Below are 175582 nucleotides of genomic sequence, written 5' to 3'. Positions count from 1 at the left end.
GCTCTTCAGATGAACCTTCGCCTTGTAGATATTGTTTAGCTATAGAGCATTTTAATGCTCTGCTGTATTTGGACATAAAAAGACCCCCAATAATTGGTGTCCAACTATTGGGGGTCAGTTCATTTTACGCAGGCTTTTGTTTATTGGGCGGATTGTTTGGGTTTGTCGTTTGCTGTTTTTCTGGTCTAGCTAACCCAGACAGGAAGGCATTACGCTTTGCTTTTTGCAGGTGTTAGACGAGCTCTCAGCATTTTCATCACCGCGCCTTGTTTCCACATCATAATTCCTGTGACGGTAACAACAGGGATCGCGAACCACATAACAAAGTTAGCAAATACAGGATTAGCGCCCCAAGGCGAGTAAATATAGGTGCCTAAGATAGCAGCCATAGCAAGATGTATCAGTCTAGAAACTTGTCGAAATGTTGAACCACTCATGGATATTCCTTTATGTTGACGGTGTCTACATGGTAAATAATAGATCTCAAAGTTGACGGCGTCAACATGCTCTGACAAGATAATAGATAGGCATATGTAACAAGGTGTAATGCGCGTGGAATCCAATACCTATCATCACGGTGACCTTAGGCGAGAATTAATTAGAGTAGCAACAGAGGTTGTTAAGAAAGAGGGCGTCGATGCGTTAACGATTCGAGGTGTTTCGTCGACACTCAATGTATCGCGCACAGCGCCTTATCGGCATTTTAAAGACAAAGACGAGCTAATATGTGCAATAGCTAAGCAAGGTTACCTCATTTTTGGCAAATCAATGCAGCAAGTGTGGGATGAACATTCGGACCTATCACCCGTCGAGCGATTTGTGGCGGTAGGGCATAGCTACATTAATTTTTCTTGCGATTACCCTGAGTACTATTTGCTCATGTTTGGCTCAAGCGGCTTGCTTAGAAGCGACAATGCACAGCTTAAACAAGAGTCTGATGCGACGTTTAATTTTTTGCAGCAAATGTTGGCCTTTTGCCAACAGCAAGGGGCTTTCTTAGCAGAAGATACGCTGTTACAAGCAAGGTATGTTTGGTGCGCGTTGCATGGATATTGCAGCATCATCATTGCCAATGACGAACAAACGTCGATGCTGATGAAGCAGGACAGTCAGCAATTTTTGCAGAAGATCATTGATGGTTTGTGTGTTCGATAGTGGTGTGGTTGCAGTATTTTTTCGAACATTCTAGAACAATCAATAGATGGAATCGACGATTAGGGGTTAAGCAAAGTGCTTAACCCCTAAGGTGAGATTATTTGGTTGGCATAGGTAGTATTTCAAATAGTCCATCAAACTCGTCTAAGGCTGCTCCAAGCTGATTAATCAGCTGTAGATTACCTTCCACCTGAGCTTTGTCTGCTTTTAGCAACTGCTCTAGGGTTGTTTCGCCTAGTACTAAGTTTGTAAATTCAGCCTTATCGATGATCAGCTCTACATCCACGTTCGGCATTTCATCCACTTCAATGTTAGCCATGTTGGCGTTCGACACTTCCGCATAAAAACGTTGTTCAATGTCAGGGTGGGTAACGCCTAAATTAAAGTTAAGTGCTGCTTGTTCTGCCTTAGTTGCGTTTAGGCTTACCGCAATAAAATCTAAGAACATGCCCGTAGGGGTATTGGCAATAACATCCGCAGACGCGAGCTTAATTGACGGTTGTATGGTTCCAGTGCGAAGCTCGGCAGCGCCTTGTAGGTAGCTGTTTCTCCAAGCCATTGTCTCAGATTGATAGCCTTGTTGTTCAAAGCTGTCTGCCAACGCAAAGCGGTAGTCTATGTTGTTTGGATTGCACAGCACCAGGTCGTTAAACAGTTGCGACGCTTGTTGGTAATTGCCTTGCTCAAAATGGTTCATACCGGCGTCAAATAGCACGTCAGCACCGGCAGCTTGTACATAGACACAAGCTTTGTCTTTTGACTGCAATGGGTTGGTGTTGACTGGGTTCATGTCGTGATAACCAAGGTAAAGGTTAACCACGGCACGAGCATTGTGGCTATAAGAACCGTGATACCCGTTGGTGTGCCATGTGTCTAACTGAGATTGCGGAATGATTTTTTCGATTTCGCGGCCGACATCATGAATGGTGACACCGTGATTGGCAAGACGCATCGCTTGGTTGTGAATAAACCCGTAATTGTCTCTTTGCAGGGTCATGTATTCAGAGATTTCATTCACGTCGGTACCAGTTTCGTTCCACACCGGCGCTGAGTGCGCTGCGTGAATATTGTCTACTAGTCCACTGTCGACATAGCGAAGCTTAAGTTCAGTGAGATACTTGGTCCACACTAAAGCGTCACGTACTTTAGCGCCGCGGAAGGTGTAGATATTGTGCATGCCATCGTAAGTAAGCTCAGCGGTGTTTAATGAGCGGTATTTTGGCACGTACAATACAATTTCTGCGGGTGCTTCGGCACCGGGCATATTGATAGCGTGAAACTCAAGGCCGTCGATGGTGATGGTTTTCTCTCGCTCTTGGATTTCATCGGTTGGGGCCACGAGGGTGACTGTCCCTTTTGACGTGCCAAGGCCCAAAGCGTTGTCGACGATGCCTTTGGTGTCGTTATTGAGTGTCGTGCCATATTGGTAGTTGGCGCGGCGACCCATAGCGGTACCTGCGATCACGTTCTCGTCGGCAAGCTCTTTAATGAAGTCTTTTGGTGCGTAAATTTTGGCGTTTTCATCGAAGTCGCCCGACTCAAACACTCCGCGAGAGCCACCAAAATGATCCGCATGCATGTGAGAGTAAATCATACCGGTGATTCTGTGCTCTCCATTGATGGCTGGGAGATGTTGTTTCGCGAATTCCCATGACGCTTGCGCCGCTTCTTTTGACAGCAGCGGATCATGGATCACATAGCCGTTGTCGGTGCGATATATCGTCATATTAGACAAGTCGGCACCACGGATCTGATAGACACCATCGGTAACCTCGTAAAGCCCGCCAGCGGCGTAGTTCAGCATCCCTTGTCGCCAGATCGACGGATTTACGGTTGAGGGTAGGTTATCCACTGACATATCACTCATGTACTCGAACCGATTTTTTAGCTCACCTGCTTCATGAGTACCAAACTCTGCGATTAGACCGCGTGTAGTACGTTCAAAGGCTGTTGTATCCTCCCAAGGTAGTTGCGTTGCAAGTTTGGCATTGGCTTGTGCTGTGTGCTTGGATGCTGGCTTGCCTTGATACGTGTCGATGGACGCATAGTCATTGGCAGAAACGCTAAAAGAAAATATTACGGCAAGGGAAAGTGCAGAACGATTAAAAGTCGATGTCATAGTAGCCTCATAAGTGCAGTGGAATCTGGTTTAGGGCTAATTTAGTCGATTGACATATATGAATACATAAATGAAACTGTATCCAATACATCACAAATTGTTATGTTTATGCCTGCTAGTAATCTAGATCTTAACCTTTTAACAGTGTTTGCCACTGTGTATCGACACAAATCAATCACGCTTGCGGCCGAAGAAATGGGGATGACTCAACCCGGTGTCAGTGGGTTGTTAAAGCGCCTACAAACGCAGCTAGGTACTGAGCTTTTTGTTCGCTCTGGGCGCGGAATTACGCCCACTCGTAAAGCCCAAAAACTGCTTACTCAAATAGAGCCGGCATTGATTCAGATTAATAACGCCGTTGAGGGGCTTGAGGGTTTTACTACAGACGTTCCTCATCATTTTGTTATCTACACCTCTGAACCCGTTATGTTGATGCTGCTACCAAAAATTGAGCAAGACACACAGCTAGGAGAGGTGAGCATTGAGCTATTACCGACTCATTCTGACGAGGAGAGGTTGGTGCAAGATCTTAATCAGCGTCGAGGTGATCTGGCGATTGAGTTTTCTGCAATATTGAACCATTCGTTTTTTACTGAGCCACTGTTTGACGATCAAATGTGCATTATTGCGCGCAACGGTCATCCGCGCATAGCAAACTCCATCAGCGTTGAACAATACTATGCCGAGAAGCACATCACGTTGCGACTGCGTAGGGAGAAGACGAGGCTAGCTGACTTCTTTACCGACGAAAACTTGGCGGAGCGAGTGGTCGCGGCGGAATGTACCTCGTTGGTTTCTCAAATGTCTATGGTCTCGAGCAGCGATTGTATATCTGCCATGTCGAGTAGAATAGCGTCGATGTACGCCGAAAAATTTGAGGTGCAAATATTACCTATCCCGTTTACCTCATCGGCCATTCAATACCGATTAACTGCTCACAATCGAGACCTTAAAAATCCAGCCAATGTGTGGCTGAGAAATAAAATTAAATCGTATTTTCCGACGGTATAATCGCCCTCAGCGACAAAGAATGTAACCCCAGGGCAAGCGAACGCTTTGTGAGCACAATTTGGTGTGTGACTGGAGCAAACCTACACGGCATGGAGCCGTGTTGGAGCCATCATGGATGATTTCACGGTGCTTTGCGGAAGTCATACACCGAATTGTGCGGTTTTTGCGCACTCATGTGCTCGCCATGAATGTAACCCCACTAAATGGGAATGGATAAGTTCATCTTTACAGACTGCATTGTCACATTGGAGGTGAATTTGAGGATATTGTCGTCATCTAAAAAGAGCTCTCGAGTGATCGCTTCATACCTCTGCATGTTTTTTGCTGTAATAATCAGTATAAAGTCTTTTTCTCCTGCGACGTAATAGCACTGCTGAACCTCGGGATGACTCAACGCTTTTTTCTTAAATTCGTCAATGACGGGGGTTCCGCCTTTTACCATAGTGACATCAACGATCACGGTGACATAGCCACCCAGTATGTTGCTATTAAGAATGGCTACTTCTTTCTCAATGACACCGAGTTCGCGCAGTTTTTTGATTCGCCTTTGTACGGCTGTTGCAGAGAGGCCAATTTCAGCTCCAAGCTCTTCCGATGTCTTCTTGTTGTTTAACTGCAAGCTTGTGAGTATTAGATGGTCAAAGTTATCCATATGCAGAATTTCCTCAAAATTACGAGTATTACGCAGGATAAACTCGATTTTAAGGCTGTTTATCTGCAGGTCGAACAGAGTATAGCGTTACACTTGAAGGATATACATTAACAGGATGTTTGTTATGTCACATAGCGGAAAAAAGCTTAGCATTGGGATAGCGGCTGGCATTATGGCGGCGTTGATTTGGGGTAGTTGGCCGGTTATGACTAAAATCGCGGTGAGCGATGCACTCAAACCCATGCATATTGCCACTTTGCGATTTACTGTAGCTGGAGCCCTACTACTTCCGATACTCATTTATAAATCGATCAACGTTAAATTTGTCCTTACTAAGGGCACCATTTTAGCCATAGGGGCTGGTGCACCCTATGTATTATTAGCGACCTATGGGGTTAGCCTGTCCTCCAGCGCCCACTTTGGGACGATTGCGCCAAGTTCTATGTTGGTGTTCTCCGCAATTGGGGGCGTAGTACTGTTCAAAGAAACGCTGTCAGTTGCTCGGTGCCTTGGCACCATAGCCATTGTCACAGGGGTCATTTGTATAGGTGCATTGAACTTTCAAAGTGCCAATGCACAAATCATTCTAGGTGATGTCATGTTTGTGGGGGGCGGCGCACTGTGGGCGTCCTTCACTTTGCTCTGTAAATGGTGGGATATAGACTCTTGGGTTGCAACGGCAATGGTGTCTGTTGTGTCAGGCGTTGTTTGCGCGCCATTTGCTTTGACTGTCATACAGACAACGCCGCTCGATTTATTGGTCTATCATGGTGTCTATCAAGGTATCTTGGTTGCTATTTTCGCGCTCTATTGTTACTCAAAAAGTGTCGCTATTTTAGGCTCCAGCAAAGGCGCTATTTTTGCTTCGCTGGTTCCTCCCGTGTCACTGATACTTAGCTATATTTTTTTAGACGAATCGATGACTAACAATGAAATGTTAGGCTCCTTGTTGATATTTTTCGGTATGGTTATTTCGCTAGGTGTTATAAAGTTAAAACACCAAGTGTTAATTAAAAAGCACTCTAACTAAATGAGAGTGTCTATATCTATTTTTAGGTGTCTGGCTTTAAGGGTACGTATATTTATTGGAGAAAGTGCATCTTAAATGCCTATCCCGACAACGATAAACGGATGTAATAAAGGTTGCATCGTGTAATTGAATGAGCGCGGTAGTGTATATTTACAGCCCTATTCTCGATACAACCTATATACCTATTTTCGTTATACTATAGCTGCATGTTTTGTCTGATAGGACTGTGTTGAAAGTAAATTAACCCCTAACCAGATGAACCAAAAAATCTGACTCAACCCAAATACAACGGTCAGTATTTCGGCCGGATACACCGTTAATATTCCAGAAAGCCCAACGAACACGCCTAAGTAGTTAAGATTTTTAGAGAGAGTATGGCTTTTTAGCGCAGCAATACTGACTAGTAATACCCAGAGACCGCCAACAATTTCGTTTCCGCCACCAATCCCTTCTGCGACCGTATCAACCGCTAACCAAACTAACCAAGCTTGTTCTGGCGATTGTGCAGATAATGCGGCAACGGTGCTCAACCCTACGTTTGCGATCATGCCACTTGCAATAACAAGTCCCACCCAAATTATCCCAAAGATGGCTGCGGTTTGTGATAGGGCATTGGTCGTTTTTTTCAAACGTTCATGAAGCGCAAGGACTAACACCGCTAACAAAATGCCAAATACGACGTACAAAAACAGGTTAACGATGGCGATGGTCGACTGATTTTCTATCAGAAACGCTAATTTTTGTAAGTCACTTCCCTCTGACGGGTAGCGCCAAAACGCACCAAAATAAATGAACGCAGACACGTACAAAGTCGCTTGTAAGAGAGCAGCAACACCGCCCATTTTTTGAAGATTTTTCACGATAAATTTCCTTATACATTGTGGCGCTTTACTACTCTAAAGAGCCAATCGAACCTGTGTAATGTGTTACTCGATGGTTTCGTACATCTGAGTTGTCTTGTCGATGTAGCAATCCAGCGATTGGCCCTAAGTGTTGCTGTTATTAGCCTAGATGTCGTCCGAGACTATAAGGGCGGACACTTTTTTGTGTTTTAATTGACCAAGAGACAGTACAATTCTTGTGCTTAAACGCTTGATTGAGACATATGGATGATGGGGGGAGTGGTCTTGAACGATCTTGTCGCGCTTGCGATTGCAATGATGATACTTGGGCAAATAGCGTTTTGTTTCCCTCAGTTTCTAATACGCGCATTTCATACCCAAACGTATTTACCGTTGGCGGTGTTCTTTTTGGCGACTGCTGTCATCGTGTTAGGGCCAGCGGTTTTTTTGTTTAAACCAGAATGGAGCGCAGCCTATATCGCCTCCATATTTCCAGCTTGGCTGATACTCGCTCCTGCATTTTGGCTCTATGTGGAAGGACTGACTTCAGATACACCTTGGCGGTTAAAGACGAGGCACGCATTTCAACTTTCACCGTTTATTTTTGGTGTAATCGTCGCAGGGCTAATCCTCAGTTTACCTTCGGAAATGCACCAAGCGATCTTCAGCGATGGAGCGGATATCGATTCTGGATTCCCACTTATCGTCGTCATAAGCATGTTTGTGGCGATGTTAATTTGGTTGGTGCAGTCTGGTTATTATGTGTTTAGGGTCGTTATTCGTCTATCTACCTATCGAAAACAGCTCAAGGATTTGTTCGCAAGTAATGAACAGCGCGAATTAGGTTGGTTGAGTTGGGTATTAATTATTATCGCGGGGACTTGGGTATTTTCTTTCGCAAGTTTAGTGTCGACGTTGGCACAAGATAACCCGTTATTTGGGTATAGATTTGGGTTAACACTATTATTAACACTTGTTTGGACTTTAGCTTATTGGGGACTAAGGCAAAAACCAGGCTTTGACGGTCGCTATATGGATGACGAACCTGATAGGGATAATATTGAAGAAGGCGATAATAAGTCTGAATTACATTCGAGCATAACCTCTGAAAAAGTAGCGGATAACAAGTATGAGCGTTCTGCATTGAGTAGTGATCAAGCTCAACGAATTGCAGAAAAAATAAATGCCACTATGGAACAAGAGCAATTGCATTTGGATTCAAGTTTATCGTTACATAAACTGGCGCGCCATGTGGCAATTTCTCCAAACTATATATCCCAAACCTTAAATGAAACCATGGGAACGAACTTCTTCGATTTTGTGAATCGATGGCGTATCGAAACCGCTAAGCCAAAAATTATTGAAAATAAAGAGTCGGTACTCAACGTAGCGTTAGAAGTTGGTTTTAATGCGCGTTCATCATTCTATAAAGCATTCAAAAAAGAGACAGGTAAGACGCCGACTGAGTTTCGGAAATATCACAATGTTAATAAAAACTCCGCGGTTGGGTAAGTAGCAGACGAGCACGCAAAAAGTTTTTGAGCACAATGAAAAAGTGCAGATTTCGTACGCACAAACGCTCACTCATGGATAGGTACTCACAATCACTTTTCTGATGCTTTGATTGCTTCTCGTTGTCGTTAGTTCGCGTACGCTAAAACCAAAGCACTCACATAGAGTCCAATTCCGTAAGCAGTATGAGCCAGTAGACTCAATAGCCGCGCTTTTGAAGGATCTTGAGTTTTACTTGCTGCGAACCCAAACCCGAGGCACGGCTGCACAATGAACAATGGAAACGCCAAAGTGACCCACCCAGTGATCAGAGCGGAAACAACGCTTGGGCTTTGAATCCAAGCCTCTCCCCAAACAACGAGATGTACTAACGCAAAAATGATTCCGATCAGGTAATGCAGAAACCAGCCTAATAGCTGTTCACCCTTTACTTTTTCTACACTGAAGATCGTTTGCTGCACAAATTGCCCTTTCTTCATCATTACAACCCAACGGCCTATTAGTGCGTAATTTAGGGATGGAATTCCTAACACTCTTGCTTGTGTCCATGCCCATATATCCATTACTAGAGTGGCACCTGCACCGATAAAAACAATGTCCATCAAACTTGACGCACCCATTGATCTCCTCCCGTTCACTAAACCAACACGCATAGACTGTTATAGCCAATGATAATGACAACTTGAAGACGAGATGATTAAGGCGACCGATCGTTTATGGGCATTGTGGAAATGTCGAAGAAGGGAGGTAGAATCGATCGGAAACTACAAAGACCGGAGTTTAACTAACGCTTAACCTTTTGTTTCAAAGAGAAAAAAGGGGGAAATACGCATGGTATTGCCCCCCTTACTATTAAGCTTTGTGTGACTCTAATTAAGCCGTTACTTCAAAGTTGGCTTTCATTAGATCAGCATCTTTTGAACTGCTGCCAACCATTAGCTCAAAGGCGCCTGGTTCAACAACGCGTTCTAAAGCCGAATTGATCAGTGCTAAATCGTCAAACTTGATGGTCATTTCGACCACTTTGGATTCGCCTGCTTTTAATTCAACACGCTCGTAGGCACGTAAGTTTTTGATCTCTGTGGTCACAGAGCTAAAGAGATCATTAAAATAGGCTTGGACAATTTCGACTCCATCAATACTCCCCGTATTGGTAATGGTGACGCTAAATTTGAGGTCTTCACCTGCGCTAAGCATTGGATTCATTAGGGTAAGATCAGAATAGGCATATTGCGTGTAGGACAGACCTTCACCAAAGGCGAAAAGCGGTGACTCTGGCATGTCGATGTAGCGCTCTTGGTTGTCCAACTCCGCCTCCAATAGAGCGTGCCAACCCTTGTATTTGTTGTAGTAAACCGGTACTTGTCCAACGTGATGTGGGAACGAGATAGTGAGCTTGCCGCTTGGGTTGTAAAGGCCAAACAGTAGCTCGGCCAATGCTTGACCACCTTTACAGCCTGCATTGAACGTCGACACAATCGCCGCACATTGCTCGACCATCTTAGGAACCGTTAGTGGCTTAGAGGCTACTAATACGCCAACGACAGGAGTACCCGATTCGCAGACGGCATCAATAAGTTCATTTTGGTAGCCGCTCAAGTCTAGATTGGCGCGGTCATGGAATTCACCATTTTGCTTGAGAGTATCGCCTACACACGCAATAACTACATCTGCCTGCTTAGCCGCTTCTTTCGCTTGGGCAAGCTGCTCGAAGTTAGCATCCAAACAGTCAGCGCCTTTCACATACTCTACGTCAAAGCCAAATTGCTCACTAAGCTGCTGTAAACCCGCAAGTGGCGTGGTGGTTTTGTCTTGATGGAAATATTTGTTGACCGCTTCTGCTTGCATAGAGCCAAAAGACCAATCTCCCAATAGTGCAATAACGTCATCCGCGTTTGGCCCGACGACCAGTACTTTTTTGGTTTCGGTTTGACTCAGTGGCAAGATGTTATCGTTTTTAAGCAGTACTAAGCTCTTACGGCTTGCTTCTAAAGACAGCTCCCACGCTTCATCGCTGCCGAGTTTTTGCTTGTTTTCTAGAGAGGAGAAGCGGTTTTCATCAAACAACCCAAGTTTAAACTTGGCTTCCAAAATACGACGCGCTGAATCTTCAATAAGCGCAATATCGATGACGCCTTCGTTCACAAGATCTATTGCGGACTGATAGAACTCTGGTGTGGTCATCATCATGTCGTTGCCACCAAGCAGCGCTTTGTAACTTGCTTCTTTGTAGGTGGCAGCCACACCTTGCTTGTCGTGAAGCGAGCCAACGTTATTCCAGTCGGTCACAATAAAGCCATCCAGTCCCCAGTTCTCTTTAGCGACGGTTTTAAGTAGCCAAGAGTTAGTTGTACAAGGTTCGCCATCAATAGATTGATAGCCAGTCATTAAGGTGGCGCAATTGGCTTGTTTCACCGCTTTTTCAAACGGTGGCAAAAAGAGTGAAAGCAGTTTGCGTCGTGAGGTATCGGCCTCGTATGAGTCACGGCCACCGAGCGTTTCGCCATACCCAACGTAGTGCTTGGCACACGCAAGAATGGAGTGGTCGCTTTTAAAGTCATTGCCTTGATAACCAGTGATCGTCGCGGCGGCTAATTCTCCAATTAACCACGGATCTTCACCGTAGGTTTCATCGACACGGCCCCAGCGAGGATCGCGGCCCACACAAAGTACAGGAGAAAATGTCCAATGTTGGCCCGATGCACGGGTTTCAAAGGCTGTGACGCGACCCATTCGCTCCATTAAATCCTTATCCCAAGAACACGATGCACTTAACTGCGTAGGGAACACCGTTGCGCCATCTTCGAAACAGTGACCATGGATGGCATCAATACCAAAAATCAATGGGATACCCAAGCGGGTTTTGGCCGCTCGCTCTTGCAGTCGCTGAGGTTGATCAGCGGTACAGTGAAGATAACTGCCTACGTTCATTGATTCTAGGTTGTCGACATGCTCCTGGTCGTGAGCGGGTAGTTGCACCATTTGGCCAACTTTTTCTTCGACAGTCATACGAGATAAAAGGTCTTCAACACGTTCACTAACGCTGAGTTCTGGATTTTGGTACGGATGAGTCATGTGTGTTTCTCCAATTAATTTGCTTAACTTTAGGATGTCATCACGCGATATACCTTGTAAAAAACGACATTTATTAGCATTATTTCGACATGACAAAAACTTATAGACTTAGCTCCCATCTTCTCCATTCGGATATACCGTTTTGTATCCAGCCGGCGATCCACGATGGCGCGTTTCATTTGCACAAGCACGACTTCTCGGAGTTGATGATTGTGCTGTCTGGTCAGGCCGATCATATTGTGGGAAAACAGCGCTCTCGCATTAAAACCGGCGACGTTTTCGTGATCCATGGTGAAGTAGAGCACGGCTTTAGTAACGCCAATGGATTGTCCCTGTACAACCTGATGTTTGATGTCGATAAGCCGTACTTTGAAACGTCCGCAATCCGCGTTTTATCAGGGTATCAAGCGCTGTTTAAAATCGATCCGTTAGTGCGTGAGCAAGAGTCTGGGGTTCCCTACCTCAACTTGTCGCCTGACGTACTCAATAAAGTGAAGCTGCTGGTTGGTGACATTGATGTTGAGTATCAGCAAGCTGCGTTGGGTTTTGAGTCGGTGCTGCTAGGTATGTTGCAACACTTGGCGGTGCTGTTGGTTCGCCACTACCCCGAGCGCGCCAATCCTAAGCAGAAAAATACTCTGGCGCTTGCGCGAGCGTTGTCGTTCATTGAGCAAAACTATTGGAATTCGGCATTGCGGGCCAGCGATATTGCAACAAGCAGTTATTTGAGTGCAAGGCAGCTAGAGCGGCTGTTTAGTCAGTTTTTTCAGGTTACCCCTAGCCAGTATTTGACCGATACCAGATTGTCGAGAGCGAAGGAGTTACTCGCAAGCGACTTGCGTCTCAACATCAATCAGATTGCGCAGCAGTGCGGATTTGGTGACAGTAATTACTTTTCACGAGTGTTTCGAAAGCATATCCAGGTGTCACCAAGAGAGTTTCGACAGCAACATTTTTCTGTTGCGAATTGAGTGCACCTGAAACAAAAAGGCGTTGCTATACCAACTAAAGCAATTAACTGATCATTCTTGCTTGTTAAAATCGCTAATAGCGGCGTTAAAGATTTTGTAGGTAGAACAACTATCTACGGCAATCTTTGCCTTGCTCTTAGCGATTTTCCCGGCGCAATTTTCTGACCAGTTAATTACTTCGATTGGTATTAGCTTGAGCACTTAAGCCAGCAAAAAGTACCCAATACCGACAATTAACGAGGCAATGTAGGTGGCTAGCCATGCGGTGTTGGCCAGCGCAGTGTCCAAATTGTACAGCCTTGCAGGCAGCACCCCAATAAATCCACACGGCATGCAAGCCAGCATGACACATAATGGGAACAAAATGCCGCCGCCAATGGCCCATAAGTCAAAGGTCCAAAATATGGCGGTTAAGAATAGGACACCGATAACAATCCTCATCACCGCAGTCACAGCGGCGGTGCGAAACCATTGCTGTGAACCACTCATGTGAAAAGTGAGGCCCGCAGAGAAGACCAACAGTAAACTGCCAATAGGAATAAGGACTTGGCTTATTTGGGTGAGTGGCTCGGGGCGATGGATGTCTGCTGCGCCAAGAATCAATCCAATAATGAGTGCACTCATCGAAACGATAAAGACTGGGTTTTTCCAAAAGCGAGTCGAAGGCCCATCGTTTCCTAAGCCTTTAGAGCGGCAGTAAGGGAAGATGATCCCAAAATAGACGGCCTCTTCAAACAGTTTAAATATTGCGACAAGTGCGACCCCATCTTCGCCAAAAAACACAAACGCAAAAAGTGCCCCCAATGCTCCAAGATTATAGAAACTGGTGACTGGGAGTAGACCCGAAAATTGCTGGCTCGTTAGCGAGTAGAACCGCCCAATAAGGATGGAGGTTAGCGCGCCAGAGCCGATCACACCGAGCCCTAATAGTGGAACAACGAGCAGCTCGAGGTCTATATCTCCCATTTGCCACAGTGAGTTGGCCACCGCAAACGGGATTATGAACAGCAGTGAAAATTGGCTGCTTACTAGGCGTAATCGCTCAGTATAGTTTGGGAGGTGACGTTGAATGATCATGCCTGCAGTAAAACAAGCACAAATTAGTGCCAGCATGGTGAGAATTTGCTGTATCACGGCACATCCACAGTAAGATTAATGGGAGTATTTACTGTAGCATTTAAATGGCGAACATCATAAAAGAACTGTGTTAAAAGAGTGGGTTATCGACTCGACGTTTATGTTGTAAGTTTTTAAAGTCTTTACCAGGAAATCTTCTCTCCTGAGTAACTATAAAATGTACCACTGTGAATTGGCAATGAGCCCTCTATGATGCGCAACAGCTGCTGCGCGACGTGCGTTGGTGTAAATAATTTGTCGGGAGGCACATTTTTTTGAAACGGCTTAGATAATGGTGTATCCGTCGTTCCAGGATGCAGAGCTAGCACGCACCCCTGTTTAACACTTCGCTGCCACTCGATAGCTATTGTCTTTATTAACATATTGAGCGCCGCTTTAGAGGCACGATAGCTGTACCAACCACCTAAGTGATTGTCACTAATACTGCCAACTTTTGCAGAGAGTGTAACAAGTCTTGGGTTAGCGCTTTTTTTCAACAATGGCGTAAAATGTTTCGCCAGCAACATAGTGGGCAGAGCATTAATAGCAAGACTCCTGGCAAAAAAATCCGGTTCAAAATCTGATAGAGACTTTTCTGGACCTTGATGATGTTGGTGCAGCATTCCAACACAATTGATAACCCAGTCAGCTTGGTCAAATTTCTTGCTTAGTCCTTTAATATCACTCTCACTTGTCGCATCAACTTGATGCCAATGTATACGTTGGTCCGCATGCAGAGTGGGTATATTTTGATGATATGTGGCATGGATGTTCGCTGTAGGGTATTGATTGTGTATATGTTCTAAAAGTGCGTGACCAATACCACTTGTGCCGCCAATGATGAGAACAATCATATGATGATTCCTTTGCAAAAGAGTGGGTATTCATACGTAAGTTAGCTAGGTTGGAATCAATGTTTTTCATCAATAGTGAGTAGGGACGGCGTACGCGGTCAATGCAAGTGCACCTTGCGACGCCAAACACTACGTCAGGTTATTTGACAGTTAAAGTACAGCCAGTGAGATAGCAACGAATTGCTGCTTTGGTCGTACGACGCCAATTGGATGTTGATTGGTGAGCAAACAGAGTACCATTGAATCCACATTCTCGAGCGTGGTTTTGTTTACAAGAGAATTTTAGTGTCAGGTTTCTTTACATTACTGAAGAACTGTGTTGTGCAACAAATGTGTAACATTTTGTTTTCAAATGAGTAGATGATAGTGGCACAAGTGATGCATTAAGTTAGTTACGCAGAGCAAGGAGCAGAAAAAATGAGAAAGCTAACTTTAACAGCTATTGGGATTTCCCTCTTTTTCGTTGCAGAAGCAAGCGCAAGCTTTATTGAGTTAACCGGTACGATCCGTGACTTTGATGATACTCACCCAGACATGCAGTACAGTATATCGGGTTTAGAAACAGGTATTGTTGAAAGCACTTTAGGTGTTGATGGCAAGCCGGTGTTTGCTAATTCTGGTGCTAGTTCAGTTACAACGGCCGCCAACTTTAATCAGTGGTATAATGACACTCCTGACGTGAATATGTCTAAAGAGCACACAATTACGCTTAACGAGACATTTGCAGACAGTGGGATTTACTCGTACAGCAGCTCATCGTTTTTCCCTATCGACGGCATGTTGCTTGGCAACCAAGGTCGAGGCCACAATTATCACTTTACCTATGAGCTAGGTGGTGTTTTTACCTACGAACTCGGTCAAACCTTTTTCTTTGAAGGCGATGATGACGTTTGGGTATTTATCGATGGCGAGCTTGTGCTTGATTTAGGTGGGGTTCACTCCGTTGAAGATGGATTGGTGGACTTAGACACATTAGGTTTGGATGACGGCGAAGATTACTCTTGGAACTTCTTCTTTGCCGAAAGACACACTACACAATCTAATTTCACTATGCAGGTGGGTATTCAAGATTTATCTACAACGTCCACTGATATACCTGAGCCAGAAATGCTTGCTTTACTCAGCCTAACCTTTATTGGATTGGGGATGTATCGACGCCGTGAAGAGAAACGCCGCGCGTAACGGATTGTAATTTAGATATTGAGTAAGGCCACATGAAAATGTGGCCTTTTTTTGGCGAGTGCAAACCGATTATTGCCTATGATCATTAAAAGCTAGACTGCTTTCTTCCTGAGCTTGCTGTGTTAACTCTAGCGCTGAACGGTGGCCGTTTCTAACTCTTCTACTGCCTCTTGATTGCCGGTTGTGCTGTGTCGTTGAGCTATCATTACCCCTAAAAATACTGCGCCAACGGCTAGCCATTGTTGCCAAGTGAGCGTTTCATGCAGCAGCAGTGACGCCAGCAATAAGGTAAAGACTGGAACCAAGTTGGTAAATGCTGCCGCGGTCAGTACCGATACCTTGGAAATGGCGTAGTTGTACATTCCGTATGCACCTAACGTGACTAAGGAGCCTAAGTAGAAAATGGCGGCAGCACCTTCAAAGGAAATCTCTGTTGGCAGCTCAACAAAAAATAGGAATGGGAAGAAAAACAGTGTCCCACTCAGTCCTTGTAGCCCAATGAGCGCTAATGGCGAATACCGTCCAGATAAGTGCTTCACGCAAATGGTGTAGTACCCTGCACATAACATGGCTAAAAACTCGAGCGAGTTACCGAGAAGTGGGTTTGGTGCATCGCTTGTGCCAGGGGATGCGAGGGTTAATCCAATACCGCCAGCTATACAAAACAGAAAGCCTACTACAATCACTTTTGATAAGCGTTCTTTGAGCATGAAATAGGCGAGAATGGCAACGATTAATGGAAAGCAACTAACAATGACGCCGGCTTGACTGGCTGAGGTGTACTCCAGCGCATAGCCTTCAAACAAAAAGTATAAACAAGGCTCGGCTAACGACATTCCAACAAGATATTTCCAATCACCAGCGCGATATTGAAAACGCTTTACATAAGGCCATAGCAACGTGGCGCAAATCATTAGCGTAGTCAGCATGCGCAAAAAGATCACCACAGTAGGGTGGTACATACCGATGACAAACTTTAAGGCGATAAACGAGCTGCCCCATAACAGGGTGGCAATTAGGAAGGCAAGAGTCGCTGGCATGGGGTAAACACTCAACAAAATAATGTGCGATAGTATCAGAATTGTTGCTTAGTGTAACTTGATGTTTATTTAGTTTTACTCGCTAAGTGACTGCCCTGTATGAATAAAATGCATGGTTCTTTACCAATAACCTTGTCGAAAGTAGATGGACATAGAAAAATTTTCATTAAATCTTCGTCTTTTTTTCAATCGGCTCGTCTTAGAAGTGTAAATAAAAGAATCTGACCGAACCGGAGAGAATATGCTTAAACTCATCAGCTTTAAAAACTGCCCGTTTGTGCAACGCGTAATGGGCGCTTTAGAAATGAAAAATGTCCCGTATGACATCGAATACATTGAGCTCAATAACAAACCACAATGGTTCTTAGATATTTCACCTAATGGTCAGGTGCCTGTCCTGATTACAGAGAACCAGACTGTTCTGTTTGAATCGGATGCGATTGTTGAGTACTTGGATGATAAATACGCTCCGATTGAGGCGCTGAGTGCAGAAGAAAAAGCTTTGGATCGTGCTTGGTCCTATCAAGCTAGCAAGCACTATATGCCGCAGTGTGGGACGATGTCTGCGAAAGATGAACAAACCTATCTTACTCGATTGGATAAATTGTCTAAGGCCTTTGCCAAAGCCGAAAACAAACTGGGTGATACGCCATTTTTTAAAGGTCAGTCTATCACTAATGTAGATATCGCTTGGTTGCCACTATTGCATCGCGCGGCAGTCATTAAAGAGCACATAGGTATCGACATGCTTGATGGCTTTCCTAAAGTTCAGCGCTGGCAGCAAGCTTTGCTTGATTCTGGCCTACCGCAAAAAACGGTGCCCAGTGACTTTATCGAGAAATTTGGCGGATACTATTTTACCAATAATTATTTTGAGTTAGTTAAGCAAGGTAAGTCATGTGCATCTGACAAATGCAAAAGCCAGCAGCCAGCCACGAGTTCGTGTTGTGGTTAATCGCATTATGCGGCTATAGCAACTTTCCCCTGCAATGATTTGCCCCACATTAGGCGTAGGGCAAATCAAACGGGTAAGTAAGGTTACCACCAAGCTTCAAAATGAAGGCCTACATTGAGCGCATCTTGTGTGGTTGCACCTCTTTCTTCATCATCGTCAGTGCTTTAAGGTTTTGAGTAGTTGTTGATGAAATAGTATTGTTTGAAGGGTAAGGATTGTCTTCTATTAAACACCCTTACAGAAATGACGGCAGTGAACTAATAGTGGTTAGAGCTTTTGTATTCATCCTTTTTTTATAACTAGTGTAAGTTCTAATACTAAGTAGTAATAATTTTTCTTATTGTTACATTGAATAAATTGGTAATTAAATCATGGATGCTTTGCAATACCACATTAATGTGTTATTGATCTATCTTCCCCTATATTGTTATTTTCACGGAATGACTTTCTATAGTCTACAGGCGTACAGTTCATGTGTTTCTTGAATACCTGGTATAAGTAGCTGTGATGCGGGTAACCGCAACGCATTGCGATTTCTTCGATAGATTCATCCGACTCTATTAAGTATTTTTTGGCACGCTCGACACGAGTATTTACAATGTATTGATGAACGGTAATGCCTTTGGCGTTTAGAAATCGGGTATCCAACGTCTTCCGAGATACGCGGCAATAACGAGCGATGGTTGAGACCTTTATCGGATTCTGATAGTTGTTGTAGATGTAAAACAGAGCCTGACTTACGACAGTATCTTGCTGATAATCTTCGCGACATGAATCGTTGATTTCTATATGGCTAGCAGTATACCTGTGGTGTTGGTTTCGGCGTAAACTGAACACCGACTGTACCGCTTGTTTTCCAATATCAAATGGATTTATGTCGATGGATGTGATTGATATTGGTGAAATCTCGTTTTCTATTGGGTCGCAGTCAACACCTATGACAGCAACTTGTTGTGGGATCATCACCCGTTGATCGGAGAGTGATTGCAACAGCGTTCTTGCGGAACGGTCGGTACTGCAAAACACGCCCATTTGCTCGTGGTTACGCTGAGGTTGGTAATGCTGCATATCGATAATTGAAAGACCAACATTTTTGGCATGTTCTAAAAAGGCGTGTTTTCGCTCTCTATTCCACAAAAATTTATCGTCAAACTCATTACAATAAAAGCCAACTTTTTTAATACCTAAGTCTAAAAATTTCCCTAGCGCTAAGCTCGCAAATTGCTCATTATCTAAAGAGAGCACTTGAACATTTTTAGGTACATCATTTAGTTCACTACTAGAATATATTAAGCATAAGTTAGCCAAGGAGCTTATAGCATTAATGTCGCTAACTTTATCTCCATCAGCAATAACCACATCCCATTTGGTTAATCTAAGGCTATCAATGTCGTTTTGTGAGCTTAAATAAACAGTGCTTTGCGTAGAGTAGGTTTTTAACGCTGCTTGAATGCCTCTAAATAGTTCACGATCGAAAAATACCATAACGTCTAACAATACTAATATTTTCTTCACAGCAATACCTTCACACTTATGCAATACAACATTAATATAACAAAGTAAATCAGCATTGGAATCTAGATACCAAATTTAGAAATGGGATTACGAGATTTCGTATATGCATTTGAGAAGTCACGCGCATTCCACCAAAAAGAGTAATCATGTAGTGGTATATCGTAACAGGTGACACTGTCACATGATGATGTGGAAACATGGTGCTCTCTGATAACCAGTGCTTATCATCGACATCATTACAACTCATTTCCACAGTCTTAAAGCTATGCGTATGCTATTGGGCATCAAACATTTCATTTGAGTACACAGCCATGATGACATTCCCAAAACGTAACCTTCTTCTATTGACGACTACTTTATTGATTGCCACAGGATGTGCCTCACCCGCGTTTGACGCGGAAAATGAACATGCAGCTCGCAACCGCGGTGCAGCAGGTGGTGCACTATTAGGTGCCACAATGGGTGCTCTAACCGGAGATGCAACGCTCGCGGTACAAGGTGCGGCTTTAGGCGGTGTGGCTGGTGGTGTGTCCGGTTCGATGAAAGATCTTCAAGACTCAAGAGAAAGTGATCGTAACCAAGTACTTGCAGATGGTGTGTCTCAAGATACTCGCAGTGACGCAGAGCGCCGTGTTGCTGAGCTTGAAGCAGAAATTAAGTTGATTGAGCTTGAACAAAAATTAGCCGACATGGAAACGGAGTTAGAGAAATCTGCTCCTGACAGTGAAGAGAGCTAATGCCAACCAAAGCAACTAGTTGATCATTCTTACTTGTTAAAGTCACAGATACTGCGTTGAAGAATTTATAGGTCGAACAACTACCTACGATATTCTTTGCCATGTTCTTAGCGATTTATCCAGCGCAACTTTATGAGCACTTAGTGAGTTCGATTGGTGAAAGTGTTGCCCTCCATATTTTGACCGAGCCATGATGGCTCGGTTTTTTTATACCCAAATGAACGACCTAGCATCGCGATGGTCAATTTCTTTTCTCGAAGGTAACAGCATGTTTCTGTGAGGCTTATTGAACGTAATTGGCCATTTATGATTTCTAATTTTGTTATTTATTAATTTCGCAAACGTCTTGCTACGCTCAGACTTTCCCAGAAAAATCCCTCACTATTTATCCACTATTCTAAAAATCTGCATGTATTGGAGACCTCGTGAAAAAGTATCAAGATCCTACATTACCCGTAAATCAACGCGTTGAGGACCTACTCAGCCGTATGACGATTGACGAAAAAGTGGCACAACTCGGTGCGCAGTGGCTCAAACTTCAAGCTGATGGCGATCACCAGACTCGCGAACTAGAAATGACCGATAGTACTCAAAGTAGCAGTTTGAGCGAAAAACTGGCGCATGGGTTAGGGCAGATCACGCGCCCGCTGGGGACGGTTCCTGTCGATGCTAAAGAAGGGGTTATGGCACTTAACGCACTCCAAAAGCAACTTGTAGAAGAGACGAGACTGGGCATTCCTGCTATTCCACACGAAGAATGTTTGGTCGGCCTGATGGCGAAAGGTGCAACACTGTGTCCTTCCTCGTTAAATTATGGTCACACTTGGAATCCACAACTGATTGAGCAATTAGCCGAAGAGATTGGAGATCAAGCTCGCTCGGTAGGCTGTAAACAAGGCTTAGCGCCGGTATTGGATGTATCGCGAGATGTGCGTTGGGGTAGAACAGAAGAGTGTCTATCTGAAGATCCTTATCACACGGGCATCATGGCCATATCGTATGTGAAAGGACTGCAAGGAGAGAAGCGAGATCTATACGCGACACTCAAACACTTTGTCGGTCACTCATACAGTGAAGGGGCAAGAAATCACGCTCCTGTGCACCTAGGGTTTAAAGAGCTTAACGACACCTTCTTGTTGCCATTTGAAATGGCGGTAAAACTTGGTAATGCTGCCTCGGTAATGCCGGCTTATCACGATATAGACAACGAAGCCTGTCACGCATCGCACCATCTATTAACAGACGTGCTGCGTAACCAATGGGGTTTTGATGGGCTGATTGTTGCGGACTATGGCGGCATCGAGCTGCTCAAAAGTCACCACGCGTTAACCGATACTGTGGAAGGTGCAGCCGCACTCGCCCTGAAAGCAGGTGTTGATGTCGAGTTACCTGATGATTGCACCAGCTCTCGCTTTAAGCAGGCGCTTGAAAAAGGGTTGATTAGCGAAGCCGATTTGGATGAAACAGTGTCTCGTGTCCTGAAAGCGAAATTTGAGCTTGGGCTGTTTGAGGATCCGTACACCGACGTTGAGAGCGTATGCCTAACCAGTGATAAAGCCGATGCGTTGGCCTATCAAGTCGCCTCTGAGTCTATTGTGTTGCTGGAAAACAGAAACACGCTACCTTTGGCTGCGCAAACTAAACTGGCCGTTGTTGGTCCAACAGCTGATGACGCGATGGCACTGCTAGGTGGATACAGCTTCCCCGTTCACCTTATTTTAAGTAAAGAAGAATCCGATGGTGTCAAAGTGTGCCCGACAATCTTGGACGCGCTTTCCCAACAATTTGAGCATGTAAGCTACGCCAAAGGGTGCGACATTTTAACGGAGCGCCACGCTAATGCTCCGGTTTTCCCTGGCGACGTTAACATGGTGATTGATCATGAGGCTAAGTGGCCATTAAGTGAGGACATTACTGGCTTTGCTGAAATGGAAAGCACCATTAATGCTGCTGAAGTCGCAATAGTCTGTGTGGGCGATCTCGCGGGTCTGTTCCAGACCGGTACTGTTGGCGAAGGATCGGACGTTGATAGTCTAGAGTTGCCAGGTGTGCAATTGAACATGCTCCAACGAGCTGTGGATACAGGTAAGCCGGTCGTCGTCGTTATGACGGGTGGACGCCCATACAACCTCGGTGGATTAGAAGATAAAGTCGCGGCGATAGTGTGCGGCTGGGCACCGGGTCAAGAAGGTGCTCGTGCAATTGCAGATGTGCTTTGCGGTGTGGTCAATCCTAGCGGGCGCTTAACCGTATCGATTCCGAAAAGCGCAGGAGCAGTGCCTTACTTTTATAACCACAAGTTAAAAAGTGCCGGTACACCGGTTGCCTTCCATTTTGGATCTAAGTATGGATTTGGTTACGGCCTCAGCTACACCCAGTTTGAATATGGTGAAATGACACTCGCGCAATCCAGTGTAGATATGGAAGGAGTGATTGACGTTACTATTGAAGTGTCCAATCGCGGAGATGTAGCCGGTAGCGAGGTTGTTCAGCTGTATGTACGTGATTGCGTCTGCTCGCTTGTGCGACCACTTAAAGAGTTAAAAGGCTTTAACAAAGTGGAACTGGCTGCTGGTGAGACCAAAAAGGTGTGCTTTAGTTTACCTGTTGATATGCTTAACTTTACCGATTACTCGGGTCAACGTGTGGTTGAAGCGGGTGAGTTTGAAATTATGGTTGGTAGCAGCGCAGACAGTATTCATCAACGTGCGATGGTGATGGTCGAGGGCACAAAACGCGTTCTGCCTAAACAGTGGCGCATGGTGTGTGAAACTCGATAAATATTCTTAGGGGGCCGATACGGAGTCCCTTATTTTTTGTGCTATGAAATACGCCCCGCGAGTGACAACGGTCATTGGCGGGGCGTTTTCGTTTGCTCACATTAGCGAGTCGGCAAAGAATCATTACGCAGTCATTGTACTACTTTTTTAGATCTCGATAGTCTTTCGGTGTTTGCTCAAGATTCTTCTTAAACACCGTGTACATATACTGCAGGGACGGGTAACCACACAATTCGGCAATTTCCGCGATAGGCAGGCTGGTTGTTTCGAGCAAGTTACAGGCGCGCTGCAGTTTAGAGTTGTGAATTTCCTGATGAATAGAATGCCCACGCTCTTCTCTAAAGCGAGCTTCCATATTAGAGCGAGAGATACCCACGTAACTAAGTACCTGTTCAACTTTAATGCCTTTGACCGCATTGTGCCTAATGTAGTGCATCGCTTGGATCACATATGGGTCTTTCAACGCTTGGAAGTCGGTGCTTTGACGACAAAATACTTGCGAAGGTGGGATAATCACTCGAGGGTTGTTTAATACCTCTGCCGGATTCTCACAGTCTCCTTGGGTCACAGCGGTCATCTGTTTGTGCAACATTTTGGCCGCGCGATAGCCCATCTGCTTACACCCTTGTCCTACGGAACTGAGTGAAACACGGGTTAAATAGCGAGCCAGTTCTTCGTTATCTATGCCAATCACCGATACTTTATCTGGCACCATGATCCCTAGGTGCTCACACATTTGCAGTAAATGGCGCGCACGAGAATCGGTTACCGCAATTATGCCGGTTGGCGTCGGCAAACGCTGCAACCAGTCGGCAAGACGGTTCATGTCATACTGCCAAGTCTGCGGTGAGGTTTCGCTGCCGCGATACACTGAACCCTTATAGCCTTCGGCGTGGACTAAGTTTTTAAACGCTTGCTCTCGCTCTCTTGCCCATAGGTTGTGAGAGTGATGAGGCATGCCGTAGAAAGCAAAGTTCTCTAGCCCTTTTTCCTTTAGGTGTTGGAACGCAAGCTCCACCAAACCACAGTTGTCGGTGGCGACATAAGGGTAGTCTGGGTAGTCTGACTCGTTATGATACGATCCACCTACTCCCACCACAGGGAGCTGGGTGTTTTTGACTAGCTTTATGATGTCTGGGTTGTCAAAGTCAGCAATCACGCCGTCGCCGACCCAGTTATGAAAATTGTCTAAGTGGGTTGTGAAGTCCTCTTCGATAAAAATGTCCCAATTACTTTGTGAAGCTTGCAAGTATTCGCCAATTCCTTCCATTACCTCACGGTCATACACTTTGTTGGCGTTAAAAAGTAGAGTAATTCGAAAACGTCTATCCATTTATATACTTATATTGTGGGCTGGACACAATGGCAGTCTAGCAATCCGGCGTCACGCGCTTTGTGATCGTTTCCGCAACCAATAAATTTGCCTAATCAAATACTAAAAAACGTAAACCTTTCAATGATTAAGGTATTTCATACTGTATGTTCGGTGGGACGACTTGTTGTGTGATCTAAGCCCCAGTCACTAAATCACTGAATCGCGCTATTAAAAAACGTAATTGAGCAATAGAGATCCCTAATCCAAGATGAGTTTAATGATGCGGTGAACGAAGGGTCATTCCGCAATAGATCTCGTTTGGAGGGAAGTATGTATTTGGGTATAGATTTGGGAACGTCAGGCGTGAAAGTGATCGCGTTAAGCAGCCAAGGCGAGTTACTTGCCAGTGCCACTGAGTCGTTAACCGTACAAAGACCGAAACCGCTATGGTCTGAGCAAAAACCGAATGACTGGTGGCAAGCAACTTGCGATGCGATAGTGTCATTAGGAAAACAGGTTGCTTTGTCTGAAGTGAAAGCCATGGGTCTATCAGGTCAAATGCACGGTGCAACCTTGCTTGATGCTCAAGGTGACATTTTACGTCCTGCCATATTATGGAACGATGGTCGCTGCGCAGCAGAATGTGCAGAGCTGGAAGCTGACGTGCCCACTAGCCGCGACATTACCGGCAATATTATGATGCCCGGATTTACTGCTCCTAAGCTGAAGTGGGTAAAAAATCACGAGCCAGACGTGTTCTCTAAGATTGATAAGGTGCTATTGCCAAAAGATTACCTACGCTACAAGTTAAGTGGCGATTTTGCGTCTGATGTGTCAGATGCAGCAGGCACGTTGTGGATGGACGTTAGCACTCGCCAATGGAATGAAGAGCTTCTTGAAGCTACCGGATTGACGCTAGAGCAAATGCCAAAACTGTACGAGGGTAGTGAGGTCACTGGTCATTTGAGTCAAGCGTTAGCCAGCCAATGGGGCATGGAGTGTGTCCCTATCATTGCCGGAGGGGGTGATAACGCAGCCGGTGCTGTTGGTGTTGGGATAACATCTCCAGGACAAGGTATGCTCTCGCTAGGTACCTCGGGTGTCTACTTCGCGGTAAGCGATGGCTTTATCGCAAATCCAGACTCCGCATTGCACAGTTTTTGCCATGCCATTCCAAATACTTGGCACGCTATGTCGGTGGTCCTCAGCGCCGCATCTTGTTTAGATTGGGTGGCTTCGTTGACAGGATTTAACGACGTAGGCGAAATGCTCAAACAAACGGAAGCGAACCATGATCCTGATTCTAAGGTGATCTTCTTACCTTACTTGTCCGGTGAAAGAACGCCACACAACGATCCAAATGCAAAAGGGGTTTTCTTTGGTATGACTCACTCGACGACTAAGTTTGACCTTGTTCAAGCAGTGTTGGAAGGAGTAGGCTTTGCCTTTGCCGATGGTTTGGATGCACTCCATGCAACAGACCTTGTGCCAGACGAGATTTCATTGATTGGTGGCGGTGCGCGCAGTGCGTATTGGCGTCAAATGCTTGCTGACATTTTTGGAATGAAAGTGGTGTTCCGTGAAGGGGGCGATGTGGGACCTGCGCTTGGCGCTGCAAGGTTGGCCATTTTGGGAACCAATCCACAGATGACCATCAGCGACGTCTGCCCAGAGCCTATTGTTGTACAAACGCATCTGCCAGATGTAACTCAGACAACCCTTTATCAGCCGAAGCGCGAAGTTTACCAAACGTTATATCAGCAACTTAAAAGTGTGTTTTAAGTTCGTCAGGTAACGTTGAATCAGATGAGTATTGAGAGCATGCGCATCAAAGCTCGCTTAACTCAGCGCAGTAGCACAGTTTAAAAAGCCTCCCCTGCGCGCAAACACAGGGGAGGCTTTATTGATTTGGTAAACTATTAATTGAACTTTAGTAATTAGTTGATCATTGGTTCTTGTTTACAGGTTTCAGAGTTGATGTGGACAGTGCCAAAACGGGTGCCGTCGCTGTAGTTGACGTTAGCAAGAAAGTAGCCTCCTTCGAGTAGAAAAACTCTTGTCTCGTCCGATACCGTTGCAGCCTTACAGGCGGCATAAGCTAAGGTGACTTCAAGAGCTTCATTCTTAAGCGCGTACGCCGTGATCAGTTCATCTTGTGTGAGACCTTGTTCTTCTGCGCGGATTGGCGTGCGTTCACTGTCGTAAGTGAGTTCGGTATGCAATATAACAATGTGGTCAACGGCGCTCGCGCGAGTTACGTTGAGCTCTTCGTGCCAGGTTTGTGGAAATCGTTGGTTAAGTTGCTCAACCACATTGCCCGCCAACTCATGGACAAACTTAGTCTTGTCTTCTTGAGTTTGCACTGGAGTGGAGGCAAAGGCTGCTGATGAAGATAAGAGCAAAGTAGCAACAGCGAAAGATTTAGTCATGATATTCATTTGGATTCTCTCTTTAATTAACGGGTAGTAACCGCCTCATCCATGAGAGTTAGTGTATTGATAAAGGTCTTTCAGAAGGTCCAGAGCATGATTGAGTTCGCTCTGGACCTGTAGTACAGGATATTTAGGGAGTTAGTTAAGAACCTCCGTATTTGGGAAAAACTGCGACCAGATTCCAAAGTGAACACCATTATGCGTTGGGATCTGTTGGCCAGTTTCATCAACCAGCATTACGATATTTCCATTTGAGATGATTTCTAGCGTTTGTTCACCTAGGGTGAATCGATGACCGTCGTTATTACGAGCAAACTCTACTTCGATTGCCATTTGCTGCTCGCCAATATCGATACCAAATACTTCCGATTTCGGGTTAAGACGGTGATCCTCTAAATCGAGTGTATTAAAGATAAAGTTCGGGTTGTTGGTATCTCGCTGCTGTACCAGTGGCTCTTCAAACAGGTCTAGCAAGATGCCATCAATCATGCGATCCATTGAATATAGGTAAACCATTGCATCAGGGTAGAGCTCTTTTGCGTCCTGCCACTCCATCATGGTGTTTGGGTGGACCTTGGTTGAGTGGTCTGTAAACTCAGATTGCATAGTGATCTGCTGAATGGCCGTACCATTGGTAACATCTTTAAAAATCAGATTGTTGTGCGCCTGTCCCAATACCTGCAAGTTACTGTCGCCAAGTCCGTAATCAGTTTCTACCACCATAGGTAGGTTCGATAAGCCGCAGAAGGTAATTGCATACTCTGTACCATCTTGCTCCCAACCTGCTACGTGCGGAATTTGTACGTGGTAGCGTGGGAAAATGCGCGTTTCGCCGTTAATGTGCGTCACATAAACGCGAGTATCTTGCTCTGGAATGTGCGCATCTGCGTCTTCAACAGAGTGATAGTTCGCCTTAAATTGATCGGTCGGAAAGGCGGTTGGCATCGCGTACGACTGCGCCCAAAATGACAGCACTACGCCTAATGACGCAAGGTACATCCAGACCGGTTTCCAAAATTTTCCTTTAACGTTGGCAATCCAAAGACCAACTAACGCAAGGATTTGGAGGAACCAAAAAGTGTCCATGTGCTTGTAATACGCTAATAAACGATCTCTTGGAACACCAATGACTTGCCCTGGCTCAGTCATCAAAACGGCACAATAGATCGCAAAAAGAGCGAGGGATAGTGCTGAAAGGTTAAATAGAATTTTCTTATTCATAGTTTGTTTACCTAAATGTAAAAACGGAACAAATACTGTGAGCCGTTTCGTTGGGTTGAGTTGATGGGATGCAATTCTCAATTTGCTCACCTCTATGATTCAGTATTGTATCTATTTCGTTCAGCATGTAATCTCAGTTGTGTTGGGTTTTATCTAACGAGGGATTATGAGTAGAGTTTCTATCGAGCAGCTCAGCGCATTTGTTGCTGTAGCAAAACATGGGTCGTTTAGCCGAGCGGCCAAAGTGTTAAAAAAAGATCGTGCGACAATCCATCAGCAGGTGGGCAATCTTGAAATTGATTGGAATATGACGCTGTTTGACCGCTCCAAGCGTGCGCCAGTGCTGCTGGACGCCGCCAAAGGGTTATTGAACCACGCAGAGCACATTTTGTTTCAAATGGACTCATTAAATGAGCGCAGTCATAGTCTTGCATCGGGGGTAGAGCAAAGTGTCACTATTGCTCACGATATGTCGCTGACAGCAGCGGATATTGCAAAAATTCATCATGAAGCACTATTATCGTTTCCCTACACACGACTTAACTGGGTGCAGCGAGACAGAGCCAGCGCTATTGATGACTTATTGACCGAGCAGGCCGATCTTGCTGTATGTTTAAAATCAGCGCTGGAGCGACCTGAAGGCAATTTAAAATTTACGGTTCTTGGTGGGCTTCGATTTGCCTTTTACGCACACAAAGCCTCTCACCTTGCTAGTCAGCAGTCGATCAGCATGGCTGCATTAGAAAAAGAACAGCAGTACATTCCCGAGTTTTTGATTCATTCGCCAATTGGTAAAAATGTGGTGCTGTCTGCATCCAACTCAGTGATCACAGACGATTCGGTGTTGCTTAAACTGCTAGAAAAGGGCGGATGGGCAGTGTTTCCAGCGCACTACGTTAAGTTGGTCGCCAGTAATGAATTACGACAGTTAGATGTTGAGTTCTTGGTCGATACAGGAAGTTGGGCGTATGAGTTACTGACCCGCGAAGGGGCGTCATTTGGGCCCGTAGCCCGTTTTGTAAAACAGCAATTGCTGGATACATATCATCAATACCGCACAATGCTGTAGCGAGTAGGACATGGCAAATGTGTTTCAAATAGTTGCTTTCGCGATTTTTGTCGATGTCACAGCAGTTTTGACGGTTGGCGCTTGAGAGTCTTCGTCAATTATGGTCGATTGTGTGCTCTCTCGGCTAATTTTCTATGGGCTCCCTATGCACAAAAAAGCCACTATCTACGATGTCGCCAAACACGCTAGCGTCTCACCTGCAACCGTGTCGCGTTATCTCAATCGAACTTCCTTTATCACCAAGGAAAAAGTCGATGCCATCGAAACTGCTATTTTTGAGCTAGGTTTCCGGCCGCGAAAACGCAAAAACCAACCCTCCACCAAACGAAACATGTTAATTGGGGTGGTTGCTCCTTCGTACGATACCTCGTGGGTAAGCGCCATTTTGGAAGGTATGTCGAGTAGAATGCACTGCCACAGTTACGACCTCATCGTAGAAACCACCCAGTGGAAACTGGAGCGTGAACGGATGGAACTGCAAGATTACGTACAGCGAAAAGTGGACGGGATAATCGTATTAGGCGGCTTTCTATCCTCTGTTGAAGTGAAACAAATTTGCGGCTCCATCCCAGTATTGTTTATGTCTCGAGACGGAGAGTCTGGTGATATACCTGTACTTAATATTGACAACGAGTTAGGGGGTTATTTGGCGACTAACCACCTGATTCAAAAGGGGCACAGAAAGATAGCTCATGTGTGCGGACCGCAACGAAGTTTGGATGCTCGAGAGCGTCTGGCCGGGTATAAGCGCGCACTTAAAAGTGCTGGTATTGCCTACGACCCTGAATTGGTTGGCGATGGGCACTATGATCAATATGGCGGCTTTTGGCAAGCTCAAGCGATCAAGAAAAAGCGACCGGATGTCACCGCGATGTTTGTGGCCAATGATCTTTGTGCGTTTGGCGCAATTCAAGCACTCCATCAGATGGGAATAGCAGTACCTAAAGACGTCTCGGTGGTTGGTTTTGATGACGTTCAAATGGCTGACTACTACATCCCACGCCTTACTACCATTCGACAACCCTTCTTCGAAATTGGTGAGTTAGCAATCAACTATATTTTGGACATCATTGGTGGAAATGATGCCAATTATGAAGTACCAGCGGTAAGTTTCTTTGAGCGTGAAAGTACTCGCGACTTAAACGAAGTTTCATGGTCTAGTAGTGCAAACAGGCGTTTGAAAAACCTTCAGCGTCCAAAAGTTTCATGAAAGCAAACGATTTTGTGGGCGTTTGCTGAGTTTCAGACAATAACTTTATGAATCCGATTCGGCTTGGGAGCAGCGTCACACTGAGCCGATCACACCCTCGATAATATCCTTGTGAACAATTCGCGTAAGAAAGAAAAATGCCACTCTCGAAGACAGTGTATTACTCGAGTATCGCATTGTTTAATAAGGAAATATAATGATAAAACGTACTCTACTAATCGCGGCGGCTGTGTCTGCTGCAACTGCTCTACCTGTGCATGCCGATGCTGACAGCATGCCAAATCTCCGCGTACTTGACGAGTTTTCTACCGGCTGGGTAAGAAACTTCAACCCGTTCATCGGTGGTCGCCATGACTTCTCGTATGAATCTTTATTTGTATTCGATCTACTCGACGATTCAAAGGTGCATAATTGGTTGGGCACCAGTTTTGAACTGAGTGATGACCTAAAAACGCTAACCGTAAAATTGCGTGAAGGAGTGAAGTGGTCAGATGGTGAAGATTTCACTGCCGATGACGTAATCTTCACGTTTAATTACCCGCGTAGCCACCCAGAAATCGATAACGGTGGTTTATCGTCGAAGGTCAAAGAGATCAAAAAGATTGACGACCATACGTTGACCATTGAACTGAATACAGCAAACGCATTTGCTGCCCAAGACGTTATTGGCGAAACCACTAAGATCATTCCAAAGCATATCTGGGAAAACATCGATAACCCAGCGGCGCAAACCAATCCAAACCCTGTGGCAACAGGCCCGTTTACCGAAGTTCAACGCTTTACACCGCAAGTGTACGTATTGTGTAAAAACCCGCACTACTGGAACACTGATCTTAAAGTGAATTGCGTCGAGTTCCCTCAAATTTCAAGTAATGACGCAGCATTGGAAATGATGTCTAAAGGCGAGTTCGACTGGGCAGGCATTTTTGTTCCCGACATCGATCGCACCTTTGTTGCTAAGGATCCAAACAACAAATACTGGTTCCCATCAAGCGATGGTGTACGTCTAACGTTTAACTACGAAACCGAGAACGAAGCAGCAAAAGAAGCGTTCGCTAATATCGATTTCCGTAAGGCGGTCAGCCTGTCGATGGATCGTGAAGCGATGATGATGATTGGAGCCTATGGCTACGTTTCTGGTGACAACCCAGCAACAGGTCTACCGACCAGCCAATGGCGTTGGCGTGACGCTGAAGCCGATAAAGCTTGGAGTGATTTAAATCGTTACGATGTTGCCGCGGCAAAAGAGCTGTTAGCTAAAGGTGGATTTAAAGACACCAATGGTGACGGCTTTGTGGAAACACCAACCGGACAAAAGCTAACCTTTAAGGTGCAAGTACCAAGTGGTTGGAGTGATTGGGTAAATAACACCTCCATTGCGGTAGAAGGTATGCGCATGGCGGGCATTAACGCAACCATCGTGACGCCAGAAGTGAATGCTTACTCGTCTAACTGGGAAAGCGGCAACTTTGATATGCAGTTTGGTGGTAACTCACTGCAATCGTCTATGTGGAAATTCTACGACTACACCATGCACTCTCGCTACGCTAAGACCAACATGTGGTGGTCAACCACGTCGAGCAACTACAAAAATGGCGACATCGATAAGTGGATTGCAGACCTAGGCTTAACTCAAGACGAAAGTGAGCAAAAAGTGTACGCTGGTAAGATCGAGCGTTACTTTGCAGAAAACGTTGTTCAAATCCCACTGTACTACAACGGTGTGTGGTACGAGTACAACGACACTCGCTTTACTGGATTTGCTAACGCAGACAACCCATTTGTGCACCCTGCACCATGGGACGGCATGAGCCGCATCATCCACGTAATGAACCTAGAACCAAGATAAAAACAAACCTTAGCCGGCGGGAAACCGCCGGCCTTTCTATTTTTACCCACCCATTTATCGCATTTGCGATTGATTACTTAAGGTAAGCGCATCCAGCGCTACACGGGGCGTATTTATGAAATTTATTTTGAGCCGTTTTGGGTTTTACGTGCTCGCCTTTATTGCGGCAGTGACTATCAACTTTTTCCTACCCAGGGTGATGCCAGGCGATCCCATCCAGTCTTTTTTAGGCCGTTTGGCAATGAACGGTGGCCAAATCACACCAGAAACCATTGCGGCACTAGAAGCCCTGTATGGCTATTCGTCAAGTACTCCTCTTTGGGAGCAGTTCTTCCACTATTTACACAGTATTATGCGCGGCGAATGGGGCATGTCGACTCGCTTCTTCCAACCAGTATTTGATGTACTTGGCCGTGGTATGTTGTGGACATTACTGCTGGTCGGTTCGTACCTGTTGGTGTCCTACACCTTAACTACATTGCTTGGCATTTATGTCGCATGGAAACGCGGTACATGGACTGACTCTATCATCACCGTAGGTTCGGTGGTTGTGTCGTCGATTCCATCAGTGGTTATGGCACTGGCTATGTACTTTTTGTTTGCGTCCAATCTTGGCTGGTTCCCAACCGCCTACGCGTACAATCCCGCGCTTGACCCGACTATGAGTGCAGAATTTGTCGGCAGTGTCGCCTACCATTTAGTGCTCCCACTTATGTGTATGGTCGCCCTCGGTATGGGTAACGTGATGGGCATGCGTTCGAACATGATCAACCAGTTAGGTGAAGACTTCATCGTAATGGGTTGGGCTAAAGGCGTAAAAGACGAAAAAGTGATGCTGCAGTACGGCGCACGTAACGCCATTTTGCCGATGATTACTTCGTTTGCGATGTCTGTAGGTGCCATTTTTGGTGGCTCGTTGATCATCGAAATCATCTTTAACTATCCTGGCTTAGGTCAGGTGATGTTCCAAGCTATGTTGGCTCGTGACTATCCACTCATCCAAGGTTACCTATTGATCATGACCATTATGGTGCTTGGAGCTAACTTTATTGCTGACTGCTTACTGTTTGTGCTTGACCCACGTCTGCGCACGCAGCTTGATTAATAGTGGAGAAACGATATGAATTCTTTAAAACTACTAAAACAGTTTTTCCTCGATAACCCTAAAGCGTTTTTTGGGATTGCGATTGTAATGACTGTCTGCCTACTGTGCTTATTTGCACCATTGCTTACAGAGTATGCGGCGGCGGCACGTGTGGGTCGTCCACACCAAGCGCCAAGTGCCGATCATCTTCTAGGCACAACACGCATGGGCCGTGACGTGTGGGCACAGGTGCTCTACGGAGGACGTATTTCATTGATGGTGGGCTTTGTGGCCGGCACCTTTGTTATCCTCATGGCAATGATTGTTGGCGTGGCCTCAGGGTACTTTGGTGGCATCATCGACAACACTCTTTCGCTTTTGACTAACCTTGTCATGGTGATCCCAAGCTTGCCTCTTATGTTGGTATTGGCGGCGTTTTTGGACCAAGTTTCGCCGTTAGTTATTGCGATTATTATCGGTGCAACATCGTGGCCATGGGGCGCGCGGGTTATCCGTTCACAAACCCTTGCAATACGTAACCGAGACTTCGTGCACGCGGCAGAGGTCATGGGCGAGACGAAGAAGCGCATGCTGTTTGCTGAAATCATGCCTAACATGATGTCTATTTTGGCGTCTAGCTTCATTGGCACCGTGATCTACGCGATCATGACTCAAGCGACCTTGGAGTTTATTGGACTGGGCGATCCACTCAGTGTGACGTGGGGCGGAATGCTGTACAACGCAGACCAAACATCGGCGATCCGAATTGGCGCATGGTGGGAGATTGTTGCTCCAAGTGTGGCCCTTGCATCGGTTGCCATTGGACTGGCGTTGATTAACTTCTCTATTGATGAAATTTCTAACCCGAAATTAAAAGCACAGCGCATTATGAAGCGATTCCGTCGTGAAGAGAAAAAAGCCGCTAAACAAGCAGCGGCAGAACAACCGAAAACTGCGGAGCAAGCGTGATGAAAAAACTGATAGAAGTAAAAAACTTGAGCGTTGATTACGTCACCTTTGAAGGCAAAGTTCGCGCGGTCAATGATGTTAGCTTTCACATTGGTGAAGGTGAAATTTTGGGGCTGGCAGGGGAGTCTGGTTGTGGTAAATCGACCATTGCTTATGCCTTAATGCGCTTGCACCGTCCACCTGCATTGATTTCCGATGGCGAAATACTGTGTGATGGCCGTGATGTACTGAAAATGAGCGATGAGGAACTGAGAGACTTTCGCTGGAAAGACACGTCGATGGTATTTCAAAGCGCCATGAACTGTTTGAACCCAGTCAAAACTATCGAGTACCAGTTTTGGGATATTTTTGATGCTCACAATGTGGTGAAAACCCGCGAAGAGTCGATAGAAAAAGCCAAAGACCTGCTGCGAATCGTCGACATCCCCACCGAACGATTATTTGACTATCCCCACCAGTTTTCTGGAGGAATGCGTCAGCGCGTGGTGATCGCAATGGCGTTAGCGCTTAAACCTCGCTTATTGATCATGGACGAGCCTACCACGGCACTCGATGTAGTGGTGCAAAGAGAAATCTTACAGAAGGTCTATCAACTTAAGGAAGAGTTTGGTTTTTCAATTTTGTTTATCACCCACGATCTCAGCTTGATGGTCGAGTTGTGTGACCGAATCGGCATCATGTACTCAGGCCAATTGGTTGAGCTTGCACCTTCAAAAGAGATATTGAGTCAGCCAATGCACCCGTACGCCCATGGCTTAGGGGATTCATTCCCAACCTTACATGGTGAATTACAAGAGATGAAGGGGATCCCTGGCTCTCCGCTGGATCTTAATAATGTGCCGCAAGGGTGCCGTTTTGCACCGCGCTGTTTCCACGCCAGCGATGTGTGCCATAGAGCAAAACCCACTCTAGAAAGCAGTGGAGAGCAGCGCTGGGTTGCTTGCCACACTCCACTCGAAATTCAGTCTGTTGCGCAGGAGGCTTAAATGAACGCACACACAATGGCCCAAGAAACCAGTACGTTGACAGCAGAAGAGTTTGATAAGCAGTACCCTCTGATTTTGGAGGCGAAGGGTCTTACCATCGATTTTCGTAAGAAAGGCAAATCGGTTTTTGGACCTAAAGAGTATTTACGTGCCGTCAATGGCTTAGATTTTCAACTGCGTGCCGGCCGCTGTTTAGCAGTGGTGGGTGAGTCTGGGTGCGGCAAAAGCACCAGCGCAAAAATTGCCACTAAAATCCACAAGGCAACTGAGGGTGGGATTTATTACTACGGTATGAACATCGACGATATCACGAAGTCAGATGAGCTTGATGCGTACCGCCGTGAAGTACAGATGGTGTTTCAAGACCCCTTTAGCTCCTTAAATCCATTGCATACCATTCGCTACCATTTAATGCGACCTTTGCAAATCCATCATGGCATGAAGCCAGGCAAAGAGATGGATTATCAACTGATTAAAATTTTAACTAAGGTAGGGCTTACCCCACCGAAAGAGGTATTAGATAAGTTCCCACATCAGCTTTCGGGCGGGCAACGTCAGCGTGTGTTCTTGGCGAAAACCCTCGCGATAGGTGCCAAGGTGATATTGGCGGATGAACCTACGTCGATGTTGGATGTGTCGATACGCATCGGTGTGCTTAATTTAATGAACGAAATGAAGCACGAAATGGGCAAGGCTTTCATGTATATTACACACGATATAGCCACCGCACGTTATTTTGCGGAGGACATTGTGGTGCTGTACTGCGGCCATATGGTCGAGTGGGGATCAACGGAATCGGTGACGCAAAACCCGCAACATCCGTATACCCAGCTTTTGCTGGCGGCGGTGCCCGATCCGAGCCGAAGTATACACGAGAAGTTGCCGACCCATCGTTCAATGGAAACGCCGATGTGGTCGCCTAAGCATAAGGGTTGCCCTTATGCCGCGCGTTGCCCTCAAGCAAAACCACAATGCAGTGAAACATTACCGGATCCTGTTGAAATAGAACCGGGTCACTTTACCCGCTGTCACCTGTTTGTGTAGAGAAGATATGAACGAAAGCATTCCTTATTTTGCCGATTGGCCGAGAATAGATTCGGCCATTACTCAAGACCCCGTCATTGAGCGCGAGATCAGCCAGATTTTGTCGCAGATGACCTTGGAAGAGAAGGTGGGTCAAATGATCCAACCCAACTTACGAGGTGTGACACCAGAGCTTGCTAAGAAATACAAGCTTGGGTCCATTCTTAATGGTGGTGGAACTTGGATTAACGAAAACAAATACGCGACCGCTGAGCAGTGGGCAGACAAAGCCGACGAGTTTTGGCAAGCATTAGAAGACGCCTACGCCGACAGACCGTTTCGTATTCCATTTATGTGGGCAACCGATGCAGTTCACGGCCATAACAACGTGTATGACGCGACGCTATTTCCACACAATATTGGGCTGGGGTGTACCCGCGATCCAGACTTAATTGAACGCATTGGTGAAATCACCGCCATCGAGATCGCCGCAACTGGGTTAGATTGGACTTTTGCACCGACAGTAGCTGCGCCTCGTGATTTACGTTGGGGACGTACCTACGAAGGTTACTCAGAAGATTCTGCGATCACTTATCACTATGCTGCGCGCATGGTGAAAGGGCTACAAGGTGACGGTAAATCGTTACGCAGCGATCAAAAAGTGATCTCCAATGTGAAGCATTGGCTTGGTGATGGTGGCACCTACCAGGGCGTCGATCGAGGCAACAATGATTACTCCGAAGATCTGTTGCGAAACCTGCACGCTGGTGGATACTTCAGTGGTTTGAATGCAGGCGCTCAAGTGGTGATGTCTTCATTTAATACTTGGGTTGATGACGCAAACTACGACTTAAGTGCTAGTGATGGCGTCAGCTACAATCATAAGATTCATGGAAGTAAGTACCTGCTAACTGACGTGCTCAAGATGCAAATGGGCTTTGACGGATTGATCGTGACCGACTGGAATGGTCATGCAGAAGTCAGCAAATGTACCGATGATGACGCGACGTATTGCATCAATGCGGGTAACGATATTTTAATGATTACCGACCAAGAGCATTGGGTAGCAGCATTCGAAAAAACCATTGCTGACGTCGAGTCTGGAGCCATTCCGATGGCTCGTATAAATGACGCTGTTTTACGTATCTTACGTGTGAAAAAGCGCGCTGGCCTGTGGGAAAAAGCACGACCCAATAAACGCTCATTGTCGGGTATTCAAAACCTGATTGGCGCGCCTGAGCATCGGCTTGTGGCTCGAGAAGCCGTGAGAAAGTCACTGGTGCTGTTGAAAAACAACCACAATCTTCTGCCTCTTTCTCTTAGTCAAAAAGTACTATTAACTGGGTCTGCGGCCGATGATTTAACCAAACAAGCGGGGGGCTGGAATCTCACTTGGCAAGGTGATGAAAACTTAGCGTCGGATTTTCCTAATGCAGTAACCGTTCGCGGCGCTTTAGAGAAAGAGCTTGGAAGCAGCAACGTTATTTTCGACGCTGACTTATCGAGCGATTTTAAAGACGCAAAAGTGGCCATTGTCGCCTTTGGAGAAGACCCTTACGCAGAAATGATTGGCGACATCAAACCGGGCCATTCGTTAGAGTTCTCGACCATCAAGCGCCGCTATGCACATGACTGCGAAAAAATTACTCGGCTGAAAGAGGCGGGCATTAAAGTGATTGCGTTGTTCTTTAGTGGCAGGCCGCTGTATATGAATCAGCAAATTAATCAATGCGATGCCTTTGTCGCGGCGTTTCTGCCTGGAAGTGAAGGTCTTGGTATTACCGATGTATTGCTGCGCGACGAGGAAGGCAACATCAAGCATGATTTTGTTGGCTCGTTGTCCTTTAGTTGGCCAAATCGCCCCGACAGTTTTGCGGTGCATCGCTTGTTGCCCCACATCGAAAACTATCAAATCCATGCCAATGAACAAGATCCACGTGGTGAACATGCGCCGCTGTTCGAATATGGCTATGGCTTGAGCTACGCCAATCCTAGTAAGCGAGATCTTGACCATTTGGCGCTGACTGAATTTGAACAAGATGACTCATTGTCTAGCGAGATGCATCTGTTTGGTGTTGCGTCGGTGGCCGGAGAGTTTGAAATGGTGGTGAAAGATAGCCATCAGCAGCATCATGTCTCTCGCAACAACCCACAACAGTTTGAAGGTTTATCGACACAGCCTTATAACTGCTTACAACAGCAAGATTCGATCTTGTGTGAGTTTGAAAATAGCGACAGTGCGCTAGAGATCATCACTGCCGATGGCGACTCTCAGTCACTTATGACGTGGATTGTAGAAGGGCAGTTATGCTTTGATGTGAAAGTCTATCAAGCTGCGACCCATCCAGTGTGGCTGTCTATGGGTGAGGCGTCTACGCCAATCGATATATCTTCTCAGCTCAGTGAGCAGACTCACGATTTCCATACCCTTTCATTTCGTGTGCACGATGTGATTTCAATGTCACAGAGTGAACGCACCACATTGTTTAAACTGCACAGTGAAGGGTCGGCTCAATTTGTGGTCGCCAACGTTCGTTTGGAGCCGCTGGTTAAAGAGGAATAACGCAATGATGCTAGTAGGTTTAGATATTGGTGGGACTAAAATCGAAGCAAAAGTGCTCAGTGAGCAAGGTGAAGAACGCTTTGTGCATCGCGTGCCTACGCCAGATAATTACCCAGAGTTTTTGGATTGCGTCGAAGGTTTAGTCGCATTGGTCAAACAGGAAGTGGGTGAGTTTACCCGCATTGGTTGTGGCCTTCCTGGAGCTGTTTCGCCTGTGACTGGATTGATGCAAAATGCCAACAGCGTGTTCCTAATTGGGCAAGATGTGATTGGCGATCTGAGTCAACGCCTTAGCATGGACGTACGCATTGCCAACGATGCAAATTGCTTTGCTTTATCGGAAGCAGTTGACGGTGCAGGCAAAGGTGGTGAGATCGTCTTTGGCGCTATTCTTGGCACTGGATGTGGTGGTGGCGTGGTAATCAATCAGCAAGTCCTTACCGGAGCAAATGCCATTAGTGGCGAATGGGGGCACAACCCATTGCCAGGTTACGATCCACAAGTCGATGGCGACATTGGCCCTTGTTATTGTGGTCGTCAGCGCTGCATTGAGCAATACATCTCGGGAACGGGCTTTTCCGATCAGTACAATCACAAATATGGCAAGTCACTGAAACCGAAGCAGATCATGGAACTGGTCGCGCAAGGTGATGCTGAAGCTACAGCGGCTTATCGTCTGCTGGTGGATCAAATGGCCCGCAGTTTTGCAACGGTCACTAACATTTTGGATCCACATACCATAGTGTTCGGCGGTGGGTTGTCCAATATCGATAGACTTTACCCTGATGTGTCAGAAGCGATCACTCAATACATCTTTGCCGCAGAACCCAAGGTCAACATCCAAAAAGCTAAATACGGTGACAGCAGTGGCGTGCGCGGCGCGGCGTGGTTGGCTCGTTAATAGTCAATGTCACCATTAAGCTCAGACACTCGACAAATTAAGTTTTGCAGGGCGTCTGAGCTTAAGTGTATCAGCCTCTGAATAGAGCTATAAACCACCATTACTCCTCAGGTAAGTTTGAAAATGGTCACGCTTATTTAGCGTAGACTCAACATCTACAGGACACTCAAGCTAAGACAGCCAAGGAGACTCTTGCAATAACACATTTTGTAACAAACTCAAACTAGCCACATTTGCTTACATACATGACAATCCATTGATTTTTATATCATAAAGAATTGGAAGTTTTATGAAGAAAGCATTATTAGCCAGCGTTGTTTTGGGTGTGTTGTCAGGTTGTGGTGGTAGCGATGGTGGTGAGGAAGACAAAACACTGACAGATAGTGAAGTTTCAGCTCTCATTCAATGCAGTAATCTAGCAGAAGCCGCTCCATGTACTCAAAATGTTTATGGTTCTTGGGGTGTACTTGTTTCACAGGAGTACCAAGATGATTACTGTACATCTACGTATTGTTTTGCCGATGGTAGCTCGTCACCAGAGTTCCCTAATCTGACCCGATTTAGAGATAATGGTGAATTAATACCTGTCTACTATTTAGATTCTAAAGATCCTCGTTTTGAATACGCCTTAAACAAAGCAGAAGAGATCATTGGATATCAACTATTTGATAGAAAGGGCGTTATCTCACTTGAATTTGATGACACCCCATTTTTTGATATCGACTACTCAGAACTGCCTTCAGACTGGGGTTTCATTTGGAGTCAAGGAACAGCACCGGGGAGTTGCAGCTCAGGAACGGTTTCAGTGGCACCATACACAACTAGCATTGTGTCTTATGCTGTAGGAAGCGATTATGGTATAGACAAAACAAAATGGTCCAGTGGATATGCATGGATAAACTTAGACAGCGCATACCCTGACCCAAGCTGCACAACAATCGCGAACAATGATGTAAGTTTGCACGAACTAGCACACGCCCTCGGTATGAATAACCACTTTGATGGATTTGGGGACGGCGCGGCATTCAATAAAAATGCAGAGCGTGTTTTGCGAAATATGTACAGTAAGCAGAACCCTGCTGGTCAACCATTTGATTCTTTGAATATTGAACCATAGGCGTAAACTGTCGGTTCTGTTTAACCATGAGTTGCTGCACGGCGAAACGGGTTGTCAAAGAAAAGAGACAGCAATTTTCTTCGAACGTTAGAGCGAAAGAGTACATCAATTACATTCGCTTTTGGGGCTTAGCCACACTATCTAGAACTTCGATTTTCAAGTCTAAACACAGTTTTAATAACCCCCTAATTACCTGTTAAACAGACCCTATTTTGCGAAATAAAACGGTTGGGCTTTTTTAGTCTTGCCGTTTTTGCTTTGTCGAAACGAACGTGGTGTCGATGTTCGCTAATGAGCTGATTGGAAAGCTTAATTGTGCAAGTTTCGTAATATTGCCTGAAGATGCTCAAAGTTAGTCCCGCAACATCCGCCAACCACATTAATTTGCGGGTTGTTGCGACAGATGTCTCCTACTAATTCTCCTAACTCAATTGGATCCCCCGCATCCAATGTATCGCAATTATCGAGCTCTGCGTGACTGCATCGAGAGGCATTGACGATAATCCCTTTAATTCGTTGCTCCCAGGCTTGCTGATTGAAAATCTGCGCAAAGTGATCAGGGTGCGCGCAGTTGATCATAAAATGCTCTGCGTAGTGCTCGCTGTTTTGGTCTACATACTCAATGGCACTCTTAAGTGACATGCCACTAGGGAGATGACCATCTTGTTCAACCGTAAAGGAGATCACCACGGGCATATTATGCTCTTTGGCTGCCAACACGATACCTAACGCTTCGTCCGCATAACTGAGAGTAGAGCCGGTGATTAAATCTGCTGGCGTGCTGCTATAAGTACTAATTTGCTCTCCATGGTATCGCTTTGCCTCATCCCAAGACATTTTGTGTTCGGCACTGTAGCCATCATCTCTTGGTCCAATTTGAGCCGACAATAGGGTGGGTAAATCATCCTGATTTGCTCGCACACTGTGCATCAAGTCGATAGCGTCTAGGTTAAAAGCTTCAAGCTGCTTGGGAGTCAGTCCGATTTTGGCACCTCGGTCTCTACTCGCTATCCAAGTCATGGCATCCAGAATGACCAATGCGTTATGCTGCTTGGCGAGCGCGATCAAATCGACATACATGGCTTCAATAATATCTCGTGCGTCTGCTTTATTAAGCAATGGATAAGTGGCTCCTTTTGGCAGTATCTTTTGATGCACAAAACAGAGCTCAGTATCTATTCCCGTATAACAAAGGGTTCGAGTATTCGGCCTGAAGGGTAATCTTTGGCGATAGGAAGCCATGTGGTGAATTCCATTGGTTAATAGACGTTTAAGCATAGTCCAGACCCAGAAATTTCGGGTGCATCCAATCAGTGAGTAAAGGTTGGCACGATCGGATAGTATCCTGTCGTCTTTTGATGTAACTTGGCACGTATTGATTCCCTATACTGCCTCTATCGACTCAATGTGAGTTAGCACAACAACCGTCTCACCTAAGGGAAATTATTATGTCAAACACAGCATTAATCACAGGCGCTTCAGGCGGCATTGGACTTGAACTGGCCACAATTCACGCTCAAAAAGGGGGCGATTTGGTTTTAGTTGCTCGCTCAGAAGCCAAGCTAAACGCTCTTAAACATGAACTTGAAGCGAAACATGGTGTGAACGTTACTGTCGTTACATCTGATTTATCGCAGCCTAATGCCGCGCAAGAGTTGTTTGAGCACACCGAAGCTCTTAACCTACAAATAGACACATTGATCAATAATGCAGGCTTTGGTGGGCATGGTAAATTTCATGAACGCGCACTGTCAGACGAGCAAGCAATGATGCAATTAAACATGGTAACGCTTACCGACCTAACGCACTTTTATTTAAAAGGCATGGTATCGCGCAATCGTGGTCAAATTCTTAATGTTTCTTCAACCGCATCGTTTATTCCTGGCCCACTTCAGGCGGTATACTTTGCTACGAAAGCTTATGTGACGTCATTTAGTCAGGCGATTGCAGAAGAAGTCAAAGAGAGTAACGTGACCGTCACGGCGCTCTGCCCAGGCGCAGTTGCAACAGGCTTTGCTTCTGCGAGTGACCTAGATGATGTGGACTTGTTTAAAAATGCAAAATCTGCGAAGTCGGTGGCAGAGTGTGGCTATAGAGCGATGGAACAGGGTGACCTTGTTGCGTTTAACGAGGCGCCATTAAAGTTCATGCTCAATTGGATTACACCGTTACTGCCACGCAATTTGGTGTTGAAAATATCGCGCAAAACCATGGAAAAAAGTCACTAACGAGTACTTAAAACAGTGAAGAGTTGCAATGAGACGAGCAGATAGATTTACCATTCCTACCAACTGGAAAGTGATGTTTAACGATGTTGGCGTCAACTTACAGGCGGCACTTGGCTATGCCGATCTCCCTGTGGTGTTGTTTGAGCAACCCAAAATCCAGCTAACGACCGAGCAGTATTTTCAACTGTGGTGTGGAATCGATAAGGCGGCAAAAGATCAAGGGATCGAATTTGCGCTTAAACTGGCGCAAGTGATGAGCATTGAAACCTTTGATGTGCCAATATTCGCAGCAATTTGTAGCCCAAATTTAAACTCAGCACTTAAACGACTGCAAGAATATAAGCCCTTAATAGGGCCAATGATTTTGGCTTTGGAACAAACCCCTGCTGATACCCAGATTGAGATCAGCTGTTACGGATATAGCGGTGCGCTGCCTCTTTCAGTCAATCTTACGGAACTGGTCTTTTTTACGCAGCTTACTCGCCTAGCGACACGGCAACACGTCGAGCCTATTAAGGTGGTGGTCCCTCAATTGCCAGACAATACTCAGCTCTATGAAGAGTACTTTGGCTGTCAGGTGACACAAGGGACCAATACTCAAGTGGTATTTACCGCAGAAGATGCTCGCATTCCATTTCTTACCGACAATCAGTTGATGTTGAAGCTGTTTGAGGGGGATATTCGACAGAAGCTGGACGCGCTCAACGAGCCCGATACACTCTCTAAAAAGGTGTACGAGCGATTAATGAGTCTGCTTCCTAGTGGAGAGAGCTCGATTGATGTAGTGGCCTCACAGCTGGCCATGAGTAAACGGACTCTACAGCGCAAACTGTCAGTCGAAAATAACAGTTACCAAAGTGTGCTCAACCAAGCTAGAGAAGATCTCGCGAGCTACTACTTGAATGAAACGGAATTACCACTCACTGAAATTTCTTTTTTATTGGGGTTTCAAGAAACCAACTCATTCACTCGAGCGTATACTTCATGGGCTGGTAAATCACCGGCTCAGGTTCGAAGCCGTATTTAGGCTTTTATGTGAATAAAATGGTGGATTGGCGAAATGGTAAAATCGGAGTTACACTTCGTCATCCATCATACAAAGGAAGGTAACACAATGATTGAACAAGGTAATACACTGCCGGAAGGAACATTAAGCCAACTCACCGCAGACGGCATGCAGCAGCACTCAACGTCAGAGCTGTTCGCCAATAAGAAAGTCGTCCTGTTTGCAGTACCAGGCGCGTTTACCCCGACCTGCTCTGAAGCGCACCTGCCTGGTTTTGTGGTTTTAGCAGACCAGCTGCAAGCGAAAGGTGTCGACCTTATTGCGTGTATTTCAGTGAACGATGCTTTTGTGCTTGCTGCGTGGGGCAAATCGCAAAACGCATCTGAAATTATGATGCTGGCTGATGGTGATGCCAGTTTCACTAAGGCGATGGGGCTTGAAATGGACACTGCGGGATTTGGTGGCGTTCGTTCTCAGCGTTACGCGATGGTGATAGACAATGGTGTAGTGACCACTCTAAATGTTGAAAAGCAGGGTGAATTTGAAGCCAGTACAGCCGAGGCTATCTTAGCGGTACTGTAATCGCTCTTAGTTACTCGACATTTCATGCTAGATCTTAAATCGGACGCCAAGGCGTCCGTTTTTTTATGCAAGTTCGTTAGCGGTTTGTATTCCCCAGCGCTTGGAAAACTCGACAAAGCAATTGAGTAAAGGGCTCTGATACTTGTTTTTGTGCAGAAGAATAGAAAATGATCGCTGCATTGAGGTTGATAGCGAGATTATTTGTAGATGTGGGCTTAAATTGCCTTTAGTGATTACGTGATGCGACAAACAAGACAGTCCAAGCCCTGCGGTTACGCCATTAATGATTGCCGCATTAGAATTGAACTGAAAATGCGTATCCCAAGCGGTTAACGAGGGTGCGATGTGTTGGATAAAGAAGTCGCGACTGCCAGAGCCTTCTTCTCGCAGCAGCCACTGCTGTCCTGACAGCGCTTTAACATCTATTGTTTCCTCATCAAACTTAGACGCCCCTTTTGCTGCTATGATCCACATTTCGTCGTGGGTAAACGGCAAGCTGATTAAATCTGGATGTTGCACCACACCCTCCGTAAAACCAACGTCGACTTTGTAGTCAAGAATGTTTTGGCACAGTTCAAAGTGATTAGTAATTTGGACTTGTTTGTCGATGTAGTTGGGCTCGTCGCCTGTGGAAAAATCCATCACGCGCTCTTTTTCAAAATCGGCCAGCAAGTAGGGAAGCAGATAACTGCCTACCGTTTGACTGGCTCCTACCTTTAGCGTACCCGCGAGCGGTGCGCTCTGCGCATAAAGCAGTTCAATTTCAGCGTGCCGCTGCAGAAGTTCGTCGGCAAGCGGAAGCAATTGATAGCCCTGATGGTTAAGGTGCAGCCGCTGATTGACTCTATCGAATACTCGGTGTCCTAAGTGCTTCTCAAGCTCGGTTAACGATAGGCTCACTGCCGCCTTAGACATAAACAGGTGTTCGGCAGCAAGGCTGAGTGAGCCGCTGCGGGCGATTTGGCAAAACACATTAAGCTGTTTGATGGAAATGTTCTTCATTGACTGATCGCTAGTTGTTTTGTTTAATTTAACGGCTGTTAATTTTATTTAAGTATTTATAAACATCGAATGCAAGTATTATGGCGATGTATCAACACAAACCGACATGCTTTCTCAACAAGACGCGTCGTAAAAGGTCACTTTATGAATAAAAAATGGGTATTTATTGCAACTGGACTGCTCTGTTTGACCCCATGGGTCACATCGCCTATTGCGCTTATACTCGGTTTTGCTCTTTCTACGTCAGGCATGGTGCCTAAAGAATTTGCCGTGGAAAAGTGGACTAAGAAATTGTTGGCGTACTCTATTGTGGGTTTAGGTTTTGGTATCCATTTACAAGAGGCTTTGCAAGTTACTGGCGATGGTCTGGGACTGATTGTAACGTCAATATTTTTTACCCTAGCCATGGGGATGTTGCTCGCAAAACTGTTTAATTTTGACAAAGAAACCAGCTATTTAGTGTCTGCGGGTACGGCGATTTGTGGAGGCAGTGCTATTGCAGCAGTTGCTCCAGCGATTCGCGCGAAAGACCAGTCTATTGGCTTGGCACTGGCCACCGTTTTTGTTCTTAACTCTATTGCCCTGTTTGTTTTTCCTGTGATTGGGCACGCGCTAAACTTGGATCAAAATACCTTTGGTATGTGGGCGGCTATCGCGATACACGATACATCATCGGTTGTTGGCGCGGCATCGGCGTATGGTGAAGAAGCGTTAAAAGTCGCCACCACGTTAAAGCTGTCTAGAGCGTTATGGATTATTCCTGTGGCGCTTATCAGTACCTTTATCTTTCGCAGTGGCTCAAGAAAAATCTCCATTCCTTACTTCATCTTTTTCTACTGTGCGGCCATATTATTTAGCGACCTGTTGCCTCAATTTGATGCTGTATATAACGTAATTTTCAGTATCGCAAAGCAACTTATGATTGTGTGCTTGTTCTTAATTGGTAGTGCCATTTCGGTTGAAAAAATTCGCACCGCAGGTGCAAAGCCTATGATTTTGGGTGTCATTCTTTGGGTGATGGTGTCAGTGGGCTCACTACTTTGGCTGCTCTACTTGTAAGTCATTGTAGAAAAACGGTATCTCTGCCTAGTAGCTAAAGCATTCTATTCGCTACTAGGCAAAACAATCGAGTTAAGACTTGGCGTCACTCACTTTGACCAATGAGACCACTGTTTCACCCGAAACTGGCGGCTTGGTGTTGATGTCATTGACCATTTGGATTCGGTTTTTGCTATTCACTATAAACAAAGGCACGACTGAGTTAGCTTTGTTGGTGTCTGTGTAGTCTTCATATGTGTAGCTGTCACTGATTTTGGTGTGTTTTACTTCTGCACCTTGGCTGATCAGACTGGCCAGTTTCTTGTAGCTGGTATTGCCTGCAAATAACGGCGTTCCGGCGCTGCCTTCACTTAAAAGGTGTTTATCAAAGTCATTGTCGCTGGCGGTATCGTGGAGGCTAAAGACTTTTCTTTGACCAAATTCGGCCACATACTGCATGCTGGCTACTGCGTTAAAGTGTTTGTCGGGGGTTAGAGCAACAACATGCCCAATCCCGATAAGATCTAAGTACTCTTCTGCATGGCTTGAGGTTGGATTACCGTAGTAGTTCTCCAAGCCAGCCATCCGCGCTGCCGAAATATAGTCCCAGTTAGAGTCGCTCATCACCACGCGGCAATCATACTTTTGAATCGCCTGTCCAAGTTTGATCGCCACATCGTTGGCGCCCACAATTAAAAATCCTCGCGGAGACGGTTCTGCTACTTGTAATGCACGCGCCATAGGGCGAGCAGTCGCGCTTTGCAGCACCACTGTACCGATAATCACCATGAAAATCAGCGGAACAAGAAGCTGAGCGCCTTCCACACCTAGGTTGGTGAGTTTAATCGCAAATAGAGAAGAGACGGACGCTGCGACAATGCCTCGTGGAGCAACCCAAGCCAGAAAGCCTTTCTCGTTGAAAGTGAGGTTGCTGCGCAGCGTAGCAACAAATATTGAAAGGGGGCGAGACAATAGCTGGATCACTACAAACAGACCAATCGCACCCATGCCCAAGGTTTCAAAATCGCTTATTTGAATTCGCGCAGCCAGCAAGATAAACAAGCCGGTTATGAATACGATGGTGAGGTTTTCTTTAAAGTGCAATATGTGGGAGATATTGACGCCTTTTGCGTTAGCAAGCCACATTCCCATTACTGTTACGGTTAGAAGCCCCGATTCATCTTCTAGTGAATTAGAGAATGCAAACACGGCCAATAGAATGGTTAATACCGCAAAGGGCTGTAGGTACTCTGGCAGCCAGCGGCGACGAATAAGCGTGGCAACAAGAACCCCCGAACCCACCCCAAGCACAAATCCAATCAACACAATGGCAGCAAAGACTTGCAAACTGTGGGTTTCGCTTTGCGATACAATAAACTCGTATACCATCACTACAAACAGCGCGCCAAGGGGATCAATTAGGATCCCTTCCCAACGCAATATGTTAGCAAGCTTGCTAGTAGGTCTTACCGTTCGCAGCAGTGGCACAATGACCGTAGGGCCAGTAACCACCGTCAAACTACCAAACAGTAGTGACAGTGACCAATCAAAGCCGATTAAATAATAACAAGCAACACTGGTCACAGCCCAGGACACCAACGCACCAATGGTGATGATGCTCCAGACGGTATTGCTCACCCCTTTAATCTGGTTAAAATTTAGCGTGAGGCTTCCTTCAAATAAGATCACCGCAACCGCCAAGGAAATTAACGGAAATAGCAGTGGGCCTAATAGCGCTTCGGGATCCAGCACACCGGTAATAGGGCCTGCCACAATACCAGCGATGAGCAGAAACAGTATCGCGGGCAAGCGTACTTGCCAAGCGACCCACTGACACACTAACCCAATAACCCCAACACCCGCCAAACTTAAGGCGATATGCTCACCAGCCATAGTCTTATTTCCTTGGTTTCAATCTATTGTGTATAGCAGTGTTTTTCACGCAATGAGAAAAAATGAGTAAATAAATGAACACCTTGGGTTTTGTTTCTCTTAGTTGCGACGAATATTTAGCTATTCAAGTCGACGGCAAAACTGCTTTGGGTTATTGGAGGTACTTATCCTGATTAAGTCATTGGATAAGAACTCAATGTGCACCTTATGGGTATCGTTGGATTGATTGTATTCAACATATTTATTGATGAGTGATTCTAGTACTAGCTCATAAGGTGCCACATCTATTGTTGTGACCGTTTGAGTGATGGCCGAATCGCTGTATGTCCATTTTCCCTCAAGCGTCATATCAATGGGTAGGGTCTGCTGATTGTTAGAGTCCAATATAATGGCATGCGAATGCACTTGTAGTGCGCCGTTAGCATGGTAAGTGATCGTATATTTGTCATAAAGGGGGGCGATGTGGTCAATGCATTGCCAGGTCGAATTGTTCAAGCGTTGTTGGTTCTCGGAGTCTGACTCGATGTATTGTTTGGCCTGCTCAACCAACACTGGGTTATCCCACTTCGGAGCTAATGCAATCTTATAGCGAATAAAGTAAGCGTAATTGGCCATCTGCTGCGCGTTGTTGGCTTCTTCACTTCCGCACGCTTCTTTACCGTAAAAGACATTAGGCGAAGAATACGCGGGTAACATGTCGAAAAAACCAATGTGTGAATAGACAAGTGTTCCCATGCCGCCACATCGTGTGCCATGAGCGTACTTTGCACTACTTAGTAATTCGATTTGAGTCGGGCCATTGTCGTCGAAGGCGTATTTAGGCTCATGATTGGCCATGGAAAGGTGTGACAGTTCATGTTCAAACACATACATCTCCCAGTCGGCATGAAGCACAAAGAACTGTCCGTACAATAGTGGCGATGTATACCCCAAAACACCGTGATCGGATTCGTGCAATAAAACGCCATAATATCGGTTTGGCTCAGAGATGTACTGAAGCTGCTTGTGTAATGGAACAGCTTTAAACAGTTGATCGTGAAGAATGACTTCGTCACTAAGTGGTTCATAGTCGGGAATGTCGACAACCATGACGTCACCTAAGGCACGTTTTACTGGCACACATGAATTTTTGAGAGTGACATTTCCCATTCTAATGTCGCGCTCAAATTTTTCGGTCAATACCTCCAATCCCGTGTTCTTTGCAGCTGCTTGCTCAACGTACAAATCAATAGTGGTGGTCACAATAGGCGATACGTCGCACATAGGCAGCTCAAGCTTTTTTGGCTCAGGTGTGTTTAACACAGGAATCGCTGCAAGGCCAAGGCAGACAACGACAAGAATGAATGTCGGGGTTATTTTCAACATTATCAATAAGATACAGCAGTTAAAAGTGTGGCTAGTGTAACCAAGTTTTGCAGCGCGTTATGTGTCACAACTAGGAAAATTTCCACAAAATCTCGGGTTGTTTTCGCCGCTTTTGTGACCAGCTTGGAGAAACTCGGCAAAAGATTCGGGATATTCAGTAATCGATTAGATTTGTAATACAAGATGATGTAATAATTTGTAAGCACAAGGAAGTAGACTAAGGTTTTGGCGATTAACACCGTTAATTGCTCAGTTTTGGTCACTATTAGCGTCTATTCCTTAACTTGCAAACTATTAAAATAATACAAGTGGAAACCTACGATGAAACAAAATTGGATAAAACATGTACTGAGTGCATCGGTTATTGCGGCATTGAGCAGCGGTGTTGCGCTGGCTCAAGTGGTTACGTCCGCACCCGCCTCTGTGACCAGTAGCGAACATGACGGTAATGGCCCAGAACGCGCATTGGACGGCGATTTTAAAACTCGCTGGTCTGCAAATGGGGAAGGCTCTTGGATGGTGTTTGACTACACCAAACCCACCACTTTTAGCGCGGTAAAAGTTGCGCTGCACAAAGGTGACGAGCGTACGACCTCTTTTGGCATCGCGGTAAGCGACGATGGCGAAAACTGGACCACAGTGATTGAAAAAGTAACCAGTTCTGGCACGACTCTAGGACTCGAACGTTTTGACTTTGAGCCTGTTACAGCGAAGTACATTAAATTTACCGGTTTTGGCAACTCATCTAGCGCTTGGAACAGCGTGACAGAATTTATTGGAGTGAACTGCGCTATTGATAGCTGCGATCCATCAGAGATCCCTCCTCAGCCCATTCTCGTCCCAGTGGCAGTGGAGTCCAGCGAACATGATGGCAATGGTCCTGATCGTTTAATAGATAACGATGTGAAAACTCGATGGTCTGCTAATGGCGATGGCTCTTGGGCCATTTTAGATTATGGCGATGTCTATCCGTTTGATGCCGTACGCGCAGCATTTCATAAAGGGGATGAGCGTGCGACGTCTTTTGATATTGAAGTCAGTGTTGATGGCAATACTTGGACACCGGTACTCACAGGTGCGAAAAGCTCTGGTGGGGTCACCAGCTTCGAGCGCTTTGAGTTTGATACGGTTGACGCTCGCTACATCAAATACATCGGACGTGGAAACACCTCAAACACTTGGAATAGTGTGACCGAATTGGCTGCGCTCAACTGCGAAATCAATCAGTGTCCGGTCGAGCACATAATTACTGAAGAAGTATTAGCAGCTGCCAAACTTGCCGCGGATAAGAAAAAGTACCAAATCAAACATCTCGGAAAAACGACCACGCTGGATGATTGGAAGATCACTTTACCAATCACCTACAAAGCCCATTTTGGTGACAATGTCGACAAAGATGGCGCTGCAGAAATCTTGCCTTCTGAGTGCAGCCTAGATGGCAGCTCACTTAATGCAGATGTGAAGAACCCGTATTTTTGGGTAGACAACAAAGGCTGGCACTTCAAAACGCCTCTAGAAGGTGGAGCAACTACGCCAAACGCGACCTACATTCGAACCGAGTTACGTGAGCTTGGTAATGGCTGGAAACCGTGTGACTCTATGAGCGGTGCAAACTGGGCACATGGTGGCACCCATACCTTAACCGCGACGCTAACGCTCGATCAAATCCCTGAAACGCCGCTTAAAAAAGACGGTAAGTCTAAGTCTGATCCAAAGGTTGTCCTTGGCCAAATTCACGCGAAAGACATCAGTGCCGCAACGGTTAAGTTACTATGGGAAGGTAAAGAAAAACCTGTTCGAGTGATTCTGAATAAGAATACAGAGAAAAGCGCGTTTTCGGTGAAACTGGGCAAAATCGAAGATCCAAGCAAGCCTTGGAGCTACATGATCAGAATGACGGACGATGGCATCGTTCTTAAAGCTGGTGGTGTTGAGAAGTCTCTGAAATTTGGTGAAGAGTTAGATAACGTATGGAAAGACGAAACGTTCTACTTTAAAGCCGGATTGTACCCACAAATATACAAAAACTCTGGCGGTGCGTTTGAAGCAACGTTCTCTAAGCTGAGTATCGAACACACTAAACGCGATGGTGACTTTGGTGTGCATGTACCGCTAATCTGTAACCCTGAGGTATCAGACTGTAGCTGTGTTGAGCAGGATCCTAACTGCCAATGGTGGGAAGTGCCACTTCCAAGCCCAACAATTCCTGCAAAACCTGTTGCAGGTAATACGCCTGGAGAGAACTTTGACCTGACAGGTTGGTACGTCTCTTTACCATTTGATCACGACAAAAATGGCAAGCCAGACGATGTTTTTGAATGGCACTTAACCCAAGGTTATGAGCATCCAGAGCTGTTCTACACCGGTGAAGATGGTGGTTTGGTGATGAAGTCTTACATTAAAGGTGTAAGGACGTCACAGAACACCAAGTATGTTCGTACTGAACTGCGTGAAATGAACCGCCGAGGTGACCGCTCTGTTGAGCTTAAAGGTGTAAACAAAAACAACTGGGTATTTAGTTCAGCACCTATTGAAGACCAAAAAGCAGCGGCGGGTGTTGATGGTGTACTAGAAGCAACTCTCAAGATCGACCACACAACGACGACAGGTGAGCCAAACCAAGTAGGACGTTTTATCATTGGTCAAATCCACGACCAAGATGATGAGCCCGTACGTCTTTACTACCGTAAGTTACCGGATCGCGATACTGGTACTGTTTACTTTGCTCATGAAAACACGCGTGAAGGCTCTGATACATTCTACGAGTTGGTGGGTAGCATGAACGGTATCACCGACGATGGAATCGCATTGGGTGAAGTATTTAGTTATCGCATCGAAGTGGTTGGCAATACGTTAACCGTGACGGTGATGCGCGATGGCAAGCCAGATGCGGTGCAAGTGGTGGACATGAGTGAGAGTGGCTATGATGTTGGTGGTAAGTACATGTACTTCAAAGCCGGTGTATACAACCAAAACAACTCAGGTGATCCAGATGACTATGCGCAAGTGACTTTCTATAAACTTGAGAAGTCGCACGGCAGTTACCAGGAGTAATCTCAATCGGTAGGCAGCAGAGTTTGTAATAACTCTGCTATCCCCCAATGCAAAACGCACTCTTTTAAGGGTGCGTTTTTGTCTTTCGCAGTGCTACTTGTTGGCCGTCAATCGAGCAAGCTGTTAGTCATTTCGACGCACAAAACTTATTTCATCGCCATGCGATGAGTGTTGTGGACTTTTTATGGAGTAAATAACCTAAAATTCTGTCTACAGCTTCAATACTCTATCTTTTTTGATAAATATTTAGCTGATTTTTTAGGCAGAAGTCGCATAAAACCGAGACAATGGCTAGGCAATAATAAACCACTATTTTCTTTACCCGCAGGGTATGGGGGCTGTTATGAAATATAACAAACTAGGTCACGTCATGTCGTTCAGTCGATTATTCTCATTTGTCGCGTTTTTGACGGCAACATTTGCATGGATATTAAGCATGAATGGGCTATTCGCCGTAGCGGTTGTGGCTCTTGTTGTAAGCGCAATGCTGTACATCAAAAACAGATTTGCAGAATCACGCACCACTTAATCTAGACATACGCCAGTAAAAGAGTGCTTCGGTGCTCTTTAAGTATAGTGGGTGAGTAGGCTATCGACGACTTGCTGAGGTGGTATGCGCGACTCAGTTGATTTCGACGCTATCAAAATGCGGATTTTCAACGCAGATCTTAAGCAGAGATATATCGTCCAACACGATCAGCGATTCTAGGTCGTCTGTGAGGATCTTTATACACTCTTGCCTATTGTCATTTCTGGCTGTATCGATAGCAGTGCCATTGAGAGTGGCACCTGTATTTAATGTGATTTCTACTGGATAGCGATGCATACAGGCTATCTCTATATAGTCATATTTGTCACAACTGATCATCACGCTCACCCTTTCCTAAGTTATTCGTCAATCATTCGTCAATCCAGCTTTATCTGCACAGACCTAGAACTGTTTAGGCTAGTCTTAATTAACCGCAGGTGCACGCTGATCTAACCATCAATATCGAGAGGAAAAACTAATTAGTACTTTGCCACTTGGTATGCCTTAAAGCCATAGATTTTCACAAATCAGAGGAATCGCCACTTTGCTCGCTTAGCACGTCGGTCCACAGTATACAAAGACAGGCTTAGGCAATGTCTCTAAGATTGGTGCGATTGTGCACCATTGGCTGTGACTTACTTGTTGCGAAGTCATTGTCAGGGAAATCCCAATGTGCACGCATAATCCTTTCTTCAAAGTACATCAATGTTTGTATCGCTCTGAAGTTGTCTGCTGACAGTGGCCAAAGCAGTTGTCGTTTGTTTACCATTGTCAATGGAATCTGGGGCACAACGTACTGACAGTTTATGGATTAGGTCTCGTAGGCGTCTTTCTATACGGTCTCTTTTCTGGTTATATTGAAGCGTGTTCTCCACCTCTCTGACAAAAAGCCAAAGTGCGCTGGTAAGTAAACCTGAACGCCTGTAAAGGTGAGCAAAGCGTAGGTTTAGGAACACCTCTAAGTGCTCTTCTAGCTGTGCTTGAAGTTTGACATTACTGATCGATGACTCCGACGCTTTAAGCAGTATTTTGCAGTTAGCTACTATTATCTTTTGATCACGAGTAAGTAATGACTTGGCCATGGTTTTTTCTCAATTGGGTATAAGGTGTTTTATCAGGCAACACTGCGTGAGTTGTTGTTTTGTTAGAGTTAGTTGCGAGGCACAATTCGTTCGAACCTTTATTTTTAGACTTCAACCTTACCAATAACCGCGAACAGAAGTAGTACAGCAAATTACCCTTAAAAAGCAGCTAATAAGTGCCAAGCGATATACGCGCTTACTAATGCACCGACAGAAGTACAGATAAACTTCATCGCTATTCCTCGTCACAGTTTGAGCTAAGCAAACCGAGTAAGAACCAAATGCCCATAACCATTAAAACGAAGTCTAGAGTGCTTCTTAGCAAGCTTTTTTCTGGGGTATAAGCTTCGTCAAGGTCAGGGTGCTGTTGCTGAGTTTGGTCCATCTTGAAGAAACTTTTTGGTACTTTGGGTGCTGTCATATTGTGATCTTATAGTTTGCATGCGCCTATGGTTGGCACGGGTAATGAGTCTGATAAATCGATGTTTGGATACCGGCTCGCGCATTAGCTGTTGGTATAACATCATGTATTCACAAGTTCCTAGTGCAGCCTAAGCTCAATTAACCGCTCGTTGTTCAAACGGCCTGTGCTGCCGATGCTATTCACAACCAGTCTGTAGCAATTTAGTCAATTAGATGCCCGTGTGTTTACCATTTCGCGCCAAGTTTAGAATTTGTTTGGAATCGGCATAATCACAAGCAATGAGCCGCTAGCTTTTTAGATTTCTACGCCCGAATCCAAACTAGAACAGTCACTCTGCGGAATAATGGTGATCGATAGTGCAACTGGCGATGCAAACCCGTACATTTACGTTAACAAGTTCGAGAAACGTCAGATGGGTGTAACGATGTCAAACGAGTTCAATCTAGAGTATGAAGCGCTGCTGTTGAACCAATCATCGCGGTTGATTTCAGCGAATATAAATGAATTTAATGACGTACTTATTGAATTGATTCAACAAGCTTTAGAATTTTTCGACATGGACCGTTTAATCATCTATCCCAACTCCATCATTTTGCTCAATGAAGGGAAAAGTGTTTCGGTGTCTCGTTCAAATATTCCTATCTTAGATAAAGAAAAGTACAAGTCTGGCAATTACTCCGATTATCTCAAGCTACTCCGATCCAAAAAAAGCATTCAAACTTTTACTCGTTCACAGCTTGAAAAAAGCCGGATTGACGCGCTAAAAATGCTGCATTCTGAAGGTGGTTGTTGGCACGGAATCATACGTTTAGAGCTTTTTGGTAAGGTGTGGGGGGCGGTATCTTTTTTGCGTTTCACTGACGATCAAAAAGAGATCACCGAGCATTCATTGAATCGCTTTAAGCTGTTGTGCGATACATGGCTCTGCTATTGGCAACACGCAAATATGTCAAAAGGCCTGCAAACGAATCAGGATCAAGCTGACAATCAAATCGAAAATGACAAGCTCATGAGACTGAGCAAAAAGCAATGTGCAGTGCTCAATCTTTTGGCTCAAGGACTTACTGCAAAACAGTGCGCAGAAAAGCTTTCCTCAGCCCTAGAACGATAGAATCGCATAAATATCGCATGCTCGATTTGCTTGAGCTTGATAACCATACGGAACTAATACAGTTTGCGATTCGTAATGGTTTGAGTATGGAGTCGGATTGATCGAACATAATCACAGCTTGTTACCCAAAGACTACCATATTTTAGTTTGTCAGTACTCGGGTGATCGGCTTGTCAATTATAGTGAATTCAAGTGAGTAGCAGTATCAGTTTAGTGCTACATACTTTTGATCTAGCATACATTTTCTAATGACTCGATTGGCTACTCTTTTTCGCCTATGAACGTAGAATTTTATCCATTGATTTTCCTTTTGCGAGTTCATCGATCATTTTATCGAGGTATCGAATCTTGCGCATTAAAGGGTCTTCAACTTCCTCAATACGTACGCCACACACCACGCCTTTGATCAGAGATACGTTTGGGTTGATTGCTGGCGCTTGTTCAAAAAACGTCACCATGTCATTGTCACCTTCAACTTGATGCTTCAGTCCTGCCGAGTCAAACCCAGTCAGCCAGCATATAATCTGATCGACTTCCTCTTTGGTTCTATTTTTTTTCTCTACTTTTTGAATATAGAGATAGTAAATTTTTGAAAAAGCCATAGTAAAAACGGCGTGTTTAGTCATTGTTGCCTCCCATGTTATCGAGCGCGGTATCATGTGCGGTAATAGAGCGCGAAGACTGTGTGGCTTTAACGCTCCTGAGTTTCTATGGATAGGTCCCCTGAAGCACGTTCGACGCCGAATCGCGTTGACCTCAGCATAAGGTCATTTCAGCGGCTGAATGGCAGTAAGGAGATAGAACAATCACCAACAAATGCCATAGACCTTCAATCTAATTCTGAGCTAATGCTATCACTCTTCTAATGCTGCTTCATTCACGCAACACTCGTCTTGCAAAAAGCCAATCACGCTATCGAGCTGCTTATATTCTGCAATACAAAACAAGGTACGCCCTTCGCGGCGCTGTTGAATCAATCCAGCAGACGCAAGTCCCGCGATATGGTGTGAAAGGGTCGATGCTGGAATCCCCAATGTTTGCTGTATAGAGCCTACCGCAATCCCATTAAAGCCTGCTTTCACAACCTGTTTGTAAATTGAAAGCCTAGTAGGGTGTCCAAGTTCTTTAAGTGCCTTTGCAACCGCGTCTAGTTCCATGTTGGTTTCTTAATCGATGAGCTGGATAGATATTTCGATATTAGTGGAAGCTTTCACGCAGATCAAATGAACGCAGTGCAATAAACATAAAATCAGTCACTTAGCATATATTTCGATAACTATCGAAATATATGCTTGACCCAGCGTCAACGAAGATTATAATTCGACAAATATCGAAATATAAATCACTGAGGTGCAGCAAGCACCCAGTAACGAACACTTAGGAGAAATCTCATGAGTCCAGAAATCCAATCTATGGCGAAAGAAGCGTTAGATATGTTTATCTTTCTCGCCGCAGAGCTGATCATTCTCTTTTTGGCCATTAGCTACATTGTGGGTGTGTTGCAAAGCTTTCTCACTACAGAAAAAATCCAATCTATCTTGAGCTCGAAGCAAGGCAAGGGCTATGTAATTGCAGCGTTATTGGGGTCAATAACTCCATTTTGCTCTTGCTCTACCATTCCTTTTCTAAAAGGGTTACTAAGGGCGCGAGCCGGTTTTGGTCCAATGATGGTATTTTTGTTTGCCAGCCCGCTACTCAACCCAATCATAATTGGTCTGTTTGTGGTGACCTTTGGATGGAAAGTGGCCATCTTTTACTTTGTTATGGCAATGAGTGTGTCTGTGATAGCGGGTGTTGTGCTTGAGAAGCTTGGTTTTGAACGTTATGTAAAACCGGAAGCTTACGAGGTCGCAACAATGTCTTGTTCAACGAGTTCGTGTGGTGATAAGAATGTAGCAACACTAGAGACCGCATCAAGTTGCCAAAGTGCTTCTCCAGAGCCTACCGTAGAAGTGTCATGTTGCGCGGGCGAGGGGGTAGCGACGGCTAAGATTGTCCATGCTGAGCCAAGTCGCTGGGTCACTATATGGCGTTCAACCTGGAAAGACTTTAAACAGGTGTTCCCTTACCTAATGTTGGGTATTGCGATTGGCTCGTTTATTTACGGCTTCATTCCCACAGATCTCATCGCTCAGTACGCTGGTGCAGGGCAGTGGTATGCGATCCCTGTAGCTGCTGTGATTGGCATTCCATTATATATTCGCGCAGAAGCGGTGATCCCATTGAGTGCTGCTCTGGTTAAAAAGGGCATGGCATTGGGCAGTGTGATGGCGCTGATCATTGGCAGTGCGGGCGCGAGTTTAACCGAAGTGATATTGCTAAAATCGATCTTCAAAAACCAGATGATTGCAGCGTTTCTGGTGGTTATTTTGAGCATGGCCATTGGCTCTGGCTTTTTGTACAGCGCGCTGTTTGCATAGTCACCTTGGTAATGATTGGCGCTGCAGGTTGCAGCGCTGATCTTTTACTATTTAACCCCGGTCAAATACGCTAACATGCGCACCAATAATTGAGTCTGAGCATGTTATCCCTATGACTACCCCAAATGTACCGCAGCACTTTTCTGAGTTAGCCCTTGATCCCGAGCTTTTGGCTCGTTTAACAGAGCTGGGTTACGACACGCCAACGCCAATTCAATCACAGGTTATTCCAAGTGTACTTGAAGGGCGAGATCTGATTGCTGGGGCAAATACAGGTTCGGGAAAAACCGCAGCATTTGCGCTACCTTTGCTGCAATCACTGTCTGATAATCGCAGCCAACTGGTCAAAAATGCTAACAAAGGCAACGAGGTGTCGGCGCTAATTTTGGTACCCACTCGTGAATTGGCGAAGCAGGTAGCAGACAGCATTAAATCGTATTCCGCGCACTACAATGGCGCAATTAAAACAGTGTGTGTGTTCGGTGGTGTATCGGTTAATACCCAGATGATGGCGCTGCGCGGCGGTACAGACATTTTGGTCGCAACACCAGGACGACTGCTTGATTTAATGTCGAGCAATGCGATCAAACTCGATAAGGTTAAAACCTTGGTTCTGGACGAAGCCGATCGCATGTTGAGCCTTGGTTTTACCGACGAACTGACTCAGCTGCTGGATAGCCTTCCAAAACAAAAGCAAACGCTGCTGTTCTCTGCAACATTCCCTGAGCAGGTTCAATCGCTCACGCAGCACCTATTGACCGATCCTGTCGAAGTACAGCTGCAAAGTGATGATGAAAGTACCGTTGTTCAACGTGTGTTTAACGTCAATAAAGGCGAGAAGACAGCCGTGCTTGCCCACCTAATTAAGCAGCACAAATGGCGACAAGCGTTGGTTTTTGTCAACGCCAAAAATCATTGTGAACATCTGGCCGACAAACTCTATAAGCGTGGAATCGAAGCCGACGTGTTCCATGGGGACAAAGGGCAAAACTACCGTACTCGCATTATGGATGAGTTTAAGTCAGGCGACATCGAAGTGTTGATCGCTACAGATATCGCCGCGCGAGGGATCGACATCGAGAAACTTCCGGTTGTGATCAACTTTGATTTACCTCGCAGCCCCTCCGATTACATGCACCGTATAGGTCGAAGCGGCCGAGCGGGTGAAGTGGGACTGGCGATCAGCTTGATTGACTACGAAGACTTTCATCACTTTAAAGTGATTGAGAAGAAAAATAAGATCCGTCTAGATCGCGAACAAGTTAAGGGATTTGAGGTGGATGAATCTGTAACTCAAAAGATGATTGACGCCAATAAGCCAACAGCCAAACCCGCTGGTACGGGCAAGAAAAAACGTAAGAAACAGCAGCAAGCTGATAGCGATGTGTGGCTAAAAAAATAAGGTCATCATCTCGAGGTGCAAAGACTCTTTTGCACCTCGACGTTACTACGACATAGTTTGGAGACGATCATGAGTGGAACACGCAGAGCGGATATACACCGCGGCTTAGAAGTAAACATTGTGCTAAAGAAAGATCAACGTAGTGGCGCGCTGACGCAAGGCATCGTCAAAGATATTCTAACCAACTCGCCAAATCATCCTCACGGTATCAAGGTGAGACTAGAAAGCGGCGATGTTGGCCGAGTGAAAGAGATCCTATAGCGGGGTCAGAGTCGATTTACTCTGACCCCATTGATTTGACGCTGGCTGAGCCGGAAGTTTTGACGCTGAGCATGGTTGAACCTTTATAAGTTAAGCTCCCACTGCCACTAATGGCTCCGTCTAGCTTTTCTACGTTGCCCAGTTTTACGGTGCCGGAGCCTGAGATCGACACCTTAGCGTGTTTCACGTTAAGGTTGGAAAGATCTAAGTTGCCGCTTCCCGAAATATCAATATCTAATGTCTCGACACTTCCTGTCGCTTTAAAGCCACCAGAGCCGCTTACGCTCACTTCAAACGTGTCACCTTCAATAGATTCTAGTTCTATAGACCCCGATCCTGAAATGCTCGATGATAGATCGCCAGTCACTTTTCCATTTATCGCAACTCGACTTGATCCGCTAATGTTGAGCTCGTTAAGCTCTTGCAGCCCCAGTTCAACCTTTACCTTATCCGTACCGGAAATCGAGCGTTCACTTTTGATGGTTAGACGGTCCATGCTGACGGACGTGGCTATGTAGGGTTGAATGTTGGCATCAGTGGTAATTGCTATAGAATCCTCTTCTCCAACATTGATCGTGGCTGAATAATTTCCTCTTAAGCTCACTTCACTGAATGATGGGGTCTCAATGTCTTGCGTAACAATATCGCCATTTCCGCGAACGCTAGTTGTACTGCATCCTTGAATTGCGAGCATCAGTGCTAAAACGCCAGTAATTTTGATCCACGTATTCATTAACGTTCTCTCTCAAATAGAAGTTTTTTTCATTTACCCAGGCAGCCAATACAGACGCCTAGTTAAGGGGAAAATGACTCATAGTTCATTGTATTAAAGACGGTTTTATTGTCACTGTCCAACAGCGGTGTAAAAAAGTGTGGATGTGCAAACACTGTGTGAGCAGCAGATATAAGCGGGGAAAGACAATGTAAGGCATGATAATGGTCTTCTCAAGTCCAGAGCTGGACTTAAGAGCGCGCAGAGAGCTTGTGTCGGAGCATGGCAATGGATCGTAAGCTAATTATTCATGCTCATGGCTAAAAAATGGGTGCTCCGTTTGCTCATCTTTACCTTGCAGGTGCACCTGCTCCTCGCGTCGTTGTTTGTCGTGCATCGCGTCGATCAACTGTTTGTCTAGTCGAGCAAAATATAGATCTTCTTCAACTTTTCCGTGTAACCGGAGTTTCTCGGTGAAGTCCATGGTAGTCACCTCGCTGTGTTTGACTACTCCTATGAGTATAGCCGTCATCGCGGGTTAATTTGTGAACTACTTCTAAATGGACAGTAAAAGTGAGCCACGGAAATCAGCCAATTCCACAATTACCTCCTTTAGCACTGCAGATACAACTACGATGGTCTAAAGTATTGAATTAGCAACGACTTAGGTATTGTTTAGCATACCTAATGGTTGCGCGCTAATCGTTGTACTTGTTGCGAGAATTGGATTCTGTGAAAGGGTGTTTAAGTATGGATAACAGACGTTTTGGAGACATGGAGTTGAGTCCACTAGGATTAGGCTGCTGGGCCATCGGTGGCCCTTTTTGGGAAGGTGACAAACCACTTGGCTGGGGAGAAGTGAACGACAAAGAGTCAATTTCAGCGATCCATGCGGGGCTAGATGCAGGAATAAACTTGATTGATACTGCCAATATTTACGGTGCGGGGCACAGTGAGTATGTGGTGGGTAAAGCCATTAAACACCGCCGAGACAAAGTCATTGTTTCGAGTAAATTTGGGTTTGATGCCGATGAGAAAACCAAACAAATGAAAGGTGTGTTTACACAGCCTCATGAGATTGAAGCCATGTGTGAAAACAGTTTGCGCCGTTTAGGGACGGATTATCTCGATATCTATTTTTTACATTTGAATGATCATCCCATTGACGAGGTCGAACACATTCAAGCGACATTAGAAAACTTAGTCACCGCAGGAAAAATCCGTCGTTATGGATGGAGTACCGACTTTGCCGATCGTGCTCAGCATTTTGCGCAGCAAGATAACTGCTCAGCAATTCAGTTTGAGCTCAATGTACTTAGTGACAACTCAGAGTTAGTGGCTGTATGTGAGCGCAACAATGTGGCAGGCTTTAATCGTGGTCCATTGGCCATGGGACTACTTGGTGGAAAATACGATAACGGCGGAACATTAAGTGAATCTGACGTACGTAAAATATCACCAGATTGGATGAAGTACTTTCATGATGGTGTTCCTTCACCAGAGTTGCTTAAAAAGCTTGGTTTGATTCGTGAAATACTCACCTCAAATGGTCGAACGGTGTCGCAAGGTGCATTGGCGTGGCTATGGGCGAGAAGTCCAAATAGTGTGCCTATTCCAGGCTTTAGGACGGTAGAGCAATCGCTATCTAATGCCAAAGCAATGGAGTTTGGCCCGCTCGCGGCTAGCCAAATGGAAGAGATCGCGAGATTGTTACGGTAGTTCTTTAATACGTAACAGGCAGACAGGTATTTCTGTGTGAGTAAAACACCTCATTAGGCGTTGAGCGAAATAATAGGGGTTCAACGTCTTTCAAAGTTGCACATACCATCGATAAACATCTGCATGGCTGGATTCACGCTTGCTGCCTCTTTAACTAGTACTTCCGCAGACCACAATGCAAACTGATCATTAAGAATAGTGAAGTCGTCATTTAGATTGGCACTATTGCAGATAAATTGGGGTAGATGTCCCCAGCCAATTCCGGTTTTTATTAGGTTTAACATTTGATGGACATTGTTACACACCATATGTCTGTGGCTGACCAAATCAGCTTCTCTTAAACCTAATTCAGCCAAAAATGAATAGGTTAATTGCAGTTTGTCGGCAAGGGCACGTTCGGAAGCATCTCTAGGTAATTGCCATTGAGCTGGAATAACTCGCACTACTTCAAAATCAAACGCTTTTCGTACCTGCAATTCTTTCGACAGCATCACTGCGGCAAATGCTAACCCCACGTCTGCTTTGCCAGACAAGACCCATCCTCTGACCTGTAAGGTATCACCGTTGAGTACTTTTAAATTCAAATAGGGATACTTTTGCAATATATCAGCAAGGAGCAAGTCGATTTCTTGATCGATGAGGCTGGTATCGATTGCTACCGTTAATCTATCGGGTACTCCCGAATGCATGCTGTCTATTTTCGCTTCAAAGTGGTCTGACTCATTCAATAGCGCTTTTGCGTATTTATACAGCTGCATACCTGTTGGCGTGACTATCAACGAGCGGGGCAAACGCTCAAACAGTGTTAGCCCAGTGTCGATCTCGAAATTGTTTACTTGTTCGCGCACTGTCGATACATGTTTACCCAACTCACGCGCCGCCTGCGCAATGCCCTTGTGTTCAACAACAGCAACAAACGCCTGCATCTGTTCTATGGAATAAGTCATGGATTTCTCTATATTGTTTTTAGTGAGGGTTTAACCCTACTCTCAGACTCTTTGAGATTAGTAAATATCATAGATAATAGCGTCATCAAGTCAACTAGGTCGCACAACGAATCCAAACTAATTTCTTTGAGGGTAATAACATGAAAACATTCAAACTAAATAAAATAGCCACAATCGCTGCTTTATCTATGGCGTCAATCGCTGGTGTAGCCGATGCGTGCTCTCGTATCACTTTGGATACACCACATGGAGTATCAACTGTGCGCTCATTAGATTGGGGTGTCCAACTAGGCAACGTTGCTCAGGTAAATCCAGTTGGACTAGAGCGCTCATCAGAGGCCCCTAGCTATGAAAAATCGATGAAGTGGACGACGAAATACCATTCTGTTGCACAAACTGAATGGGAAGTGTTTCATGGTGTTGCGTCGGACGCGATCAACTCTGAAGGCTTAGGTACATCACTGCTGTACATGTACGACTCTGCAGAATTTATTAAAGACTATAAGGACACTGGCGCACCTGCAGTCTCTTTCTTAGAACTTGTCTCTTATGTCAACGAGACTTACGCTTCTGTTGATGAAGTTGTTAAGGCGTTTGAAGCTAATGAGTTTCAAATTGCTTGGAAAGATGGATTGCACGGTGTTCAACATGGTTTGCATTTATCTGTTCAAGACAAGACAGGAGATATCGCGCTGTTCCAATTGAATAAAGGCGGCGAAATGGTTGTCCATCGTGGTGATGTTGCTAGTGATTTACGGGTTATGGCAAATGCTCCCCTGCAACAAGAGCATCGCGATTACGTAAGTCGAGTTGATTTGAACAACTTAGAAGCGACGAGCATTCCATCTTCAATTTCGTCAAAAGATCGTAACCTACGTGGACTGTTTAACACCATGCACGTTGGCTTTAGTTCGGACGCGTCTTGGGCTCAAACACGAGGTAAGCTTCTGAGCACCTACAATGCGGGCAATTTGGTACCACAAGATCTGATTGACCCAGTGAACGGTGAAACCTATGCAACATGGACTCAATTTGTGTACAACCATGAAAATGGCGATTTCCTATTCACTAACTATGATACTCGTGAGCAAATTGGCTACAACTTCAATGACACGACGAGCTTTACCGAGCCAATGTGTGCTGACACAGTAGCGCTAGCTTCACAAGGGTTAAACACCGCTACATTCAGCGTATGTGAACAAGTCGTTGGACAATAAGCAGCATAGGGAATAGACAGTAAAAAAGCACCGATGGGTGCTTTTTTACTGTAAGGGCATGCGCAGCACAATCGGTCGAATGCCAATGTTAATGTCGCGTCACCCCAAGAATTCTCATGGCTCGTGTAACGCAGTCTTCAGCGTCAGAAGGCTGTTCAAGTTCCTCAAGAATATTTTGTAATTTGCGTTGATTGTCGGCCAGCTTTTGCTGTATTTGGGTAAGAGTTGCCATCTTTTTTACAACTGCCGTCTTTAAGGCATCATGTGACCAAAGACCTTCGGTTGGCTGAGTGCCTGGCAATAACGCTTTCAGCTCTTTATTGGTAAACCCGACTTCTTGTGCTTGCAAGATCAGTAATATCAAATCAACCGCCTCTATAGGGTATGTGCGGTAGCCATTTGCTTGTCGCGTACCTAAGTTCAGTAAGCCTTCTTTTTCAAAAAAACGAATTTTCGACGGGTTAAGGCCCGTTTTCTTTGCCAGTTCACCGATCTTAAGCATTTGCATCTTTCCTATTGACCTTAAATCATGGTTTAAGGTTAGGCTGTTTCGTATTCAGACTCAATAGGAACAGACGATGATTTTTACTCCTTTAACGTTGCCCAATGGGCAAGTGCTTCCAAACCGCATTGCGAAAGCCGCAATGGAAGAAAATATGGCAGCGCCGAATCGCTCACCGTCACAACAGATGTTGGCGCTCTACCATCGATGGTCTCTTGGTGGCACAGGATTACTAATTACGGGGAATGTCATGGTCGACGGTCGTTACATGACGGGACCAGGTAACGTCGTGCTAGAAAACGACGAGCATTTGGATGTCTTTCAACAATGGGCGAGTAAAGCTAAATCAGCGGGTAACGCTGTGTGGATGCAAATAAGCCACCCTGGTCGTCAAACGCCATCTAACATTACGCAGCAAGGCATTGCTCCTTCTGCAGTTGATCTCGATCTTGGCAAGTACTCGAAAATGTTCGCGCCGACACGAGCGATGGAGGTCGCCGAAATTGAAGAGGTGATCGAGCGTTTTGTCACCACGGCAGTGCTAGCTGAGAAATCAGGCTTTGACGGTGTTGAGGTGCATGCTGCGCATGGCTATTTGATCAGCCAGTTTTTGTCGCCACTTGTAAACAAGCGTACTGATCAATGGGGCGGTAGTATTGAGAATCGAGCAAGACTGCTGTTGTGTATTATTGATAGGATCCGAGAAAAAGTTCGTTCAGACTTTGCCGTAGCGGTGAAACTCAATTCTGCCGACTTTCAGCGCGGAGGATTTGAGCCAAAAGATGCGAAAGCTGTAGTGAGTATGCTCGAGGCAAGAAACGTAGACATGGTCGAGCTGTCTGGAGGAAGCTACGAAGCGCCAGCGATGCAAGGCTCTGCAAGAGATGATAGAACCTTAGCCAGAGAAGCCTATTTTGTTGAGTTTGCCAAAGATATAGCTAACGGCACGCCACTGCCAATTATGACGACCGGAGGCATATCTCGTCGCCCTGTCGCTGAAAACGTCCTTGAGCAAGGGATCGATATGGTGGGTATCGCCACTGGACTGGCGTTAGTTCCTGAGCTGCCAAAATTGTGGCAGCAAAATAAGGACACATCGACAAGCCAGCCGCAAGCGAGTCTTAAGCCAATTGCATGGGAGAATAAAACCTTAGCCGTTCTTGCCCGAATGGCGCAGGTGAGGCAATCCATGCAACGACATTCGGTTTCGACTAAAGTAAGGCCTCAGCAGCCTTATTGGTTAGCGATAGTAAAAGATCAATGGCTTTCCCAACGCAGCGTTAAACAGTACAAGAGTTGGCGTGCTAAGCACTAACTAATAAAAGTCGGCGTGAATGATCGGTGGGGAGATATGGTCTTATCTGCCCCACAGGATCAATGACTCGTTCGTCGATAGTCTAGAATGGTATATTGCGTCAATTTAGCTAATGTCGTTCTTTAGAAAACGAGATTAGCTAAGCGGAAATACTAAAATAACCAGATAAGCCCCGAATTTTTCATCACTTGAAAGCGGCTTCGTTGCGACTTGCTGGTTCGCGTTTTCTCATTATGATTGTTGAACACATCTTTGCGCATTTGAAGCCATTCGGGCGATCCCCAAACTAAAGATAACTCTTTGAGCTTATTGTAGTTGTCTAACAATTGCTGGCTCACTTCTTCGCCGTAAAAGTAATAACCCATTTCGTTATTGTACAGTCGAGATCGATAATCAAAATTTGACGTACCGATGAACCCTAGCTGCTCACTAAAGAAAAATTTGGCGTGCAGCTTTCCGTATTCTTGCGCTCCACCCAAAATAGTAGAGTCTCGCCGACCTGTTTGATAAATGGTGACTCTAGGGTTATTTACGGCCTCGAGCCATGCTTGTGAATTGATATAGTCGGGGTTCAATTCTGACCCTTTCATACTCTTTACCCACACTTCGCGTAACTCATCATTTAACAGCAGTCGCGGAGCAGTATCCATGTCGATTACGCTTTGGGTAAAATAGTTATCACTGGTCAGGATAGAGTTGGTTAGTATTTCGACGTTGACGTTAGGAAAACGTTCCAAAAATGCCTTTAGTGCTACTGCACCGTCATAAGTGATTTCGCCTTGCTTATTTTTGTACTGAGGTGTGAAAAGATACGGTGAAACAATGCGAAGGGTGCTGGCTGTGTTGCGATCGGCCGTCTGTTCAAGTTGCTCTACTGCTGCTTTGAGAATCCCTTCAATAGAGTTAGTGTTTTCCGCTTTGGTTTGTTCTGCATCTTCGACAACGTTGGTGCTAGAGAAGTTTTCAAGTTGATGAGCAAGTCGAACTTGTGAAGTAGCAAACCCCTCTAACAGGTAACCTTCCATGTTGTCGTATGCGCTGCGAAAATCCTCTACTTTCATCAAATCAGACAGTGATTCTTGAGCCTTGTCTTTCCAGTATTCATAGCCGTCGGGGTTTGCCGCGGTAATTTTTCGATTTCCCTCGTGCAAAAATAACATCGAGAAATATAGGCTACTGGTCTCGCCGACAGACATTCCGTCATTCTGGTCATTGTCGCGGTCTGCTGAGCGTAGTAACACCTCAAGATCCAGGTAGGCGTGTGGATTGCGATTGCCTTCATCATCCAAACCGTAGTAATCCATAGAAACATTTCGCCCACCAGTAATGGTGACATCTTTGCCTAAGAAATGACCATCCTTAATGAAGAGCTTGTCATGCGAGCGTCTGTTTCCCCACGCTTTTGTACTGGTGAGTGCATTAATTATCACAAATTGAACACGCGCTTTGTAGGGGGTTTGATTGCCGTAAAAATCACGGATATAACCTGCATCATCTGCGCATGTTTCTAACGCCTTTATTGGGTTATGAAAGGTATCAATTGATCCCAAGGAGTCCACCATAATGCGTACATCGACACCACGCTTAGCCGCATTACATAATGCGCCCAATATAGATTCACCCGCTTTGTCGTATTTAAAAATGTAGTAGGTGAGATCGATGGTGTGTTCGGCATTATCTATGAGCCATATTTTTGTGGCTAAAGATAGAACGGACTCTTCATAGTCGACGCCAATTACTTTTGAGAAAGCATTATTTATAGGCGTTGTATAGGCATGAGAAACTTCGATGGGATCTTCTTCGAGTTTGTCGGCGCTTATCCAAGTTCGAGAAGCATAGAGGTAATCGCTAAAATCATCATTAGAATGTGTTAGCTGCTCTTCGAACAAGTAGTTCATAGCCTCAAACGGTGATGTTTCAACCTCGGGTACACTGCTGCAACCAAGTAAAGCGATACTGCAACCTAAACTGCATAGAAGTTTTTTCACCATGAAAAGTGCCTTAATTTCAGATTGTGCGGTGACGAGGCCATTAGTATTACGGACCTTTAACCCGGCACTGAGAATCGTTGGTAGTTATACAGTTTAGAATAGAGTGCAGTTCAGAGTTTAGACACTCATTGACTAACTAAAAATGATACTTGGGTGCTGAATCATCATTTTAGGCTGTGGGGTCAGAGTCAATCGACTCTGACCCCAGCAGTTGATTGGCGATATTGGTGATAAACCGGTGACAGGAATCTAGGCTTAATGTCGAGCCAGTTTGGGCGTTTTGTGTGAGCGCAAATATCGTTTTGAGTTCTTCTTGATACGTTGGGTAGTATGGTAACGATGAAACGTACATGTCATCTAGATTGTGATGCCAGGTATTGTCCTGAGGTGCAATCAGCAGGTAAGCGGCGCGCAGAATCTTTTTAGAAATTGATTTAATCTGTTGAGAATTTGCCGTTTGGCTGAGGAACGACTGATACGTATCACTGAGATCCTCATTGAGGCCTACTGCGATGTCAAAACTTGGCTTGTGCTGGGTAAACTCTTTGGAAAGGTCGTCTCCCCAAAGGCAGCAACAGCAATGTTTGAGCCAAAATTGCCAGCGATACAACTCTGATGGCTGTATTATTTGAGAATGCTCGCCAGGGTCGAAATCGAGCTTGGTGATAACGGTGTGCTTGGCTGCAATATCTTCAGAAAGGTGTTCGAGTGCCAGAACATCCTTTTCTGACACTTTCGACGTGAATACCACACTCATATCTAAATCAGAACAGTAGGGAATAGCATCGCCGCGGCCGATACTGCCGTATAAATAAATGCTATGAAGCCGCTCGCCAAAAGACGCAACCAGCGATGAGATTGTATGATCAACAACGGCTGTAAATTCGGGCTGGATATTGCTCACAGAGTAAGGGGTGGTGATGTACCCTTGCTTATCAAGTCCCTTAGTGCTTTGTGTTTGGTTGGTCACTTTTTCCCTTTTGTTCAGTCCTTTAGGTATGGATTGCGTGTCCTATTTACGAGCTGTTTTATATAGTCAACACTCTTCGTAAGTTATCAGATAGTGATTATATAGTCGCTCTTTTCTTAGACAAATCTTTAGGCAGATGGTTTTCCATTCTCATAACAAAGCGGGCTAATAGAGTTGTGCTCGAACAGGTTGTATAGCTGGTTTCTAGGCAGTTTCAATACTTTTTAAGTTATCTTCTATAGAGTCAAATAGTGTTTGGCTAAACATTAAACATTAAACATTAAACATTAACCATTACGATAAAAATACATGTCAGAAAAACTAAATCGACTTAAAAATAGCCACCGTTCTCATTGAAAATACTGATTTAGTTTAGCTAGGCGACAGGTTGTTGAATTTAATGGCGGTATGTTGTTTTTATATGAGCGTATTTAGTTGGGTGACAAAGACAAAATTAGTCCATAGAGATGTCAGTTTTTATTAGGGTATTTTTTCATAAAGGTTAGTTAAAAATCCTGTAAATGCACTGTAGTTTTCATGGTTCGGATTAGATTCTTCATTAGCGTAATCAATGATTGTTTTGGATTTTTCTTCAATGCTAGCAACGGTTTCTCTGCCTATTTCTGAGACGGTGATTATTTTCTTTACGCGCATTGAAGAGTCATCAACTTTTACCGAAACCATATTGTCGTTGACCAGCTTTTTTATTACGGGGTTAATTCTAGCTGGAGATACGTGCATCCCCTTAGCCAATTGATATTGTGTGCAGCCGTCAGTGTCGCAGCTGTAAATATGCTGTAAGACGAAATAATCAAACAACGAAAACTTGCCAGGATAGTAAATGCTGACGACTTCTTTGAATTCTTGAACGATGCGGTACATCAAGAAAGATGTGCAGGATTTCAAAGGATACTCCTTTTTAAACAGGGTGTTGAATCGTAGCATAACGTTACTTGCTTTCGGTAAGTCAGTAGAGAATCTTTACATAACTTTAATCATCTAAATATTTGTTTACACTCAACTCGTTCGTAGTTGGTTATCGTTTATTAATGAGTTCCCAAAGCATTTAATTTAGCATGGAACCTTGTTGGGTTGTTGTTTAGTATTTGTTGTTCAGCTGTTAGATTACCATTATATTTTTCAATGATTGAGTCTTTTAACCATTCAAATTTTTAATTGCTAAAAAGTTGAGGTTCATCTCAATTGTAGCTCAGCCGCGAAATTGATTATATTTTATATCGCCCCCTAACTTGCTGTATCTTAAGGGTTTATGTTTTTTTATATTGTATTTTCAGGTGATGGTTTTTGATAATTAATTACATTTTTGTGCTTGAGATCACTGTTGGCGCAAGGCGCTAGTCTTTTTTATTTTTTTTTATTGTTGATCGTGGGTGTGGCCTTTTGACAGGGCTTATTTGTCTGAGCAAAGTAAAGCTATTGCGAAATTATTGTATTCATCGCAATGCCCAATCAGGGATATATGGATTAATAAAAAATAAGAAAAGGCAGTAGGTAATATGAAAAAAACACTAGTAGCAATAGCGGTAATGGGCGTAGCCACTTCAGCAGCTGCGATAGAACTGTATAACCAAGATGGCGTCTCGGTAGAGCTTGGCGGCAATATTGAAGTGTACTACAGCAACTCATTTGACGACTCTGAATTCAAACAGGAACTTGGCGATGCCGATTTCAGTTTCGATACTCGATATGCAGTGAATGACGAATTTTCTATTGGTGGATTCTGGGAGTTCGACGGAACCAACGATGCCTCGCTAGGTGATGCGTACGTTGGTTTTTACACCAACAGTTACGGAAGTTTGGTTGCGGGTAAAGCGGCTACAGTACTCGATGACATGGGTATTGGTTCGGATTATCAATTCGGTTTGACTTCTACTGTTGATGCTATCGACTTTGGTGGCTTTCAGGTTCTTCGATATAACTTAGACACCGACATGTTTTATGGTGGTGTTGGTGTAATGCAAAATCGCGGTCAAGAGAACATCGCAACTGGTGACGCTGATGGAATGCTCATTGACGGCAAGATTGGTGTCCGCTTCTCTGGATTTGACGTTGTTGCATTCGCTGGTCAGGAAGACATTATTGACAAGGACGACAAGTCAACCATTTACGCTTTAGAGGGTCGTTACTCGTTTGACGCAGTAAACCTAGAATTGGGTTACTACAGTGTAACTTTGGATAAGTCTAACGATTTGGGCGGCGATACCTTTGCGATTGCTGCAGACTACTCTATTGATGCTTGGTCATTTGCAGCGGGACTTTCTAATGTAAGCCCTGAAGACTCTAACGCATCTTCGTTTAACGAAGGCTTCATCAACGCAGGTTACTCGATTGCACCATTTACAACGCTTTACGCTGAAGTTGGTTTCAATGGAGATGATGCAGTAAACGAATCAACCGCATTCGCGTTTGGTATTACTGCTGAGTTCTAAGAGCAAAGCCGAAAGCTTCATTGTAAACGGTTAGTTCTAAAGTAGCTCGCTGCATGCGCAAGGGTTAGAGAAAAGCTTATAAAAAGGCTTGCTGACGATCCCTTGCGATGCAGAGAGCTACACTCTCTAGTCTCATCGATGCGCTAGATTTGCAAAAAATTACTTAAAACTGGTTCCAGTAAAATTTGTTTGAGCAGCCTCAAAAACAAAATTCACAGCGAATACTGTCACCTCATCAAAATTCCCATGTGTTGACTTGGCGAACTAGCCTAAGTCGGCCCATAACAAGATTCACAAAGAATCCACTGTCTTGGCCCATTGGATGGACTATTAGTTGTTGGTAAACATGCTTTTGCAGCTACAACTGTGATTGCCCAGTATAAGTGCTACGGATGGCACTCTTTTTTTCAACGATGACGGATTCAATATTCTTAAACGTTGTGGGGTCAGAGTAAAATCACTCTGACCCCTTCGTTATACCTTAACCTTATAGTTGAGATCTCTTGCTTCGTCGCCAGTCATGCCTCTAAAGCCCCAGCAATGTGGTGGCTGTTCGTGGAGTGTGATTTCAATGTCTATGGGGGCAATCCCTAACTTGGCGTTGATGTTAGTAAAAAGCGTTTTGATCAGCGCTTTCTTGGTTGTCACCTCACGTCCTTGCATCAGGTTTATTTCAATGACGGTATAACTGGCGCTGCGCCCACCTGGAGCGTAAAAGTCTTCGGCATTCATCGGAATAAATCGGTGTGCACGTTTATCTTCTGGTAATCCTAACACCTCGGACATAGTTTGGTGGATCACATCAGATAGTTCAGCTTTTATCGGATTAAGACGCTCTTTGATTCCATAGATAAGTATCACAGCAACTCCATGTACATGATTTCAATCGATGCGTTCTACTCTATTTCAAAGAGCGGCTGAAGTGAATGGGTAATTATTGCACGTAAATTGTGGTATTTCTTTGCGAATCTGACTGCGAAGGAGTACTATCAGCGCGATCTATAAGGAGTACATCATGAGTTCTACCACCCTAAACACATTTGCAAATAAAGTCGTAAAATCCGGTCAACTGTTTCTTCTTAGTGCCGACGACGAATACTTGGTCGTAGACTCTGTTGAGTATGCCGAAACCGACGTAATGCCAATCTTCTCAAGTAAAGATGCTGCAGCAGCGCTGTGTAGCGACGACTGGGCAGAGTACCAAGTGGCTCAAATCGCTGTTGAAGACTTTTTTGAACAGTGGCTACCAGAACTAGACAAAGACGGCATCATGCTGGGTATTGATCTAGATGTTGAGCTACAAGGCGAAGAAGTAGAAGCATTTACCTTTGGTAAAGCACTGGCAGATAACGAAATTTAATCTGCAGTAACCTAGAGTTTTCTAAAGGCACTCAACGAATCGTTGAGTGCCTTTTTTGTTTTATACGTTTGCAATGATTAAGCACTTGTCAGTGACGTTTCTACTGCAGATTGGTTAGCCTGTGACAATTTCGGCGAACTGACTTCATCCACCAAATACAGCAATGACTGATAGTTAATACCACTATGGTGTGAGAGTCCAATTTCACAGCTGCGGCTATTACTAAACCCGCGCTCACAGGATGTGGGGACTTGCTCTTTTAAGGGGGCAAGTGCGTTTTTATTGAGCTCGGGTGTTGAAAATCCTTTGTCACCAGCCCAACCGCAACACTCGATATGTTCTGGAATGATCACATTGTTTGAACAGCGATTCGCCAGGGTTAGCATCGAAGACGATAACCCCATGCGTTTAGTGCTGCAGGTGATGTGAAGCATGACCGGTTCGTCGGTCGCCGAAATGTCTAAATGCTCAATCAAATGTGATTCTACAAATTGCATTGGTTCAAAAATGGTCAGCGGCTTGGTGCAGTTTTCTAGCATGCGTTTTACACAAGGGCTTGTATCCATCACAACAGGGTATTTGCCTTGCTCGCTGGCTTCCCACAATGCGTGCACCAGTTGAGCTGACTTTTGATTGGCGATGCTTGGCATACCTTTGCTCTCGTAGGGCATTCCGCAGCACTGCCCGTCCAGATTCGAAGGTGTGATAACGGTATAGTCAGCTTTCTCGAGTAGGCTTAGCATGACTTGGGGCAAAGAGCGTTGGTCTGACGCACCGTGAGATTGCCCCATGGTTCGGCTGGCGCAAGAAGGGAGGTAAACCACTTTTTTCGGCGCATCCATTGGTGGATTTGGCAGTGTATAATGGTTGGCGGTGGGCATCTCTTTTAGCCACTTAGGGGTACGATTGTTAGAGACTTTACGTAATCCGTTGACGGCTTTATCCATCGCCTTGTCTCCAATTAAACGAGCAGAAATGCCATTAATGGCGAGCGCAGATTTGACGATTTTTGTGGTAGCGGAAAAATGATTGGCGCTCCATTTAGCAATAGGCGTGAACTTTTCATATTTGGCCTGCCGAAGCTGTTTCACTAGGTCCCCAGTGTTGATCCCCACTGGACAACGGTCGGCGCATAATCCAGTGGCTGCACAGGTATCAACACCTTGGTATTCGAATGTATCTTCTAACTCGTCGGTCGCTTCGTTATTGGCGTGGCGGCGTTGGATCTCGCGATACATTACAATACGTTGCCGAGGGGTTAATGTAAGGCCTTTAGAGGGACATACAGCTTCACAAAACCCACATTCTATGCATTTATCGACAATAGGATCTGCTTTTGGTAGCGGCTTTAGATGCTCTAAGTGAGCGTTGTCATTATCGTTTAGGATAACGCCGGGGTTAAGGAGTTTTTCTGGATCTAGGATATGCTTGATTTGCTGCATCAATTGGTAGCCTTCTGTACCCCACTCAAGTTCGACAAAGGGTGCCATGTTTCGGCCGGTGCCATGTTCTGCCTTAAGAGAGCCTCCAAACTCTTGTCCAACCAATACCGCCACTTTTTGCATAAAGTCACCATAACGGGCGACTTCACTTGGGTCATCAAACCCTTGGGTAAACACGAAATGGAGGTTTCCTTCCAATGCGTGGCCAAATATGATCGCTTCGTTGTAGTGGTAGTCATTAAACAGTGTTTGCAAGCAGCGTACACCTTCAGCCAATCTTTCAACAGGAAAGGCAACATCCTCGATAATGACTGTAGTGCCGACTTCGCGTACTGCACCCACCGCAGGGAACATTCCTTTACGCATGCCCCATAATTGGCTGACTTGCTGTTCATTTTGAGTAAAGTCGATTTGATTAACGATTTTACCTTGGTCGATATGGTCGTAAACTTGAAAAATCAGTGTTTCAAGTTCTTGCTGATCACTGGCGTGCAGCTCTACAAGCAGCGCGCAGTGTTCAATTGTGAGATCGCTGAGCAAACTTGGCATGTTGGGCTTGTCTGCGACAGAACTTAACGCACGGCCATCCATCAACTCTACGGCCGCCACATTAAGGTTGGCAAGTGAAGAGACGGCATGACATGCGCTTTCAATATCGGGCATGACGATGAGTGAGCTGGCCTTTACCGGATGATCTTCCACCGTGTTATAGGTAATGTCGGCAATAAAGCCGAGCGTGCCTTCTGAGCCCACCATCAAGTGGGTCAATATATCTATGGGGTCGGTGTAATCGACCAGTGCGTTTAGCGCATAACCGGTTGTGTTTTTTAATCGATACTTGTGCACGATATGAGAAGTAAGCTGTTGGTTATTAGCCACCTCTTTTTGCAGCTGTTGTAGTGCTTCTAAAAGATCAAAGTGAGAATGTCTAAAACGCTCGACGCTGTCTGGATCACTGGTATCTAGGACTGTCCCATCAAAGAGTACTATGGTCATTGAGTCGACAGTGTTGTAGGTATTGTGAGCAGTACCGCAACACATGCCGCTGGCGTTATTCGCTGCGATGCCGCCAATTTTGCAGCTGTTAATTGAAGCAGGGTCAGGGCCAATCTTTCTACCAAGCGGTGCAAGGTAGCGGTTGGCATCTGCGCCGATAACCCCAGGTTGGAGACGTATTTTTCGGCCTTGTTCAACTATTTCGTGGCTTCGCCACTCGTCACTTAAGGTAATTAGAACAGAATCAGAAATGGCTTGTCCCGAGAGACTGGTACCTGCCGCTCTAAAGGTATAGGGGATTTTCAATTTTCGACAAAGCTGCATGGTAAAGACCACCTCATCGAGAGTGCATAGTTTAACAATCAGCTTTGGAACCATCCGATAAAAACTGGCGTCGGTACCATGTGCTAAGCAGAGGTCTGGGTCGGTAATGAGTCGGCTGGAGTCAACACGTGCACTTAGTAACTCGATTAATCGTTGATGGGGCATTGGCGACATAGCAAAACACTCGGCTTGTTAACATTTTGTTACTTTACCTCTTTTCATTTTGTTAATTAATGGAAATAATGAAAATTATTATTTCCAAAAGTGCATAAATGATGAAAGCAGACGATCTGGTGTTATTTTGCGATGTGGTGGAGTTGGGCTCGTTCAGTCGCGCTGCCGAGGTACATAACCTGACCAACTCTGTAGTGAGTAAGCGAATTGGCAAGCTTGAGCAAACTCTAGATGTGCAACTTTTGTATCGCAGCACGCGTAAATTACGCATGAGTGAAGCGGGCCAAAAGTTGCTTGAACATGCTCAACGGGTCAAACAAGCAACCAGCGGCGCTGAGGAAGCGGTGAGGGATCTTGGGCAAACGGTGACTGGGCAGATTAAAATGTCGGTGCCAACGATTTCTGGCGAATTGGTATTGGCAGAAGCGGTAGCGGACTTTTGTCGCCTGCATCCTGGGTTACACGTTGATATGTCGTTGGAAAATCGTTTTGTGGATCTGTTTGATGAAGGTATGGATCTGGTTATTCGCACAGGCTACCTAGAAGATTCGTCCATGATCGCTAGGCACCTAATTGATGCACAGTGGATTGTGTGTGCATCGCCGCTTTACTTGTCATCTAAAAGTCGGCCTAGAACGCCCCAACAGTTAACGGAACACAATTGCTTGCTCTATACCTATCAAGCCACAGGATCCAATGAATGGGCGTTTAAGGACCACAATTCACCCTATGCGGTGGTAGTGAACGGGAATTTTTCTACTAACAACGCAGGTGTGCTCAAAAGAGCGGCTATAGCAGGGCATGGCATTGTTTATATTCCAAGATGTTTGGTATACAACGAGCTTCAACGGGGAGAGCTCGTGGATCTATTTCCAACAGAAGTCGCTAAAAAACTTGGAATCTACGCAGCCTATCCCTATACAAAACAACCACTTAAAAAAATCACTTTGTTGATAGAGCATATACGGTTAGCCTATCAGAAAATTGCGCATACATTTTAAGGATAAAAATGATGTCAAAGCTATGGATAGCGGTTGCCGCAGTTGCTGCGGTGACGGGGCATGCTTACGCGGGAAACCTGGTAAAAGTGAAGTACCAACCCGCAACCACACCACATGAAATGCAGGTTAAGCACTTAATTGAGCAAAGCGGTGTCACGACCGAATTTGAACAAGTTATCGATTTGTATTTTCCTCTAGACAAAGAATTACGGCTAATTTATGGCGGCCGTGAAGGACCGCTGTACGACCCTCAACTTCATGCTATGTACGTGCCTTACACCTTTGTGGGGGAAGCATTAAACTATTTCTTGCAAGACAGAGAGCAAAAACTTGCAGAGATTGGGGCGATTGATACGTTAATGCACACTCTACTGCACGAAGCGGGACATGCTTTGGTGTTTGATAACCGAATCCCAATTTTGGGCAAAGAAGAAGATGCGGTAGATAACCTCGCTACATTGCTGATGATCAAGTATGTGGATAAAGGGGCTGAAGCTGCCATTAATGCAGCCACGATGTTTGACTATGAATCACAGGACGGGAATGAGTTTTACGATTACAGTGAGTATATTGACGAGCATAGTTTTGAACTGCAGCGTTATTTCTCTACGTTGTGCCTAGTATACGGAAGTAACCCCCAAGTATTCGACGAATTGTTGGACGAAGTAGAAGAAGAGAGTTTAGAAGACAAGCAGGATACCTGTATAGCGACCTTTCAAGACATTGATGAAAACTGGCACCACTATTTGATAGATTAAAAAAATGGCTACCCGAGGGTAGCCATTTTTATTAGAAGCGATGTTCTATATTTATTGCATCAGCGATTAAGCTTCTACAGGTTTTGGATCTTCTACTGATTCGTCAACGGCTTTCACAAGTAGTAGACCAACACCCATAACGATAGCGCCACAGAATACGAAGATCATGCGTCCCCATAGTGGGTTAGGTAGTAGGAACATAGCCATGATTCCAACACCTGCTACTGCAATCAGTGAACCAAGCATGCGACGTTGTTTGTTGTCTAGCTTCTTCTGCTCAGTAGACTCAGAAACAAGTGGTGTTGCAAGGTTGTCGAAGAACTTGTCTACGTTCTTTTGACGCTCTTCTGAAAGTGGCTTGTAGAACATAGTAGACACTAGGAAGAAACCACCAGTGAATACGATGTGGCTGATTAGGCCGATAGCAACTTTAAGATCTGACCATTCACGACCGGTTAGCTCGTTAAGACCAAATGCCGCTTGGATCATTTCTGGGTTGATGACAACACCTACAATGTAAGATACGAATGCACCTACAAGAAGCGTACCCCAACCAGCCCAGTCTGGAGTCTTCTTGATGAAGAAACCAAGGAATGCAGGGATGGTCATTGGGAAACCAATCAATGCACCAACGTTCATCATCGCATCAAATAGGCTTAGACCTTTAAGTGAGTTGATGAATAGTGCGATTAGGATAATAGCAATACCAAACGCCGTTGAAGTGATTTTAGATACTGTTACAAGCTCACGCTCAGTCGCGTTTGGACGAAGGATCGGCTCGTAGAAGTTCTTAACAAAGATACCTGAGTTACGGTTTAGGCCTGAGTCCATAGAAGACATGGTCGCTGCAAACATTGCTGCGATTAGAAGACCAACCATACCTGCTGGCATGAATTCTTGTACGAAGTATAGGTACGCGAAGTCAGCTGCTTTTTTACCGGCTTCTGGGTACGCTAGCGCTAGGTCAACACCTTGACCTGCAATGAACCATGAAGGCATGAACCAGATGATTGGGCCCATAGTCATTAGTACACAAGCAAGAAGTGCTGCTTTTTTCGCGTTGTTTGAATCTTTCGCCGCAAGGTAGCGGTAAGAGTTAAGCATGTTGTTGGTGATAGAGAATTGCTTGATGAAGATAAAGAATGCCCAGATACCAAAGATGCTTAGGTAGTTAAGGTTGTTACCTGATACGAAGTTCGCGCCTTCGTCGACAGGGAAGTTCGCAACGATTTCACCAACGCCACCACCTTGTACGATAGCAACAACGGCACAAGTTACTGTTACTGCCATGATGATAACCATCTGCATGAAGTCAGATGCGATTACCGCCCACGAACCACCAGTTACAGACATAAGTAATACTACTAAGCCTGTTACGATGATCGTGGTGTTCATGTCGAAACCGAAGATACCTGATGCGATGATCGCAAGACCATTTAGCCAAATACCTGCAGAAATAACGCTGTTTGGCATGCTCGCCCAAGTAAATACTTGTTCGTTCTTATTACCAAAACGCATACGAATCGCTTCGATAACCGTAACAACACGTAGTTGGCGGAATTTTGGAGCGAAGTATAGGTAGTTCATCAAGTAGCCGAACGCGTTCGCTACGAAGATAACCGCTACAGCAAAGCCATCGTTGTATGCTTTACCTGCAGCACCGGTAAATGTCCAGGCACTGAACTGTGTCATGAAGGCTGTTGCGCCTACCATCCACCAAAGCATGCTACCGCCGCCTCGGAAGTAATCACTGGTTGTGCTAGTAAAGGTTCTAAACATCCATCCTATTGCAATTAAGAATAGGAAGTAGATGCCAACAATAACTGTATTGAGTTCCATCTTTATACCTTAAAAATTATGTGTTCAAAATTAACGTCGACATCATAACCATCTATGTTTCAATTTGTACTACAATAACTCAAAAGCGTGACACATGTTTCAATATGTAAGATTTATTAATAATACAAGTGATCCCGATCGATTTTTGACACGTAAATTATGGGCTTGAACGTAGGGCCAATGATAGCAAGGGTTTTCAGGTATTTTATTGCTGGGGTGTATGTTGTTTTGGGTGGTTTTTGTTAATATCCATAACGATCTTTGAACATTGCATTAAACTATTAATACTACAAATAAAAAGACGCCCACATGGCCTGTAATCATGTGGGCGTAATCGGCGTAGGGACCGAGCGGAGCATAACTGCTCCAGTTTCTTCCGTTATTGTATTGGGGGGGAAGTCTGAAACTACCGCGAATTATCGCCGTAATTTTAAAGTCTGTATTTCTTACCTAATTATAAAGCAACGATATGAACAACTATCGAAACAAATAACAGTCCTATACACGCCGCAATGACCAGCTGAACCGCAACGACCAGTGATGAAACGACCACCGACTTAAACATGTTCGATATAGCTGTTTTCATCTTGTCTGCGTTGTACCTATCTATAAGTGACGATGAGTCTATCTATTATTGCCTTACTCACTAAGTGGAACTAAGTATATTGTATTACAAATAAAAGTTAAACCCTTCTGAGTGGATTTATTAAGCAGATCACAAAAATACTGTTTATCTAAATGATTCATATCACTCAGAGGGATTTTAAGTAATTGATTTATAACAATTAAAATGATGTTGTGCTACAAGTTTAATAATTGGGGCTGCTTTAACTGAAATCTACTGAACTGTCGGTAAAGTCGTCATGATTGCGCTGAATTCTCATTTTTTGTATGACTTTACAGGTTCTGATTCTATTGGATGAGATGAGCGCCAATGACATCTACTTACATCGATACGCAATTACGAATCATTCTGGTTAAATTGATACAAGATAGTGTATTTGGAGCTTGACTCGAGGGGATATGGTAATGATTTTATAAAATTGTATGACTAATAATGTAAATTTTGTTTGTGTTACCTCACAAATATCAAAGCAAATACCCTAGTGGCACAAATATGTTGTGTCTCTTAAATATCCTTTTGCTATAGTGGGTTAAAGAGGTTTTTAGATTGAGTTTAGGTGTTTTTACCTTTTAATAAAAATTTACAGTGACCAGAATCACGGAACTTTTTCGACGCGACTTGTACCATTCCTCCCGTCGAATAAATCATACATTAACACAATAATAGGTTTGTACATGAACAAGCTCTCAAAAGTATCAATTGCAGTCGCTACTATGATTGCAGCCACAGCAGTATCAGCAACCAGCATTAACCTACGTCACGAGTACAACACTACTGGTGGTGACTACAAAAATCGCGACCGTATTACTGTTGCGCACCGTTTTGATAACGGTATTGGCTTTTCAGTAGAAGCAAAGTGGAAACATAAAGACGGTGGCTTCCTTACTGACATGGTGAGCAATGGCCACGAAGTAGGTATGAGCTACAACTACAAAATTGGTGAGTCTTTCACACTTCAACCTGCGTACGCGGCCGATTCTTCAGCTGATGGCACTGCTGTAACTCACAAATACAACCTACGTGGTATTCAACAAATTACAGACAACTGGGATGCTTCTCTACGTTACCGTTACGGTGACAAGCGTGCTCCAGAAGGCGATAACAGCAACTACCATCAGCTTAACTTTGTAACTAGCTACAAACTTGGCTGGGGTAAAGTTGGTATGGATCTAGAGTATAAAGACCTAGAAGAAGGCGGTTACAAAGATAAAGCTAGCGATCACCTAGTTAACTTCTTTGGTGAATACAACGGCTTCGAAAGCGGCTGGATCCCATTTGCAGAAGTAGGTGTTGTTACTTGGGACAAAAATAACGACGGTACTAAAGAAACTCACGGTATGCGTTACCGTGTAGGTGTGAAGTACAACTTCTAAGTTGAACGCACTCACTATATAGCGCATAGGGTAATTAGTTACTCGCAATAAAAAGCTCTTGTCGAAGACAAGAGCTTTTTTCGTTGGAAGTTAACCGTCTTTTTGTTGGGACAGTTAGTTTACTGGCTTAGTCGAAATAGCTTGGCAAAACATAGCGGTGTAGCGCTGTTCAGACGATTCATTTGCGCTAATAACAGCTCTGCTGTAGCTACAGCGTCTGTAAGAGCATTGTGCGCAGCATAAACCGGTAAATGATAGCGTTCTCGGGTCGTTCCGAGCGACACATCGGTATCGGGTCGATTTAATGAATTGGCCATGTGCTTTTCAATACACATGGTATCTAACCAAAGAAGAGGCAACCCTTGATGGTGAAAGCTTCTTTCCAAATATCGAGCAATGAAGCGCTGCTCGACCACAGTGGCATGGGCCACAATCACTTTACCTTCAGCAGCCTTAAAAAAAGCAGCCATAGCATCGTGTATCGATATTCCGGTTTTGAGCATTTCTGGAGTGATGTGATTGATCACCGCAGTTTCAGGTTTTATCTGTGATTTACTGTCGATAAGGATATGTTTAGAGGTTTGAAGGTCAATTCGATTGTCGGACATTTCTACCCAGCCCATCGACAGGATGCGATCTTCTGAGCTGTCGAGCCCAGTAGTCTCCAGATCCAGTGCAATATAATCAAGCGACTTCGCTTCTGTATCTAACGTCACTTCTGGCGAGGACGACAGCGCATAAAGCTGTTTGGGCAATTCAACACTGTGGTTATATTGCTCTCTCTCACGGAGAAACTTCGATAAAGGGTGAAACAGTTTGTTGTAGAGCTTCATTATCGATTTCCAAAGCGCACTTTTGCCGCATCCTGCAAATTACTAATGATTCTAAAGGCATCTTTAAGGTGTGTTCGCTCAAAGCTGCCAAACAAATTCGGATCGATGTTGTTGTCCGCAGGCTTTGCTTGCTTTAATGCGTCTAGCTGATGACTAAATCGAATCGACAAAATAAACTGGTATGCCCCTGTGATGTTACGCAGCGAATCTTCACTTAGAAGGCCATTCTTGGCAGCTTCAGCAAACCGTTCGTCGGTTGACGACGATTCACACTCCGCAGACAGTCCGTAGATCCGGGCGAGGTCGATGATAAGCGTGATAGCGTATTTCTTGATATCTAGGGTCTTTTTGTTTTCACCAGACTTTTCCAATACTAAGCTGTTAAAAATACCTAGTGGTGGGGTAGTGTTAATGGCGTCTCGCACCAAAATACCAAGAAACTCGCGGTTACTTCGAATGGCTTTGTGCATCTCTTCGCGCAAGGTCGTTTCAAAGTCTTTGTTGCCATAAACACTTCGAATTTCAAGAAAGACACTAATATTGAGTAGACGTTCATACTCTGGGTTTGAGACCCATTTCTTATAGTAATGTTTCCACATCGACAATGGTTGGCACCACTTTGGTGTCGCCGCCATATAGTTGCCTGGACACAATGGATAATCACATTTTGCTAAACCATTTGTGACGATGAGCGCCATATGTTTAAAGTAAATCTTGTCGCTGTCGGTCGCATCGTCGGCCAGTACCAGTGCGCTGTCTTGATCTGACAGCATATGAACTTCGTTTCGTGCATGAGAGCCCGCTACAATCCAAGAAAAATCGCATGGAGGTGCACCAAGCTTTTCTATGGCTATCTGAATGAGTCTGCGGGTATAGGCATCCATAATCATCGACATGACTTTACCGATCACTTCAGGGGCTACTTTACCTTCAACTAAGGCTTCGAATATTGCTTGTCGTTCTGGTGTGAAGCCGGCCAAGCTAGATATATCTTCCGCATATTTGATTTTTTCAATGAGGAATATCGCTTGCACGCGGTGGTTTTGAACCAAATGTGAGGTCGTTAACAAGCCTATTACTTTATTGTTTTCTACAACGGGCAAATTACGAATGTTAAACTGCATCATCACTGAGGCTGCGTGCAACACCAGATCATCGGGCTTAATGGTCAATGGTGAGTGCGTCATAACGGTAGAAATGGGCTGATCAATCGACACACCATGTGCGATGACTCGCTTGGTCATGTCTCTATCGGTGATTAGGCCGACCAGTTTGTCGTTGTCATACACTACTGCACAAGGGGAGCGCTGGATCACGCGCATATCGTGAGCCACATTTTGTATGGTGTCGTTAGCATTTACGACCGATATTCGGCCACTAGCTACCTCTTTCACTTGGCGTATGAATAGGCCCTTTTCTTTGTTCGACCAGACGACATCAAGCGCCGATTTGAGTCGTACTTGAGCTTGAGAAGCAAAATGTTCTGCGTATTCAGGATGCGCAACAAACAAGCTCTTTAACGCAGATTGTGGCACGACATACAGCAACGAGTCTTCAATGGCATTGGCAATGTAATCGTTGTCGCTGTCTTGTTCGCCGCTTAGAAAAGAAAACCCAAACAGATCTTCTGGGCCAAGTTTAGCTCTAAGTACACCGTCACGCTTACGCTGTTCGATGGAGCCCGTACGGACAATATACAGTGATTTGCTTTGCTCGTTCTCGCAAGGGTCAATGCTTTCGCCTTTGCCTAAATAGATAATTTGAATGTGCGAGCACAGTGGCTCTAACGCCGCTTTGGGGATCTTATCAAACGGTACAATTTGCGAGACAAATTGCACAATATTAGGAAAAAGTGAGTTTTGCATAATCGCCCTTATCGATTTATTTGTATTATTATATATCTAGAAGTTTCAGCTCATCAACCGATGGTTCTGATTATGTGAGATCTTTGTTAAGCCGAGCAGACATAAAAAAACCGCGTCATTAACTATGACGCGGTTTTTAGGATTTTGCGAGTGTCTAATTATAGACGATGTTTAGAATCGAGTAAGTGATTGGCAGACGCTGAACGTGCTTTATCGCTGTTTCCGGCCATTATCGCATCGTAAATTTGACGATGCTCTTCGATACACGTACTACCTTCTTCCGAAGAGTGAGCAATGAAATTCTCAAACATAGTAGTGAGAATGTTGCCAAACGGAAGATAGAAGTTATTGCCAGTCGCATTGAAGATAAGACTGTGGAACCTAGTATCGACGTCTAGCCAATTCTCTTGGTCAAACTCCGGAGCTTCTGACACTTCAACCATACGTTGGAACGTTTCTGACAGTTCTATACGTTGCTCTGCTGTAGCGTGAATCGCCGCTAGCGCACAGGCTTCAGGCTCAATGGCACGGCGTAATCCGAGGAACTGCTGACAGAATTGGTCGATATCGGCCAAGCCATCCATCCACTCGATAAGTTGAGGATCGAGAAAGTTCCAGTACGCTCTGTTGACGACACGAGTCCCCACTTTAGGCTTTGATTCGAGCAAGCCTTTAGACGTAAGAAGTTTTACCGCTTCACGTAACGCAGTCCGGCTGATACCAAATTGCTCACATAACGCCATTTCACCCGGCAGGATAGATCCTTGGGCAAGCTCACCAGACAAGATACCACGAGCGATCTCGCGAGCAACTTGCACATGTAGGCTACGTTTAGAGCCAGCAATTGAATTGAAAGAATTTGCCATACTTATTTACACTTATGTATTATTTAAGTGGTACTATACCACCCGCCTTATTGCACACCAATACAACAAGTCCATTAAGCAAGTATAGCTCACAGCTTATTCAGTCCAGTGTGGCTAAAGCGTGCGCGGATTCTATTTTTCTCGCATTGATGCAACCTACTCGTAACATATATTAATACAATATTTATATATGGCAGACCCCTTGGTGATGACTCTCACAATTTCCCCTAATAACTCAAGCTTTTTGCCAGATCTGGTCGTTTATTGACCGATGTCACTTGTGAAATAAATATCTTATTGTATTATTAATGGGTCGTTTCCTAAGCAATTACTGTGGATGCGACACAGAGCGTAGTCGTATTCGACAGCTCTTTTTCTTGTAAGTCCTTCTGCTGATTTTATTTTCTCTCAATATCAGATTGAATCAATCTAAGCACAAGAGTGGCTTATGCAGACGTTAACCCATGTATTTAGAGGTGTAACATGGCACAGTTTTCACTTGTGGAAGATTCTAGCCGAAAGATCCATGTGCAAGTTGCACGACAAATTGCCCGTAAAATATTGTCTGGCGAACTTAGTCCAAACGAAAAAATTCCCAGTGAGATCGAACTATGTGATTCTTTTGGTGTGAGTCGTACTGCCTTGCGTGAATCTACGAAACTTCTTTCTGCAAAGGGCTTGCTAATGTCCAAGCCGAAAGTAGGCACCACAATTCGCCCACGCAATCATTGGCACTTCCTTGACCCTCAGTTACTTGAGTGGATTCAAGATTTGGAAGATACCAAACCGTTTTTAAGCCAGTTTTTAGGACTGCGCAAAGCGATTGAGCCAGAAGCCTGTGCTCTCGCCGCAAGTAATGCGAACTCTGAACAACGTAAAGAGCTGTCTGTTGTATTTCAAAACATGACGGTTGCTGCCGAAAATTATGATTACGACATGTGGCGTGAGAACGACCATCAGTTTCATCAGTTGATTTTCCAATCAACGTCGAATCAGTTCTTTGTTCCGTTTGGCAATATTTTGTCGGCAATCTTTAAAGCGTTTATTGACGAAGCTGCAGAAGGCGGACGCTTCTGTATTGAAGAGCATCGCGATATTTACAATTCGATTATGGCCGGAGATGGAGAGCGCGCGCGCAATGCATCTGCAATGTTACTCAAGGATGACAACCAACGTTTGTCGAATTTAGAAGAGGCTATTGCTTAACTAACGCAATAGCCGTTTTATTCCTTGTAGTAATACGGTACACATGTCACCTCAGTCTTACGTTAAAAAAAATCTGTCATTAGCATGGCCGCTAGCGCTGAACGCGCTTCTCATGCAGTCCATGCTAATGATCGACACCCTTCTTATTTCACCATTAGGTGAAATTTCGTTAGCCGCAATGGGCATTGCCAGTACCATTGTTTTCTTTGTCTTAGGCATTCAAATTGCTTTAGCCAACGGTACTCAGTTGGTATTGAGTCGCGCCTATGGCTCAGGAGCCGAGAACTCGCTTCGCAAAGGTTTATGGTCAGGAATGAGCATTAACTTAAGTGTGGCGATGTTGTTTTTTGCGTTGATCAAACTGTTTGATCGTCAATTGATTGGTTTATTGACAGACGATGCAAGCCTAACCACAGAAGTTTTACGCTACCTCGACGTTTCATTGTATATCGTGCTATTCAACGCGATTACTCAGGTAATGATCGCGCTGTTTAATGCTGTCGGACGCACCAAAATTCCTTTTAAAGGGTATCTACTCGAACTTCCCATTAACGTTGCAGCATCGTACCTGTTAATTTTTGGTACCGGTGATTGGGACGGGTTGGGTGTTCAAGGCGCAGCTGCTGGTAGTTTGATTGCCATTTTTGTGCGAATGCTATTTTTAGGGAGCTGTGTCAGACTCTATCACGCACCATTGCTGGACTGGTCGAAACTCGATGCGTCTTTACGTCAAAATATGCGTAATCACTTTAAAGAGATATTCCCTGTTGCTGCTAACATGACGATGTTGCAAACCGGTGCGACCATCTACATGTTGATCCTATCTCAGTTGCCGCTTAGCGCTTATGTAGCGATTACTTTGATCATGCCGTGGGTTAGAGCAGGAACACAGTTTATCACTGCGTGGGCGCACTCTTCGGCTATCACAGTTAGCCAAGCGATTGGCTCAGGACAAATGGGTGATCTACGCAAAAACGTCGACGTGAGTATTGATATTGCGGTGGTCATTTCGCTGTTCTCTGCTTTATTGTTTGCAGCATTGAGCTTGGTGTTACCCCATATCTATCCCGATCTTGACGATGCAACCTATTATGCATTAATGGCGATTGCACCCTTGTACATCTTCTTGCCTATTGTGAGAGGGTACAATACGGTTCATGGCCATGTATTAAGAGCGCTTGGTAGAACGACATCTGTGTTTAAGATAAACTTTACCGGCCAATGGGTTATTTCACTGCCGTTGTGTGCATTAATCGTGATTGGATTAGATGGGTCAATATTTTGGGCCTTTGCGGTTTTCCCAATTGAAGAGTTGGTTAAGATGCTACCATTTCGCTATCTAGCTAGAAAGTCACTGGATGAATTCGATATGAGTAAAGCTGAGAAGTTAATGTACGATTAACTTCTCGTTCGCTGCTTTATGCTTGCGCGCGGGAGGTGAACGACAATAAAACCCCTGCACTCATAAACACTGAGCCACTGATTCGGTTAAACATTTTTGCTCGTCCTGCCGCTAATAGCCACTTTGACGAGCGACTCCCCAAGTACCCGTAAAACACCAGCCACGAGAGCTCAAAAACTGCAAAGGTCGATGCAAAAATCAGATACTGGTTCCACAGCGATGCACTAGGATCGATGAATTGTGGAAACAGCGCAGTAAAGAAGACGATGGCTTTTGGGTTGCTAGCACCAACAATAAATCCGCTGGTGAACTGTTTTGAGGCATTGGTGGGTTGGTGCGACGTTGTAGTTTCGGTGGTGTACTCTTGCTGTGACGATCGAAACGCTTGCCAACCTAAATAGACCAAATACGCGGCACCACACCATTTTACCAAGTTAAACACTACTTCCGATGACGCAATGATTACACCCAGCCCAGTAAAGGAAAGGCTAAGTATGATTGTAATAGCGCTCAAGCTGCCAAGAGCGGTAAAGGTTGCACTTCGTATGCCTTGCGTAACCCCTTTGCTCATGCAAAGCAGTGAGCTAGGACCGGGAGAGGCCGTGAGCACTAATATTGCGAGGGCGTAAAGTATCCATGTGTCCAATGTCATTAGACCTCCTTGTTGTATTCGTAATTGCCAATTCCGTTGGCAATGCACTGTTGAATTATCAGCCTACCATATGTTGCGATGCTGTTGCTACAAAGTATCAATGTACAGTCAGTAGATGGGGGCGGGGCGCGAGTTGCGCTCCAGCACCATAGTGGTATTACGGTTACCTAATCTTAACAGCAGTCCCACTGACGCTCACCATCAGCATGCTGCCACCTTGTCCAACGACTTCGTAGTCAATATCAATGCCCACAATGCCATTAGCGCCAAGCTCTTTGGCTCGGTCTTCCATTTCTTGGAATGCAATCTCTCTCGCTCGTCCCATCTCTTTTTCATACGCTCCAGAGCGCCCGCCCACGATATCGCGAATCGAACTGAAAAAATCTTTAAATACGTTGGCACCAAGAATGGCTTCACCAACAACGATGTCGAGATAATCGGTAATTTCACGTCCGTCGACGGTTGACGTTGTGGTCTTTAGCATGGAATGTCCTTATTCTAAAATTAAACTATTACGCTAATTAACATAGAGTTAGCGCTTGTAGATACTAGAACAAGAGCGAGTAGAAGTCACTGGGGTATCAAAAGGAGGGGGGCAAAGGTTTGCTACTAAAGTGAAGTTTCAATAATTGAGAGCGCTTTACGTGCCGTGGATGATTAAGTGAAAGGCTCACTAACCGAGGCCATTCATCGCATTTTCAAGAGCGGTGTGGAACAGTTCGGCGATGGACTCGGGCGAGTGAAGCTCGAACCCAAAATGAGCCACAGCGATCCAAAACATTCCTATTGCCACTAAAAAGACTAGGTATTCTTTTATCATGGTTTACCCCCAAGTTGATTCAGTATGCGAACAAACGGTGAGCATCGCCTCGTCGCTGAGAGTGATATTCTCTCCAACGCTTTGGTATGAACTCTCTACGTTTAATTGCGACTTAAAGTTCTCCAGTTGCAGTGATTTCAGCCTTTAGCATGAGTAGTATTGCGTGCGTTAACGAATCGGGGAGCCTTGCTTAAGAATGGCAAAAATGGGTATTGAGGGTGTCGAATGTATGGCAAACTATCGTGAGTTCAATCGACATGTCTTAAAGGGCAAACGTGAATAAGTTCGAACAGCGGATCCTGCAAGTTACAGGCGCAAACACCATTTCAAACATTGAAACGCTCCAAACGCTATGGGGCGGATACGGGGCATTATTGCGGGTTAGTTTGGTTGGTGGTTTATATCGAAGCGTAATCACTAAGCAGATAGATCTTCCTGACTTTTCTGAGAAGGAAGCGCATCCGAGAGGTTGGGATACCCAGTTGTCGCACGCTAGAAAGTTGAAATCGTACCAAGTGGAGCTTGCCTGGTATGAACAGTACGCTTCGTTATGCGATGAAAATCATAAAGTCCCGCAGTGCATCGATAGTGCGCGTGAAGGGCAGTCGATGATGTTTATTCTCGAAGACCTTGCAGCGGTAGGGTATCCGAACGCACTCTCATCTCCCACAGAAGCGGCCATTTATGCGGGGTTAAGTTGGTTGGCCTCCTTTCACGCCCACTTTATGAATGTTGCCCCTAAGGGACTATGGGATGAAGGCACTTATTGGCATCTAAATACCCGCCCAGATGAGCTTGCTGTTCTTCAAGATCAAACACTTAAGCAAGCGGCCAACGATATTGATTTGCTACTATCGAACAGTAAATATCAAACTTTAGTTCATGGCGACGCAAAGTTGGCTAATTTTTGCTTCTCAAACTCACACCAAATAGCGGCTGCAGTGGATTTTCAGTACGTGGGTCGTGGATGTGGAATGAAGGATGTGGCGCTTTTTTTATCGAGCGTTCTCACATTTGAAGAGACACCGAAGCAGGTTGAGACTTACCTACAGCACTATTTTCGAGAATTAACGAGTTCGTTGGAACAGTTCCAGCCTAGCCTTGATGCCGAGGACGTTGTGGCAACATGGATGAAACTCTATCCAGTCGCGTGGGCAGACTTTCAGCGATTTGTAAAAGGTTGGAGTCCGGATCATTGGAAGATCAATCCATTTACCGAATCTCTCACAGAGCAAGCAATATCACTATTGCCTGCTCTTAAACGCGAGCTGCTTTCAAGGCGCTAATCGTGTACAGGCCCTAATTATGGGTTTTAGCGCTGGCTTGAGCGTTGCCTTGTTTGTCGCCACCGGCTTTGCGAACTCGTTTATGGCGAGGGTTCTTAGAAATCGGCTTGTTACCGCGACGAGCGGCTCCAGAGCGTTGACCGTCATTGTGTTCGTCTTTCTTAGCTGTGCTATTGCCCATCGGCTTTTTGGGTTTCTTTGGCTTTTTCGCCTTGGCCGCTCGATTATCAAGACGTGATTCTGGCACAGGGTTGACCGCTGTGAAATCTGGGTGTTCGATACGTGGTAATAATGCTTTGGTCAAACGCTCAATGGCGAATAACTCTTTAGTTTCATCATTACACACCAAGGATACTGCTTCGCCAACCGCACCAGCGCGGCCTGTGCGGCCAATACGGTGCACGTAATCTTCGGCAACGTGCGGCAAATCGAAGTTAACAACAAACGGCAGGTGAGCGATGTCGATGCCACGCGCAGCAATGTCTGTCGCGACCAACGCTTGAATCTCACCATTTTTAAACCCAGCCAGTGCCTTGGTACGTGCTCCTTGGCTTTTATTACCATGAATAGGTGCCGAGGTGATGCCTTGTTTTTCTAGATGAGCACTAAGGCGGTTGGCACCGTGTTTGGTTCTGGCAAAAATCAGTACCTGTTTCCAGTTATGCTGTTTAATCAAGCTCACCAGCAGTGGTGCTTTCTTACGTTTATCAGTGATGTAGATTGACTGTTTAACGGTCTCTGCAGTGGTGTTACGTGGGCTCACAGAAACTTCTACTGGATCAGAGACTAAGCCCTTTGCGAGCTCCCGAATCTCATCGGAGAATGTCGCTGAGAACAGCAAGTTTTGGCGTTTCTTTGGCAGAACAGCCAAGATTTTTTTGATGTCTCTAATAAAGCCCATGTCGAGCATGCGATCTGCTTCATCCAAAACCAAAACTTCTAGCTGATCAAATCTCACCGCTTTTTGTTGGAACAGATCCAAAAGTCGGCCAGGAGTGGCAACCAAAATGTCCACGCCTTTGCGCAGCGCCATCATTTGTGGGTTGATTTTTACTCCACCAAAGACAACTTGAGTGTTGAGGCGAGTATGACGGCTGTATTGATGAGCATTGTCTTGAACCTGTGCGGCTAATTCTCGGGTCGGGGTTAATACCAACGCACGTACTTGATTGCTTTTTACTTTAGGGCCATTAGAAAGGTTTTCTAAAATAGGCAGAACAAAGCTGGCAGTTTTACCGGTTCCGGTCTGTGCCGCTGCCATGATGTCTTTACCTTGGATCACCACAGGAATAGATTGTGCTTGGATGGGAGTGGGCTCTGAATATCCTTGCTCCTCAATTGCTTTAAGAAGAGGGGCGGATAGTCCAAGGGTAGAAAAGCTCATATTCGGTGCTCATTTTGACAGTGATGCTAGGGAGTAGCATAAGGCTGCGTATTGTGAAGAGAGTGCACCCAATATGCAAATTTAAATGTATTGTACAAAGTGTGAGGAATATTGCGGTGTTTCGACTATAATCGTGCCAACTTCCCGCATCCCAACCTTAAAGTCGTTGGAATGCCTATTCCATTACCTTATTACAGGCGCAGCTTTGAGTAATTTATCTTTTTCGGCATTATCGATGGATGCCAGTCTTCTATCCAACCTTGAGTCTTTAGGTTATCAATCGATGACCGCTATACAGGCGCAAAGTTTGCCGTTAATTCTTGATGGCAAAGACGTGATTGGGCAAGCAAAAACGGGCTCAGGGAAGACAGCTGCGTTTGGTCTTGGTTTGTTAAACAATCTGAACGTAAAGCGATTTAGAGTGCAGTCGTTGGTACTGTGTCCAACACGTGAATTAGCGGATCAGGTTGCCCAAGAAATTCGTAAACTAGCGCGCGGTATTCATAACATTAAAGTACTGACGTTATGCGGCGGTATGCCAATGGGGCCTCAAATTGGCTCTCTAGAGCACGGTGCACACATTCTAGTAGGAACGCCAGGACGTATTCTTGATCATCTAGATAAAGGCCGTATTAACTTAAACGAGTTAAACACGCTAGTTTTAGATGAAGCCGATCGCATGCTCGATATGGGCTTTCAGGATGCGTTGGACGCGATTGTTGAGCAAGCGCCTGTTGAGCGCCAATCGTTGCTGTTTAGTGCGACCTTTCCAAAGCAGATCCAGTCGATCTCCGAACGCATTCTAAATAACCCAACGGTTATTAAAGTAGAAGCAACTCACGACCATTCAACGATTAAGCAGCACTTCTATAAGGTTGAAGGCCGTGAAGAGCGTGATGAGGCGTTAGAGCTATTGCTCCTTCACTATCGTCCAGAGTCTACGGTTGTGTTCTGTAATACCAAAAAAGAGACCCAAGAAATTGCAGATGGTCTTAATTACCTCGGCTTCAGTGTTACTGCTCTGCATGGGGACATGGAGCAGCGGGAACGCGATCAGGCATTAATTCAATTTGCCAATAAAAGCATTTCAATATTGGTGGCAACTGATGTTGCAGCGCGTGGTTTGGATGTGGACAATTTGGATGCGGTTATTAACTACCAGTTATCTCGCGATCCAGAGGTTCACGTTCACCGTATTGGACGTACCGGGCGTGCGGGAAGTAAAGGTCTGGCGTGTAGCTTCTATAGCGACAATGAAAGCTATAAAGTGGCGTTGATCGACGAGTATATGAATCAGGCGATTGAGGCTGAGCCATTACCTGATTCTGTTGCATTGCAAAATAAACCCTATGACTCGGCAATGCGCACCATACAGATTGATGGTGGCAAGAAGCAAAAACTGCGCCCTGGTGATATCTTAGGAGCACTGACTAGCGGCGGAGAACTTACTGGCGACAGTATTGGTAAAATCAAAGTGCAAGCGATGCGTGCATATGTTGCGGTTGAAAAAGGGATCGCTAAGAAAGCGCTGAACAAAATTCAAAACGGCAAAATGAAAGGCCGTCAGTTTAGAGCTCGATTGATTCAGCAGTAAACTACTAGGCAACAGGCAGCGGCTTTCGAGTCGTTGCGTAAACTAGGCTATGTAAAAAATAAATGCCCCTGAAGTGTATGCTTCAGGGGCATTTATTTTAAGAATCTTATACCAACCTCTACCACTCAGGCGAGTTCGTTCATCTTACGGAGCCTGTATTGATGAGTTTTTTACATAAAGGCGCGCTAGCAGTGATTGCTAGTTGATGCGATTCACTGTGTTTATTTCTTCATCATCTTAGCGAGATCCGCAAACGGGTTGTGCGTGGCAGTTTCATGGTCGTCCAATCGTGCCGTTGCTTCAACGCCATAACGCTCGTGATCGAGATATTTAGAGTGTTCGTGATCATGGCAATATAGGCAAAGGAGTTCCCAGTTACTGCCATCTTCGGGATTATTGGTGTGGTCATGGTCGACGTGATGCACGGTTAATTCGCGAAGATTTGAGTAAACAAATTCACGTGCACACTTTCCACATACCCAAGGGTATAGTTTGAGTGCTTTTTCGCGATAGCCTTGCTCTGCGCGTGCATAGGCGGCACTTGAGCCTGTGTAATCTGAAGACATAATTCAACCCTATATATGATGACGGACTATCGGCCTATTATCGCAAGCTTCCTGTATAGAGTACATAGCAAAAAGCCCCGCTGTCACACAAGTAAACTTGATGACAGCGGGGCTTTTACTAATCTTTTAGATTACTTCTTTAGACCTGTGAAGTAGTCAAAGATTACTGGTACGTCGTTTTGGCCAAGACCTGCATCAACTGCAGCTTGTAGGCTTTGAGAAGTACCTTGAGCAATTAGAGACTCAGTACCTAGCTCTTCACAAAGAGCAAGGAAGTAACCAAGGTCTTTGTTTGCGTTAGCAACAGAGAAGCCTAGTTTTTCTTCGCCGTCTACAGCGTAGAACTTACAGAACTGCATGAACGGAGAGTTTGATGGGCCTGCAGACATGATGTCAAACAGTTGTTGGCCATCTACGCCAGCAAGCTTAGCAACAGCAAATGCTTGAGACATAGTCGCAACAGTAGTCATACCCATGAAGTTGTTTACTAGCTTAGTAACGTGACCTGAACCCAGCGCACCGAGGTAGAATACGTTTTCGCCTTGCTCGTCAAGAACAGGCTTAACTTTATCGAAAGTCGCTTGGTCGCCAGCAGCCATGATGTTTAGAAGACCATCTTTAGCGTGAGCAGGAGTACGGCCAAGAGGAGCATCGATCATACCAGCGCCTTTAGCTGCTAGGTCTGCACCAATTTTCTTAGTTGAAGCTGGGATAGAAGTACCGAAGTCAACAAGAACTGCGCCTTCTTTAATACCAGCAAGAACGCCGTCTTCACCGTAAACGATTTTTTCTACAACTGCAGAAGTTGTTAGACAGAATTGAACGATGTCACTAGCTGCAGCAAGTTCTTTTGCTGAAGTGAACGCAGTAGCATTACCACGATCAGTAACGCGAGCAACAGCCTCAGCGCTTAGGTCCATTACGTTTACGTGGTAGCCACGCTTCTGTAGGTTTTCAACCATGTTGCCGCCCATAAGGCCCAGGCCGATGAAACCAATTACTGGTTTAGTCATTGTTTGCTCCTGAAATATCATATTGTATTACTATATGCCCAAGAGTATACATCTTGTTTTGGATTTGGCAATCTTAAAATGACTCGAAATTTGCGCTTGATCGTGTTTTAACCAACTTAGCATCTTAGTAGAGTGACCATCATCGACAAACATATATGTTTCAACGTTCAATTGAGTCTTATTTCATAAACGCGATAGCGTGCCTAATACTGTAGTTGGTGTTTTAACTATCTGGCAGAGTAATGCGGTAATGAACAGGCTAAATCAATCAGCGTGATTAGCCCATTCATAGTACAATTGACCTAGAAAGAGGGGTTTTAGGCAAATTAACCCGTATAAACGGATGAAAGTTGTTGGACTAACGGTGTGAGGATTCAAGTTCTAATAAGAACTTCTTACGCTCGATACCTCCCGCATACCCAGCAAGTTTACCGTCAGCGGCGATCACTCGGTGGCACGGTATAAAGACTGAAATTGGGTTTCTGCCATTGGCGGTTCCAACAGCTCGAATTGCAGCAGGGTTATCTATGGCATTGGCTAACTGTTTATAACTCCAGGTTTCGCCATACGGAATGGTGGTTAGTGCTTTCCAAACACTGGCTTGAAATGCCGTTCCAGCCAAATCAAATGGGATCTCAAAGTGAGTACGCTCACCCGCAAAATACTGCTTTAACTGCTTTGAAGCGAGAATGAGGTGTGGATGCTCTTCATTGAGTTTGCCTAAATCGTCAGGTTGGGTGGTATGGGTCTCAAACCACGCCCCTGTGATCCCAATATCGGTACATTGAAGAGTGATGTTACCAAGAGGGGATGAAGTCGTTTTGTAGTATTTCATGCTAAGTTCCATAAATGAAATGTGGCATAGCTGCCCCAGGGTGAGGCTGTTTTTCCATTGAGGTTTGGAAAACGCTGACTGACTTTTTTGACAATAAGGTCGCCTTCCAAATAACAATCGGGGTCACTTTGGCTTCGCAGAGTGGCGTAGTTGACAGTCCAAGGGCCGATTCCTTTTATCTCCAACCAAGATTTCACTGGTGCATCGGGCGCTTCAACAAGAAACTGCGCTAAGCGAACCAGCGTGTCTTTTCGCGCTTGTGGTAAGCGCATAAAGTTAAGGTCACTTTTTGCGACTTGAAGAGGCGTGGGAAACTGCAGCGGTTTGTTTTGTTGGGAAAAGCCAGCGATAAACCGATTGAGTTGGGTGATGGCCCCTTTAACCGAGACCTGCTGCCCCAAAATCGCTCTAACACCAGCCTCCCATTGGCTCCAGACACCGGGAATGCGTAGGCCTGTTGTTTGGACTAAGTCTGGGTCTATATGTCTTAAGTGGTCTTCAATCACAGAGGTGTTGGCATCTAGATCGAACATTTGCCGCACTTTATTCACCAATTGTTGAAGCTGACTTATATCGTCTAGCTCGAACTGCATCTGTATATGCTTATTATCGTAGGGACTGAGCTTGAAAAAGACGTTGCTTTCGCCCAACTGGCAATGCCTTGCATAAATGTCGTTTTCGACTGACTCTATACCGCTTATGACTCGTAATCGGTAGAAATCCATCATGTGTGACCAATTTAGAGTGCCTTGAAACGGAATCAAGATAGATCTAACCAAATGCGAATGAGGGGTTCTTCTTAGCTCAGACGGGGTGAGTTTAAGGGTCTTTTTAAACGCATCATTGAATCGGCGAATACTGTTAAATCCACTGGCGTAACCAATGTCGGTTACCGACAGGTTGCTGCTATGCAGCAGTTGTTTGGCAAAGAGCAATTGATGGTTTAGCGCATATTGCTTTGGAGACATTCCCAAGTAGTGGTCGAAAAGCTGTCTTAGGTACCTATCACTGATCCCGAGTTTGTCCGATAGTTGAGTCAGAGAATGGGTGTGCAAAATACCTTGTTGGATCAATGATACTGCACGTGACAATGTGGTTTCGGTCCCATTCCATGCATTGGAATGGGGAGCACTGTCTGGGCGACAGCGGAGGCAAGGGCGGTAGCCCGCCTGTACAGCTTGCGCGCGGTCAATAAAGTATTCGACATTTTCTTCTTTAGGAAGCGTTGCTGGACAAATAGGACGGCAAAATATGTGCGTGGTTTTTACTGCTACAAAAAATCGACCGTCGAAACGTTTGTCTCGTGCCAGCCGAGCTTGTTTAAATTGGTCAGCATTGTAGTGAACTATATTGTCAGTCATTGTGATGCAACGTTGTTGAGTACTTGGTACCCATAATACGTTATATCTCCCCTGCCACTAGCCATTTTCGGAACTGTACGTAAAAATGAGTTTTGGTTCTCACTGGCGTTAGCATGTAAGTGAAATGACTCTTAACTCAAAGACAGGTTAATCTTTGAATGTGGCTGTCAATTAGGTAGCGTGAGTATCAAGCTTGAACCACAAAAGACTGCACAAATAAAGGTGGCCAACGATAAGGCCCGGAAGGATAGCGAAGAGAATTTGCTGGCTTTGGTTAAAGGTATGAAGAAGACTAGGAACCGTGCATAGCAATAGTGAGCAACCAATGAAAACAACGAGCTTTGATTGAAAACGCACAAACAGCCAACTTGCCAGTTGCCCAAGAAAAAGTGTCGACAAAAAGGCGAAACTTCCTTGGACCATCGCCGCACTTAGTGACTCGGTCAAGGCTTGAGAGTCTTGAACCCAGAATGCCCATCCACCATACCCAAGCGCCGCTAGGCTAGCACTTGGGACAGGTTGAAGCAGTGTTTTGATTAAGTTATGGAGCATTACTTGATGACAGCTGGCCAGTTTTGATCGGCTTTAACAATCAACGCATCGCGATCCGCCAACCATTTCTTTTGAATCGATTTATTGTAGTTCAAATACAGCTTGCCATTGACGATCTCAAACTGCGTCGGGTCACTGCTGGCGGTTTTACCTTGTGACACTGCCCAGGCGCAATAGCCGCCGTATTGTGGGGCGTATTTTTCAGGCTCTTTGAGGAACAGTTCGAGATTGTCTGCGCTGCTAAATTGCCATGTAGCTCCTTGCCACTGTGTTTGATACGCCTTACCCCCTTCAACCGCTTTCTGTTGAGTGTGGTAAGCCACTGTGTCATAGCCACTGACCGCGAGATCGTTGGTCCATGAGGTTGAGATTGCGTCTTTAGCAAAAACGCCAGTAGATAGCAGCACGCTGCATAGTAGCAATAGAAAACGTTGTATTGACTGGGTCATAGTTCTTCCTTTATTTCATGATGTCACTTCAAATACCAGACCGTGTGATATTGGGTTTTCTTTCAATAATTTTTGATTACGAAAGCGCGTAACAGTCGACTCGTCAAAATACTGCAAACGTGTTGCCGTGTCGGTTACTCTTGCCTGACAAATACTTTTGGTGTGTGCTTCGTGACGATCCATCAGTACCGATTGCGTTTCAGCGCTTGGAGTCTGTTGAAGATGAAAGTCACGGAGCACCGACTGTGCTAGTTCGGATGGGGCCATTGATCTAGGCAGTTTCTGCTGCCAATCTTTAAACAGTGATTGTCGATAATCGAGCACTTGGTTCGTGTTGAGCGCACTGGAACTAAAAGAGAAATGGGATTCTGTGTGTTGCTTGAGCCTCACGTCGATGCCATCCCAACTCAGTTGCCAAGTCTGCTGGTTATCACTAGCAATAAGATCAAATGGGTTATAGTCATGCAGTGCTCGAGCATCCAGTTCTGCTATTTGTGACGCTGATAACCAAGTGTTCAAGAAGTGGGGGATAAGTAACCCGCGACTTTTATGGCCATTCGGGTTACTTGCTTGATAACGATTTAGTAGCGCCAATACCAACCCTTTTTGATTGGCGCCAAACCATGTCCCACCGGCAAGGCTATCTGTTGGAAAAAGGCGGTGTGGCTGGCTGTGGGTCAGTTGTTGAAAATCGCCTTCGTGACGTGAGCGTGCCTCATCTCGATTCATTGTGATGATCCGAGTTGAGCCAGTGCGCATAAAGCTAACGGTACACACTATGCTTGTTGCCCCCTAAGGTATGTCGCGGTACTTGGCGCTATGCCCAATCCATCATCGATGGTCACACCGTGCTGAGCCGTCAGTAGTTTGGCGTAGGCAACGTGGTGGATAGTGTGATTAATTAAATAACACAGTTCTCGGCTGATGCTAGAGCGAAAATGTTGATTAATGCTGTCGCTTACCGAAATCTCACTTTCAACGTCAATGGCACGGTCCGTGATGCTGGCGTGTTCAAGCCAATCAGAAATATCGTCAAGCAAGGCAAGTGCGAGTTGTGGATCGTCTTCTAGACGTCCGTCTCGGTGTCTAACATTGTAGTCTACGCATCCGCTGATAAGACCTTGTTGAAACGCCAAAAAGTGGTCCAAAATATGTCTCACATGCTTGCCCACGCCCGACATAACATTGTCAGGTGGGACATTATAGAGATTGCTTTGCTCTGACCCCTCAAACGCGAGGATCAGCTGTTTCACTTGTTTTAATGCATCGTTCGTCGAATTACGCAGCGTCTTCATGTTCAGTCCATTGGTTAAGAAATTCCTGACTACCTTTCTCTCCTAGGTAGCGTTTAAGGTACTTACTAGGGGTCTTACGTAAGTCCACTAAAATAAGTCCGTCTAGAGCATCGTTAAAATTTTTGTTTACACTAAAGCAGACAAAGCGACCGTTAAGGCTCAAATAGTGTCGTAGTAATATCGGCACTGATTTTCCTGCATCGCAATGTCCTACAAGTTTATTGATCACCGCTATGTTGCCCAGCGACGACAGAATTTCCGCGCTCCATACTTTCCCTTTCACTTTTAGGGGGCTCACAGGGCGAATATCGGCGAGAAATTCTTGCTCAGCGCGATAGGCGGACATCATCGAATCGGAGATAAAGGCGCGGGCTAATGTGCTATGTTCTTGCGATATACTCACGCTACCAAATAGTGTGTGATATGTAGGGTTTTGCGCGACATAGGCACCAATCCCTTTCCAAAGCAGATCCAAGGCACGTGGATGGCGCTGATAACTTGGGACAACAAATGAGCGCCCAATTTCTAACGCGTTACCCAACTTTTTCAAGTAGCTCTCTTCATAGTGGTATAGCGAACGACTATAGAGTGCCGAGATTCCATGCTCAGCAATGATTTCGTCGCAGCGCCCAATGCGATAGCCTCCGACAATTTTACCTGCCTGATGATCCCAGACGAAAAGGTGCAGATAGTGGGGATCAAATTGATCGCTGTCTTCACTATTGCCCGTACCTTCTCCAGCTGCGCGAAATGTAACCTCTCGCGCTTGAGCGATTTCGGTCATTATCGGTCCAAGCTCATTGTAAGGCGTACAGTAGCAGCTAAATTCTTTAAACTGCACAAGACGATAGCCCGATAAGCCTTCTAAATGCTTTTCAAGTTGCTGGGTGTGACTTGGCAGTGATGCAATGGGTTGAAGCTCTGCGTGCTTTTGGTAATGGTGCTTTTTGCTGTGTTGCGGTGCCAAAAACTCACTGGTCATACGTAAATAGTGGGTAATGGCTTGGTGATCGCTTAGGCCATCGAGCTCTTGAGCGGTGATCACATTGCCGCATCGGTAATGAAATGTTTTGCCTTGTTTGTTGATCAGCTGTTTAGCCAATAATGCAGTGCGTAAGCGTGGGTGAATAAGACCCGCTGCATAAAAAAAGTTACTGTTGCGTCCATCCACATAAAAGGGAACACAAGGGCATTTGTAACGACGCGCCAAACGTCCAACGATATCAGACCAAGCTCTGTCGGTGATTTGCCTGTTGCTCCAGCTTGGGGCGGAAACCATTCCCGATGGGTAAATCAACACAGCGCCACCTTTACTTAAGTGGCGACATAGCTCGCGCATGCCTTTGCTGTTGGCTTTTCTGGCATCACTTGCTAAGACGTCTACTCCAATAAACAGATCTGAAAGTTCAGGTATAGATTTCAGCATTTGGTTAGTGAGTACTTTTAGGTCTGGCCTTACTTTAAGCAGTTGCTCACTCATCGCCACCCCTTCAAGACCGCCAAGTGGGTGGTTACTTACCATGATGCAAGCGCCTTCTTTAGGGATGCTCGCTAGCTGCTCTGGATTGTCTAGCTGGAGACTAAACCCTAAGGTATCCATGGTATAGCGAAGAAACTGCTGGGTATTCTCTGCTTTGTCGCTAAGCGGTGTTGGGCGGTTTTGATAATGATATTCTAACGCTTCCAATCCAAGCAGTTTTTCAATGCCTTTAGCGATAAAACGCGAGCTTAGGTTGAGCTGAAAAGGACTGTGCGATTGCTGTAGGGCTTGTGAGTGACTCATAACATTTCCTCAATCCGTGAGTGGGTATAAACGGCTTAGCGCACGCTCTTTTTGCCAATGGGTTAACAATGCTCGAACTCCTGGTGGCTTGTGGCCACGCTTTCTTTGGGTATTACCGAACGCAAATAGAAGGCGATATTGAAACAGTAATGCACGCATCGCTTCTAAAAATGGAGTGCTGCTATCCCATATATGCAGTGATTCGCTGCTGGCACTGTTTATCTCTATAATTTCTATAGTTTTTCCTTGCTGCAGATGCTCAATATCTTTGAATTTTACGTCCAAACGGCCGTAATGGAACTCGGGCAAATCGCTCATGATTTCATTAAGAGAAGATTGCAGCTCGTCAGTGATAAGGTGATTGGCGTTGGTAAAAATAGCGCCCTTTGAATGGGATGCCGAAAATACCAATTTGAAGGGTTTGTCTTGTTCAATCACGCGATCCCAGTTTGCTTGGTGCCGTGTGCTGTATAAATGGGTAAGTTGGCTTGCTCGTGCATCAGCTTGGATCAGCTCACCTAGGGTAGAGCGGCCGTCACCGACAACAAAGGGGGTATATTTTAACGCGAGAGAAATGATTCGGCCCTTCGGCGCTTGAGGATCTCTGACATAAAACACGCCCGCTTCTGGTTCGTATTGACTTAACGACTGGATCATTACATTGGCGTCGCGTGGGTAGTGTTGCAAAACCCCATTTAGCTGCTCGCTATTGTGGACTAACTTAACGCCAATACCACGACAGCCAATATCGGGTTTAGCGACGACGGGATAGTGGGTGTTAATCTGAGCAAAGCTTGCTTCAATTTGAGTGACTTGTTCGTCTATAGTTGCGGTGGTTTTAGTATGAGTAAACCAAGGCAAAATAGCTTGTTTGCATTTGCCTTGAGCTTGGCTCAGCAGCTGGCTTTTTCCGACGCCAACCATCCCAGACAGTGGCAATCTAGGGTTAGCCAGCAAAGGTAGTGTTAACGAGCGGTATCGAAGGGACAGCAGTAGCCATTGAATTCCAACGGGAATGTACACTAACCAAGTAGGCCAAAACTCGAAAAAACTGACTTTCTTTGTGCTTGCTTTAAGCGTCGGCATCCCTGGCGTGGTATAGCTAGTTTGGGGAAGTGCGTCTTTATTCAATCCGTGATCAGACATAATTTTCCAGTGATTAAGTAGTTGTTTTATCGTCGTATACTTTAATCAGACCTAGACGGCTTGCAGAATCTTTCACAAATACGCAAAAAAATCATGACAATTAATGTGAGGAACCTGGTGAGAGGGGTTGGACTATAGATTTCGGTTAGGTTAATCCATGATAATTAACGGCTTGCACTGTATATTAGTAAGTGCTAAATTAAGTTCAAAATAGCTAAAGTAGGAATCAGCATGTTACCCAAAAGATTACTTCCCGTTGTAGGTCCATTTTTAATGTCTGTGCTGATGGTGACGCTTATGACCGCGGTCGTCACAGCCGTTAACACTGGAATCGACGCCAATTTTCCAGCGCGATGGGGAGCGGCATTTGTCGTCGCATGGCCAATAGCTTTTACCTTTATCTTTTTGTTTGCAAAGCGCATTAATCTTATTGCTCAACGCATTTGTAGTGTTGAATCATAATCAACGACCGCAACTATTTACTTCAAAAGTGGATTTAAGTGGCGCGTAGATTCTCTTTAGAGTTTAAAAGTTGAGTAGTGTTCCAACCCGTTTCTTGTTAAGGTCGCTGGGCATTTTTTTAAGCCAGAGTCGTACATGGAAGCTACACAAGACCAAGACAATAAAGCGTTAGACGGACCTATCCTCAGCACATTCTTGAAATACCTTTTGCCGTCAATCATAGGGATGCTCGCGATGAGTTCAGCCTCTATCGTAGATGGTATCTTTATTGGTAACTATGTCGGTGTTACCGCGTTGGCTGCGGTAAACCTGATCATTCCTATATTGTCGGTGCTCTTTGGCGTTGGATTAATGCTGTCGATTGGTGGCTCAGTACGTGGTGGCAAATACCTCGGAGAGAAAAACACGGCAGCGGCATCTGGCATATTCAGTAAAACATTGATCGCAGTAATTGGTTACGCCATCGTCATTATTGTACTGGGTTTAGTGTTTGAATCATCCTTATTTGGTTTGCTTGGCGCTACTGACGAACTCATACCACTAATGAGCGATTACTATCGAGTGATCATGCCATTTTTACTCGCTCAGTTGGTCACTATCGTATTGTACTTTTTTGTTCGACTTGACGGTTTTCCCTCACTAGCGGCAACGGCGTTAGTGATGGGGTCAGTAGTCAATATGGTACTCGACTATCTATTTATCGGCGTATTTGGCTGGGGATTAAGCGGTGCTGCATGGGCAACGGGTTTATCACAGTTACTGCCACTACTCACATTGCTGACCTACTTTTTGAGCCGCAAACGTAAGTTGCGCTTTTCGTTACGGCAGAAGAATTGGTCTGAAGTGTTTAAAGCTGCCTACAACGGTCTATCGGAATTCATCAATGAAATCTCAGGCGGGATCATTGCGTTTATTTTTAACCTGATGTTGATTCACCGCGCCGGAGTGGATGGCGTTGCGGCCATCACTGTGCTCAATTATTTGCTGATGATTGGGTTCATGATCTACTTCTCTATTTCAGATACCGCGCAGGTGATGCTTAGCCAAAATTTTGGTGCGCAAAACACGCAGCGTTTAAAGCAATTTTTAGCCATCACATTTTCGATGACAAGTTTACTCAGTATGTTTTTTATCGCAATATTACTGCTGTTTAACGAGTCATTAATTTATCTGTTTGTGGATGCCGAAGGGGCCGATAAAACCGTGGCCATCGCTATCGAATTTGTCTATTACGTTTGGCCAATCTTCATTTTTGCCGGGGCTAATATGACCATATCAGGTTATCTAACCGCTATTCACCTGCCATTCCAGTCGGGGGTGGTATCGTTATGCCGTAGCTTGATTTTCCCAGCATCACTTCTCGTTCTGCTGTATGTGATGTTTGACGACACGCGTTTTGTACTCGCACTACCCATAGGTGAAGTGCTCACTTTTGCACTCGCACTTGGCTTTTTCATCCGACATCAACCTCAGCGAGCGATCGACGACGAAAACGCTAAGAAATCCGATGCCACAGCAAAACAACGCTTGGCGTAGTCGATTGCACTATTGTCGTAATTGGTAAGGTCTCAAGGTTGTTTGGGCAGAAAGTAAGGTATATTGGCTAGCATTGCGGCATGGTGCACTTTTTTGTTTAACAGGTACGACTTTTGGAGTGAATCGAGTATGAAAAGACTTATTGCGCTTTTTAGCTTATTGGTATCGGTAAGTGTATTAGCTGATACACAGGATGAAATCGATCATCTGCTTGAGTTTGTTAATAATACCCAATGCCAATACGAACGAAATGGCGATATGCATAATGGCGTTGAAGCAACTGAGCACATCATGAAAAAAGCCGATTACTATGCCGACGACATCAAAACAGCGGAAGACTTCATTGAGTACTCGGCCACCAAAAGCTTGATGAGTCGTAAGCATTATAAAGTGCATTGTGAAGGTCAGCCGACGATCAACAGTAGTGAGTGGCTGCTGACGGAGCTTTCACGTTATAGAGAGCAAGCTCAATAACGACGTCGGTTTACACTAAGCGGCAAAACTTAGCCTAGTCAATTAGCCTCTTTTCCATAGACGCCCATCGATTACTGAGAGGCCAAGTGCAATTATGAGCATGCCTAAGAAGTGTACACTTTCGAGCGATTCATCCAAAAATAGCCATCCCAATAAGATTGCGGAAACTGGCACCAACAAGGTGACTAACAGAACGTTAGTGGCACCCGCCAACTCTAGTATTTTGAAATAGAGCACATAGGCTAACGCGGTTGAAACCACGGCCAGACCGATAATCGCCGCCCAGGATTCGACACTCGCCGTATACAAAGAGTTTGTGCCATCAATGGTGAGCGCAATCGGCAGCAGTACTAATGTCGACGCAGTCACCTGTCCAGCAGCTAACACAATGGGCTTAATTCCCATGGCTTTAAAACGTCGTCCATACACTCCAGCAAAGGCGTAAGAGATAGCGGCGCCAATGATGGCTAATTGAGCCAGCAAACTCCCACCTCCCAGAAGCGCAGGGAGACCAATCATAAGCGTGACCCCAACAAACCCTATCAGTGCGCCTACTAGCTTCATTGGGGTGGGTCGCTCGTCTGATAATAGGAAGCTGGCTACAACAACAGTGAAAATGGGCGTAGAGGCGTTAAGAATGGACGCAAGTCCAGAGGCAATTTGGGTTTGGCCCCATACTATCAACAGAAATGGCATGACATTGTTAAGCAGTCCCATGGCAAAAAAAGCACCCCAAACCCTAAATGAGCTTGGAGCACGGAGCCCCATAGCATAGGCAACTACCCATAATGTCATAGCGGCAATACCGACTCGCAAGGTGACAATCACAAGCGGTGGAAGATCATTGACTGCAACACCAACAAAAAAGAACGAACCACCCCATAGAATCGACAGACCGATCAGCATCAACCATATTTTTGTACTCATGGTGTCATGGAAATTCGTTTGCATGTGTATCTCTAGTTTTTGCGCTGATTAATTGAACCATCATAACGGTAGTGCGGGTTAGGTAACACATCAAATATAGTTATTTCAATACAATAGCAAGAATAGCGGCTTAACCGACAGCAAGTGAGTCTTAATACAGTTATAAGTGCCAAGTCGCTTTGAAAAGTGTACACTATTCAAATCTCTCCAAATTGGGTACATCATGGACGATAAAAAAGACAACAGGGCTCGTTGTTGTGCTCGTGGCGGTCCACGCCCTGGTTGTGGACGTAAACCAGGGATAAAAACCCGTCCAGTCCGTCTACCTGAATGGTTACTCGATGAATTAGAGTCTTTTGGCGATCCTCGCCAGTCCATCATCGAAGCCTGTAAAGCCTTCTACGGCATCGACCCACAAGATGCCAAACTATCGAACAGCAGTGAGTCTCATGACCAAAACTGAATTTATTCTTCGTTATCTCAAACTGAATCGTAAGTCGTATGTACTCGCGATAATCTTTATTTTTTTAGTGAACTGGCTGCAAGTCGAAATCCCGCGCTATATACAACTAGCGATTGATTTGATTGACGACGCGTCAGTTGCTGGGCACGAACAGCTAAAAAACTACGTTGCAATTGTGGTTGTGATGTCGGTGTTGATGATCGGGATCCGCATATTGTCACGCATTTACGCACTTAACCCTGGGCGGATCACTGAAGCGGCGCTGAAAAACGATTTAATGTATAAACTTAATCGCTTGCCCAATAGTTTTCATCAGCGATTTGCCTCGGGCAAACTTATCTCGATTATCAACAATGATTTGGTAGGAGTGAGGTTGCTGTTTGGCACAGGTTTTTTGCAGTTTTTTAACGCTGTTTTGGCTCTGTCCTTAACGCCTATTTGGATGTGGCGCATCTCTCCTGAGCTGACCATGTATTCGGTGATCCCAATTGCGTTAGGCTTTATTGTGTTTCGAATTGGTTTTGTGAGAATGAAAGATCTTCATTTGGAGCACATGCGAAGACTTCAGGATCTTTCGGCGCAATTGATGAGCTACCTATCTGGGATCGATTTGATTAAAAGCCAGCAGATGTCGACATGGGTATTGGCTGAGGTAGAAAAACTCAATCAGTTGCTGCTTACTTGCCGCATGAAAATTACTCGTATCCAAGTGTTCATAATGCCGGTTCTGGATTACTCGAATAACCTGATGAAAGTACTGATCCTAGGGTTAGGCGGCTATATGTTGATGAACCAGGAGCTAACACTTGGAGAAATCACGGCTTTTCTTACCTATTCGGTATTGTTGGCTATGCCTTTAATGCAGCTTGGTCGTATTGCGACAATATATCAGCGAGGTATGGTTGGGATCCAAAGCGTTCAAACTGTGTTAAACGCAGAAGTACCACCGCGCGATGTCGCTCAGTTGCCGTTAGCGGAAGTGGAACGGTTAAAAGGCAAGACAGTGTCTGTCCGTCACTTGAGCTATCAGTACCCGGGTGATGAAGCCCCCAGTTTGGACGATATCAGTTTTGACATCCCCCCTGGCAAGAAAGTGGGTGTTTTAGGCAGTATCGGTGCGGGAAAAACCACCTTGGTTAACTGTCTCAACCATCACTTAGATCTTCCTAAGGGGAGCGTTTTTCTTGACGATCAGGATGTAACGGAGTTTTCGCGCAGCGATTTACGCCGATACATTAAAACGGTCACACAAGACCCCTATCTGTTTTCTGCCACTATAGAAGACAATATCCGCTTTGGCAGTAAAGATATGGATATTGCTAAGGCACAGGTTGATGAGGTACTGCAACTGAGTCAATTAGCCGCTGATGTGGAACGCTTCGAAAGTGGCGATCAGACTTTAGTGGGTGAAAAAGGCATCATGCTGTCGGGCGGTCAAAAACAGCGCTTAAGCATAGCACGAGCATTATTAAAGCCAGCGGATCTTATCATCATGGATAATGTGCTGTCGGCTGTGGACTACGAAACCGAGCGAAAGATTTTAGAGGGGCTGTTTGGCCGATTGAAAACACAGTCGGTGCTGGTGGTGTCTCATCGAGTTAATGCGCTTGAGTATATGGACGAGATTATCGTACTCAAAGAAGGCAAAGTATTGGCAAAAGGTAATCATCCAACACTGCTAAAAACCTGTCCCTACTATTTAGAAACTTGGCAGTTGCAGCAAAATGAGACGGAGGCGCAAGCATGTTAAAAGGCGTTGACGTTAAGTACTTAAAACACTTCTTTCAATTTGCTAAGAAATATCAGCGCTCGGCTGCACTTGGCATTGCGATGCTGCCTCTTTCGATCGCCACGAGCTTGCTGTTTCCTTGGCTGATCATTCAGGTGATCGATGTGCATTTGGCACAAGGAAATATGGATGGGCTGCTCAAACATATTGTCTATTTACTGCTGGTATTGGTTGCAAACTATATAGTCGACAGCATCTACTCATATAACTTGAGGAAAACAGGGCAATTTACCATTACCGATATGCGCGCAGTGCTGTTTGAAAGGGTACTCAAACTGCCGCGAAGCTATTTTGATAATACCCCTACAGGGGTCACCTTGTCGCGACTCACCAGCGATTTAGAAACCATTGGTGATTCGTTTGTGCAGTCGATAGTGGGGCTGGTTAAAGACTCGCTGAATACCATTGCGTTGCTGATCATGATGGCATTTATCGACTGGAAGCTCACTCTTATTGTGCTGATTATCATGCCTCCCGTAATGTACCTCACCATGTTCATTCGGAATCGACTTCGTGCGACGTATCAAATTACTCGCTCGGCACTCGCACGGGGAATTGGCTACTTACAAGAGGCGCTACTTGGGGTAAAAACCGTGCAGTTGTACCGCGCCGAACAGGAAGTGGAAACAAAATACAAAGGCTTTACCGATGAGTTTTTAAGAGCTCAAAAAAAGGCCAACAAATATGACGCCATTCTATTCGCGTTTATTTCTGGTATTACCTCTATCACCATGGCACTGATGATCTGGTACGGCAGCGGACAAGTGTTGCAAGAGGCATTAACCCTAGGTGTGCTGATTGCGTTTATCAACACGCTAGAAAAAGTGTTCGTGCCTATTCGTGACTTTACGTCACAAATCGCGTCAATTCAAAGCTCATTTGCCGCATTTGACCACATAGAGGAGCTCTTTACCGAACCGCTTGAAGAAGAAGGCCGAACATTGTTGCCGTCGAAGGAAGTAGAGCCATCGCTGAAAGACTTTAGTAGTTTGGAATTTCGAAACGTCAGCTTCCGCTACAGTGACGATTCGCCGTATGTGCTCAAGAACGTCTCTTTTACGCTCAAGAAAGGTCATCAAATTGCGTTGGTGGGCTCGACGGGATCGGGTAAGTCAACCATTTTGCGTCTGATATCGAAAACCTATCAAAACTATGAGGGCAATATATTGCTCAATGGCATCGAGTTATCTCAACTGTCGATAGAGGATTCAAGCCACTTGTTTTCGTTGATGATGCAAGACGTTCACCTGTTTGAAGAAAGTGTGGAGTTCAATATCGCATTGGGTAAATCGACTATCTCAAGAGAGCAAGTGATCCAAGCTGCGCGCTATGTTTACGCGGATAAGTTTATTGATCAGCTGCCCAATAATTATGAAAACGTGCTAGACAAAAACGGTGGTAACTTATCTGTGGGACAGACTCAGTTGATCTCATTTGCTCGAGCTGTTGCACAAGGCGGGCAAGTCATGATGCTGGATGAAGCGACTAGCTCGGTGGACTCGATCACCGAAGACTTGATCCAAAAAGCGATGCAGCGATTGTTTGAAGAGAAAACCATTATTGCGATTGCTCACCGCTTGAGTACGGTGCGACATTCCGATGAAATTTTAGTACTGGAACAAGGCGAAATAGTCGAACGTGGCAATCATGAGCAGCTACTAGAAACCAGTGGAGTATATGCAGGTTTACTGAATGAATCGATGGATAATGAGTCGACTCGTGAGGCCGTTGCGAGTTAATCACGTTGACTGATATGGCAACAAAAATGCCTCTATCTGCGAGGCATTTTTTACATCAAGTACATGACCTAATGCTGTTATGAGGCCGTACTAAACAGCGGCGACTTCCTCGTAGTCTTTTTCAAGCTCGGCTAAATCCGTATAACGGATGGTGCCTTTACCCGCCTTTTTCGCTTTATACATTACTTTGTCGGCCATAGACAAGCTATCAATTAAGTCATGTTGACTGGTGTCGACATAAGCCACGCCTATGCTGCTGCCTAGAGAGTGGGTTTCGTGCTCCAATACACTTATGGTGTTTTGCGCGGTAATGGCCATGATCTTTTCAGCTAAGATTTCAACTTGCTCTGAGTTGGAAGCGTCGCGTACAAATATCGCAAATTCATCGCCACCTAATCGGCCAATATCGTATTCACCCACAATATCGTCACCCAATTGTTCACGCACAACCTTTGCTAAACGTTTGGCGTATTCGGCCAAGACCAAATCGCCAAAATCGTGACCATGAGAGTCGTTAATAGATTTAAAATTGTCTAGGTCAATGTAGATAAGTGCCGTTTTGTGGGTCGAGTCCATCTGAATAGCATGGTAAAGCACAGAGCGAAAGGTGATGCGATTGGATAGCATGGTCAATGAATCAAGATAGGCCAGTGATGCAATCCCGCCTTCATGCATCGATAATATCTGCTCATCAGCGCGGCTTTGGAAAAATATTAAAATATGGCACATGCCGCTTAGCGCGATCAGCGTGAGGATCACTCTGAATGAGATCACATCGCTGTATTCGACTCGGCTGAGCCCATAATCATAACCGACTAAAAGAATGGTTGAGGTGATGATAAGAAAGAGGGTGTTTAATAGTAAGCCAACTCTAAACGAATTGATAAAGATGCCTACGGCGGCAAGCAGGTAGCTCCACAGCATGCCAGTACCTTGATACCCGCCGGAATAGAGAAGCAGTAATGCGAGTGAATAGTTAATTACTGTGAGACCAATTCTACCGGCTTCGCGGTTTTTGTTCATTACATAAACATTGATGGATGCCGCGATAGAAAATAGCGCGAGTACAATGGTAAGAAAGAGGTCTTTGCCAAACAGAAGACTATTGATAAACATCAGGATCAAAAAAACAATGCCGAATATAGTGAACGAGTTCACCATAAGCTGCATGCGCCTGTGTTTATCTTCAACGATGTCTACAAGTTTGTCTGCGACAAAGTTGTGAGCGTTTATCGTCATCTCTTTCTAACCTACCTACCATTATTAGAATACTATTCTGTAATAAAGAGTAACATTATCGTTGGGCAGATTAAATTCTTGTTTCAACAACTACGACCAAAGATCTACTTTTCAGCGCTCAAGTTTCAGATCAGCACTAAAGTATTAAAGGGCATTTCGAGGAGGTAGGTAAAATAAAAAGCTATAATTCAATAGGTTAAATTATGGGTTTTTGTAAATTAGTAAGCCAAACCCTTAACGTGCAAAAAACTTAATTAATACTATAGATTGGTGGGGAAATGTGCGTTATACGGCCATATTCGTGGCAAGTTGATCGAATTGCCTGCTGTTTCTAGGGTTTGCCTTTGCTCAATCTATACTAATGTCAACCCAAAATTGGCTTTGTTTAGCCTGTTTAGTTGTCGGCGCAAATCAATACATTTTCCAAAGGCTAGGTTTATAATAGCGCTAAGAAATGTACGTTGTATTAGCCCTTTCGGATGCCTTTGTTATGCCAATACTTGCTGAGTTTAGTCAACTGCTTAATGCTGAACGCTTTCCACGAATAGTTGAACTGTTTTTGCAAAGTGCGATTAAAAAATCTTATCAGGCAGGTGAGACCATCGTGTTCCAAAACCAGCAGTTAGATCATTTGGGACTGTTGCAACACGGTGAGGCTGAAATAGAAATTATCTCTTTTGAAGGAGATATGCTTATTGCGGAAAAGTTCTTCGCAGGTACAGTGTTAAGCGCAGCTGCGTTTTTGGATGGTAAAACGTCCCCAGCGGCTGTGGTCGCAGCGACACAGTGCACTGTGCTTTTTGTTCCCTATTCAAAGCTTCGTCAAGATCCAGCGCTAAATTCAGAGGCAGTATTACTCGCCGGACTGTGTGCAGCAGGTTTGTATCGAATGGCAGAACAGCTAATGAGTTCGTCACTGTTGCTTCCCCTTAAAGAGCGTGTGATGCAGAGGCTGACCCGACTCAATCGTGAAGACGGTGAAGTGATAATTACTGCAGAGAAATTGGCAACGTATCTCGCTGTGAGCAAACATCGAGTTCATCGAATACTCAATGATCTTGAAAAAGAACAGCGAATAGAGAACTCCTACGGAGCGGTGCGCCTATTAGGTCGAGACTAATTTTGCTAAGGCTCGTTTGAACCTATTTTCTGAGTGTGATTATCGCGTAAGAAACTAGTGCGTTAGAGGTTAATGGGTTACAAGCATTGTACAAATGAGGCACCGCCACCGCGGTTAGTTTGATACAGGTTGGTAAATTCTTATAAGTCCCATTTCTCTAGCTTGTTTAAGGGTGAACCCTTGAGACATTATTGCGTTTAGACCTGTTTGCGTGAGCATGTAAGTGGTGCCATAAGTGCTAGGTGGTTCAATATCGATGTCTATACCAAGAGGTGCGGCGCGATCCATTTTCGACCACATTGGAATATCTATCAATACAATATGGATATCGTCGACACCCTCATCGGACAATCGTTTTGCCATTTGACGTAACCACCAAGATGCCCTTTGAAATGCAGCGGTAGTTGAAACAGAGGGTAACGATTGGATGCGCTGGTTCTTTTCTAAAAAAATGGTTGTCATCACTGCCTGCGATGCACCTGCCAATTTCACTTCTCCATATTCCGAGTCGCCAAAGTGCAGCGCGCAAGCAATTGAAGCTGCTGGCAAAGCAGCAATTAATCCAATAAATATACGCAATAATCTAGGGTAAGTAATCATGGAATAGACGCCGTAAAGAGCAGGAGAAAAGTGTATCAGCGTGGCAAAAGATCAAAGTTGCAGCGTGCAATTTTTCTTGGAGGTGTTGCGATTAGGATAGTCGGCAAGATTTGTACACAAGAGAAATGAGATGATTAAATTTACAAAAATTGCTGCCCTTGTTATTGCGGTCACATCGACCTCGGTCTTTGCTAACACATCGTTATCTGTGGATGAACACAGCGTGATCAGCCCTACAGGGGCGGTTCTCGCTGAAACCTTAAATGCGAAAGATGCGCAGTATACCGATGGTGCGTACGAAGTGATGCCAGGTGTATGGTCATTGACCGGCTTGGGCATGGACAATGTCAACGTTATTGAAACAGAAAACGGCATTGTTGTGTTTGATGGTGGCTTGAGCCGCGCGTACGCTAAAAAGGCGATGTCTTTGCTTCCAGAGCACGTAGCTCAAAAGCCCGTTGTTGGTTTGATTTACACGCACTGGCATTACATTATTGGTGCGGGCGAGTGGAACCTAAATGATGACACTGTCGTTGTTGCGCACAAAAACCATGAAGCAGAGTTTGGTGCTGCGCTGTCGTCTGATTCTGTTATGTCGCAAGTGCGTCAAGTTCGCGGTGCTATCCAACTAGGTGCGTTCTTGCCAGAGCAAGGAGCAGACTCTCCCTCGACTACCGGCTTCGCTAACGCCAAATTTACCGCTTATGATATGGAAACCTACACACCACCGACTCTGCTTGTTGGAGATGAAGAAACCAGCATCATGATCGATGGAATGACCTTTGTCACGCACATGGCTCATACCGATACCATGGATGGCATCAGCATCTACGTTCCTGAAAAGAAAGTATCGGTAGACAATACGTACTGGGCGCATGGGCTGTTTAACTACTCGACGCTGCGTGGCGATCGCTGGCGTGACATTGGTTTGATGGAAGCATCACTTGAGTGGCTATTGTCAAAAGACATTGATCACAGCTTGAAAGTACACGGCAAACCAGTAACTGGCGACGTTTTTACAGAGCAACTTGAGCACCAATTGATCGCAACACGTGCACTAGTGACAGAAACTGAAAAAGCCATTGGCCAAGGGATGTCACCGGATGAACTGCAATATAACGTAAAGTTACCGCAAGAAATTGCAGACTCGCCTTGGATGGAAGAGAACTACGGAGAGTGGTCTTATCACGTTCGCCGTTACTACAACCACATGATGCATTGGTTTGGTAACGACTCAATCGATTTGCACCCACTACCGCGTAATCTAGAAGCAGAGAAAATGATCGACGCGATGGGCGGCGTAGATAATGTACTAAAACTGGCGAAGCAAGCTCAGCTGGACAACGATCATCAATGGGCTGCACAACTGGCTACCTATGCAATTCGTAGTGGCGATGCATCGGCGAAGCAGATTAAAGCAGACTCGCTTCGTGCAATGGCGCAAAAGGCCAAAGCATCAAATACTCGCAACTGGATGCTGACGCACGCACTGGTGCTTGAAGGAAAGTTAGAGTTGCCAATCGTCTTAACTGGCGAATACTAATCTAAACTCAAAAATCAGCGCCGATGGCGCTGATTTTTTTGACGGTTTAAAGGGACATCCAATAACGAAGGGTAAGCAATGCTCTGTCTGAAAAATCCATCTCTTTGATGCGTGCCTTTGTCTCAAGGGCTAGTTGCGGCTCATCGGTTATGATGCCATCCACGCCCAACAAAAAGAGTCGCTGCATACCCGCGGCGTTGTTGATGGTCCACACCAATACTTCTTGATCCCTCTGCTGGATCTCTAATATCCGCCAAGCATTTAACCATTGATCGCTGACCATCAGTATATCTACGTCTCTTTCTAGCTCGACCTCACCCACGCTAGCCGCATAGATGAGAGCAAATCTTAGATTGGTTGGTCGGTTCGACTCCAGCTTACTCATGATGCTCGATAGAAGCTCTACATCAAGGCTTGAGACAATCATCGCCTCGGTGTAATTGGGCAGCAGTTCTGCAAGGGCTATTGCAAGAGCAGTACTCTGGTTATAGCGCTTCATTTCTATATTAAACTCTATAGACGGCGCGTATTGGTCTAACAGATCGGCTAACAATGGCGGTGGCGTCAGATCATGTTCGGCATAAGCATTGACGATGTCGGCATAGTCGGCGTTCTCGACAATGAGTGAGTTGCCAATCATCCTTCCTAAATCACGATCATGAAACACCACAATTTGACCATCGTTGGTGATTTGAACGTCTATTTCGGTGCTTTTAATGCCTAACTCAATGGCGTATTGGATCCCTTGTTCGCTGTTTTCCGAGTATTTGAATCCACCAGCACGGTGTGCAGTGACGGAACCTGAGCTGTCGGTTTGCAAGTGGTGCACAAAGTTTCGTACGTCCGCATAGCCGTTAAAGGCAGCTATTCCAATCAGCGCGAACATGACCGTGCTAAGCAAAACTCGGCGTTGAGTATTTTGCTTGAGCCCAACAAAGCGAGCTTGTTCGCTCACCAGTTTGAGACGCTTAGTTTGCAGTCTTAACACATAGTACTGGCAACTGGCGTACACAAATCGATCGACAAAACTCAGCAGCATAGCTAGCCCGAGCAGCAATAGGCTGGCAGCCATGAGCCATGGGTAGCGTTCAGGATCGGACGTAGCCCAATGCAGGATAGGTTCTAGAGCGAACAGCATGGTGCTGGCCAGAACGGCTGCAAACAATACTCGGCCAAATACCCACGCGATATGCCCAAGTACAATATGCGGATAGATCGCACTACTCAAACGTCGTGCCTGCTTAAACAGCTCCCACTGGCTACAGTTTTGAAAAAGACTTAATGGCAGGGCTAACCACCAACTCGCCCAATAGCGCAACACCAGTAGCACAGTGGGTAATGTAATCAACACCAGCAGCCCCACGGCGATCCACAGGGTGCTTACCTGATTGCTGAGATAATAATTAATGTCCCAGTCATTAAGCATTAGCCCAAATATCCACCGCCCACACCACACCAAACTGGCGAATAACAAACTGATCCCAATAGATTGGGTGATCACCACTTTGGCTACCCGCCAACTGCGCTGAAGAATTAACCCAAAAGTGTCCAAAATGGATCGCTTACCAAGATCGTGCTGTGCGAGCAAAATGCTGATGGCGGAGTGCTCGACAAAAAAGGCAAAACTGAGTTGAGTGACAAACCATAAACTCAGCAGTAAGCCGACAGGAGAGAGTAAGAACGACAGTAGCTCTTGATTGGCAATGGCACTTACCCCGTAAAAACTCATTAGTTTAGAGGTGATCCACAGATCGAAAGGGACAAATAGAGTGAGTAAGGCACTACGAACCAATACAAAGCTGGCTAACATTTGAAGACCGCTGGCTTTAAGTCGGTGCCACATGAAATAGATGATGTGACGGCTGCGGTGAATGAACGCGTTGAACAAGAGGGGAAATCGCCTAACTGTGATGGGGAAACTCGTCACATGATAGCACCAGGTGATCCTAGCGTGCAGGTAAATCGTATTTATTACCGATCGAACTAATTAACTGGTCAGAAAATTGCGCCGGAAAAATCGCTAAGAGCAAGGCAAAGATTGCCGTAGATAGTGGTTCTACCTGCAAAATCTTTAACTCCGCTATTAGCGATTTTAACAAGCAAGAATGACCCTTTAATTGCTTTGGTTGGTATAAATCATAGATAAGAATAACTGCGAGGGTAGGCAACATGACGCACCATTGGGCGACACGAGACGCATTGCTACTGTTTGATGTCATTGTCAGTACTGGCCACTACTCGGAAGGGGCTCGCGAGCTATCCGGAATTAAAGCGTGGCACGATTATGATGGTTACACTTGCTGGTTATCGTTCAAGGACTTAACTCTAACAATAACCTTTCATGGTGGACTTCTCATCGAGTGCGACCACAAGCAGACGCGAGATGAATTTGACCTGCAGGGGCAACGCCTACTCGCTTCAAGAAAGGCCCGAAGGTGAACACTATGAATGTGAAACTTCTAACGTTAAGTCTAATCTGGCTATCTGCCACAGCGGCATGGTCTCAATCCCCTATGCAAACCCTTGTCCCGTACGATTCAACGAGTAGTTACATGATAGATTTTACCAACACTGTAGAGCCCCAAAGATGGCGCGCAACCAATGATGGTGTTATGGGTGGCCTGTCGCAAGGTGGCCTTAAGTTTAGTGACGAAGTGAGTGTGTTTTCTGGCAACATTTCTCTTGAAAACAATGGCGGCTTTAGCTCAATCTACCGTCCAGTTGTGCCTTTAGATAGAGGGTTGGATGCCGCAACCATAGAATTCATAGGTGATGGACTGACTTACCAGATGCGTGTGGCGGTGGCCATTAACGGCTATCGCGTGAGCTATAAGCACGAGTTTGAGACACAAGCTGGCGTTCGCCAATCTGTAACGCTACCCCTTAGCGAATTTAAAGCGGTGTTTCGCGGCCGAATCATTCAAGGCGCTCCGACGCTAAAATCTGAAGACATTCGACAAGTTGGCTTCTTAGTCACCAGCAAGCAGCAGGGGCCTTTCGCACTCACGTTGTTTAGCTTAAAAATTCAACCTACTTACAAGGAAGTGTGATGAATCGTGTTAATCCAAAAGGACTTTTGCACAGCAAATGGACCAAAGTTGATGTACGAAACAAAGAGAAGCACTTTGTGATCACCAGTGTGGAATTTGATGATCAGCAAACGGTGGTTGAATGTGTGATTGAAGCGGTAATGACGCGCAACGAGTATGCGCTGAATTGGCGGGAACTTAAGAATACTGCGTGTTGGAAAGTAGGGTGGTGTTAAAGGTGACCGAGTTAGCCTTTTGGCGAGCCGAAAGGCGCTATAGAATAAGGAGAATGGTTGGGCTCTAGATACGGGAGCGTTGGGGAATTTATGAGGGGATCCGTCAGCGCTCGCCTAAACTGCGAGTGATTGTGTGCCAAAATTGGAGCAAAGCGAAAATAGCACTCGTTTGCAAATCAGATTTAAAGCGTTTGTTAACCGCGTTCCAGTTGTAAACGCTTAACAATTTTCGAGCTTTTCAGTAGTACTCACTTAAAAGCGTCATGTGTATGTAAATAGGTTCCACATTTGGTGCATTTGTAGTCCGCAGAGGCTTGGTTTAAGCCTAACCACTGTTGAGCAAAGCTAGTAAGAAAGCTCGTCAAAAAAACCACCAGTTTTAGGTTTTGACGGTTTTATATGACTGAAATAACTATACTTATGCAATGTTAGTTCTTTGCAATTGCAGCAAAATGCTTTTGTTTCTTCTGTACCGTACATGTTTATCAACCCTAAGATATTTTTAGACAAGTATGACCATATGAATAGAGCAGAAAACGCCCTAATAAGCGGTGACATACACTACTATGTTTGTGCGATAGCAAGTTGGACGCGTATGAAATTAGACTTAATTTCCTGTTATGTAACGGGTTTTCTTGCATCGTTTAGGATACTATTCTGATATTGACTAAGAAGTATTTTAAGTTCTATCACTCTTAGCTCCGTAATTATGATTCTCAAAATTAGGTTGAGTACGATTGCACCTTGAACTGTAGCTATCGTTATATCTGAGGTCAAAGATGAATGGATAGCTAAGGCACCAATTACTGTTGCTAGAATGGGATCTAAAATTTGATTGTAAGCGTAATTTATTCGCTTTCGGCTTAAATCCCAAGACAGATTGAGCCTATTCGCGAACCAACCAAGTTTGACTTTTAGTCCATTCTTGGCGACTTCTGACTCATAGCCATGAATTTGTAATACTTCCTCTATTTTAGCCCTGTCCATATTCTCCATTCCACAAGTATGAACTTTGAGTTGCATAAACCCCAATTCTAGCAAATCCCCCTCATTTATCGTTTTCTAATCAATGAGATAAATGCGCACCGCTACCTTTGATCTAAAGATTATCGTCAAACAAACATTCGTTCTAAGGGAACTGCGATGCGCGATATTCAAATACTACAACAATCTCTACAAAACCTTTGTCCCAATATTCATAAAAAACGTGTTCAATCTCTGATGCTTGCGGCAAAAAATATACTGGACGGCTCAGATCGTACCCTAACTAATCTTGGCTCGAGATTACTTTCCAAACGAGGTTCAATACGCTGTGAATCTTATCTTTACAAAGCGAACGACAAAGGTCGCAAGGCCAAGTGTCGCGCTTCGCCACAATCGGTCTCCCTGTGTCAATCGACGATAAATTTTACTATTGATAGCGTAGCTGGCAGAAACTCTGATGGGGCTAAATGGCCTTATCGCATGCAATGCCAAATGGCATTTCGAAGTCCAAGCAAACACCATTAGACATAGACGAGTGCTTTCTATACGTAGGCTTGGACTAGAAGTAAGGAATCACCGTCGATATCACATAACCGGAGCCCAATATTGTTGGGCTTTAATAGAGTATTAGCGACTTACGCACATCTCTGGGTTAGGGAAATTATGAGGGGAACCGTCAGCGCCCGCTTAACGAATCCCACTTGAAGCTTCTGTTAAGCGCTTCGTTCAGCTAGTACCTTAACTTCTACTTTATTGACTTTGACATGAAAAACCGCAGATTTATTTTTCAAGTTTTCTGCGTGATAGTCCGCTGGAAAACGGAGATTAATGTCAAAGGACTCACCAACTTTTTTCCCTATAAGACAATCTTCGAACCCCGGAATCATGCGCCCACTTCCAATCTGTAACGGGAAACTTTCGGCTTTACCTCCCTCAAATGGAACAGAATCAATAAAACCTTCAAAGTCGATGACAATTCTGTTATCGCTTTGAATTGGCTCGTTCGACTCAACCCAATCTATTGGTTGAGCATTGCGCTGATACATATGTGGATGGTGATACTCTTTCATCATCCGATGGGTGGAATCAGGAACTTGCTCCATTTTCTTTGGCGTATAGTCATGACTATATACGGATGGATATTTCCAAGATGGATATTTAAAAATTGGACTAAGCTCAAGGGTTACTGGTGTTTCTGGGTTTAATGACATGTGAGTATCGTCAGCGAGCACAAGCCCGCCAGGAAATGGAAAAACTCCATTAATAATGATATGCCCGTCATTCTTATAAATTAGCTGATATACCGGTTGGTTTTCATCATTAACAACCTCTAGTGCTTTTTCACTTTTATTCACATCCCAACTTGGCGGTACTCCAGAAAGCACATTCTTCGATATTTTGATTGGAGGCAAACCAGACCCTGAATAAACATTAACATCAGCATACAGCTTCTTTTTTTCTACATAGACCTTAATAGGCAAATGCCCACCCAAATTAAATGGTGTATTTGGTTTTTTTAGTTGCTCTTTTGAGTATGAGCATGTTACTCCACCGCCTAGTGAGAAAGTTAACGCATCATGCTCATCTTTAAACATTGGTTCTTTATTTGATGCCTTGTCTTGATAAACATTGAACCCGTGTATCAATAAACCAATAACAATTAAAGCCCACCCAGGTGCAGAAGCATAAGATAAATCTATATTTAGTTTTTCTTCAAGTATAGCTTCAATCCAGGGTTGCCAAAACTTAGATGAAACCATTGGGATACCAGCTAAAACGAATGTTCTGACTAGCCATTTCCTCTGGTCTGGCTTAAATATTCTTATCACCTCAAGAACAAAGTCCAGAAACACTTTTAACTTCATAGAATCTCACTTTAACTATTTGCGCTTAACGCCATTAATAAGCGGCGAAATAAAATTGTGCCGAGCGCAGCGAGGCTTTATTTTGTCCGCTTGATTTATTTGTTAGCACTTGGCTAGAGCTTCAAGAGCTACCTCCCTCGACTCTTCAAACAAAATCCGGTTTCCACGATTACATTCAACTATAAAAGATTTTAAAGCGGTACTATTGAAGTGCGAGTTTTCACCTACAATAGCAAGCTGCATGTCGTAATTTGAGAATTTTTGAAGAATCTCACCAGCTAGTTTCGTTTTCAAATCAAAGAACTCAATAGCAAGGTGTTCAGTTCTTACAACCAGTTTTCTTGATCCTTGATAACTTACATTGCCAATCAAGTCTAATGCATCATTCAAGTTATTAACGACGGTTCCATTAGCGGAAACTTCACAGATAGTTACACCATCGATGTTAATCAGTTTTATTTCCATGACTAGATCCCTATGCAGGTTTATGGAGTGCTACCAGCTTATAAGTGCGCGTGCTCACTTTTACCCGGACGCCATTGACCAATAATCTATCATAACCATATGAAAATTAATGCCAATTACAGCTTGATGTTCGATATCCTTCACATAAAAATGAGCGGTCCCACTAACTCACTTTCACCACGCCGGATTTTTCTAGGACGCACTGTACAATCCATTGATTAAATTAAATATTTTATAATCTTTGCAACGAAAAGACGAATCATAGACGTGCAAAAACGAGAACTCTTTCAATTCACTCAACAATAACTAGAGGTTTCTGGTTCATAACGTCGGCGACTTTGGTCGCCTTATAGTGTCGAAAACGGGACCACTGCCAACACCCTGTCTGCACCATTTCGAAACCGCTTTACTTTAAATTAGCTTTAGCTAATATATGTGGTCACATAACAAATTAGAGAGAACCTTATGGCGTGGATAGATAACTTAAGTTGGCCGCTGCTTCTGCTTGCCGGTGGATATCTAGTATTTGCTCCTTTCTTTCCCGAGCCTCATATTGTCGAAAAGCTGCGTATGTTAACGCAAGGGAACTTAGTTAAGCCTATCGATATTTTCGATCTGCTTATGCATGCATCTCCTATAGTATTGATCGCTCTCAAGGCCTATAGGCAGTTTACCTAAACAAAGTAAATAGCTCGTTTAGCTTACACTCCCCTTCACATTTTTAATCCCATTGGTCGCCAATTGTGCTGAGTTACCGTATCGTTGTTTGGTGTAGTAACTGAACATGGATGAAGGTGAGACGGCCAATGCAAATCGAGATGAATCAACTGACTATAGAGCGTGGCTTGCGCTCGCTTTCTATTGGGCATTGGACAATCCAACCTCAGCAGTCATGGGGAGTGTTTAGTAGTGAAGGTGATATTGGTTCGCTGCTTGGGGCTCTAATATGTGGCGAATTTACGCTTGATAAGGAGTGTTTTAATGCTTCTTCCACGCGTGTTGCACAGGTCTCTTTGCTAGAACAACAACGTCTGTTAGATGAAGAGCTGGCCAAAGAAGACACCGACTTTATCGACCGCATAGATACAGGAACCAGTGTTGAACAGCTGATCTTTAGACAGTGTGAAGACCACGAACTAACACAAAAGCTACTTGGCGAGCTCGATTTAGAGCATCTTGCGCGATCAGGATTTCGGGTGCTGTCTACAGGCGAAACGAGGCGGGTGATGTTGGCTCGGGCACTGGCTACCAAGCCCGAATTTATTGTTTTGGATAACCCATTTGTCGGATTAGATGTGGCGCATCGACAGTCTCTGGCCCAGTATTTACAAACACTCGCCCAGCGCGTGCAGATGATAGTAACGTTAAATCGCGAAGAAGACATTCCCGACTGGATCGAACATATTGCTTTGTTTAACCACGGCGCGTTGGACAGCACTATGGACCGTCAGCAATGGGACAGTCACCCGGTGATCAACCAACTGAAAGCGCAGTCGCAAGCTCACAGTGAGCAGATGATGGACCTCATCCGTAGCCATCAGCACAATAGCGAATTTCAAAATCCAATATTTGAGCTAAAAAATGGCAAAGTAGCCTATACCGATAAAACCATCTTTGATGAGCTTAATTGGCGCATCGATCGTGGTGAACACTGGCAAATTAAAGGCCCTAATGGATGCGGCAAAAGTACTTTGTTGGGACTCATCTTTGGCGATCACCCTCAATGTTACAGCAACGATATCCATATATTTGGAAACAAGCGGGGAAGTGGGGAAACCATCTGGGAGATCAAGCAAAATATTGGCATGGTATCTTCGGCCTTACACCTGCAATACCGCGTCAGCTGTAGTGCGTTGGAGGTGATACTATCGGGCTTTTACGACTCTATCGGACTCTACCAACAACCGAGCAAAAAAGAGCAGCTAGTGGCGAGGGAGTGGCTACAAATGTTGCACATGGATGGACTGGCCAACACCTCGTTTAAGCAACTTGACTATAGCCAGCAACGGCTGTTGTTAATTGCTCGCGCATTGGTTAAACAGCCCGCGCTGCTTATTTTGGATGAACCTTATCAGGGGTTGGATTATCTCGGCCGTCGTCTGGTCAAAAATACCCTTGAGCTGATTGCTCGTGAACACCTTAGCCAATTGCTTTATGTGTCTCATTATGAAGGTGACAGTTTGGACAGCATCAAAAATGCGCTTGAGTTTGTATTTGATGATAGCGCGCAGTGCTATAAGGCACTGGTCACGACGCTCAATTAAGTCCCAAAATAGACATCGCTGCGCTCGGGTAACCAAAGCGGATAGTTTTTCATCACTTTAGAAAACTCGGCACAGGTTAAATAACGTTGCAACCATGCGTCCAAACTAGTGAGGGATGAGTGTTTAAACCACTGTTTGTCTATGCGGGCAAATTTTCTGATAAACGGCATTACTGCGATGTCGGCGAGCGTTTCTTGATCTGAGAATAGGTATCGGTTGAGCCGAAGCCTTTGTTCTAGGGCCTGCAAGTAGTGTTCGCAAGCCTCTCGCCGCTCAAGCATGTTGTCTTCGTGATACCTTTTTGCGCAGCTAAATGCATTGCTTAGCGGAATTAACTGCCTTTCAATTTCGGCAATGAACGCAAGCATTTTTGGTAATGCCGTCGAGTCGTTGGACATTAGTAAGTTGTCAGGATCATTACTCGATAAAGCCCATAGCATGATCTCCAAACTTTCATCAATGACTTCGGTGCCTATTTCGGGCGCGCCATCGTGTATTACTAACACAGGGACGGTACCTTTGGCAGATGCTTGCAACAGTTCATCGGGCTTGTTGTTAAGTTTAATGGCGCGAATCAAAACCGACGTACGTGACTTGAAAATCGCATACCGAGCTCGCATCGCGTAGGGGCAGTTTTGCAGTGAATAAAGTATTGGGGTCATTTACGCTCTTTATATTTAGTCTATCACCATTAATTGAAAAGGCGGTTTGCAGCGCCTTTTCAAGAGTGTGTCATAGTCATTGATAAAGCGCTGACTCAAAGCATTCGCAGGCTCAATAAGGGCTAGGTGTATCGTGAAAATGCGTCACACATGCGTGAAAGCCCTTCTTCTAGCATCGATTGGGGGCATGCGAGATTGAGTCGTTGCCAGCCTTTGCCTGTTGCGCCAAATGCACGTCCACCTTCTAACAATATGTTAGCTTCTTTTATCATGATCTCATCGATTTTTTTGTCGGTAAGATCGAGACTGCGAAAATCCAGCCACGCAAAGTACGTACCTTGTGGAATACTCATTTTCACAACCGGTAGATGCTGCTCAAGGTAGGCTTTGGTGAAAGCAAGGTTATCGTCAATCACCTGCCGCAATTCATCCACCCAGTGATCGCAATGAGTGTACGCAGCTTGGACTGCAGCCATAGAAATTGGGTTAGGCAAGGTGACTCGCACAACCTTATCCCATTGTGCTTTTAGCTCATCGTTTTCAAATAGGGTATGGCTGATGTGCATACCCGCGAGGTTGAACGTTTTGCCCGTACCATTGAGAGTGACAATGTGGCTTGAATCAACTGCCGCTTTAGCTGTTGGGATATGTTGGATGCCAATGCGAGTTAAGTCTGCGTGGATTTCGTCAGAGACTAAGACAACGTCATTGCGCTGGCAAATATCGCTGATGTGAGATAGCTCGTCAGCGGTCCATACACGGCCTACAGGGTTATGAGGTGAGCACAATAGCATCATGGTGGTGGTGGGTTCGCTGGCGAGCGTTTCAAGCTGGTCGAAATTCATAAAGTATTGACCATTGTCTTCCACCAGCGGGTTATCCACCAAGGTGCGCTTGTGTTTTTTGATCAATTCGGCAAACTGATGATACACAGGCGATTGAATAATGATCCCGTCACCAGGATTGCTGGCAATATTGATGAGGGTTGCCAGACCATGTAATGTTCCTGCTGCAATGCGAATATTGCCGGTGTCTACTTGCCAGTCAAAGCGACGCTCTAACCATTGTTGAGTGCGTTCAAAATAGTCAGCATTTGGCGCGGAGTAACCAAAGGTTAGCCTATCGACTTCTGTCTTCATCGCATGAATGATTTCTGGAGCGACGTCAAAGTCCATATCAGCAACCCAAAATGGCAATGTTTGGTCGTTCGCGTATTTGGACCACATGCTCATGGCAGACCACTTGATGGAAAACGTCTCTTTTCGTTTTGGTGCTTGAGTAAAGTTGTAGTTCATTTGGGTCCACTTCTAACATTGAGGTTGTCGATTGCAGTGCTGCAATTTTAAGCCAACAGAGCGGGTAATCCGACGGTTAGACTCATGTAAGCCAGGATGATTCACATCACCTAAGCAATTGGCTAGGCACGGTTTATGTCGTTCACATTAATAGTAAATAGTTGTTTTTACAATCGCTAATCAGGACACACCCAATCAGTTTTAAAGAGAAAAATACCGATCTAGAAATGCTGATCTAGCAATGGCGCACTAGTTTGGCGCTATCTAGATGCTGCCCTAAGCACGGCTTGTTGTTTGAGAAACACTGTATTTTGAGGTGCGATTGTACAACTTATGAAAGGCGCACTTGAGTATAAGTATTAACGATTTTATTCAGTACCCAAGGGTTTGTCTCACTCGCAAACTCGTCAAAATGAGGGCTGCTCAAATGGAGATCATAGCCCTCGACCGAGGTATATACTTCGTAGATAAACACTTCTCGGCTATTGCCACTAATACTTACATCAAATTGTAGAAGATGCTGTTCACTATTAAGGCTTGTCAGTGCATGAGGCTTTAACGCTTCGACAAAACTTAAAAAATGGATAGGCTCAATTTCAAACGTTACAGTAACAACAAACATGACACACTCCCTATGCTAGTGTTGGTTGCAAAACACCAGCGCAGACAAATTGCGAGCGCTGGCGTTAAGCTTTGAGCATAGCAGCTAGGCGCGCTACTGGCTCAGTTTTGAACATGAGTTTTAGCAGGGGTTATGGGCATAGTTTATGAGCATGGTTTATGATCATAGGTTTTGATACCGATATCGCGTCATTTCTTCGGTTAATAGACCACAGGGTAACCGTGCAATGGGTGCGGCATCACGTTGACGCTGTGGTGATACACACGCTCAATACTCATAGGTGTTAAGGCTTGCAAAGGAGCACCGTTTTCTACGATCTGCCCGCCATCGAGCAGAACGATTCTGTCTGCGTATTGGGCTGCAAGATTGAGGTCGTGCAGTACCACCACCACAATGCCTCCTGCATGAGCAATTTCTTTGGCGATGGTTAAGGTGCGATGTTGATGCTGTATATCGAGTGCTGAGGTTGGCTCGTCCATCAATAGAACTTTATCTCGGCCGCTCTGCTCTAGCTGCGTGAGCACACGCGCAAAATGCACGCGCTGTTTCTCGCCACCAGATAAGGTTGGATAACTGCGATCGGCAAGGTGGTACACATCGCACTTCATCATATTTCGACACACAATGTGATTGAGTTGAACCTTTTCTGCAGATAACCCTAATCCGCCAAGCTCAACGACTTCTCTGACCGTAAAGTTAAACGTTAGTTGACTGTGTTGAGGTAACACGCCCAACTGTTTTGCTAAAGCATGGGAAGGCCACTGGTTGAGTGGCTTACCAAACAGTTTGGTGCTTCCGGAAAATGGTACTTCACTGGTAAAGGTTTTGAGCAGTGAGCTTTTTCCCGTGCCATTGGGACCAAGTAAAACGGTTAATTCACCTTTATGAAGGCTCAGATTGACACGATCGAGCAGTTGTCGCCCACCCAGGTTCACACTAACATCATGTAACGAGAGCTGATCGTTGTCTTGATTACTAGGATCAAAAGAGGCTCTATCGCTGCCAAATTTCAATCGACGGCGCTTAAAGGTGTTGTGAATTGAGTTGTACAGTGCAGACACCATTAGAGTTTTCCTTTTTGGGTGATTAGCAGCCATAAAAAGAATGGCGCGCCTAGTAAGGCGGTAACGATGCCGACAGGCATATCCAGAGGAGCGACAATACTGCGTGCGAGCATATCGGCAATCAGCAATAAAATTGCGCCCAGTAAAGCTGACACCGGCAGCAATGCACGGTGATTAGGACCTATTAACATACGTCCCAGATGGGGAACGATCAGTCCAATAAATCCAATCATGCCTGCCAGTGAGACGGTCACACCAACTCCAAATGCGGTAAGGATGATCAGGCGGCGTTTCAGGCTTTGAACATTTATGCCCAAATGGCGTGCTTCGGACTCACCGAGCAGCAGTGCATTGAGCTTGTCGGCATCGCGTCGAAACGCTAAATAGAGCAGTGCAAGTGAGCCAAATGCCAGCCACAGCGAGCTAGGCGTCGCTCCGGCAAGTGAACCCATTGTCCATAAAGACAGATCGCGCAGCGCTTGATCATCGGCAAAGTAGTTGAGAAGCCCCAGCGCCGCACCAGATATTGCACCAATGGCGACACCTGCTAGCAGCATCATAGTAACGGAAGTGCCGTTTTTACTGGTACCAAGTTTATACACAATGATGGTGGTGAGGCTGCCGCCAATAAAAGCAAACAATGGTACTGTACCCATCAACAAAAGCACTGGATACGCTGCCGCAATTGAGCCAAATAGCACTATGGCGATGGCAGCGCCAAGGGCGGCACCCGACGACACACCGATGATCCCAGGATCAGCCAATGGGTTTCTAAATAGCCCTTGCATCACTGCGCCGCAAAGCGCCAATATCCCACCGACCGCAATGGCCAATAGCGTTCTTGGCAGCCTGACTTGCTGGATCACCATGGTGATGTGTGCAGGAATTTCGTCCATCGAAGTCATTGGCAAAAGGGCGCGCAGACTGTCAGTAACGCTAATGTTCATTGGGCCGACACTGATCGAGGTAACCATCGCTAGATAGAGCGCGATCCCGGTAATGATCAGCAATACTGTTGGAGACACTAATCTAGAATGATTCATAACGGTCCTTTAGAGCCTGAAAGTAACAAAAACGCGACGTGTTTATGGGTGAAAACGCTGATAAAGCGACTCTGAAAGCGCGATGCTTTCTAGCCCTAACCCGCCAATAATGGCACTGCTACTAATTGGGACAATCTGGCCTTTGCTGCCCGCTGGCGTGGCAGCAAGCAAAGGAAACTCTTTTAGAATGCCTTCAACACCGCCCAAGGATTCCCATGCGCGCTCTGCCACGAGTAGGTAGTCAGGTTGCATCTCGACGATGGCTTCAGCAGAAAGCGGCTTGTAGGAGGTCATTTGATCGTGTGCTGGATTTTCAGCCCCCGCGTAATTGATGATGGTATCGATAGTCGTTTCACGGCCAGCGATAGTGGCAGGTCGACCTTTTGATAACATGGCAAATAGAACACTTGGCTTGTCGGCAATATCGCGCTGCTCAAGGGTGGCAAATTGCTGTTGTAAGGTTGCCTTTAACTCTGATGCTTCGCTGTCGGTACCTGTAAGCTGGCTTATCACGTCGATGCGTTCATAAAGGTCTTCTTTGGTGTCGCCTGATGGCACAGTTACTACATTGACTTGCGCGTTATTGAGTAGAGTCAAGGTGTGCTCCGGTCCCATCTCATTTGAACCAATAAGGTGAGTTGGATTAAGTGCGAGCAGCCCTTCAGCAGACAGCTGTCGGTGATAGCCAACCTGCGGGAAAGCACCTTCTTTATCCATATTGCGGCTAGTCACATCGATAGCAACCAGTTGCTGCTCTGCGCCCAATGCAAATAGCAGTTCGGTAATGCTTGAGCCCGCACTAATGAGTCGGTTATTGGTCGCATCATTGTGAATGTTTTCGTTCGCGTTAACGGATGCACCGAATGCAAAAGTGGTTAGGCAAAGTAGGGAGATAAGTTTGTTCATTAGGACTCTTCCATAAGAATTTGAGTAGCAGGAATATTGTGTTTTTGTAGAAAGGCCAGCACTTTTAGCATTGCTTCTACATTAGCGTTTTTGTCTGCGGCGATGACGATCTCTTGATCTGGATGCTGCTTTCTATGTTCAGTTATCGCCCGCGTAAAACTCGCCCAATCGTCGTTGGGTGTACCATCGATTGACCAGGGTGTTTGGGAGTCAGCAATACCGATGGTGAGTACAGCGGTGTCAGGTTTACTGAGCACAGCGCCGTCTTGAGTTTGTGGAATATCCACATTAAGCGTGTGCACCGCTACATTTGCGGTTAGCATCAGAAATACCATCACAATGAAAATAATGTCGAGTAGGGGGGTCAGATCTGGCCGGCTCTCTTCATGCTCAAAGTTTGAATGCGAATGGATCATGCGTTGACCTCAGAAGTGCGCTGGGCTTGCGCCATAAAGCGAGTGGTCTTTGACTCACTGTCGGCAGTGTTGCTTGCCGCGGGGCAGGTGGAATTGCCCGCATCTTCGGACTGGTGATTTCCTAACGATTGTTTTTCGTTAGACATCGCCTCGACGTAAATACCCTCAATGTGCAAGTTACTGTGGTTTAGGGTGTACTCAATTTTAGAGAGCGTTCTGTCTACCCACATATTCAAAAACTGTGCGCCAGTGATTGCAGGTACAGCGATAATTAGGCCCGCGGCAGTCGTTGACATCGCCAGCCCAAGCCCATCTGCCAACGTAGCTGGGTTAACGTTGCTGGTTAGTGATAGGCCTTTAAACATCTCCATTAGACCCATAACCGTACCTAGCAAGCCTATTAGTGGACTGATCATGCCGATGAGAGAGAGAATTCGGATCCCAGAGCGAAATTGCTGGCGCTTTTTAAACAGCCAAATTGACACCGCTTCTTCACGTAATTGTTTTGGAAAGTGACGATGATTCAGCAACATTCTCATCGATTGAAACATCAATGATCGGCCAGCAAGTTCTTGCTTTACAAAGCGTTCTACATCTTCTGTTTGGTTAAAATCCAAATGATGAATTTTAGACAATATATCGAAGGTTTGGGTACGGCTGTTGAGCAACATATAGATAATGCGCTCGACCAATATTATCGCCGTGATCAACGACATGATGGTCAGTGGCCACGTCATGACACCCAATTGAGAATGTAATTGAGACAGGATGCCTGGAAAAGAATCGAATGGTGTTGGCGTTTGCATAAATAGCTACTTTGGTTAGTTTAATTTGAAATCAATTGGGATATGAACGCGATGCGCGACACTGCGACCATGTTCGTTATGTTTGGCAAATTTCCATTTTTTGATTGCAGCGAGTGCGCTTTTGTCGAGCGACGCATGGCCACTGGATTGGTGTACTGCCGTTTTTACCTGCTTACCTTTGTCGTCAATCCACACTTCGACCACAGTGCGTCCTTGCCAGCCGCGGTTACGGGCGAGACGTGGGTAGCTCACCGGTGTTGGCTTTGCTGAAAATGTGGGATTCGCAATTAACTTAGGTTGAGCACTTTTTGCCGAACTCGTTACTGTGCTCAGAGTCTCTAGCGCCTCAACAGTTTGATCATCGGGCTCTAATTTTGGTTCCGTTTCGGTAACAGCTGCCGTTTGGGAAGAAGGAGTAGCCTCAGTTTTCATTGGATCTGGTTTCTTTTCAGTAACCGTTTTAACAGGCTCTTTGACGACAGTTTGCTGCGGGGATGGTGCCGGCTTTGTGTCTACTTTTTCAATTACTGGCTTGGATTTTACCGCTGGCTCTATCGGTTCTACAGGTGCTTTCTTTGGTACAGGCTTACTGACGACAGGCTCATTTTGCTTTGGCTGCGACTTAGGCAGAGGCTCGGACTTTGGTAAAGTAGGTTGATTACTTTCTACAACTTTAGGCTTATTTTCGGTTACTGGTTCACTGACGGGCGCAGCGGGCTCAATGTTTTCAGCAGCGAGTGGACTCTTTGGTTCTTCGCTTGCGGTCTCTGCGGGGGTTGTAGATGGTTTAGGTGCACTAACAAACTGAACTTGCATCGAGGACTGCCCAGCCAAGGTGTCCATGCTCAGTGTTGTTTCTGGTTTGGCATACGTTAATGCAACACCGTGAAGAGTAAGTGCTGTAAGGGTTGCAATGATGTATCGGGGATAACGCATGAGTCAGGTTGCACACAAATAATAACTGTCAGTGTGGCCATTATCCATAAAATGCAAATGAGATCAAATATCATTTGCATTATCATTTAAAATAAATATGATAGCTCTCAACGAAACATGCAACCCAGTTTCTCTCTATTAACTTGATTGTCTAAACCAATGACTCAAATAGTCGCCGGTCACATACATAAACTTTAGTGCTAGTTATTGCGCTGACGTGTTGTGAACTTACGCATTGGTTGACAACGATTTACGCTTGCGTTGGCAAGGCGAGTGATAGTGAGAAGCTCACAAGAGACTAACTCATGAAAGAGCACATAGTGTTTAATCGCGACGCCCTACAATCGTTACTAGACGATGAATCCGTTGTTGGGCGCTCAACCCCTGATCCTCTGCGTTTCGCGTTTGCTCGAAAAAAAGGTGCGCACGCTGGTGGCATGAGCAAGCCTATCGATCCAAGCTCTGTACAGAGCGCGCTTACTCATGCATTAACAGAGTCTTCACCGGCGCAACCAGCCATTGCTAACGACCGTTGTTTATACATCCATATTCCTTTTTGCCGAGTGCGTTGTACGTACTGCAATTTCTTTCAATACGCCTCCAGCAAAAGCTTAATCGAAGATTACTTTACCGCTCTAGAAGCCGAGCTTATTTACAAAGCCTCGTTTTCTTGGTCGCAAGCCTTTCCGTTTCAGGCGGTCTATGTTGGTGGTGGCACGCCTACCGACCTTTCTGCGGCGCAAATTGAGCGTCTTGGAAAGCTGATCAGAGAGCATTTCCCGCTTACTCCCGATTGTGAAATTACCTTAGAAGGTCGCGTTAATCGATTTAGCACCGAAAAATTTGAAGCGGCTTTAGAAGGAGGCTTCAACCGTTTTTCGTTGGGGGTTCAGAGTTTTGATACTCACGTAAGACGCAAAGCCAAACGCCTCGATTACCAAGAAGTGGTTGTTGAGCATTTATCCACAATGGTTTCGTACAATGCCGCGCCGATCGTGATTGATTTGCTCTATGGATTGCCTTTTCAAACCTTAGATATTTGGCAGCGGGATCTAGAGTTTTATTTGGACTCTGGAGTAGACGGCGTCGACCTGTATCAACTCATTGAAATGCAAAACCTGCCTATGGGGCGTATGGTCGAACAGGGTAAATTACCAGCTCCTGCCGACACGCAAATGAAAGCGACGATGTTCCAAATGGGTGTGGAGTTTATGGCCAAGCATCATCAAAGACGATTAAGCGTTAATCACTGGGCGTCGGGCAATCGTGAGCGCAGTATTTATAACAGTTTAGCCAAGACGTCTGCTGAAGTGCTGCCAATAGGCGCTGGGGCAGGCGGCAACTTTAATGGTGTTAGCGCGATGCAACACCGTGATATGGACGCCTACATTAGCGCCGTGAACTCAAACAGTTTTCCAGTAGGAATGGCTTTTCAATCGCCAATAGGTCATCAAAGCAGCAATACCGTAAAAGCAGCATTCGACCGCGGCGTATTGCGTCGCTCAGAACTTGGACATACATCGGAAGGGCTACTTTTTGATGCGCTATTGCCTCTGTTTGAAGCTTGGCAGCAGCGCGGCCTTGTAAACTTGGAAGAGCACGCACTGTCACTCACTTTAGCGGGCCAATTTTGGTCAGTGACATTGGCGCAAAACCTAATCAGCACAATGGCTAAGTGTACGACCAAGCCAAACAGCCACGCTCCCTCGTCAGACAATGGTGCAGAGGAAGGCAGTAAGAGTGCTCATACAGAAAATCACCACTCAACTCATCATAAAAACGCTTCAAAAGCGGTCGCATAAGGAAACGACATGTACCAGAATCGCAGCAAAGAGCAGACGCTCTATAAAGTCGCAACACTGTTAGAGCAAGACGCTAACGTACCCATTAGCGAAATGGCGAAATCGCTTGAGCAAACTGAGGGTGAAATTACTTTTGTGTTACCAAGCACCATGGTTCACGCCGTCGAAGGTAGTCACGCTCAGACCATTTTAGAGCAGCTTGCTTCTTGGGGTAAAGTGACCACCATCGTGCATTCCTTTGGCTCAATCTTTGAATACAAAGCGCCGTTTCCAAAGGGCAAGGTTGCCCATGGATACTACAATCTAATGGGGCGCGAAGGTGAGCTTCATGGCCACTTGAGGTTGGATCTTATTGAGCATATTGCCATTGTCTCTAAGCCGTTTCGCAAAATGGAAAGTCACTACATTGGATTTTTTGATGCCCAGGGCGAGTGCATATTTAAAGTGTACTTAGGTCGCGACAAAAAACGTCAACTGTTTCCAGAGCAACTTGAACTTCTAGCACAACTAAAAACGGAATTTGCATAAATGAGTACTTCATCATCATCGACCCTTTCCCCAACCCACTCAGCGACGCAAGGCGATCGTTCTGCGATCAAAAAAGAGCGTCTGCAAAATCGGCTGGGGCCAGAGGTGCAAGAGTTTCGTGACTCTAGACAAACTCTGCAACTTGCGACTATTGGCGAGTCGGGTGCTCCGCATGTGAGCTACGCGCCCTTTGCCTTTGACCAGCAGGGTTATTACATCTTAGTGAGCGATTTGGCCGAGCACGGCAAAAATCTAAAACTGAATAAGCGCGTGTCGATAATGATGATTCAAGACGAGAATGAAGCCAAAAGTGTCCACGCGCGTAAAAGGCTAACCTTTGATACTGAAGCGATGCACATAGACAAGGCGTCGGAACATGGGGTAGCGGGTATAGCTGCACTGGTCACTCGATTTGGTGAGATGGCCGAAAACCTCAGTAAGCTAGGTGACTTCAACCTCTACAAACTAACGCCTTCTTCCGGTCGATACGTCAAGGGTTTTGGACAAGCCTTTAATGTATCGGGCAATGATCTTGTCGACTTTTTACACCTCGATGAAGGGCACCTCCAAAACAAAGGGCACCTCCAAGAAGAGAGCTAACCCTGTTAGACGAGTACATTGCTTGCGATAACTCGTCGCTCAACGTCATGAACCTTATTAATAAAGGATTAAACCGGTCGAAAAACGACTGGGGAATTACTACAACCAAAATTTAATGGAACTATGAAATTATGAACAACAAAACACCATTAGCAGTGGCTATTTTGAGTGCATTATCCACCACAGCCATATCGACTTCTTTGTCCGCAGAAGAGGTTTTCACCATGGAATCGGTGACTGTGTCAGCAACGCGTTCTCAAAAAGAGTTAGAAGACACCGCGGCATCGGTAGCGGTTATCTCCGACGACGATATTGAACAGGATATGACGCGCAGTGTTGAAAACTTATTTGATTACACACCAGGTGTAACCGTTGAGGGCGAAGCACGCCAAGGCGTTCAGAGCATCAACGTGCGTGGTATGGAAGGCAACCGCATCAAAATATTGGTAGACGGTGTTTCACAGCCTAATCAATTTAGTAATGGCTCTTACAGCTTCATCAATTCTGGCCGTGTTAACGTAGATACCGATTTACTCAAATCTGTTGAAGTGGTGAAAGGCTCAGCGTCGTCGCTTCAAGGCAGCGATGCAATTGGTGGCGTGGTGGCTTTCACCACAAAAGATCCTGAGGATTTCCTACAAGGCCGCGATATTGGCGGACATGTAAAACTCAATTACTCCTCGGCTGATAACAGCTTCGGCGAGTCTGTGGCTTTGGCAAATCGTTTTGGTGACCTAGAAACCTTGGTGGCCTACTCTCGTCGCGACGGTGAGCAAATCGATAACTTTGGTGAGCCCGATCCTCAAGATTACGACACCAACGACCTGCTCGTTAAGCTTCAATATCAGCTGTCAGATGCACACCGTTTAGAGTTTAGCGGCAGCTACGTCAACAATAATACAAGCTCTGAATTTAGCGACCCGTCATACACAGATTACACCGGTGATGACCGCACTACGCAAACCTCTCTTGGGCTTAAACATATTTGGAACTTAGATCAGAGCTTTGCCGATAGCATCGAATGGCAAGTCAACTGGTTAAGCAAAGAAGAGAACGGCATTACCAACCGTACATCACTAGGCGGTAGCTTCTTCTTACCTCCTGCTGGTAACGTACAAACCAAAGATTACATCTATGGTGACGAAGGTTGGAGTGGTGACATTCAACTGGATAAATCTCTTTACTGGGGCAATAGCGAGCATTACATCGTCTATGGTGCGTCTTTCTCTAATAAAGATATTCACAATACCAATAACGAGTACAACTCAATCAGTGAGGATCAGGTGATTTATTACATGCCAAGTGCCTCAGAAACTCGCTATGGCTTTTTTGTCCAAGATGAAATTACCGCAGGTAACTGGGTAGTGACACCAGGTCTTCGCTTTGACTCGTTCCAAACAAGTCCTGGCGATACTTCCGAGAACCCAAGTGGTAACCCAGATTCTGATTACCAAGACTTTGATGACTCTGCTGTTACTGGTCGTCTGGGTACGGTCTACTCGGTCAACAATGAAAACAAAGTGTTTGCACAGATTTCGCAAGGCTTTAGAGCGCCAGATTTCCAAGAGCTGTATTACTCGTTTGGTAATCCAATGCATGGGTACATCAGTGCACCGAATCCAGATCTAAAAGCCGAAGAGAGTATTTCTTACGAGTTGGGCTGGCGTCACAATGTTGCTTACTCTTCGTCAGAAATCGCAGTGTTCTACAGCGAATACGACAACTTTATTGACTATCAGTTAGTGGATGGAAGTTTTGCGACAATGGACGCTGTCTACCAGTCGATCAACATCGATGAAGCGACCATTAAGGGTATCGAATTTTCTAACCAGTTACTGTGGAACTTCATGCCGATTGAAGGCTTCAGCAGCCGCATCGCTGCCGCATACTCTGACGGCGAAGATGGCGAAAAGAACCCGCTTAACAGTGTAAACCCTTGGAATGCAGTATTTGGTGTGAACTACGATGCGCCACAAGGCACTTGGGGTACTTCTTTGAAACTGGTGTACACCGCAGCGAAAGATGCGAGCGACATCTACACCGAAGAAGGCAGCGACGAAATCTTGCCGATTGACTCGTCGACGGTTCTTGACCTAACCGCTTACTACGTACCAGTGAATAATCTTACGCTGCGCGCAGGTGTATTCAACTTAACGGACCAAGAATACTACAAGTGGAATGATGTACGCGGCTTAACCGAGCGTGACCAAGACTTGACAGCAGCGCGTCGTAACTTTGCATTGACCGCAAAATATGACTTTTAATTTGCTGACTGTGAATTAGGCATCCGATAACTCAGTGCCTATAAACCGCCGCTTTCGTGTAGAGAGCGGCGGTTTTGTGATTGTTAGCCAGTAAACTTTTGGGCACAACTTTTTCTTAACTGCATGCGATCGCTGTGTGAGCGCGCAACGTAAACTGATGTACACTCTATGACTCTTTTCTCAAATTCTCAGACTCAAGGAAGACATGTGAATCAAAACAGCACTCGGGACTATTTTATTTTAGATCGTCAGTGGCTCTATCAGCAAGCCATTGTCCATAAGCGCAAATTAATCTTTGCCAACATCATTGCTTTCTTTGCCACGCTGATCAGTGTTCCCATCCCTATGCTGCTTCCTCTGATGGTCGACGAAGTGTTATTGGACAAACCTGCGCAAGGTGTTGCTGCACTAAACTGGATCTTACTGGACGGCTGGCAGACCCCTGTAGGCTATATCGTTATGGTGTTGATGCTGATTGTGCTGATGCGTATTGGCAGCCAAGCACTTAATATTTTGCAAACTCGGCAGTTCACCTTGGTGTCGAAACAGCTTACCTGTGTCATGCGCCAAAAGGTACTCGATAAACTTGGACGAGTATCGATGCAGCAGTATGAGGAAAAAGGCAGTGGTGGATTAACCTCCCATTTAGTCACCGATATAGAAACTATCGACAAGTTTATTGGCTCTACATTAAGCCGGTTTGTGATCAGTGTATTAACGGTTATCGGCGTTGGCTCAATTCTGCTTTGGCTAAACTGGCAACTTGGCTTGTTTATCATATTGATGAACCCAGTGGTTATCTATTTGTCCCGTAAACTGGGTGAGCGGGTAAAGCACCTTAAGAAAAAAGAGAACCAAGCATTTGAGAAGTTTCAATCTCGATTGGTTGAAACGTTAGATGGTATTTACCAACTGCGCGCGGCCAATAGAGAAAAAGAGTATCTAGAACTGCTCAAGCAAGATGCTGAAGCCATCCGCTTTGATGCAGATAAGTATGCCTGGCAATCGGACGCGGCCAATCGTCTGTCATTTTTGATGTTTTTGATAGGCTTTGAAATTTTCCGTGCTGCCGCGATGATCATGGTGCTGTTTAGTGATTTATCTATAGGTCAGATCTTCGCGGTTTTTGGGTACCTTTGGTTTATGCTTTCACCGGTGCAAGAACTGCTAAGCATTCAATACTCTTGGTATAGCGCTGCGGCAGCCATGAAGCGAATCAATGGTATTCTTGAATTAGACGAAGAGTATCGTCCTCAAGCCACTGTGAATCCTTTTGATGACAAGCGATTAATCGACATTGAGTTTGAAAACGTGAGTTTTTCTTACGATGGTGACCGCAATGTTCTCGATAGCCTCAATTTGTCGATTCCTAAGGGCAAACGTGTCGCGCTCGTAGGGGCTTCTGGTGGCGGTAAGTCTACTTTGATTCAGCTTTTGCTGGGGATCTATCAAAAGCAGAGTGGGGATATCAAAGTTAATGGGCACCCCATTGAAGCCGTCAGCTACGAAGCGCTTCGTGACAAAATGGCAGTGGTGCTGCAGCAACCAATGATTTTTAATGATACCTTGCGCCAAAACTTAACTCTGGGGCGTGATTTTGATGATGAAACCTTGTGGCAAGCTCTTAGAATTGCCCAGTTGAGCGATTTAAAATCGACGCTGTCTAATGGTTTAGATTCAGAAATCGGTCGCCAAGGAGTCCGCTTGTCAGGTGGGCAACGACAACGCCTGGCCATCGCGAGGATGGTGCTTAACGATCCCGATTTGGTCATTTTAGATGAAGCAACATCAGCGCTAGACACTACAACAGAAGCCAATCTTCACATGGCGCTGAATCAATTTTTGCAAGGGCGTACCACGCTGATTGTTGCTCACCGATTATCTGCTGTGAAACAAGCAGACCTTATCTATGTGCTCGAAGATGGCAAAGTGGTGCAATCGGGGACTCACCAAGATCTGCTCAAAGATGATGGTCTCTATCAAACCTTATATGGCAACCTACAAGCGGGTTAGTGTCATAAGACAATATAGTTTTCTCAATTCCAATAAAGTCCGATCTCTTACATTGAAGTTTGTCACATAACCTCTGTCAGTTCGCCTGGCAGAGGTTATGTGCACCGACTATCGCAAACACGTTTGTGCCCCCGTTCCGTGGCAGCGATACTCAACCTCTCAAAACAAAGTGAGTCGGTTTGCCCTACTTTTTCTTATACCATGATAGTTATGAAGCCATTGAGTTTAGCGACGAAATGGCAAAGCACTGATGTTATGAACTGCTTATTGCACCATGTGTGCTGAAGGGTGACGATAGTGAGCGAAACTGAGGGAATCAAGTTGGCTCGTTTTGTTGGCAATTCGGTTCCAGACAACTGAAAATCAATGTGTTAGGGAGGAAAGTGGCTCGGTTTTGTAGGCATTGTGAATCGAAAATCCGAGCTGGCTCGTTTCTTCCACAATTTAGAGTGGTTAATCGTCAGGTTATTTGTGATTATTTAGAAAGTTACAAGGTTATTGTTTGGTGGATCGCTTCTATGAAAACGAACTCGCCTACAAATAAAATGTTATGGCTCACCAAATCCAAAATTGCATCTCATTTTTAATCCATAACTATTGCATGGTTTTTGTGCTTAAGTTATAGCTGTACGATGAATGTCTTCAATCTAGAGATAATTAACGATGAACCAAGCAGATAAGCTAGAGTTTCACTATTACTTTAATGATACGTCACACAACATAGACGCCTTAGTTCGGAATAAATGTGAAACGGAAGTACTAGCTATATTGCTTGAAGCAGCGAACATTTTAGATATTAGTATTGAAGTAAATAGTGAGGTTTTTAGAGAAGGTGGTTTCCGAGAATTCTGGAAACTTCTGGGTGAACATGGCAGTCAAATTACCATTTTACTCGCTATTGTGACTATTGTACTTTCTCGAGTTCCTGTAACTGATCCAGAAATAGAATTGTTAGAGCGTGAAATCAAGAAGCTTACAATTGAAGAGAAAAAGCTGAATATTCAGAAGCTTAAACTTGAACTCAAAGAAAAGTCGGTAGCACAAATTGACCATGAGGTTATTGGTAAAGCAGCTCGTTATGTAGATAAAAACTTAAAAGTAGTTAAGCGTAGATCTAACCTATACACACACTTATCTAGTTACCACAAAGTCGAAGGTGTAGGTATCAATGCAATTTCACCTGATTTCGAACCATTCTCTGATGAACGAAAAATTGAACGTGAAAGTTTTAGGAAATTCATCCTATCTTCAAACAAGTTAAATGCTGACATTGATGATACTGCAAATATAGAGATTGTATCTCCTGTATTAAAAGAAGGTAGGTATAAATGGAAGGGGATCTATGATGAAAAAATAATCACCTTTGATATGCTAGATGCTCAATTTAAAGAAGACGTACTCTTAGAAAAAGTAAGTTTCAAACATGGTTCTTTTATTAACTGTGTTCTTAGAATTAATCGAGAATTAGATGAAGTAGGTGAAATAAAGGTTACTGGTTATGCTGTTTCGACGGTTATAGAAGTCTCTGATGGTATTCAAGTGAGTAAAACGAAACAAGGTAATCAGTATTTACATGCTACGAAATTGGCGCGCTCTCAAGGCGACCTTTTTGCATAGAGCCCTAACAAATTGCTTAAGACTGAATTCGTAAACGCGTGCCGAACTCGCTTCGCTCAGACATGGCACACGTTCACTCACAGCTTATAAGTGCAAGAGCATTACTCATTGATAGGAATTTAGATGGATTTAAGAGCTTTAATTGACGGAATAATAGAGCGGTTACCGCTTGAATACGATCGCAAAGGAATAGAAGCGACAATAAGTCATATTGAAAGGGCTGAAAAGTATTGGTTCATGGCTAGAGAAGGGTTTGATGTCGAGATGTACACAGATGTGGTTTATCGTACAAACCAAGCATTTGAAGGCGCCTTGAAGGAGGCATACTTTGTTTTGGTTGAAAACGCGCCAAAGAAAGTCTCGCCTTTTGAGATTGAAAGCTATCTTGTTGACAATGAAATACTGAAACCCAAGCTGATAGAGGCAGTCCGAAACTACCGCCAAGAATGGAGAAATACTTCAGCTCACGATTACAAACTATTCTTTTCTGAACATGAAGCTTTACTAGCTATAGCTAATGTTTCTACTTTTACAGTTATGTTATTAGAGCAAATTATCGTTAAAGTTAACGAAAATATAGAAAAGCAACGAGTCAGCCAAATGGTTAAGTCCATTCGAGGTTCAATCTCTAATTATGAAAAATTGGATTTTAATAAAAAAGTATATTCAACTCTTGCAAGTTCATATAGCAATTTCTATGAAGTGAAAGATAAGCTTCCCATGAATCAATACGTTGGTAAATTAGCTGGATTTGTTGAAGCAGTTATAGATGAAGCGTCAGTTTCTACAGACGTCGAGCTCGTAAGTGGAACAGGTTTATTTGCTGACTTATTAATTTCGTCATCTACCAATGAGACTGTTGTAATCGAAGTAAAGCAAATGCCAAAACATCAGTCGCTTAATTTGAGCCATCACAATTATGTTGTGAAGCTATTAGATAGGTCAGGCATAAAGCATGGAGCTCTCATGGTAGTGGACAGTACATCCAAAACTGGCAGTTATTCAATCCAGCAAACCATTTTCCCTGATACTTCTGATATCGTGACTATCTTTCCAACTTATGACTAAATTGTACTAAACAAACAAACAAACAAACAAACAAACAAACAAACGTTTACGGTTTCAAGATACTTTTTCTAATCTGATTGAAATAGTTCATAGCAGCACATCTAAAACGCTGTTGTCCAAAAGCTTCTTAGGACTCGATCGATCCTTATTGTCACTCACTAAACTCCACGAGTCGAAGTGGAGGCTTCGTTTTTTGGTCTAGCTCCTAAGACAAAGGGTGAGTTGATTTCACAAGCCAGATAGAATTTCAATAAGCTGTTTTGTTTTATTGATTCGATGTCAGAGGAGGCGCTCAACACCGAGTTTGACTTTTTCGCTGATGCGAGCATAAAAGAGCAGCATTGGAGCCGCGATAGAAATCTTAGAGATGTGCTGCTTCACCTTTATGAATGGCACCAACTATCGATTAAATGGGTAGTTGTTTGGGTGCTATCCTAAGATGTAATAGTTCATAAGCGAACGGTAAACTGAACCGTTTGACTTAGGAAAACAACACAAGGAGCTGTGATGGCTGGATCGGAACAAGCGCAACAGATTCTGAAAGAGTTGGCGGGTTATAGCAAAATGGGCGAGATTAAAAAACTTGCCAAGACCATTAAGAAAGATCATTCGTTGGCTTTGGAGTTATGGGCGACCGCGCTCTATTTCCCTCGCCTTTTGGCGGTACTAATTTTCGACAAAAAGCAGTTGAGCGAGGAAAGTATCAATACCATTGCTACCGATCTTGCGTCGCACCCAGAAGATGAGAGAAATATGCTCAGCGATTGGCTTTTAGCCAATCAACTGACCAAAGATAAGGCGCTGACGACTTTGTTACTGAACTGGCAGCAATCGTCTGTCCCTCTGCTTCGTCGCTGGTTTTGGTATCATCAAGCTCGCCTAAGGTGGACGGGTAAAACACTTCCAATAGACAACAGTGCGCAGCTACTGGACTATCTTGATGCTCATTTAGCGGATGAAGAAGCGCAAGTGCAGTGGGCGATGAATTTTTGCGCTGGCTGGATTGGTATTTTTGAAGCAGCACATCGACAGCGCTGTATTGAACTGGGAGAGCGAGTCGCCCTCTATAAAGATGAGAAAGTCTCAAAAAACTGCACTCCCTCTTATCTTCCAGAGTTCATTCGTATTGAAGTTGGCAAGAGAGGGGATTGATAATCAGTTACGGCTGCCACACGACGGCGGTTTAATGGCCTTTATTGCAAGAAATTAGGGCTATCCGCTGATTTCTCTGGCAACTAAGAGTAGAATGCTTCAGGTTTTAGGCATTCGCCAAACGTTTATCCATGGAATTAAGGATCATTATGTCGGCTACAGACTACCTCAATCAGTTAAATCACACATACCTCAGCATTCACAGAACCAAAGAGGACTTTTTCTGGGAAACCTATATGGGGATCAGCGACGATCATTCGGGTTCGACTAAAGCGCAAACCCAGTGGACCGACTTTTTGAGTGACGCCAGTCAGATTGAAAAAGTCAAAGCGCAGTTGCTTGCAGCAGAAGAGATTGCCGACGACAAAATAAAAGCATCAACCATTCAAGGCCTAACCGGCTGGCTTAATATGTTTAAGTCGCATGCGATTGAAGGCGAAGAAGCACAAGCACTTAAAACAAAATTGATCCAATTTGAAGCAGATCTGTTTGAGAAAAAACAGGCTCATCAGCAATTTTTCGTTAATGAGCAAGGTGAGCAGGTTGAAGGCTCATTGCCTGTTTTAGCATCGACCATTCGTGCCAACAGTTCTGAGGCGGTCCGCCAATCGGCCCACCAAGCTTTACTGGATCTTGAGCAATGGTTACTAGTCAATGGCTTTTTAGAGCTTGTGAAGCTGCGTAATCAGTTTGCGCGCTCTTTGGGCTACAACAGCTTTTTCGATTACTCGATCGAAAAGACCGAAAATATGACCACGGAACAGCTATTCACCATTTTGGATGACTTTGAAGTTCGCACTCGTGATGCGCATCAACGCAGTTTAAAAGAGTTGGCCGAGAAGAAAGGTGAACAAGCCCTTAAAGGGTATAACTTTAATTACTCGTTTGCTGGCGATGTCATGCGTGAGCTTGACCCATACGTACCTTTTTCTAAGTCTTTACGCCGTTGGGTGGAGTCGTTTGGTCGTCTGAATATCGATTACTCTGGCGCAGAGCTTTGCCTTGATCTGTTGGATCGAAAGGGCAAATACCCTAACGGTTTTTGTCACGGGCCTGTTCCTTCGTTTGTGGATCAAGGTGAGTGGGTTCCCGCAAAAGTGAACTTCACCAGTAACGCAAAACCGGATCAGGTTGGCAGCGGCTTTGATGGAATTAATACTCTGTTTCACGAAGGCGGGCACGCTGCACACTTTGCCAATGTTAAGCTAAATTCACCAAGCTTTTCTCAAGAATTTGCCCCAACTTCAATGGCTTATGCCGAAACGCAATCCATGTTTTGTGACTCGCTGCTCACTGATGCTGATTGGCTAAAACAGTATGCGATCAATGACCAAGGTGAAGCGGTTCCAGATAGCATCATTAAGTCGATGATCGAAAGTCGCCAGCCATTCTCTGCGTATCAAGAGCGCAGTATCTTGGTGGTGCCTTACTTTGAACGTGCCCTTTATGAGTTGAGCGACGAAGAGCTGACTCCAGAGCGCGCAACCTCGCTTGCACGCGAATGTGAGTTAGACATTTTGGGCATTGAGTGTAGCCCGCGCCCACTAATGGCCATCCCACACTTACTGTCTGATGAAGCGGCCTGTGCCTACCAAGGTTATTTGCTGGCTCACATGGCGGTTTACCAAACTCGTGCCTACTTCACCGAGAAGTTTGGCTATTTGACCGATAACCCAGAAATTGGCCCATTGCTGGCACAACACTACTGGAAACCTGGTAACAGTGTGTCTCATGATGACACCATCCGTGCGCTTACTGGCGAAGGATTTAACGCTAAGTATTTAGCGGATGCCTGTAATCAAACGGTTGAACAAGCATGGGACAGTGAGAAGCAAAAGATAGCAGCAATTTCAACGCGTACTCAAGCGGTGCCCGCGTCGCTGAATGCGTCGATTGAAGTGGTCGATGGGGCGAAACAATTGGCGATCAATACAGAGTCAGACAGCGCTATGTGCGATGCGTTTGAACAGTTTATTGTTGAGCAATATGGGCGCTAATGTATAGCGGCTAGATCTAAACCCATAAGAGACGCTATTGCAGCGTCTCTTTTTTTGGCGGTATTAATCCTCGGTGACAGCAGAGCAATTTCTGGTTAGCGCAAACGGCTCACAGGGAGTGCCTTGATGATAGCGCATTTGCCACAATTCTCCGTTTCGCACCCAGATCGAGCTGCGTTTTGTATGCCGAGTTATGTTGCCAATCCCATCGTTCCATGCGGTTTTATAAGTGAGCATGACTACGGTATCGGACAATGGGTGGGCTTGATAATCTTGCGAGTGGATTTGGACTTCACTGGGCTTTTCGTTGGGTTGATGCCTGAGCACCCAACTGAGGTCGAAGGTTTTACCTGAATGACCAACTTCAAGAAACTGTGGATCGAGTAAACGTTTAATCGTCGCTACGTCGGTGCGAGTATGGTGCTGATGCAGCGCAATCTCTTGTTCTATCAGTTTGTCCATAAAAGCTCACAAAGTATTGAAATCCTGTATAAAGACTATACCCTACTGCCTGAAAATACGACTACTGTTTTTGTGTAACGGCATATCGAAAGCGCGATAGTGAGGGAAGAATGAACGCGTCAAAACTGTTAAAAGTAAACGTTGTGGGCACCAGTGGCAGTGGTAAATCCACCTTTAGCCGCAAGCTCGCAACGAAATTACAGGTGCCTCATATAGAGCTAGATGCCCTGTTTTGGTTGCCCAATTGGGGCGAAACTCCCGATGAGCAGTTTTTTGAAAAGATTCGCCAGGAAACCGCCACTGAGCGTTGGGTTTTGGACGGAAACTACAACCGTACCGTGCCGGTTAAGTGGCGGGATGTTGATACAGTCATATGGATCAATTACTCCTACACAAGGACGGTCTTGCAAGCTGTTAAACGGGCCTTTATAAGAAGTTTAACTCGCAAGGAACTATGGGCCGGAACAGGCAACAAAGAGTCCTTTCGTAAATCGTTTATGAGCAAAGACTCGGTCATATTGTGGACCCTTAAAACCTATCACAGCAATGTTGAACGTTACGAATCAATGATGGCCGATCCTCAATACGCGCATATTCAATTTATTCGTTTGCGCTCACCTAGCCAGAGCAAAGCGTTTCTCGCTAAGCTCTAAACACTATGTTAAAAGTTAGGACGAAAAACTATAAATATACTTCGGTTAATTGAGCCCATTTCTCAGCACCTATCGCGCTAATGACAGCTTGAGTAAACTCAGTTGATAACTGATAGTCCTCACCCGCTAATGGTTGTGTCATATAAGTGTCCAATGATTGCCCAGCTGCACTGAGCTCTTCATCGAGCTGCTGCCAAAACGCCACCGCTTTGGTGTAAAACAGCATTTGATAGTGCTGCTGATTGAGTTCGACTAGGTCACGATTGGCTTGCAGAAGTCCAGTGGCCGCAAAAGGCAGCCGTTGAGCGATGGCTTGCCATTGAATTTTGGCATCCGGTAGTGCAAAAGGTGTCTGTTTAAGTGATTTCTGTGCGTAGTATTCTGCGAGTCCTTCTGTGATCCACAGTGGATGCGCCCGAGTGTCGAGTCCGTGGATGGCTTCATGTGCCAAAATCTTTAGCAGGTGTGGGTATGAGGCATCGACTAAGGCTCCATCTTTGAGAGGGACGTTGACGTTAATCGAGCTATATCCTGCCGCGCCACTCACATTACCCGTCTCCATTTCGCGCCCAAATACATTCATTTGCCAGTTAATCTCTTGAGGGGCAGAGAATACCTGCGACAGATAATTCAATTGCTGTTTAAAAGTAGGTAACCACTGTGCTTGATTGTCGATGACCGCAGACACATCACTGCGCAATTCGAACCGGTAATTCTGTTCGCTTATGACAATTGAGTCTATTCCCCACATGAGCAAAAGCGGAGCTTGATCTAAGGTTGGTAGGTCGTAACAGTTTTCTAGTACGCCTGGTACACACAGCTTACTTTCCGTGATGCCTTGGTCCGTTTGTACTCTAGGTAGCGATGACCATTCGCTAAAAAAGAACCACCCTTTTTCAGCAGAATACTGATTAGTCTGCTCGGCGATATTAAAGCCTAACGGATCGGTTTGTAAAAACGGCAGCTCCCAACTTAGCGTGTCACAGGTAAGCGATTGATTATAGGCACCTTCAACAACTTGCTCGCCATTATAACAGACAAATTTTGGAGGCTCGGCCTCTGTGAGGTTTCTAGGTTTCATCACCTCAAACGTTTCAATCTCGCTTGTATCAACGGATAATTTGAGTCGGGGGTTGCCATCTGCCTGCTTTGCTTCATACACGAGCGTAGAGGCTAAAACCAAAGGGGATAGCGTCGACGCTGTAAATAGAATGAGTCCCTTTTTCATGGAAGATCCTTTCCTTTTTATACTCGAAAATGTGTTTAGTGAGTGGTTTTGAGATGTACATTTTCGCAGCTGTTATCTCAGTTTTTCGCACTGTATTCGCATAGTAGACCACAGCGAACTAAAATAGTTTTATGAATTTATTCAAAGAGTTGGTCTACGTTGATATAGGTCAATCAGTGCAGCCAAACGATGACAAGGAGTTGTTGTGACCATTAAACCCACTAACGTTGAGCAATTTTTGGAGTCTGGGTGTGGGCGTTGCGAGTTAGGCAACACACCTCAGTGTAAGGTGAATAGCTGGCGAGATGAACTTTCCGAGTTGCGTAGCATAATACAACGTTCGGGGCTCACGGAGGAGATTAAGTGGCACTGCCCATGTTACACCTTTGAAGGGAAAAACATTTTGATGTTAAGTGCGCTAAAAAGCGCAGCAACGGTATCGTTTTTTAGAGGTGCCCTTATCAACGATCCCGAAAATCTGCTGGAGAAGCCCGGTAAAAATTCAGAGCACGCTCGTTATCTGAAAGTCACCTCAAGAGATAGCGTAAAAAGTGTGAGTGACTCACTAAAAAGCTTTATAGAACAGGCGATAAAAATTAGTCAAAGCGGCCAGAAAATACCAACAAAGGTGGTTTCACGCGACGATTATCCCGTGGAGCTGTTGGCACTGTTTGAACACGACTCTGATTATCGTGCTGCGTTTGGGGCATTAACTCCTGGTCGGCAGCGAGGATATTTACTGCATTTTAACGGTGCAAAGCGGTCTAAGACTAGAGAGTCTAGAATTCTAAAGTGCCGTGACAAAGTGTTGTCGGGCAAAGGGTGGAACGAGCGTTAAACCGCGGCGTTATAAGCGGTGCGTTCAATACAGAATTGGGTGACACGGGTAGAGGAAATTGAAATGAAAGGTCAATGTTTGTGTGGTGCAATTAGAGTAGAGATTTCGGACAACAAAGAGGTGGGGGCTTGTCATTGTGATATGTGCCGAAAGTGGACATCAGGACCCTATATGGCCGTATCAGCGGGCAGTGATGCACTATTTACTGGGGAAGAGCCGGTGCGTTATACCTCATCACAATGGGCCGATAGGGGCTTTTGCGGACGTTGTGGCACTCATTTATTTTATTACTTAAAGCCCAATGATGAGTTTATTGTGTCTGTGGGTATATTTACGGACCAAGAGTTTGACTTTACCCATCAGATTTTTGTCGAAGAGAAACCAGCGTTTTATCAGTTTTCTAATCATACGCATATGATGACTGGCGAAGAAGTGATCGCTGCCTCACAAAGCAATATAAAATCAGATGCATAAACTGGTTAGTGTTACATTTCTGCCTATCCCAGCAAGACAAAGTGTGCGGGCTAGGAGGGGAGTATGTTTCGGTTTCTTAATTTTATTATTATTAGCAATGCCTTAAGTTATGTTGCAGTGCTGTACCTGGATGACAAATACAATGCTTTTGGTATTCAGTCACTCAGCGATGTTGCCTTTTTTATGGCGCTGGTTCTTTGGGCAGTAGCGGGCGTATTGCATTTTTTAACGCGTTCATCTCGCTCAGTCACTGCGAATGATGCAGCAGATCCCATATCAATGAATAGCAAAGTAAAAAGTATGGTTGATTTTACCGCTGCCAAAAAGGCGGATGCTGTGATGAACGCTGCAAATAGAAGCTGGTCTATGGGTCTGTTTGTCGCTGGATTGCTGCCAATGCTGTTTTGCTTAGTGCTAACGCTGATTAATGGTTAGCGGTATTTGTCATTGAGCTAATAATTAGACTAAAAAGCCCCAACCATATTGAATGGCTGGGGCTTTTTGATAGTTCTACTCAAACATTAGAAAATGAGATGAGCAACACCCGCTATGACAGGCAGTGTAATAATGGTACGCAGGATAAAGATAATAAACAGCTCACCAATATTGACCGGTATTTTGCTACCTAGTAGCAGCGCACCTACTTCAGACATGTAGATAAGCTGAGTGACCGACATTGCCGCAATCACAAAGCGTGTTAAGTCACTTTCAATAGAGGCCGCCAAGATAGACGGAATGAACATATCAGCAAAGCCTACGACCATTGTTTCCGACGCTGCTGCAGCTTCAGGAATAGCAAGTAGTTCTAAATAAGGAATGAATGGCTGACCAAGAAAGGTAAACACACTGGTGTTTTCTGCAATGATCAACGCGATGGTACCGATACCCATTACTACAGGTAGCACTCCAAGAACCATATCGGCAGCGTTTTTTACGCCTTCTTTTACTACTGACGAGAATGATGTCACTTTGTTTGCTTTCGCGAGCGCGAGTTCCATGCCGTAAGAAAAGCTCGTATGGCCTTCTGGGATACCAGTGTGGTCGCTACTTGGTTTGCTGTCGTCAATGAACAGATCTTTTTTACGACTCAGTGGTGGCAGGCGAGGGATGATTATCGCGGCAACAAAACCCGCTAAACAAACAGCACCATAAAAAGGAACGAACAAGTGTTCTAACTCAACTTGCGCAATCACAACCAAGCTAAATGTAATAGATACTGCAGAGAACGTCGTACCGACGACTGCTGCTTCACGTTGAGTGTAGAACTTTTCTTCATATTGCTTGCTGGTCATCAATATGCCCACACTGCCATCGCCCAACCAAGAAGCCATACAGTCGATTGCTGAGCGGCCAGGAAGGTTGAATAGAGGGCGCATTATTTTGCTAAACAGCGTACCCATAAGCTCTAATAAGCCAAAGTTAAGCAGTAAAGGCAGTAGCATACCTGCAAAGATAAACACACACAGTAGAGTTGGCAGTAAATCGTTAAGTACTAATCCACCCGTGTATTCATGCCAGACCATCTCTGGGCCAACTTGAAAGTATGTCGCGACAACAGCAAATCCACCGATAAGACGAACGGCAAACCACAGTGGTGATGGGTTAAATAGTGCGTTTAGAAACTCGCTATTAGCGACAATTGAAGGCATTTTAATTCGGCACACAATAGTGGCTAAAGACATGATAGCAATGATCGCGGTGACGATTGGAACGGCTGTACCATCTAGAGCAGCAAGTAGCGACTTTGCCATGACTGCGATTGGGATGGTGATGTCACCATTAAAAGTGATCGGCGCCATAAAGAGAAATAGGCCAATAAGTGATGGGATAAGAAATACCCAAAATGAGTTTTTATTTTTTTCTGTTTTCATAGTCTTTAAACCGCGACGGACTGGTTAGCATCTGTGGGTAATGTCTTACCCTAATTTATTGACCGCAAGAATAAGCTTCCCCCCTGACAATTGCAACACTATTCATTGTTTTTATCTAAATATTCAGTTCTCTATACTGGTGTGAACAAATTAATTGGTTAATTGTAAGGCGTTTGTGAATGAAACCTAGTCAAAATGATCCATTTCGCAGTTAAAGGCGACCCAACCATGTTTGCGGTATTCGTAAACAGAGAATGCAGGAGTAGGAAAATCACTGCTATTAAAGACGCCTAATGGCACCACAGTAAAGTCTGGAGCGTTAGATAGAGACATTAGCATCGTGGTACCGCACTGCGGACAAAACTTGTGTGTGACTTGATCGCCAGAGTCTGCAATACGGGTGAACGAAACGAGTTCTCCAAATACGTTGACTTGAGAGGTTAAAAATCGTGCTTGGACGCCAAATACAGAGCCAGTGCGTTTTTGACACGCTAAGCAATGGCAAATAGCAGAACGAACCGGTTCGCCCTTGGTTTGAATGTCCACTTGATTGCATTGACAACTGGCTTGCCGCGTTGTGTTGATAACTGTCATATACATCACCCAAAATTATACTAGTAATACTCTAGACATCAGCGCTGTGAATAGAAAGTGATCTTGGATTAGCGGAGACATTTTGTTGGTGTTCAAAATGACCATCACCTTTGTGAGAGATCGCTTACACAGGCTGTAAGACTATGCGCTTTGTACGATGCATTATAGCTCATGAAAACATTTAACTCTTTGTAATTGTTTTGTTTTTATCTGCCAGCCTAAATATTGTTCAATAGAAATGTGCGATATGTACATTGTTCAAAACTGAGAATCGCGCGACTATATCCATGTCGACAGGGAGACGACAAGGACAAGGAAATACTTCAGGACGAAGTCTAAGGACAGCCTCTAGGTAGGATACCTAAATAGGATAGGACACCAAGGACGTGCTTGCTCAGGGAGAGTAAGAAAGGACTGTAGGACACCACCAAGGATTGTGATTTCGCAGCAGGATATTGCGAGTAAGGACAGCAGGACACCTCGGGACGAGGCGGGATTAACATCAGGATGATGTAGGACACCGCTAAGGATTGTGATTTCGTAGCAGGATGTTGCGAATAGGGACAACAGGATTCCTCGGGATGAGGCAGGATTAACATCAGGATGATGTAGGACACCACTAAGGATTGTGGCTTTGTAACAGGGCGTTGCAAACACGGATTGTCGGAATCACCAGGTTTAGGTGATGAGCTAGCTAGGATAGGTTAGCGATATGGATGTAAAAGGATACCGCTAGGACGGCGCGTCAGGACAGATCAGGATTGATTGTCTATCAAGGAGTTGATGCAGGGAGCATCTGTAGTAGCTGGAGCGCTGCGAGCAAAGATAGAAACCCCAATGGGCTTGTCCCGTTGGGGTTTTTTCTTACCTTTTTGAACGTAACTTTTCTTACAATCTGTGGTATAATTTTACGGTACTCTATTCTATTTAGTGGGGGGTTATGGCCATTAGCACGTACAATGAACCGATTTCGATGCATCCGCTATCGATGGAACAACTGCGTCTTTTGATTCTACTTGGCATCCTCTCAATTACGACATTTGTCTACTTTGATCTTCAACTGATCACCGAAAGCCTTAGCGCGGGATACCTTGTCTCGAGGTTTGTCTTTCAATTACCTGCCGCGATGATTGTGGTTGGGATGACATACGTTCCTCACTTTAAGAAACGAATGCAAACAGCAATAATGCTCAGTTTGATCGTTATTACCTATTCCAATTATGCGTTTATTATTTATGCGTGGAAGCTAGAGTCAATCGTATTCCCTTATGAAGGCACGTTTCTTTATAGTTACTTTGCCCTATTTGTTCTTAGATTGGGTTTTAAACGAGCTTTACTCTATTGCTTCGTGGTTTTGATTGGTTTTATCGCTTTAATTGCACACTATCCAATCTATGGTTCATCCAGCCCCATTAACGGTAGCTTTGTCGCAATCACTTTGATCGTTGGGCTGTTTGCCACTTATCATTTAGATTCTACGCAAACAAAACTAACAACTTTGAATCAACAACTGTCATTGCTCAGTACCCAAGACCCTTTGACTCAATTATTGAACCGACGCAGTTACTTGCAGAGATTTGAACAGCTATTGAGTTACTGTCAGAGAACGGGAACGTCGGTGAGTGTATTTATGGTCGATATTGATAACTTTAAGCACTATAACGACCATTTTGGACACTTGGCTGGGGATGACGCGATTGTCAAACAGGCCAAAATACTGACTCGAACCTTCCAACGAGATACCGATATTCTTTGCCGTTACGGCGGTGAGGAGTTTGTTGTCGTCGTGCTCGATTGCACGCCGCAAGATTGTGAAAGAATGGCTAGTAGTATCTTACAGCATTGGAAGATGGAACGTTTGCCACATGCACCTGAATTGGATAGTGCATTCCTGAGTTGCTCAATTGGTGTTTATTCGGAAACTCCCAATAGTGACAGCACGCCCGAGTCAATTCTAAAACAAGCAGATGACGCGCTTTACTTGGCTAAAGATCAAGGTAAAGCGCGTTATGTTCGCTTAGAAACGTGCGCAACAGTAAGTTAGATACGGCATGGTTATACCGCATCTAGAATTGATGTTAAAAGCGTTCTGGACCTGCAGGTTTGTTACCAAGAATATCATCAACTTTTTGCCACACGTCTTCGTTGAATCTTGGTTTAAGCTCTAGCGCCTGCAAGTTGTCTTGTAACTGCTCAAGCTTAGACACACCTAAAATGACACTGCTGACATTTGGCGTACGTAAACACCAATTTAATGCTAAATGATGCAGTGGCATCTCAAGATCAACGGCTAATTGATTAAGTTGAGCAATTTGATCCAGCTTGTTGTTTTCACCCACTAGCATATCTCTTAGCCACTCGTAACCTGGCAAATCTAAACGACTGTTTTTAGGCACACCATTGAGGTATTTGCCAGTGAGTAATCCACTCGCTAGTGGAGAGAATATCGTTGTTCCGAGACCAGTCAATGAATAGAGTGGTAAGTATTCGGCTTCGACTTTATCGCGTACTAACATGTTGTACTGAGGCTGTTCCATTACCGGTGGATGTAAGTTTTCGGCTTTGGCTACAGCCCATGCTTCGGTGATTTGCTGCGCACTCCACTCTGACGTACCCCAATACATGACTTTGCCTTGGACAATCAAATCGTTCATGGCACGAACAGTTTCATATATTGGTGTATCAATATCTGGGCGGTGACAATAGTACAAATCAAGATAATCGACACGTAAGCGCGCTAGAGCAGCATGACAGGCATCAAATACGTGTTTACGGCTCAAGCCACGTTGAGTCGGCTTTTCACCACCCCAAAACACTTTGCTTGATACTACGAAGCTATCGCGAGACCAACCAAGTTGCTCGATTGCTTGCCCCATAAGGCGCTCACTCTCGCCACTTTCATACCCTTCGGCGTTGTCGAAGAAGTTAATCCCAGCATCGTAGGCGTGAGCCATGATCTCTTTTGCTGCAGAGAGGTCGACCTGTTTGCCAAAAGTTACCCACGACCCTAAACCAAACTCACTGACTTGTAGTCCGCTGCGGCCTAGACGACGATATTCCATAATACACCTTGTAAGAGTTGAATAATTTGAAAGAAACGTTCACTCAAGTATAGAAGGCAAAGGTGACCAACAAAAAGCGGCTAAAAGTGAAAACACTGAGTGATATAACAAACAATAGATAAAAATTGAGTATTATGGTGAATAAAACATTAAGACGAGATCGTCGATGAATAAGAACCATAAAAAACTTGAACGATTACTTCTGTTCTATGAGGTAGCCCAACATCTTAGTTTTTCGAAAGCGGCAGATAAGCTAGGGATTTCAAGAAGCTATTTATCCCAACAAGTGCGCCAGTTAGAGCAAGACTTTAATACTCAATTGCTGATAAGAACCACTCGTTCAGTACGACTAACTCGGGAAGGCAGTCGCGTACAACAACAAGCAAAAACGATGCACCATGGGCTTCTCGACTTAGAGCGAGACCTCGAACACAGCTATGAGGATGTCGCGGGGGTGTTGCGTTTGACGGCTCCAGTTGCGTTTGCCGATGCGATTTTATATGACGTTTGTTCGCTATTTAATCAACAATACCCCGAAATACGTTTTGATATTGAGGTTGGCCACCATTTGGAAGATCTCCATGAGCGAAATTTTGATTTGGCGATCCGAGTGACAGAAAATCCTCCTCAAAATATGGTTGCACGGCATCTTATGTCTTACTGTCATTGGGTCGTGGCTTCTCCAGACTACTGGTTGAAGCATTCTCTACCGCAGCACCCAAACGAACTAAAAGAGCTTAATTGTATGGCCTTCCCAAATTGGCGAGGGTGGCGATTTCAAAAAGAAGGACAAGAATTAGTCATTGAAGCTAACGGAAGTTTCGCCGTGAATGAAAACAGCATTTTATTGAAAGCCGCATTAGGCGGCGATGGTGTGATCCGCGTCCCCGAACATTTGTTGTGGGAGCATGTTAATCAGGGCCGATTACAGAGAGCTTTGACGGATTACCAAGTCGAAAAACGACAAGTCTGGATGATCTATCCACCTAAAATTGAACATTCTACTCGCCTACTGACTTTTGTCTCCTTTTTACGCGAACAGATGGTAAATCGAGAGATAACCACTTAATTTTTATACGACAAAAGTAGTAATTTCTTCATTTTGTTGATGTAAAAATCCGACCAGTGACAACTTTTTGCGGTTGTCTCTTGCAGAAGCTCAATTCTTAACTAGCCTTTATTAACATAACTATAACATTATGATTTTGGGACTGCGCTAAGCGGTAATCTGGTCCTGTACACCATTTGATTTGGGCTTATTTAGAGCTAGGAAGGCTCCTAAACCTTGCGAGTGAGTAGACACTTGTAACGGTTTTGTAAAGAATAAGCAGGCAAAGGAGAGATCTTTTGAAGCGATTACTGAATACTCGCTTGTGTTCGGCATTGCCTATGTTGAGCTTCGCCCTATTGGGTGTGAGCAATACAGTGCGTGCTGATGCAGTGAGTCAATCTTCATATAACCTTACACAAGGTGTCACACAGATTAGTCAGGATGTGTACGAACTACACATGCTGATTTTCTACATTTGTGTCGCCATTGCGGTTGTGGTGTTTGGGGTTATGTTCTATTCCATTTTTGCGCATCGAAAATCGAGGGGAGCTGTTCCCGCGAACTTTCATGAAAGTACCAAAGTGGAAGTTATTTGGACCGTTATTCCCGTACTGATACTCATTGGTATGGCGATCCCTGCGACCAAAACTTTGATTGCGATGGAAGACACGTCTCAATCAGACCTCACAGTCAAAATAACCGGCTCCCAATGGAAATGGCATTACAGCTATTTTGGGGAAGACGTCGAGTTTTTCAGCTTACTGTCGACTAAAAATGAACAGATTTCTGGTGACGAACCTAAAGGTGAGCATTACCTACTTGAGGTAGACAAGCCTTTAGTGTTGCCCATTGGTCAAAAAGTTCGCTTTTTGTTGACCTCAGATGACGTCATTCACTCTTGGTGGATTCCCGATTTCGCGGTTAAAAAAGACACCATCCCAGGATTCATTAACGAAGCTTGGACTCGAATCGATAAGCCAGGTATTTACCGTGGACAATGTACCGAGTTGTGTGGGGTGAACCACGGCTTTATGCCAATAGTCGTACACGCAGTCGAGCCTGAAGAATTTGATGTCTGGCTTGCCGAACAAAAAGAGTTAGCTAAGCAAGCAGAACAACAACAAGCTGCTGCATTGGAAAAAACTCTATCCATGGACGAACTGATGACGCTTGGTGAAAAAGTGTATCTCGAGCGTTGCGCCGTTTGTCATCAGGCAAATGGAGAAGGTTTGGCAGGGGTGTTCCCTGCACTCAAAAACAGCCCAATTGCGTTGGGTGACATTGGCGCACATATCGATGTTGTGGTGTACGGCGCGCAAGGCACGGCAATGCAAGCCTTCGAAAATCAGATCACTGCAGAGGAGATTGCAGCTGTAGTGACCTACGAAAGGAATGCGTGGGGCAATGACACTGGCGACACAGTACAAGCAAAAGATGTCAGTGATAGAGCGGCGCAGTAGCAGCGGCTTAGGATTTTAAGAATAGGGAAGCGAGATCGTATTATGAGCGATATATTGGATCCTCAAAATCAACCAGGTGTGGCAGACGGGCATGATGACCATGATCATCACGCAGCGCCCAAAGGGATAGGCCGATGGTTGTTTTCTACAAACCATAAAGATATTGGTACGCTGTATTTGTGGTTTGCGTGCCTGATGTTTTTTACTGGTGGCGCAATGGCGATGGTCATTCGAGCCGAGCTTTTCCAGCCAGGTTTGCAGTTTGTCGAGCCACAGTTCTTTAACCAGATGACTACAGTGCATGGGTTGGTGATGGTGTTTGGCGCCGTTATGCCTGCATTTACCGGCCTTGCTAACTGGATGATCCCTTTGATGATCGGCGCGCCAGACATGGCACTGCCAAGGATGAACAACCTAAGTTTTTGGATACTGCCTTTTGCCTTTCTAATATTAATCGGATCTCTCTTCCTTCCAGGTGGAGGCCCCGATTTTGGCTGGACCTTCTATGCGCCGCTGTCGACCACCTACGGCCCTGATAGTACAGCGCTGTTTGTGTTTTCTGTTCACATTATGGGTATTAGCTCCATTATGGGGGCCATTAACGTCATCGTGACCATATTCAATATGCGTGCGCCAGGAATGAAGTTAATGAAAATGCCACTTTTCGTATGGACGTGGTTAATCACCGCATTTCTATTGATTGCCGTCATGCCGGTATTGGCTGGAGCGGTCACCATGGTACTCACTGATAAGTATTTTGGTACCAGCTTTTTTGACGCCGCAGGTGGTGGTGACCCAGTGATGTTTCAGCACATCTTTTGGTTCTTTGGTCACCCCGAAGTGTACATTATGATTTTGCCATCGTTTGGTATTGTGTCGGCAATCATTCCAGCGTTCAGTGGTAAGAAACTGTTCGGCTACCATTCGATGGTGTACGCAACCTGTAGTATTGCCTTGCTGTCGTTCTTAGTTTGGGCGCACCACATGTTTACCACAGGCATGCCCGTGTTCGCCGAGCTGTTCTTTATGTACTGCACCATGCTGATCGCCGTGCCTACGGGGGTCAAAGTCTTTAACTGGGTGGCGACAATGTGGCGAGGGGCGTTAACCTTTGAAACGCCGATGTTGTTCGCTATTGCGTTTATTGTGTTATTCACCATTGGTGGTTTCTCTGGGTTGATGTTGGCCATTGTTCCGGCCGATTTCCAATATCACGATACCTATTTTGTGGTTGCGCATTTCCATTATGTTTTGGTGTCTGGCGCGGTATTCTCAATCATGGCATCGGCGTACTATTGGCTGCCTAAATGGACAGGTCATATGTACGATCATAAGTTAAGTCTGTGGCACTTCTGGCTGTCGATCATCTCAGTTAATTTACTGTTCTTCCCTATGCACTTCTTGGGCCTTGCAGGAATGCCAAGACGTATTCCTGACTATGCAATTCAGTTTGCGGATGTAAACCAAATTGTGTCGATTGGAGGTTTTGCATTCGGATTGTCCCAACTTCTGTTTGTGTACATTGTGATCAAGTGTGTTCGTGGCGGAGAACCAGCAGCTGCGAAACCATGGGAAAGAGCGGAGGGGCTAGAGTGGACAGTTCCAAGCCCAGCTCCCCATCATACTTTTTCAACACCGCCTAAAGTGGATTAGTTGAGGATAGGATCATGTCAAAACATCAGTTACCCCACAAAGAGCAATCACAACGTACAGTTCATTCTAAACTGACTATGAAACTGCTTTTAGGGGTGGTGGCGATGTTTGGCTTTGGCTATGCCTTGGTACCGCTCTACGACATTATGTGCGAACAGTTGGGCATAAATGGCAAAACGTCAGAAGTAGCGGCGACGATACCTAATGCGCTTGAAGTCGATACCTCGCGGGTGATCCGTATAGAACTGATGTCTCACATAAATTCTGGCATGCATTGGGATTTCTATCCAAACAAGCAAGTGATAGATGTGCACCCAGGAGAGGTGATTCAAACCCACTTTGTCGCTAAAAATCGCACCGAGCAAGCCATGGTCGCGCAGGCTGTTCCGTCCGTTTCGCCTGGAATGGGGGCGAGCTACTTTAATAAAGTTGAGTGTTTCTGCTTTAACCAACAGCCATTGGCGGCTCAACAGCAGACAGACATGGGGCTGTTGTTCTATATCGAGCCTGATGTACCCGACAACATTCACACTTTAACCCTGTCGTATACCTTATTCGATATCACCGAAGCGGTGAATTCATCGCAAGAGGTGATCTCTCAAACGTCGTCACTTACAGATGGTGACTCGATGTGGGGAGCTTTTGATCAAGTAGGAACAAAGGCGACAGCCGTGTTATCGGATACAGAAACTCTTTTACAATTTAGCGATAGATTGTCGCTCATACTTAACCTTAAGGATTAAGGAAAGCACTATGAACAGTAATCCAACGGAACACCAAACTTATTTTGTGCCCACGCACAGCCAATGGCCGATTTTAGCGGCTATTGCGTTGTTTCTGGTGGCAGTAGGTGCAGGTGTTACGGTGCAAGATACACAAACTGGCGGCGCTTTGGGTCGTTGGATACTTGGCGCTGGTTTTTTAATGCTGCTGTATATCTTAGCGGGCTGGTTGACTAACGTTGTTCAAGAGTCGATGGGAGGGCTTTATTCGCAACAGATCTCGATCTCTTTTCGACAAGGTATGAGTTGGTTTATCTTTTCCGAAGTCATGTTCTTTGGCGCTTTTTTTGGGGCGCTGTTTTACGCTCGTATGATTTCTGTTCCTTGGTTGGGTGGCGCTGATAATAATGCCATGACCCATGAGGTGCTTTGGCCTGCCTTTGAAGCCATCTGGCCATTAACGACTACGCCATCTGGGGTAACTACTCAAGCGATGTCTTGGGAAGGGCTGCCTCTTAAAAACACTCTTATATTGCTGACGTCTTCGGTGACCTTACATTTTGCACATGTATCGATGGAAAAAGATCGCCGATTTGCACTCGTAGTCTGGCTTGAATTAACCATCATACTGGCGTGTTTATTCTTGTTTTATCAAGTGCAAGAGTACGCTCACGCTTATCAGGATCTTGATTTAACCTTACAGAGCGGTATTTACGGCAATACCTTTTTTATGCTGACGGGATTCCACGGTTTTCATGTCTGCTTGGGAACCATCTTTCTGATGATTTTACTGTGGCGCATCGCAAAAGGGCATTTTACGGGCAAAGATCATTTCGCATTCCAAGCCGGAAGTTGGTACTGGCATTTCGTTGATGTGGTTTGGTTGTGTTTGTTTATTTTCGTTTACGTTTTATAGCCATAGCTATGAGACAACGACTTGCCGTTAGTAAGGTCTTGGGTTAGGAGCAATCCAGCCCATAGACAGTGCAATAAGTAAAAATATGACAACGCAAACAGACAGCATCACCCGGCGGCCTAGATAGTGACTCATACTTTTAGACTGAGCAGATTGAGATGTACTGACCATTTTAAAAAGGGCAATACCTAAGTTTATGACAATGAATAGCAGTAGAAGTACTAAAAGCAGTTTGAATATCCAGACTGGCATATCTGCGCCTCGATTATTGAGCGTTAAGGTTGTAGTGCTGTTGTTGTTAACTTTGGGATTGTTTTTGCTGTTGGTCAAATTAGGAATGTGGCAATTGGATCGTGGCCAACAAAAACAACGTCTAGAACAGCAATTATACGATCGCTCATTGGCCTTACCGGTGCCACTCCAGACGGTGATGGATGACACCAGTATGCTAAACGAGCAGCAATACTACGGGCTGAATATTTCGGCTCAATTATCCCCGTCTGACAAACCTGCTTTGCTACTAGATAATCAAACCTTAGATGGAAAGGTAGGATATCTCGTCTATCAACCCATGTATTGGCGTGTTGATCAGCACACAAGCCAACTGGTGTTAGTTGATCTTGGGTTTGTTGTTGCTCCACCGAGACGAGAGCAGCTTCCTAATGTGGAGCTACTCACCCAAGAGACCGACTTGAGCGCTCGCTTATACAGCAAATCCATCAACCACCTATCAGAGCAGCAGTCCCTTGAAGTTTTTCAACAGGGCTCTATGGATTTGCTCCGCGTACAATCCATTAATCCAGGCTACCTTTCGTCTCAATGGCAGCAGAGCGTTTGGCCGGTATTTATACAACCGACGTCTCTTAATGACTGGTCTCAACCTATGGTTTGGAAACCTTTCCCTATGAGTTCGCAGAAGCATTTTGGTTATGCAGTGCAATGGTTTGCGATGGCGGGTGTTTTTATGGGATTGATGGTTTGGGTAGGCTGGCGATTTGGCTTAAATCGCAATAAAGCAGACAAAGAAGTTGATTGAATATTAATCAGTAGTGCGCGGTGAATGTTTACACTGTAAATCAAGGATGAGTTATGCAACAGAGCATCAGTTTTCAACAGCAACAACGTAGCGGTCGCCTTAAATTGCTCGCGATAATAGCGGTATTTGCTTTGCCTGTGGTCGTCGCACAGTGGGTATTATCACAGAAGCTTTATCAAGGAGGCGTCACCAATCAAGGGGATCTAATCACTCCGTATTTAAGCTATTCACAATTGGTGGATCCAAGTCGTCCATTGCCCGATTTTATCGCCACTCAAGATACTTGGCACATGCTCTACTTGGTCCCAGAAGAGTGTGGTCAGTTGTGTGTAAAGCAGATTGAAATGATGCAAGCGAGCTATGAGCTAGTGGGTAAAGATAAGCCACGAGTTTCAGCGTTATTGATTGTGGCCGATAACAGCGATGTGGTTGCTTCGTCACTACTACCTCAACAATCGTCGTTGAGCATTCAAACCCTCCCTAACTTTGGACCTATTATGTCCGGCCAAGTAGTTATTGTCGATAAGCTGGGTCAGTGGGTAATGAGCTTCGATAGTAATGAGTTTGAGTCGGTGCAAGCAATGCATAAAGCGTTTCTTTCCGATCTGAAGAAGCTATTGAAGCTATCGCGAGTGGGATAAGGAGGCGCCATGACGACAACTATGGCAAAAGGATTTCTACTGCTAACTCGAAGTGCAGCAGTTTTGACGCTGATTGTGATCGCATTGGGTGCGTACACTCGTCTGGCAGATGCAGGTTTAGGTTGTCCTGATTGGCCCGGATGCTATGGACAATTGATCGTCCCAAGCAGCGACGCCGACGTATCGCTGGCAGAAGCTAAGTTTCCTGAGCGGCCTGTTGAAGCGGATAAAGCGTGGCTCGAAATGATCCATCGTTACGCGGCTTCGACATTGGGGCTGTTTATTTTAGCGATAGGTTTTCTTGGTTGGAAAAATCGTGAGCAAGTGGGAGTAACGTCGCTGTCGTTGGTGGTTTTGGTGTTGCTACAAGGTGCCTTGGGCGCATGGACAGTCACGCTCAAGCTGATGCCGGTGATCGTTATGCTTCACCTTCTTGGCGGATTTACCATATTTTCGCTACTCATTCTGTTGCACAATCAATTAATGAAAGTTCGTCCTGCAATTAAGTCCGCTGCGCGTAATGTGTTGTCGACTGAGTTAGCGTATCCCAAGCTTACCCGCTTGCGCCACTGGTCTGCAGCAGCGTTAGTGGTATTGGTGATTCAAATTATGCTTGGGGGGTGGACCTCGTCAAACTACGCTGCACTGATGTGTACTTCGCTACCAATATGTAATGGAGATTGGATCAGCTATTTAGACTTTAAGAACGCATTCACATTGGTATTGGGGCACGATAATTACGAGTACGGCGTGTTGGAGTACCCTGCCAGAATGACAATACATGTTACTCACCGCATAGGCGCAGTGATCACTACGCTCGTTTTTGGCTTTTTTATCTTGAGGCTGTTTCAGTTTGCCACAGCGCATAAGCAGCCCAACATCGCCGTTTGGGCACTACTACTTCTGTTGTTACTTTTAACTCAGTTGGGCTTAGGCATTATCAACGTGGTAATGAGCCTTCCGCTTCTTAACGCTGTCGCGCATAACGTAGTGGCTTCATTGCTTTTAGTGACTACAGTTACTACGTTGTTTCAGGTTCGTGCACTGCAGCGCTCACTCACGCTAACACCTCAACGAGCTGCGGATAATAGCTCAACAAAAAATACCGCCGTGCAAACACCGGAACAAAAGGAGATGTCCCATGGCTAAATCAACAACGATGCCCATTATGTCAACACAGGTTTCGTCGAATTGGCGTAGCTATTATCAACTTACAAAACCCAAAGTAGTGATGTTGATGCTTGTTACGGCACTCGTTGGGATGTGCTTAGCTGTGCCAGGCGCGTTACCACCGGTAAAAGCGGTAATGGGGTTAATAGGTATAGGGTTAATGGCGGGCTCGGCTGCTGCACTTAACCATCTTATTGACAGACGAATAGACGCAATTATGGCAAGAACCCATAAGCGTCCGTTGCCTTCCGGGCAATTGAATACCGCCAGAGTATTTACCTTTGCAGTCAGTATTGGGGTTATGGGATTCATAGTGCTGGCGCTTTGGGTTAATCCATTAACCGCCTGGCTGACCTTTGCCAGTCTTATTGCGTATGCTGTGATTTATACTCAATACCTTAAAAGGGCGACACCCCAAAATATTGTTATCGCAGGTATTGCTGGTGCTATGCCACCACTGCTTGGTTGGACAGCGGTAACCAATGAACTTCACGCTAACGCGTGGTTACTGGTAATGATCATCTTTATCTGGACCCCACCTCATTTTTGGGCACTGGCGATCCACCGTCGTGATGATTACGCCAAAGCGAACATTCCAATGTTGCCGGTGACCCATGGAATCGCCTACACCAAAACCAGTATTTTGTTGTACACGGTGTTACTGTCATTGATCTGTTTCTTGCCTTATTTGGTCGGCATGACAGGTGACCTTTATTTGGTCGGAAGTAGCGTTTTAAATGGCGGCTTTGTGTACCACGCTTGGAAACTGAAATACGCCGCTACAGAGAAAAGTGCGATGGCCACATTTAAGTTTTCCATTATTCACTTGCTGCTGTTGTTTGTGTGCTTATTGGTCGATCATTACGTGATGTTGTGGCAACTTTAAGACGGTTTGCAGTAGGTAACTAAAGTCTTAGTAAAGAGACGGTACTGGTGCAGGTTTTTCCATAGAGTGGGCATATAATTTATGCATGCTTACGATACTGAGTACGTCGATCTTTCCATGATGTACTCAAAGGCCCTTTCAACTGAAACGGTGAAAGAGCATGACGTGGAACATGGACGCTATGCACAAAACCAAAAACATTTTGTTTGTAATGAACTGGCCCGACAATACTGGGCTAATGCTAAAACGAGCGCATCAAACCTACGAGCACTTAGCTCAAAGTTTGAAGCAGTTTGATATTAGCTGTTTTATCGCCTACCCAGAGGTTTTTCAGTCCTATTCAGGTTGCGCGCTTAATGTCGTGCAGCTCGATTGCAACGACTTCTTCGGAAAAAGGGCCGAAATTAAGTCTTTCCTTAAACAAAATTGTATTGGTACTATCGTCTATATCGACCCCCCATTGATATGGGCCGCTAACCCATTTTTTAGAGCTTGGGGCGTAACGCCTATAGCCTATGTTCGATACTCACATGGGTTTGTGCATATGCGAGATTACACCCCAAGAACCATCCTTAAAAGAGCGGTTCATGAGATTGGGTTGTTTTCAGCATCAAAATACATCGCTATTACGCGCATCGGGCAATCAAAATTAACCTCCTCTGTTGGTATCCCGCAGCGCAAGGTCACTTATATTCGCAACGGAATAGATTCGTCTATTTTCCCGATCGAAGTCCGCAAAGAATCAATCTCAACAGTTAAGAACATTGTCAGTGTGTTTCAACTACGCCCCCAGAAAAATATTTTCTTTTTGTTGCGTGTGATTCAGAGCTTATCTAAGCGGCGCAATGATATTTGTTACACTCATGTAGGCGGTGGCGAACAACTTGAAGACGCTATTGCTTACGCGAAAGAGCTAGGCATTGAGGACCGGTGCGAGTTTGTTGGGGCCAGTGATAATCCCATTAAATATATGCGTAAAGCCGATGTGTTTATTCATGCTAGTTTGAATGAAAATTGCTCGAATGCCATCACTGAAGCTATGGGGTGTGGTACCCCTGTGGTGGCTGTCAAGAGTGATAGTGCACTAGAACAAATCACACCTGAAATAGGCGTTGTTGTGGATGATTTGGATGAAGAAAAGTACACCCAAGCGATACAAAAGTATCTGGATGATCCACTCGCGAGACAACAAGCACACCTGCGGGGACCCGAGCGTGCACGCAACAATTTTTCTATTGATAGTCAATCGCAAGGGTTAGAAAGGCTACTACTGCAAACATTGTCTTAGAACAGGAGTGCCTGTGTGGCACTTAGAAGCGTTCCTGAACCTGTGGCGACGCATTTGTGTAGAAACTTAGCGTTACCACATGGATGTTGTGTAAAAAAATTATTATCAAGGAAGTACAACATGATTCAATCAATTATCGAGAAAATACGCTCAATACCACATCGAATTGAACGAGCTCGATTTAAAAAAATAGTGCAACGGGTGTATGACACGCCGCCGGTGGAGGTGACTCCAGACGCAGATCTAATTGTCGTCTCTCAAGTGCACCATAAAGCGGTAGAAATGTCGTTGCTTTCTCTAAAGACCTTCCTATCTAAGTTTGACGAATGCGGTCTTGAATTAATTGACGATGGAAGTTTAACTGCCGACGATATCGAGGCATACCGCAGTCATTTCCGCGGGGTTAAGATAATCCCAATTTCTGACGTTGAACTTATGGGGTGCCCACAAGGTGGTACATGGGAGCGCTTATCCTATGTGGTGCAAAGGAGCCAAGATAAATATGTCATCCAATTAGACTCAGACACGCTTACATTAGGTGATGTAGACTTTGTGAAGCAAAAAATCACCAGCAATAAACCTTTTCTAATTGGCGGACCAAATTACGCCGAGCCTGTTGATGCCTTAGCAATGGCTAAGCTCGCCACTTCATGGAATAGCACGCATATTCAAGGAACGAGCGAGTCTCATCTAGATAAACTGGTGCCTAAATATATCGATCACTATGTGCGCGGTTGTTCTGGATTTACGGGTTTTCCCAAGCAGGGTATTACCCAGCAAGTCATGAGCAGTATTTCTGAAATCATGGAGTCAGCAGTAGGCAGCGATAATTGGCGACGTTGGGGGACTGAGCAAGTGACGAGTAATATATTGCTGTCGACATTTGACGATGTAGAAATCGCGCCTTGGCCTGCGTACCAAAATTATGGCTTTCCTTTTGTCGATAACGAAAAAGATACACCTACATTGGTTCACTTCATTGGCACACACAGACACGCAAACGATTATTATCGAATGCTGGCATACATGTGCATTAATGATCTTTTCGAATCTAAATCGGATCAAGAGTTTGTTTCTGTTAGTGACTGAGCAACCGAGAAAATGTCAGTCGCTATGTTGGAAACACATCAAAGGAGTGAGAGAACTTAATCTATGTCTAATACTGCCAAGGTAGCATTCGTATACTTGACAAATAACCCGAGTAAAACTCGTAAAAATGTCAAAAAACTTAAACAGCAGCTATCAAAATTAGACAATGTTGAATTATTCATTTGTGGTTATGGAACTCGTGCTGCTCAAACAGAGTTTGAAGGTATCCCTTTCTACACATGGGATGAGACGCAAGCTCTTGGGCTAGAATTTTTATCTAAGCATCGGTTTGACAGCTCGGGTAAGCTGATCTTCATTCCGGGAAATGCAGATTATAATCACCTGCTTTTTTATCGCCAACACTCAGAGTTCGATTACTATTATTTTTGCGAAGATGACGTAGTTTACACCGGTTGCATGTCCGAGCTTGTCACCGAGTTGCAAACGCAAGATGCGGCACTTCTCTGTACTCATAAAGCACGCTCGTTTGCCGATTGGAAATACGCCAACATGTTTGTGTTTGGGGAATATAATAGTGACTTGCCCAAGTACTTAGCGTTTTTACCCTTTAATCGCATCTCCAATGAAGCGTTTAAGAGCATTATTCATGCTTACAGCAAAGGTCTAGGTGGCCACTTCGAGATGACGTATCCCTATATAATGCAGACAGAAGGACTCGAAATTCTCGACATAGGAGGAAGCGGCGAGTTTGTTACGTCAGAATTTCGGGATAAGCACTACTTAGGCTATAGTCAAAATGGTCAACAATTTGGGACGTTTATTTGTAACCCGGCTTTTTTTGCCGCAGGAACACAAACAAATTGTTTGTATCATCCAGTTAAAGCACCAAAAGAGGTTCTATTTACCCGTTGGCGCAGATTACGTTCTATCTTTGATTACTATCGGAGCAAGTTCTTTAAATAGGCTTAGTCGGTCGTTTCCCAAATTGTGATTTCCGTAGAACTTGGCACTTCAAACCAAGACCAGAACATGTCTAGCATTTCGGGGGTCATCTCGTATGCCTTATCTCCTCGCTCCTGATTGCGTGCTACTGCTCGTTTTTGACAGGTTTCATAGGGGACGTCCAAATAGACAAACTCGTACTCTAGCTGGTTTTCGGTGGCCCAGCGTTTAAACTCGTCTCTCTCTTGCTTGTTCCAAAATCCAAAATCAAAAATCACAGGTACATCCAATGACAATAGCTGCAATGCAGACTGCTTAAACAGCTCTTGTAGGGTGTGCAGGCGTTGATCAAAGATCTCTCGCTCCATATGCTCGCCATACAAAGGGATCATCCATTCGTCAACACTGTAGCGGTAGGCTTTTTTTTGCTCTGCCAATTGATTGGAGTAGGTGGTTTTTCCTGAGCCAATAAATCCGCAAATAAAGTAAATTGTTGCCATTCTGTGTTCCTTAAAAAATGCTGCGACACCGCGATAGCTAGGTTGTCATTGAATAGACATAGAGAGTTCACAAAAACGCAACCTCTATGGAAAGAAACTGTCACGTAAAGTTCTCAGTATATTGGCAAACGAAAAAAGCGAACCTTCGTTCGAAACTCCGTTAAAACCAAAGGGAATAAACGATGAACAAGCTATACGTAGCAGGACTGCTATCTGCAACACTTTCAACAGGTGCATTCGCCACTACCGAAATTACTTGGTGGCATGCGATGGGCGGTCAGCTAGGTGAAACAGTCAATCAAATCGCGACTGATTTTAACGCGTCTCAGGATGAGTACGCAATTACTCCTGTTTATAAAGGTGATTACACCGAAACATTAACGGCAGGTATTGCAGCATTTCGTGCAGGTGAAGCACCAAACATTCTGCAAGTGTTTGATGCTGGAGCTGCGACTATTATGAATGCTCCTGGTGTGGCTAAACCTGTACAAGATATAATGGTTGATTCTGGCTACTCGTTTAGCTCAGACAACTACTTTGCAGGTGTTCGTAATTTTTATGCGGACAACCAAGGTAAAATGGTCGGTATGCCATTTAACAGCTCAACACCAGTGCTGTACTTTAACAAAGATATGCTAGAAAAAGCGGGTGTTGATGCGCCTAAAACTTATGAAGAGCTTGAAGTTGTTGCTGAAAAACTAAAGCAGCAGGGCTACGCAAGCTTTTCTCAGTCTCTTACGCCTTGGATCATGTTCGAAAACTTTAAGTCTCGACACAACCTACCTTTGGCAGACAAAGAGAACGGGTACACAGGATTGCCAACTAAAATCATGTTCAACACCGACGACATGCAAATGCACGTGGCGAAACTAAAAGAGTGGTCAGACAAAGGCTACTACAAATATTACGGCAGCGATTGGGATGCAAACCAAACCCCATTTGAGCGCCAAGAAGTGGCTATGTGGATGGGTTCATCAGGTTCATTTGGTGGGTTGCGTAATCGCGTTGAATTCGACTTTGGTACTACTTACCTACCATACTGGGAGTCGGTAGCAAAAGAAGGCAGTCACACCTTTATTGGTGGTGCGGCACTGTTTGCCCTAAGCGGCCATGACACCAAGCAAGATCAAGCAGTAGCAGCATTCTTTGCGCATCTTACTAAACCAGAAACGCAAATGTACTGGCACAAAACTACCGGTTATGTCCCTGTTACAAACGCGGCCTACGAGATGACGAAAGCATCTGGCTACTACAACGAATCACCTGACGCAGAAGTGGGTGTGAAGCAATTGAGCTTACCAGCAGGCGAGTGGACAAAAGGGTATCGTTTAGGCTTTTACCCACAAATCCGTGAAGTTATGCATCGTGAGTTCGACAACATCTTTGCTGGTCGCTCAAGCGTAGAAAACAGCTTGGATAAAGTAGAGACAGAAAGTGAGCGTTTGCTAGAGCGCTTTGCTCGCACAGTGCAGTAACCACTGCTCTCGTCTCGTGCAGGTTGTTTGCTTAACGTAAATAATCTGCCTAGGTTGGGGTAGGGAAACCTGCCCCAATTCATACCAACCAAAGCCATTACCTGATCATTTTTGCTAGTTAATGTCACTGATAACGGCGTTAAAGATTTTGTAGATAGAACCACTGTTTACGACCATCTTTGCCTTGTTCTCAGCGATTTATTCAGCGCAATTTTCTGATTAGTTAATGACTTCGATTGGTATCGTTTATTTCTATTCGTTGTATTGAGTACTACTGTGATCCGTCGACAACAATTTCAGCATTCCCCAATCAGTTATGCCTTGCTACTGCCGCAAATCGCCATTATTGCGGTCTTTTTTGTTTACCCTGCAGCACAAGCGGTATACCTCTCGTTCATGCTAGAAGATCCCTGGGGTATGTCCTCAACCTTCGTTGGTATGGAAAACTACCAGATCCTTCTCGAGTCGTCCGACTATATTGATTCGGTAATTTTTACCGTCTTTTTTGCCATTACAGTGTCGTTTTTATCACTTGCATTAGCACTGTTGTTGGCGGTAAAAGCAGACAATGTTTTGCATGGTAAAGGGCCGTATCGAGTTACATTAACCTGGGTGTACGCCGTTGCTCCCGCTGTCGCTGGCATTATGGGTAGCTTCTTGTTTAACCCGCATATCGGCGTGCTCACCGACTTTTTCGATTACATGGGTTGGAGCTTTAGCTTTCAAACCGATCCTGTAGATGCCACCGTCGCATTGATCCTTGTTTCAGTATGGAAGCAAGTGTCGGTCAACTTTATCTACTTCTTAGCGGGATTGCAGTCGATTTCTTACGCAGTCCGAGAAGCGGCAATGCTTGATTGTGTCAGTGACAATCGACGCTTTTGGACCATTACTTTTCCTCTGCTGGCACCGACTGGGTTTTTCTTATTGGTTATCAACCTAACCTACGCGTTTTTTGACACCTTTGGGGTAATAGACACCATGACCTCTGGTGGCCCTGGCGGGCAAACAACATCGATGGTTTACAAAGTGTATCGCGATGGGTTTGTTGGCGCAGATTTAGGGGGGAGCTCAGCTCAATCGGTTGTTTTGCTGCTGCTGGTGCTCATGCTTACGTATATTCAATTTCGCGTTGTTGAAAAACGCGTTCACTATTAGTCGAGGAGACCACAATGAAAAGACACGCATGGTCTGATCATCTAATACTGATTGCGGGTGTGCTATTTATGATCACCCCTATCTGGCTTATTTTCGCCAGCTCAACACACGATCCAAATACTATTATTTCGGATGGGTTGCAGTGGACGATCGGCGACAACCTTATTGGCATTTATCATGAAGCTTGGACCAATAGTCTTGGGTTTTCCGGAGCGGTGACCGCTAAAACCATGATGATCAACTCGATGATTATGGGGCTGGGTTTTGCTATTGGTAAAATTGTTATCGCGATCACTGCGGCGTATGCACTGGTGTACTTTAGACTCCCTTACGCCACGCTGTGGTTTTGGCTTATATTTGTCACGTTACTACTACCGCTTGAAGTTAGGATCATTCCTTCCTACGAAGTCGTCGCCAAGCTAGGTATGTTGAACAGTTATTCTGGATTGGTGTTCCCGCTCATTGCATCCGCAACCGCCACTTTTTTCTTTCGTCAGTTTTTTCGAACCGTTCCTGATGAACTTCTCGAAGCTGCTCAACTGGATAATGCGGGACCATTTCGCTTTCTGATCGACATTTTGATGCCACTGTCTCGCACTATGATGGCGGCAATTTTTATCATTATGTTTGTTGATGGTTGGAACCAATATCTATGGCCCATCATGATGACGACTGACGAAAGCTACAACACCATAGTGATGGGTATAAAACAGATTTTGTCTAACATCAGCGAAACCAGTTTACCCCGTTATGACTACGCCTTCGCGATGGTGATTTTAGCAATGCTCCCCCCGATTTTAGTTGTGATTATTTTTCAACGCTGGTTTGTTAAAGGGTTGGTTGAAAGTGAGAAGTAGACAAACAGACCCCCTCAAAGACATGGAAAAGACCAACGTTAAACCACTCAACCCAATTGCTCGTAGACGGTCAGTTAAGAACCCTTCGAACATGCAAAGAACCACAATGGAGAACACAATGTTAAGCCTTCAACAACTAAAAAAGACCTATGAGAACGGACATGTCGCAGTAAAAGGTGTCGACATCAATGTTGAACAAGGTGAATTCATCGTCTTGGTAGGGCCATCTGGTTGTGGTAAGTCGTCAATATTGCGCTCAATTGCAGGTTTAGAAGCCATAACTGGAGGCGAGATTCATTTAGCGGGTCGACGTGTGGACAAAGAAAAACCGGCGTTGAGAGACATTGCGATGGTATTTCAAAACTATGCTCTCTACCCACACATGACAGTCTACAACAACTTGGCTTACGGATTGAAAAATCGTGGTGTTGACAAGGCAGAAATTGATCAGAAAATTCAGGATGTTGCGAAGCTTCTAAAAATTGAAGAGTACCTAGAGCGTAAACCGGCAAAACTGTCGGGAGGGCAGAGACAACGGGTTGCTATGGGGCGCGCGATTGTTCGTCAGCCTAAGCTATTTTTGTTTGATGAGCCATTGTCTAACTTAGATGCGGCGTTGCGAGCGCACATGCGTTTAGAAATTAAGAAACTGCAGCGCAAAACCGGCATTACTAGCGTGTATGTGACCCACGATCAAGTTGAAGCCATGACATTGGCGGACCGAATAGTGGTGCTAAATGGTGGGGTGATTGAACAAATAGGTACGCCTTCAGAGGTGTATCATCAGCCGGCGAGTATGTTTGTCGCAAGTTTTATTGGTAGCCCAGCGATGAACTTCTTAGACGCTCAAATGGTGACAAATACACTCACCTTAAACAAGCAGACTATCGACTTGAATGGTGTCATTTCAACAGAAAATGGCCCAGTAACCGTGGGGATTCGCCCAGAAAGTGCAAGCCTAGAGCCAATAGATAACAGCCTTCAGATGAGCATGGACGTATCGGTCATAGAGCCTCTTGGTCCGAATCAATTAGTGCACGGAAAGTGGATGGGGCAAACTTTGACTATAGTGACCCCCGAAGTACCCTTAGAAATCAATCAGCCTCTAAAGTTTATTGTTGCTAAGCGCCACTTACATCTGTTTGACCGCGATAAAAAGCGCGTACATGTTGAACGGGAAGTATTCAATGACGCGAAGAGCATGGCTATTGCATAGCCGCATCTTGAATCTCTTGGTGCAGTTGACGTAACGGCATCAAGTCATAGCCCATAATCCAATGCATCACGTGGACAAAACGCCCGTGATGCAAAACTTAATAAAAATAGTTATCATTAACTATTGCAATAAATTGTAACCTTTTTATAATCCCCTGAAACAAATGATAACAATTATCACTTAACTTCACTCAGGGATTGAAACATGCAAACATTTTCCACAGCCCAATTGGTTGGTGTAGGTCTAACCGCAACTCTAAGCTCGACATTTGCGCTTGCAGCGCCAACGGTAACGAGCGAACAAGTTATCACGCATTACGCTGATTTGGCTCATGCTGTCTATCAAGATTCTCGCATCACAGCTCAAGCGCTACAAAACCAAGTAGAAGCATTTGTTGCCAACCCATCGGCGATGGCTCTTGAAGAGACTAAACAAGCATGGTTAAAGGCAAGAGTTCACTATCAACAATCTGAAGTGTTCCGTTTTGGTAACGCCATCGTTGATGATTGGGAAGGGCAGCTTAATGCCTGGCCTTTGGATGAAGGCTTGATCGATTATGTCGATGCCGACTATCACTTTGAAATGGGTAATGGCGGAGCAACGGCAAACATTATTGCTAATCAGCAGCTTCAAGTCGGTGGCGATGTCATCGATGTGTCAACCATCACTCCCGAGCTGATTGCCAGTCTAAATGAAATTGGTGGCTCAGAAGCAAACGTCGCATCGGGTTATCACGCGATCGAGTTTTTGCTGTGGGGCCAAGATCTCAATGGAACTAATGCCGGCGCAGGTAATCGCGCTTATACCGATTTTGTAGTAGGTGAAAGCTGTACCAATGGGGCTTGTGATCGCCGTAGCGATTACCTTACTGCGGTGACTCAGTTATTGGTGGATGATCTAAAGTGGATGGAGGCTCAGTGGAGCCCAAACCAAAGCTCCAACTACCGTAGTGAGCTGTTGGCTGAATCAACCGATGAAGGCCTACGTAAAATGCTCTTTGGTATGGGTTCTTTGTCGCTGGGTGAACTGGCTGGAGAGCGCATGAAAGTGGCGTTGGAAGCGAACTCAACCGAAGATGAGCATGACTGTTTTTCGGATAACACGCACAACTCGCATTACTACAATGAGCAAGGCATCTACAACGTCTACACAGGCCTGTATATTCGTCAAGACGGCTCATTGCTAAGTGGCCCAAGCCTTCACGATCTCGTCACGCAAAACGATAAGCAGCAAGCTCAGCAGATTCAATCGCAGTTTGACAACACTCGTTCTGAAGTTCGTCAGCTCGTGTTTGCCGCAGAGCAAGGGCAGCACTTTGACCAACTGATTGCGTCGCAAAATCAGTCGGGTAATGAGATTGTAAATTCCGCCATCATCGCGTTGGTGCAGCAAACAGCTGCAATAGAGCAAGTCGCTTCTATCGTCGGAGTAGACAACCTAAGCCCTGATACCGCTGACCACGATTTCTAAACAAAACATCAATAAATTAGAGGGCTCTATATGAGCCCTTTGTGCGTTTTCATAATATATAAAAACTTCAGGAAGCATTCGTGACAATTCAATCCTCTGATTTTGTGTTTGCAACTCTTCAATCTGCTAAGTCTTCGTACTTTCGCTTGCATACAGCCGTTCCCAAATGGGCTCTTATATTGGGCTTAGTCGCTCCTATTGCTTCTGTTCATGCCTACGGTGAACAGTCCGGTGGTAAAACCACCACCAATAAGCAAGGGCACAACGCCTACTCGATGCCAGCGTCTAATCTGCCTATGAGTGCACGTCTGGACTTCAGCGTCGGCAACAGTTTTTTTCGCAATCCATGGGTGGAAGCACCTGCTTCTACCGATGCTCGTGATGGTCTCGGTCCGTTATTTAATACTAATGGTTGCCAAAACTGCCACATTAAAGATGGCCGTGGGCACCCACCAGAAGAAGGAGAAGAGCAAGCTGTGTCGATGTTAGTTCGACTCTCTATTCCTGCGTTAACCCTCGAACAAAAAAAAGAACTAATCCAGTCAGGGAATCTACCTGAACCAACCTATGGCGGGCAGTTACAAGACTTTTCAATTACTAACGCTACTCCCGAAGGATCGATCGTAATCGACTACACCAAAGTCGTTGAGACATTTTCAGATGGACACCAAGTTGAGTTACGAAAACCGCACTTAAGGATAGAACAGCTAAACTATGGCCCTATGCATCCCGATGTAGAAATGTCTGCCCGCGTCGCCCCACCTATGATTGGACTAGGCTTGCTCGAAGCCATTCCTGAAGCAACGTTATTAGCTTGGCAAGACATGGATGATGAAAATGGTGACGGGATCTCTGGCACACTGAATCAGGTATGGGATATTGAGCAGCAGGCTACCGTTATTGGACGATTTGGTTGGAAAGCCGGAATGCCAAGTCTAATGCAGCAAAACGCAGGCGCATTCAATGGTGACCTTGGTTTAACCAGTCGATTGTTTCCAAGCGAAAACTGCTCGGCGAAACAGTCAGTTTGTACCGACTTGCCCCATGGCGGTACGCCAGAGGTGAGCGACAAAATACTCGACTTTGTGGAGTTTTACTCGCAGCATTTAGCGGTTCCAGCTAGACGTAATGTAGACAATCCTTCGGTGAAGCTTGGACAAACCCTGTTCCAAAGCAGTGGCTGCGAGTCTTGCCATAAAGTGAATGTGAAAACCGCAAAAATCGCTGATCGTCCTGCTCTGTCTAAGCAAACTATACACCCTTACACCGACTTATTGCTTCACGACATGGGAGAAGGTTTGGCGGATCATCGTAGCGAGTTTATTGCTAATGGGCGAGAGTGGCGAACTGCCCCGCTATGGGGAATTGGCTACACTCAAGAAGTAAACCAACACACCTATTTCTTACACGATGGAAGAGCGAGAAACCTTATGGAAGCGGTGCTTTGGCACGGTGGGGAAGCAGAAGCATCCAAACAAACGGTATTGGCGTTTAGTGAGCGAGAGCGCGCGGCTCTGATTGATTTTCTATCGTCGTTATAAAGGGGCGTTGTTATGACATTACGAAACAGTAAAGCTAAGCCTATTTTGCAGGGTGTAGCGGCGAGTGTGGTATTAATTTTAGCCATTGGCTGCACAGCTTCGCAGGATGAAGCTACGGTATCTCAGCAGTATTCAACCAATGCGTTTAGCATGGATAACCGTTCGCATGTTAGTCAACCTATGTATCAGTTGCAGCACGCACGCTCGACCGAATTGTGGCACAAAGCATCAGCGCTTCATCACGCGGTGAATACTTGGTGCTTAGTAGAGCCAGAGGCCATCACTGAACCATGGCACAGTGCGATGGCCTCTTGGATGGCATTGCAAGGCCAAGAGCGAGGACCACAGCAAGCGTTGGAGCAAAACTGGTCGATGCAGTTTTGGCCAGATAAGAAAAATACCCTTGGTCGCCAAATGAGTGAACTGCTGAAAAATGAGCCCTATATAGACCCGAGTGAACTCGCTAATCGCAGTGTGACCGTTCAAGGGCTAGGCGCGGTAGAATGGTTGTTATTTGATCCTGCAGCGCAAGCCAGTTCAGCAGAGCAAAGGTGTGCATTGATGGCTTCTATATCGGCTCATACTGTGAGCACAGCTTCAACAATGGCGTCGGCATGGCAACAAAATCCATGGTTAGAGCTAGACAATCAGCGCTGGCAGCAAGAGATGTTTTCGATGGTTAACAACCAGTTGGATTTCATGCTAAAAAAGCTGTCATTGCCCTTAGCTAAAATAGGTAAGCCGAATCCTTATTTTGCCGAATCATGGCGCTCTCAAACGTCCTATTCAAATTTAAAGGCCAATCTACTACAACTTCAATCGACGCTAATGGTCGAGGGTGGCATTGTCTCGTCGCTAGAAGCGATTGACTCACCCGTTGCCTCTCGGATCACCGAGGCATTAGCACAAACCATAGAGCAATGGCCATCGGATGAATCACTGTTTGAACAACTACCGACTAAATCAGGTTATCGACAGGCGCTCAACGCCTTTAACCAGTTAGATTACCTAGACTACCTGTTAACCCAGGAGGCGTCTCAGGCGTTAGGTGTCACTATCGGATTTAACGCAACAGATGGTGACTAAGCGGTGTTGAATAGAAGAGAGCTGATACAAGCGATAGTCGGTGGGGTAGTGTTATCAGGTTCACTTGGATGCACATCATTGACCGCAAACAACGGGCTTCGTTCTACGTCGACTAATCTGTTAATTGGCAGCACCCAAAACGATCAAGGTGAACACGCAGTTACCGCCATTGATAGTACTGGAAAGATGGTGTTTCAAACGCCTCTTCGCGCTCGTGGGCACGGTTTCGCCCATCATGCTGAGCATAATCATCTCGCGGTGTTTGCACGTCGCCCTGGTCAGTATGTGGAGATCATTGATGCATACACTGGTCAGCAGATAACCACTATTGACGCAACCTCTAAGCGATTTTTTTATGGTCATGGTGTGTACTCTGAAGACGGTAGGCGCCTATTTGTCAGTGAAGGTGTTACTGAAACCTGCGAGGGTGTGATTGGGGTTTACGCGGCTG

Annotated in this window: 161 protein-coding genes and 3 pseudogenes (1 of these 164 only partly in view); 91 read left to right on the top strand and 73 right to left on the bottom strand. The window is 45.1% G+C overall.

The window, feature by feature from the left end; translation table 11 throughout:
* Nucleotides 1-209: 209 nt before the first annotated feature.
* Nucleotides 210-437 carry a hypothetical protein gene (locus JQC93_RS12680; RefSeq protein ID WP_205158802.1) on the bottom strand — a complete coding sequence of 76 codons (228 nt, stop codon included), beginning with the start codon at nucleotides 435-437 and terminating at the stop codon, nucleotides 210-212.
* 115 nt (nucleotides 438-552) lie between these two features.
* On the opposite strand from JQC93_RS12680, the gene JQC93_RS12675 reads away from it, so the two are divergent.
* Nucleotides 553-1155 (top strand): TetR/AcrR family transcriptional regulator, encoded by a 603-nt coding sequence (locus tag JQC93_RS12675; protein WP_205158801.1) that lies wholly within the window; start codon nucleotides 553-555, stop codon nucleotides 1153-1155.
* A 97-nt stretch (nucleotides 1156-1252) separates the two neighbouring features.
* Here the strand turns inward: JQC93_RS12675 and JQC93_RS12670 are convergent, their stop codons facing one another.
* A complete protein-coding gene (locus tag JQC93_RS12670) occupies nucleotides 1253-3274 on the bottom strand; it encodes an alkyl/aryl-sulfatase (RefSeq protein WP_205158800.1) in 2022 nt (673 codons plus the stop codon).
* A 108-nt stretch (nucleotides 3275-3382) separates the two neighbouring features.
* On the opposite strand from JQC93_RS12670, the gene JQC93_RS12665 reads away from it, so the two are divergent.
* Complete coding sequence (locus JQC93_RS12665) at nucleotides 3383-4285, top strand: LysR family transcriptional regulator (RefSeq protein WP_205158799.1); 903 nt, start codon at nucleotides 3383-3385, stop codon at nucleotides 4283-4285.
* A 199-nt stretch (nucleotides 4286-4484) separates the two neighbouring features.
* Here the strand turns inward: JQC93_RS12665 and JQC93_RS12660 are convergent, their stop codons facing one another.
* A complete protein-coding gene (locus JQC93_RS12660) occupies nucleotides 4485-4937 on the bottom strand; it encodes an Lrp/AsnC family transcriptional regulator (protein WP_205158798.1) in 453 nt (150 codons plus the stop codon).
* A gap of 124 nt (nucleotides 4938-5061) precedes the next feature.
* Between JQC93_RS12660 and JQC93_RS12655 the strand changes: the two genes are divergently transcribed.
* On the top strand, nucleotides 5062-5967 hold the full coding sequence (locus JQC93_RS12655) for a DMT family transporter (RefSeq protein ID WP_205158797.1): 906 nt from the start codon (nucleotides 5062-5064) through the stop codon (nucleotides 5965-5967).
* 191 nt (nucleotides 5968-6158) lie between these two features.
* On the opposite strand, the gene JQC93_RS12650 is transcribed toward JQC93_RS12655, so the two are convergent.
* Entirely contained in the window at nucleotides 6159-6827 is a 669-nt protein-coding gene (locus tag JQC93_RS12650; protein ID WP_205158796.1) for a DUF4386 family protein, read from the bottom strand.
* Nucleotides 6828-7094: 267 nt separating this feature from the next.
* Between JQC93_RS12650 and JQC93_RS12645 the strand changes: the two genes are divergently transcribed.
* Nucleotides 7095-8321 (top strand): helix-turn-helix domain-containing protein, encoded by a 1227-nt coding sequence (locus JQC93_RS12645; protein WP_205158795.1) that lies wholly within the window; start codon nucleotides 7095-7097, stop codon nucleotides 8319-8321.
* Nucleotides 8322-8449: 128 nt separating this feature from the next.
* Here JQC93_RS12645 and JQC93_RS12640 read toward each other — a convergent pair whose 3' ends face one another.
* Both JQC93_RS12640 and JQC93_RS12635 read right to left on the bottom strand, forming a co-directional pair.
* Nucleotides 8450-8941 (bottom strand): DUF2938 domain-containing protein, encoded by a 492-nt coding sequence (locus tag JQC93_RS12640; protein ID WP_205158794.1) that lies wholly within the window; start codon nucleotides 8939-8941, stop codon nucleotides 8450-8452.
* 253 nt (nucleotides 8942-9194) lie between these two features.
* Nucleotides 9195-11396, bottom strand: coding sequence for a glycoside hydrolase family 3 N-terminal domain-containing protein (locus JQC93_RS12635; RefSeq protein ID WP_205158793.1), 2202 nt, complete (start codon nucleotides 11394-11396; stop codon nucleotides 9195-9197).
* Between the two features lie 89 nt (nucleotides 11397-11485).
* On the opposite strand from JQC93_RS12635, the gene JQC93_RS12630 reads away from it, so the two are divergent.
* Nucleotides 11486-12367 (top strand): helix-turn-helix domain-containing protein, encoded by an 882-nt coding sequence (locus JQC93_RS12630; protein ID WP_205158792.1) that lies wholly within the window; start codon nucleotides 11486-11488, stop codon nucleotides 12365-12367.
* A gap of 201 nt (nucleotides 12368-12568) precedes the next feature.
* On the opposite strand, the gene JQC93_RS12625 is transcribed toward JQC93_RS12630, so the two are convergent.
* Together JQC93_RS12625 and JQC93_RS12620 are read right to left on the bottom strand one after the other, a co-directional pair.
* Nucleotides 12569-13501, bottom strand: a complete 933-nt coding sequence (locus JQC93_RS12625) for an AEC family transporter (RefSeq protein ID WP_205158791.1) — start codon at nucleotides 13499-13501, stop codon at nucleotides 12569-12571.
* 125 nt (nucleotides 13502-13626) lie between these two features.
* Entirely contained in the window at nucleotides 13627-14337 is a 711-nt protein-coding gene (locus JQC93_RS12620; RefSeq protein ID WP_205158790.1) for an SDR family oxidoreductase, read from the bottom strand.
* A 417-nt stretch (nucleotides 14338-14754) separates the two neighbouring features.
* On the opposite strand from JQC93_RS12620, the gene JQC93_RS12615 reads away from it, so the two are divergent.
* Nucleotides 14755-15519 (top strand): fibro-slime domain-containing protein, encoded by a 765-nt coding sequence (locus tag JQC93_RS12615; RefSeq protein ID WP_205158789.1) that lies wholly within the window; start codon nucleotides 14755-14757, stop codon nucleotides 15517-15519.
* 128 nt (nucleotides 15520-15647) lie between these two features.
* On the opposite strand, the gene JQC93_RS12610 is transcribed toward JQC93_RS12615, so the two are convergent.
* On the bottom strand, nucleotides 15648-16559 hold the full coding sequence (locus JQC93_RS12610) for a DMT family transporter (protein ID WP_205158788.1): 912 nt from the start codon (nucleotides 16557-16559) through the stop codon (nucleotides 15648-15650).
* Nucleotides 16560-16800: 241 nt separating this feature from the next.
* On the opposite strand from JQC93_RS12610, the gene JQC93_RS12605 reads away from it, so the two are divergent.
* Entirely contained in the window at nucleotides 16801-17514 is a 714-nt protein-coding gene (locus JQC93_RS12605) for a glutathione S-transferase family protein (protein ID WP_205158787.1), read from the top strand.
* A gap of 393 nt (nucleotides 17515-17907) precedes the next feature.
* Here JQC93_RS12605 and JQC93_RS12600 read toward each other — a convergent pair whose 3' ends face one another.
* On the bottom strand, nucleotides 17908-19029 hold the full coding sequence (locus JQC93_RS12600) for a helix-turn-helix domain-containing protein (RefSeq protein ID WP_205158786.1): 1122 nt from the start codon (nucleotides 19027-19029) through the stop codon (nucleotides 17908-17910).
* Nucleotides 19030-19343: 314 nt separating this feature from the next.
* Here JQC93_RS12600 and JQC93_RS12595 point away from each other — a divergent pair, with 314 nt between their 5' ends.
* The gene (locus tag JQC93_RS12595; RefSeq protein ID WP_205158831.1) at nucleotides 19344-19766 is read left to right on the top strand and encodes a glycine zipper domain-containing protein; all 423 of its coding nucleotides are present in this window, start codon (nucleotides 19344-19346) and stop codon (nucleotides 19764-19766) included.
* A gap of 425 nt (nucleotides 19767-20191) precedes the next feature.
* Nucleotides 20192-22546 (top strand): glycoside hydrolase family 3 N-terminal domain-containing protein, encoded by a 2355-nt coding sequence (locus JQC93_RS12590; RefSeq protein WP_328834595.1) that lies wholly within the window; start codon nucleotides 20192-20194, stop codon nucleotides 22544-22546.
* Nucleotides 22547-22685: 139 nt separating this feature from the next.
* Here the strand turns inward: JQC93_RS12590 and JQC93_RS12585 are convergent, their stop codons facing one another.
* Nucleotides 22686-23879, bottom strand: a complete 1194-nt coding sequence (locus tag JQC93_RS12585) for a XylR family transcriptional regulator (RefSeq protein ID WP_205158785.1) — start codon at nucleotides 23877-23879, stop codon at nucleotides 22686-22688.
* A gap of 312 nt (nucleotides 23880-24191) precedes the next feature.
* Between JQC93_RS12585 and xylB the strand changes: the two genes are divergently transcribed.
* A complete protein-coding gene (gene xylB / locus JQC93_RS12580; protein WP_205158784.1) occupies nucleotides 24192-25643 on the top strand; it encodes a xylulokinase in 1452 nt (483 codons plus the stop codon).
* A 155-nt stretch (nucleotides 25644-25798) separates the two neighbouring features.
* On the opposite strand, the gene JQC93_RS12575 is transcribed toward xylB, so the two are convergent.
* Together JQC93_RS12575 and JQC93_RS12570 are read right to left on the bottom strand one after the other, a co-directional pair.
* Nucleotides 25799-26290: a hypothetical protein gene (locus JQC93_RS12575; RefSeq protein WP_205158783.1), complete on the bottom strand. Its 492-nt coding sequence runs from the start codon at nucleotides 26288-26290 to the stop codon at nucleotides 25799-25801.
* Nucleotides 26291-26431: 141 nt separating this feature from the next.
* Nucleotides 26432-27514 (bottom strand): DUF3179 domain-containing (seleno)protein, encoded by a 1083-nt coding sequence (locus tag JQC93_RS12570; protein ID WP_205158782.1) that lies wholly within the window; start codon nucleotides 27512-27514, stop codon nucleotides 26432-26434.
* 166 nt (nucleotides 27515-27680) lie between these two features.
* Here JQC93_RS12570 and JQC93_RS12565 point away from each other — a divergent pair, with 166 nt between their 5' ends.
* The 10 genes from JQC93_RS12565 (at nucleotide 27681) to JQC93_RS12520 (ending at nucleotide 40285) form a co-directional block, all read left to right on the top strand.
* Nucleotides 27681-28583 carry a LysR family transcriptional regulator gene (locus JQC93_RS12565; protein WP_205158781.1) on the top strand — a complete coding sequence of 301 codons (903 nt, stop codon included), beginning with the start codon at nucleotides 27681-27683 and terminating at the stop codon, nucleotides 28581-28583.
* 145 nt (nucleotides 28584-28728) lie between these two features.
* Nucleotides 28729-29793: a LacI family DNA-binding transcriptional regulator gene (locus JQC93_RS12560; RefSeq protein ID WP_205158780.1), complete on the top strand. Its 1065-nt coding sequence runs from the start codon at nucleotides 28729-28731 to the stop codon at nucleotides 29791-29793.
* A gap of 196 nt (nucleotides 29794-29989) precedes the next feature.
* Nucleotides 29990-31642: an ABC transporter substrate-binding protein gene (locus JQC93_RS12555; RefSeq protein WP_236009530.1), complete on the top strand. Its 1653-nt coding sequence runs from the start codon at nucleotides 29990-29992 to the stop codon at nucleotides 31640-31642.
* 115 nt (nucleotides 31643-31757) lie between these two features.
* Complete coding sequence (locus JQC93_RS12550; RefSeq protein ID WP_205158779.1) at nucleotides 31758-32747, top strand: ABC transporter permease; 990 nt, start codon at nucleotides 31758-31760, stop codon at nucleotides 32745-32747.
* 15 nt (nucleotides 32748-32762) lie between these two features.
* A complete protein-coding gene (locus tag JQC93_RS12545; protein ID WP_205158778.1) occupies nucleotides 32763-33695 on the top strand; it encodes an ABC transporter permease in 933 nt (310 codons plus the stop codon).
* On the top strand, nucleotides 33695-34681 hold the full coding sequence (locus JQC93_RS12540) for an ABC transporter ATP-binding protein (protein ID WP_236009529.1): 987 nt from the start codon (nucleotides 33695-33697) through the stop codon (nucleotides 34679-34681). The genes JQC93_RS12545 and JQC93_RS12540 overlap by 1 nt, the downstream gene beginning before the upstream one ends.
* A 15-nt stretch (nucleotides 34682-34696) precedes the next feature.
* The gene (locus tag JQC93_RS12535) at nucleotides 34697-35725 is read left to right on the top strand and encodes an ABC transporter ATP-binding protein (protein ID WP_205158828.1); all 1029 of its coding nucleotides are present in this window, start codon (nucleotides 34697-34699) and stop codon (nucleotides 35723-35725) included.
* Nucleotides 35726-35732: 7 nt separating this feature from the next.
* A complete protein-coding gene (locus JQC93_RS12530; RefSeq protein WP_205158776.1) occupies nucleotides 35733-38267 on the top strand; it encodes a glycoside hydrolase family 3 protein in 2535 nt (844 codons plus the stop codon).
* Nucleotides 38268-38274: 7 nt separating this feature from the next.
* Complete coding sequence (locus JQC93_RS12525; protein ID WP_205158827.1) at nucleotides 38275-39168, top strand: ROK family protein; 894 nt, start codon at nucleotides 38275-38277, stop codon at nucleotides 39166-39168.
* A gap of 289 nt (nucleotides 39169-39457) precedes the next feature.
* On the top strand, nucleotides 39458-40285 hold the full coding sequence (locus JQC93_RS12520) for a hypothetical protein (protein WP_205158775.1): 828 nt from the start codon (nucleotides 39458-39460) through the stop codon (nucleotides 40283-40285).
* 309 nt (nucleotides 40286-40594) lie between these two features.
* Here JQC93_RS12520 and JQC93_RS12515 read toward each other — a convergent pair whose 3' ends face one another.
* On the bottom strand, nucleotides 40595-41404 hold the full coding sequence (locus JQC93_RS12515; protein WP_236009526.1) for a homocysteine S-methyltransferase family protein: 810 nt from the start codon (nucleotides 41402-41404) through the stop codon (nucleotides 40595-40597).
* A gap of 329 nt (nucleotides 41405-41733) precedes the next feature.
* Between JQC93_RS12515 and JQC93_RS12510 the strand changes: the two genes are divergently transcribed.
* From JQC93_RS12510 to JQC93_RS12500, 3 genes are all read left to right on the top strand, one after another.
* Nucleotides 41734-42513, top strand: a complete 780-nt coding sequence (locus tag JQC93_RS12510) for an SDR family NAD(P)-dependent oxidoreductase (protein WP_205158774.1) — start codon at nucleotides 41734-41736, stop codon at nucleotides 42511-42513.
* A gap of 28 nt (nucleotides 42514-42541) precedes the next feature.
* Complete coding sequence (locus JQC93_RS12505) at nucleotides 42542-43540, top strand: AraC family transcriptional regulator (RefSeq protein WP_205158773.1); 999 nt, start codon at nucleotides 42542-42544, stop codon at nucleotides 43538-43540.
* An 87-nt stretch (nucleotides 43541-43627) separates the two neighbouring features.
* Nucleotides 43628-44101 (top strand): peroxiredoxin, encoded by a 474-nt coding sequence (locus JQC93_RS12500; RefSeq protein WP_084885001.1) that lies wholly within the window; start codon nucleotides 43628-43630, stop codon nucleotides 44099-44101.
* A 63-nt stretch (nucleotides 44102-44164) separates the two neighbouring features.
* Here the strand turns inward: JQC93_RS12500 and JQC93_RS12495 are convergent, their stop codons facing one another.
* Nucleotides 44165-45103 (bottom strand): LysR substrate-binding domain-containing protein, encoded by a 939-nt coding sequence (locus JQC93_RS12495; protein WP_205158772.1) that lies wholly within the window; start codon nucleotides 45101-45103, stop codon nucleotides 44165-44167.
* A 144-nt stretch (nucleotides 45104-45247) separates the two neighbouring features.
* Here JQC93_RS12495 and JQC93_RS12490 point away from each other — a divergent pair, with 144 nt between their 5' ends.
* A complete protein-coding gene (locus JQC93_RS12490) occupies nucleotides 45248-46162 on the top strand; it encodes a YeiH family protein (protein WP_084884998.1) in 915 nt (304 codons plus the stop codon).
* A 72-nt stretch (nucleotides 46163-46234) separates the two neighbouring features.
* On the opposite strand, the gene JQC93_RS12485 is transcribed toward JQC93_RS12490, so the two are convergent.
* Both JQC93_RS12485 and JQC93_RS12480 read right to left on the bottom strand, forming a co-directional pair.
* Nucleotides 46235-48034 carry a cation:proton antiporter gene (locus JQC93_RS12485; protein WP_205158771.1) on the bottom strand — a complete coding sequence of 600 codons (1800 nt, stop codon included), beginning with the start codon at nucleotides 48032-48034 and terminating at the stop codon, nucleotides 46235-46237.
* Between the two features lie 120 nt (nucleotides 48035-48154).
* Nucleotides 48155-49399 carry a hypothetical protein gene (locus JQC93_RS12480; protein WP_205158770.1) on the bottom strand — a complete coding sequence of 415 codons (1245 nt, stop codon included), beginning with the start codon at nucleotides 49397-49399 and terminating at the stop codon, nucleotides 48155-48157.
* Between the two features lie 321 nt (nucleotides 49400-49720).
* Here JQC93_RS12480 and JQC93_RS20545 point away from each other — a divergent pair.
* The 3 genes and pseudogenes from JQC93_RS20545 to JQC93_RS12465 all read left to right on the top strand — a co-directional run.
* Nucleotides 49721-51463 (top strand): annotated as a pseudogene (locus tag JQC93_RS20545) (discoidin domain-containing protein); the annotation flags it as partial.
* A 123-nt stretch (nucleotides 51464-51586) separates the two neighbouring features.
* Nucleotides 51587-52453, top strand: a pseudogene (locus JQC93_RS20540) (polysaccharide lyase family 7 protein); the annotation flags it as partial.
* A 343-nt stretch (nucleotides 52454-52796) separates the two neighbouring features.
* Nucleotides 52797-52982 carry a hypothetical protein gene (locus tag JQC93_RS12465; protein WP_205158769.1) on the top strand — a complete coding sequence of 62 codons (186 nt, stop codon included), beginning with the start codon at nucleotides 52797-52799 and terminating at the stop codon, nucleotides 52980-52982.
* A 93-nt stretch (nucleotides 52983-53075) separates the two neighbouring features.
* On the opposite strand, the gene JQC93_RS12460 is transcribed toward JQC93_RS12465, so the two are convergent.
* From JQC93_RS12460 to JQC93_RS12450, 3 genes are all read right to left on the bottom strand, one after another.
* Nucleotides 53076-53321: a Rho-binding antiterminator gene (locus JQC93_RS12460; protein WP_205158768.1), complete on the bottom strand. Its 246-nt coding sequence runs from the start codon at nucleotides 53319-53321 to the stop codon at nucleotides 53076-53078.
* 353 nt (nucleotides 53322-53674) lie between these two features.
* On the bottom strand, nucleotides 53675-54064 hold the full coding sequence (locus tag JQC93_RS12455) for a hypothetical protein (protein WP_205158767.1): 390 nt from the start codon (nucleotides 54062-54064) through the stop codon (nucleotides 53675-53677).
* A gap of 235 nt (nucleotides 54065-54299) precedes the next feature.
* On the bottom strand, nucleotides 54300-54485 hold the full coding sequence (locus tag JQC93_RS12450; protein ID WP_205158766.1) for a hypothetical protein: 186 nt from the start codon (nucleotides 54483-54485) through the stop codon (nucleotides 54300-54302).
* A gap of 349 nt (nucleotides 54486-54834) precedes the next feature.
* Between JQC93_RS12450 and JQC93_RS12445 the strand changes: the two genes are divergently transcribed.
* On the top strand, nucleotides 54835-55599 hold the full coding sequence (locus tag JQC93_RS12445; protein WP_328834589.1) for a DNA-binding response regulator: 765 nt from the start codon (nucleotides 54835-54837) through the stop codon (nucleotides 55597-55599).
* Between the two features lie 275 nt (nucleotides 55600-55874).
* Here the strand turns inward: JQC93_RS12445 and JQC93_RS12440 are convergent, their stop codons facing one another.
* A complete protein-coding gene (locus tag JQC93_RS12440; RefSeq protein WP_205158765.1) occupies nucleotides 55875-56225 on the bottom strand; it encodes a DUF2200 domain-containing protein in 351 nt (116 codons plus the stop codon).
* Nucleotides 56226-56453: 228 nt separating this feature from the next.
* Entirely contained in the window at nucleotides 56454-56756 is a 303-nt protein-coding gene (locus JQC93_RS12435) for an ArsR/SmtB family transcription factor (protein WP_205158764.1), read from the bottom strand.
* Between the two features lie 234 nt (nucleotides 56757-56990).
* Between JQC93_RS12435 and JQC93_RS12430 the strand changes: the two genes are divergently transcribed.
* The 3 genes from JQC93_RS12430 to JQC93_RS12420 all read left to right on the top strand — a co-directional run bounded on the left by JQC93_RS12430 (nucleotide 56991) and on the right by JQC93_RS12420 (nucleotide 59682).
* Nucleotides 56991-58019 (top strand): permease, encoded by a 1029-nt coding sequence (locus JQC93_RS12430; RefSeq protein ID WP_205158763.1) that lies wholly within the window; start codon nucleotides 56991-56993, stop codon nucleotides 58017-58019.
* A 112-nt stretch (nucleotides 58020-58131) separates the two neighbouring features.
* Nucleotides 58132-59421, top strand: coding sequence for a DEAD/DEAH box helicase (locus JQC93_RS12425; protein WP_205158762.1), 1290 nt, complete (start codon nucleotides 58132-58134; stop codon nucleotides 59419-59421).
* Between the two features lie 69 nt (nucleotides 59422-59490).
* Nucleotides 59491-59682 (top strand): YwbE family protein, encoded by a 192-nt coding sequence (locus JQC93_RS12420; protein WP_084884990.1) that lies wholly within the window; start codon nucleotides 59491-59493, stop codon nucleotides 59680-59682.
* Between the two features lie 16 nt (nucleotides 59683-59698).
* Here JQC93_RS12420 and JQC93_RS12415 read toward each other — a convergent pair whose 3' ends face one another.
* Nucleotides 59699-60415: a head GIN domain-containing protein gene (locus JQC93_RS12415; protein ID WP_205158761.1), complete on the bottom strand. Its 717-nt coding sequence runs from the start codon at nucleotides 60413-60415 to the stop codon at nucleotides 59699-59701.
* A 283-nt stretch (nucleotides 60416-60698) separates the two neighbouring features.
* The gene (locus JQC93_RS12410) at nucleotides 60699-60878 is read right to left on the bottom strand and encodes a hypothetical protein (RefSeq protein ID WP_205158760.1); all 180 of its coding nucleotides are present in this window, start codon (nucleotides 60876-60878) and stop codon (nucleotides 60699-60701) included.
* A gap of 266 nt (nucleotides 60879-61144) precedes the next feature.
* Between JQC93_RS12410 and JQC93_RS12405 the strand changes: the two genes are divergently transcribed.
* Nucleotides 61145-62113 (top strand): aldo/keto reductase, encoded by a 969-nt coding sequence (locus JQC93_RS12405; protein WP_205158759.1) that lies wholly within the window; start codon nucleotides 61145-61147, stop codon nucleotides 62111-62113.
* 80 nt (nucleotides 62114-62193) lie between these two features.
* Here the strand turns inward: JQC93_RS12405 and JQC93_RS12400 are convergent, their stop codons facing one another.
* Nucleotides 62194-63060, bottom strand: coding sequence for a LysR family transcriptional regulator (locus tag JQC93_RS12400; RefSeq protein WP_205158758.1), 867 nt, complete (start codon nucleotides 63058-63060; stop codon nucleotides 62194-62196).
* A 140-nt stretch (nucleotides 63061-63200) separates the two neighbouring features.
* Here JQC93_RS12400 and JQC93_RS12395 point away from each other — a divergent pair, with 140 nt between their 5' ends.
* Entirely contained in the window at nucleotides 63201-64277 is a 1077-nt protein-coding gene (locus JQC93_RS12395) for a linear amide C-N hydrolase (protein WP_205158757.1), read from the top strand.
* An 88-nt stretch (nucleotides 64278-64365) separates the two neighbouring features.
* Here JQC93_RS12395 and JQC93_RS12390 read toward each other — a convergent pair whose 3' ends face one another.
* Complete coding sequence (locus JQC93_RS12390; protein WP_205158756.1) at nucleotides 64366-64779, bottom strand: MerR family transcriptional regulator; 414 nt, start codon at nucleotides 64777-64779, stop codon at nucleotides 64366-64368.
* Nucleotides 64780-64855: 76 nt separating this feature from the next.
* Here JQC93_RS12390 and JQC93_RS12385 point away from each other — a divergent pair, with 76 nt between their 5' ends.
* Nucleotides 64856-66094, top strand: a complete 1239-nt coding sequence (locus JQC93_RS12385; protein ID WP_205158755.1) for an NADH:flavin oxidoreductase/NADH oxidase family protein — start codon at nucleotides 64856-64858, stop codon at nucleotides 66092-66094.
* A 152-nt stretch (nucleotides 66095-66246) separates the two neighbouring features.
* On the opposite strand, the gene JQC93_RS12380 is transcribed toward JQC93_RS12385, so the two are convergent.
* The 3 genes from JQC93_RS12380 to JQC93_RS12370 all read right to left on the bottom strand — a co-directional run bounded on the left by JQC93_RS12380 (nucleotide 66247) and on the right by JQC93_RS12370 (nucleotide 70000).
* The gene (locus JQC93_RS12380) at nucleotides 66247-68085 is read right to left on the bottom strand and encodes a phospholipase D-like domain-containing protein (RefSeq protein WP_205158754.1); all 1839 of its coding nucleotides are present in this window, start codon (nucleotides 68083-68085) and stop codon (nucleotides 66247-66249) included.
* 169 nt (nucleotides 68086-68254) lie between these two features.
* Nucleotides 68255-69055: a nucleotidyltransferase domain-containing protein gene (locus JQC93_RS12375; RefSeq protein WP_205158753.1), complete on the bottom strand. Its 801-nt coding sequence runs from the start codon at nucleotides 69053-69055 to the stop codon at nucleotides 68255-68257.
* Nucleotides 69056-69535: 480 nt separating this feature from the next.
* Nucleotides 69536-70000 (bottom strand): MarR family winged helix-turn-helix transcriptional regulator, encoded by a 465-nt coding sequence (locus tag JQC93_RS12370; protein WP_205158752.1) that lies wholly within the window; start codon nucleotides 69998-70000, stop codon nucleotides 69536-69538.
* A 572-nt stretch (nucleotides 70001-70572) separates the two neighbouring features.
* Between JQC93_RS12370 and JQC93_RS12365 the strand changes: the two genes are divergently transcribed.
* Nucleotides 70573-71505, top strand: a complete 933-nt coding sequence (locus tag JQC93_RS12365; RefSeq protein WP_205158751.1) for a porin — start codon at nucleotides 70573-70575, stop codon at nucleotides 71503-71505.
* 474 nt (nucleotides 71506-71979) lie between these two features.
* Here JQC93_RS12365 and JQC93_RS12360 read toward each other — a convergent pair whose 3' ends face one another.
* Nucleotides 71980-72366, bottom strand: a complete 387-nt coding sequence (locus JQC93_RS12360) for a tautomerase family protein (RefSeq protein WP_205158750.1) — start codon at nucleotides 72364-72366, stop codon at nucleotides 71980-71982.
* Nucleotides 72367-72520: 154 nt separating this feature from the next.
* Between JQC93_RS12360 and JQC93_RS12355 the strand changes: the two genes are divergently transcribed.
* A complete protein-coding gene (locus JQC93_RS12355; protein ID WP_205158749.1) occupies nucleotides 72521-72865 on the top strand; it encodes a DUF2750 domain-containing protein in 345 nt (114 codons plus the stop codon).
* A 77-nt stretch (nucleotides 72866-72942) separates the two neighbouring features.
* On the opposite strand, the gene JQC93_RS12350 is transcribed toward JQC93_RS12355, so the two are convergent.
* Nucleotides 72943-75801 carry an FAD-binding and (Fe-S)-binding domain-containing protein gene (locus tag JQC93_RS12350; protein ID WP_205158748.1) on the bottom strand — a complete coding sequence of 953 codons (2859 nt, stop codon included), beginning with the start codon at nucleotides 75799-75801 and terminating at the stop codon, nucleotides 72943-72945.
* Between the two features lie 101 nt (nucleotides 75802-75902).
* Between JQC93_RS12350 and JQC93_RS12345 the strand changes: the two genes are divergently transcribed.
* Together JQC93_RS12345 and JQC93_RS12340 are read left to right on the top strand one after the other, a co-directional pair.
* Nucleotides 75903-76802 (top strand): LysR family transcriptional regulator, encoded by a 900-nt coding sequence (locus JQC93_RS12345; protein WP_205158824.1) that lies wholly within the window; start codon nucleotides 75903-75905, stop codon nucleotides 76800-76802.
* Nucleotides 76803-76810: 8 nt separating this feature from the next.
* Nucleotides 76811-77560, top strand: a complete 750-nt coding sequence (locus tag JQC93_RS12340) for a DUF4344 domain-containing metallopeptidase (RefSeq protein ID WP_205158747.1) — start codon at nucleotides 76811-76813, stop codon at nucleotides 77558-77560.
* Between the two features lie 66 nt (nucleotides 77561-77626).
* On the opposite strand, the gene JQC93_RS12335 is transcribed toward JQC93_RS12340, so the two are convergent.
* On the bottom strand, nucleotides 77627-79399 hold the full coding sequence (locus JQC93_RS12335) for a sodium:solute symporter family transporter (protein WP_205158746.1): 1773 nt from the start codon (nucleotides 79397-79399) through the stop codon (nucleotides 77627-77629).
* A 454-nt stretch (nucleotides 79400-79853) separates the two neighbouring features.
* Entirely contained in the window at nucleotides 79854-79985 is a 132-nt protein-coding gene (locus tag JQC93_RS20405; RefSeq protein ID WP_268980173.1) for a hypothetical protein, read from the bottom strand.
* Nucleotides 79986-80698: 713 nt separating this feature from the next.
* Here JQC93_RS20405 and JQC93_RS12330 point away from each other — a divergent pair.
* Nucleotides 80699-81397: an oligogalacturonate-specific porin KdgM family protein gene (locus JQC93_RS12330; RefSeq protein ID WP_205158745.1), complete on the top strand. Its 699-nt coding sequence runs from the start codon at nucleotides 80699-80701 to the stop codon at nucleotides 81395-81397.
* Between the two features lie 119 nt (nucleotides 81398-81516).
* On the opposite strand, the gene JQC93_RS12325 is transcribed toward JQC93_RS12330, so the two are convergent.
* The 3 genes from JQC93_RS12325 to JQC93_RS12315 form a co-directional block, all read right to left on the bottom strand.
* Nucleotides 81517-82230, bottom strand: a complete 714-nt coding sequence (locus JQC93_RS12325) for a 3'-5' exonuclease (RefSeq protein WP_205158744.1) — start codon at nucleotides 82228-82230, stop codon at nucleotides 81517-81519.
* Nucleotides 82230-84095, bottom strand: a complete 1866-nt coding sequence (locus JQC93_RS12320) for a DUF294 nucleotidyltransferase-like domain-containing protein (RefSeq protein WP_205158743.1) — start codon at nucleotides 84093-84095, stop codon at nucleotides 82230-82232. The genes JQC93_RS12325 and JQC93_RS12320 overlap by 1 nt, the downstream gene beginning before the upstream one ends.
* Nucleotides 84096-84253: 158 nt before the next feature.
* Entirely contained in the window at nucleotides 84254-84961 is a 708-nt protein-coding gene (locus JQC93_RS12315) for a FadR/GntR family transcriptional regulator (protein WP_205158742.1), read from the bottom strand.
* A gap of 483 nt (nucleotides 84962-85444) precedes the next feature.
* Between JQC93_RS12315 and JQC93_RS12310 the strand changes: the two genes are divergently transcribed.
* On the top strand, nucleotides 85445-86167 hold the full coding sequence (locus JQC93_RS12310; protein ID WP_205158741.1) for a FadR/GntR family transcriptional regulator: 723 nt from the start codon (nucleotides 85445-85447) through the stop codon (nucleotides 86165-86167).
* Nucleotides 86168-86279: 112 nt separating this feature from the next.
* Nucleotides 86280-87569 (top strand): MATE family efflux transporter, encoded by a 1290-nt coding sequence (locus JQC93_RS12305; RefSeq protein WP_236009524.1) that lies wholly within the window; start codon nucleotides 86280-86282, stop codon nucleotides 87567-87569.
* Nucleotides 87570-87585: 16 nt separating this feature from the next.
* Here the strand turns inward: JQC93_RS12305 and JQC93_RS12300 are convergent, their stop codons facing one another.
* The 3 genes from JQC93_RS12300 to JQC93_RS12290 all read right to left on the bottom strand — a co-directional run bounded on the left by JQC93_RS12300 (nucleotide 87586) and on the right by JQC93_RS12290 (nucleotide 89041).
* Nucleotides 87586-88221 (bottom strand): LysE family translocator, encoded by a 636-nt coding sequence (locus JQC93_RS12300; RefSeq protein WP_205158739.1) that lies wholly within the window; start codon nucleotides 88219-88221, stop codon nucleotides 87586-87588.
* Between the two features lie 163 nt (nucleotides 88222-88384).
* Nucleotides 88385-88705: a heavy metal-binding domain-containing protein gene (locus JQC93_RS12295; protein WP_084884965.1), complete on the bottom strand. Its 321-nt coding sequence runs from the start codon at nucleotides 88703-88705 to the stop codon at nucleotides 88385-88387.
* 189 nt (nucleotides 88706-88894) lie between these two features.
* A complete protein-coding gene (locus tag JQC93_RS12290; protein WP_205158738.1) occupies nucleotides 88895-89041 on the bottom strand; it encodes a hypothetical protein in 147 nt (48 codons plus the stop codon).
* 275 nt (nucleotides 89042-89316) lie between these two features.
* Between JQC93_RS12290 and JQC93_RS12285 the strand changes: the two genes are divergently transcribed.
* Entirely contained in the window at nucleotides 89317-90327 is a 1011-nt protein-coding gene (locus JQC93_RS12285) for an aminoglycoside phosphotransferase family protein (protein ID WP_205158737.1), read from the top strand.
* 13 nt (nucleotides 90328-90340) lie between these two features.
* On the opposite strand, the gene JQC93_RS12280 is transcribed toward JQC93_RS12285, so the two are convergent.
* Nucleotides 90341-91711 (bottom strand): DEAD/DEAH box helicase, encoded by a 1371-nt coding sequence (locus tag JQC93_RS12280; protein WP_205158736.1) that lies wholly within the window; start codon nucleotides 91709-91711, stop codon nucleotides 90341-90343.
* Between the two features lie 205 nt (nucleotides 91712-91916).
* Here JQC93_RS12280 and dbpA point away from each other — a divergent pair, with 205 nt between their 5' ends.
* Nucleotides 91917-93305 (top strand): ATP-dependent RNA helicase DbpA, encoded by a 1389-nt coding sequence (gene dbpA / locus JQC93_RS12275; protein ID WP_205158735.1) that lies wholly within the window; start codon nucleotides 91917-91919, stop codon nucleotides 93303-93305.
* Nucleotides 93306-93526: 221 nt separating this feature from the next.
* Here dbpA and JQC93_RS12270 read toward each other — a convergent pair whose 3' ends face one another.
* From JQC93_RS12270 to JQC93_RS12225, 10 genes are all read right to left on the bottom strand, one after another.
* The gene (locus tag JQC93_RS12270; RefSeq protein WP_084884958.1) at nucleotides 93527-93871 is read right to left on the bottom strand and encodes a YajD family HNH nuclease; all 345 of its coding nucleotides are present in this window, start codon (nucleotides 93869-93871) and stop codon (nucleotides 93527-93529) included.
* A 131-nt stretch (nucleotides 93872-94002) separates the two neighbouring features.
* Nucleotides 94003-94884: an NAD(P)-dependent oxidoreductase gene (locus JQC93_RS12265; protein ID WP_205158734.1), complete on the bottom strand. Its 882-nt coding sequence runs from the start codon at nucleotides 94882-94884 to the stop codon at nucleotides 94003-94005.
* A 358-nt stretch (nucleotides 94885-95242) separates the two neighbouring features.
* Nucleotides 95243-95719, bottom strand: coding sequence for a methylated-DNA--[protein]-cysteine S-methyltransferase (locus JQC93_RS12260; protein WP_205158733.1), 477 nt, complete (start codon nucleotides 95717-95719; stop codon nucleotides 95243-95245).
* On the bottom strand, nucleotides 95716-97080 hold the full coding sequence (locus JQC93_RS12255; protein ID WP_205158732.1) for a DNA-3-methyladenine glycosylase 2 family protein: 1365 nt from the start codon (nucleotides 97078-97080) through the stop codon (nucleotides 95716-95718). The genes JQC93_RS12260 and JQC93_RS12255 overlap by 4 nt, the downstream gene beginning before the upstream one ends.
* Before the next feature lie 171 nt (nucleotides 97081-97251).
* Complete coding sequence (locus JQC93_RS12250; RefSeq protein WP_205158731.1) at nucleotides 97252-97632, bottom strand: hypothetical protein; 381 nt, start codon at nucleotides 97630-97632, stop codon at nucleotides 97252-97254.
* Nucleotides 97632-98081: a YHS domain-containing (seleno)protein gene (locus tag JQC93_RS12245; protein WP_205158730.1), complete on the bottom strand. Its 450-nt coding sequence runs from the start codon at nucleotides 98079-98081 to the stop codon at nucleotides 97632-97634. The genes JQC93_RS12250 and JQC93_RS12245 overlap by 1 nt, the downstream gene beginning before the upstream one ends.
* 15 nt (nucleotides 98082-98096) lie before the next feature.
* Complete coding sequence (locus tag JQC93_RS12240; protein ID WP_205158729.1) at nucleotides 98097-98810, bottom strand: NRDE family protein; 714 nt, start codon at nucleotides 98808-98810, stop codon at nucleotides 98097-98099.
* 47 nt (nucleotides 98811-98857) lie between these two features.
* Nucleotides 98858-99376, bottom strand: a complete 519-nt coding sequence (locus tag JQC93_RS12235) for a hypothetical protein (RefSeq protein ID WP_205158728.1) — start codon at nucleotides 99374-99376, stop codon at nucleotides 98858-98860.
* Complete coding sequence (locus JQC93_RS12230; protein WP_205158727.1) at nucleotides 99360-101159, bottom strand: lysophospholipid acyltransferase family protein; 1800 nt, start codon at nucleotides 101157-101159, stop codon at nucleotides 99360-99362. Before JQC93_RS12230 ends, JQC93_RS12235 begins: the two co-directional genes overlap by 17 nt.
* A gap of 9 nt (nucleotides 101160-101168) precedes the next feature.
* Complete coding sequence (locus JQC93_RS12225) at nucleotides 101169-102305, bottom strand: ATP-grasp domain-containing protein (RefSeq protein ID WP_205158726.1); 1137 nt, start codon at nucleotides 102303-102305, stop codon at nucleotides 101169-101171.
* Between the two features lie 231 nt (nucleotides 102306-102536).
* On the opposite strand from JQC93_RS12225, the gene JQC93_RS12220 reads away from it, so the two are divergent.
* The 3 genes from JQC93_RS12220 (at nucleotide 102537) to JQC93_RS12210 (ending at nucleotide 104777) form a co-directional block, all read left to right on the top strand.
* Nucleotides 102537-102767, top strand: coding sequence for a DUF2798 domain-containing protein (locus JQC93_RS12220; protein WP_205158725.1), 231 nt, complete (start codon nucleotides 102537-102539; stop codon nucleotides 102765-102767).
* A gap of 135 nt (nucleotides 102768-102902) precedes the next feature.
* Complete coding sequence (locus JQC93_RS12215) at nucleotides 102903-104303, top strand: MATE family efflux transporter (protein ID WP_205158724.1); 1401 nt, start codon at nucleotides 102903-102905, stop codon at nucleotides 104301-104303.
* 129 nt (nucleotides 104304-104432) lie between these two features.
* Nucleotides 104433-104777, top strand: a complete 345-nt coding sequence (locus JQC93_RS12210; protein ID WP_205158723.1) for a DUF5329 family protein — start codon at nucleotides 104433-104435, stop codon at nucleotides 104775-104777.
* Between the two features lie 42 nt (nucleotides 104778-104819).
* Here the strand turns inward: JQC93_RS12210 and JQC93_RS12205 are convergent, their stop codons facing one another.
* Nucleotides 104820-105728 carry a DMT family transporter gene (locus tag JQC93_RS12205; protein WP_205158722.1) on the bottom strand — a complete coding sequence of 303 codons (909 nt, stop codon included), beginning with the start codon at nucleotides 105726-105728 and terminating at the stop codon, nucleotides 104820-104822.
* A 199-nt stretch (nucleotides 105729-105927) separates the two neighbouring features.
* Between JQC93_RS12205 and JQC93_RS12200 the strand changes: the two genes are divergently transcribed.
* From JQC93_RS12200 to JQC93_RS12190, 3 genes are read left to right on the top strand one after another with little or no spacing between them, the layout of a single operon-like run.
* The gene (locus JQC93_RS12200) at nucleotides 105928-106167 is read left to right on the top strand and encodes a hypothetical protein (RefSeq protein WP_205158721.1); all 240 of its coding nucleotides are present in this window, start codon (nucleotides 105928-105930) and stop codon (nucleotides 106165-106167) included.
* Complete coding sequence (locus JQC93_RS12195; protein WP_205158720.1) at nucleotides 106154-107917, top strand: ABC transporter ATP-binding protein; 1764 nt, start codon at nucleotides 106154-106156, stop codon at nucleotides 107915-107917. The genes JQC93_RS12200 and JQC93_RS12195 overlap by 14 nt, the downstream gene beginning before the upstream one ends.
* A complete protein-coding gene (locus JQC93_RS12190; protein ID WP_205158719.1) occupies nucleotides 107911-109695 on the top strand; it encodes an ABC transporter ATP-binding protein in 1785 nt (594 codons plus the stop codon). Before JQC93_RS12195 ends, JQC93_RS12190 begins: the two co-directional genes overlap by 7 nt.
* Nucleotides 109696-109785: 90 nt before the next feature.
* Here JQC93_RS12190 and JQC93_RS12185 read toward each other — a convergent pair whose 3' ends face one another.
* Entirely contained in the window at nucleotides 109786-110934 is a 1149-nt protein-coding gene (locus tag JQC93_RS12185) for a GGDEF domain-containing protein (protein WP_205158718.1), read from the bottom strand.
* A gap of 454 nt (nucleotides 110935-111388) precedes the next feature.
* Between JQC93_RS12185 and JQC93_RS12180 the strand changes: the two genes are divergently transcribed.
* A complete protein-coding gene (locus JQC93_RS12180; RefSeq protein WP_205158717.1) occupies nucleotides 111389-112054 on the top strand; it encodes a Crp/Fnr family transcriptional regulator in 666 nt (221 codons plus the stop codon).
* A gap of 114 nt (nucleotides 112055-112168) precedes the next feature.
* On the opposite strand, the gene JQC93_RS12175 is transcribed toward JQC93_RS12180, so the two are convergent.
* The gene (locus JQC93_RS12175) at nucleotides 112169-112654 is read right to left on the bottom strand and encodes a hypothetical protein (RefSeq protein ID WP_205158716.1); all 486 of its coding nucleotides are present in this window, start codon (nucleotides 112652-112654) and stop codon (nucleotides 112169-112171) included.
* Nucleotides 112655-112784: 130 nt separating this feature from the next.
* On the opposite strand from JQC93_RS12175, the gene JQC93_RS12170 reads away from it, so the two are divergent.
* On the top strand, nucleotides 112785-114197 hold the full coding sequence (locus JQC93_RS12170; RefSeq protein ID WP_205158715.1) for an alkyl sulfatase dimerization domain-containing protein: 1413 nt from the start codon (nucleotides 112785-112787) through the stop codon (nucleotides 114195-114197).
* Nucleotides 114198-114243: 46 nt separating this feature from the next.
* Here JQC93_RS12170 and JQC93_RS12165 read toward each other — a convergent pair whose 3' ends face one another.
* Complete coding sequence (locus JQC93_RS12165) at nucleotides 114244-116085, bottom strand: glycerophosphodiester phosphodiesterase (RefSeq protein WP_236009523.1); 1842 nt, start codon at nucleotides 116083-116085, stop codon at nucleotides 114244-114246.
* Between the two features lie 281 nt (nucleotides 116086-116366).
* Between JQC93_RS12165 and JQC93_RS12160 the strand changes: the two genes are divergently transcribed.
* The 3 genes from JQC93_RS12160 to JQC93_RS12150 are packed head-to-tail and all read left to right on the top strand — an operon-like array spanning nucleotide 116367 to nucleotide 117462.
* Nucleotides 116367-116636: a DUF3081 family protein gene (locus JQC93_RS12160; protein WP_205158714.1), complete on the top strand. Its 270-nt coding sequence runs from the start codon at nucleotides 116367-116369 to the stop codon at nucleotides 116634-116636.
* Nucleotides 116637-116641: 5 nt separating this feature from the next.
* A complete protein-coding gene (locus JQC93_RS12155) occupies nucleotides 116642-117247 on the top strand; it encodes a CIA30 family protein (RefSeq protein WP_236009522.1) in 606 nt (201 codons plus the stop codon).
* A complete protein-coding gene (locus JQC93_RS12150; protein ID WP_205158713.1) occupies nucleotides 117247-117462 on the top strand; it encodes a TIGR02450 family Trp-rich protein in 216 nt (71 codons plus the stop codon). Before JQC93_RS12155 ends, JQC93_RS12150 begins: the two co-directional genes overlap by 1 nt.
* A 618-nt stretch (nucleotides 117463-118080) precedes the next feature.
* Here the strand turns inward: JQC93_RS12150 and JQC93_RS12145 are convergent.
* From JQC93_RS12145 to JQC93_RS12135, 3 genes are all read right to left on the bottom strand, one after another.
* On the bottom strand, nucleotides 118081-118449 hold the full coding sequence (locus JQC93_RS12145) for a hypothetical protein (protein WP_205158712.1): 369 nt from the start codon (nucleotides 118447-118449) through the stop codon (nucleotides 118081-118083).
* A gap of 710 nt (nucleotides 118450-119159) precedes the next feature.
* Complete coding sequence (locus JQC93_RS20505) at nucleotides 119160-120311, bottom strand: FKBP-type peptidyl-prolyl cis-trans isomerase (RefSeq protein ID WP_408068602.1); 1152 nt, start codon at nucleotides 120309-120311, stop codon at nucleotides 119160-119162.
* A gap of 102 nt (nucleotides 120312-120413) precedes the next feature.
* On the bottom strand, nucleotides 120414-120776 hold the full coding sequence (locus tag JQC93_RS12135) for a DUF4180 domain-containing protein (protein WP_205158711.1): 363 nt from the start codon (nucleotides 120774-120776) through the stop codon (nucleotides 120414-120416).
* Nucleotides 120777-121241: 465 nt separating this feature from the next.
* On the opposite strand from JQC93_RS12135, the gene JQC93_RS12130 reads away from it, so the two are divergent.
* Complete coding sequence (locus tag JQC93_RS12130) at nucleotides 121242-121454, top strand: hypothetical protein (RefSeq protein WP_205158710.1); 213 nt, start codon at nucleotides 121242-121244, stop codon at nucleotides 121452-121454.
* A 128-nt stretch (nucleotides 121455-121582) separates the two neighbouring features.
* Complete coding sequence (modF, locus tag JQC93_RS12125; protein WP_205158709.1) at nucleotides 121583-123040, top strand: molybdate ABC transporter ATP-binding protein ModF; 1458 nt, start codon at nucleotides 121583-121585, stop codon at nucleotides 123038-123040.
* Here modF and JQC93_RS12120 read toward each other — a convergent pair.
* The 9 genes from JQC93_RS12120 to JQC93_RS12080 form a co-directional block, all read right to left on the bottom strand.
* On the bottom strand, nucleotides 123037-123702 hold the full coding sequence (locus tag JQC93_RS12120; RefSeq protein ID WP_205158708.1) for a glutathione S-transferase N-terminal domain-containing protein: 666 nt from the start codon (nucleotides 123700-123702) through the stop codon (nucleotides 123037-123039). The genes modF and JQC93_RS12120 overlap by 4 nt on opposite strands.
* A gap of 122 nt (nucleotides 123703-123824) precedes the next feature.
* Nucleotides 123825-124997 carry a MalY/PatB family protein gene (locus JQC93_RS12115; protein WP_205158707.1) on the bottom strand — a complete coding sequence of 391 codons (1173 nt, stop codon included), beginning with the start codon at nucleotides 124995-124997 and terminating at the stop codon, nucleotides 123825-123827.
* A gap of 331 nt (nucleotides 124998-125328) precedes the next feature.
* The gene (locus tag JQC93_RS12110; protein ID WP_205158706.1) at nucleotides 125329-125619 is read right to left on the bottom strand and encodes a putative quinol monooxygenase; all 291 of its coding nucleotides are present in this window, start codon (nucleotides 125617-125619) and stop codon (nucleotides 125329-125331) included.
* Nucleotides 125620-125819: 200 nt separating this feature from the next.
* Nucleotides 125820-126683, bottom strand: coding sequence for a heme ABC transporter ATP-binding protein (locus tag JQC93_RS12105; RefSeq protein WP_205158705.1), 864 nt, complete (start codon nucleotides 126681-126683; stop codon nucleotides 125820-125822).
* On the bottom strand, nucleotides 126683-127726 hold the full coding sequence (locus JQC93_RS12100; protein WP_205158704.1) for a FecCD family ABC transporter permease: 1044 nt from the start codon (nucleotides 127724-127726) through the stop codon (nucleotides 126683-126685). Before JQC93_RS12100 ends, JQC93_RS12105 begins: the two co-directional genes overlap by 1 nt.
* Before the next feature lie 42 nt (nucleotides 127727-127768).
* Nucleotides 127769-128632 (bottom strand): heme/hemin ABC transporter substrate-binding protein, encoded by an 864-nt coding sequence (locus JQC93_RS12095; protein WP_205158703.1) that lies wholly within the window; start codon nucleotides 128630-128632, stop codon nucleotides 127769-127771.
* Nucleotides 128632-129048, bottom strand: coding sequence for an ExbD/TolR family protein (locus JQC93_RS12090; RefSeq protein ID WP_205158702.1), 417 nt, complete (start codon nucleotides 129046-129048; stop codon nucleotides 128632-128634). The genes JQC93_RS12095 and JQC93_RS12090 overlap by 1 nt, the downstream gene beginning before the upstream one ends.
* Nucleotides 129045-129854: a MotA/TolQ/ExbB proton channel family protein gene (locus JQC93_RS12085; protein ID WP_205158701.1), complete on the bottom strand. Its 810-nt coding sequence runs from the start codon at nucleotides 129852-129854 to the stop codon at nucleotides 129045-129047. The genes JQC93_RS12090 and JQC93_RS12085 overlap by 4 nt, the downstream gene beginning before the upstream one ends.
* Nucleotides 129855-129869: 15 nt before the next feature.
* Complete coding sequence (locus JQC93_RS12080) at nucleotides 129870-130790, bottom strand: energy transducer TonB (RefSeq protein WP_205158700.1); 921 nt, start codon at nucleotides 130788-130790, stop codon at nucleotides 129870-129872.
* 305 nt (nucleotides 130791-131095) lie between these two features.
* Here JQC93_RS12080 and hutW point away from each other — a divergent pair, with 305 nt between their 5' ends.
* The 10 genes from hutW to JQC93_RS12030 all read left to right on the top strand — a co-directional run bounded on the left by hutW (nucleotide 131096) and on the right by JQC93_RS12030 (nucleotide 143831).
* Nucleotides 131096-132592 (top strand): heme anaerobic degradation radical SAM methyltransferase ChuW/HutW, encoded by a 1497-nt coding sequence (gene hutW, locus JQC93_RS12075; RefSeq protein ID WP_205158699.1) that lies wholly within the window; start codon nucleotides 131096-131098, stop codon nucleotides 132590-132592.
* Nucleotides 132593-132601: 9 nt separating this feature from the next.
* The gene (hutX, locus tag JQC93_RS12070; RefSeq protein WP_205158698.1) at nucleotides 132602-133120 is read left to right on the top strand and encodes a heme utilization cystosolic carrier protein HutX; all 519 of its coding nucleotides are present in this window, start codon (nucleotides 132602-132604) and stop codon (nucleotides 133118-133120) included.
* Nucleotides 133121-133720, top strand: a complete 600-nt coding sequence (hutZ, locus tag JQC93_RS12065) for a heme utilization protein HutZ (RefSeq protein ID WP_205158697.1) — start codon at nucleotides 133121-133123, stop codon at nucleotides 133718-133720.
* 131 nt (nucleotides 133721-133851) lie between these two features.
* Nucleotides 133852-135984, top strand: a complete 2133-nt coding sequence (locus JQC93_RS12060) for a TonB-dependent hemoglobin/transferrin/lactoferrin family receptor (protein ID WP_205158696.1) — start codon at nucleotides 133852-133854, stop codon at nucleotides 135982-135984.
* 207 nt (nucleotides 135985-136191) lie between these two features.
* The gene (locus tag JQC93_RS12055; RefSeq protein WP_328834557.1) at nucleotides 136192-137997 is read left to right on the top strand and encodes an ABC transporter ATP-binding protein; all 1806 of its coding nucleotides are present in this window, start codon (nucleotides 136192-136194) and stop codon (nucleotides 137995-137997) included.
* Between the two features lie 663 nt (nucleotides 137998-138660).
* Complete coding sequence (locus JQC93_RS12050) at nucleotides 138661-139614, top strand: hypothetical protein (protein WP_205158694.1); 954 nt, start codon at nucleotides 138661-138663, stop codon at nucleotides 139612-139614.
* A gap of 123 nt (nucleotides 139615-139737) precedes the next feature.
* Nucleotides 139738-140682 carry a HEPN domain-containing protein gene (locus JQC93_RS12045; protein ID WP_205158693.1) on the top strand — a complete coding sequence of 315 codons (945 nt, stop codon included), beginning with the start codon at nucleotides 139738-139740 and terminating at the stop codon, nucleotides 140680-140682.
* A gap of 255 nt (nucleotides 140683-140937) precedes the next feature.
* A complete protein-coding gene (locus JQC93_RS20500) occupies nucleotides 140938-141120 on the top strand; it encodes a ClbS/DfsB family four-helix bundle protein (protein ID WP_408068606.1) in 183 nt (60 codons plus the stop codon).
* A 69-nt stretch (nucleotides 141121-141189) separates the two neighbouring features.
* Nucleotides 141190-141834, top strand: a complete 645-nt coding sequence (locus JQC93_RS12035) for a DNA alkylation repair protein (RefSeq protein ID WP_205158691.1) — start codon at nucleotides 141190-141192, stop codon at nucleotides 141832-141834.
* A 149-nt stretch (nucleotides 141835-141983) separates the two neighbouring features.
* Nucleotides 141984-143831, top strand: a complete 1848-nt coding sequence (locus JQC93_RS12030; protein WP_205158690.1) for a M3 family metallopeptidase — start codon at nucleotides 141984-141986, stop codon at nucleotides 143829-143831.
* Nucleotides 143832-143894: 63 nt separating this feature from the next.
* On the opposite strand, the gene JQC93_RS12025 is transcribed toward JQC93_RS12030, so the two are convergent.
* The gene (locus JQC93_RS12025) at nucleotides 143895-144293 is read right to left on the bottom strand and encodes a nuclear transport factor 2 family protein (RefSeq protein ID WP_205158689.1); all 399 of its coding nucleotides are present in this window, start codon (nucleotides 144291-144293) and stop codon (nucleotides 143895-143897) included.
* 110 nt (nucleotides 144294-144403) lie between these two features.
* Between JQC93_RS12025 and JQC93_RS12020 the strand changes: the two genes are divergently transcribed.
* On the top strand, nucleotides 144404-144946 hold the full coding sequence (locus JQC93_RS12020; RefSeq protein WP_236009521.1) for a P-loop NTPase family protein: 543 nt from the start codon (nucleotides 144404-144406) through the stop codon (nucleotides 144944-144946).
* Between the two features lie 28 nt (nucleotides 144947-144974).
* On the opposite strand, the gene JQC93_RS12015 is transcribed toward JQC93_RS12020, so the two are convergent.
* Entirely contained in the window at nucleotides 144975-146174 is a 1200-nt protein-coding gene (locus JQC93_RS12015; RefSeq protein WP_205158688.1) for a hypothetical protein, read from the bottom strand.
* Nucleotides 146175-146379: 205 nt separating this feature from the next.
* On the opposite strand from JQC93_RS12015, the gene JQC93_RS12010 reads away from it, so the two are divergent.
* The 3 genes from JQC93_RS12010 (at nucleotide 146380) to JQC93_RS12000 (ending at nucleotide 147921) form a co-directional block, all read left to right on the top strand.
* Entirely contained in the window at nucleotides 146380-147012 is a 633-nt protein-coding gene (locus JQC93_RS12010) for a YdeI/OmpD-associated family protein (protein WP_205158687.1), read from the top strand.
* Between the two features lie 63 nt (nucleotides 147013-147075).
* Entirely contained in the window at nucleotides 147076-147486 is a 411-nt protein-coding gene (locus JQC93_RS12005) for a GFA family protein (RefSeq protein ID WP_205158686.1), read from the top strand.
* A gap of 63 nt (nucleotides 147487-147549) precedes the next feature.
* Nucleotides 147550-147921 carry a hypothetical protein gene (locus tag JQC93_RS12000; RefSeq protein ID WP_205158685.1) on the top strand — a complete coding sequence of 124 codons (372 nt, stop codon included), beginning with the start codon at nucleotides 147550-147552 and terminating at the stop codon, nucleotides 147919-147921.
* Nucleotides 147922-148007: 86 nt separating this feature from the next.
* On the opposite strand, the gene JQC93_RS11995 is transcribed toward JQC93_RS12000, so the two are convergent.
* Both JQC93_RS11995 and JQC93_RS11990 read right to left on the bottom strand, forming a co-directional pair.
* Nucleotides 148008-149357 carry a YjiH family protein gene (locus JQC93_RS11995; protein ID WP_205158684.1) on the bottom strand — a complete coding sequence of 450 codons (1350 nt, stop codon included), beginning with the start codon at nucleotides 149355-149357 and terminating at the stop codon, nucleotides 148008-148010.
* Nucleotides 149358-149543: 186 nt separating this feature from the next.
* Nucleotides 149544-149951, bottom strand: coding sequence for a GFA family protein (locus JQC93_RS11990; RefSeq protein ID WP_205158683.1), 408 nt, complete (start codon nucleotides 149949-149951; stop codon nucleotides 149544-149546).
* 940 nt (nucleotides 149952-150891) lie between these two features.
* On the opposite strand from JQC93_RS11990, the gene JQC93_RS11985 reads away from it, so the two are divergent.
* Nucleotides 150892-151995: a GGDEF domain-containing protein gene (locus JQC93_RS11985; protein WP_205158682.1), complete on the top strand. Its 1104-nt coding sequence runs from the start codon at nucleotides 150892-150894 to the stop codon at nucleotides 151993-151995.
* A 34-nt stretch (nucleotides 151996-152029) separates the two neighbouring features.
* Here JQC93_RS11985 and JQC93_RS11980 read toward each other — a convergent pair whose 3' ends face one another.
* Nucleotides 152030-153013, bottom strand: coding sequence for a potassium channel beta subunit family protein (locus tag JQC93_RS11980; RefSeq protein ID WP_205158681.1), 984 nt, complete (start codon nucleotides 153011-153013; stop codon nucleotides 152030-152032).
* Nucleotides 153014-153179: 166 nt separating this feature from the next.
* Here JQC93_RS11980 and JQC93_RS11975 point away from each other — a divergent pair, with 166 nt between their 5' ends.
* From JQC93_RS11975 to JQC93_RS11955, 5 genes and pseudogenes are all read left to right on the top strand, one after another.
* Nucleotides 153180-154082: a LysR family transcriptional regulator gene (locus JQC93_RS11975; RefSeq protein ID WP_205158680.1), complete on the top strand. Its 903-nt coding sequence runs from the start codon at nucleotides 153180-153182 to the stop codon at nucleotides 154080-154082.
* A gap of 278 nt (nucleotides 154083-154360) precedes the next feature.
* A complete protein-coding gene (coxB, locus tag JQC93_RS11970; RefSeq protein WP_408068601.1) occupies nucleotides 154361-155524 on the top strand; it encodes a cytochrome c oxidase subunit II in 1164 nt (387 codons plus the stop codon).
* A gap of 93 nt (nucleotides 155525-155617) precedes the next feature.
* A pseudogene (ctaD, locus tag JQC93_RS11965) lies at nucleotides 155618-157177 on the top strand (cytochrome c oxidase subunit I); the annotation flags it as partial.
* Nucleotides 157178-157191: 14 nt separating this feature from the next.
* Nucleotides 157192-157920, top strand: a complete 729-nt coding sequence (locus tag JQC93_RS11960; RefSeq protein ID WP_205158679.1) for a cytochrome c oxidase assembly protein — start codon at nucleotides 157192-157194, stop codon at nucleotides 157918-157920.
* Between the two features lie 10 nt (nucleotides 157921-157930).
* Complete coding sequence (locus JQC93_RS11955; RefSeq protein ID WP_205158678.1) at nucleotides 157931-158815, top strand: cytochrome c oxidase subunit 3; 885 nt, start codon at nucleotides 157931-157933, stop codon at nucleotides 158813-158815.
* Between the two features lie 27 nt (nucleotides 158816-158842).
* Here the strand turns inward: JQC93_RS11955 and JQC93_RS11950 are convergent, their stop codons facing one another.
* Complete coding sequence (locus JQC93_RS11950) at nucleotides 158843-159067, bottom strand: DUF2909 domain-containing protein (protein WP_205158677.1); 225 nt, start codon at nucleotides 159065-159067, stop codon at nucleotides 158843-158845.
* Nucleotides 159068-159131: 64 nt separating this feature from the next.
* Here JQC93_RS11950 and JQC93_RS11945 point away from each other — a divergent pair, with 64 nt between their 5' ends.
* From JQC93_RS11945 to JQC93_RS11915, 7 genes are all read left to right on the top strand, one after another.
* Nucleotides 159132-159851, top strand: coding sequence for an SURF1 family protein (locus JQC93_RS11945; RefSeq protein WP_205158676.1), 720 nt, complete (start codon nucleotides 159132-159134; stop codon nucleotides 159849-159851).
* 53 nt (nucleotides 159852-159904) lie between these two features.
* Entirely contained in the window at nucleotides 159905-160492 is a 588-nt protein-coding gene (locus JQC93_RS11940; RefSeq protein WP_205158675.1) for a cytochrome oxidase biogenesis cluster protein, read from the top strand.
* Nucleotides 160493-160501: 9 nt separating this feature from the next.
* A complete protein-coding gene (locus JQC93_RS11935; protein ID WP_236009520.1) occupies nucleotides 160502-161641 on the top strand; it encodes a COX15/CtaA family protein in 1140 nt (379 codons plus the stop codon).
* Nucleotides 161634-162548, top strand: a complete 915-nt coding sequence (cyoE, locus tag JQC93_RS11930) for a heme o synthase (protein ID WP_205158674.1) — start codon at nucleotides 161634-161636, stop codon at nucleotides 162546-162548. Before JQC93_RS11935 ends, cyoE begins: the two co-directional genes overlap by 8 nt.
* Nucleotides 162549-162708: 160 nt before the next feature.
* A complete protein-coding gene (locus JQC93_RS11925) occupies nucleotides 162709-163836 on the top strand; it encodes a glycosyltransferase family 4 protein (RefSeq protein ID WP_205158673.1) in 1128 nt (375 codons plus the stop codon).
* A 120-nt stretch (nucleotides 163837-163956) separates the two neighbouring features.
* Nucleotides 163957-164925: a hypothetical protein gene (locus tag JQC93_RS11920; RefSeq protein ID WP_205158672.1), complete on the top strand. Its 969-nt coding sequence runs from the start codon at nucleotides 163957-163959 to the stop codon at nucleotides 164923-164925.
* Nucleotides 164926-164988: 63 nt separating this feature from the next.
* A complete protein-coding gene (locus JQC93_RS11915; RefSeq protein ID WP_205158671.1) occupies nucleotides 164989-165849 on the top strand; it encodes a hypothetical protein in 861 nt (286 codons plus the stop codon).
* A gap of 2 nt (nucleotides 165850-165851) precedes the next feature.
* Here the strand turns inward: JQC93_RS11915 and JQC93_RS11910 are convergent, their stop codons facing one another.
* The gene (locus JQC93_RS11910) at nucleotides 165852-166328 is read right to left on the bottom strand and encodes an AAA family ATPase (protein WP_205158670.1); all 477 of its coding nucleotides are present in this window, start codon (nucleotides 166326-166328) and stop codon (nucleotides 165852-165854) included.
* Nucleotides 166329-166510: 182 nt separating this feature from the next.
* Here JQC93_RS11910 and JQC93_RS11905 point away from each other — a divergent pair, with 182 nt between their 5' ends.
* The 8 genes from JQC93_RS11905 to JQC93_RS11870 form a co-directional block, all read left to right on the top strand.
* Nucleotides 166511-167803: an extracellular solute-binding protein gene (locus JQC93_RS11905; RefSeq protein ID WP_205158669.1), complete on the top strand. Its 1293-nt coding sequence runs from the start codon at nucleotides 166511-166513 to the stop codon at nucleotides 167801-167803.
* Between the two features lie 276 nt (nucleotides 167804-168079).
* Nucleotides 168080-168961 carry an ABC transporter permease subunit gene (locus tag JQC93_RS11900; RefSeq protein ID WP_205158667.1) on the top strand — a complete coding sequence of 294 codons (882 nt, stop codon included), beginning with the start codon at nucleotides 168080-168082 and terminating at the stop codon, nucleotides 168959-168961.
* A gap of 14 nt (nucleotides 168962-168975) precedes the next feature.
* The gene (gene ugpE, locus JQC93_RS11895) at nucleotides 168976-169818 is read left to right on the top strand and encodes a sn-glycerol-3-phosphate ABC transporter permease UgpE (protein WP_205158666.1); all 843 of its coding nucleotides are present in this window, start codon (nucleotides 168976-168978) and stop codon (nucleotides 169816-169818) included.
* Nucleotides 169819-169909: 91 nt separating this feature from the next.
* Entirely contained in the window at nucleotides 169910-171034 is a 1125-nt protein-coding gene (ugpC, locus tag JQC93_RS11890; RefSeq protein WP_408068600.1) for a sn-glycerol-3-phosphate ABC transporter ATP-binding protein UgpC, read from the top strand.
* Nucleotides 171035-171238: 204 nt separating this feature from the next.
* Nucleotides 171239-172504: an imelysin family protein gene (locus JQC93_RS11885; protein WP_205158664.1), complete on the top strand. Its 1266-nt coding sequence runs from the start codon at nucleotides 171239-171241 to the stop codon at nucleotides 172502-172504.
* 176 nt (nucleotides 172505-172680) lie between these two features.
* Nucleotides 172681-174045: a di-heme oxidoreductase family protein gene (locus tag JQC93_RS11880; protein ID WP_328834607.1), complete on the top strand. Its 1365-nt coding sequence runs from the start codon at nucleotides 172681-172683 to the stop codon at nucleotides 174043-174045.
* A 12-nt stretch (nucleotides 174046-174057) separates the two neighbouring features.
* Entirely contained in the window at nucleotides 174058-175131 is a 1074-nt protein-coding gene (locus JQC93_RS11875; RefSeq protein WP_205158663.1) for an imelysin family protein, read from the top strand.
* Nucleotides 175132-175134: 3 nt separating this feature from the next.
* On the top strand, nucleotides 175135-175582 hold the 5' portion of the coding sequence (locus tag JQC93_RS11870) for a DUF1513 domain-containing protein (RefSeq protein WP_205158662.1). 635 nt of this gene lie beyond the right edge of the window; only the first 448 of its 1083 coding nucleotides appear in the window; its start codon is at nucleotides 175135-175137; its stop codon lies off the right edge, out of view.

This window comes from Vibrio ulleungensis, assembly GCF_016900875.1.
GTDB classification, from domain to species: Bacteria; Pseudomonadota; Gammaproteobacteria; order Enterobacterales; family Vibrionaceae; genus Vibrio; species Vibrio ulleungensis.
This window is presented reverse-complemented; position numbering and strand designations above follow the sequence as displayed.

Coding starts and splice junctions, on each gene's coding strand:
- JQC93_RS12680 (WP_205158802.1), bottom strand. CDS start 437: ATGAGTGGTTCAACATTTCGACAAGTTTCTAGACTGATACATCTTGCT.
- JQC93_RS12670 (WP_205158800.1), bottom strand. CDS start 3,274: ATGACATCGACTTTTAATCGTTCTGCACTTTCCCTTGCCGTAATATTT.
- JQC93_RS12665 (WP_205158799.1), top strand. CDS start 3,383: ATGCCTGCTAGTAATCTAGATCTTAACCTTTTAACAGTGTTTGCCACT.
- JQC93_RS12660 (WP_205158798.1), bottom strand. CDS start 4,937: ATGGATAACTTTGACCATCTAATACTCACAAGCTTGCAGTTAAACAAC.
- JQC93_RS12655 (WP_205158797.1), top strand. CDS start 5,062: ATGTCACATAGCGGAAAAAAGCTTAGCATTGGGATAGCGGCTGGCATT.
- JQC93_RS12640 (WP_205158794.1), bottom strand. CDS start 8,941: ATGGGTGCGTCAAGTTTGATGGACATTGTTTTTATCGGTGCAGGTGCC.
- JQC93_RS12635 (WP_205158793.1), bottom strand. CDS start 11,396: ATGACTCATCCGTACCAAAATCCAGAACTCAGCGTTAGTGAACGTGTT.
- JQC93_RS12630 (WP_205158792.1), top strand. CDS start 11,486: ATGACAAAAACTTATAGACTTAGCTCCCATCTTCTCCATTCGGATATA.
- JQC93_RS12620 (WP_205158790.1), bottom strand. CDS start 14,337: ATGATTGTTCTCATCATTGGCGGCACAAGTGGTATTGGTCACGCACTT.
- JQC93_RS12615 (WP_205158789.1), top strand. CDS start 14,755: ATGAGAAAGCTAACTTTAACAGCTATTGGGATTTCCCTCTTTTTCGTT.
- JQC93_RS12610 (WP_205158788.1), bottom strand. CDS start 16,559: ATGCCAGCGACTCTTGCCTTCCTAATTGCCACCCTGTTATGGGGCAGC.
- JQC93_RS12605 (WP_205158787.1), top strand. CDS start 16,801: ATGCTTAAACTCATCAGCTTTAAAAACTGCCCGTTTGTGCAACGCGTA.
- JQC93_RS12595 (WP_205158831.1), top strand. CDS start 19,344: ATGACATTCCCAAAACGTAACCTTCTTCTATTGACGACTACTTTATTG.
- JQC93_RS12585 (WP_205158785.1), bottom strand. CDS start 23,879: ATGGATAGACGTTTTCGAATTACTCTACTTTTTAACGCCAACAAAGTG.
- xylB (WP_205158784.1), top strand. CDS start 24,192: ATGTATTTGGGTATAGATTTGGGAACGTCAGGCGTGAAAGTGATCGCG.
- JQC93_RS12575 (WP_205158783.1), bottom strand. CDS start 26,290: ATGACTAAATCTTTCGCTGTTGCTACTTTGCTCTTATCTTCATCAGCA.
- JQC93_RS12570 (WP_205158782.1), bottom strand. CDS start 27,514: ATGAATAAGAAAATTCTATTTAACCTTTCAGCACTATCCCTCGCTCTT.
- JQC93_RS12565 (WP_205158781.1), top strand. CDS start 27,681: ATGAGTAGAGTTTCTATCGAGCAGCTCAGCGCATTTGTTGCTGTAGCA.
- JQC93_RS12560 (WP_205158780.1), top strand. CDS start 28,729: ATGCACAAAAAAGCCACTATCTACGATGTCGCCAAACACGCTAGCGTC.
- JQC93_RS12555 (WP_236009530.1), top strand. CDS start 29,990: ATGATAAAACGTACTCTACTAATCGCGGCGGCTGTGTCTGCTGCAACT.
- JQC93_RS12550 (WP_205158779.1), top strand. CDS start 31,758: ATGAAATTTATTTTGAGCCGTTTTGGGTTTTACGTGCTCGCCTTTATT.
- JQC93_RS12545 (WP_205158778.1), top strand. CDS start 32,763: ATGAATTCTTTAAAACTACTAAAACAGTTTTTCCTCGATAACCCTAAA.
- JQC93_RS12540 (WP_236009529.1), top strand. CDS start 33,695: ATGAAAAAACTGATAGAAGTAAAAAACTTGAGCGTTGATTACGTCACC.
- JQC93_RS12535 (WP_205158828.1), top strand. CDS start 34,697: ATGGCCCAAGAAACCAGTACGTTGACAGCAGAAGAGTTTGATAAGCAG.
- JQC93_RS12530 (WP_205158776.1), top strand. CDS start 35,733: ATGAACGAAAGCATTCCTTATTTTGCCGATTGGCCGAGAATAGATTCG.
- JQC93_RS12525 (WP_205158827.1), top strand. CDS start 38,275: ATGCTAGTAGGTTTAGATATTGGTGGGACTAAAATCGAAGCAAAAGTG.
- JQC93_RS12520 (WP_205158775.1), top strand. CDS start 39,458: ATGAAGAAAGCATTATTAGCCAGCGTTGTTTTGGGTGTGTTGTCAGGT.
- JQC93_RS12510 (WP_205158774.1), top strand. CDS start 41,734: ATGTCAAACACAGCATTAATCACAGGCGCTTCAGGCGGCATTGGACTT.
- JQC93_RS12505 (WP_205158773.1), top strand. CDS start 42,542: ATGAGACGAGCAGATAGATTTACCATTCCTACCAACTGGAAAGTGATG.
- JQC93_RS12500 (WP_084885001.1), top strand. CDS start 43,628: ATGATTGAACAAGGTAATACACTGCCGGAAGGAACATTAAGCCAACTC.
- JQC93_RS12495 (WP_205158772.1), bottom strand. CDS start 45,103: ATGAAGAACATTTCCATCAAACAGCTTAATGTGTTTTGCCAAATCGCC.
- JQC93_RS12490 (WP_084884998.1), top strand. CDS start 45,248: ATGAATAAAAAATGGGTATTTATTGCAACTGGACTGCTCTGTTTGACC.
- JQC93_RS12485 (WP_205158771.1), bottom strand. CDS start 48,034: ATGGCTGGTGAGCATATCGCCTTAAGTTTGGCGGGTGTTGGGGTTATT.
- JQC93_RS12480 (WP_205158770.1), bottom strand. CDS start 49,399: ATGTTGAAAATAACCCCGACATTCATTCTTGTCGTTGTCTGCCTTGGC.
- JQC93_RS12465 (WP_205158769.1), top strand. CDS start 52,797: ATGAAATATAACAAACTAGGTCACGTCATGTCGTTCAGTCGATTATTC.
- JQC93_RS12460 (WP_205158768.1), bottom strand. CDS start 53,321: ATGATCAGTTGTGACAAATATGACTATATAGAGATAGCCTGTATGCAT.
- JQC93_RS12455 (WP_205158767.1), bottom strand. CDS start 54,064: ATGGCCAAGTCATTACTTACTCGTGATCAAAAGATAATAGTAGCTAAC.
- JQC93_RS12450 (WP_205158766.1), bottom strand. CDS start 54,485: ATGACAGCACCCAAAGTACCAAAAAGTTTCTTCAAGATGGACCAAACT.
- JQC93_RS12440 (WP_205158765.1), bottom strand. CDS start 56,225: ATGACTAAACACGCCGTTTTTACTATGGCTTTTTCAAAAATTTACTAT.
- JQC93_RS12435 (WP_205158764.1), bottom strand. CDS start 56,756: ATGGAACTAGACGCGGTTGCAAAGGCACTTAAAGAACTTGGACACCCT.
- JQC93_RS12430 (WP_205158763.1), top strand. CDS start 56,991: ATGAGTCCAGAAATCCAATCTATGGCGAAAGAAGCGTTAGATATGTTT.
- JQC93_RS12425 (WP_205158762.1), top strand. CDS start 58,132: ATGACTACCCCAAATGTACCGCAGCACTTTTCTGAGTTAGCCCTTGAT.
- JQC93_RS12420 (WP_084884990.1), top strand. CDS start 59,491: ATGAGTGGAACACGCAGAGCGGATATACACCGCGGCTTAGAAGTAAAC.
- JQC93_RS12415 (WP_205158761.1), bottom strand. CDS start 60,415: ATGAATACGTGGATCAAAATTACTGGCGTTTTAGCACTGATGCTCGCA.
- JQC93_RS12410 (WP_205158760.1), bottom strand. CDS start 60,878: ATGGACTTCACCGAGAAACTCCGGTTACACGGAAAAGTTGAAGAAGAT.
- JQC93_RS12405 (WP_205158759.1), top strand. CDS start 61,145: ATGGATAACAGACGTTTTGGAGACATGGAGTTGAGTCCACTAGGATTA.
- JQC93_RS12400 (WP_205158758.1), bottom strand. CDS start 63,060: ATGACTTATTCCATAGAACAGATGCAGGCGTTTGTTGCTGTTGTTGAA.
- JQC93_RS12395 (WP_205158757.1), top strand. CDS start 63,201: ATGAAAACATTCAAACTAAATAAAATAGCCACAATCGCTGCTTTATCT.
- JQC93_RS12390 (WP_205158756.1), bottom strand. CDS start 64,779: ATGCTTAAGATCGGTGAACTGGCAAAGAAAACGGGCCTTAACCCGTCG.
- JQC93_RS12385 (WP_205158755.1), top strand. CDS start 64,856: ATGATTTTTACTCCTTTAACGTTGCCCAATGGGCAAGTGCTTCCAAAC.
- JQC93_RS12380 (WP_205158754.1), bottom strand. CDS start 68,085: ATGGTGAAAAAACTTCTATGCAGTTTAGGTTGCAGTATCGCTTTACTT.
- JQC93_RS12370 (WP_205158752.1), bottom strand. CDS start 70,000: ATGCTACGATTCAACACCCTGTTTAAAAAGGAGTATCCTTTGAAATCC.
- JQC93_RS12365 (WP_205158751.1), top strand. CDS start 70,573: ATGAAAAAAACACTAGTAGCAATAGCGGTAATGGGCGTAGCCACTTCA.
- JQC93_RS12355 (WP_205158749.1), top strand. CDS start 72,521: ATGAGTTCTACCACCCTAAACACATTTGCAAATAAAGTCGTAAAATCC.
- JQC93_RS12350 (WP_205158748.1), bottom strand. CDS start 75,801: ATGTCGCCAATGCCCCATCAACGATTAATCGAGTTACTAAGTGCACGT.
- JQC93_RS12345 (WP_205158824.1), top strand. CDS start 75,903: ATGAAAGCAGACGATCTGGTGTTATTTTGCGATGTGGTGGAGTTGGGC.
- JQC93_RS12340 (WP_205158747.1), top strand. CDS start 76,811: ATGATGTCAAAGCTATGGATAGCGGTTGCCGCAGTTGCTGCGGTGACG.
- JQC93_RS12335 (WP_205158746.1), bottom strand. CDS start 79,399: ATGGAACTCAATACAGTTATTGTTGGCATCTACTTCCTATTCTTAATT.
- JQC93_RS20405 (WP_268980173.1), bottom strand. CDS start 79,985: ATGAAAACAGCTATATCGAACATGTTTAAGTCGGTGGTCGTTTCATCA.
- JQC93_RS12330 (WP_205158745.1), top strand. CDS start 80,699: ATGAACAAGCTCTCAAAAGTATCAATTGCAGTCGCTACTATGATTGCA.
- JQC93_RS12325 (WP_205158744.1), bottom strand. CDS start 82,230: ATGAAGCTCTACAACAAACTGTTTCACCCTTTATCGAAGTTTCTCCGT.
- JQC93_RS12320 (WP_205158743.1), bottom strand. CDS start 84,095: ATGCAAAACTCACTTTTTCCTAATATTGTGCAATTTGTCTCGCAAATT.
- JQC93_RS12315 (WP_205158742.1), bottom strand. CDS start 84,961: ATGGCAAATTCTTTCAATTCAATTGCTGGCTCTAAACGTAGCCTACAT.
- JQC93_RS12310 (WP_205158741.1), top strand. CDS start 85,445: ATGGCACAGTTTTCACTTGTGGAAGATTCTAGCCGAAAGATCCATGTG.
- JQC93_RS12305 (WP_236009524.1), top strand. CDS start 86,280: ATGCAGTCCATGCTAATGATCGACACCCTTCTTATTTCACCATTAGGT.
- JQC93_RS12300 (WP_205158739.1), bottom strand. CDS start 88,221: ATGACATTGGACACATGGATACTTTACGCCCTCGCAATATTAGTGCTC.
- JQC93_RS12295 (WP_084884965.1), bottom strand. CDS start 88,705: ATGCTAAAGACCACAACGTCAACCGTCGACGGACGTGAAATTACCGAT.
- JQC93_RS12290 (WP_205158738.1), bottom strand. CDS start 89,041: ATGATAAAAGAATACCTAGTCTTTTTAGTGGCAATAGGAATGTTTTGG.
- JQC93_RS12280 (WP_205158736.1), bottom strand. CDS start 91,711: ATGAGCTTTTCTACCCTTGGACTATCCGCCCCTCTTCTTAAAGCAATT.
- JQC93_RS12270 (WP_084884958.1), bottom strand. CDS start 93,871: ATGTCTTCAGATTACACAGGCTCAAGTGCCGCCTATGCACGCGCAGAG.
- JQC93_RS12265 (WP_205158734.1), bottom strand. CDS start 94,884: ATGACTAAACCAGTAATTGGTTTCATCGGCCTGGGCCTTATGGGCGGC.
- JQC93_RS12260 (WP_205158733.1), bottom strand. CDS start 95,719: ATGAAATACTACAAAACGACTTCATCCCCTCTTGGTAACATCACTCTT.
- JQC93_RS12255 (WP_205158732.1), bottom strand. CDS start 97,080: ATGACTGACAATATAGTTCACTACAATGCTGACCAATTTAAACAAGCT.
- JQC93_RS12250 (WP_205158731.1), bottom strand. CDS start 97,632: ATGCTCCATAACTTAATCAAAACACTGCTTCAACCTGTCCCAAGTGCT.
- JQC93_RS12245 (WP_205158730.1), bottom strand. CDS start 98,081: ATGACCCAGTCAATACAACGTTTTCTATTGCTACTATGCAGCGTGCTG.
- JQC93_RS12240 (WP_205158729.1), bottom strand. CDS start 98,810: ATGAATCGAGATGAGGCACGCTCACGTCACGAAGGCGATTTTCAACAA.
- JQC93_RS12235 (WP_205158728.1), bottom strand. CDS start 99,376: ATGAAGACGCTGCGTAATTCGACGAACGATGCATTAAAACAAGTGAAA.
- JQC93_RS12230 (WP_205158727.1), bottom strand. CDS start 101,159: ATGAGTCACTCACAAGCCCTACAGCAATCGCACAGTCCTTTTCAGCTC.
- JQC93_RS12225 (WP_205158726.1), bottom strand. CDS start 102,305: ATGTCTGATCACGGATTGAATAAAGACGCACTTCCCCAAACTAGCTAT.
- JQC93_RS12220 (WP_205158725.1), top strand. CDS start 102,537: ATGTTACCCAAAAGATTACTTCCCGTTGTAGGTCCATTTTTAATGTCT.
- JQC93_RS12215 (WP_205158724.1), top strand. CDS start 102,903: ATGGAAGCTACACAAGACCAAGACAATAAAGCGTTAGACGGACCTATC.
- JQC93_RS12210 (WP_205158723.1), top strand. CDS start 104,433: ATGAAAAGACTTATTGCGCTTTTTAGCTTATTGGTATCGGTAAGTGTA.
- JQC93_RS12205 (WP_205158722.1), bottom strand. CDS start 105,728: ATGCAAACGAATTTCCATGACACCATGAGTACAAAAATATGGTTGATG.
- JQC93_RS12200 (WP_205158721.1), top strand. CDS start 105,928: ATGGACGATAAAAAAGACAACAGGGCTCGTTGTTGTGCTCGTGGCGGT.
- JQC93_RS12195 (WP_205158720.1), top strand. CDS start 106,154: ATGACCAAAACTGAATTTATTCTTCGTTATCTCAAACTGAATCGTAAG.
- JQC93_RS12190 (WP_205158719.1), top strand. CDS start 107,911: ATGTTAAAAGGCGTTGACGTTAAGTACTTAAAACACTTCTTTCAATTT.
- JQC93_RS12185 (WP_205158718.1), bottom strand. CDS start 110,934: ATGACGATAAACGCTCACAACTTTGTCGCAGACAAACTTGTAGACATC.
- JQC93_RS12180 (WP_205158717.1), top strand. CDS start 111,389: ATGTACGTTGTATTAGCCCTTTCGGATGCCTTTGTTATGCCAATACTT.
- JQC93_RS12175 (WP_205158716.1), bottom strand. CDS start 112,654: ATGATTACTTACCCTAGATTATTGCGTATATTTATTGGATTAATTGCT.
- JQC93_RS12170 (WP_205158715.1), top strand. CDS start 112,785: ATGATTAAATTTACAAAAATTGCTGCCCTTGTTATTGCGGTCACATCG.
- JQC93_RS12160 (WP_205158714.1), top strand. CDS start 116,367: ATGACGCACCATTGGGCGACACGAGACGCATTGCTACTGTTTGATGTC.
- JQC93_RS12155 (WP_236009522.1), top strand. CDS start 116,642: ATGAATGTGAAACTTCTAACGTTAAGTCTAATCTGGCTATCTGCCACA.
- JQC93_RS12150 (WP_205158713.1), top strand. CDS start 117,247: ATGAATCGTGTTAATCCAAAAGGACTTTTGCACAGCAAATGGACCAAA.
- JQC93_RS12145 (WP_205158712.1), bottom strand. CDS start 118,449: ATGGACAGGGCTAAAATAGAGGAAGTATTACAAATTCATGGCTATGAG.
- JQC93_RS20505 (WP_408068602.1), bottom strand. CDS start 120,311: ATGAAGTTAAAAGTGTTTCTGGACTTTGTTCTTGAGGTGATAAGAATA.
- JQC93_RS12135 (WP_205158711.1), bottom strand. CDS start 120,776: ATGGAAATAAAACTGATTAACATCGATGGTGTAACTATCTGTGAAGTT.
- JQC93_RS12130 (WP_205158710.1), top strand. CDS start 121,242: ATGGCGTGGATAGATAACTTAAGTTGGCCGCTGCTTCTGCTTGCCGGT.
- modF (WP_205158709.1), top strand. CDS start 121,583: ATGCAAATCGAGATGAATCAACTGACTATAGAGCGTGGCTTGCGCTCG.
- JQC93_RS12120 (WP_205158708.1), bottom strand. CDS start 123,702: ATGACCCCAATACTTTATTCACTGCAAAACTGCCCCTACGCGATGCGA.
- JQC93_RS12115 (WP_205158707.1), bottom strand. CDS start 124,997: ATGAACTACAACTTTACTCAAGCACCAAAACGAAAAGAGACGTTTTCC.
- JQC93_RS12110 (WP_205158706.1), bottom strand. CDS start 125,619: ATGTTTGTTGTTACTGTAACGTTTGAAATTGAGCCTATCCATTTTTTA.
- JQC93_RS12105 (WP_205158705.1), bottom strand. CDS start 126,683: ATGGTGTCTGCACTGTACAACTCAATTCACAACACCTTTAAGCGCCGT.
- JQC93_RS12100 (WP_205158704.1), bottom strand. CDS start 127,726: ATGAATCATTCTAGATTAGTGTCTCCAACAGTATTGCTGATCATTACC.
- JQC93_RS12095 (WP_205158703.1), bottom strand. CDS start 128,632: ATGAACAAACTTATCTCCCTACTTTGCCTAACCACTTTTGCATTCGGT.
- JQC93_RS12090 (WP_205158702.1), bottom strand. CDS start 129,048: ATGATCCATTCGCATTCAAACTTTGAGCATGAAGAGAGCCGGCCAGAT.
- JQC93_RS12085 (WP_205158701.1), bottom strand. CDS start 129,854: ATGCAAACGCCAACACCATTCGATTCTTTTCCAGGCATCCTGTCTCAA.
- JQC93_RS12080 (WP_205158700.1), bottom strand. CDS start 130,790: ATGCGTTATCCCCGATACATCATTGCAACCCTTACAGCACTTACTCTT.
- hutW (WP_205158699.1), top strand. CDS start 131,096: ATGAAAGAGCACATAGTGTTTAATCGCGACGCCCTACAATCGTTACTA.
- hutX (WP_205158698.1), top strand. CDS start 132,602: ATGTACCAGAATCGCAGCAAAGAGCAGACGCTCTATAAAGTCGCAACA.
- hutZ (WP_205158697.1), top strand. CDS start 133,121: ATGAGTACTTCATCATCATCGACCCTTTCCCCAACCCACTCAGCGACG.
- JQC93_RS12060 (WP_205158696.1), top strand. CDS start 133,852: ATGAACAACAAAACACCATTAGCAGTGGCTATTTTGAGTGCATTATCC.
- JQC93_RS12050 (WP_205158694.1), top strand. CDS start 138,661: ATGAACCAAGCAGATAAGCTAGAGTTTCACTATTACTTTAATGATACG.
- JQC93_RS12045 (WP_205158693.1), top strand. CDS start 139,738: ATGGATTTAAGAGCTTTAATTGACGGAATAATAGAGCGGTTACCGCTT.
- JQC93_RS12035 (WP_205158691.1), top strand. CDS start 141,190: ATGGCTGGATCGGAACAAGCGCAACAGATTCTGAAAGAGTTGGCGGGT.
- JQC93_RS12030 (WP_205158690.1), top strand. CDS start 141,984: ATGTCGGCTACAGACTACCTCAATCAGTTAAATCACACATACCTCAGC.
- JQC93_RS12025 (WP_205158689.1), bottom strand. CDS start 144,293: ATGGACAAACTGATAGAACAAGAGATTGCGCTGCATCAGCACCATACT.
- JQC93_RS12020 (WP_236009521.1), top strand. CDS start 144,404: ATGAACGCGTCAAAACTGTTAAAAGTAAACGTTGTGGGCACCAGTGGC.
- JQC93_RS12015 (WP_205158688.1), bottom strand. CDS start 146,174: ATGAAAAAGGGACTCATTCTATTTACAGCGTCGACGCTATCCCCTTTG.
- JQC93_RS12005 (WP_205158686.1), top strand. CDS start 147,076: ATGAAAGGTCAATGTTTGTGTGGTGCAATTAGAGTAGAGATTTCGGAC.
- JQC93_RS12000 (WP_205158685.1), top strand. CDS start 147,550: ATGTTTCGGTTTCTTAATTTTATTATTATTAGCAATGCCTTAAGTTAT.
- JQC93_RS11995 (WP_205158684.1), bottom strand. CDS start 149,357: ATGAAAACAGAAAAAAATAAAAACTCATTTTGGGTATTTCTTATCCCA.
- JQC93_RS11990 (WP_205158683.1), bottom strand. CDS start 149,951: ATGACAGTTATCAACACAACGCGGCAAGCCAGTTGTCAATGCAATCAA.
- JQC93_RS11985 (WP_205158682.1), top strand. CDS start 150,892: ATGGCCATTAGCACGTACAATGAACCGATTTCGATGCATCCGCTATCG.
- JQC93_RS11980 (WP_205158681.1), bottom strand. CDS start 153,013: ATGGAATATCGTCGTCTAGGCCGCAGCGGACTACAAGTCAGTGAGTTT.
- JQC93_RS11975 (WP_205158680.1), top strand. CDS start 153,180: ATGAATAAGAACCATAAAAAACTTGAACGATTACTTCTGTTCTATGAG.
- JQC93_RS11960 (WP_205158679.1), top strand. CDS start 157,192: ATGTCAAAACATCAGTTACCCCACAAAGAGCAATCACAACGTACAGTT.
- JQC93_RS11955 (WP_205158678.1), top strand. CDS start 157,931: ATGAACAGTAATCCAACGGAACACCAAACTTATTTTGTGCCCACGCAC.
- JQC93_RS11950 (WP_205158677.1), bottom strand. CDS start 159,067: ATGCCAGTCTGGATATTCAAACTGCTTTTAGTACTTCTACTGCTATTC.
- JQC93_RS11940 (WP_205158675.1), top strand. CDS start 159,905: ATGCAACAGAGCATCAGTTTTCAACAGCAACAACGTAGCGGTCGCCTT.
- JQC93_RS11935 (WP_236009520.1), top strand. CDS start 160,502: ATGACGACAACTATGGCAAAAGGATTTCTACTGCTAACTCGAAGTGCA.
- cyoE (WP_205158674.1), top strand. CDS start 161,634: ATGGCTAAATCAACAACGATGCCCATTATGTCAACACAGGTTTCGTCG.
- JQC93_RS11925 (WP_205158673.1), top strand. CDS start 162,709: ATGACGTGGAACATGGACGCTATGCACAAAACCAAAAACATTTTGTTT.
- JQC93_RS11920 (WP_205158672.1), top strand. CDS start 163,957: ATGATTCAATCAATTATCGAGAAAATACGCTCAATACCACATCGAATT.
- JQC93_RS11915 (WP_205158671.1), top strand. CDS start 164,989: ATGTCTAATACTGCCAAGGTAGCATTCGTATACTTGACAAATAACCCG.
- JQC93_RS11910 (WP_205158670.1), bottom strand. CDS start 166,328: ATGGCAACAATTTACTTTATTTGCGGATTTATTGGCTCAGGAAAAACC.
- JQC93_RS11905 (WP_205158669.1), top strand. CDS start 166,511: ATGAACAAGCTATACGTAGCAGGACTGCTATCTGCAACACTTTCAACA.
- ugpE (WP_205158666.1), top strand. CDS start 168,976: ATGAAAAGACACGCATGGTCTGATCATCTAATACTGATTGCGGGTGTG.
- ugpC (WP_408068600.1), top strand. CDS start 169,910: ATGCAAAGAACCACAATGGAGAACACAATGTTAAGCCTTCAACAACTA.
- JQC93_RS11885 (WP_205158664.1), top strand. CDS start 171,239: ATGCAAACATTTTCCACAGCCCAATTGGTTGGTGTAGGTCTAACCGCA.
- JQC93_RS11875 (WP_205158663.1), top strand. CDS start 174,058: ATGACATTACGAAACAGTAAAGCTAAGCCTATTTTGCAGGGTGTAGCG.